Source organism: Desulfovibrio sp. JC022 (genome assembly GCF_010470665.1).
GTDB lineage: Bacteria > Desulfobacterota > Desulfovibrionia > Desulfovibrionales > Desulfovibrionaceae > Maridesulfovibrio.
This window is the reverse complement of the sequence record NZ_VOPZ01000003.1, coordinates 230686-434429: the sequence shown is the minus strand read 5'-3', so window position 1 is coordinate 434429 and position 203744 is coordinate 230686. Positions and strand designations below refer to the sequence as shown.

The 203744-nt window shown below is 48.7% G+C and carries 175 protein-coding genes, 1 tRNA gene, 2 other RNA genes and 1 riboswitch (1 of these 179 running past the window's edge); of the genes, 59 read left to right on the top strand and 119 right to left on the bottom strand.

Features of this window, described 5'->3' with window-relative positions; genetic code table 11:
• Positions 1-296: 296 nt before the first annotated feature.
• Positions 297-1487 (bottom strand): SLC13 family permease, encoded by a 1191-nt coding sequence (locus FMS18_RS07120; protein WP_163293046.1) that lies wholly within the window; start codon positions 1485-1487, stop codon positions 297-299.
• Positions 1488-1689: 202 nt separating this feature from the next.
• Here FMS18_RS07120 and dnaE point away from each other — a divergent pair, with 202 nt between their 5' ends.
• The 9 genes from dnaE to FMS18_RS07075 all read left to right on the top strand — a co-directional run bounded on the left by dnaE (position 1690) and on the right by FMS18_RS07075 (position 11418).
• On the top strand, positions 1690-5217 hold the full coding sequence (gene dnaE, locus FMS18_RS07115; protein WP_163293045.1) for a DNA polymerase III subunit alpha: 3528 nt from the start codon (positions 1690-1692) through the stop codon (positions 5215-5217).
• 118 nt (positions 5218-5335) lie between these two features.
• A complete protein-coding gene (queD, locus tag FMS18_RS07110) occupies positions 5336-5722 on the top strand; it encodes a 6-carboxytetrahydropterin synthase QueD (RefSeq protein WP_163293044.1) in 387 nt (128 codons plus the stop codon).
• 1 nt (position 5723) lies between these two features.
• Positions 5724-6191, top strand: a complete 468-nt coding sequence (gene dtd, locus FMS18_RS07105; protein WP_163293043.1) for a D-aminoacyl-tRNA deacylase — start codon at positions 5724-5726, stop codon at positions 6189-6191.
• A 135-nt stretch (positions 6192-6326) separates the two neighbouring features.
• Positions 6327-6755, top strand: coding sequence for an ATP-binding protein (locus tag FMS18_RS07100; protein ID WP_163293042.1), 429 nt, complete (start codon positions 6327-6329; stop codon positions 6753-6755).
• Positions 6740-7069, top strand: a complete 330-nt coding sequence (locus tag FMS18_RS07095; protein WP_163293041.1) for an STAS domain-containing protein — start codon at positions 6740-6742, stop codon at positions 7067-7069. Before FMS18_RS07100 ends, FMS18_RS07095 begins: the two co-directional genes overlap by 16 nt.
• A gap of 29 nt (positions 7070-7098) precedes the next feature.
• Positions 7099-8211, top strand: coding sequence for a FapA family protein (locus FMS18_RS07090; RefSeq protein WP_163293040.1), 1113 nt, complete (start codon positions 7099-7101; stop codon positions 8209-8211).
• Positions 8212-8218: 7 nt separating this feature from the next.
• Entirely contained in the window at positions 8219-8974 is a 756-nt protein-coding gene (locus FMS18_RS07085; protein WP_163293039.1) for a motility protein A, read from the top strand.
• 15 nt (positions 8975-8989) lie between these two features.
• Positions 8990-9736, top strand: a complete 747-nt coding sequence (locus tag FMS18_RS07080; protein WP_163293038.1) for an OmpA family protein — start codon at positions 8990-8992, stop codon at positions 9734-9736.
• 11 nt (positions 9737-9747) lie between these two features.
• Positions 9748-11418, top strand: coding sequence for a glycosyltransferase (locus FMS18_RS07075; protein WP_163293037.1), 1671 nt, complete (start codon positions 9748-9750; stop codon positions 11416-11418).
• A gap of 75 nt (positions 11419-11493) precedes the next feature.
• Here the strand turns inward: FMS18_RS07075 and FMS18_RS07070 are convergent, their stop codons facing one another.
• The 10 genes from FMS18_RS07070 to rfaE2 all read right to left on the bottom strand — a co-directional run bounded on the left by FMS18_RS07070 (position 11494) and on the right by rfaE2 (position 20542).
• Positions 11494-11703 carry a zinc ribbon domain-containing protein gene (locus FMS18_RS07070; protein ID WP_163293036.1) on the bottom strand — a complete coding sequence of 70 codons (210 nt, stop codon included), beginning with the start codon at positions 11701-11703 and terminating at the stop codon, positions 11494-11496.
• A gap of 263 nt (positions 11704-11966) precedes the next feature.
• A complete protein-coding gene (locus tag FMS18_RS07065) occupies positions 11967-13673 on the bottom strand; it encodes a CHASE4 domain-containing protein (RefSeq protein WP_163293035.1) in 1707 nt (568 codons plus the stop codon).
• 118 nt (positions 13674-13791) lie between these two features.
• On the bottom strand, positions 13792-15249 hold the full coding sequence (gene cysS, locus FMS18_RS07060) for a cysteine--tRNA ligase (protein ID WP_163293034.1): 1458 nt from the start codon (positions 15247-15249) through the stop codon (positions 13792-13794).
• 9 nt (positions 15250-15258) lie between these two features.
• Positions 15259-16146, bottom strand: coding sequence for a hypothetical protein (locus tag FMS18_RS07055; RefSeq protein WP_163293033.1), 888 nt, complete (start codon positions 16144-16146; stop codon positions 15259-15261).
• Between the two features lie 9 nt (positions 16147-16155).
• Entirely contained in the window at positions 16156-17346 is a 1191-nt protein-coding gene (gene ispD / locus FMS18_RS07050) for a 2-C-methyl-D-erythritol 4-phosphate cytidylyltransferase (RefSeq protein ID WP_163293032.1), read from the bottom strand.
• A gap of 186 nt (positions 17347-17532) precedes the next feature.
• An RNA gene (rnpB, locus tag FMS18_RS07045) (RNase P RNA component class A) lies at positions 17533-17899 on the bottom strand.
• A 14-nt stretch (positions 17900-17913) separates the two neighbouring features.
• On the bottom strand, positions 17914-18669 hold the full coding sequence (locus FMS18_RS07040; protein WP_163293031.1) for a zinc ribbon domain-containing protein: 756 nt from the start codon (positions 18667-18669) through the stop codon (positions 17914-17916).
• Positions 18670-18798: 129 nt separating this feature from the next.
• The gene (locus tag FMS18_RS07035) at positions 18799-19608 is read right to left on the bottom strand and encodes a Nif3-like dinuclear metal center hexameric protein (protein WP_163293030.1); all 810 of its coding nucleotides are present in this window, start codon (positions 19606-19608) and stop codon (positions 18799-18801) included.
• 209 nt (positions 19609-19817) lie between these two features.
• Positions 19818-19893, bottom strand: a tRNA-Ile gene (locus tag FMS18_RS07030).
• A gap of 142 nt (positions 19894-20035) precedes the next feature.
• Positions 20036-20542, bottom strand: coding sequence for a D-glycero-beta-D-manno-heptose 1-phosphate adenylyltransferase (gene rfaE2, locus FMS18_RS07025; RefSeq protein ID WP_163293029.1), 507 nt, complete (start codon positions 20540-20542; stop codon positions 20036-20038).
• A gap of 197 nt (positions 20543-20739) precedes the next feature.
• Between rfaE2 and FMS18_RS07020 the strand changes: the two genes are divergently transcribed.
• Positions 20740-21390 carry a CPBP family intramembrane glutamic endopeptidase gene (locus FMS18_RS07020; RefSeq protein ID WP_163293028.1) on the top strand — a complete coding sequence of 217 codons (651 nt, stop codon included), beginning with the start codon at positions 20740-20742 and terminating at the stop codon, positions 21388-21390.
• Positions 21391-21545: 155 nt separating this feature from the next.
• Here the strand turns inward: FMS18_RS07020 and FMS18_RS07015 are convergent, their stop codons facing one another.
• The 4 genes from FMS18_RS07015 to FMS18_RS07000 form a co-directional block, all read right to left on the bottom strand.
• Positions 21546-22316, bottom strand: coding sequence for a YkgJ family cysteine cluster protein (locus FMS18_RS07015; RefSeq protein WP_163293027.1), 771 nt, complete (start codon positions 22314-22316; stop codon positions 21546-21548).
• A 20-nt stretch (positions 22317-22336) separates the two neighbouring features.
• The gene (locus FMS18_RS07010) at positions 22337-23995 is read right to left on the bottom strand and encodes a glycosyltransferase (RefSeq protein ID WP_163293026.1); all 1659 of its coding nucleotides are present in this window, start codon (positions 23993-23995) and stop codon (positions 22337-22339) included.
• Between the two features lie 149 nt (positions 23996-24144).
• Positions 24145-24567 (bottom strand): PACE efflux transporter, encoded by a 423-nt coding sequence (locus tag FMS18_RS07005; RefSeq protein WP_163293025.1) that lies wholly within the window; start codon positions 24565-24567, stop codon positions 24145-24147.
• Positions 24548-24994 (bottom strand): chlorhexidine efflux transporter, encoded by a 447-nt coding sequence (locus tag FMS18_RS07000; protein WP_163293024.1) that lies wholly within the window; start codon positions 24992-24994, stop codon positions 24548-24550. Before FMS18_RS07000 ends, FMS18_RS07005 begins: the two co-directional genes overlap by 20 nt.
• Before the next feature lie 100 nt (positions 24995-25094).
• Between FMS18_RS07000 and FMS18_RS06995 the strand changes: the two genes are divergently transcribed.
• Positions 25095-25991, top strand: a complete 897-nt coding sequence (locus FMS18_RS06995; RefSeq protein ID WP_163293023.1) for a LysR family transcriptional regulator — start codon at positions 25095-25097, stop codon at positions 25989-25991.
• Here FMS18_RS06995 and FMS18_RS06990 read toward each other — a convergent pair.
• The 4 genes from FMS18_RS06990 to FMS18_RS06975 all read right to left on the bottom strand — a co-directional run bounded on the left by FMS18_RS06990 (position 25981) and on the right by FMS18_RS06975 (position 31701).
• Entirely contained in the window at positions 25981-28056 is a 2076-nt protein-coding gene (locus tag FMS18_RS06990) for a glycosyltransferase (protein ID WP_163293022.1), read from the bottom strand. The two genes, FMS18_RS06995 and FMS18_RS06990, sit on opposite strands and share 11 nt — an antisense overlap.
• 75 nt (positions 28057-28131) lie before the next feature.
• Positions 28132-29913: an amino acid ABC transporter permease gene (locus tag FMS18_RS06985; protein ID WP_163293021.1), complete on the bottom strand. Its 1782-nt coding sequence runs from the start codon at positions 29911-29913 to the stop codon at positions 28132-28134.
• A gap of 80 nt (positions 29914-29993) precedes the next feature.
• The gene (locus FMS18_RS06980) at positions 29994-30815 is read right to left on the bottom strand and encodes a transporter substrate-binding domain-containing protein (protein ID WP_163293020.1); all 822 of its coding nucleotides are present in this window, start codon (positions 30813-30815) and stop codon (positions 29994-29996) included.
• Between the two features lie 157 nt (positions 30816-30972).
• Positions 30973-31701 (bottom strand): amino acid ABC transporter ATP-binding protein, encoded by a 729-nt coding sequence (locus tag FMS18_RS06975; RefSeq protein ID WP_163293019.1) that lies wholly within the window; start codon positions 31699-31701, stop codon positions 30973-30975.
• A gap of 463 nt (positions 31702-32164) precedes the next feature.
• Here FMS18_RS06975 and FMS18_RS06970 point away from each other — a divergent pair, with 463 nt between their 5' ends.
• Positions 32165-33595: a sigma-54 dependent transcriptional regulator gene (locus FMS18_RS06970; protein WP_163293018.1), complete on the top strand. Its 1431-nt coding sequence runs from the start codon at positions 32165-32167 to the stop codon at positions 33593-33595.
• A 138-nt stretch (positions 33596-33733) separates the two neighbouring features.
• Here the strand turns inward: FMS18_RS06970 and serS are convergent, their stop codons facing one another.
• Together serS and FMS18_RS06960 are read right to left on the bottom strand one after the other, a co-directional pair.
• Entirely contained in the window at positions 33734-35011 is a 1278-nt protein-coding gene (gene serS / locus FMS18_RS06965; RefSeq protein ID WP_163293017.1) for a serine--tRNA ligase, read from the bottom strand.
• A gap of 143 nt (positions 35012-35154) precedes the next feature.
• A complete protein-coding gene (locus FMS18_RS06960; protein ID WP_239060965.1) occupies positions 35155-35562 on the bottom strand; it encodes a hypothetical protein in 408 nt (135 codons plus the stop codon).
• Positions 35563-35679: 117 nt separating this feature from the next.
• On the opposite strand from FMS18_RS06960, the gene FMS18_RS06955 reads away from it, so the two are divergent.
• From FMS18_RS06955 to thpR, 3 genes are read left to right on the top strand one after another with little or no spacing between them, the layout of a single operon-like run.
• A complete protein-coding gene (locus FMS18_RS06955; protein WP_163293016.1) occupies positions 35680-36159 on the top strand; it encodes a CinA family protein in 480 nt (159 codons plus the stop codon).
• A gap of 6 nt (positions 36160-36165) precedes the next feature.
• Positions 36166-37407 (top strand): carbohydrate porin, encoded by a 1242-nt coding sequence (locus FMS18_RS06950; protein ID WP_163293015.1) that lies wholly within the window; start codon positions 36166-36168, stop codon positions 37405-37407.
• 23 nt (positions 37408-37430) lie between these two features.
• Positions 37431-37985 (top strand): RNA 2',3'-cyclic phosphodiesterase, encoded by a 555-nt coding sequence (gene thpR / locus FMS18_RS06945; protein WP_163293014.1) that lies wholly within the window; start codon positions 37431-37433, stop codon positions 37983-37985.
• Between the two features lie 63 nt (positions 37986-38048).
• Here the strand turns inward: thpR and FMS18_RS06940 are convergent, their stop codons facing one another.
• The 3 genes from FMS18_RS06940 to FMS18_RS06930 form a co-directional block, all read right to left on the bottom strand.
• Positions 38049-39401 (bottom strand): trypsin-like peptidase domain-containing protein, encoded by a 1353-nt coding sequence (locus FMS18_RS06940; protein ID WP_163293013.1) that lies wholly within the window; start codon positions 39399-39401, stop codon positions 38049-38051.
• A 107-nt stretch (positions 39402-39508) separates the two neighbouring features.
• On the bottom strand, positions 39509-40357 hold the full coding sequence (htpX, locus tag FMS18_RS06935) for a zinc metalloprotease HtpX (RefSeq protein WP_163293012.1): 849 nt from the start codon (positions 40355-40357) through the stop codon (positions 39509-39511).
• 111 nt (positions 40358-40468) lie between these two features.
• Positions 40469-42790, bottom strand: a complete 2322-nt coding sequence (locus tag FMS18_RS06930; protein WP_163293011.1) for a cache domain-containing protein — start codon at positions 42788-42790, stop codon at positions 40469-40471.
• A gap of 252 nt (positions 42791-43042) precedes the next feature.
• Between FMS18_RS06930 and FMS18_RS06925 the strand changes: the two genes are divergently transcribed.
• Positions 43043-46735 carry a FecR domain-containing protein gene (locus tag FMS18_RS06925; RefSeq protein WP_163293010.1) on the top strand — a complete coding sequence of 1231 codons (3693 nt, stop codon included), beginning with the start codon at positions 43043-43045 and terminating at the stop codon, positions 46733-46735.
• 73 nt (positions 46736-46808) lie between these two features.
• Here FMS18_RS06925 and FMS18_RS06920 read toward each other — a convergent pair whose 3' ends face one another.
• The 10 genes from FMS18_RS06920 to FMS18_RS06875 all read right to left on the bottom strand — a co-directional run bounded on the left by FMS18_RS06920 (position 46809) and on the right by FMS18_RS06875 (position 57611).
• Positions 46809-47054 (bottom strand): hypothetical protein, encoded by a 246-nt coding sequence (locus tag FMS18_RS06920; RefSeq protein ID WP_163293009.1) that lies wholly within the window; start codon positions 47052-47054, stop codon positions 46809-46811.
• Complete coding sequence (locus FMS18_RS06915; RefSeq protein WP_163293008.1) at positions 47051-47299, bottom strand: hypothetical protein; 249 nt, start codon at positions 47297-47299, stop codon at positions 47051-47053. Before FMS18_RS06915 ends, FMS18_RS06920 begins: the two co-directional genes overlap by 4 nt.
• Positions 47300-47340: 41 nt before the next feature.
• Positions 47341-48669, bottom strand: coding sequence for a tetratricopeptide repeat protein (locus tag FMS18_RS21020; protein WP_163293007.1), 1329 nt, complete (start codon positions 48667-48669; stop codon positions 47341-47343).
• 37 nt (positions 48670-48706) lie between these two features.
• The gene (locus tag FMS18_RS06905) at positions 48707-49459 is read right to left on the bottom strand and encodes an MBL fold metallo-hydrolase (RefSeq protein ID WP_163293006.1); all 753 of its coding nucleotides are present in this window, start codon (positions 49457-49459) and stop codon (positions 48707-48709) included.
• 24 nt (positions 49460-49483) lie between these two features.
• Positions 49484-50365: a signal peptide peptidase SppA gene (sppA, locus tag FMS18_RS06900; protein ID WP_163293005.1), complete on the bottom strand. Its 882-nt coding sequence runs from the start codon at positions 50363-50365 to the stop codon at positions 49484-49486.
• A complete protein-coding gene (locus FMS18_RS06895; RefSeq protein WP_163293004.1) occupies positions 50352-52106 on the bottom strand; it encodes a 30S ribosomal protein S1 in 1755 nt (584 codons plus the stop codon). The genes sppA and FMS18_RS06895 overlap by 14 nt, the downstream gene beginning before the upstream one ends.
• 388 nt (positions 52107-52494) lie before the next feature.
• Positions 52495-53160 (bottom strand): phosphate signaling complex protein PhoU, encoded by a 666-nt coding sequence (gene phoU / locus FMS18_RS06890; RefSeq protein WP_163293003.1) that lies wholly within the window; start codon positions 53158-53160, stop codon positions 52495-52497.
• Positions 53161-53177: 17 nt separating this feature from the next.
• Positions 53178-53939, bottom strand: coding sequence for a phosphate ABC transporter ATP-binding protein PstB (pstB, locus tag FMS18_RS06885; protein WP_163293002.1), 762 nt, complete (start codon positions 53937-53939; stop codon positions 53178-53180).
• Positions 53940-54220: 281 nt separating this feature from the next.
• Positions 54221-54964 carry an AMIN domain-containing protein gene (locus FMS18_RS06880; protein ID WP_163293001.1) on the bottom strand — a complete coding sequence of 248 codons (744 nt, stop codon included), beginning with the start codon at positions 54962-54964 and terminating at the stop codon, positions 54221-54223.
• A gap of 166 nt (positions 54965-55130) precedes the next feature.
• Positions 55131-57611 (bottom strand): glycogen/starch/alpha-glucan phosphorylase, encoded by a 2481-nt coding sequence (locus FMS18_RS06875; protein ID WP_163293000.1) that lies wholly within the window; start codon positions 57609-57611, stop codon positions 55131-55133.
• Positions 57612-58089: 478 nt separating this feature from the next.
• Between FMS18_RS06875 and FMS18_RS06870 the strand changes: the two genes are divergently transcribed.
• The gene (locus FMS18_RS06870; protein WP_163292999.1) at positions 58090-58485 is read left to right on the top strand and encodes a MucR family transcriptional regulator; all 396 of its coding nucleotides are present in this window, start codon (positions 58090-58092) and stop codon (positions 58483-58485) included.
• 84 nt (positions 58486-58569) lie between these two features.
• Here FMS18_RS06870 and FMS18_RS21015 read toward each other — a convergent pair whose 3' ends face one another.
• From FMS18_RS21015 to ald, 5 genes are all read right to left on the bottom strand, one after another.
• Entirely contained in the window at positions 58570-59322 is a 753-nt protein-coding gene (locus FMS18_RS21015; protein WP_163292998.1) for an OmpA family protein, read from the bottom strand.
• 76 nt (positions 59323-59398) lie between these two features.
• Entirely contained in the window at positions 59399-59767 is a 369-nt protein-coding gene (locus FMS18_RS06860) for a response regulator (RefSeq protein WP_163292997.1), read from the bottom strand.
• A gap of 2 nt (positions 59768-59769) precedes the next feature.
• Positions 59770-61578, bottom strand: a complete 1809-nt coding sequence (locus tag FMS18_RS06855) for a nitrogen regulation protein NR(II) (RefSeq protein WP_163292996.1) — start codon at positions 61576-61578, stop codon at positions 59770-59772.
• Positions 61568-62116, bottom strand: a complete 549-nt coding sequence (locus FMS18_RS06850) for an MASE1 domain-containing protein (protein WP_163292995.1) — start codon at positions 62114-62116, stop codon at positions 61568-61570. Before FMS18_RS06850 ends, FMS18_RS06855 begins: the two co-directional genes overlap by 11 nt.
• A gap of 169 nt (positions 62117-62285) precedes the next feature.
• Positions 62286-63392, bottom strand: coding sequence for an alanine dehydrogenase (gene ald / locus FMS18_RS06845; RefSeq protein WP_163292994.1), 1107 nt, complete (start codon positions 63390-63392; stop codon positions 62286-62288).
• A gap of 196 nt (positions 63393-63588) precedes the next feature.
• Between ald and FMS18_RS06840 the strand changes: the two genes are divergently transcribed.
• Positions 63589-64668 (top strand): response regulator, encoded by a 1080-nt coding sequence (locus FMS18_RS06840; protein WP_163292993.1) that lies wholly within the window; start codon positions 63589-63591, stop codon positions 64666-64668.
• Between the two features lie 73 nt (positions 64669-64741).
• Here FMS18_RS06840 and FMS18_RS06835 read toward each other — a convergent pair whose 3' ends face one another.
• Positions 64742-65269 carry a rhodanese-like domain-containing protein gene (locus FMS18_RS06835; protein WP_163292992.1) on the bottom strand — a complete coding sequence of 176 codons (528 nt, stop codon included), beginning with the start codon at positions 65267-65269 and terminating at the stop codon, positions 64742-64744.
• Positions 65270-65299: 30 nt separating this feature from the next.
• The gene (locus FMS18_RS06830; protein WP_163292991.1) at positions 65300-65770 is read right to left on the bottom strand and encodes a MauE/DoxX family redox-associated membrane protein; all 471 of its coding nucleotides are present in this window, start codon (positions 65768-65770) and stop codon (positions 65300-65302) included.
• Positions 65771-65975: 205 nt separating this feature from the next.
• On the opposite strand from FMS18_RS06830, the gene FMS18_RS06825 reads away from it, so the two are divergent.
• Both FMS18_RS06825 and FMS18_RS06820 read left to right on the top strand, forming a co-directional pair.
• Positions 65976-67529 carry a DEAD/DEAH box helicase gene (locus FMS18_RS06825; protein ID WP_163292990.1) on the top strand — a complete coding sequence of 518 codons (1554 nt, stop codon included), beginning with the start codon at positions 65976-65978 and terminating at the stop codon, positions 67527-67529.
• Positions 67530-67545: 16 nt separating this feature from the next.
• On the top strand, positions 67546-68736 hold the full coding sequence (locus FMS18_RS06820; RefSeq protein ID WP_163292989.1) for a pyridoxal phosphate-dependent aminotransferase: 1191 nt from the start codon (positions 67546-67548) through the stop codon (positions 68734-68736).
• A gap of 63 nt (positions 68737-68799) precedes the next feature.
• Here the strand turns inward: FMS18_RS06820 and FMS18_RS06815 are convergent, their stop codons facing one another.
• The gene (locus tag FMS18_RS06815; RefSeq protein WP_163292988.1) at positions 68800-69681 is read right to left on the bottom strand and encodes a DUF6268 family outer membrane beta-barrel protein; all 882 of its coding nucleotides are present in this window, start codon (positions 69679-69681) and stop codon (positions 68800-68802) included.
• Positions 69682-69814: 133 nt separating this feature from the next.
• Complete coding sequence (locus tag FMS18_RS06810; protein WP_163292987.1) at positions 69815-70975, bottom strand: MFS transporter; 1161 nt, start codon at positions 70973-70975, stop codon at positions 69815-69817.
• A 120-nt stretch (positions 70976-71095) separates the two neighbouring features.
• Between FMS18_RS06810 and FMS18_RS06805 the strand changes: the two genes are divergently transcribed.
• A complete protein-coding gene (locus tag FMS18_RS06805) occupies positions 71096-71809 on the top strand; it encodes a M48 family metallopeptidase (RefSeq protein ID WP_163292986.1) in 714 nt (237 codons plus the stop codon).
• A gap of 11 nt (positions 71810-71820) precedes the next feature.
• Here FMS18_RS06805 and FMS18_RS06800 read toward each other — a convergent pair whose 3' ends face one another.
• Positions 71821-74484, bottom strand: a complete 2664-nt coding sequence (locus FMS18_RS06800) for a FecR domain-containing protein (protein WP_163292985.1) — start codon at positions 74482-74484, stop codon at positions 71821-71823.
• A gap of 301 nt (positions 74485-74785) precedes the next feature.
• Here FMS18_RS06800 and FMS18_RS06795 point away from each other — a divergent pair, with 301 nt between their 5' ends.
• The 5 genes from FMS18_RS06795 (at position 74786) to FMS18_RS06775 (ending at position 77768) form a co-directional block, all read left to right on the top strand.
• Positions 74786-75121, top strand: coding sequence for an STAS domain-containing protein (locus FMS18_RS06795; protein ID WP_163292984.1), 336 nt, complete (start codon positions 74786-74788; stop codon positions 75119-75121).
• A 10-nt stretch (positions 75122-75131) separates the two neighbouring features.
• Positions 75132-75908 (top strand): DsbA family protein, encoded by a 777-nt coding sequence (locus FMS18_RS06790; protein ID WP_163292983.1) that lies wholly within the window; start codon positions 75132-75134, stop codon positions 75906-75908.
• A gap of 133 nt (positions 75909-76041) precedes the next feature.
• Positions 76042-76563, top strand: a complete 522-nt coding sequence (locus FMS18_RS06785) for a chemotaxis protein CheD (RefSeq protein WP_239060964.1) — start codon at positions 76042-76044, stop codon at positions 76561-76563.
• Between the two features lie 33 nt (positions 76564-76596).
• Positions 76597-77394: an acetolactate decarboxylase gene (gene budA, locus FMS18_RS06780; RefSeq protein ID WP_163292982.1), complete on the top strand. Its 798-nt coding sequence runs from the start codon at positions 76597-76599 to the stop codon at positions 77392-77394.
• A 59-nt stretch (positions 77395-77453) separates the two neighbouring features.
• Positions 77454-77768 (top strand): Hpt domain-containing protein, encoded by a 315-nt coding sequence (locus FMS18_RS06775; protein ID WP_163292981.1) that lies wholly within the window; start codon positions 77454-77456, stop codon positions 77766-77768.
• A 42-nt stretch (positions 77769-77810) separates the two neighbouring features.
• Here the strand turns inward: FMS18_RS06775 and uvrA are convergent, their stop codons facing one another.
• The 6 genes from uvrA to FMS18_RS06745 all read right to left on the bottom strand — a co-directional run bounded on the left by uvrA (position 77811) and on the right by FMS18_RS06745 (position 85651).
• Complete coding sequence (uvrA, locus tag FMS18_RS06770) at positions 77811-80555, bottom strand: excinuclease ABC subunit UvrA (protein WP_163292980.1); 2745 nt, start codon at positions 80553-80555, stop codon at positions 77811-77813.
• A 191-nt stretch (positions 80556-80746) separates the two neighbouring features.
• A complete protein-coding gene (locus FMS18_RS06765; protein WP_163292979.1) occupies positions 80747-81571 on the bottom strand; it encodes an HD domain-containing phosphohydrolase in 825 nt (274 codons plus the stop codon).
• Positions 81572-81709: 138 nt separating this feature from the next.
• A complete protein-coding gene (locus FMS18_RS06760) occupies positions 81710-82222 on the bottom strand; it encodes a hypothetical protein (protein ID WP_163292978.1) in 513 nt (170 codons plus the stop codon).
• A 103-nt stretch (positions 82223-82325) separates the two neighbouring features.
• A complete protein-coding gene (gene folD / locus FMS18_RS06755; protein ID WP_163292977.1) occupies positions 82326-83186 on the bottom strand; it encodes a bifunctional methylenetetrahydrofolate dehydrogenase/methenyltetrahydrofolate cyclohydrolase FolD in 861 nt (286 codons plus the stop codon).
• 302 nt (positions 83187-83488) lie between these two features.
• Positions 83489-84781: a phosphopyruvate hydratase gene (gene eno / locus FMS18_RS06750; RefSeq protein ID WP_163292976.1), complete on the bottom strand. Its 1293-nt coding sequence runs from the start codon at positions 84779-84781 to the stop codon at positions 83489-83491.
• Between the two features lie 84 nt (positions 84782-84865).
• A complete protein-coding gene (locus FMS18_RS06745) occupies positions 84866-85651 on the bottom strand; it encodes a type III pantothenate kinase (RefSeq protein WP_163292975.1) in 786 nt (261 codons plus the stop codon).
• 369 nt (positions 85652-86020) lie between these two features.
• On the opposite strand from FMS18_RS06745, the gene FMS18_RS06740 reads away from it, so the two are divergent.
• From FMS18_RS06740 to FMS18_RS06725, 4 genes are all read left to right on the top strand, one after another.
• Positions 86021-86626: a MerR family transcriptional regulator gene (locus FMS18_RS06740; RefSeq protein ID WP_163292974.1), complete on the top strand. Its 606-nt coding sequence runs from the start codon at positions 86021-86023 to the stop codon at positions 86624-86626.
• A 105-nt stretch (positions 86627-86731) separates the two neighbouring features.
• Positions 86732-88630, top strand: coding sequence for a molecular chaperone HtpG (htpG, locus tag FMS18_RS06735; protein ID WP_163292973.1), 1899 nt, complete (start codon positions 86732-86734; stop codon positions 88628-88630).
• Positions 88631-88797: 167 nt separating this feature from the next.
• A complete protein-coding gene (locus FMS18_RS06730; protein WP_163292972.1) occupies positions 88798-89163 on the top strand; it encodes an Hpt domain-containing protein in 366 nt (121 codons plus the stop codon).
• A gap of 97 nt (positions 89164-89260) precedes the next feature.
• A complete protein-coding gene (locus FMS18_RS06725; protein WP_163292971.1) occupies positions 89261-89626 on the top strand; it encodes a response regulator transcription factor in 366 nt (121 codons plus the stop codon).
• Positions 89627-89646: 20 nt separating this feature from the next.
• Here the strand turns inward: FMS18_RS06725 and FMS18_RS06720 are convergent, their stop codons facing one another.
• The 6 genes from FMS18_RS06720 to FMS18_RS06695 form a co-directional block, all read right to left on the bottom strand.
• Positions 89647-90273, bottom strand: coding sequence for a LysE family translocator (locus FMS18_RS06720; protein WP_163292970.1), 627 nt, complete (start codon positions 90271-90273; stop codon positions 89647-89649).
• Between the two features lie 81 nt (positions 90274-90354).
• A complete protein-coding gene (gene purE / locus FMS18_RS06715) occupies positions 90355-90846 on the bottom strand; it encodes a 5-(carboxyamino)imidazole ribonucleotide mutase (RefSeq protein WP_163292969.1) in 492 nt (163 codons plus the stop codon).
• Positions 90843-92114 (bottom strand): phosphoribosylamine--glycine ligase, encoded by a 1272-nt coding sequence (purD, locus tag FMS18_RS06710; RefSeq protein WP_163292968.1) that lies wholly within the window; start codon positions 92112-92114, stop codon positions 90843-90845. The genes purE and purD overlap by 4 nt, the downstream gene beginning before the upstream one ends.
• 333 nt (positions 92115-92447) lie before the next feature.
• A complete protein-coding gene (locus FMS18_RS06705; protein ID WP_163292967.1) occupies positions 92448-94985 on the bottom strand; it encodes an ACT domain-containing protein in 2538 nt (845 codons plus the stop codon).
• Entirely contained in the window at positions 94986-95324 is a 339-nt protein-coding gene (locus FMS18_RS06700) for a P-II family nitrogen regulator (RefSeq protein ID WP_163292966.1), read from the bottom strand.
• Positions 95325-95432: 108 nt separating this feature from the next.
• The gene (locus FMS18_RS06695; RefSeq protein ID WP_163292965.1) at positions 95433-96635 is read right to left on the bottom strand and encodes an ammonium transporter; all 1203 of its coding nucleotides are present in this window, start codon (positions 96633-96635) and stop codon (positions 95433-95435) included.
• A 392-nt stretch (positions 96636-97027) separates the two neighbouring features.
• Between FMS18_RS06695 and FMS18_RS06690 the strand changes: the two genes are divergently transcribed.
• Positions 97028-97915 carry a metal ABC transporter solute-binding protein, Zn/Mn family gene (locus tag FMS18_RS06690; protein WP_163292964.1) on the top strand — a complete coding sequence of 296 codons (888 nt, stop codon included), beginning with the start codon at positions 97028-97030 and terminating at the stop codon, positions 97913-97915.
• An 81-nt stretch (positions 97916-97996) separates the two neighbouring features.
• Here the strand turns inward: FMS18_RS06690 and FMS18_RS06685 are convergent, their stop codons facing one another.
• Complete coding sequence (locus FMS18_RS06685) at positions 97997-98230, bottom strand: hypothetical protein (RefSeq protein WP_163292963.1); 234 nt, start codon at positions 98228-98230, stop codon at positions 97997-97999.
• Positions 98231-98552: 322 nt separating this feature from the next.
• Between FMS18_RS06685 and FMS18_RS06680 the strand changes: the two genes are divergently transcribed.
• The 3 genes from FMS18_RS06680 (at position 98553) to FMS18_RS06670 (ending at position 103261) form a co-directional block, all read left to right on the top strand.
• On the top strand, positions 98553-100088 hold the full coding sequence (locus FMS18_RS06680; RefSeq protein ID WP_163292962.1) for a sigma-54-dependent Fis family transcriptional regulator: 1536 nt from the start codon (positions 98553-98555) through the stop codon (positions 100086-100088).
• Positions 100089-100264: 176 nt separating this feature from the next.
• Complete coding sequence (locus tag FMS18_RS06675; RefSeq protein WP_163292961.1) at positions 100265-101929, top strand: hydantoinase/oxoprolinase family protein; 1665 nt, start codon at positions 100265-100267, stop codon at positions 101927-101929.
• Between the two features lie 12 nt (positions 101930-101941).
• Complete coding sequence (locus FMS18_RS06670) at positions 101942-103261, top strand: histone deacetylase (protein ID WP_163292960.1); 1320 nt, start codon at positions 101942-101944, stop codon at positions 103259-103261.
• Positions 103262-103480: 219 nt separating this feature from the next.
• Here the strand turns inward: FMS18_RS06670 and FMS18_RS06665 are convergent, their stop codons facing one another.
• The 23 genes from FMS18_RS06665 to FMS18_RS06560 all read right to left on the bottom strand — a co-directional run bounded on the left by FMS18_RS06665 (position 103481) and on the right by FMS18_RS06560 (position 125320).
• Positions 103481-105064: a methyl-accepting chemotaxis protein gene (locus FMS18_RS06665; RefSeq protein ID WP_163292959.1), complete on the bottom strand. Its 1584-nt coding sequence runs from the start codon at positions 105062-105064 to the stop codon at positions 103481-103483.
• A 351-nt stretch (positions 105065-105415) separates the two neighbouring features.
• Positions 105416-106300 (bottom strand): 4-hydroxybenzoate octaprenyltransferase, encoded by an 885-nt coding sequence (locus FMS18_RS06660; RefSeq protein WP_203544547.1) that lies wholly within the window; start codon positions 106298-106300, stop codon positions 105416-105418.
• 37 nt (positions 106301-106337) lie between these two features.
• On the bottom strand, positions 106338-106781 hold the full coding sequence (locus FMS18_RS06655; RefSeq protein WP_163292958.1) for a DMT family transporter: 444 nt from the start codon (positions 106779-106781) through the stop codon (positions 106338-106340).
• Positions 106782-106893: 112 nt separating this feature from the next.
• Positions 106894-108162: a tyrosine--tRNA ligase gene (gene tyrS / locus FMS18_RS06650; RefSeq protein WP_163292957.1), complete on the bottom strand. Its 1269-nt coding sequence runs from the start codon at positions 108160-108162 to the stop codon at positions 106894-106896.
• Positions 108163-108338: 176 nt separating this feature from the next.
• On the bottom strand, positions 108339-109127 hold the full coding sequence (locus FMS18_RS06645) for a TIGR00282 family metallophosphoesterase (protein ID WP_163292956.1): 789 nt from the start codon (positions 109125-109127) through the stop codon (positions 108339-108341).
• 190 nt (positions 109128-109317) lie between these two features.
• The gene (gene rny / locus FMS18_RS06640; RefSeq protein WP_136675019.1) at positions 109318-110874 is read right to left on the bottom strand and encodes a ribonuclease Y; all 1557 of its coding nucleotides are present in this window, start codon (positions 110872-110874) and stop codon (positions 109318-109320) included.
• Positions 110875-111069: 195 nt separating this feature from the next.
• Positions 111070-111253: non-coding RNA, 6S RNA (ssrS, locus tag FMS18_RS06635), on the bottom strand.
• 37 nt (positions 111254-111290) lie between these two features.
• Positions 111291-111539: a cell division protein ZapA gene (locus FMS18_RS06630; protein ID WP_136675020.1), complete on the bottom strand. Its 249-nt coding sequence runs from the start codon at positions 111537-111539 to the stop codon at positions 111291-111293.
• A 79-nt stretch (positions 111540-111618) separates the two neighbouring features.
• Entirely contained in the window at positions 111619-111795 is a 177-nt protein-coding gene (locus FMS18_RS20455; RefSeq protein ID WP_203544546.1) for a hypothetical protein, read from the bottom strand.
• Positions 111796-111826: 31 nt separating this feature from the next.
• Positions 111827-113209 (bottom strand): bifunctional UDP-N-acetylglucosamine diphosphorylase/glucosamine-1-phosphate N-acetyltransferase GlmU, encoded by a 1383-nt coding sequence (glmU, locus tag FMS18_RS06625; protein WP_163292955.1) that lies wholly within the window; start codon positions 113207-113209, stop codon positions 111827-111829.
• Positions 113210-113409: 200 nt separating this feature from the next.
• Entirely contained in the window at positions 113410-113838 is a 429-nt protein-coding gene (locus FMS18_RS06620) for a F0F1 ATP synthase subunit epsilon (RefSeq protein ID WP_163292954.1), read from the bottom strand.
• A gap of 14 nt (positions 113839-113852) precedes the next feature.
• Complete coding sequence (gene atpD, locus FMS18_RS06615) at positions 113853-115256, bottom strand: F0F1 ATP synthase subunit beta (RefSeq protein WP_163292953.1); 1404 nt, start codon at positions 115254-115256, stop codon at positions 113853-113855.
• Positions 115257-115273: 17 nt separating this feature from the next.
• Positions 115274-116152 (bottom strand): F0F1 ATP synthase subunit gamma, encoded by an 879-nt coding sequence (locus FMS18_RS06610; protein ID WP_163292952.1) that lies wholly within the window; start codon positions 116150-116152, stop codon positions 115274-115276.
• A 15-nt stretch (positions 116153-116167) separates the two neighbouring features.
• The gene (gene atpA, locus FMS18_RS06605) at positions 116168-117676 is read right to left on the bottom strand and encodes a F0F1 ATP synthase subunit alpha (RefSeq protein WP_163292951.1); all 1509 of its coding nucleotides are present in this window, start codon (positions 117674-117676) and stop codon (positions 116168-116170) included.
• Positions 117677-117680: 4 nt separating this feature from the next.
• Complete coding sequence (locus tag FMS18_RS06600) at positions 117681-118232, bottom strand: F0F1 ATP synthase subunit delta (protein ID WP_163292950.1); 552 nt, start codon at positions 118230-118232, stop codon at positions 117681-117683.
• Positions 118232-118786, bottom strand: a complete 555-nt coding sequence (gene atpF / locus FMS18_RS06595) for a F0F1 ATP synthase subunit B (RefSeq protein ID WP_163293064.1) — start codon at positions 118784-118786, stop codon at positions 118232-118234. Before atpF ends, FMS18_RS06600 begins: the two co-directional genes overlap by 1 nt.
• A 45-nt stretch (positions 118787-118831) precedes the next feature.
• Complete coding sequence (locus FMS18_RS06590) at positions 118832-119248, bottom strand: ATP synthase F0 subunit B (RefSeq protein ID WP_163292949.1); 417 nt, start codon at positions 119246-119248, stop codon at positions 118832-118834.
• Positions 119249-119390: 142 nt separating this feature from the next.
• Positions 119391-119759 (bottom strand): polymer-forming cytoskeletal protein, encoded by a 369-nt coding sequence (locus FMS18_RS06585; RefSeq protein WP_163292948.1) that lies wholly within the window; start codon positions 119757-119759, stop codon positions 119391-119393.
• 50 nt (positions 119760-119809) lie between these two features.
• A complete protein-coding gene (gene rodA / locus FMS18_RS06580) occupies positions 119810-120925 on the bottom strand; it encodes a rod shape-determining protein RodA (protein ID WP_163292947.1) in 1116 nt (371 codons plus the stop codon).
• A complete protein-coding gene (mrdA, locus tag FMS18_RS06575; protein ID WP_163292946.1) occupies positions 120925-122721 on the bottom strand; it encodes a penicillin-binding protein 2 in 1797 nt (598 codons plus the stop codon). Before mrdA ends, rodA begins: the two co-directional genes overlap by 1 nt.
• The gene (locus FMS18_RS06570) at positions 122708-123169 is read right to left on the bottom strand and encodes a hypothetical protein (protein WP_163292945.1); all 462 of its coding nucleotides are present in this window, start codon (positions 123167-123169) and stop codon (positions 122708-122710) included. The genes mrdA and FMS18_RS06570 overlap by 14 nt, the downstream gene beginning before the upstream one ends.
• Before the next feature lie 3 nt (positions 123170-123172).
• Positions 123173-124060, bottom strand: a complete 888-nt coding sequence (gene mreC / locus FMS18_RS06565) for a rod shape-determining protein MreC (protein WP_163292944.1) — start codon at positions 124058-124060, stop codon at positions 123173-123175.
• Between the two features lie 219 nt (positions 124061-124279).
• Positions 124280-125320 carry a rod shape-determining protein gene (locus FMS18_RS06560; RefSeq protein ID WP_163292943.1) on the bottom strand — a complete coding sequence of 347 codons (1041 nt, stop codon included), beginning with the start codon at positions 125318-125320 and terminating at the stop codon, positions 124280-124282.
• Positions 125321-125552: 232 nt separating this feature from the next.
• Here FMS18_RS06560 and FMS18_RS06555 point away from each other — a divergent pair, with 232 nt between their 5' ends.
• Positions 125553-126563 (top strand): TIGR01212 family radical SAM protein, encoded by a 1011-nt coding sequence (locus FMS18_RS06555; protein ID WP_163292942.1) that lies wholly within the window; start codon positions 125553-125555, stop codon positions 126561-126563.
• Between the two features lie 41 nt (positions 126564-126604).
• On the opposite strand, the gene FMS18_RS06550 is transcribed toward FMS18_RS06555, so the two are convergent.
• From FMS18_RS06550 to FMS18_RS06525, 6 genes are all read right to left on the bottom strand, one after another.
• Positions 126605-127792, bottom strand: coding sequence for a glycosyltransferase family 4 protein (locus tag FMS18_RS06550; protein ID WP_163292941.1), 1188 nt, complete (start codon positions 127790-127792; stop codon positions 126605-126607).
• Positions 127793-127818: 26 nt separating this feature from the next.
• Entirely contained in the window at positions 127819-129132 is a 1314-nt protein-coding gene (locus tag FMS18_RS06545; protein WP_163292940.1) for a nucleotide sugar dehydrogenase, read from the bottom strand.
• Entirely contained in the window at positions 129122-131134 is a 2013-nt protein-coding gene (locus FMS18_RS06540) for an alginate lyase family protein (RefSeq protein ID WP_203544545.1), read from the bottom strand. Before FMS18_RS06540 ends, FMS18_RS06545 begins: the two co-directional genes overlap by 11 nt.
• A gap of 224 nt (positions 131135-131358) precedes the next feature.
• Positions 131359-132234: a phosphate ABC transporter permease PstA gene (pstA, locus tag FMS18_RS06535; RefSeq protein WP_163293062.1), complete on the bottom strand. Its 876-nt coding sequence runs from the start codon at positions 132232-132234 to the stop codon at positions 131359-131361.
• A 105-nt stretch (positions 132235-132339) separates the two neighbouring features.
• Positions 132340-133236, bottom strand: coding sequence for a phosphate ABC transporter permease subunit PstC (pstC, locus tag FMS18_RS06530; protein WP_163293061.1), 897 nt, complete (start codon positions 133234-133236; stop codon positions 132340-132342).
• A gap of 580 nt (positions 133237-133816) precedes the next feature.
• A complete protein-coding gene (locus FMS18_RS06525) occupies positions 133817-134635 on the bottom strand; it encodes a PstS family phosphate ABC transporter substrate-binding protein (protein ID WP_163292939.1) in 819 nt (272 codons plus the stop codon).
• A 227-nt stretch (positions 134636-134862) separates the two neighbouring features.
• Between FMS18_RS06525 and FMS18_RS06520 the strand changes: the two genes are divergently transcribed.
• From FMS18_RS06520 to FMS18_RS06500, 5 genes are all read left to right on the top strand, one after another.
• Positions 134863-136215 (top strand): NAD(P)/FAD-dependent oxidoreductase, encoded by a 1353-nt coding sequence (locus tag FMS18_RS06520; RefSeq protein ID WP_163292938.1) that lies wholly within the window; start codon positions 134863-134865, stop codon positions 136213-136215.
• 5 nt (positions 136216-136220) lie between these two features.
• Positions 136221-137297: a Xaa-Pro peptidase family protein gene (locus FMS18_RS06515; RefSeq protein ID WP_163292937.1), complete on the top strand. Its 1077-nt coding sequence runs from the start codon at positions 136221-136223 to the stop codon at positions 137295-137297.
• Positions 137298-137441: 144 nt separating this feature from the next.
• Entirely contained in the window at positions 137442-137723 is a 282-nt protein-coding gene (locus FMS18_RS06510; RefSeq protein WP_163292936.1) for a DUF4911 domain-containing protein, read from the top strand.
• Between the two features lie 159 nt (positions 137724-137882).
• Positions 137883-138488, top strand: coding sequence for a TetR/AcrR family transcriptional regulator (locus FMS18_RS06505; protein WP_163292935.1), 606 nt, complete (start codon positions 137883-137885; stop codon positions 138486-138488).
• Positions 138489-138611: 123 nt separating this feature from the next.
• Positions 138612-139094 carry an isoprenylcysteine carboxylmethyltransferase family protein gene (locus tag FMS18_RS06500; RefSeq protein WP_163292934.1) on the top strand — a complete coding sequence of 161 codons (483 nt, stop codon included), beginning with the start codon at positions 138612-138614 and terminating at the stop codon, positions 139092-139094.
• Positions 139095-139191: 97 nt separating this feature from the next.
• Here FMS18_RS06500 and FMS18_RS06495 read toward each other — a convergent pair whose 3' ends face one another.
• Entirely contained in the window at positions 139192-139959 is a 768-nt protein-coding gene (locus FMS18_RS06495; protein WP_163292933.1) for a class I SAM-dependent methyltransferase, read from the bottom strand.
• A gap of 133 nt (positions 139960-140092) precedes the next feature.
• Positions 140093-141619, bottom strand: coding sequence for a YifB family Mg chelatase-like AAA ATPase (locus FMS18_RS06490; protein ID WP_163292932.1), 1527 nt, complete (start codon positions 141617-141619; stop codon positions 140093-140095).
• A 206-nt stretch (positions 141620-141825) separates the two neighbouring features.
• Here FMS18_RS06490 and FMS18_RS06485 point away from each other — a divergent pair, with 206 nt between their 5' ends.
• Positions 141826-143895: a radical SAM protein gene (locus tag FMS18_RS06485; RefSeq protein WP_163292931.1), complete on the top strand. Its 2070-nt coding sequence runs from the start codon at positions 141826-141828 to the stop codon at positions 143893-143895.
• Between the two features lie 2 nt (positions 143896-143897).
• On the opposite strand, the gene FMS18_RS06480 is transcribed toward FMS18_RS06485, so the two are convergent.
• Together FMS18_RS06480 and FMS18_RS06475 are read right to left on the bottom strand one after the other, a co-directional pair.
• On the bottom strand, positions 143898-144329 hold the full coding sequence (locus FMS18_RS06480) for a bacteriohemerythrin (protein ID WP_163292930.1): 432 nt from the start codon (positions 144327-144329) through the stop codon (positions 143898-143900).
• An 86-nt stretch (positions 144330-144415) separates the two neighbouring features.
• Positions 144416-147076 (bottom strand): cobyric acid synthase, encoded by a 2661-nt coding sequence (locus tag FMS18_RS06475; RefSeq protein ID WP_163292929.1) that lies wholly within the window; start codon positions 147074-147076, stop codon positions 144416-144418.
• Between the two features lie 157 nt (positions 147077-147233).
• Between FMS18_RS06475 and FMS18_RS06470 the strand changes: the two genes are divergently transcribed.
• Positions 147234-147602: a cupin domain-containing protein gene (locus FMS18_RS06470; RefSeq protein ID WP_163292928.1), complete on the top strand. Its 369-nt coding sequence runs from the start codon at positions 147234-147236 to the stop codon at positions 147600-147602.
• An 18-nt stretch (positions 147603-147620) separates the two neighbouring features.
• On the opposite strand, the gene FMS18_RS06465 is transcribed toward FMS18_RS06470, so the two are convergent.
• The 6 genes from FMS18_RS06465 to FMS18_RS06440 form a co-directional block, all read right to left on the bottom strand.
• A complete protein-coding gene (locus FMS18_RS06465; RefSeq protein WP_163292927.1) occupies positions 147621-148700 on the bottom strand; it encodes a hypothetical protein in 1080 nt (359 codons plus the stop codon).
• Positions 148701-148715: 15 nt separating this feature from the next.
• Positions 148716-149612: a radical SAM/SPASM domain-containing protein gene (locus tag FMS18_RS06460; RefSeq protein ID WP_163292926.1), complete on the bottom strand. Its 897-nt coding sequence runs from the start codon at positions 149610-149612 to the stop codon at positions 148716-148718.
• Between the two features lie 86 nt (positions 149613-149698).
• Positions 149699-151975 carry an ATP-binding protein gene (locus FMS18_RS06455; RefSeq protein WP_163292925.1) on the bottom strand — a complete coding sequence of 759 codons (2277 nt, stop codon included), beginning with the start codon at positions 151973-151975 and terminating at the stop codon, positions 149699-149701.
• A gap of 162 nt (positions 151976-152137) precedes the next feature.
• Positions 152138-152740 (bottom strand): signal peptidase I, encoded by a 603-nt coding sequence (gene lepB / locus FMS18_RS06450; RefSeq protein WP_136675885.1) that lies wholly within the window; start codon positions 152738-152740, stop codon positions 152138-152140.
• Between the two features lie 83 nt (positions 152741-152823).
• Positions 152824-154629: a translation elongation factor 4 gene (gene lepA / locus FMS18_RS06445; RefSeq protein ID WP_163292924.1), complete on the bottom strand. Its 1806-nt coding sequence runs from the start codon at positions 154627-154629 to the stop codon at positions 152824-152826.
• A gap of 418 nt (positions 154630-155047) precedes the next feature.
• Positions 155048-155467 carry a hypothetical protein gene (locus tag FMS18_RS06440; RefSeq protein ID WP_163292923.1) on the bottom strand — a complete coding sequence of 140 codons (420 nt, stop codon included), beginning with the start codon at positions 155465-155467 and terminating at the stop codon, positions 155048-155050.
• 412 nt (positions 155468-155879) lie between these two features.
• On the opposite strand from FMS18_RS06440, the gene FMS18_RS06435 reads away from it, so the two are divergent.
• The 3 genes from FMS18_RS06435 to cutC all read left to right on the top strand — a co-directional run bounded on the left by FMS18_RS06435 (position 155880) and on the right by cutC (position 160825).
• Positions 155880-156725 (top strand): sulfide/dihydroorotate dehydrogenase-like FAD/NAD-binding protein, encoded by an 846-nt coding sequence (locus tag FMS18_RS06435; RefSeq protein ID WP_163292922.1) that lies wholly within the window; start codon positions 155880-155882, stop codon positions 156723-156725.
• Positions 156715-158130, top strand: coding sequence for an NADPH-dependent glutamate synthase (gltA, locus tag FMS18_RS06430; RefSeq protein WP_163292921.1), 1416 nt, complete (start codon positions 156715-156717; stop codon positions 158128-158130). The genes FMS18_RS06435 and gltA overlap by 11 nt, the downstream gene beginning before the upstream one ends.
• A gap of 289 nt (positions 158131-158419) precedes the next feature.
• Positions 158420-160825, top strand: coding sequence for a choline trimethylamine-lyase (cutC, locus tag FMS18_RS06425; RefSeq protein ID WP_239060963.1), 2406 nt, complete (start codon positions 158420-158422; stop codon positions 160823-160825).
• 123 nt (positions 160826-160948) lie between these two features.
• Here cutC and FMS18_RS06420 read toward each other — a convergent pair whose 3' ends face one another.
• The 4 genes from FMS18_RS06420 to FMS18_RS06405 form a co-directional block, all read right to left on the bottom strand.
• Positions 160949-162244 carry a serine dehydratase subunit alpha family protein gene (locus FMS18_RS06420; protein ID WP_163292919.1) on the bottom strand — a complete coding sequence of 432 codons (1296 nt, stop codon included), beginning with the start codon at positions 162242-162244 and terminating at the stop codon, positions 160949-160951.
• A gap of 280 nt (positions 162245-162524) precedes the next feature.
• The gene (locus tag FMS18_RS06415) at positions 162525-163721 is read right to left on the bottom strand and encodes a dicarboxylate/amino acid:cation symporter (RefSeq protein WP_163292918.1); all 1197 of its coding nucleotides are present in this window, start codon (positions 163719-163721) and stop codon (positions 162525-162527) included.
• Between the two features lie 71 nt (positions 163722-163792).
• The gene (locus FMS18_RS06410; RefSeq protein ID WP_163292917.1) at positions 163793-164167 is read right to left on the bottom strand and encodes a RidA family protein; all 375 of its coding nucleotides are present in this window, start codon (positions 164165-164167) and stop codon (positions 163793-163795) included.
• A gap of 271 nt (positions 164168-164438) precedes the next feature.
• On the bottom strand, positions 164439-165137 hold the full coding sequence (locus tag FMS18_RS06405) for a transcriptional regulator (protein WP_239060962.1): 699 nt from the start codon (positions 165135-165137) through the stop codon (positions 164439-164441).
• A gap of 145 nt (positions 165138-165282) precedes the next feature.
• Here FMS18_RS06405 and FMS18_RS06400 point away from each other — a divergent pair, with 145 nt between their 5' ends.
• On the top strand, positions 165283-166329 hold the full coding sequence (locus FMS18_RS06400) for a sensor domain-containing diguanylate cyclase (RefSeq protein ID WP_239060961.1): 1047 nt from the start codon (positions 165283-165285) through the stop codon (positions 166327-166329).
• 12 nt (positions 166330-166341) lie between these two features.
• On the opposite strand, the gene FMS18_RS06395 is transcribed toward FMS18_RS06400, so the two are convergent.
• The 3 genes from FMS18_RS06395 to FMS18_RS06385 form a co-directional block, all read right to left on the bottom strand.
• Complete coding sequence (locus tag FMS18_RS06395) at positions 166342-166767, bottom strand: N-acetyltransferase (protein ID WP_163292915.1); 426 nt, start codon at positions 166765-166767, stop codon at positions 166342-166344.
• A 1-nt stretch (position 166768) separates the two neighbouring features.
• The gene (locus FMS18_RS06390; RefSeq protein WP_163292914.1) at positions 166769-167590 is read right to left on the bottom strand and encodes a TatD family hydrolase; all 822 of its coding nucleotides are present in this window, start codon (positions 167588-167590) and stop codon (positions 166769-166771) included.
• Between the two features lie 98 nt (positions 167591-167688).
• Entirely contained in the window at positions 167689-168672 is a 984-nt protein-coding gene (locus FMS18_RS06385) for a glycosyltransferase family 1 protein (protein WP_163292913.1), read from the bottom strand.
• A 204-nt stretch (positions 168673-168876) separates the two neighbouring features.
• Between FMS18_RS06385 and FMS18_RS06380 the strand changes: the two genes are divergently transcribed.
• The 7 genes from FMS18_RS06380 to nhaB all read left to right on the top strand — a co-directional run bounded on the left by FMS18_RS06380 (position 168877) and on the right by nhaB (position 176521).
• Positions 168877-170277 (top strand): sigma-54-dependent Fis family transcriptional regulator, encoded by a 1401-nt coding sequence (locus tag FMS18_RS06380; protein ID WP_239060960.1) that lies wholly within the window; start codon positions 168877-168879, stop codon positions 170275-170277.
• A 3-nt stretch (positions 170278-170280) separates the two neighbouring features.
• Positions 170281-170616, top strand: coding sequence for a dinitrogenase iron-molybdenum cofactor biosynthesis protein (locus FMS18_RS06375; RefSeq protein WP_163292912.1), 336 nt, complete (start codon positions 170281-170283; stop codon positions 170614-170616).
• Positions 170617-170883: 267 nt separating this feature from the next.
• Entirely contained in the window at positions 170884-171237 is a 354-nt protein-coding gene (locus FMS18_RS06370; RefSeq protein WP_239060959.1) for a response regulator, read from the top strand.
• 41 nt (positions 171238-171278) lie between these two features.
• Entirely contained in the window at positions 171279-171833 is a 555-nt protein-coding gene (locus FMS18_RS06365; RefSeq protein WP_163292910.1) for a CBS domain-containing protein, read from the top strand.
• An 18-nt stretch (positions 171834-171851) separates the two neighbouring features.
• Complete coding sequence (locus FMS18_RS06360) at positions 171852-173321, top strand: SLC13 family permease (RefSeq protein ID WP_163292909.1); 1470 nt, start codon at positions 171852-171854, stop codon at positions 173319-173321.
• Between the two features lie 143 nt (positions 173322-173464).
• A complete protein-coding gene (locus FMS18_RS06355; RefSeq protein ID WP_163292908.1) occupies positions 173465-174904 on the top strand; it encodes a transferase in 1440 nt (479 codons plus the stop codon).
• A gap of 126 nt (positions 174905-175030) precedes the next feature.
• Positions 175031-176521 (top strand): sodium/proton antiporter NhaB, encoded by a 1491-nt coding sequence (nhaB, locus tag FMS18_RS06350; RefSeq protein ID WP_163292907.1) that lies wholly within the window; start codon positions 175031-175033, stop codon positions 176519-176521.
• A 139-nt stretch (positions 176522-176660) separates the two neighbouring features.
• Here nhaB and FMS18_RS06345 read toward each other — a convergent pair whose 3' ends face one another.
• The 14 genes from FMS18_RS06345 to FMS18_RS06280 form a co-directional block, all read right to left on the bottom strand.
• Positions 176661-177563 (bottom strand): DMT family transporter, encoded by a 903-nt coding sequence (locus FMS18_RS06345; protein WP_163292906.1) that lies wholly within the window; start codon positions 177561-177563, stop codon positions 176661-176663.
• A gap of 140 nt (positions 177564-177703) precedes the next feature.
• Positions 177704-180016: a methyl-accepting chemotaxis protein gene (locus tag FMS18_RS06340; RefSeq protein WP_163292905.1), complete on the bottom strand. Its 2313-nt coding sequence runs from the start codon at positions 180014-180016 to the stop codon at positions 177704-177706.
• 206 nt (positions 180017-180222) lie between these two features.
• Positions 180223-180453, bottom strand: a complete 231-nt coding sequence (locus FMS18_RS06335) for a hypothetical protein (RefSeq protein WP_163293058.1) — start codon at positions 180451-180453, stop codon at positions 180223-180225.
• A gap of 155 nt (positions 180454-180608) precedes the next feature.
• Complete coding sequence (locus tag FMS18_RS06330; RefSeq protein ID WP_163292904.1) at positions 180609-182669, bottom strand: ribonucleoside triphosphate reductase; 2061 nt, start codon at positions 182667-182669, stop codon at positions 180609-180611.
• Positions 182670-182892: 223 nt separating this feature from the next.
• A riboswitch (cobalamin riboswitch) is annotated at positions 182893-183051 on the bottom strand.
• A 265-nt stretch (positions 183052-183316) separates the two neighbouring features.
• Complete coding sequence (locus FMS18_RS06325) at positions 183317-185551, bottom strand: methyl-accepting chemotaxis protein (protein WP_163292903.1); 2235 nt, start codon at positions 185549-185551, stop codon at positions 183317-183319.
• A gap of 246 nt (positions 185552-185797) precedes the next feature.
• Entirely contained in the window at positions 185798-186208 is a 411-nt protein-coding gene (locus FMS18_RS06320) for a MarR family transcriptional regulator (protein ID WP_163292902.1), read from the bottom strand.
• Between the two features lie 13 nt (positions 186209-186221).
• Positions 186222-186950, bottom strand: a complete 729-nt coding sequence (locus tag FMS18_RS06315) for a sulfite exporter TauE/SafE family protein (protein ID WP_163292901.1) — start codon at positions 186948-186950, stop codon at positions 186222-186224.
• A gap of 195 nt (positions 186951-187145) precedes the next feature.
• On the bottom strand, positions 187146-187610 hold the full coding sequence (gene ybaK / locus FMS18_RS06310) for a Cys-tRNA(Pro) deacylase (protein ID WP_163292900.1): 465 nt from the start codon (positions 187608-187610) through the stop codon (positions 187146-187148).
• Positions 187611-187653: 43 nt separating this feature from the next.
• Positions 187654-188451, bottom strand: coding sequence for an energy-coupling factor ABC transporter ATP-binding protein (locus FMS18_RS06305; protein WP_163292899.1), 798 nt, complete (start codon positions 188449-188451; stop codon positions 187654-187656).
• Complete coding sequence (locus tag FMS18_RS06300) at positions 188441-189307, bottom strand: energy-coupling factor ABC transporter ATP-binding protein (RefSeq protein WP_163292898.1); 867 nt, start codon at positions 189305-189307, stop codon at positions 188441-188443. Before FMS18_RS06300 ends, FMS18_RS06305 begins: the two co-directional genes overlap by 11 nt.
• Entirely contained in the window at positions 189294-190091 is a 798-nt protein-coding gene (locus tag FMS18_RS06295; protein ID WP_163292897.1) for an energy-coupling factor transporter transmembrane protein EcfT, read from the bottom strand. The genes FMS18_RS06300 and FMS18_RS06295 overlap by 14 nt, the downstream gene beginning before the upstream one ends.
• 27 nt (positions 190092-190118) lie before the next feature.
• Positions 190119-190709 (bottom strand): ECF transporter S component, encoded by a 591-nt coding sequence (locus FMS18_RS06290; protein WP_163292896.1) that lies wholly within the window; start codon positions 190707-190709, stop codon positions 190119-190121.
• Between the two features lie 5 nt (positions 190710-190714).
• On the bottom strand, positions 190715-191125 hold the full coding sequence (locus FMS18_RS06285; RefSeq protein ID WP_163292895.1) for a PPC domain-containing DNA-binding protein: 411 nt from the start codon (positions 191123-191125) through the stop codon (positions 190715-190717).
• Positions 191126-191347: 222 nt separating this feature from the next.
• Positions 191348-192853: an APC family permease gene (locus tag FMS18_RS06280; protein WP_163292894.1), complete on the bottom strand. Its 1506-nt coding sequence runs from the start codon at positions 192851-192853 to the stop codon at positions 191348-191350.
• A 649-nt stretch (positions 192854-193502) separates the two neighbouring features.
• On the opposite strand from FMS18_RS06280, the gene FMS18_RS06275 reads away from it, so the two are divergent.
• Positions 193503-194063 carry a DUF4125 family protein gene (locus FMS18_RS06275; protein WP_163292893.1) on the top strand — a complete coding sequence of 187 codons (561 nt, stop codon included), beginning with the start codon at positions 193503-193505 and terminating at the stop codon, positions 194061-194063.
• A gap of 6 nt (positions 194064-194069) precedes the next feature.
• Positions 194070-194804, top strand: coding sequence for a sulfite exporter TauE/SafE family protein (locus FMS18_RS06270; RefSeq protein WP_163292892.1), 735 nt, complete (start codon positions 194070-194072; stop codon positions 194802-194804).
• Positions 194805-194892: 88 nt separating this feature from the next.
• Here FMS18_RS06270 and FMS18_RS06265 read toward each other — a convergent pair whose 3' ends face one another.
• Positions 194893-196389, bottom strand: a complete 1497-nt coding sequence (locus FMS18_RS06265) for a sigma-54-dependent Fis family transcriptional regulator (protein WP_163292891.1) — start codon at positions 196387-196389, stop codon at positions 194893-194895.
• Between the two features lie 333 nt (positions 196390-196722).
• Between FMS18_RS06265 and FMS18_RS06260 the strand changes: the two genes are divergently transcribed.
• The 4 genes from FMS18_RS06260 to FMS18_RS20975 are packed head-to-tail and all read left to right on the top strand — an operon-like array spanning position 196723 to position 200997.
• Positions 196723-199176, top strand: coding sequence for a glycyl radical protein (locus FMS18_RS06260; protein WP_163292890.1), 2454 nt, complete (start codon positions 196723-196725; stop codon positions 199174-199176).
• A gap of 55 nt (positions 199177-199231) precedes the next feature.
• Positions 199232-200125 carry a glycyl-radical enzyme activating protein gene (locus FMS18_RS06255; protein WP_163292889.1) on the top strand — a complete coding sequence of 298 codons (894 nt, stop codon included), beginning with the start codon at positions 199232-199234 and terminating at the stop codon, positions 200123-200125.
• Positions 200126-200150: 25 nt separating this feature from the next.
• Positions 200151-200678 (top strand): C-GCAxxG-C-C family protein, encoded by a 528-nt coding sequence (locus FMS18_RS06250; RefSeq protein ID WP_163292888.1) that lies wholly within the window; start codon positions 200151-200153, stop codon positions 200676-200678.
• A gap of 25 nt (positions 200679-200703) precedes the next feature.
• Positions 200704-200997, top strand: a complete 294-nt coding sequence (locus FMS18_RS20975) for an ErpA-related iron-sulfur cluster insertion protein (RefSeq protein ID WP_163292887.1) — start codon at positions 200704-200706, stop codon at positions 200995-200997.
• Between the two features lie 109 nt (positions 200998-201106).
• On the opposite strand, the gene FMS18_RS06240 is transcribed toward FMS18_RS20975, so the two are convergent.
• Positions 201107-203744 carry the 3' portion of a pentapeptide repeat-containing protein gene (locus FMS18_RS06240; RefSeq protein ID WP_163292886.1) on the bottom strand. It continues 464 nt past the right edge of the window, so 2638 of the gene's 3102 nt are visible here — the last part of the coding sequence; its start codon lies off the right edge, out of view; its stop codon occupies positions 201107-201109.

The window sequence follows — 203744 nt, the reverse complement described above, 5'->3', positions numbered from 1 at the left end:
GTCAATCATTAATTTTCATGTTCTCGCAAAATATTTTTTCAATGATCTCAGTGCCTTGCTTTCGCTAAGCGCGGATTGGGAATCTATGCAAACCCGATCCGAATGTCAACCGCTAATGTCCGGTCAGTCAGAAAAAAAATCCCCGACACGCTCGTGGCTTTCAGCCGTTGCTGCGTCGAGAAAGAGGTTCTATGGAAAACAACGGACGGGGTCAAGGGGTTTTTGAATTATTGTTGATATCTACTTAATTTTGTAGATTAAGCCCTCATCTAAGCCGTTTCTTTTGATGCGACCAGCTACACATATACCAACGGAACCACCCACCATATCCAGAATGACAACATCAACGCTCCAAACACATTTAGCACCATACCCAAAGCAAACATGGTCTTTAAGGACATACCGCGCATCTCCCCTACAGCTAAACTGTTACATGGTGTCGCTACCGGGGTCATGAATGCACAAGTAGAAGCAGCTGAAACCAATATCATGAGCGGAAGCGGACTTATCCCGTAAGCCGTGCCTACATGCACCATGACCGCAAAGAAGGCAGTAGAGACCACAGTATTACTCAGGAACTCAGTCAGCAGGATAACCATCAGGGCTGTTGCCAGATATATACCGTACCCTTCCCCGCTCTGCCCCAGTGAATCCAATACGGCCGTAAACATCCCGGCGGCATACTCATCAACCCCGAACATACGCACTAAGACAATCAGGACTCCCAGTAACACCAGAAACAGGACTCCGCGCTTGGGAATTCCCTGCACGAGATCTCGCAACCGCAGCATGCCACTCCCAAAGATATACCCGCAAAAGAGTAGAGAAAAGAAAATAGCTACCTGCGACTCATACTCCCTAGAAGCCGCAAACAACTCCACAGCGATTGATGCCCCAATCCAGAACAGCAAAAAACAGGCAAAAACATACAGCCCTTTACGCTGCTTAGACAGGAGAGTTTTATCCTCGCATGCCTGAAAAGGATTTGTATCCTTAGCAGGAAGAGAAAAGCGCAGCACCAGCCAAGCCAGCAGAAGCAGCAACACCACCAACGGCAATGCCCATTCAAACCAATTAAAAAAAGTTATGCCCTTGCGCCCCGGAACCTCAAAGAGATCCAGTACACCAAGGAGCAGAAGATTTGCCGGACTGCCGATGAGCGAGCCCATGCCGCCGATGTTTGCTCCATATATAATAGATAGGGTCAGTGGTGTGGTCATGGATTCCAGTTCGTCATCCAACTTGCGGATGACCGGGATCATAGCCAGTACAGTTACGGCATTGGGAATAAACATGGAAAGCAGTGCGGAGACTCCCATCAGGGAAAGCAGCAAGTAATCCACCCGGCCCCGGCTGAAACGCACTGCGCGCGCAGCAATATATTCCGGCAATCCAGCTGATGCAATAACCCGGTACAAAATATACCCGGTAGCAAAAAGCAGGATCAGGGGCAGCCTATCATTAATATATGTAACAGAGAATTCCATACTCGATTCCCCTATGCTGATTATTCATAAATTTCTTGCATGGGCGGCCTGTTTCGTCAACGGTGCGGGAATGCGGACTATTTTCCGCGACTAAACCCTGAAATGGGCTTGTGATTCTTTTCCCGGCTATTGACGTTTGGGCCTAAAAATAAATACTAACTTCCTTTATCTCGAATCTATTTCCCCATCAGGAATAATATATATGTCAGAATTTGTTCATCTGCACGTCCATACTGAATACAGTCTGCTGGACGGTGCCATCCGTATCAAAGATCTCTGCCAGCAGGCCAAGGACTTCGGCATGCCCGCCGTTGCCATCACCGACCACGGCTCCATGTTCGGTGCGGTCACCTTTTACATGACCGCTATGGATATGGGCATCAAGCCCATCATCGGCTGTGAAGTTTACGTTGCTCCCGGCGACATAGATGACGAGGAAGCACACAAACGCAAAGACAAAAGAGGTCGTTACCACCTCGTACTGCTGGCAAAAAATCAACAGGGCTATAAGAATATCATTAGACTCTGTTCCTTGGGATTTCTCGAAGGTTTCCACTACAAACCGCGAGTCAGTAAATACCTGCTCAATAAATACAGCGAAGGGGTAATCGCCCTTTCGGCCTGCCTTGCCGGCGAGGTTCCCCGCGTCCTGATGAATGAGGGAATTGAAGCCGGTGTGGAAATGGCTAAACAGTACGAGTCCATTTTTCCCGGTAATTTCTACCTTGAAATGCAGGCCAACGGGCTCAAAGAACAGGAAGACCTCAACGAACGAATCCTGAAATGTGCCGAACAAACCGGGCTGCCGCTTGTTGCCACCAATGACTGCCACTACCTGACCAAGGAAGACTACGAAGCCCACGACCTGCTGCTCTGCATCCAGACCCAGACCACAGTGGATGCTGAAAAACGTTTCCGCATGGGCACAGACCAGCTCTACTTCAAACCGCAGGAAGAGTTCGAAGAATATTTCGCCCATGTACCGGAAGCAATAGCCAACACCCAGAAGATTGCCGAGATGTGCAATCTTGAGATTGAGCTGGGCAACTACTACTTTCCGGAATACGAGCTTTCAGAAGGCATGACCATCGATACCGAGTTTGTAAAACTCTGCAAAGAAGGTCTGCAAAAACGTATTGAAACTGCCCCGTATGACATTGATGAAAAGGTTTACTGGGATCGTCTCGATTACGAGCTGGACATCATCATTGAAATGGGATTCCCGGCCTACTTTCTAATCGTTCAGGACTTTATCAACTGGGCTAAGGACAACCGTATTCCGGTCGGTCCGGGCCGTGGTTCTGCTGCCGGGTCCATTGTTGCGTGGGCACTGCGCATCACAAACATCGACCCGCTCCCTTACGATCTGCTCTTTGAACGATTTCTCAACGTAGAACGTATCTCCATGCCTGATATTGACGTCGACTTCTGTGAACGACGACGCCTTGAAGTAGTTAAATACTGCTCCGATAAATACGGCTGGGACCGTGTGGCCCAGATTACCACCTACGGAACCATGAAGACCAAGGCGGTAATCAAAGACGTAGGCCGCGCCATGGGCATGCATTTTTCCGAGACTGACCCCATTGCCAAGCTTGTTCCTGATGATCCGGCAGTTATTGCGCAGGGCTTAGGGGTCAAAAAGGCCAAGATCACCGTGCCCAACGCGGTGGAGGCCATCCCCGAGCTGGGCAATATGGTCGCCACCGATCCCAAAATCGCCAAACTCATGGACATCGCCACCCGTCTGGAAGGTATGTCCCGCCATGCGTCCACTCACGCGGCCGGGGTTGTTATCTCCGATAAGCCCATGACCGATTACCTGCCCCTATATAAAGGTAAAAAGGGCGAAATCGTAACCCAGTACGACATGAAAAAGGTCGAAAAAGTAGGCCTGATCAAATTCGACTTTCTGGGCCTGCGAACCATGACTGTTATCGAGGATTGCCTCGACATCATCCGCCTTCAGGGCAAGGAAGCCCCGGACCTCGATACCCTCACCCTTGATGACCCGGCCACCTTCGATATTTTCTGTAAAGGGGATACCGACGGTGTCTTTCAGGTTGAATCTTCCGGTATGCGTAAATACCTGCGTATGCTCAGACCAAGCTGCTTTGAAGACATCATCGCGATGCTCGCCCTTTACCGTCCCGGCCCGCTGGGTTCCGGTATGGTCGATGAATTCATTAAGCGTAAGCACGGTGAAATCGAGGTAACCTACCTCTGGCCCACCCTTGAACCAAGCCTCAAGCCGACATACGGTGTAATCGTTTATCAGGAACAGGTTATGGGCGCGGCTATGACCATCGCCAACTACTCCCTTGGTGAAGGTGACCTGCTCCGCCGTGCCATGGGTAAAAAAATCGCCGAAGAAATGGCCCAGCACAGGGTCCGTTTCGTTGACGGGGCTAAAGAAAACGACATCCCCAAAGAGACCGCAAACGAAATTTTTGACCTTATGGAACAGTTTGCGGCCTATGGTTTCAACAAATCGCACTCCGCAGCCTACGCGCTGATCTCTTATTACACAGCTTATCTCAAAGCTCACTTCCCGGTGGAATTCATGGCAGCACTCATGAGTACTGAAATGAACAACACCGAAAAGATCATCATGTACATCAACGCCTGCCGCGATATGGATGTTACCGTACGCCAACCCGACATCAACCTCGGTGTGGCCCGTTTCTCGGTGTACGAAGGCGACATCATTTACGGTATGGCCGGAATCAAGAACGTTGGCGAGGAAGCGATTGATGAAATTGTTGCCGAACGTCAGGCCAACGGACATTTCAAGGATTTCGTGGATTTTGTAACCCGCGTCAACCTGCGCCGCGTTACCAAGCGCGTCATTGAATATCTGGTACGCGCCGGTGCTTTTGATTCCATGGGGCTTACCCGTTCTGGACTGATCGCTTCGCTGGACAAAGCCGTTTCCTACGGTCAGAAAAAAACCAAAGAAAAAGAATCCGGCATGATCAATATGCTGGATATGCTCGGCGGCGGAGGTGAAGCCGAAAAACCCGCCACAGTCAGCTTTGAAGAATTCAACATGGAGGAAATGGATGACAAGGAGATGCAGCGTCTTGAAAAAGAAGCCCTCGGCTTCTACCTGACTTGCCATCCACTGCTTTCCTATCGACACGAGATGAGCCGGCTCGGTTTGCAGACCATTGAAGATTGTCCGAAAATGGTCCATGAAGCTCAAGTCAAGCTGGGGGCAATCATCACCGGACACAAAGAAATCATTACCAAAAAAAGTGGCAAGAAAATGGCCTTTGCCACCATTGAGGACATGACCGGGTCCGGGGAATTAATCATTTTTCCCAAGACCTATGAAGAAGTGCATCAATATCTTGGACAGGACATCCCTTTGCTGATCAAAGGCAAGGTGGACAACCCTCCCCCCGAAGAAGGGCAGGAAGAAGCTCCGGCGGAATCCAAGGTCATGTGCGATGAAATTTCACCGCTGGAAAACGCACAGGCCGGATGCCAGGAAGCAGTACCGCTTTCCGTACACCACACCCTGTGCACTGAAGAAGGTATTGCCGAGCTGAAAGCGATCCTTGCCGGTTATCCCGGTTCAGCTCCGGTAACCATGCAGATGTTTCTTGCCGATTCCATCTGCACCCTGCGCCTCGGGCACGGCTACAACATCCGTCCCAACGGCGATTTCTGGAAAGAATTCAACCAATGGCGCAAGAACGGGAATGGCAAAGCCAAAATGCAATAAAGGCATGCCTCCGGCGGCTTAAACCCTTTTGCAAAAGGGTTTAAGAATCCCAAAACCTTATAGTTGTTTTTAATAAGTACAAGCACGATAAATTTTGCATAAAAACTTGGAGAGAGATATGTCTAAAGGAAAATGGAAACTCAAAGTAAAAAAAGACTTCAGTGCCGCGCATCAGCTCCGTAATTACGGCGGAAAATGCGAGAACATGCACGGTCACAACTTCGGTGTTGAAGTTGAAATTGAAGGCGACCGCCTTGATCCGAAAGTTGAAATCCTTATGGACTTCAAAGAGCTGAAAAAAGAACTAAGTGAAGTACTGGACACCCTTGATCACAAACACCTGAACAGCACAGAATATTTCGAACACCGCAACCCTTCTTCTGAGAACATCGCTCGCTACATTTATCAGGAAATGAAAAAAAGAGTCGAAAACGAACACATAAAAATGGTCTACGCTTCTGTGTCTGAAAAAGAATCCTCCGTAGCTTCCTACTCCGAGGAATAAAATGCGTTTAGTCATTCAGAGAACAAGCGGCGGCAAAGTCGAGGTAGACGCTTCCACTGTAGGTGAGATCGGACCCGGAATTATGGTTCTAGCCGGATTCGGCAAAGATGATACAGAAAAACTGCCTGAATCAAAGATCTGGAAGACTCTTATCGATAAGATGATCGGACTGCGCATCTTTGAGGATGAAGACGGGCGCATGAATCGTTCTCTTGAAGATATCGGCGGAGATGTACTGCTAGTATCTCAGTTCACCCTTTACGCATCCTGTAAAAAGGGCCGTAGACCGTCGTTTACAGGGGCAGCCGCACCGCAACTTGCCAACGATCTATTTGACCGTCTTGTTGCAGATGTAAGCCAAAAAGCCCCCGCAAAAGTTGCTACCGGACAGTTTGGAGCCATGATGAACGTGGATTTTGTAAACTGGGGTCCGGTAACAATCATACTTGATTCAGATGATTTTATCTAAAATTTAAGCTTTTACCTTGACTTCCTTTGCGAAAAAGAGAGGATTAGGTATATTAATCCTCATCAATAATGGCAGCCGGAAGTTGTAACGTTTGAAGCAACAGATTTTGCGTCAGACAGGAAACATGGAGCATTAATGCATCGCTTTGTGCTGGAATCAGTTCCAAACCCTGAAGAAAGCAGGGAAGTAGCCCGCAAGGCAATTATCATTCTTAAAGATTTTGTTGTGGATGAAAACCTCCTCCACGACATGGATCTTGTTCTCACTGAAGGATGTTCCAATGTAGCCCGGCACGCCTATGATAAAATCAAGGATTGCAGCAGACTGGAACTGACAATTGAAATTCACCCCGGCAGCCATATCGTTTTTGAAATTGCGGATTGGGGTAAAGGACTCTGTTCCAAATCAATTGACTTCTCCATGCCCTCCCCGGAAGCAGTCGGAGGAAGAGGTATGTTCATCATGTCCGAACTGATGGATACTTTTGAACTCATTAAAGTAAAAGAGAAGAATATCATAAAGCTCACCCGCAAGTTAAAGGATAATCAATGGCGGAAGAAGTAATAAAAATACACGATGGTATCCTGACCCTTAAATGCGGTAGAGAGATCACCATTGAGACCATTTATGCATTCAAGGAACAGGTTGAACAGGACTGTGAATCTTCAGACGTGGAGCTTGTAGTTGCAGACCTTTCCGAAGCCCGTTTCCTTGACAGCTCGGGGATAGGCTTTCTGGTTTCGCTGAATTCCCGGCTTAAAAGCCAGAATAAAAACATGTACCTGCTACGTCCAAGTGAACAGATCTGTAAGACTCTGGAACTGGTTAGACTCATCTCCTTTTTCAATATCATTGAAGACGAAATGGAAATCCCTTAAATGCCCCCCGCATATACCGGAGCATATACATGCCCTGCCTGAAACACTATTTTGACCCGGATTTCGATTACAAAGACCTGAAGCCGGTAGAAAAAAACGACGGAAGCGTTGACTACTACAATATGGGCTACGTGCAGAGCGTAATTGTCGGTCAGGTACTTGCCCAGTGGGAAGAACCGGGCGAGGATGGCAGTTGCGGTCTTGGGCAGCGCCATTACCCGGATAAAGATTTTCCCCGCGGCCCAAACACAAAGGTCAATCCCGACAATACTGATCAGCTGATTGCCACCCGCAACGGCTATGTTTTCTACAATGAAGACAGCCTGATAACAGTCAAGGAACTGCTTAATGTTCGTGGTGATGTAAACCTTTCCACCGGAAACATCTTTTTTGTCGGGGACATGGTTGTGCACGGTGCAATAAAATCCGGCCTGGATGTTAAAGCCAACAATATCAATGTAAAAGGCATCATTGAGCAAGCCAATGTGCATGCAGCCGGATTCCTCAAGTGTGACGGGGGAATAAAGGGCAACAGCAAAGGTATTGTTGAGTCAAAAGAGACCCTGCGCACAAGTTTTTGCGAAAATGCAACTCTTGTAAGCAGCGGAAATATTATCATTGATAAAAACTGCATGCACACTACTGTATACAGCGAAGGTAAATTTGCAGTGAAAGGACGTTTTGCCGGGGGCAAATGCTACAGCGACCAGATAGTATTCATCGGCGAACAACTGGGCGGAGGTTTAAGTGCCGCATCGCAGGTTGTAGTAGGCTACAATCCAGTACTGCTCCTTCAGATCGATAAAATTTCTACTCAAATTTCTGTCTTGCAAGATGAAGCAAATAAACTACAGAAAATAATGAGTAACGGAGCATCTACCACTGCGGAATTCACCGAAAAAATCGAAAAATGCGAAATGAAAATTCGTTTTTTGAAAAACAAGAAAAAGCAGCTTTGGGGCAAAATCCAGCAGACGGAAAGGCTGGAAAGTTGTAGGATTATGGTTCAGGGCATTGTTAAACCCGGAGTGGAAATAAGCATCGGTCAAGCTTACATGCAAGTGGATGAACCTCTAGAAGATGTATTTTTCTACTATGAAAACAACGAGATCAAAGTGGGCTCTCCCGCGTTAAAGAGATAGAGCAAATATGGATATTGCAACTTTAATAGGAATTGTCGGCGGTTTCGGGCTTATCGTAGCGACCATTTTTATGGGCGGTAACGCTGGCGGGTTTGTTGACCCTCCATCCCTTGTTGTTGTTGTGGGCGGAACATTTGCCTCCGCCTTCATCATGTTCCCCATGGGAGTGGTTCTCAAAGCATTCAAAATTGCTTTAAAGGGCTTCTTCGCAAAATCTGAAGACCCTAAAGCAATAATCGACCAGATTGTTGCACTGGCTGAAACCGCAAGAAAGGAAAGCCTTGTCGCACTGGAAAAAGTTGCCATTGACGACGAATACCTCAAAAAAGGGGTTATCCTTGTTGCAGACGGCACTGATGGAGATCTGGTCCGTTCAATCATGGAAATTGAAATCGATGCCATGAAAAAACGACACTATCAGGGACAGGGAGTAATGAAAGGCATGGGGGCCATGGCTCCTGCGTTCGGAATGATCGGTACACTTATCGGTTTGGTCCAGATGCTTTCAAACCTGAGTGACCCGGACGCCATCGGCCCTGCAATGGCGGTTGCATTGCTGACTACCCTTTATGGATCCATTCTGGCCAACGTCGTTTTCCTGCCCCTGGCGACCAAGCTTTCCGAACGTTCCATTGAGGAAGCCACTTATATGGAAATCATGGTTGAAGGAGTCGTCTCCATCCAGAAAGGAGAGCACCCTTCCATTGTTAAGGAAAAACTTCAGGCATTCCTTTCCCCGGGCCTGCGTGACGCAGCGGCGTAACTTCAAAGGTTCGGCATGGTAAAAGTAGTAGTAATTAAACCGAAGAATAACGATCCGCCGCCGGAAGAAGGACTTCCGCCGTGGATGGCCACATTCGCGGATATGGTAACTCTTCTGCTCTGCTTTTTTGTGCTGCTACTCTCCTTTGCAAACAACGACCTTGAAAAATTCAAGGAACTGCTCGGTTCGCTCAAGAATGCTTTCGGTGTAAAAATCGAACGCAAGGAAGATGACCATCTGTCTCTGACCCCGGCCGACCTCAAACGAAAAGAGGTCAAAATGGACAGCAATGACAAACGGTTGCTCGGACTGGTCCTGCGCATCAAAGCCCTACTGGACGAGGAAGATACTACCCGCAAATCATCCGGGGTAAAAGCGGATCAGGACGGCGTGCTTGTCAACACAGACTCGGCAACTCTGTTCCTGCCCGGATCAGCAAAACTAAAACCGGACGCCCATAAGGTTCTGGACAAAGTGATCAGTATCCTCAAGGACCATAACTACAATCTGGTGGTCCGCGGGCATACGGATAATTCCGAAATACGATCCAAAAAATTTCCAACCAACTGGGAGCTGTCCTCCGCCCGGGCGGCAAGTGCCCTGCGCTATATTGTTGAAAAAGGCGGCATTGCCCCCAAAAGGCTTAAAGCCGTGGGCTATGCAGACACTCAACCACTGGTAAAAAACGACAGCCCGGCAAACAAACGCAAAAATAGAAGACTTGAATTCTTCTACCATAAACCTGCCCGGGATTCGTGGTAGGAACCAACCACATGAGCACAAATTACACAGCCGAAGTAATAAGGGATGAAACAGAACTCCTGGATATCTGCATCATGGCCGACGGCAGAAAAAAGCACATGTGGGGTAAATACGCTCAGCGCAGGGAAACTGACCTCGCAACGCAGTTGGATGAAGACAAAATCCCCTTGCTGATCGGCTCCGGCATTGGTGTTGCAGCGCGGGAGCTGCTTAAACAGAAAGACCGTACCCTGCTCATCCTTGATTGCGAAACTGAAATCCTCGCTGCCAGCGGGCTGAAAGAAGAATTACGTGCACATTCCAATCTGGTCTGGATCAATACCAGCTCACCCCGGAATGCGGCAAAGCACATTATGGAACTGGAATCCAATTCCGGTAAAAAAGTCCAGTTGCTGAAAAATCCCTTTTACCTGCGCCTCTCCCAGTTTTATCTTCAAACAGAAAAACTGCTCATTGAGCGAGAAAGCAAGGAAGTCGAATTTCCGGTCTGGCCCAAATTCCAAAACGAAAAGCCCAGAATCCTCCTTTTAACCAGCCAGTATTTCCTTATGGGCGAGATCGTTGCCGCATGCCAGCGTCAGGGTGTACCGCACATGTTCATAAACATGGACGCCAAAGAAATGGAGCTGGAACAATTCGTAACCCGCATTTCCGCAGCCATCGACACCTTCAGGCCCGATTTCGTACTCACGGTCAACCATCTCGGAGTTGATCAGGAAGGAGTACTGAACACCCTGCTGCATAAATTTCAATTACCGCTGGCCTCGTGGTTTGTGGATAACCCTCTGCTGATCCTGCCCCTTTATCAGGCACAGGCAAATGAGGACACTACAATCTTCACTTGGGATGCGGACCGCATGGATTCCCTGCGAGAGATGGGTTTCAGCAATATATTCCACCTGCCGCTGGGCACAGACCAGACCCGTTTCCTGCCCTCAAAAGGCTGCACCGAGAGCAAATGGGCGCGGGACATTTCATTTGTTGGCAACTCAATGGTCCACAAAACCGCCAAACGTTTTACGGCTTCAAAAATTAGCGGTCTACTGGCTGAAAAATGGAAAGAGCTGGCCCATGCATTCGGGCAGGGTTCGGAACATTCGGTCGTAAATTTTCTGAAAACAGATTTCCCGGAACTGTACCCGGAATATGAAAATCTCGTAATTCCCCACCGCAAGCTGGCCTTTGAAACCCTGATCATCTGGCAGGCCACACTGGAATACCGACTTTCATGCGTGCAAAAAACCCTTGATTTTAATCCACTCATTGTAGGGGATGATGGCTGGAAACAAATACTGAAAAGCAATCGCGCATGGGAGTACCACCATGAACTGTCCTATTATGACGACCTGCCCCGATTCTATCCCTGTTCTAAAATTAACTTCAACTGCACCAGTCAGCAGATGAAAGGAGCGGTCAACCAGAGGGTCTTTGATGTTCCGGCCTGCAACGGCTTCATCCTGACCGATCACCGTTACCAGATGGAAAAGCTTTTCGAACCGGGCAAAGAAATAGCGGTCTATAATTCACTCGCTGAAATACCGCAGTTGGTTGATAAATATCTGAATGATGAATCTGCACGAAAACGGATAATCAAGGCCGCGCGTAAAAGAATCCTGAATGAACACACCTACGATTGCCGCATCAAAACTCTGATTAAATGTATGCGGCAGGTACATCAATAAATAAAAAACGGCCCAGATTCAAATGAATCAGGGCCGTTTTGTCATCAATCTTCCGACCGGAAGAACTGTTTAATCTCACGAAAAACCTGAGCTTCCGCAACCTCCTCCCGGAGGAATGGAAGGAACAGGGTCGGAAAATGAAGCTCCTGAACTAAATGACGAGAGCAGCTTTCCGGTATCCGGGCTTTTGCATTCCGGGCAAACAGGATTTTCGGCACTGGCAGAAAGGACCAGTTCCTCAAATTCATGCCCGCACACGTTACACTTGTATTCATAAATAGGCATCTAGTTACTTGCCTCCGCAGCCGCCGTCTTTACCTTTGGAGCCCCCACGGGGTCCCTTACCGATCTGTCACGGTGCAATTCCCATTTTCGGGATCACCACTTTAACAACGATGAAGACGATTGCGAAAACCGCAATCAGACTAAGAAAATCTGACATCTGAACCTCACAGGTTGTTTATCTACACTTCCTTACCAATTAAATCCTACATTACCCATGTCAATAGCAGATCACAAGTATAATCAGATCAATCGATAGATCGGACTTAAACAATTCCAAGATTCACATAAAAACGAAATGTGGTTCCCTCTCCCACCGTGCTGGATACAAAAATTTTCCCGCCCATCAGTTCCACCAGTTTACGGGATATGGGCAATCCAAGCCCGGTTCCACCGTACTTACGTGATGTGGAGGAATCAGCCTGAGTAAAACTCTTGAAAACATGACTGAGTTTATCTTCGGATATTCCGATCCCTTCATCTTTCACTGCAAAAAATATTTTTCCGCTATCAGAATAAAGTAAAACATCAATTGTCCCTGCACTGGTAAATTTCACAGCATTACTGATCAGGTTATTCAACACCTGCCTGATTCTGGTAGCATCGCCGATGACTCGATCAGGAACATCGCCATCAAATTTGGTAACAATCTGCAATCCTTTTCGAGCAGCGTCCGCAGCAAAAATCCCGGAAACCCGCTCCACCATCTCTCGCAACATGAATTCCTGGTTCTCAATTTCCAAATGTCCGGCTTCAATCTTAGAAATCTCTAGAACATCGTTGATAATCTCAAGAAGATTTTCCCCGGCAGTTCCGGCGACATTCAAAAAGTCCTGCTGTTCATCATCCATTTTTGTTTCTTTAAGCAGCTCCACCATTCCAAGAATTGAATGCATGGGAGTACGAATTTCATGACTCATATTTGCTAGAAATTCAGTCTTAACCTTACTGGCGGCTTCCGCCTTTGCTTTTTGTTCCTGCAACAGGACCAAAATTTCATTTACAGAATCAGAAAGGTCATTGAGTTCGTCATTTCCGCGCAATTGCAACTCTCTTTTCTCCGGCCCGGTGAAATATTCACCGCGCAACTGCCCCTGTAAGATCTTCACCCGCGAAACAAAATATCTGTTGAGTACAAAAGTAACGGCAATGCCTAGCAGCAAAAGGGAACCGCACATGAAATAAATAAAAATCGTAAACTGAGAACTGCCAATCTTGTAAGCATCACGCTCCATAGCCAGACTCAGCAGAACCAGAGGTTTTCCGAAAATATCACGCAGAACCATAAATCCCTTCAATTTCTCTTCTACGCTTTCCGGAGAAACAAAAAATATATCTTTTTCAGGGACATCTTTTAATTCCTGAAAAGACAAATCCATCTGTAAGGCCTTACCCAACTTAACTAACTGTCGGTCACCGAAATAACGTCCCATGACCAGAGTACCCACAGGAGTCTTTTCTATATTGCTGTCTAAGATTTTCTGGACGCTGATCTGCATCAACCTGTGATTAATCCTTACCAGACCGGTCAACCCATCATGCCCTGATTTATGGACAATATTGCTTCCCTGGCATCCATCGGTAACGAAACAAAGCTCTGCGGATTCCATCCCCTCAGCAGAATGTGTGAGAATATGTTTACCTTCTTTGCCAAAAAACATGACTAAATCAAGATCAAGGTTGGTCAGGATTTCTTCAGTTAGATTCGAACGAATATACTGTTCGTTAAGATCTTGAACAAAATAATATGTATCATCCCACCAACTCCAGTCCCGACAAAAACTCTGCAACCCTCGAGAACTCTCCTGCACAGCAAAATCAGCCCGACTGAGATTTTCTTCCATCAGCACTTTCTCAACCTTGGAAATAGACCGACTGCTGAGCTGATAGACCAGCACACTGCCGCTCATAAAGACCACCAGACAAATGAAAGAAACAATTAAATAGCTTTTACCCTTTAAACCAATTCTCATGTACATCCCCAAAATAAAAGATAGATTTTCTTTAATCGTACCTCGTTATAAAAAAAAAAGAAACCGGATAGCAATCCGGTTTCTTAAAAATGATCTTTTTTCTATAAAAACAAAAGCTCTAAATAACAGTCCAGACCGCTCCCTGTGGGGTATCTTTTACTTCAATGCCCAATTCGATCAGTTCATCCCTGATTTCATCGGAACGGGCAAAATCCTTGTTTTTACGGGCTTCCTTGCGGGCAGCAACGAGCTCTTCCACCTTGGCAACCTCAATTCCCTTACGCTCCAGCATACAGAGTTTCAGTTCCTCAAGAAACTCTTTGGGATCTCTGGTGAAAATGCCGAGAACTTCACCCCATTCTTTCATATCTTCAAGGATACGGGTCCATGCGTCACGGCCGCCTTCTGACTTACGCCATGCTTTTTCCTCAGCGATGCGTCCGGCCAGACGGATCAGGGTAAACATATGCCCCATTGCTCCGGCGGTATTCATGTCATCTTCCATAGCTTCGGCCCAGCCCTTTTCAGCACTTTCGATCTCGGCCAGAACTTCTTCCGGCAGTGCAGCCTTGGACCACTTGGCTTTCTGCAAAGCTTCACCAGTCTGCTCCAACGCGGAATAGACGCGGCGGATACCTTTTTCAGCTTCCTCAAGAGCTTCAAAGGAAAAATCAAGAGGACTGCGGTAATGCATGGTCAGCAGAAAATAGCGCAGGGTTTCGGGCATGAATTTATCGAGGATATCCCGGATGGTGAAAAAGTTGCCAAGGGACTTGGACATTTTCTCGGAATTGATCTGCACGAAACCGTTGTGAACCCAAAAACGAGCCATTTCCTTGCCGGTAGCCGCTTCACTCTGGGCAATTTCGTTTTCATGGTGCGGGAAACTAAGATCCTGTCCACCGCCGTGAATATCAAAGGGAAGTTCAAAATATTTTTCACTCATGGCCGAACATTCCAGATGCCAACCGGGACGACCTTCGCCCCAGGGACTTTCCCAGGAAGGTTCGCCGGGCTTGGCTGCTTTCCAAAGAGCAAAATCAAGGGGATCTTTCTTTTCTTCGCCGGGCTGAATACGCGCACCGGATTGCAGGTCTTCGATGTTCCTGCCGGAAAGCTTCCCGTAATCATCAAAAGAACGAACCTTAAAATAAACATCACCGGAAGGAGTGGAGTAGGCATGATCCTTTTCAATCAGATTCTGGGTAAGCTCAATCATTTCCGGAATATGCTCGGTGCATTTGGGCTCGATATCCGCGCGCAGAATGTTCAGCTTATCCATATCCACGTAAAATTCGCCAATGAATTTCTCAGCAAGTTCGGTGGCTGTAACTCCGGTCTCATTGGCCCGGTTGATGATCTTGTCATCAATATCAGTGAAGTTGCGCACAAAGGTAACATCGTAACCCTTGAAGCGCAGGTAACGGACCAGAATATCGAAAACAACGGAAGAACGGGCATGGCCGATATGGCAGAGATCGTAAGCAGTGATTCCGCAGGCGTAAAGATTTACCTTATTGCCGTTCAAAGGCTCGAACTCTTCTTTTTTCCGCTTGAGTGTATTGTATAGGCGCATAGCCACTCCTTATTTTCTTGAATAAAAATTTGCCTCGACCGTAATGCCATAAAGGTCAAGCAGTTCTTCAAAGCTGCGCCCCATGAACATATAAATCAGGGGCACAGGTTCCGCAGGATCAGCCCTTACGACCAGTCTTCCGGGTTTTTCTAAAAATTTCATAAGTTCGGCATAAAAATTTTCAGCATAGCCGTTACCGAGACTTCTGGCCTCCTGCATTTCCAATTGCAGGGACTCAAGCATTTTTTCCCGGTAAACTTCCGCTCCGACTCCTTCACTTGCGGCAGACAACGCCACCACTTTTTCCGTAAAGGACAGATCCTGCCAGACAAGTGAACCGTCAAGCATGCTGGTTCCAATAAAACCGCTTATTCCGGCTCCTTGCAAGTTCACATCGCCGAGACTGAATCCCGCGCTGACCCGGCAGAGGTCCGCTCCGTCAAAATTTATCGACTTTACTGACAGCCGTTTGGTTTCGTCTTCATAGCTGTAGTCGGCAAATAGGTCAAAATCCAATTTTTCATAACCCATTTTCCGGAAATCTCGGGCCAATGTTCCCAGATTAACAAACTCAACCGGGACGGACACTCCCTGAACCCTTCCCCGAAAAAAGCGGGGCAGGCTATGATCGCGGTCAAAAGACTCCACTTCCAACTTCCGGACCGTACATCCGGCTCCGGTAGCAAAACGGCAATCCATATTCCAGACATGCAGGGACTTATCAAAAGGATTGATCAAAGCCCGTTCAAAATCCACCCGAACCAGATCAGCGTGACGGTCTACAGCCTCACGGACCTTGGCAGCGGAAAACTCTTCCAGTTTGAAATACCCCCCGGCAGCAACTGCTGCGAGCAGCGCCAACACCAGAATTGATTTCAAAAAGAATTTCCCGCTCATGTTCTAACCTTAAATCTGTTTCAGTCCGGTTACCGCAGCGACGGCCTTAATGCCTTTTTTCTCGCCGGTGAAGCCGAGCTTCTCTTCGGTGGTGGCCTTCACATTGACCTGCGCTTTATCAAGTCCCATGACCGAAGCAATATTTTTGCGGATAAGTTCCCGGTGCGGGGAAAGCTTGGGAATCTGGCTGATGACGGTCAGGTCCACGTGGACAATCTCCACTCCGGCCTCTTCAGCCTTAACCAGAACCTCTTTCAAAATAATCCCGCTGGACATATTTTCACAGGCTGCGGAAGTATCCGGAAAATGATGACCGATGTCACCGCCTCCAAAAAGTCCCAGAACGGCATCAGCCAAAGCATGAAGCAGTACGTCACCATCGGAATGGGCGATAACTTCCGGTCCGCCGGCAATAGGCACGCCGCCGAGCACCATAGGCCGCCCTTCACCGAATCTATGAACATCGTAGCCCCAACCCACACAGGGAATGGTCCGTTTGTCAGCTTCGATCTTCTTCAAATCTTCAGGGTTGGTCATCTTGATGTTACCCTCTTCTCCATCACAAATATGAACATTTTTTCCAGCCATTTCCACCATGGAAGCGTCATCGGTCACATCCCAGCCTTCATCTTCCGCCTGCTTGTGGGCGGCATAAAGAGTCGGCAATGAAAAGCCCTGCGGGGTCTGCACTGCCTTCAAACGGGAGCGGACCAACGTTTTCTCAACAATTCCGTCTTCCACTTCCTTGATGGTATCAGTCACATCAATTGCAGGAATGACCGCTTCGTTACCGGAACGCAAACGATCAATGATTCCACTGACCATTTTCACCGAAGCAAAAGGACGCGCAGAATCATGAACCAGCACATGGGTACACCCTGAAGGCAGTTCATTCAAGCCGTTGAACACGGAATCCTGCCTGCGCTTTCCACCGGCTGTAACCTTAAAACGCATACCAAGGGAGTCAGCACCGTCCAGCTTGGCCACAACATCCCGCATTTCATCTACCTGATCGGGGGGAAACACAAAGACTATGCCGGAAACAGCAGGAGTACTTGAAAAAGTAATGGCGGAATGCCAGAAGAGCGGAAGCCCCTTCCATTCGAGGAATTGTTTCTTGACCCCGCCTGCGGCCTCTGCCAGACGGGTGCCGCTGCCTGCTGCCAGCAGTACGGCCCATGTTTCACCGGAGCTACTCATACTTTTTAAATCCTTTTTGATGCGCTGCGCGCTTTTGATCGAAAGAGTTTGCCTCCGGCGGCTCTCCGAGGGCCAAAGAAACTTTTATCAAGGCTTCGCCGCCTTGTATTACAAGCCGTCATTGAATGCATTAATTATAAAAAAAGGGGCAGCCCTAAGGCTGCCCCTTTTTAATCTATACAATAAAAGAGGAGTCGGACTATAAGCCGGGTCTTGTATCTACCTTGCGGTAAACGATCATCATTCCTCTAGGATGCATGTTACCATACACCTCAAGCAACCTACCCGAAAGCTTGGCCGGGCCGGCCTCAAACACTTCCCTATTTGGTCTTGCTCCGGACGGGGTTTACCTGGCCGGACATGTCACCATGCCCGCCGGTGGGCTCTTACCCCACCGTTTCACCCTTACTCCGGTGAATAATCACCGGGGCGGTCTGTTTTCTGTGGCACTTTCCCGGAATCACTTCCGCTGGGAGTTACCCAGCGCCCTGCCCTGCGGAGCCCGGACTTTCCTCCCCGGCATAAATGCCGCGGCGATGATCCGTCCAACTCCATTAAAATTAGATACTATTTTTCGTCTTTCCGGAGAGCCTTGGGCTTTGCAGCTTCAGGAATATGCTCAATCCAGTAAATAAGACGCTGGCAGTTGGGGCAGCTGAGAATCTGCTTTCCTTCCTGCAAAACATTGTATTCCTGCGGAGGAATCATGATGTTACAACCAGCGCAGACTGCTTCTTCAACAGGCACGATAACCGGATGGGAAAGACGGGAACGAATAAACTCGTAACGACCGAGAATAGGCTTGGGCACAACTTCGCCAGCCTTGTTACGACGTTTGGTAAGTTTGTTCAGTTGACCATTGGCAGCGGCCAACTTTTCCTTGAGACCGGCACGCTTTTCGTCCAGCTCTTCGTCCAGTTCCTTGATTTTGCCATCAATGTCAGCCTCAAGCTCGGTCTGACGGGCAGTTTCTTCAAGGACGGTTACCTTTTCTTCTTCACGGAGCCTGTTCAACTTTTCAAGGTTGTCCATCTCACGCATCATGGCGTGGTATTCCTTGGTAGTACCGACCAGCATCAGCTTGCTTTTGCTCTTCTTAACCTTAACGGAATCTTCTTCGATTTCGGTTTCGAGCTTTTTCTTCTGCTCGGCAAGCAGATCAAGCTTTTCGGTCAACTGCAACTTGCGTTTTTCAAGGGATTCCTTGCGGGATTCAAGGGCAGCCACATCTTTGGGTGCCTGATCGATTTCCGCTTCAAGAAGGAGAATTTCGTCATCAACCTTCTGCAAAACAACAAGCTGTTCTATCTGTTTTTCATACATTATGGGGTCCCCTTTTGCGGACGGCCTTTATAAAGGCCTCCGCCACATCGATGTTCGGAAACTTAACAATACAGTCCCGTAAGGCCTCTACGGTCCTGTGAATTCTCTTTTGTCATGACAGCCCGTATTTCAGGGCCTGCGCACGCCTTCCCCTTGCACATGGTAGGCAAAAGGATTGCGTCCGCCGAAAAATTTAACTTCCACTTCTTTTCCAAGTTCTTCTCCGAGAAGAACTGAAAAACGGCGCATCATCTCTTCTTCCAGAGAAAAATGCCCCACATCAAGCACCGCGCCCACACTTTCCTGTGCAGGGTGGTATTTAACATCCCCGGTAATGAATACATCCGCTCCAAGGCCGAAAGCCTTATCCATGAACGAAGAGCCTGAACCGGGACACATTGCCACACAGCCCACCTTTTCAGGTTCCGGGCCGCACAGGGCTACAACCCCGCACCCGGCAAGCTGCGAAACACGCTCGACAAAATCCGCGAAAACAACCGGGGAAGAATACTCGCCGATACAACCGTATCCAAGTATATCACCGGCCTCGTTTTCCGCAACATGATCAAGCACCCGCAGATTTTCAAGCTCAAGCTCACGCCCGAGCCACGAAACAGCTCCCTTGAACTGCACATCCAAAGAGGTATGCGCAGCAAAAAGGGTCGCATCCGCGCAAAAGACCTGCTTCATCACATCATGAAACCAGTCCAGCTTTGCGGGCAGCTTTGCTTCAATAGCCAGCGGATGATGGGTCAGAATAAACTGAGCTCCCCATTCAAGGGCTGAAGAAACAACCTGCGGCAACGGATCAAGGGCCACGGCAATCTTTGCCACATCCCTTTCCGGTCCCGCTATCTGAACACCGCAATTATCCCAAGGAGCAGCGAACCCCGAAGGAACAAGTGACTCGATCCTGCTGATAACTTCTGCTGTCTTCATAACGGCCACCATATATCCACTCGCGGCTGCTCATGGCCACACAGGAAAGATGTTCAATTATTTCCACTCTTAACCAACTTCAACACATCAAAATACAATAAAATAATATGCTCCCGCAAGGGTTTTCCCCCGGGAGCACAACAGCTTTCTCAGCTTAGAAAGCACAAAGATTCTGGATTATTTTTTGATATGCATCCATATGATATTAGTGGTGGGCCAACCAGGATTCGAACCTGGGACCATCCGGTTATGAGCCGGGGGCTCTGCCAACTGAGCTATTGGCCCGTTTCGCTAAGCGAGTCGAGCTTAATAGCCCAACAATCATCACCTTGTCAACACTTAATCAAAAATCATTTCTTCAAGCAAGATGATAACATCTAGCATAAAAACAAAATATTTAAAACCGATGCATTGCGAGACAACAAGCTTATTCTATCTCATTCTCACGAATATAGCGTATGACTGAAGTAGTTGAATAGCCCGGCAACAACGGTAAAGAAAGCACCTTACCACCACTTCCCTCAACAATATCTCGGCCCACTATGTTATCCACACTCCAGTCGCCGCCCTTGATCAGCACGTCCGGCTGCACTTTATTGATCAAGTTATACGGAGTGTCTTCGTCAAAGAAAATCACATAATCGATGCAGGCCAGTCCGGCGAGGACAAATGCGCGCTGTTGCTGCCCGGTTACGGGTCGTTTTTCACCTTTAATGGACCGTACGGATTTATCGCTGTTCAAGCCCAGCACAAGCACCCCCCCCTGCTCCCGTGCACGGGAGAGCAGATCCACATGTCCGGCATGCAGGATATCAAAGCAGCCGTTGGTGAAAACAATCTTACGATCAGCAGGAAAATCAGCCCTGACCTTTGCAAATTCATCAGCAGAGAGTATCTTGGGGCTACTTAGTTCAATATTTAATTGTTCAGACAATATTTTATCTCCGGGAAATTATTTGATGCGCTTCGCGCTTTTTTTCGAAAGAGTTCGCCTCCGGCGGGCAAAGAAACTTTTTAAAAAAAGTTTCTCTGGACTCTTCAAAAACTTTTAGTAGGGCTTCGCCGCGTTGCATGGCAAGCTGGCATAGACTTTAATAATCAGCAAATAAGACTTGGCAAGGAGCAATCAGCTTGACCAACAACAAAACGACACTACTTATCCTTGCCGCCCTGCCGTTCTATTTAAACGATTTCAACAATATTTTCATTAAACATGAACTGCTCTGGCTGGCAATTGACTACGGAGCGAAAATTATCCCGCTGGGACTTCTGTTCTATCTGCTAAAAAAAGATACACTGAGCCGTGCGGACCTCGGCCTCGTGCCCCTGCCCTTCAGACAGCTCATCTTCTGGACCATGGGCATAACAATTCTCGGCCTATGCTTTGATGAACCGGGCTTTGCACTCTGGTCCAAGCTGCTGCCGTCCCTGCGGCTGGGGTCCATACCTGTCGGCCCGGACTCACCGCTCTACACGCTGGACATGACTCTCGGCCTCGCGCTGGTCGCCATATCCGAAGAAGTCATCTTTCGCGGCCTTGCTTTCACAACTTTAAAGAACCGCAACTATTCCATTCCACAAATTTTTCTGATCTCAGCCATAATCTTCGGCCTGATCCACTGGTCACAGGGGCCAGTCGCCATCATAGCAACAGCAATTACCGGATCAGGACTCATGATCTGCATGTACTGCACAGGCTCAATCTACCCGACCATCATCGCGCACTACGTAATTAATTATCTGTCCTTTTCTGGGAAGGCAGTGGAGTTTTGGGGGTTGTAAAATAAAAACCGCAACATCTTAAAAGATACTACGGACATTCCCAGCACGCCTTAATGAGCTGAATGCGAAGCATAATAAAAAGTTTTGAGGGGATGGGGTCTGGGGAAGGGGAACTTTTCCCAAAAGTTCCCCTTCCCCAGCCGTCGGAGACAAATTTACTTCTTAGGCTCCAAATTCTCAGAAGAACCGAGCACGATCAGCTCTACCCAGTCGAGGGCAAAACTAAGACATTCTTCCTCGTCATTAAGGATAGCCTGCTGGCGTTCCTCAGAAATATCAAGACGGGAGAATACGTTCATATCCTTGATGAAATTCATGAAATTGTCCACCTGATAAAGGGCGAGAAAAACCATGTTCAACTTACGCTCATCAAGAGCTACACCGGCCCGACGGGCACGGTTCATAATGCGCATGTAGCGGTCATTGACTTCATTGTACGGCTCAAGACCCTGATCTTTAAGCCATTCATCGCTGGTCCAAGCCTTGTCTTCTTCGAATCCGCAACAGTGCCGTTCCTGCACGATGAAAAACTGCTCAATGGTCTCACCTTCCTCGCTCATGCGTGAAGCACGGCCAAGAGGATAGGTACGGCAGGCACCGGGACGGTTTTCGTAAATGGAACAACCTTCTTCGCGCACAAAAGGACAGCTGCGCTTGGCATTATCGAGCATGCGCAACTTGCACATGGGGAAACCGGCACCCGGTGTACGGGTAATCTCCGCGTGGTTGTGGATAAATTTCTTGCTGTCGTGTCCCAGACCTTTGCGCAGACGAAGTACGTCGTAGGGAGTGAGCATCAGATTGAGATCACCGCAACAGGCGTTAAAACAACGCACTCCGGGATGACAGGCAAAACCGAAGGTCTTGCCGGATTCAAGTTCAGGCAGATTATTAAGGAAATCTTGGGTTTGATCGTGGTCGGACATGGCTCTCTCCCTGTATTTATCTATCCGGCCAGAATCCCCTTCCGCACCAGATACTGCATCTTTTTCTCAAGGTCGGACTGAAGAAGCCTCTCTTCATCAGCCATTATCTGCAATATTTCGCTCCGCGGATGCATAGCCTGCATTTTGTATTTATTACCCAATGCATTGCCTTTCTGCGCTTCATTGCTGTGGCTGGCAAAACCGGTCCGCTTGCGGTGCAAGATGCTCAGATGTCCCTGATAAACAGGAAATTCACCCTTCAGGCAACTGCGCAAATCATGCTCCAGATCGTCATACTGCGACGGAGAAAGGAACAGGGAAAAGCCCCCGTTGTCAAGCAGCTTCTGTGTTCTAAACAGGTGGCAACACCCGGTTACCGAGCCACAGGGGCGCGTGAAATCAAAAAAACCGCTGTCTAAAAGATAGAGATGCAGGTCCGAACAACGAAACGGATTAGGTGCGATCTTGCTCAAATCCACCTCCGGCCCTTCGCCCTCGTCACCTACAGGCTGGATAATATGCAGGTCCACAGACTGCATCACTGAAGGAGCTGCGTGATCCAGAACCTTACATCCCCAGACCCCGGCTTCAGGATAAGCTTCAACCGCCGCACCAAAACGGAAAATCCAATCCGGCTGCACTTCCACGTCGTCATCAAGGTAGACCGCAAAATCACATTCCTGCACCTGCGGTTCCTTCATGAGCCAATTGCGGGCAGCGGCGGCTCCTACATTAACAGGCAGATCAATGCGCACCATCTGCTTGCCGAACTCGTACTGCCACTTGCTAATGATCTCGGCGGTTCCGTCGGACGAGCCGTTATCAAGCATGAAAATTTTGGCCCCGTGCAGCTCGGATGCATGCAGGGAAGCAAGGGTCGCGTCCAGTTCTTCAGATTTGTTGAAGCAGTAAAGAAGAATAGCCAGACTGCCGGGCAAGGGAACGGCTTTCTCATCCAGCCCGCAAGCCAGATCATACAAGCGCATGGCTTCGGAAACCCGCCACGGCTGCGCATCAACGGCCCCGGCAAGAATCGACATAGCTGTTTCGCGCTCACCCAACTTAAGAGCCACGGATGCAGCAAGATGGACCATATTATTCAAACCGAATACATCGGACGCGGACATAAGCAATGGAAAAGCTTCAGCAGCGTTACCGCTCAGGTAATGAAAATAGGATTTGGAAGAATTGATTGCCGGGATGATCTCAGCCGGGAATTCCCCGGACAAAAGTTCCAGCCCGAATTTAAAATCCGCAAAGGCCCCGGCATGCACCAAGCCCTGCTGTATCCAGAAAAGATTTCCCGGTTCTTTTTCAAGGGAAGAAAGAATGTATTTCTTTACCTTTGCATCGTCCCTTTTGGAGGCAATACGCATAAAATAAGATAGATTATCCGGCTGTTTCCAGTGAGAAACAACACCTTTGAGACATGAAGAAACAGAGGAAGGAAAGAGCGGAAGCAAACCTTCGATCTGGGCCAGCTGTGCAGCCATATTTCCATCCAGAGAATTAGATACGTAGGCTGCCAACAGCAATTCAACGCCCAGCTGCGGATCGGACTCCAGAGCATGCGCTCCGGTTTCCAAAAGATGCTTCGCCCCCACAGACCCCATCAAGAGTTTGCGGCGCACAGGCTCGTGCATATCAGACCAGTAAGTATCGCTGTAAAGTTTGCCCATGTATATTCCCTTCTCGCTAATGGATGGATAATTTCCAACCCACGTTAACCAAAAGGGATAACGTCTACAACAGTTCTTGTGAAAACAAAAATGGAGAAGAGTTTTTTCAACTCTTCTCCATCAGCAGACAATATCTCGGGGCCTGATATTTATTGCACCGCAACAACCGGGAAAGTCCGGTCATAGATGACATTAAAAAAGAAAGCATAGACTGGGACAAACATGGCAAATCCCAGGTCCAGCATCAAAGCCTGCATGAATGAATAATCCAGCAGGAGCATGACCAATGGAAGCGAAAAGACCAGTAGGCAAAGCTCAAAAAAAACTGAATGCAATACCCTAAGCTTTGGCCCCCTTTCATAAACGGGCCGCCCCAGCCGCAGAAGCGCATAGTCAAAGGCCAGATTATAAAAATAGTTAACCACCATGGCGATGAGACTGAGAGTTATGGTTATGACACCCATTGTATGCAGGGACTTGCCCAGCATGACTGAAAGCAGCGGCCCGATCAGAAGCACCAGCACAATTTCAAACAGGATTGTGTGACGTAATCTATCTTTGGAAGTGCGCATCTATTCCCACCTCCTCCTGAGAATCAAAAGCCTTATTCATAAACAGGTTATACGCCCCCATAAGCACTGCCATAAACAGGCTTAAAAATACGGCCTTGGCAAACCCAGCATCCAACATATGCATAGCTATGGGTACGATAACAGGCAGCATAATCGCTTCAAGCAGCAGGGCATGAATCGCCCGCAGCCTAAAATTACGTTCATACAGAGACCTGCCCTGACGCAGCAGCATACGGTCAAACAAATAAGTGTAGACAAAGTGAATCGGGATGGTCAGAAGCGAAACCACTATCATGAACCTCCCGGTAATATCGGAATTCAGCCAAAGGACTAGCGACAGGATCGGGGTCATTAAAACCATCAGAGAAATATCAATGACTAAAACGAATATAGCCCGAAATATGGGTGAACGTAATGTTGTTTGCATTTTTGCTCTCCTTGCTCGAGGTGTTTTTTTATCTCTTTTAATCTTTAAACCAGTTTGGTAAAGATACAATCAATCTGAAAACAAGATAGATGGAGCAAACATGAGATTTTCACTTGAACACATGGAAGCATTTGTCACCGCAGCTGATGCGGGATCATTTTCCGCCGCCGCCCGCAGGCTGGGCAAGGTGCAGAGCCAGATCAGCACGGCCATTGCCAATCTTGAGGACGACCTCGGAGTCACCCTTTTTGACCGCAGCGGTAAATACCCACAACTTACTGTGGAAGGAGAGGAACTGCTTTTCAAATCCCGCAAACTTTTGCGCCACTCGGAAAGTCTTATCAAATACGCAGATCGCCTCGCTTTCGGAGAACAGACATTGCTACGTCTGGCACTGGACGAGTACGTGCCCCTACATATAACAACTCAGGTCCTTGATGCTTTCGAAAAAGCATTCCCGAGCATCGAACTGGAAGTACTCTGGGGGGCAGTGGGGGACGTGCAGAAAAATGTAAACTCAGGTCAGGCGGACGTGGGGGTGGATATTCCGGTGGCCAATATTGCATCCTCCGGGCTTTCCTATAACAGACTGTCCATTATGGAATTCTGCGCAGTGGCAGCACCAATCCATCCGTTAGCGGGCATGGATAAAATAAGTAAAGAGACACTGCAATTTCACAAGCAGGCCATGGGCATGAGTCAGCACGGAACCCGGCTCCCGGATTCATTCAGAAGAAGTGAACAGGTCTGGAAGTTTGAGGACAGCCGTTTGATCCACCGTCTGGTTCTTGCCGGAACGGTCTGGGCTGGTTTGCCCCGCAACATGGTTGCCGAGGACCTTGTTTCAGGCAATCTGGTGGAACTTCCGGTAAGTCTCGCTGAGAACGAACAGGAAGGAATCTTCTACTACATCTGGAATCCAACCCACGAACTGACCCCGGCTGAACAATGGCTCGGCGATAACTTCGGTGATAAACTTCGCAAAGCTATCTCTTAATCAAGCGGTCAATATCCGGCAGTTCAATCTGCGGTTTATCTCCGGGCAAAGAGGAATAGACCTTCAGCAAAGACTGGGCCTTGGCTGTGCTGGACATGAAAGAACGCACGATCCTGCGGTTCAGACGGCCCATTTCACTGCGCAGTTCTCCGTCTTCAATAAGCTTCTTCATACTCACAGCAAGAGCTTCGGTATCTTCCACTTCACAGAGAAAACCGTTAACCCCGTCGCGGATAAGCTCGCCGGTTCCGCCGGCATTGGTGCAGATGGCGGCCAGCCCGCACTCAAAAGCTTCAAGCAGGGTATTAGGCATTGATTCCTGCCGTGAACTCATGACGTAAATATGTGAGGCAGCCAGCAGCTTGACCACTTCCTCATGGGGTATGTAGCCCGGACACTCAATGCGCTCCAGAGTTGCCGGAGAGGCAACATCGCGGTAGGCAGAAAGGTCTTCCATACCCACTGCAATAAAACGCACGCCTTCGCATTTATCCTGCGCCAGCAGACGGTCTACGGACTTGATGAATACGTCCGGCCCCTTGGCATGCCCCTCGTTGCCCACGTAGATAATGGAAGTCTCGGCAGCGCGTTTGGGCTTGCGTCCCCCGCCCACAAAAGAATTATAGACCACCTGCGCCCGCCCCGGCAGAACCCCGTGCTTAAGCAGCACTTGGCGGCTCTTGGCGGAATTGCAGATATAACCGTTACCGATGAGCGAAAAGAGCGGTGCCAGCGGATTGGGCTTGTAGATAACGCCCCGGTTAAAGAAAAGTTTGAATTTGCGCCCGCCCAGCAATGACAATCCCTTGGAAATACAACCGATCTTGACCGCACGGTTGTGATAAGTATGGACCACATCCACCTGATGCTCTTCAATTACATGGGACAAGAAAGTTGCCGCAGCGAGCATGTTCTTAAAATCATCAAGAATGATCACTTCCACACCCATCTCTTCCAGTTCAGGAATAAGCTTGGAACCGGGAGCCAAGACCGCAACTACGCCAAGCCCCGCCTGAAGCATGGCCCGAGCACTGTTGATAAGCTGCCTGCTGCCGCCGGATAGCTTGTCGGTATCGGTTATGTAGAGCACCTTGCCCACATCATTGCGTTTGGTGAAAAATTTGAAGCAGACCATAGCCGGAGCTTCATGGGAATACATGAGCAGCCGTTTCTTGATCCAATCGGCGTCCTTACTGCTGCCAACACCGATACGGTTGATACGCATGGGATCAGTGCCGAGTATGTTTGCGGAACGCTCAAGGGTGAAGGTCCCGGAAAATCCGGCTGCGGCGGCTTCCTGCATTCCAATGGAATCAAAATCACCCCAAGGCCAGCAGAAGAACTGACGGCGCGCACCATTGATCTTTTTAATTTTATCAAGACTGCGTTTGAAATCTTCGCGGATAAATTTTCGTCTTTCATCATCGGAGCGACGCTTGAAAGAGACTTTGCCCTTGCGAAACTGAGGCCATAAGCCATTATAGGCGAACGCGCTGCCGTAATCAAAAGTAGGCAATTCGGGATTGAATTTACGATAAACGCCCCAAGTGGACCAATGAGAATCTGCTGAAAAATTGCCTTTGAAGCGAAAATCTTTAAAGCAGCCCTGATGGCGGCAGGTGTGGGCGTAGACTTCCATGCCCTTGTCATGAACCAGCGATTTGAGTTCCGCCTCGTTCATGAACTGGGAATTGTCGTTTTCGGAAAGAGCCTTGATAAAAGACTCGCGCATGGGCAGAATTTCTTTCACATCCGCCCCGGACCTGATCTTGCCCTGCCCAATAAAATCGCTGACCGCAAAAAAGATCCCGGTCATACCCCGCTCTTCCAGCAAGGGAACCACGTTGATCCAATTGCTGATGTGGCAATCGTCAAAAGTGAGCACCACATATTTATCGTCAATAGGCTTACGCCCCATGCAGATTTCAAAAAGATGGTCAGCGGTGATGGTCTTGAAACCCATCTCCAGCATCATATCAAGATGGGAGGCAAAGGTGGCAGGGGAATGACCGTCTTCTTCACAGACGGCATGATAGCAAAAAACAGGGACACTCTTACCGAGCATTAGACAACTCCGAAACGCTTCTATTCAACAACCCTCCCCCTGTAGAACAGAATCAAACAGGGGGAGGGAGATCAATTACATTTGCAACCGGAAAGTCTCAGTAGAGAGTTTCCGTTCGAGTCGTCTTGCCACGAGACTCATCAGGTAGCAACAAATAAAGTACAAAAATGCGACGGTGGTATAAATTTCAAAGGGATAGATCATAAGCCTGTTATTCAGTCCCTGAGCCACAAAAGTCAGCTCCAGAACACCGATAACAAAGGCCAGCGAAGTATCTTTGAAGATAGCGATGAACTGCCCCACAATGGCCGGGAGCATCTGCTTCAGGGCCTGCGGCAGAATGATCTTGCGCATGGCCTGCCAGTAGGTCAGACCGGTGGAGACCGCTGCCTCAAACTGTCCGGGAGGCAGGTTCTGAATACCGGAACGAACGATTTCAGCCAGATAGGCCCCGGTAAAAACAGTCAGAGCGATAGTAGCCGACCAGAACACATTCAGGAAATGACCGGTCAGGATGGGGATAAAGAAATAAATCCAGAAAATGACCATGATCAGCGGGTTTCCGCGAATCAGCTCAATGTACAGGGTGGACGGAATCAGGAAAAGTTTATTCTTGGACGTACGCCCGATACCCACAATGAGTCCGATAAAAAAACTTACTGAAATTGCGATCACCGACATGATGATGGAGAAAGACAACCCGCCCAGTCCCCAGAGGATTTCATTGGGATCACCTTGAGGAAATCTCCACCAGAGCAAAGTTCCGATATTATCGCGGATGACCTGAAAATTAAATTTTGAAACACCGTAGACAGCTGAGAAAATAAGAAAGGCCAAACAGACGAGAAAAGTAGCCTTCCAGACAAAACCCAACACTTTGGAAAGTTTAGCCAGAAAAGCCTTGCGCGCGGCCTGTGCACGGGAAAGGTTGAAATCATCCTGACGCTTGCGCTTCATTCTGCGATGCATTTTTGCCAGAAAAGCAAACGGAGCCTCAAAGGGCCAGAAAAGCAAGTGCGCAAACTTATGCCCCATAGTACGGTCCTTAACCGGAACAATCTGCAACTTCCAGTTAACCAAGGTCAGGATACCGGCGATAGTCAGGGACAGGGACAAATAGATGACCGTGGCAGCAGTGGTGGCTTCAAAACCTTTAAAGGTCATGCCCTCAATCTGCTGCGAAGCCCAGCAAAGCTCAGGAACACCCACAACCATAGCCAGCGAGGAGTTCTTCATATTGTTAAGGAACTCACTGCCCAGCGGCGGGATAATAGCCCGGAAGGCCAGCGGCAGAACAATTTTGGTCAAGGTCTGAAACGGGGTCAGCCCGGATGAATAGGACGCTTCCAACAACCCCTTGGGAATGGACTGGATACCGGCGCGGATAACCTCAGCCATAAAGGAACTGGTGTAGATGCCGAGTCCGACCGTAGCGGCCAGCATCTCGAAATTTTGATCAAAAAGAAAATTGCGGATTCCTTCAGGCAAGCCCATGGGCAGTGCAAAATACCAGAAGAAAAGCTGCACCAGCAGCGGTGTGTTTCTGAAAAATTCAACATAACAGGTACTGAAATAATAGACCGGCTTGAACTGCGAGAGCCGTCCCAGCCCGAAAAGAATACCGAGTCCCAGCGCAATAGCCGAACTCATCAAGGAAATGCTGACCGTCAGGTTCAACCCGGTGACGAGCATTCCACCCAGAACCTCGCCATATGAGGGATCTTCCTTGTATAAAACAGACCAGTCAAATTTGTAGCCGAAGTCGAAGACCCAGCCGAAATAATAGACCAGCAGACCCACAACAGTGGTCAGGCACAGGTACTGAACCCAAGTTTTTTCCAGATAGCGGTTGATCATTGCAGAAACTTTCTCTTTGTCTTCAAATTAAAAAGTGGCGGGGCCACGGGACCCCGCCTGTCTAGCATATCAAAAGAAGCCTAGGGCCACATTTCGATTTTTTCAGTAAGGGGGAAGTAGTACTTGGTGTCGGGACCGTACCACTTGTTGTAGATCTTTTCGTAGGTACCGTCTTTCCACATATCCTGAAGGGTGAAGTTAACGGTGTCGCGGAGCTTGGAATCATCTTCAACCAGACCGATGCCGTAAGGCTCGTTGGAGAAGAAGTCACCAACCAGTTCGTATTTACCGGGAACCTGTGCGGAGTAGCCGAGCAGGATGGTGGAGTCAGTGGACCATGCGTCTACGCGACCCATCTGCAAAGCCTGAAAGCACTCGGACTCTTTCTGGTAAGAGATAACTTTAGGAGCAGCATCGCCAAGTTCCTTGAGCAGGTTCTTAACGTTAAGCTCGGAAGTAGTACCCTGCATAACAGCAACTCTTTTGCCTACGAAATCCTTAAGGGTGGAGAACTTGCCTTTAGGAGCAAGCATCTTCTGACCGTCGAAGAAGTAGGTAATGGAAAAGTCGATGGAATTATCACGGGAACGCTTGTGAGTCATGTTGGAAACGGAAATGTCAATGCGGCCCTGCTGGAGGAAACCGATACGGGTCTTGTTGCTGACAGGAACCTGATCAATTTTAACGCCCATGCGTTTTGCAATTTCGTTAGCGATATCAACATCAAAACCAACCCATTCTTTCTTGGCGTTGTAGAACGCACCGGGAATGGAGTCAGTCATGATACCGACACGGATAACCTTGTCTTTCATGATCTTGTCATAAGTGGCACCTGCGAAAGCAGTTGCAGCAAAAGCCATAACCAGAGCGGCTGCGAGAGCCAGAGTCATAAATCTTTTCATTCTTCCTCCTGCGTGGAAATAGACAAAGAGTATACAAAAGAGCGATCCCCGACACCGGAAACCGCGAGCTTCCTGATACTGAGCCTGTAAATACATACCTACAGGCAACGACCTCACCTCACTATATACACCCACCATATTGATGATGGGGAATTCCCTAATGCGAAAGAATCTTGCTCAAGAAGAGCTTGGAACGCTCATGCTGCGGATTGTGGAAGAACTCATCCGGGGTATTTTCCTCAATGAGGGAACCTTCGTCCATGAAGATAACCCGGTCTGCAACCTCACGGGCAAAGCCCATCTCGTGGGTAACACAGACCATGGTCATACCCTCACGGGCCAGAGCCTTCATTACATCCAGAACCTCATTGATCATTTCCGGATCAAGGGCGGATGTCGGCTCGTCAAAAAGCATGATGTTAGGACGCATGGCCAGACCGCGGGCAATGGCCACACGCTGCTGCTGGCCGCCGGAAAGCTGGGAAGGATAGTCCCCGGCTTTGTCCGGGATATTTACCTTGGAAAGAAGTTCCATGGCCAGATCTTCAGCATCCTTGCGTTTCATATTCCGAACCATGGTCGGTGCGAGTAGGATATTTTCCAAAACCGTCATATGCGGATAGAGATTGAAAGACTGAAAGACAAATCCGATCTCTGCACGCAGCAGGGGCAGATTTACTCTCGTTCCGTTCACATCCATATCTTCTACAAGTATTTCACCTTCCTGAATAGGTTCAAGACGGTTAATACAACGAATCATGGTACTCTTACCAGACCCGGAAGGTCCGCAGACAACAACGACTTCGCCTTTTTTAATATGAAGGTTAAGATCCCTCAAGGCGTGATAGTCACCGTAGTATTTATTAACATTGTTAAACTTTATCACTTTTGTACAAATCCCGTAAAAAAATTGTTCTTAGCTCGACAAAAACGGGTACCAAATGGAACAAAATTCGGCAAGTCCACCTCTATCTTGGATGAACCCTTCTTTTTTTAGCGTTTTGCGAATTATCTATCTTGCGAAAAATCATTTTTGTTAAAAACACACCTGTTTTTTCCTGTAAAAACCAACTCCACACAATATTGTTGATTTCGTAAATCGAAATTATTTTTAACTTTCTTGCGTTTTGATCATAATAATTCCTTTCTAATCAATATGAAAGAAAGCTGATAAATCCGCAGCACAAACTTTAAATCGTCATGATTCTAATAGATTCCATCCACCAAAAACATAAGTGACCATGTCAAAACTGCTTTTTTGCCCTATTTGTAGTGCCTTCCCCTAATTTATCAGCTTTAATCATATATATAGAGTTGAAAAGGTTCTCACTTAGATATATGGAATCTAGATGCCTGAGAGTACATTACTATTCATAGCCGAACCCCAGTCAGTGACGTCCGTGTTTTCCCCCCTTAAAGAAGCGGGGTTTCAAGCCGGACTGGCCGACAATCTTGCCGGAGCGGTCAATTTTATCAAAAAGTCAAAACCGTGCCTTATTTTTACAAGGCCGATTATGCAGGGCTATTCTGCTCAGGCACTTCTGGCCGAAGCTGTAAATATTGAAAATTTTCCTCCAGTGGTAATCTTTTCCCGCAACGGTTCAGCTGACGAAGCACAAAAATTCATGGAGCTGGGTGCCCGTGACTATTGGCTTGAACCTCTTTCATGGGAAAAAATCAAGCTAATGCTTCCCGATGAAAAACCCTCATCCATGCCCGCACCGGAACAATTGGGCACAACGGAGAAAGCAAGCGCACCGGAACAAAAAGGCACACAGGGACGCTACCAGATTATAGGCCAGCACCCGGCCATGGCCCGCGTATTAGGCCTTGCCAAACAGGTGGCCAAATCCAAGGCCACAGTACTTATTTCAGGTGAATCAGGAACCGGTAAGGAAATGTTCGCCCGTTTCCTGCATCACCATTCTGACCGCAACGATAAGGCTTTCGTAGCCATCAACTGTGCCGCACTACCCGAACACCTGCTGGAATCAGAACTTTTCGGTCATGAGAAAGGCGCATTCACCGGAGCCATTAACCGCAAGCTCGGTAAATTTGAACTGGCTTCCGGCGGAACCATCCTCCTTGATGAAATCACTGAAATGGAACTGGGACTGCAAGCCAAACTGCTCAGAGTTTTACAGGAAGGTGAAATCGACCGTGTGGGCGGCGTGGAAACCGTAAAGGTGGATGTACGCGTTCTGGCCACCACCAACCGGGCCATTGAAGAAACAGTCAAGGAAGGGAAATTCAGGCAGGACCTTTTTTACCGCTTGAACGTCATTCCGCTCAAACTTCCGGCCCTCGCCCAGCGCGGGGAAGACATTCTCTTACTGGCAAAATTTTTCGTAAACAAATACTGCACAGAGTACGGACTCGCGCCCCTCGCCTTTTCCGAAGAATCAGTGAAATGGCTGCTGGACTATGAATGGCCCGGCAACGTGCGCGAATTGCAGAATCTCATGGAAAGGGCTGTCCTTCTGGCTGGTGCAGGCCCCATTGAATCCAAACATTTCCTCAACGACCCCGACGCATGGATGCCGGACGAACCTCATGTAGGCGACGGAGCAGCTCCGGAAGAGAATCAGCCTGCAACCGCAGACGGCGTGGCTGCCGAATTTGGAGTCATGCCCATTTCCGAAATGGAAAAAAAGCTGATCATCAAGAGCCTCGACCAGACCTCCGGCAACCGCACCAAGGCCGCCGAATTGCTGGGTATCTCAGTACGAACTCTGCGCAACAAGCTTAATGATTATAAAAAGCAGGGGCTGGATCTGTAATTTTACCTGCCCAAATAAAAATTTCAGCAATGGCTGTCGTTTTTACGGCAGCCATTTTCTTTTCATGTCAGAAGCAAACCATACAAGAAAGGGCAGCCCGCACGCGGACTGCCCTTTTCAATTTTATATTTACAGCGTCTAATCAGCAGTAATAACTTCCAATCCGCCCATGTAGGGACGCAGTGCTTCGGGAACCACAATGGAACCGTCTTTCTGCTGGTAGTTTTCAACCACAGCAACAAAAGTACGTCCCACGGCAAGGCCGGAGCCGTTCAGGGTGTGGACGAACTGTTTTTTCTTGCTGTCTTTAGGCTGGAACTTGATGTTAGCGCGGCGGGCCTGAAAATCTCCGCAGTTGGAGCAGGAAGAAATCTCGCGAAACTTGTCCTGACCGGGCAGCCATACTTCGATATCATAGGTCTTCTTGGAGCCGAAGCCCATGTCACCGGTGCACAGGGTGATGACCCGGTAGTGCAATCCGAGACGCTTGAGGATTTCCTCGGCGTGTCCGGTCATCTTCTCAAGATCGTCAAAAGATTTGTCCGGATGGGCAAAACGGACCATTTCCACTTTGTGGAACTGGTGCTGACGAATCAAGCCTTTGGTATCTTTACCGTAGGAACCTGCTTCGGAACGAAAACAGGGAGTCGGCGCGCAGTAAGCAACGGAAAGATCGTCTTCGGTGAGCACTTCATCGCGGTGCAGGTTGGTCAGCGGAACTTCCGCAGTGGGGATCAGGAAATATTCCCAATCTTCCAGCTTGAAGAGGTCCTCGGCAAACTTAGGAAGCTGCCCTGTACCGAACAGGGAATCGCGATTGACGATGTAAGGGGGAATGACTTCGGTGTAACCGTGATCCATGGTCTGAACGTCGACCATGAAAGATGTCAGTGCCCTTTCCAGTCTGGCACCCCATTTCTTGAGTACGGCAAAACGCGCCCCGGTCAGCTTGGCAGCACGTTCGAAATCAACGCCGCCCAGCTCCACAGCCAGATCCCAGTGTTCACGGGGAGTGAAATCAAATTCAGGTTTCTCGCCCCAATGACGGATTACCGGGTTATCGTCCTCGGTTTTACCGAAAGGAACGGAATCGTCCGGCATGTTGGGAACAGAAACAAGCCACTCACGTTCTGCGGTTTCTATATCTTTAAGATCTTCATCAAGGGCTTTGATCCTGCCGGAAACTTCACCCATGCGGGCGATAATCTCGGAAGCATCGCCCCCTTCTCTTTTAATCTTGGCAATTTCGCCGGAAGTAGAGTTACGCTCGGCCTTGAGAGCCTCCACTTCCTGCAAGAGAGACTTACGGCGGGAATCCAGCTCACTGAATTCATTAACATCAAGCTTGGAACCTCTTTTTTCGAGGCTTTCGCGAACTACATCCAGATTGTTCTGTACAAATTTCAAATCGAGCATTTCATTCTCCTGATATCATCTATATAAAAAAGGCTCGTCTCAAGCCATTGCCTGCGAAAAATCAGATCCTGACGGACGCAACACTAGTAGCGAATCTCAGCACACTAATAAAGGGGATTCTGGCATCAAATTACAGAAAATCCCTACAAATCATCAATTCCCATGCGCTTATTTCCATAAACACAAGCGATATTGGCATAAATTCCCACCAGAAGTAGCAGAGCCATCAAGCTCTCCCCCCAGCAGGATAAAAAGACGTATACCACGCTGGCAAACATGCCGAAACCCTGCAAACCCTTTTTCCAGCCCCACGGAGATTCCAACCAATTACGTTCATGTTCAATAGCTTTACCCACAAGCGCAAAAGGTGGGGTCGGCTCCGGCAGTTCCAGCATGGAAACAGCTATCCCGGCAATAAAAGACAAGGTAAGAAGTACAGATTTCACCCATAAAGCTATGACCAATACAAACAGGGAACCGAGCATAATGATCCAGCTCCAGTGGTTCTGATGTCTTTTCCAGACAAAACTTGTAATATTATTCAAGGCCATAGGCTTATTCCGCTTCGGTTAGGCATCAAAAAACAAAGCCTACCATTTCACTTCACACTAAACAATATGCAGCATCTGCCTCTTTAAATATTACCTGAATCGGTATAACGTACCCGCATGATTGAAAGCATCGTACCATCTATCGGAAAAATTCTGGTTGGAAAAGGCTGGACCATGTCCACTGCGGAATCCTGCACCGGAGGCCTTGTGGCCGCTACCCTGACTGACTTCTCCGGCAGCTCCGCATGGTTCTCCGGGGCCATTGTAGCCTACTCTAATGAAGTAAAAATGGCCCAGCTCCATGTGCCGGAAACAGCCATCATGGAGCACGGAGCAGTTAGTGAACCCGTTGTCCGGGCCATGGCTGAAGGAGTCAGCAAGACTCTGAATGTGGATGTGGGCATATCCCTTTCCGGCATTGCCGGACCTACAGGCGGCACCCCGGACAAACCCGTGGGCACTGTCTGGATGGGCTGGCATATAAACGGCAAAACATACGCTGAAAAATTCATATTCAGCGGTGACCGCATGAGTGTCAAACACCAGAGCCTGCAAACCGTACTTGAAACACTGCACCAGCTTCTGAAAGAGAGTTAATCGCAAATGAAAAAGACGCTCCTCATGATCATTCTCCTTGTCCTTTGCTGCGCTTCAAACGGTTTCTGCCGCGATTCCCTACGCAAAAGCCTCAACCTGCACGGTCAGAAAGAAACCCACCAGTCCGTACTGCTAAAAGAGTTCCGCCAAGCCTGGGACGAAGTTCAGAATGCCACCGGACCATTGACTATTGAAGGTGATATTCTCGGTTACATACAAGACTACAGCAGCACCAAAATTGACGGGCAGTCGCAGAGCGGAAGTGAATACGGAGCCTTCAAAGCTAGGGTCAGGCTGCATTGGGAACCGATCGAAGACGGAAAATTCTTCTTCCAAGTTCAGGGCGGCGTATCGGACAAACACAGCAACCCTTCAAGCCGCGGTCTTGTACTCTCACCCTTGAACTCACAGGCCTCACGTACCAGCCCCGGCGGTGAAGCGTCCATTTCAGATGTACTCTACACCCAACATTTTGCAGACAAAAAAGCTTTCATATCCCTCGGCTATACCGACCCGGAATCCTTTATGGATGAGAACCGTTTTGCCGGAAACGGACGTATCCAGTTCGTTAACTCCATGTTCAACAACGAGCCCATATTTGATGCCATTGATGCCAACATGCCCATCATTGCCGGTGGAATAAACCCGGTTGATGAATTCAAATTCACCATACTGACCCAGGCCTCCTCCTATGCCGGACGCCCGGACAATGATCGCAAAGATACCTTTGAAGACATGACCGACAGCCCGCTCCTGGGCGCACAGCTGACATATTCGCCCAGTTTTGGTAAACTGAAAGGTAATTACCGCATCTTCGGCTGGACCAACACTTATGACCAGCCGCGCATTGACGGAAGTGAAGAATCAACAAACTGGGGCATCGCCTTTAACATGGATCAGGATATCACTGAAGACTTCGGAATCTTCGCCAGACTGGGCAAGGGCAACGGAGCAGTGAACAACATCACCTGGACATGGTCAGCAGGTACACATTGGCTTGGCCCCATTCCCGGCAGGGAACAGGATGTCTGGGGCGTTGCTGCGGGTGGAGTTCAAGGCAACAAACATACTGCGAACAAAGATATGGAGTTCCATTATGAAACCTACTATCAGGTCAAGCTCACCGACAACTTTTCAATTGTCCCGGACCTGACCTACGTAAACAACTCCAACGCTAACAGTAATAATGATGATATATTGTTCGGAATGTTGAAATTCTTCTTCACTTTTTCCACACCCGGTTCATAAACACCTTAACAGGCTGGGATAATATGAAAAAGATACGCACATTTATTGCACACCCCGTGCCGGGGGAATGGAAGGAAAGGATAAGCGAAGCATACGGTCCCCTGCGCGAAGGGCTGGAATCCAAAATAGCATGGGTCAAGCCTGAAAACATGCACTTCACCCTCAAATTCCTAGGCTATGTCGAGGAAGACAAACTTGCCGAGGTGCAGGGAGTACTGAAAAAAATCCCGGTTGTAAACTTTAAAATGACAGCCGCAGGGGCAGGATTCTTCCCGGCCTCTGATAAGCCGCATGTAATCTGGATCGGACTGGAGCAGGGAGCAAAAGAAATCTGCTCCACCGCCGCAGCAGTTGAATCAGGTCTGGCGAAACTTGGCTTTGAGCCAAACAAAAAATCCTGCCATGCCCATCTGACTCTTGGCAGGGTCAAAAAAGCAGCCCAGGATGACTGGGCCGCGCTGGCAAAAAAAATCAACGGTATAGAACTGCCCGAAGCACAGATCAACGGCTTCACTCTCTACAAAAGCGTACTCACGCCCGAAGGGCCTGTTTACTCTGTTCTTCAAGAATACCAATAAAAATTAAAAGGCGTGCAATCCGCAATGGACTGCACGCCTCTCTCAATTCATCAAAACTTATTCCTAACTATTCAGCTTCACATAATAAAAGTTACGTCCGCGCTGAATTTTAAGCATAACCTTGTTGTTCATGCGATAGCGCAGAAAAGAGTCGAGAAAATCCTTTTGCGAATCCACGCGATGGTTGCCGATCTGGTGAATTTTATCGCCGGGTTGAAGGCCGAGCCTTGCGGAGGCACTGTTCTTGCGCACCTTGCTGACCAGCATACCGCGTCCACGTGAATCCTTATCCACAACCATACCCCAGCGGGACCATGCCTGTGACCGGACCTGCTGCGATTCAAGTGACTGTGGACGGACTACCACATGGCGGATTTTGCCGTCATGAAGCACTTCAAGGTCCACATCCTCACTGCGGGTCTGCACCCGGAGCAAAGCCAGATAGCCGGACTTATCTTCTACCTCAATTCCGTTGATCTTCAGAACAACGTCACCGGGTCTTAAGCCCGCATAAGCAGCCGGGGTGTCCTTATGCACATCGGTAACCAGCATTCCATAGACACGGGACAAGCCGAAATAACTGGCCGAACTCTGGTCAAGATCCTGACCGCTCAGTCCCAGCCAGACCGGGGAAACCTTACCGGACTCAAGCAACTCCTTAACCACCCGTTTGGCCCGGTTAATGGGAATGGCAAAGCCGATACCCTCGGCACGGGCCTGAATAAAAGAGTTAATACCGATCAGGTCGCCCATGATATTCAGCAGCGGACCGCCGCTGTTACCGGGGTTAATGGCTGCGTCGGTCTGGATAAAATCTGTATACGCACCCTCTTTTGATTTAACCGCGCGCTTGAGCGCGGAAACCACCCCGGTAGTCACCGTGTGGGTGTAGCCAAAGGGGTTGCCGATAGCAATGACCGTTTCACCGATATAAATATCCGAGGAATCACCCATGGCAACCTGCGGCAGATTGCCCGCACCTTTGATTTTAAGCACCGCAAGGTCAAAATCTGCGTCAGAGCCGACAATCTCGGCAGAGTATTCTTCACCGCTGATAGTCCTGACCTTGATATCGCTGCCGCCTGCCAAAACATGAGCATTGGTCAGCACCAGTCCCCGGCGACCATTAATGATCACCCCGGAGCCGGTGGATTGCGAACGGTATTTACGTTTGCGGGTCTCAAAGCCGTCAAAGAACATATCAAAGCCCTGCCCTCCGAACATCTGTCCGAAAGGAGAAACACCGCGTTCCACAATGCGGGTCACGTTGATATTCACAACAGCCGGGGCAGTTTTCTGCACCGCCCGAACCACAGGTGTCACCCGCAGGGAATTATCTTTTGCGGCAAATGCCGGCTGGGCAATTACTGCTGCCAGTAAAGAAAGAAGAAATATTTTAAGAAAAGATTTAAACATATAAAGCCTTCGGCGACCCTGCCGGGGACCTTAAACCCTTTTTGTAAAAAGGGTTTAAGAATCCCAAAAACTTTTATTAGGCTTCGCCGTCTTCTTATTTAAAAGTCCTATTTTCCAGCCATGGACATCAATCTGGAAATACGTTCCTCGGTAGAGGGGTGGGTACTGAACCAGTTAGCCATCTTTCCGCCGCTGAAAGGATTGACAATAAACATATTCTCGGTTGCGGGGTTGGCATCCATGGGGATGTTACGCGCAGTGGCATCCAGCTTGTAGAGCGCGGAGGCCAGAGCCTTGGGATCGCGGGAAATTTCAGCCCCGGTGGAATCCGCAAGATATTCCCTTGAGCGTGAGATAGCCATCTGGATCAGGGAAGCGGCAATGGGAGCGAGAATTGCGATCATAATCGCAGCCAGCGGGTTGGTCCCGCCTTCTTCATCGTCTCCGCCGAAGCCGAAAATTGCGGCCCACTGCATCATGTTGGCAATCATCATGATCGCCCCGGCAAGTACTGCCGCAACAGACTGGATAAGGATATCCCGGTTGGCAATATGACCGATCTCGTGCGCAATAACTCCGCGCAATTCTTCAGGAGTCAGGATACGCATGATTCCGCTGGTGACTGCGACAACGGCGTTCTCCGGGTTACGCCCGGTGGCAAAAGCATTGGGGGAATCCTGATCAACCACGTAAAGACGCGGTGCAGGAATGCCGGCATTGGCAGCCAGTTCCTGCACCATGGCATGCACCTGCGGAGCATCGTTGGCGGAAAGCTGTCGCGCATCATACATTTTGAGTACAATTTTATCTGAATACCAGTAGCTGCCCACGTTCATGAACATGGCCAGTGCAAAGGCGATGATAAGCCCGGTTTTTCCGCCCAGCATTCCCCCGAGAAAGAGAATTATACCTGTAAGCGCGGAAAGCAGGAAAAAAGTCTTGATCTGACTGGTCATATTAAAAGCTCCTGTTTTTGACTTAATAAAAAAACACCGCACCAAAACCGATGCGGTATTCAAAAGATATGATTTAAAACCGCCCAGTCAAGGGCTTGGAAATCAATAATTTCAGTCTTCAACAAGAATATCCTTGGGCAGGAGTATAGTGAAGGCCGTACCCTGCCCCTCCACACTGGAGCAGGTAATTGAGCCACCCAGACGGGTATGGACCAGATTGTAAACAATACTCATACCCAGCCCGGTTCCACCCGCTCCGCGCTTGGTAGTAAAGAAGGGTTCGAAAATTTTGTTTACATTTGCTTCGCTCATACCCTTTCCATCATCAGTATAACGGATGATAATATCTTCATCCCCCACCTCAACCCCGATATCAATATTCCCGGCCTCGACTCCTTCAAACCCATGAATAAGCGAATTTATTATGAGGTTTGAAAAGATCTGCATATACGCACCGGGATAGGTATTCAGAACCAGACTGTCGTCGCAACTGATATTAATTTTGTGCAGGGTTCTTTTGTATTTGGAGCGCAAACTAAGCAGGATTTCATCAATATATTCATGAAAATTGATGGTCCTTTTCTGTCCCGATGCCTGATCAGCAGCCACTTGTTTGAAATTACCGATAAGTTCGGCAGCCCGATGCAGATTGAGCATACTGGACTTGGTGGCTTCCTTGGCAATGGACACAAATTTATCAAAATCAGATTTGCGTAACTGACCGGAATCCATCTTTGATGAGATCTCTTTCAGTTTCTCTTCCATAAAACTGATGCTGGTTACGCTGATTCCAACCGGGGTATTAATTTCATGGGCAACCCCTGCAACGAGATCACCAAGAGCAGCCATTTTTTCTGATTGAATAAGCTGGTTTTGAGCATTTTCCAGCCTCTTCACAGAACTGCGCAGCTCTGCTGTGCGCTCCTCAACTTTCTGCTCAAGATTGCGGTTTAAGGTGCTTAACTGATCCTGCACAGAACGTAATTCAGAAATATCCCTACCCTCGGCCAGCAGGAAAATAATCTTTCCGTCAGCACCGAATGCAGGCTTCAATGAAAAATCAACATACCGTGATCCACCATCAGGAACATTCGTCCTGACTTCCCGGCGAATAATATGACCGTTAGCGGCATTTTTGATGTCTTCTTTTAAATTATCCATAAGGGATGGCGGGTCCTGCCACCATGGACCTTCCCAGAAAGGCCGATCAAGAACATCTTCGGGGACAACATTTCTAATATCAAGGGCGGCTTTGTTTACCTCCCTGAGATTACCATCAAGATCAACCACGCCCATAAATTGTAAAGACTGGCTGAACACCCCCCTGAACATTGCCTCGCTTAAGGCTATCTGCTCCTGAGCCTCTTTTAATTCCGTTACGTTGTGGCCCTCTGCAATGAGGAAAAGAACCTTGCCGTTATCGTCGACCACAGGCTTGGCGGAAAAATCAACATAGATAAAATTGCCATCCGGACCATCATGTCTGAAAATACCTTTCCCCACCCCGCCGAAAGAGGCAATCTGAATCAACTCCTTGAGTTGTCGCTGAGCTTCAAGTGAATCATCCCACCACGGGGTTTCCCAAAGATAATGACCGATTATATCACCCTTATCAGCCTCCACAAAATCCATAGATTCCTTATTGGCAAGCAGCAAAACCCCTTCAGGACTGAGCACTCCCATAAATTGCTGGCTATGGTTGAATATCCCCTTGAACAGGGCTTCGCTTTCCTGAATATCTTTGCCGGCCCTTCTGCTCTGGACAATGGTGTAAAAAGAAAGCAAAGAGATAAGTCCGAGAATGGCCACGGTCATCATGATCAATTCCCGGTTGCGGGCTGCGGCCTCGGACTCAATATCATCAAGGTAAAGCCCGGTTCCCACTATCCACTTCCAAGGGTAAAACCTCTGCACATAGGATATCTTGGGTACGACCTTGTCCGACTTATCCTGCCACTGCCAATGATAATTCACATAGCCGGCACCATCCTTTTCCGTGGCATTGACCATCTCCACAATCAGCAGTTTACCCTTGAAATCAGCAAACTTGGACATATCCCGGCCATCAAGTTCCGGCATATAAGGATGCATGACCATTTTAGCTTTAAAGTCATTTATCCAGAAATAATCCTTACCATCCGGGCCGAAGCGCATCATCCCGATAATCTCGGCCCCCCTTCTACGCGCTTCCTCAGAAGATATAATTCCTTTGATTTCCTGATCGCGCAGATGGTCCAGCACCCCTATGGCGACCTGAGTCATATGTTTCAGGGACTCTTTACGTTGAACAAGCAAGGCATCACGCACCGCAGGCATATGGACGGCAAAAAGGGCAATGATAAAAAGCAACAGCGAAGCAACCGTCGGAACGGCAACTCTCAGCCAGACAGGGGTTCTGCTCCCCGCCCCCTTGCTTTTTTCAAAAACGCCCATATATTTCTCCAGACCTGACAATGAATTAACATTAGTTCTGCAAAGTTAAGCATACACTATATACAGACCACAATACAACTTCTAAATTCAAGAATAGAGTTTTAGTTTTAGTGACTTTTACAGCCAGTATATTTTCCCAATATTACTTGCCCACACGCTATTTTTATTTTAATAATATATCTTATTTTTCCATTAATTCTTAAGATACATACTTTCTCCAAACAATACATAAACATAGGTTAACATACTGTAATGCCTGTTGAACAAAGCAGCCCTCAAGAAATCGGCGTAGTTACCGGGATTTCCGGTGAAGCGTATGCCCAAACCGCATCGGGAACACGTGTTCTGGAATCAGGAAGCCCTATCTATCAGGGCGAAGAACTGATCACCGGAGACAACAGTAATGTTGAGGTGCGCTTTGTTGACGACACCCTTATTTCACAGGGCGGCAACTCACGCATTGCCCTTGATGACTATGTTTACGACCCGGACGGTGGCGACTCCAGTTTTTTGGGCGAAATAGCTGAAGGCACCTTCCGTACTGTCACAGGTAAAATAGCAGAACAGAACCCGGACCGTTTCAAGCTCGGTTCGCCGCTGGCAACCATCGGTATCCGCGGGACCATCATCCTCAGCGAAGTCACCGATGACGGTGAAAAGCACGGTGTTGAAGAGATTCACGCCGGTAAAGCCATGCTCCTGCAAAGTAAAGCAACGGGAGCAATGCGCCAGCTCTTATCCGGACAGATGGTCGACGTCAGCAGGTCCGGCCTGCTCAGTCCGGTCCGTAGCCTCGCCCCGCAGGAACGTGATCAATTCCGTAAAATTGCCCCTGAAAACATCAGGCAGGAACAGGACATTCGTGACCAGCGCGATGATGACGACCAGCAGGATGATGATCAGAACGACGAACAGAATGACGAGCAACAAGGTGAAGAAGGACAGCAGGGAGAGCAGCAAGGCGAACTCCCCGGCGATGTTGATCCGGGCGGGGGAACCCCCGGCGAAGAGCAAGGAGCTGATGGCGGAGCACTGCACCCGGCAAAAGGTGTGATTGATCCGGGAGATGACGCTCTGATTGGACAACAGAGATTTGACCCCGATAAAATCGGCCAACCACCCAAACCCAATGAAAAGCCGGAAGTAGGTGAGAAAGACCAGCAGGAAAAACCAAAAGAAGGTCAAGAGCCGGAAGAGCCAAAGAACTCTGAAGACGAAGAACAAACAGGTGGCGAAGACGGGGAAAAACCAAAACCTGTAGTAGAGCCTGTTGTTGAAGAAGCAGATGATGACACAGGTGAAAAAGAAGACGAGAACGACGATGAATCTGGAGATTCCGGTGGTTCAAGTTCTAACCCGCACGACATCCACGGCAGCGGTTTTGTAGAAGGAACACAGGACGCAGACACCATCACCGGATCCAGTTCCGCCGATACCGTTAAAGGATACGGCGGAAACGACACCCTCTACGGCGAATCCGGGAACGACACCCTTTTCGGTGGAGACGGCAACGACTCCATGTACGGCGGCACGGGCGCAGACACGCTTACAGGCGGCAAAGGGAGTAACTACCTTGACGGCGGCAGCTCTACAGACGACATAGATTTCGCATCCTACGCTGATTCTGACCACGGTGTGACGGTGAACCTTGCGGGAAGCAGCGAAAGTACCGTTACGACCGATGACTTTGAAGATACTCTTGTGAACATCGAAGGAATCATCGGAAGCTCTCATCAAGACAACCTTAAAGGTGACACCAACACAAACTTTTTTAATCCCGGAATGAATGAAGAGTGGGTAAAAGACTCTGTTGGAACATACGATGTTGTTAACGGCGGTGATGGCAGTGAAGCGGACTGGATACAATTCGACACCCTGTCCAGCGAATATCATCTCTATGGAAACATGGGCAGCGTAATTAGCATCAAAAACTCATCCAACCAATATAAAGGACAAGTAGAACTGATTAACATAGAAAATTTAATCGGTTCTTCCGGCAATGACAACATCGTAGGCACTACCGGGACCAATGTACTCAAAGGCGGCGACGGCAATGATTCCTTTGATGGTAACTGCGGCAATGATACTATTTACGGTGACGACGGCAACGACACCATCAAAGGCGGCGAAAACGACGACACCATTTACGGTGGAACCGGTAATGATTCCATTTCCGGTGATCTCGGTAATGACAGCATTGAAGGCGGGGACGGCGTAGATATGATCTCCGGCGGCGAAGGAGTAGACTCCATCGACGGCGGAGATGGAATCGACTCCCTGACTTATGAATACATTACTGTCGGAAGCGATTACGGCATGGATATCAGTCTCTCTGCTTCCGGAACAGGCACAGCCAAGCAGGTCGGTGCATCAGTAACTGAAGACACCTTCACAAACATCGAAAAAATCCTCGGTACCGGAACCCACGACACCTTCAACGGGAGTGAGGCCGCTGACACCTTTGACGGCAATGAAGGCGACGACATAATCAACGGTAACGGTGGAAATGACTGGCTTAACGGCGACTCTGGCAATGACACGATTTACGGTGGAGCAGGAGATGACTTCATCAAGGGTGGTGCCGGTAACAACAAACTTTACGGCGGCACTGTAGGCGGAGCGTCAGGCGACGACACCCTTTCTTATGAAGACCACAGCAGCATCAGTGTAAGTATGTCAGATGGAGAAATATCCCACACCATATCCGGCACATCATACACTGATACAATCCAGCACTTTGCCACCTTTATCGGCTCCAAGGGAGCAGACACATTTATCGGGAACACTGACGGAGACACTTTTATCGGCGGTAAAGGTGACGACTATTTCCTTGGTAAAGACGGAAACAATTTTTTTGACGGCGGGGCCGGAACTGACAAAATATCTTTTGCCGACGCAGCTGGAACGGTCACAGTAAATATCAATAGCTCCGGCGGAACCGCCAGCCACGATGGCTATACCGACACATTCACCAACGTAGAATCTTTTGTAGGTTCAGCACACGATGACACATTCAATGGCAGCTCCGGCAACGAAACATTTACCGGTGGCATGGGTGATGACACAATCTACGCCGGGACAGGAAATGACACCCTGCAAGGGGATGCTGGAACCAATCTTCTTGACGGGCAGGGCGGTACAATGGACTACGTATCCTTTGCCGATGCCTCATCAGGCATAAACGTCACCTTAAACGGAACCAACGAAGTTACTGTCAGCACTGGTATCGGTACTGATGTGATCAAAAATATCGAAGGTATCATCGGCTCTGGACATCAGGACAATCTTGAAGGAGATGACAATGACAACTTCTTCGCTCCGGAACTCAACGCAGAATATATCTCCGGGAATTCAGCCACATACGAATCAGTAACTGGAGGGAATGGTTCGGACTGGATCCAGTTCGACACTTTTGACAGCAGTTACCATGTGGTAGCAGACTTAAGCAGTAATCTGATTTATATCAAATCCGGCTCCACTACGGTGAACAAAGTTGTTCTGGACAGCATTGAGAACATAATCGGCTCAGCTGGTAATGACATCATCACTGCCAGTTCTGTAAGCGCATCGACAATTCACGGTGGCAATGGAACTGATACAATTACTCTTCAAGACGGCAAGGCCAACACGCTTGTCTATACCTCTCTCAATGAGGGGGGCGATACCATCAACAACTTTGAAAACGATGATCCCACTGCAGCCAACAACGATAAATTTTACTTCAGCGGCTCGGATTTTGATTCGGCCGCAAAATCAAGATTTACAGTTATCGACAATTTCGACGGACATACAGGTCTTTCAGACAATCAGTCTTACTTTGTTTATGACAGCGTAAACGACAAACTGTATTATGATGCTGATGGTAATGATTCAAACTCTGCTACCATGATTGCAGACATAGCCAGCGGCAACGATGTCACAGCCGACGACATCAACTTCGCTTAGCACACAAAAAATAAAACCGCCCTTTCCGCATAAAAGCAGAAAGGGCGGTTTTGTTATTTAACTACAACTTTTTTTATTCGCCGTTTTCCATAGCCTTATCATCAACCATACGCTCATAGGTAAGAACCTGATTGCGCAGCCTGCGCAGCTTCACCAAGTCCTTTTTCTGATCCTTGCCGACCTTATCAAGCCGTCCACGCAAGGCTATTTCTTCCCGTTTCATGGCTTTGAGGGACTGGTTATGCCAGCCGGAAATCATCCTGTTGATAAACAAGGCCGCAACAAGAACAACCCCGGAAAAAACGAGCATGGGAATCATTTTTTGCTGCTCCCGGCATCATTTAAGTTTCTCCTCAAAAGATCAAGACGGGCTGAGGCCTCGGCAATCTCACGATTGATCTCAGCTGAACCCTTATTGAGCTTGTTGATCCTGAATTCAACATTATCGCGCAGATTCTCCAGTTGCAATTTGCGCTGGCCGATACTGCCGCTTACATTCAGGTAACGGGCATACAAAATCATGAAAATTAAAAAACTGAAAACAAGTGTTATTAAAAAATACATTTATAAAACCTGAAATTTTGTCAAAAAGGCTATTAATCCTGCTACGCTCCGCTCTTTTTGAGCAGACCCTTGAGCTTGGCGTCATCAGGAAATTCAGTAAGAGCTTCCTCAATAACAACACGGGCTTCATCATTCATGCCTACCTTTATGAAAATCCCGCTGATATTGCGGGCCACGGACACAGCGGACTTATGAATCATCCCGTCCGAACGGACCGCCCGTTTAAAAAAGGTAGCGCACTTGGCGTATTCCTTACCATCACTGTAGGCCAGACCTATATTATAAAAGAGGCCCGGTTCATTGGGCGCAACCCTGAGCGCGGCCTGATAATTCTCCACCGCCTGCATCCACTTGCCCTGTTTGCGTAAAGCTATGCCCAGACGGTTGTAAGTTTCCAGATCATCCGCACTCAAGCTGGAAGATTTAACCGACAGCAGTTTTGAATAATACTTTTCAGCCTTTTCCGGAGCCACATCAAAAAGAGACTCCGCAATACCGCTCATAACCTGAGAAAGATAACTATGCGCTTCCTTTACTGCACAGCGAACAGCCTGATCAAAAAAGACCTCCGCATCATCAAGCTCTTCACGCTCAAGATGAACCCGCCCGATCTCGCATTTGCGCTCGGTATTCAACGGACTGATTGAATCAAGCTTTTTCAAATAGTGCAGGTACTGGTCATTATCATTATCCTTGTAAAAATCGGCCAGTTTCTTGATCGGCTCCATAAACACCTTGGACTGCTCATGAGCTTGCAAATAAGATTTCAAGGCCTCGTCTCGCTGCCCCATGCAGGACTGGGCGTCGCCCTGCAACATAAGTCCAGCCGGACTGTCCGGTTTAATCTCAAGAATTTTTGCACTGACCAGCAGCACCTTATCAAGGTCACCTTTGCGCAAAAACTTCTTACCGGCTTCCACAAGCTGGGCCAGCCTGCCCTGCGGCTTGATGGTAAAAGCCAGTTTCTGAACCAGACTATCCACGGAAACAGGCTTGGTAATGATATTATTCACCCCAAGCTCATGCAGAAAAATAAGTTCCTCCTGACTGATTTCATCAGTGAGGACCACCACCTTAAGCTCTGGAAATAATTTACGGATATTAAGGATAAACTCAGCTGTAGGCTTGCCCCGGACCAGCCTTTCCACAAAAACAAGTACAGGCTGGTTGGCACCGACCTTATCCTTGATCTCGGACAGACAAGGAGCCTGCTCCTGAAAATAGGCCAGACAATCCCGGCGGATGGCCAGAATTTTATGCAGTGTGCCGCGCAGCAACTTGTAAAACGAAGGCTCGTCACTCAAAAGAACAGTATATCCGGCCTGTTCCTCATAAAACTCACGCACTATCTGATCATATTTAGTTGCCACTTAAGCCTCGCTACATGCAATAAGACTGCCGAACTATTTACAATTCGACAAGTTGCCCTTCATGGGGCAGAAAAACTTCACACCCGTCAGCCTGAGCCAACAGTTCAACGACCTGATTAATGCGGCAGGTTCTCACAAAAGGCTCCAAATGCACAAGAGCAACTTTCACCATTCCTGTGGAAACAGCAAAATCAATACATTTCGCTACACTGGAGTGCCTTTTAACAGTATCGTCCAGCCCGTACGATTCAAGTATTCCCAGATCGGCCTTCTTGGCAATGTTTCGGCAACCTTCAGTAAGCTGCCCGTCGCCGCTATAAAAAACAGACTTCCCGGCAGATTCAAGCCGCAAAGCCAAAGCAGACCCGGAATGCTCAATGGTGCAGACATGCAGACAGAATCCCGCCACAGTCCTCACATCATCAGATCCAAATTCATGGAAAACAATATCAAAATCCAACTTTGCCCGCAGAGAAGGATAAGCGAGGTCTACAGCCTGAATGACCTTATCCTCAACTCCCCGTGGTCCGCAGACATGAAACACCTTTGCACGCCCTGCTGTAAAAAATGAACCCAAGAGAAACGGCAGCCCAAAAAAATGATCACCGTGAAAATGAGAAATCCAGACCGCATCAATGAGGGAAGGGTCCGGGATCAACCGCATGCAGCCATGGGCGGCGTTAAAACCGCAATCCAGCAAAATACGATGATCATTGGCTTCCACCAGCATGGAAACATTGGTCTGTGCGGCGTCAAATGCTGAACCGACGCCGATAAAAGTACATTTCATAATAGCTGCTGCCCCGCGCCTGAATCAGTACGAAAAGATCAATCCATCCCCGGTGGCGGAACCGGTGGGGGCAAGCCCCAGATATCCTAGGATTTCCCTGATCAGCGGTTTTTCTTCTTCAGGCCCTTCGATGACCTTCACTTCGCCCTCAATGTTGCAAAGAGCTTTGAGAACAGTGACTGAATCCTCAAATCCGCCGATACGGTCTACCAGTCCAAGTTCTTTGGCTTCACGCCCGGTAATGGCACGCCCGTCGGCTATTTTATCCAACTGTTCGCGGTCCAGCTTACGTGCAGAAGCAACATCAGAAATAAACTGATTGTGCATATCCATAATCAGATTGGTCAGGTATTCGCGCTGTTCCGGAGTGAGTTCGGAATACGGAGAACCGGCGGCCTTCATCTTGCCACTGGTAATAATGATTGGATTGACCCCCACCTTCTCCATGAGCTGGTGGAAATTTGCATACTCCGCCTTAACCCCGATGGAGCCGGTAATGGAACCGGAACTGGCCATGATCTTGGTGGCCGGGGCCGCAGCGTAATACCCGCCGGAAGCCGCAACAGTACCGAACGAAGCCACAATAGGCTTGACCTCGGCGAAACGCTTCACCGCGTGATAAAGCTCCTGTGAAGGGGCAATGGTTCCGCCCGGAGAATTAACCCGCAAAAGAACGCCTTTTACAGAATCATCCCGACGCAGATCACGCAGAAACTTTACCGTAGGCAGTGAGTTGATGATGGTTCCCTGTACATTGACCACCCCGATCTTCCCGGCGCTGAAAAAGTCCACTTTTCCATGAAAAAAGGCTGCGGCTCCCCATAGGAGAGCCACAGCCATAATAAGCAGACTGAAACCGAACAGAATCGGATGTCTTACAGAGAAACCTTTCTTAGGATTCTTCATCCTCAGTCTCTGCAGCTGCTTTAGCTTCACTTGCATCAGCAAGTTTCTGCTTCAGCAGTTCGCCCAGAGTGTTACCGCTGTCGGCAGGACCGGAACGGAATTCTTTAGGCTGACGTTTTTCAGTGTCTTCCTTGAGCTGCTTGATGGAGAGGCCGAGGCGACGCTCATCAGCAGATACGTGGATGACTTTAGCCTGGATGGTAACGCCTTCTTTAAACATCTCAGAAGGATTCTTGATCTTCTTGTGAGAGATTTCAGAAACGTGAACCAGACCTTCAATACCTTCTTCAACTTCTACGAAGAGGCCGAAGTCGGTGATGTTGGTAACGAGACCATCAAGGGTGCAGCCAACGGGGTACTTGTTGGGTACCTGAGACCAGGGGTCTTCGGAAAGCTGTTTAACACCGAGGGTGAATTTCTCGTTTTCTTTATCAACAGTAAGTACTTTAGCCTGAACGGAATCGCCCACGCTGTATACTTCTGAAGGATGACGAACCTTGCGGGTCCAGGAGATATCGGAAACGTGAATCAGGCCGTCAATGCCGTCTTCGATGCCGATGAACACACCGAATTCAGTGATGTTCTTGATCTGGCCTTCAAGGATAGTACCTTCGGGGAATTTCTCAGCAACAACATCCCAGGGGTTAGGCTTAACCTGTTTCATACCGAGGGAGATGCGCTTTTTGTCGGGATCAACACCCAGAACAACTACGTCGACTTCATCGCCAACGCGAACCATCTGGGAGGGGTGACGCAGCTTGCGGGTCCAGGACATTTCAGAAATGTGAACCAGACCTTCAACGCCTGCTTCCAGCTCAACGAATGCACCGTAGTCGGCGAGGTTGGTAACCTTACCGGTGTACTTGGCACCTTCGGGGTATTTGCCGGAGATGTCTTCCCACGGATCGGGAACGAGCTGCTTGAGGCCGAGAGAAACTTTCTGGCCTTCTTTATCGAAGTTCAGAACTTTCAGTTCGAGCTCATCACCGAGTGCGACCATTTCCTTAGGATGCTTGATGCGCTTCCAGGACATGTCTGTGATATGCAGAAGACCGTCGAGACCGCCGAGGTCGATGAATACACCGTATTCGGTGATGTTCTTGACCTTACCTTTAACAGTCTGCTCTTCTTCAAGAGTTTCGAGCAGCTGGGAACGCATTTCGTTGCGCTGTTCTTCAAGAAGAACACGGCGGGAAACGATAACGTTGCTGCGGCGACGGTTAATTTTAAGAATCTTGAATTCGTAAGTCTGATCAACGAGAGCGTCCATATCAGGAACGGGACGAAGATCAACGTGAGAACCGGGCAGGAATGCTTCCACGCCACCGAGATCAACGGTGTAACCACCTTTGATACGGCGGATGATTCTGCCTTCGACAACGCCTTCTTTTTCCTGCACTTCTTCGAGCTTGTCGAAGAGCTGCATGCGCTTGGCTTTGTCGCGAGAAAGGTGAATGGTGCCTTCGTTTTCGTTTTTGTTTGCAACAAATACGTCTACTTTGTCACCGACTGCAACAGTCATTTCACCGTCAGCATCCAAAAATTCAGAAACTGCAATCTGGCCTTCAGATTTGAAGTTAACGTCGATAAGAACGAAGTCCTTGTCTACTTTAACTACTTCACCGGAAACGATGCTTCCTTCGTCCAGATTTCCGAAATCGGCATTAAGATAATCTTCAAGGGCTGCCTCGAAGTCCATATCCATTTCCATTTCGGCGTTCATGTTTTCATTGTTTTCCATGGGTTACCTCCAACAACGTGTCCTCGGACAAAATTTCGGCATATATATCATGGGAAAAGTACATTGGAATCAACCTGCTCACGCGTTCCGAGGCAGCCGATGCCCAGATTGTCCGTTGGCCTGAAAGACCGCACTTCGTCCCTAATGCCCGTTACGGGAAAAACTCAAGAGTAATAAGGTAATCATCTCCCCGCGATTTTCAATACCGCCGGGTACAGACTTTCCACTTGAGATTAAGAGAACTGCTTCTATCCTAAAAAAGAACTCCTGTAAACCATATTAAATATGCTTTCATTCCTCGGAATCGTTTGCGCCCAAAGCTTAAGGCAAAAAAAGAGCCGGAAAATTCCGGCTCTTTTAAAATCATTTCGCAAGGTCTGGCTGCCTGCTATCCCATACATTGATGTTTGATATTCACTCCCTGAGTGATAAAAACAACTGATTCGGCAATATTAGTGGCCTGATCCGCAATACGTTCCAGATGGCTTGCAGCCATGATCAGGTGCACCCCGCGTTCCACGATTCTGGTTTCGGAGACCATATTTTCGATAAGACCTTTGAGAATCCGTACATTAAGACTGTCCGCCTCATGGTCCATACCGCAAATCTCAGCCGCCAGCACGGGATCTTCGTCTGCAAAAGATTTAACCGCCTTGGCAACCATTTTCCCGGCAATGTCCCCCATCTGATCCAGCTGCTGATTAAACGGTAACGGAGGACGGGAACTCAAAAACACGGCCCGTTGAGCAAGGTTGACCGCCTGATCGCCTATTCGCTCAAGGTTGCTGGTGATACGCATGGAACCGACGATAAACCTCAGATCCCTTGCCATGGGCTGATCAAGAGCCAATAGACTCAGGTTATGTTCATCAAGATCGCATTCAAGTTCATTAATCTTGATATCGTTCATAATCACATCTTCAGCAAGTTCTGCATTGCACTGAGCCAGAGCTTTCACAGAATTATGCATGGCGGTTTCAGCCATACTGGACATTCTCAGGACCTGAACCTTCAGATCGTCCATTTTTTTTATGAAATGAGCGCGCTGCTCCATGAAATTCTCCTGTAAGTTTAACCGAAACGACCGGTGATATAATCTTCGGTCTGTTTATTCTTGGGCTTGGTGAACATGGTCTCGGTCTTACCGGTTTCTATAAGGCGACCCATGTAAAAAAAGGCTGTCTGATCGGACACACGTGCTGCCTGCTGCATGGAATGGGTCACGATGATAATGGTGAAATTCTTTTTCAGTTCATGAATCAGGTCTTCGATCTTCTGGGTGGCGATGGGGTCAAGCGCGGATGCCGGTTCATCCATCAGTAAGACTTCAGGTTCAACAGCAAGGGCGCGGGCAATGCAAAGCCTCTGCTGCTGACCGCCGGAAAGTCCGAGCGCGGAAGTATGCAGACGATCCTTTACCTCATCCCAGAGGGCAGCGCCTTTAAGACTCTCTTCAACCTTATGGGCAACAAATTCCTTGTCTGTAATGCCGTTTACGCGCAGACCGTAGGCTACGTTCTCAAAAATGGATTTGGGAAAGGGGTTAGGCTTTTGAAAAACCATACCGACACGCCTTCTCAGAGTAACAACATCAAGTCCCTGCGCGTAAATATTTTCTTCGTCGAGAATGAGATTGCCGTCAACACGGGTTCCTGAAATAAGGTCATTCATCCTGTTCAGGCAGCGCAAAAAAGTACTTTTACCGCAACCGGAAGGTCCGATAAGCGCAGTAACCCTGTTTTCCCGAAAATCCATGGAAATATCTTCAAGAGCCTTGAAGTCGCCATAATAAAAATCCAGATTCCTTGAAGCGATTTTAACAGCTTGCCCCATCACTTTGTCTCCATATTTATTTAAATAGAATCGGATCAGACCCGGCCGATCCCTTATCTTACTTGATATGTCACTTAATAACGCCCAGCCAGCATCAGCTGACCTGAACTAACTATCCGGCACGGGTTACAGAGCAATGACCCGGCTGTTACATTTGCGTTACGTGGAAAACAAAGAAATAAACCACTAAAACAATATAATTTTGCACCATCCACAATTCAAAAAAAATCCCTGCAACACAAAGCATTGCAGGGATTTCAAGGTAAAATTTATATCCGGGATCAAAAACCAAGACCGAGGGAGACTCCTTTGTCGTGTTTACGGACGGTCGGCTTAATCTTTGCGGGTACGCCCTTTTTATCAAGGTAAAAAACTAAACGAATTTTATCAGGATGTTCGCCGAGCACTATTTTTCGCAACGGACAATCTTTCAGGCGATATAAGGACTTAGCCTTGTTCTGCCATTTCCCGTGAAGATCAACCACAAGCCTGCGCGGTTTTGCAAGATTGAACCAGCTGATTTTCCCCGCAGATGCTGAAAGAACAACCTCAATGGAAGCTTTTCCGGGCTTGCAGGCAACGGACACATTACCCAGCACACCTTTGGAAGCAGAAGTCTTGGAGGGTTTTGCGGCTGCTTTCTTGGCTGCGGACTTTGCCTGGGCAGGCTTGGATTTAACTTCAGGCTTTGCTGCGGCAGAAACCTGATCTGCTTCGTGCAGCTCTTCATCCTTCACCACCGGAGTAGCTCCCTGAGTATCGGACTGGTTAGCAGCACTGATATCCGCCTCGTTCAATCCTTCTGCCAATTCAGAAGTCTCTGGTTTTGCAGACTCAAGCGGAAGCACCAGCTTGCTGATCTCACGGCGCACAACCGGACCTTCCCCATTCTGACTTACAGCTTCCTGCTCCTTTCCGGCCAGAAAGGAATCGAAAAAGCCCATATGGAAAAGCACGGCATTAACACCTACCACCAGCAGGATTATAAGCAACAGGAGAGTAAAAGGACGAAATTTAATTTTCATTATCGTTAACCCGTTTTGTAATCATTTCAGGAGCGATAATATAAAAGAATTTCCCGGTTAAGGCAAAGAGGCCCTCACCCCGCAAGATGCATGGATTAACACAAAAACAACCGCCTGTTTCAATCGAAAAACAGACGGTTGTGTTAAATTTACGAAATTACCAAAACTACTTTTCCATCTTCATGGGCCGCACGCCCCAGATATTGCGGGCGTAATCCATTATAGCCCGATCACTGGAAAAGTAGCCTGAACCGGCAGTGTTAAGAATTGAACTGCGCAACCAGCCCCGGCGATCCTGCCATAATTCATCCACCCGGTCTTGCGCATCCACATAATCACGGTAATCAGCAAGAACCATGTACTGATCGCCACCGTCAAACAGGGCATTTAATATCGGCCTGAAAAGATCCCGGTCACCTTCGGAAAAGGTGCCGTCACCGATGTAATGCAACGCCTCAGCCAGCTCCTGATCAGTAGAAGCAATATCCGAAGGGTTATAGCCATGATGTCTGCGCATCTGCACTTCATCAGCGTCCATTCCGAAAATGAACATATGCTCCCGGCCCACCTCTTCCATGATTTCAATGTTAGCACCGTCGAGAGTACCGATGGTCAACGCCCCATTAAGGGCGAACTTCATATTCCCGGTACCGGAAGCTTCGGTTCCGGCAAGGGAGATCTGCTCAGAAAGGTCAGTAGCCGGAATAATCCTTTCCGCCTGCGAGACCCGGTAGTTAGGCATAAAAGCGATACGCAATTTATGATTCACTGCGGAATCTGAGTTGACCACCGCGCCCACGGAATTAATCAACCGGATGAGACGCTTGGCAATAAAATATCCGGGAGCTGCCTTGCCTGCAAAAATCTTCAGCCTCGGCACAGCCACACTGTTGGGGTCCTTTTTGAGACGGCAGTAAAGAGTGACCGCGTGCAGCACATTGAGCAATTGCCTTTTGTACTCGTGAATACGTTTGACATGCACATCGTACATCCAGTCCGCAGGCAGATACAGCCCGTACTCATTACGTGCATATTCCACCAACCGCTGCTTCTCTTTAAGCTTGCATTCGTACCAGCGATCCTGAAATTCAGGGTCCTCAGCCAACGGTTCCAATTTTTGCAATTGCGCAAGATCGGTGACCCATTCCTCACCTATCTTTTCGGTGATAAGTTCAGATAAGGGCTGGTTGCACTGGCGCAGCCACCTGCGCGGGGTGATCCCGTTGGTAACTGAGGTAAAGCGGCCCGGAAACATTTCCACAAAATCCTGAAAAATACTTTTCTTGATCAAGTCCCCATGCAGCGCGGAAACTCCGTTCACAATAAAACTCCCCACCACAGCCAGCCAAGCCATCCGAACCTGCGGGAATTCACCATCCTCAATAATGGACATACGCTTAAACCTGTCCTCGTCTCCGGGAAAACGCTCCTTCACGTCTTCCATGAAGCGACGGTTAATCTCGAAAATGATAGAAACATGACGGGGCAGGACCTTGCGCATCATATCAAGGGGCCATGTTTCAAGGGCTTCGGGCATGACCGTATGGTTGGTGTAGGCAAATGTCCTGCGGCAGATACGCCAGGCCACATCCCAATTAAGCATATGCTCATCAATAAGGATACGCATCAGCTCAGGTATGGCGATAGCCGGGTGGGTTTCATTAAGCTGGACCACTGCGCGGTTGGGCAGTTCAGAGAAATCAAGTTTCAGCTTCATGAAACGGCGCATCATGTCCTGAATGGTAGCCGAAACAAAAAAGTACTGCTGCACAAGACGCAGTTCACGCCCTTCACTAAGTCTGTCGTTGGGATAAAGGACCTTGGAAATTGTCTGGGAACGGACCGCATCTTCCATAGAGCGGATGTAATCACCGCTGTTGAAAAGATCAAAATTGAATCGCCTTGCGGGCTGAGCCTCCCAAAGGCGCATATTGATAACATTTCCGTTCTTGTAACCGGGAATAAGCATATCCACCGGCACAGCCATTACTTTTGCGCTGTCCGCCCAGCGATGGCGAGCTGAACCGTCCTCATGGGTGTACTGCTCTTCACGTCCGTAGAGACGAACCGTAAACATAAAACCCTTGCGGCAGAACTCCCACGGGTTACCGCTGTGCAGCCAGTCATCCGGGGCCTCAACCTGCTCCCCGTTTTCAATGGCCTGTTTAAAAATTCCATACTCATACCTGATTCCGTAACCATAACCGGGAATTCCCAGACTGGCCATGGAATCCAAAAAACATGAAGCCAGCCTGCCCAGACCGCCGTTACCCAATCCGGCATCCGCTTCCGCGCTTTCGGCCTCATCAAGTGTCACCCCGAATTTATCCAGAACTTCAGCAACTTCCTTTTCAGCCCCAAGGCTTAAGGTATTGCTGGCCAGCGATTTCCCGGTAAGAAACTCAAGAGAAAGATAGTAAACACTTTTAGCCCGCTGACTGTAATATGAACGCTGGGTCTTAATCCAGTTGCCCACAAGACGATCCCGCAAGGTATACGCAAGAGCCTGATAGAGTGAAAATATGTCGGTACGTCCGTAATCACGGCCCAGATTGGAGAGGTGGTGGCGGCAGACGCAATTCACAAGAGACTCGACATCCATTCCGCCAATTTCTTCAAGAAATTCAGATATATCTTTCTTAGGCATAAAAAGACCTCTCTATCTATTCGATTTTGTTTATTTAAAACACCTATTCTCCAAAATGAAACCAAAACACCGCCTTAACAATAAAAGGTTCTACATTGCCCTTATACACCAACTATCCCGAAAAAGTAACGTAAACATGCTTCCAGAAGCGCAACAAAATGTTGCAGGCCGATACAAAGCTTCCGGTTAAGATTTTGGCTTCTATATTTACAGCCTAAATCATACTGAATTGGGAAAGTTATACTACAACACTGTTCAGCAGTCTAAAAAAGTAGAAAGTTTTTTAACATTCTACTTCACCTTTATGTGCATATAGTGCTATTCGTAGGTATTCGTGATCGGTTAAAGTCTCCAAATTGAAACTAGTGTCAGCTTAAAGTTTCTATACTAGACATAACATCATTTCACACCAGCCAACTAAAAAAGAATTAATACATAAATTATGCGGCAACCGTAAAAACATGGAAAGGGAGAGAATATGGAAGACCATCTTAAAGAAGCTCTTGAAATAGTTAAAGCACAGGCCAGTGTAAGAACCATGACAGAAGAAGAAATAACTTCCATGGTGCAGAAACTTGCAGCCGGGATTAAAAAAATCAGTGAAGGCATGCTTGACAGTGGATCACCTGAGCCGACTCCCCCGGTGGACCCCAAGAAAGCCATCAGGGAAAAAAGCATCATCTGCCTTGAATCCGGCAAATCATTCAAGGTTCTGACCAAAAGACATCTGGCAAAATACGGACTCACCCCGGACGAATATCGCGAAAAGTGGGGATACGCCAAAAAGACCCCGCTGGTCTGTAAATCCCTGCAACGGGAACGGCGCAAAAAAATGAAAGAAATGCGCCTCTGGGAAAAGCGCAAAAAGCAATAACTGTAGCTCAGCTTATTAAACAGAACCCAAAAGCCCCGCTATTTCCTTATGAAATAGCGGGGCTTTTGATTTAACAAAATATTTTTACCACTTGTCCGAAGGAGGCTGGTAATAGAATTCCACCCTGCGGTTAATGGCCCTGTTCCGGTTTGAGGTATTGGGAACCAGAGGCTTTGTTCCGGCATACCCCACTGCCTTGACCCTTTTGGAAGAAACTCCTGAACGCTTAAGAATGTAACGCAGGCATGATGCCGCCCGGGCAGCAGAAAGCTCCCAGTTGGAACTATAAATATTATTCTTGGTGGCCCGGTCGTCTGTATGCCCGCGCACCACCAGATTAAAATCCTTTTTTTTCATAATGCTGGCAACCTTATCCAGCAATTTTGTAGCCTTGGGATTGATCTGAGCGGTTCCGGGCTTGAAGATGGCCCGAGAGGGAACCCTGACCAGCACCCCCTGCTGATCTGTATTGACCGCCATCAACTTCTGTAATTTACCGGCGGAAATAAAGGCTCTGATGTCGACCTCAAGGGCCTCCATCTTTTTCTTGGCTTTAACTTTATCGGATGAAGCAGAATGGGGACTTTTGGAAAAAGCCATATGCTTTCCGGTCCTGTCCTGAGTTTGCATACCAAAAGCATCGCGCATGGACCCTTTCAAGGTCTCAAAGTTGGCGACATCCTGATTGGCAAAAGAAAGCAGCAGAACAAAAAAGCACAGCAACAGGGTGACCATATCCGCAAAGGTGGCCATCCACGGCGGCAAGCCCTCCTCCGGAGGAGGCTCCGTCGGGGCTTTTGCTTCGATATATATTATCTTTTCTTTTTTCGGGGGCACTAAAATTAACTCCGGGAAAAACCGCTCTAAAAAAGAGATAGCGGCTACCCGCTCTTATTGCAAATACAAGATCATTCTAACCCAGCATCCGCCGGATTTCGCTGACCATCACCTCACAGGAGGGCAACGGTTTGAGAAAAATGGAATTTGAAACACAGGCAACTTCAGCCAGATCAACCGGGATACTGAATTCCGGTAATCCCGTGTAGATGATAAATTTAAGTTCCGTCCATTTCTGCCGGGCCTCATTAATAAAATCAGTACCATTCATACCGGGAAGCCGCAAATCAACAACAACCAGATCCACTTTCTGCTTATCAAGAAAACTCAAAGCCTCTTCCGAGCTGCCAACCTCGTAGACATCAAATTCTTCATCTTCAAGACTGATCGCAAGACTTTCCCTGACATGCACATCATCGTCTAGAACAAGTACTGAATATGACATATCTAAGCCTCCTGCTCTGAAATAGGTATCTTTATACCAAACCGGGTCCAACTGCCCGGAACTGAATTTACTTCCATAAAACCATTGTGCTGATCAGTCACTATAAAATATGAAACAGACAGTCCCAGTCCGGTCCCGTGTCCGACACTTTTGGTGGAATAAAAAGGCTCAAAAACCCTTTTACGAACATCGTCAGTCATACCCGGACCATTGTCTTCAACTTCAATAACGGCCATATTGCCATCTCTTTTCAACCTTAGAACAAAACAAGGCCCATCTTCAACATATTCCTTTTCCATCATGGCCTGAGCACCGTTTTTAAGCAGATTAAGAAAAACCTGTTGAATTTCGTTCTCCTCGCAAACCACCCCGGAAAGGTCGGGACTGTACTCCTTGATAATCTCAATTTTTCTAAAATCATATTCCCTTTTCAGGTCATAATCATTAGCGGCAAGATCTATAGTATTATTCATTAATTCCGCAAGGTTGCAAAGACCGAACCGTCGTTCACTCTTACGACTGAAACGGAGCATGTTACTCACAATCGTTCCGGCCCGGTTGCAGGATTCAGAAATTCCGGTCAGCATCTTTGGAATATCCCTTTTGGAAAGATACTCACGCAGATTTTCCAGATTCACATTACATTCACTGGCTGTTTTGCGGTTTTTTTCCAAATCCTTATAGATACGGTTGAGTATATTCTGAGAATTGCCGGCAATAGCTGCAAGGGGATTGTTGATCTCATGGGCCATGCCGGCGGCCAACCCGCCAACTGACATCATCTTCTCGGTCTGAATCATCATCTGCTCCATATTGCAACGTTCGGTAACATCGTCAATCTGGATAACCGCACCTTCAACTCCGTTGGCAATAAGCGGATAAATAGTCACGTCTTCATAACAGACACCGCTTTCGCCCTGCCGGGTCTTGCGCTCCTCACTGCGGGGTTGGCGCGAACGAATACTCTCTTTGACCTTATCCATTTCCGAAGCCATTCGCGGAAAGACCGAAACGAGTGATTTTCCCTGCGCATCAACAGACGAAATACCGGTCACCTTCTCCGCAGTCATGTTCCACTGGGTAACATGCCCCTCTGCGTCCACACCAACCAGAATGGATGGCATGGAATCAATAATGTTGGACAGATAATTGCGCAGCCGCCGCAACTCCTCACGCTGACGGTAATCTTCGGAAACATCCCGGAAAACAAGCACTGTCCCTGAAATATCACCCTGCTGATTAAACACCGGGGCTGCTGAATCAGCAATCTGAAACTCCTCCCCGGACCGAGAGAGAAGCGAAGTATGATTTGCAAGCCCAACCACACCCTTTGACTTCAAGACCTTTTCCACCGGATTAACGCAAGGATGATTGGTAACGGCATTAATTATTTTAAACACTTCCGAAAGCGGACACCCCACGGCATCATCCACAGACCAGCCAGTGAGTCGCTCGGCAACCGGATTCATACGGGTAACTACGCCCGTAGCATCAGTGGCGATAATAGCATCCCCAATGGAATTAAAAATAGTTTTGAGCTTTTCCTCACTCTCACGTGCCGCTTCTTCTGAACGGTAAGCCCGCCCGAAGAGAAATGAAGCAACAGCCCCGCTCAAAAGAACGGCGCTGACCATTAGACAACGAAGATATATTTCATGGGGGTTGTTATATGGAAATAGAAGATAGCCCAAGTCCTGAGAATCTGCATTGAACCATAAAAAATCAAATATGGAATCTCCGACCCATAAAAAAGCTGAAAACAAGATGTAAACCAGCAGCATGGACCTGCCGGGACTGTTTTTAATTACCATGATTCACCCTGCTTTCCTGCCACGCAAAATAAGGGACCGCAAAAATAACAGTTCCCAGCGCATGGGCCATGGCCCAACGCATAATCGAAATCACTACCTTGCTTTCCGGGAGCATGCCCAGCATGAATTTACTTCCGATGCCTCCCAGAGCTGTCAACAGCGGAACCAAAAGAACTCCAACCACTATTGCAAAGCCCATGTTGCCGACACTCCTGAAATGAAGATCGCCCCCGTTATTCTTTTTGATCAGCAAGGCTCCAAGAACAGGAGCAAGAGTATTCATGACCGCAATACAAAAGGCGAATCCCCAAGGGGCGCCCAAGGAAAAATGGTTAGCCAGAATTGTTCCCAGCGCAAGACCGGGAGCAATACTCCAGCCCCGGTAAAGAGCAGCTGTAATTGCGACAGCAGCTGCAGGCCAAATGGGCATGGGCAGAACTCCGACACTACTGAAAATAAGCCAGTTCAGATGGGAAACCAGCCAGTAAACAGCAGCCACTGCAATATTTTCTAAGAATTTACGTTGCATATCAGACATATTGACTCCTTGAGGCAACTAAAAAATCCAATACACAATAACTCAAATAACACTACTTTTCACCTATAAATTCACGTTCCCCTATAACTTATAAATCACACAACAAAAGGGGTGAAAGCTTTTGCCTCCACCCCTTAAAAACAGACTTTTTCTGTCAACAATAATCAGATTATGCAAGAGCCTCATCGGGAGTTACAGCATCAAGGCCGAACGCTTCACCAACTGCCGCATAGGTCAGTTTGCCATTCATGGTGTTCAAGCCGAGCTTGAGGGAATGATTCTCACGCAGAGCATCAAGACCTTTATCAGCAAGCTGAAGAGCATAAGGCAGGGTCTGGTTCACAAGGGCAAAAGTGGAAGTACGGGGGACCGCTCCGGGCATATTTGCAACACCGTAATGCACAACCCCGTCCACAACATAAGTGGGATCGGTGTGGGTGGTAGGCTTGATAGTCTCAACACAGCCGCCCTGATCAACAGCAACATCGACAATTACGGCACCTTCCTTCATAGTGGAAAGCATGCCGCGAGTGACCAGATTGGGAGCCTTGGCACCGGGAATAAGTACCGCGCCGATGATCAGGTCGGCCTCGGCAACTGCTGCGCGGATATTAGGCTCAGTGGAAGTCATAGTGGTCACACGGCCGTTAAAAATATCATCCAAATACTGGAGACGGGCGTGGTTGACGTCGAAAATAGTAACTTTCGCGCCCATGCCTGCGGCAATCTTGGCAGCGTTGGTACCGACCACACCACCGCCGATAACCATGACCTTTGCAGGTGCAACGCCCGGAACACCGCCCACGAGAATACCGCGTCCGCCCTTGGTTTTCTCAAGATGCAATGCTCCTTCCTGTGCGGCCATACGTCCGGCAACCTCACTCATGGGAGTAAGCAGGGGCAGAGAACCGTCGGGAAGCTGGACAGTTTCATAAGCAACACCGATGGTCCCGGACTCAAGCAGGACTTTGGTCAGCGGCTCATCCGCAGCAAGGTGCAAATAGGTAAACAGCAGGAGATCCTTACGAAGATATTGATATTCGGAAGCAATTGGTTCCTTGACCTTGATAACCATTTCTGCGGCCCAGGCGTCTTCCACAGACCCAATCTTGGCACCGGAGGAAATGTATTCCTCATCGGAAAGACCGGAACCGAGTCCGGCCCCTTTCTCAACCACAACCGCATGGCCGCGACGGACGAGGGTTTCAACCGCGCCGGGGGTCATTGAGACCCTGTTCTCCATGGTTTTAATCTCTTTAGGGATACCAATAAGCATGTCATCAACTCCTGCTGATAAATGTTGTAGATTAAAATGATGTAACAATCTAACGCAACAGCAACTTTCTTAGCAACGATAAATTTCGAATAATGTACATAATATTTTTAAACATGAAGACTTTTTTTCTGTTTTGAACTGTTTTACAAAAACAGAACACCCAGCCAACCTGTAGACACGCAAAGGATTCTGTAAAATGCCTGTCTCTCCAAAGAACATACCGACCATTCTCATAGTGGATGACGAGCCGTTTAACCTTGAATTTCTTGAACTGGTACTAAAGCAACAGGGTTACAACATCCTTACTGCTGCCAACGGACGCAGCGCAAGAGAACTTGCAGAACAGAAACACCCGGACCTTATCCTGCTGGACATAATGATGCCCGAAGAGAACGGATTCGAATGTGCGTCAGTACTGCGCCTCTCCCCGGAAACATCTGAAATACCTATCATTTTTCTCAGCGCCCTTGATGACGACAGCAACACATCCAAAGGCTTTGATGCCGGGGCCGCAGATTTCATAGTCAAACCCTTTGCCTACAAGGACGTAATCCAACGCATCAGGCTGCACCTGAAACTCGCAGCCTGCTACAGACAAATAAGTGGGCAATGCAATGCTCAGGACGATCCGGCAACAACTGAAGTCGACTTTCCCCAGAAGGGATCAAGAGCCATCTTCCCGGACCACCCCCAAAATTCGGGATTTTTCATACATGAAAGCGTGATTCTGGGAGAGAAGAACGAAGGCCATCTGCTACTGAACACTTCTACCCCCTATAACGAGCAACTACCTGCAATAATAAAACAACTTCTGGCGGAAAACAGCGGGCCATTGTTCAGCCCTTCCGAAACCCTTCGAAATGTAGGAACAGGGCTTAACAATCACAGCAGCAATGATTTTTCAGCGAGCTACGCCCATCTGGACCGTGAAGATGAAATGCTGACCGTAGTCAATGCAGGAGCACTTCCGGTAATCATACTGCGCCGGGAACACCCTCCACTTCTCATCGAAAGGCAAAGCGGCAATCTGGGAAGCCTCGGAATGGGAGTCCCCCCCTGCTCCAGTTACACAATTAAGAAAGGTGAGCGCATATTCATGTTCAGCCGGGAAATACTAAGCTCCTACACCCGCGAAGGAGAAGCCATAAACGAGCTAATGGAAGCCTGCCACCTTTCATCAGGGGTAGACCTTGAAACAGCCTGCCAGGCCGCCGGAGAAATGCTCCTGCGCAACGGACGGCAGCCGGACGGGATTCTGGTGGGGATTGAGGGATAAAAAAACCCCGGCGCACAATGCACCGGGGCGGGGAGAGAGGACCAAACGGTCCTGAGAGTGTATATGAATTTTTTTATTTAACGGAACCGACGGGGTACTTGGCACCCTTCCATGCAAAGATGCCGCCGGGGTATCTTTTTACGTTGGTGTAGCCGAGCTTCTTGGCCCATGCTGCGCCGTTGTGACTGCGGGTGCATTTTACGAAACCGCAATAGATAACGATGAGCTTGTCTTTATCGGGTCCGAGCATTTCAATGTACTGCTCTTTGGTTTTACCGTCAGTTTCCTTCACGTCCCACTGGGCCATATCGGGAATGGGGAAGAGGAACTGCTTAGCACCGGGAACGTGCTCTTTTTTGTAGCTGGCTTCGTACGGCATGGTATCGATGATGACCATATCTTCTTTCTTATCCTGCAATGCTTTCAGCTCAGGGGTGGTGATAATATCGTAACCGCCGCGCTGTACTTCCTTAAGCAGCTTGACCGCGCCTTTTTCCTTTTCCACTTCCTGAGCAAATTTGTCAGAACCAAGACATCCGGTCATAGCGAACATCAGCGCGCACAGGGCCGCAATTACAGAAATATTCTTAAACATCTTCATTTCATCATCCTCCAAATTTCAAATTGATTTCTAACGAGTAGCAAGTATTGGAACAGGTCGGGTACGATACCCCTTCACCCGGCGCAGAAAATACAGATACCCACAACCGACAAGTAAAAACGCATCACGCAGCAGGGCTTCACGCAGGGAATGATAGGCTTCCCCTTCCGGATCATCAGGAGCAAAACAACCGCAATCAACATCAAGGCCCATGTTGATGCCATGGGCAAGCACAGCCATGAACACGAGCAACAATACTGAATATGACGAAAGGGAACCTTTCACATCCCAAAGCAATCCTACAGCAATGAGAATCTCAGCCAGAGGCAGCACAACCGCTGCAACATAATTCAATTGTCCGGGCAACAATCCATAACCGCTGATGACCGTAGCAAACCCCTGTACATCCAGAAGTTTCCCTACTCCCGCGTATAGAAACACGGCAGCAAGAAGACATCTGAGAATGAAATATACCTGTCTGGACATCATCTTTTCTATCATTGCAACACCCGGTCAAAAAAGTTTGAGTGATCCAGAATTACATGCAATTTAAGTTTAAGATCAAATAGTTAAACTCAATCATACAAAGAACTTCTCATTTGTTTTATCAATACCTGCCATTACATGCCAAAATACCCTTTGCAAAATCCAATACTTATAGCGTAGTGTTTGGCGGATATTTCAAGTTTTAATAGGAAAAACATTTATGACCAATTCAAAAGATGACCAAGCTGCACAGAAAATGCAGAATGAAAGCGTTCATGATGAACCGGATAAAGTAGTCGAGCCAGAAGAGGCTCTCCCGGAAATCACCAAAGAACAACTCCCCCCATCCATACTGAACGCCCTCGATAAAGCGGGCTGGGACAAACTGACCCCGGTCCAGTCCAAATCTCTCCCTTATCAGCTTTCCAATCAAGACCTCATGGTTCAGGCCAAAACCGGCAGCGGTAAAACCGGTGCTTTTGTCCTGCCCCTGCTGGAAAAACTAGATCCCAATATCAATTACACTCAGGCCCTGATCCTCGTTCCCACCCGCGAACTGGCGCGACAGGTTGAACGGGAAGCCGAAAGAATTTTTGAAGGCTCCGGCCTGCGGGTCCTTTCCGTTTACGGCGGTGTCGGCTACGGACACCAGCGTGAAGAACTGGAAAAAGGCGCACACATGGTTGTAGGTACTCCGGGCAGGATTCTCGACCATCTGCTGCGGCGCACCTTTGACCTTGAAGATCTCGAAACCCTGATTTTCGATGAAGCGGACCGCATGCTTTCCATCGGTTTTTATCCCGACATGCGCGAAGTGAAATCCTATCTGCCCCGCAGACCTATTTCCACCTACATGTTCTCGGCAACTTTTCCCGAGCACGTAATCCGCCTTTCCAAAGAATTCATGTACAAGCCGCAGATGCTCAGCCTGAGCAGCAAGCAGGTACATGTTACCGAGATCGACCACGCCTATTACGAAGTGCCCTCCATGGGTAAAGAACGCCATCTCATGCGCATCCTTGAAATGGAGAACCCCACTTCGGCAATCATTTTCTGTAATACCAAGGCCAACGTGGAATTCGTAGCCGCTGTGCTCAACAACTTCGGTTTCAATGCCGCAGACCTGACCTCGGATCTTTCGCAGTCCAAACGCGAACGGGTGCTGGCCCAGCTCCGCTCCGGGGAAGTGCGTTTCCTTGTGGCCACGGATATTGCCGCACGCGGCATTGATGTGCCGGACCTCTCCCACGTGGTCATGTATGAACCGCCGGAAGATAAGGAATCATATATTCACCGCGCCGGACGCACCGGACGCGCAGGTTCTTCCGGGGTGGCAATATCCCTCGTGGACGTGATCCAGAAAATCGAACTGCAACGCATTGCCACAGCCTACAATATCATATTTGAAGTCCGAGAACTGCCCGACGACAAACAGGTACTGGAAACAATCAATGAAAGATTGACCACCATACTTGAAGGCCAGTTCCGTTCACGGACAATACTTGAAAGAGAACGTATCACCCGCTATAAAGATCTGGTCCGCCAGCTGGCGCAGGATGACGAACAGTGCATCCTCGTAGGTATGCTTCTGGACGAATTGTACCAGAAATCCCTGCACGCCCGTGCAGAGCAGCCCCCGGCACCCAAGCCCAGACCGCAAAGAAACTCCCGCCCCCGTAAGAAAAACTACCGTGGTAAGCCGAAAGGCGGCTCCTCACAGAACAAGGGGCAAAACAAGGGCCGTAGCGGGAATTACAATAAAAACCGCAGATAGATAACGGAGAATTAGAATGAAGCTTCTTTCAACTCAAGTGGAAGGATACATTGAACGTTCATCCTGGATTCGTAAGATGTTCGAAACAGGCATGGAACTGAAGAAAAAATACGGTGAAGACGCAGTCTGCGATTTTTCACTGGGCAACCCGGATGTTCCGGCTCCCGCAGCAGTAGCTCAAGGACTCAAGGAACTTTCCGAAACAGCGGACAAACCGTTCGCCTTCGGATACATGCCCAACTTCGGCTACCCCACTGTACGCGAAAAACTGGCAGAGACTGTTTCCGCAGAGCAGGGTGTAAAAGTGGCAGGCTCCGACCTGATCATCACCTGCGGCGCGGCCGGAGCCATCAACGCTCTTTACCGGGCCATCCTCGAACCGGGCGACCAGATTCTCTGCCCCGCACCTTTTTTCGTGGAATACGGTTTTTATGCCCAGAACTCCGGCGGCGAACTGGTTACCGTACCCTCCAAACCGCTGACCTTCGAGCTGGACCTCGACGTCATTGAAGCAGCCATCAACGAAAAGACCCGCGTGCTGCTCATCAACTCCCCCAACAACCCCACCGGGGCTGTCTACACCAAGGCGGAACTTGAAGGGCTGGCCGCGATCCTCAAAAAAGCCAACGAAGGCCGCGAGCGTCCCATCTTCCTCGTTGCAGATGAGCCGTACAGGTTTCTCGCTTTTGACGATGTGGAAGTGCCTTCCATCCTGCCGCTCTACCCATACAGCGTAGTGGTCAGCTCTTTTTCCAAAAACCTTTCCCTTGCCGGAGAGCGTGTGGGTTACGGTCTGCTCAATCCTGAAATGCCCGGCAAAGAAAAACTCATGGCCGGACTGGTGCTCACCAACCGTATCCTCGGTTTTGTAAATGCTCCCGCAGTGGGCCAGAAACTGCTCGAAAAAGCCCTCGGTTCACAGGTGGACAAGAACATCTACCTCGAACGCCGCAATGCCATGGATTCCGTGCTTAAAGAAGCAGGCTACTCCTACACCATGCCCAAAGGTGCCTTTTACTTCTTCCCCGAAGCACCGGGCGGTGATGATGTAAAATTCTGCGCCGCGCTGCAGGAAGAAAAAATCCTCGCCGTGCCCGGAACAGGTTTCGGTTGCCCCGGCTACTTCCGCCTCGCCTTCTGCGTAGGTACCGAAGTAATCGAAAGATCACGCGAAGGTTTCAAGAAAGCTATCGCGCCTTTTAAATAGAATACAAAAATCCCCCTGAAATGATATTTCAGGGGGATTTTTGTATTTGATGATCTGTAAAAATTAAAACTTATACTTTAAATTAAAAAACGCTCCGAAAGCGGATTCCTGATCTTCTGAACCGTACTTGTCCCCGCTCTTGTCAAAAAACTTGGTTTCGCGAGCAAATACGTATTCCGGGCCGATGGAGATAGAGCAATTCTTGGTCGGCTTGTAATCGTAATAGACTCCCAATTTCATGCTGCTCATCTGCACATATCCGGCATCAGAAACTGCACTGTCGTCTTTGAGGCGGTAGGTCTTGCCGTCAAAGTTGAAGGCTGTGCGTATGGTGGAAACATCATCAAAAGAATATCCTAGCTCAGTGGAAGGCATGCCGAGATTCACGAAATACCCGGAGCCGTCAGCAGCAAAGTCGGTGTAGTTAATGCCGAAATAAGGCATGGCGGATACGCGGATGCTGTTGGCAAAGGCACGCAGACCGACTAAAGCCTTCAAATTTTCATTGAAGAAATAACCGATATGCCCACGCAAGGCTCCACCAAAAGAATCTTGCATCTGTTCTTCAAAAGCGGAAGTCCCGGTAATTCCAACCCCGTAAAACACTTTTTGGGTAATACGTCCATTATGGCTGTAACCGACACTTAAACGATGCAAAGTATTCCAAGGATCATCCTGCCCGTTACCGAAACTGAGCTGATCCACATTATCCCAAGAGTAGTGCTGTCCTTCATAGCTGAGTGAAAATCCCCCGGCATTCAAACGAACCTGCCCCCCGGCAACACTTGAGGAACCGTCACTGTCTTTGTAGTCGGCATCGGAAATAAATTTACCCGTAGTCCGTATGGATACGGGTTCAAAAATGGAACGTTCTCCGGCTGCGGCACTGCTTGCGCAGCAGATTATGAACAGGGCGAGGACTATATTTGTAAATTTAATAGGCAAAACCAAACTCCCTTTAAAATTATCGAAACAGCAGATTATGTATGGTTACACGCAGGCAATCACTTATCAAAAGGAATATACCAATTCTTAAAAACTAAAACTTAAGAATTATTAAGTTGTGCTCTAATTTTATTTACCCGACCTGCCCTTTCAAACGCAATTCGCGATCCACAAATTGGCTCAAAACCAAAGAAACAAGCGACATGGCGGCAGCTCCGAGGAAAACTATGCGGTAATCCTGCATCCATGCAATGCCGCCCAGCGCGGGGATAAAAACCGCTGCAATATGGTTGATGGTAAAGCTTACCGCCATGCTCGGTGCAATGTCCGGCTTATCCGCTATTTTTTGGAAAAAAGTTTTGATGGCTATGGTGAAGTTGAAAAAGATATTGTCCAGAATGTAGAGCAGCGCGCCCACAAGGGGGCTGTCTGTGTAGGCATAAGCGGTGAAAATCACGGCAAGGCTGGCGTATTCAAGAGTAAGTACCTTGCGTTCACCAAACTTGTTGACCGACTTGGCAATGATTGGGTTCACGAAATAGTTGATTATGTTGTTGACCACAAAAAGAATGGCAATGTGTTGCAATGAAAAGCCGAATTTTTTAACCAGCAGGAAGACTGCAAAAGCCACGAAAATCTGCCTGCGCGCCCCGGCAATAAAGGTTAAGGCGTAAAAGAGCCAGTACTTGGAGCGGAAGATCATCTTTTTATGCTGCGGAGGCAGGTCCGTTGATGAAGGATCACGGGTCAGGCAGTAGAGTCCGGCCAGAATCGCGACTATGCCCGCTCCCAGAAATATTTCCTTATAGCCCATGAATCCTGAAATGGAGATGACCACAATGCCCACGCAGATATTGGTAGCCGCGGCAAGACTGCGCAGTCGGCCCATGACCAGCGGGGCTTCGGAGTAACCAAAATATTGTAAGGTCAGGGATTGATTCAAAGTTTCGTAGTAGTGGAAGCCGAAGGACATGACCAAAGTAGTAAAGGCTAATCCGGCAAAAGACGGCATGAATCCGGTCATGCAGATACCAAATCCCATGACAATCACCGAAAGTGCGGCCAGACGGTGCTCCTTGATGAACATGAGCACGTAGATTACAAGCAGAGCCAGAAAGCCCGGGATTTCCCGAATGGAACCGAGCATACCGAACTGCCCGCCGTCCAACCCGGCGACTTCGACAGCAAAGTTGTTGAGCAGGGTCCGCCAGCCCTGAAAACCAACGGTTGTGGCGATGGTCAGCACAAGCAGAAATATATACATCTTACGGGAAGTGAAGTTTTTTGTAGGCACGCCCTAATCCTTAAAATGATAACTTAAAATGGTGAGATTGAAATAAACGAAAGTATAAGCAGGGATGGCAAAAGTAATCCCGCACCTTTTATAAAACAAGTAAAATTTAGCAGGCAATAAATGGCAGATTTTCCTCCCCCGTACACTGTTCGGGTCAGCCCTAGGGCCAAAAACGTAATCATCAAACTCATTCCTGATAAAGGGATTGAAGTGGTGCTGCCCAAAGGCACTAATCGTCGTGATGTGCCTTACTTTCTTGAAAAACGGCGTGAATGGATTGAACACAACATCCGCAAACTGGAACAGAAGGGACTGTCCCTGAGTCAGCCGCAGCTAGTCCTGCCCGATGAAATATGCTTTGTCGCCAGCGGAAATATTTATACCATCAGGCGAGTTGAAAATCGTAAGCCGGTCCTGCGCATGCGCCGCAATGTAGACAAGTTGCTCTTAAGCGGCTCCGGTTGGTCCCCGGAAGAAGAGCTTAAATTGCTGACCCGTTTTGTACGCAGCGAGGCACGGAAATTCCTTGTCCCTGAGCTTAAAAAAATTTCAACAGAACTAAATCTGCCCTTCAGCAAAGCATTCATCCGCGCTCAGCGCAAACGCTGGGGAAGCTGTTCCGCCAAGGGCAACATCAATCTGAACATGAAACTCATGTTCCTTCCTTACCGCCTGATGCGCTACGTTTTGATCCATGAACTCTGCCATACAGTGCACCTCAACCATTCCGCAAAATACTGGCGGCTGGTCAAAATGGTGGAGCCGAATGTGGAGGAATTGGAAAAAGAACTTTCCGAAGCCGGACGTTTGGTTCCGGCATGGATGAATTTTTAGTAATGGCCGACTTACCAGCTGAAAGTGATGTCACTCTGCTGGACAGCATCACCATTAACATCGGCAATGAGAACCGGAGAATCTCCTGAACCGTCACCATCGGCATCGTAGTACAGTTTGTTACTTTCATAGATAAAGTACGCGGATGTCGATCCGGAAACAGTCCCGTCAGCCTTGAATCCGGCGGTATTGTCGAAAGTCATCATGTCTGTAAACAGGAACTTATCTTCGCCGCTGTTAAAATTATTTATGGTATCTGCGTTCGTATATAGCGACCCGTATTCTATGGTCGTTGCGGCATTATTATATAATGTAAATGTATCGGAACCTTCACCCAGATCAACAGTCTCTGAGCCGGATGTATTTCCTATAAAAACATCTCCGCCAGCAGGAATACCGGTGCCGAAAAACGTCTCTATCCCGCTGAAAGCGTATGTATAGGAACCGCTGGTTGCAGTGCCGTTACTGTTATTAATTGAGACACTTGCAGAAAGGCTTGCACAATGCATATGGTCGGTCCCTTCCCCGGCATGCATGGTGGCATTGCTGTCTCCGATCTGGAAACTGTCATCATACTGGGTACCTATGACGATTTCAATTGAAGTAATAGTGTCAAACTGCATCATGCCATAACTAACCTTATTCTGGTCAAAAAGAGCTTGGACGGCGCTTCCTCTACCCGAATAATCCACTGTATCAGTTCCCAGACCGCCATTATAAGCATCATCTGCACTATCAGTATCTACAAAAATATTACCGCCGGAATCGCCGGTAATATTATCGGCATGAGAAGAACCGATAACATTTTCAATAGAGCTGAGGGTGTCATTACCGTCAGCTCCGGTAGCGGTATTAAGCGAAAGATCCACGGTTACACCACCGCTGGCTCCTGCATATGAGACCGTATCTATCCCGCCGTCACCGTAAAGACTGTCATTTCCTGCCCCACCGACGAGAGTATCTGCCCCGCCGCCGCCATGTATTGTATCAACCCCGTCATTACCGTAAATTGTGTTATCCGCGTTATCGCCATCAAGAGTATCGTCGTGAGTGGAGCCAGTTATTCCTTCAATATTCTCAATAGTATCCTGCCCGTGAGCACCGCTGGTGGTCCCGTTCAGTAAATCTACGCTCACACTTGCTCCGGCCCCGGCATAGGAAACAAAATCAATCCCCGCCCCTCCGTCAAGATGATCATCGCCTTCTCCGCCGGTAAGGGTGTCTTTGCCGCTATTGCCGCGCAGGGTGTTGTTTGCACTGTCACCGTCAAGAGTATCATCATGGACGGAACCGATAATTCCTTCAAAATTGCTGAGGGTATCGCTTCCGTCCGCACCGCTGGATGAGCCGGATTGCAGGCTTGCGGTCACACTGCCTGTTGCCTCTGCGTAAGAAACGAAATCTACTTCAGTGGAAAGCCCGGTCCCTCCGTCAAGGTCATCATTGCCAACTCCACCGAGAAGGGTATCTGAACCTTCAGCTCCCTGCAAAGTATCGTTACCATCTTTACCGTAAAGGGTATCGTTGCCGGCAAATCCCCGGATGGTATCACTGGAACTGCTTCCGGTAATGGTATCAGCTTCTAATGTGCCCTCTATAAGCCCGCTTCCTGTTATGTTGTGCGGATCGCTTTCAGGTTCACTGGGGCTGTCAGAATCGGTAGTGCTTTCAGGTTCACCAGTTTCATCAAGCACAGGCTCAACCGTCGGTTTTGCCTCTTTAGGCCCTTCTCCGGTCTCACCTTTTGTGCTGTCAGCCTTTTCTAATAACTCTCCCTCTCTCTCGCCATTTTGTTTTTCGGGCTTCTTATCTTCTCCAGTATCAGGCTTATCATTCGGTTCAGGCTTTTCGCCTATTTTTTCAGGCTCAAATCTTTTTTGGTCTGCCAGACCTTTTTCTTCATGTTCAAAAACACCTTTATTGGCATGCAGCACACCACCATCCACTCCGGGGTCTTCACTGGGAGTACCGCCCCCAGGACTCACATCACCTGAAAGCTCTTCCTGCTGCTCATCAATTTGTTCATTAATCTGATCATCCTGTTGCTTATCATCCTGCGGTTCACGGATATCCTGTTCCTGTCTGATATTTGCGGGGGCAACTTTACGGAAATTCTGAAGTTCCCGTGCAGAGAGAGGGCGAACGGAGCTGAGCAGACCTGAGCCGCTGACATCGACTATCTGCCCGGAAAAAAGCTGGCGCATCGCTCCGGTTACTTTACTTTGCAAAAGCATAGCCTTTCCGGCATGGATTTCTTCAACACCGTGCTTCTCGCCGTCAGGACCTACTTCGCTGAGAATAATAGTACCACGGATACCGATGGTTGCCAGCGGGGTTCCGACCTTGAACCGGTCAGGATTCTGCTCCGCTATTTTACCGGTGACCATGCGGAAAGTTCCCTGAGTAATGTTAGCCAGAAAGTCGCCGACTCCTGAGGAGTCATCATAAATATAATCGTCTAATGCGATGCGCGAATTTGCACCCTGAGAGAGCAAGGTGTCGTCAAGAAGCCTGATCTCAACATTGCCGTCCGCAGCAGTAACCAGCTCCTCACCTTCATAAATAGGAGATCCGGGAGCAAGGGGTCTTGCTCCTGAAGCTGATTCGGCAAATGCTTCACCGGTAAGTCCGGTTACAATGCCGATTTTTTGCGGTCCGGTTGTTTGGTCGGGCATAATTCCTCCGCAATATGAATCTTTAAGATGAAATTTTTAATACTATAAGCATATCACTTTTATTTTGTTCTGTTAATGTCTATTCAGTTCAATCATGCTACGTATTGTTTGTCTGGCAACCAGCTATGAACATTGATGTTTATTTCTTGCATGACGATATCTGGGCAATCTTCCGTTGAACGTTTCATCTACTACGGACTCGATAGGCCCCCCCTTTACAAACGGCTCTAAATGGATGAAGTTTATTCTTTAATAATCATACCGCTAAGCGCACAACATTTATATATCTCAAGGATTCATCATGGAAATAAGCAGCAAGAAAATTGGAAATGTTTTAATACTTGGTATCAAAGGACGCCTTGATGCTCTTACGTCTACAGACCTTGAAAACGAAATGTGCAAACAAATTGAGGCTGGAGAGACGAAAATTGTATTTGATCTCGGAGATCTGGAATACATTTCCAGTGCCGGACTCAGAGCCATACTTTTTTGTGCCAAAAAACTGAAGGCAACAGATGGAACTATTGCTTTCGCTAATATTACCGGAATGATCAGCGAAGTGTTTGAAATCTCCGGATTCGGAACAATGTTTAATATCTACAGCTCCGCCCTTACCGCTGCGGAAAAAATATCCTGAGAGATTATATATGCTGCGCCTTGCTCTGACCTTCTTTCTCACATCCGTAATCATAATCAACGGGCAAACCTGCCAAGCTGAAGAGTCCCGGAATACTTCCAAAGAAGAAATTCGCCGGGTTCTTAAAAACAACCCGGATATGATTTTTGATGCTCTGAAAGGACATGAAGAAGAACTATACGACATGTTACAGATCGGGCTTGAAAAAAAGAACAAGTCCCGAATAAGGGCCGGCAGACTCAAGCAGCTTCAGAACCCGAAAAAAGCGGCATTGCACCCGGACCGCCCGGTATGGGGCTCCTCTAACGGAAAAATCAACATTATTGTTTTCTCCGACTTCCAGAGTGCAAGCAGTGCCAAGGCTGATAAAGTTATTCATCAGCTGCTGAAGAAACATCCGAACATCAACTACCGTTTTCGTCACAATCCGCTCGGTCTGCATAAAATGTCCCTTCCTGCGGCCCGTTATTATGAAGCTCTAGCTATTCAGGATCAGGCCAAGGCCAAGAAACTGAATCAGTTGCTGCTGAAAAACAGGCTGGCGATCAAAAAAAACGGTACAAAAAAACTTAATGAGTTGGCAGAAAAATGTGGAGCGGATATGGCACAATTGCACCGCACCCTGAATTCTCCGCAGGTCAAAGCGCGAATTGAGGGAGACCGCAAGGAAGCCCGCAAACTGGGTTTGACCGCCTCTCCGGTTTTTCTGGTCAACGGGGTCATAGTCACCGGGGCTGCTCCGTTGGAAGAATTTGAAGAAGTACTCCGGATGATCCGCAGTAATTAAAATTTAACACGCCTCCCGGCCTTGTATTATTTTTTTAGGAATATCAAAGCAAACCGCAACAATAAGACTGGGCATGGGCGCGATAGTGATATATTATCACAACATTCTTAGACACATCTAATCTGTAAATTAAATGAACAAAATGCCGCAAAGTGAATCTGATATACGCCGTGTGTTTCTGCATACCGGTGACGCATATATCGGCGTAAAACCGACCATAGTTTCTACTGTGCTTGGCTCTTGCGTGGCCATATCCATGTTCTCCCCCCGTACAAGGCAAGGGGTTATCTGCCATGCTTTCCTGCCTTCCCGTTCAGAAATAAAAGATGTAAACGAGCCGTCACTCCAGATTTGCAGATATGTGGACACAGCAGTAGACCATTTGCTAAAGAGTATGAGGCGTCTGGGGGTCAGAAAGAACGAGCTTGAAGTCAAACTGTTCGGTGGAGCAACCGGCTTGACTTATTCTCAGGTAAGACCGTCATGCGCACTGGGGATCGGCAACAGAAATATTGATGCCGCCATGGAAAACCTGAAAGCAAAAGGGCTCAAGCCTCTTACCATGGACGTGGGCGGAAACGTGGGCAGAAAGCTGCTTTTTTCCACCTACACCGGGGATGTCTGGATCAAAAGGCTTGAAAAAAAGATGTTTTAGCCCCTCTAAACGGCCATAATCTGCAAGAATATAATGAAATTCACTAATAAGCTCTCTTCCGCTCTTATTCTGTTCGCCATTTTTATTTTCTGTTTGCCCGGCCTCTCCGCAGCAGGCAACACTATCTATCAATACTCGATCATTGATTCCCTGCTTGCAGGCAATTATGATGGAGAACTGACCATTGCCGATTTAAAAGAACACGGCGATACCGGGTTGGGGACATTTAACCGGCTGGATGGAGAAATGGTTTTCCTCGACGGAGTTGTTTACAAGGTCGATGCCCGAGGTGAGGCCATAAAAATGGACGATAACGAACGCACTCCATTTGCTGCTGCGGCGTTGTTCAAAACAGATAAAATAATCAAGCTTGATTCCGTAAAATCTCTGGAAGAGTTGAACAGCAAAATTTCAAATGCCCTTGGTTCTGAAAATATTTTTTATGTAATCCGTATTGACGGCAAGTTCCGTAAAATGCGCACCCGCAGTGTTCCGGCCCAGGAAAAACCATACCCGCCGTTGAAAGAAGTGGTCAAAAATCAGAGTATTTTTGGATTTAAAGAAATTGAAGGAACCATGATCGGCATAAAAAGTCCTTCCTACGTCAAAGGAATCGGGGTTCCGGGATTTCACTGGCATTTTATAAACAAAGAGCGCACCAGCGGTGGTCATGTACTCAATTGCATATTCAAAAATATGGCTGCCAAAGTAGGGACATACAGCCAATTTAAACTTCAACTTCCCGAGACCAGAAGCTTTCTCGACTCCAGATTTGAAAAAGACAGACAAAAAGAATTAAAAGAAGTGGAAAAAGATTCTGAGAAGAAGTAATATTACTCAAAATTCAACAATTCCCTTTGTAACTGAATAATTTCGTCCGGGAGAGAAGTATGAGTGAACGAATTCTAGTGCAGGTAGATGAAGACCTTGAAGCCATAATGGGCCGCTATCTGGAAATCAGACAAAAAGAGCTTGTTGAACTTGAAGAGGCTGTTACCCAGGAAAATTTTGAAATCATCAGACTGCTGGGCCATCGCCTGAAAGGGACCGGATCTTCTTACGGTCTTGATGAATTGACCCGTCTCGGAACCCTTATTGAAGACAAGGCTGTGGATGAAGATATGTCCGATGTCCCGGACTATACTGCCGAAATCAGGCATTTCCTGACCCATATCGACATAGAATTCATTGAAATGGATGAATAAAATAACAAGGCCGTACGAGTTTAACTCTGTACGGCCTTGTTGTTAAATGAGAAACTCTCCGGTAACCGAATCCGGATTGGCAATAATTTCTTCAGGTGTTCCCTGTGCCACAATTTGCCCGCCGGACTCCCCGCCACCGGGCCCCAAGTCAAAAACATAATCAGAAGCACGGATCACATCGGTATTATGCTCGATGACGACGACCGTGGCTCCCTTTTCCACCAGCTGTTGCAGAACCTTGATCAGTTTACCCACCTCGTGCATATGCAGACCGGTTGTCGGCTCATCAAGGATGTACAGGGTACCGGGCAGGCTGCGTTTGCCGAGTTCACGGGAAATCTTGATGCGCTGTGCTTCTCCGCCGGAAAGGGTAGTGGCCGGCTGGCCCAGTTGCACATATTCAAGGCCGACCTGTTCCAGTACTTCCAGTCTGCGTTTGAGCGTAGGGTGATTCTCGAAAAAGGCCTTGGACTGGCGCACGGTCATATCCAGCACTTCCGCGATATTCTTACCCTTGTAATCAACTTCCAAAGTCTGACTGTTATACCGTTTGCCCTTGCAGACATCACAGGTAACATAAACATCGGGCAGAAAGTGCATCTCCACCCTGATCTGTCCGTCTCCGCGACAGGCTTCACAGCGACCTCCACGTACGTTAAAACTGAAACGTCCGGGCTTGTAGCCTCGTTTTTTAGCTTCCTTGGTTGCGCAGAAGATTTTTCGGATTTCATCGAAAATTTTGGTATAGGTAGCCGGGTTGGAACGCGGAGTCCTGCCGATGGGCGACTGGTCAATGGAGATGACTTTTTCAATCTTCTCAATGCCGTCAATACCGGAGATGCGTCCGGGCTGGTCCACCTTCACCCCACGAGACAATGCTATGTGCTTGTACATGGAGTCCACCACCAGCGAGCTTTTACCCGAACCGGAAACTCCGGTAAAACAGCAGAGTACGCCCAGCGGAATATCCACATCAAGATTCTTGAGGTTATTAGTCTTAACACCTTTCATCTTGATCCAGTCCGTGGGCACCCGCCGCTCTTCGGGCTTGTCCAAAGAAAGCTCACCACGCAAATATTTGGCGGTCAGGGTCTGGGCCTTGCCAAGCAGCTTTTTCACACTGCCCTGAAAGACAATCTCCCCTCCAAGCATACCCGAACCGGGACCGATTTCGATAACATGGTCTGCGCTACGGATGGTGGATTCATCATGCTCCACCACCAGCACGGTATTGCCACGGGACTGCAAGGAACGTAGGGTTTTAATCAGTCTCTCGTTATCGCGCGGATGCAGTCCGATAGATGGTTCATCCAGCACGTAAGTAACGCCCACCAACCCGGAACCGAGCTGTCCGGCCAATCTGATTCGCTGTGCTTCACCACCGGACAAAGTAGCCATGTTCCGGCCAAGGTTCAGGTAATCAAGCCCTACATTGACCATAAATCCAAGACGGTGGGTTAATTCTTTCAACAACGGTTCGGCAATGAGCAATTCATGTCCGGTAAACTCCAGATCTTCCAGCCAATCCAGTGCCCGTTTGATGGACATGGAGCAGAATTCAAAAACTGAAACAGAGTTCACTTTTACTGCTAATGACTCGGGACGCAACCTTGCTCCCTCACAGGCCGGGCATGGTCTTGACTGGCGAAAGCGGGAAAGCTCATCACGCCAGATGCGCCCGAGATTGTGGCCTACCTCAAGCAGATCGACCACGCCTTCCCAGCCAAGTTCCTTATCGCCATAGAAAAGTGCTTTATGTGCGGCTGCGGAAAAATCAGCCAGCGGGGTATCGACCTTAAAGCCGTATTTTTTGCCCAGCTGCTTGAAATCAAGTTCGTAACGTTCGAACATTTTTGGGGATTTCCACGGAATGACCGCCCCGGTTTTCAGGGAAAGACCTTTGTTGGGGGCCAGCAGTTCCGGTTCGTAATAATCCACACTGCCGAGACCGGAGCAGAGTGTACAGGCACCCTGCGGACTGTTGAATGAAAACAGCTGCGGAGAAAGTTTGGGCATACTGATCTTACATGACGGGCATGTGGACATGGTGGAGAGGTAGACATCATCGCCGCCGATAATGGAAACCACGATGGATTCGTCCCCGTAACGCAGGGCAAGTTCAAGGGAATCGCCCAGACGCTTTTTCATGTCGCCTTTAATGACCAGACGGTCCACGACCAGATCAATATTGTGCTTCTTATTTTTCTCGAGTTCCGGCACATCATCTATAGTATAGACCTGTCCGTCCACACGGGCACGCACGAATCCTTCTTTCTTCAGCTTTTTGAACAGGTCCTTATGGGTCCCTTTCTGATGGTCCACCAACGGGGCCATCAGCATGAATTTAGTACCTTCACCAAGGGCCATAATCCGGTCCAAAATCTCATCGGAAGTCTGGGCCGCAATGGGAATGCCGCATTCAGGACAGTGAAATTTGCCCAGTCTTGCAAAGAACACACGCAAAAAGTCATAAATCTCGGTCACCGTACCCACGGTTGAACGGGGGTTGCGCGAAGTTGATTGCTGTTCCAGCGAAATAGCCGGGGAAAGACCCTCGATCTTGTCCACCTTTGGTTTGTCCAGCTGCGGCAGGAATTGCCTTGCATATGCGGAAAGGGATTCCACGTAGCGGCGCTGCCCTTCAGCGTAGACAATGTCGAAGGACAAGGTAGATTTACCGGACCCTGAAGGACCGCAAACCACAACCAGCTGGTCACGTGGAATATCAAGGGTTAAATTTTTGAGGTTGTGCTGACGCGCACCTTCAATATGGATAGATTTTTTCATGTATTAAGATGCCTCCGGCGGCTCTCCGAGGGCCAAAGAAACTTTTTGAAAAAAGTTTCTCTGGACTCTTCAAAAATTTTTAATATGGCTTCGCCGTGTTATGCGGATAGTTGCAGAAAATTTCAACGAAGGGAGAGAATAAGCATTTTCAGAAAGAAGGCAAGCTTATCAGGAACGATTATTAATTATTTTTAAGTATCAGCATTGGATGATTCACATTTCGGCATGGGGCAGGTGCTAAAATCATCTTCCACATCTTCAAGGCCGTGCTCTTCAATCTCAGCAATGAACAGCTCTACCAGTTCCGGGTCAAGGGAAGGTCCTGCCAGTTTGCGCAGAATGGAAAATGCTTTATCGAGGTCCATGGCCTCTTGGTAGGTACGGGTCGTGGTTATCGCATCAAAGACATCGGCAATAGAAAGAATGCGTGATCCGGTTTTGATTTCATTGCCCTGCAAGCCGTTAGGATATCCGGTTCCGTCCAGCCGTTCATGATGAGAGCGTACGTATTCTAGGGCAAGGCCGAGAAACTCCAGCCCGCGCAGCATTTTGAATCCCCATTCCGGATGCTGCTTGATCTCTGCCAGCATGTCGGCATCCACCTTGGTATCCACATTCTGAATCAAACGATCACTGAACCCGATCTTGCCTATATCATGCAGAGTTCCGGCCACGTGCATAGTCCAAATTTCATCTTCGGGAAGGTCCATGCGCCGGGCCAGACGTTCGCAGTAAAGTCCCACCCGTTCAGCATGACCGCGGGTATACGGATCACGCAGACTCAGTCCACGGGCCACAGCTTTGATGGTTGCTACTATATTACACTTAAGATCCTGATTAGCCTGTTCAAGCGCAAACTCACGGGCCTCAATGCGGACCATCATCAACCCCACGGACTCAGCCAGTTCCCGCACATAAGGATCAAACCCCTCAGTGGTCAGATGCATGATGTCGTTGGAGTAATTTCCGCCGGAAATTTCCTGAATGCAGGTCAGCAATTCGGTAAGTCCTTTCATGAAGCGATCCGTGGTTTAGGGTACAACAAGACTGAGTGTCTTCCTTTTTATACTGAAGTGATGGAAAGTTCCAGAGGGGATAAAAACGGATTAGTTAGGTGGATTTGAGCAAATTATTCTGATGGAATAATTCAAAATCTACTCAGCCGCGCCCCCATCCTTCTCAACCTTCTCCCCCCGATAAGTATCCCACTGGGCAACTCCGCCGCCAATGTAGACCTGCCCCGGAAGGGGAAAATGGGTATGGATGAATATCCATTTACGTTCGGCCTTGGCATGCTCTACCAATGCATCCGCAATGGCGTTCATCATGCCCTTTACTTTATCGTCATCAAAGAAACCCGGCACGTAGAGGTCCACAAAAAGCGGTTTAGTGCTGCTTTTACCTTCATACACAACAGCATCAAAGGTCTGCCAGTAGTAGGTGATGAATGACTCTTTGATGCCTGTATCTTTGCTGACATCCTTACTCACCGCCGCCAAAACCGCCTCTACATCCAGGTCGGTTTTGGGTGAGGTCACCCTGACCATGGGATCGGCAGGATCGATGCCGCCTTCGGCATACAAATTTACAGGAAAAAGAAATGCTGCGCAGAGAGTGCAAAGCAAGAGAAAAGCAGGAATGAAAGCGTTTTTGACGGAGTTCGACATTTGGGGAATCCCTTAGATTTAAAGATGATGCTTACAAAAAACAAACGGGCCGTTGCAATATACAACGGCCCGTTTATTTTGGAAAGCTTATTAGCTGATCTAATTAAGCCCCGACATGCTCCTTGTAAGCCTGTACGGTGTTGATCAGAAGCTGGGCAATGGTCATGGGTCCGACTCCGCCGGGAACCGGGGTCATGGCGGATGCCACGTCTTCGAGGGCGGCGTAATCGCAGTCACCGACCAGACCTTCGTCTGTGCGGTTGATACCTACGTCAATTACTACTGCGCCTTTCTTAACCATGTCCTTCTTGATGAACTTGGCAATGCCGATGGCGGCGAAAACAAAATCTGCTGCTTTGACTTCCTCGGCGAGGTTGTCGGTGCGGGAATGACAAACAGTTACGGTGGCGTTTGCGAAATCACCGTACTGCATGAGCATCATGGCAAGAGGTTTACCTACGATGTTGGAACGTCCTACCACTACGGCTTTCTTGCCGGAAGTGGGCAGGTTGTAGCGTTCCAGCAGGGTCATGATACCTGCGGGGGTGCAGGAACGAAAACCGGGCAACCCGAGCATGAGCTTGCCTACGTTCATGGGATGGAAACCATCCACATCCTTGCCGGGATCAATGAGTTCGAGGCAACGCTGGCTGTCCAATCCCTTGGGAAGGGGCAACTGCAAGAGGATACCGTCGATGGTGTCATCAGCATTAAGCTTCTGGATCAGTCCTTCAAGATCTTCCTGAGAAACAGACGCATCAATACGGTGGGCAGTGGAAACGATTCCAGCTTTTTCGCAGGCGATTTCCTTGTTGCGCACGTAAACCTGAGATGCGGGGTCCTCGCCGACCAGAATAACGGCCAGACCGGGCGCACGACCATGTTTTTCTTTAAGTCCGTCTATCTCTACTTTCAGCTCTTCACGAATAGTAAGGGCTGTTTCTTTACCATTCAAAATCTGCATTGAAATTTCTCCGCTGTTTAAGGCCTGTGGGTGAAAAATGCATATTGTAATTTTCTCCCACTGGCAAGAAGACAATAGCCCATCAACAAACAAGGCGGCAGCTTCAGCTAAATAAAAGCCAAAACTACCGCCTTTAAAAACTAAATCCCTAACGGTTTAGCGGAATCGCAATAATTATATACTATAAACACTTGCCCATAATCCTGAGCGAAAGCCCGCTAAAAGTTTTTGAAGGGATGGGGTCTGGGGAAGGGAAACTTTTGCAAAAGTTTCCCTTCCCCAGCCGCCGGAGGCAATATTTTCTAGTCTTCGCCGAAGAAAGCTTCCTTCAGAGCGGGACCGTAGTAGATGCCATCATCTTCGAGGTCTTCCTCGATGCGCAGCAGCTGGTTGTACTTGGCAAGACGGTCGGAACGGCACAGGGAACCGGTCTTGATCTGGCCTGCGTTGAGACCTACTGCGAGGTCAGCGATGAAGTGATCGCTGGTTTCACCGGAACGGTGGGAGACAACATTGGTGTAGCTTGCTGTTTTAGCGAGTTCCATGGTGTCGAGGGTTTCGGTAAGGGTACCGATCTGGTTCAGCTTGATCAGAATGGAGTTACAAGCACCGCGCTCGATACCTTCAGCAAGGATATCAGGGTTGGTTACGAACAGGTCGTCACCTACGAGCTGGATTTGTTCGCCGAGATCTTCGGTCATTTTTACCCAGCCTTCCCAGTCGCCTTCTGCAAGACCATCTTCAATGGAGATAAGCGGGAAACGCTCTACGAAATCAGCGTAGAAATCAATCATGCCCTGAGCATCGAATTCTTTACCTTCACCGGCCAGAACGTACTTGCCGTCTTTGTAGAATTCGGAAGCAGCAGCGTCGATAGCAAGTGCTACGTCAGCTCCGGGGCGGTAACCTGCTTTTTCAATAGCTTTCATGATGTATTCGAAAGCCTGTGCGTGAGATTCGAGGTTGGGCGCGAAGCCACCTTCGTCACCAACTGCGGTGTTGTGGCCGTCGGCAGCCAGCAGACCTTTCAGGGTGTGGAAAATTTCAGCACCCATGCGCAGAGCTTCAGCGAAGGTCTCAGCACCGATGGGCATGATCATGAATTCCTGAATATCGAGGTTGTTGGGTGCGTGCTCGCCACCGTTGATGATGTTCATCATGGGCACGGGCAGAAGCTTACCGTTTACACCGCCGAGATACTGGTAAAGAGGAATGCCGAGCAGATTTGCGCCAGCGCGGGCAACGGCCATGGATACGCCGAGCATTGCGTTTGCACCGAGACGGTCTTTGTTCTCAGTACCGTCCAGTTCGATAAGCAGGTTATCAATGGTAACCTGACGCAGGGCATCCTGACCGACGAGAGCTTCAGCGATTTCTTCACGAATATTGGCAACAGCAACCTGTACGCCTTTACCCATGTAACGGTCTTTGTCGCCGTCACGCAGTTCAAGGGCTTCACGGGTACCGGTGGATGCTCCGGAAGGAACGGCTGCGCGGCCTGTTGCGCCGGACTCAAGTACTACTTCTACTTCTACGGTGGGGTTACCTCTGGAATCGAGAATTTCTCTCGCCCAGACTGCTACGATAGTGCTCATGACAAATCTCCTTAAAAATAAATCAACACTTTCCGGTTACTTGGAACTGCCGGACACTTTCCCGGCAAAAAAACCTACACTAAACTATTTTTCACTGCCAAACCAAGCCATGCGCAACCCGTCCAGAAGAAGAGTCGGTTCCACATGGTCAATAGCCCGGCAGACTTCAGCTATCTTGGAGGCAAAACCTCCGGTGGCGATGAGCTCAACCTCCCCGCCGAGAGTCTTACCCAACCGCTCGCTCAAACCTTCAACCATGGCGGCAAAACCGAAGATAAGCCCCTGATTGAGGCTGTCTGCGGTACTCTTGCCCGGCCTGATGGTCTCGGACTCAATCTCGAGAGAAATATGCGGCAGCTTGGCAGTCCCGGATGCCAGTGCCTTAGTGGAGGACAATACTCCGGGACAGATCAGCCCGCCCATGTAATCATTGCCCACCACACAGTCGAAGGTGGTGGCAGTGCCGAAATCAACCACAATGAGATTCTCGCTGTCGCTGATCCGGCGACCCGCAAAAGCGGTTACCAGCCTGTCCGCGCCAACTTCCCACGGCCTTTCATATTTATTATTCAAGTCCAGAGGGATGGAATCCGGTGCAAAGCGCAACTCGCAGGGGAAAAACCTTTCCACGGCCCGCTTCAGGATCGGATTCATGGGCGGAACAACCGAGGAAACGGCCCCGCCGATGATGTCCTCATTGGAGAATCCGGCAACCCGGCAGATTTCAACGAGCTTAAGCCCCCATGAATCAGCAGTGCCACCGGGATCGGTAGGCAGGGTGAATGAGGGACCGATTTTATCACGGGTGGAAAAACCAATTTTAGTATTGGTATTTCCCACATCAAAAAGTAAAATAGTTTCCGAACTCAAAAGTGGACTCCGCTGCTTGCTGGATTCTTACTCCGAAATCTAATACCATATTCCGCAAAAACTAAAAACATGATTGCGGTACATTTATGATACAACTTAAACCCTGTTTGCATATACCGTTCGAAAAACAAAAATCATTGTTGATTTCTCTTTCCGGGCAGTCTTTTAAGACCTGCTTGGATGACCGCGTACTCCATTATTAAAAAGGAATCAATATGGTTTTCTGATCGAAAGTGAACACAAAAATGTTCGAAATGCAACATTTTTATAATAATCTGGTAGCTTATTGACTTGAGCGGAATTAAAAATTAAAAAAAATAATCATCAAAAAAGTTTGAATTTCCTTTGAACCCCTATGCGGAGCATGCCGTGCCAGACAAAAAACTTCTCTCCATTGCAGAAATTTCACGCCTGCTGGAAGTCCCGGAATCAACCCTCCATTACTGGAAAAACCGTTTCGCCCAGTACTTACCCAGCACAGGCCGAAACAGGCAGAAAAGGTTCAAATCCGAAGCCGTTGAAATTTTTAAAATTATTTCTTCCATGCTCAAGCAGGGTCACACCGCTGAAGATGTCATGGCCGAACTTTCCCGCAAATATCCGGTCAATGTGACTATTGACCCGCAGAATCCCGAGCCTGCCGCTCCCGCTCAAATACAACAGACCAACCTTGAACCGGCTATTCAACTGGCAGCAGCTATGGGAACTGAAATAGCGAAATCCATTAACGAAGGACTCAAGGGTATGCTCTCCTGCATGCCTGCCGGAGCAGTATCTGAAGATGTTAAAGCTTGCATGGATAAAGCCAGTGCAGACCTAAATGCCCAGAATGAAAGCATAGAAGGAATTAAAAGCGAGAATGAACAACTTAAGGAAAAGCTTTCCATTATGGAAGCGGAACTTGTCCGGCTGCGCAAAGACCGCCGGGAAATGGAAAAGTTCCTCCTTGACAAGCTGAAAAACATAACTAAATAAAATTGGCCTTTTTCGTCTTGAAAAAGGACACCGAAAATTACAATCAAGAACCTTCCGGCTGTCTCGTATGGCCGGAAGGAATTTTATGTTTACGGAGGAATTAAAATGACTGCACAGACAGAAAAATTCGAATTCAAAGCTGAAGTTAACCAGCTGCTGGACATCCTTGTCCACTCTCTCTACACCAACCGCGAAATCTTCCTGCGCGAACTGGTTTCCAACGCATCCGACGCTCTCGATAAAATGCGTTTCGCCATCAACAGCAACCCCGAGCTGGACGATGAAGTGGAACCTGAAATTTTCATCGCCTATGACGAAGAAAAAAAGACCGTAACCGTAACCGATACCGGAATCGGCATGACCCGCGAAGAAGTCATGGCCAATATCGGTACCATCGCCCATTCCGGCTCTGCTGAATTTGTCAAACAGGCTGCACAGTCCAAGGAAAGCCTTGACTCTCTCATCGGGCGTTTCGGCGTAGGTTTCTACTCCATCTTCATGGTCTCAGACCACGTTGTGGTACGCACCAAATCTTTCCAGAAAGATGAACCTGCAATCCAGTGGGTTTCCGACGGCAAAAATGCCTACGAAATGAGTGAAATTGAAGCGGAGATGGATCACGGAACCATCATTGAGATTCATCTTAACGAAGACAATACAGAGCGTTTTGATTCCGACGATAAACTCAAGGAAATCGTCAAACGTCACTCCAACTTCGTATCCTTCCCGATCATGATCGGTGGAGAACGGGTCAACACAGTTTCCGCCCTGTGGCGCGAACCCAAATTCCAGATTAAGCAGGAACAGTATGAAGAATTTTACAAATTCCTGACCTACGATGCGCAGCCGCCCATCAACACCCTGCACTTTTCCGTTGATGCCCCGGTACAGTTCAACTCCCTGCTCTTCATCCCGGAAAAAGATCTCGATATTTTCGGCATGGACCGCGACAACTGGGGACTCGACCTCTACGTTCGCCGCGTACTCATTGAAAAGCAGAATAAAAACCTGCTTCCCGAATACCTGAGCTTCATCAAAGGTGTGGTTGATACTGAAGACCTGCCCCTGAACATTTCCCGCGAAACCTTGCAGGACAACCTGCTCATCGGCAAAATCAGCGCGACCCTGACCAAACAGGTTCTGGGACAGCTGGAAAAACTGGCCAAAGACGATACTGAAAAATACGCCCAGTTCTGGAAGGCCCATTCCAAGATTTTCAAAGCAGGACACATGGACTTCGTCAACCGTGACAAGTTCGCCAAGCTGCTTCGCTTTGATTCTTCCAAAGCCGAAGACAATGCTCTGGTATCCTTTGCGGACTACATCGAACGTGCCAAGGAAGAGCAGAAGGAAATCTACTACTCAGTAGTTGCCAGCCGTGAGGCCGCAAACCTCAACCCGCACCTTGAAATCTTCCGCAACAAGGACATCGAGGTACTCTACCTCTACGAACCCATTGATGAATTCGTCATGGAATCCATTCGTGAACACGAAGAATTCACCTTTGTAGCTGCCGAATACGCCGACCTTGAAAAGCTGGACAAATTCGAATCAGCGAAAAAGGAAGATGAACCGGAACCGCTTTCCGAAGAACAGGAAAAAGACATGGACGCCCTCATCACCAAGATGAAGGAAGTCCTCGGCGAGCAGGTTGCAGAAGTAAAAGTATCTGAGCGTCTTTCCGATTCTCCCTGCCGTCTGGTCAACCCCGGCGGAGCCATGACCTCTTCCATGGAAAAGATCATGAAGGCCATGAACAAAGACAGCTCTATCCCCACTAAAACCATGGAAATCAACGCGGATCATCCGCTGCTGCGCTCCATGCTCGAAATCTTCAAGGTAAACCCGGATGACGATTTCATCGCCCTTTCTTCCAACCAGCTTTTAGAGTCCGCCCTGCTGCTGGAAGGATACCTGAACGACCCCCACGCCCTTGTGGGCCGCATCCAGAGCCTGCTGACCAAAGCCGGTGGCTGGTATGCCGAACTGGAAAAGAAAGACTAGTTGCTGCACATACAACCAAAGAAGCCCCGGGAGCATATGTTTCCGGGGCTTTCTTACTTTTTGCAAAACGTATTGAACCCTTTCCTCGCATAGGATAAAATAGAAAAAGCCGACAGAGAAAAAGAACCGTCCGGCATTTAACCCAGCTCTATAATCTGGAGATATATATGAACTTAAATGATAATTCTAAACGCTTTGACCTGACAAGTGCGCTAAAAAGGTTCTCAGGAGACTTGGAATTGCTGGAAGAAGCAATCGCCATCTTCGCGGAAGAAGCGGTAAAACATCTTGATGAAATCAAGATACACCTTGAGCAGGGAAAATTGAAAGAAGCCTCTGCAATCTCCCATACTTTAAAAGGAGAATGCGGCGCAGTTGGGGCAGTGCAGGCCTATTCGCTGAGCAGGTCCATGGAAAAAGTCGCGGCAGAAGAAAATACCAATGAAACCCTAAAGCTTCTTCCTCAATTGGAAAAGGAAATCTCACTGGCTTTAGAATTACTTCCAAAAGAGAGTAAGCAGCTGAACTTATAACGCAAAACCACTTATTGAACACTTAACACATACACCACTTCCTTTTTAATTCCGCTTAGGATAGGCATAATAAAACACTCTTAAGCACTTAAGTAATATGAAAACAATCCTGATTGTCGATGACGACCCTAAGATGCTTGAATTGCTCAAGCATTACCTCAAAAGTGAAGAGGTCACTACACTTGCCGCACTGGATGGAGAGCAAGGTTTATCTTTATTTGAATCCAGTCCTGTGGATCTGGTCATCATTGATATTTTCATGCCCAATATGGACGGCATCCAGACCATAATGGAACTGAAACAGAAGAAGCCGGAATGCAGCATTCTGGTTATTTCAGGAGGCGGGGAGTTTACCGGTCTTGAATACCTTAAACAAGCCAAAGCCCTCGGTGCGAGAGAAGCACTGGTTAAACCGTTCACCCAGAACGATTTCCTGAGTACAGTGCGGTCCATGCTGAACTAACTTCAGCCTGCCGCAAAAGCCTATCTTTTCGAACAGGCCAGACTTATCCCCAGCCCGACAAAAGCAGTTCCCAAGGCTTTATTAATATATCGGCAAATTGCCGTTCCCTTTAAAATTCCCTTAATCTTTTCGCCGCCACAAGCGTAAATCATCATACACCCGAATGCGATGACTGTAAGCAGAGTCAGCAGCATGGCAAAGTGCTGTATGGATGCCTGCCCGCTACTGATAAACTGGGGAAACAAAGCACTGAAAAACACAATCGCCTTTGGATTCCCGGCTGCGACCCAGAAACCCTGCAAAAACAACTTTCGGGTTGAAATTGTTTCCTTTTCTCCGTGACCGGAATCCTCGAAATTAAAATCACCGGACAAGAGAACCCCAATCCCCAGCCAGACCAGATAAGCCGCCCCGGCATACTTGACCAGCATAAAAGCTGTTTCTGATGCAGCCAGCAAGGCTCCCAGCCCGGCAATAGACACGACAGCCTGTAAAAACGAAGCAACGGAATTTCCTAAAGCAGTGGCAATTGCCCGTCTGGCTCCATATTTAATCCCGTGAGTCAAAGCCAGAATCATGCTCGGTCCCGGAATGATGGAAGCCAGAAAAACCGTCATTACATACACGGACCAAAATTCAATAGACATGGATTATACCTCTCAAAAAAACAAAAAGGCCGTGCCCGACAAACATCGAACACGGCCTTTGATATCAATCTACATTGAGACTTAAGCTTCCAATTCAGCGGCAGCCTTCTCAACAGAATCAATGAAACCCTGACGGGCTTCTCTGATCTGGGCAGCAATTCCTTCGTCATGAAGGGCCAGAATCTGAGCGGCCATCCATGCGGAGTTTTTTGCACCGACCTTATCAAGAGCTACAGTTCCTACGGGGAATCCCGGAGGCATCTGCACAGTTGCCAGCAGAGCATCCATACCGCCGAGAGCGGAACCGCAGATGGGTACGCCGAGAACAGGACGGATGGTTTTTGCAGCAACGGCTCCTGCAAGATGCGCGGCAAGACCAGCGGCGCAGATAAAGATTTCACAACCGTTATCTTCCAGTTCCTTAACCAGTTTCGCAGTCCTTTCCGGAGTACGATGGGCAGAGGAAACAGTGAAAACGTGGGGAATACCAAGTTTGGTCAGCAGATCGGAACAAGGCTGCATTGTATCCTTATCCGAAATGGACCCCATGAAAATAGCTACTTTTGCACTCATTTTTTAAGACCCTTGTCACCTATGTCGCGACGGAAATAAGCTTTGTCAAAGCTGAGTTTTTCAACAGCTTCGTAAGCCTTTTTCTGAGCTGCTCCGAGATCCGCCCCCAGAGCGGTAACACCCAGCACACGTCCGCCGCTGGTTAATGTTTTACCCTCTTCATACTTTGTCCCGGCCTGAAAGACCTTGACGCCTTCAATCTTTTCAGCTTCCTCGAAACCGCTGATCTCCGCCCCTTTTTCGTAAGAAGCAGGATAACCGCCCGCAGCCATGACCACGCAAAGGGTGGTTTCATCCTTGAGCTTCACTTCCACTTCCGGGAGGCGATTCTCAATACAGGCCAGCATGATTTCGACCAGATCACAATCCAGACGCATCAGGAGCGGCTGACATTCGGGGTCGCCGAAACGAACATTGTATTCAAGAACGGAAGGACCGTTTTCAGTGTACATGAGTCCGGCATAAAGAATACCGGTAAAAGGCTCACCTCGATCGGCAAGCAGCTTGAGAATGGGCTTGATGACCAATTCAGCGGTTTCGGCATATTTTTCACGGGGCAGGATAGGGGCCGGGCTGTAGGCACCCATACCTCCGGTATTGGGACCGGTATCGCCTTCACCCACGGCTTTGTGATCCTGCGCGGAAGGCAGCAGTGCGTAATCTTCTCCGGCGCAGAAAGCGAGAAAGGAAGCTTCTTCACCCTTGAGGGCTTCTTCCACAACAACACGCTCACCGGCAGTGCCGAAAACTCTTTTGACCATCATGTCGTCAAGGGCTTCAAGAGCCTCTTCAACGGTTCCGGCCACAACAACACCTTTACCAGCGGCCAGGCCGTCCGCCTTAACCACGATAGGTGCGCCCTGCTCTTCTACAAACTTCTTGGCTTGCTCATACTCGTCGAAAACCTGAAAAGGAGCGGTAGGAACACCGGAATCACGCATGGTAATCTTGGAAAAGGCTTTGCTGCCTTCAAGATTGGCTGCGTATGCGCCGGGTCCGAAACAAGGAATTCCTTCCTTGGTAAGGGCTTCCTTAATGCCCAGTACAAGGGGCAGTTCCGGTCCTGCCACAACAAGATCAATCTTGTTTTCTTTGGCAAATTTGACCAGACCGGGCAGGTCGTCGTCTTTGATGGGCACATTGGTACCGTGCAGACGGGTTCCACCGTTACCGGGTGCGATAAAAATTTCAGAAACCTTGGGACTCTGGCTGATTTTCCATGCCAGAGCGTGTTCTCTTCCGCCTGAACCTACAACAAGTATTTTCATGAAATAATTCCTCTTGGGATTGAGCTGAAGTGACCTGTGGGTATTAATGGCCCCTAACTATTAGTTTGGCAGCAAGCATCACTTAGATAAATATTGCAGATTTGGCAAGAAAATGCGTACGTCTGAAATAATTATCTGCCCTTTTTCACAAAAGCCGAGAGCCCTTCCGGCTCAAACTGCATTGCCCAGTTTAAACTCGCTAAGTGTATCACCAAGAGCAGCCATGCGTCCACCAAAGACGGCCGCAACATCACCAATCATAATGCTGCAAGCTTAAACCACGAAAGTGAACCCTGAATCACTTTTGTTTAAACAACAGCAGAACATATAAAATCAGCAAGTTACAACAAGAGCATATTCAAGAGCACTGACCAGCTCCCGCAGATGGCTCTTGTCTTCAATCCTGCCGCCATCCGGCCCTTCCACATGGAAGACATCAAAAACAGATTCTCCAGTGGTTGAAATACGGGCCATACGCAGGTCAATATTCATGCGCGAAAAGAATGCAGCCATATCATATAGAATCCCGGAACGATCCTGAGTAATAACCTCAATGAGAGTGCATTCCCCGCTTGATTCATTGTCAACACTGATCCGGGTGGGAACCCTGCCCGCAGCGGACTTGGACAGGAGGGAATTACGCTTCTTGTGCAAACGGTAATCAAGAGCCAGCCTTCCGGTCAGCGCGTACATGATGGACCGCTCCACTCTGGACCAAATATCGTCAGGACAATTTTCTGAAGGAGCTTCCACAATGAATACGTTCACTGCGGTTCCATCGGACCATGAAAAAATTTCAGCAGAAAGGATATTTACTGAATGCAGAGCCAACACCCCGCTCTGAGCTGCGAAAAGGAAATCCTGATCCTTGGCAGTAATCACGAGTTTGATACGCTTTTCGTCCTCAGTTTCAAAGGATCGGACCAGACTAAGCCCCAGCCCGCCCTTGCCCGCAGGTTTGCGGACCATATCCCGCTCATAAACCCGGTTGAACTCCAGCACCTGAAGCATGTGCAGCACAATTTCATCCGGGTCCTCAACCAACAGGTAACGTTCGGGCATACAGCCGATCAGGGATTCCAACAGCCCGGGATCAATCTGACCTGCGGCCCGCTCCCGGAGACCACGCAGGGTATCGCCAAGCTGCACACCGGGGTCAATTTCAGCAAAGGAATCATCGGTAAGAATCAATTCCAGACCGGCATAGATCTCCCGCAGCAGAGATTCACTCCACGAATTCCAGACCCGCGGCCCGGTTGCCATGGAGTCAGCCATAGAAAGAATAAAGAGCATACGCAACCTGCGCAGAGACCCCACCCGTTCAGCGATCTTGCCCAACGCCTCAACAGAACTGAGGTCAATGGCCCGGGATGAGCGAATTAAAAGCAGATGCTCACGCACCAGAAAAATAACATCTTCCTTAAAGCGATCGGGAAAATCAGTTCGAGAAAGAATTTCTTCCGCAATTACGGCTCCGCGTTCACTGTGATTACGTTTGCCCTTGCCGATGTCATGAAAAAAAGCTCCGAGGATCAATGCATCAAAATCTGATGCGCCAATGCATTTTCCGCCTTCGGAAAATTCATCACGGAAAATATCGCAGCATTTGTGGACAGTAAGCAGAGAATGCCTGCCCGGAGGATACTGGTGGTAACCATCATAAGGGACAAGATCCGCAACCTGTGAAAATTCGGGAAGGAATGATTTGAAAACCCCGCTGTCGAGCATTTCCACTGAAGCCAGCCAGCCAAATTCCCCCTTAAGAATATCAATGAGCATCTTCAAGGAACGGGTCAGGCTGATTCCCTCGGCTGAACCGATGGCTGAAACAGCCCGGCGGGACTCACGGGTCAAGGGCGCCCCGGTACGGGACTTTATACCGAAAACTTCCAGCCCGGATTTAAGTCCGGTCCCAAGCCCGACACTCGGGCGATGATCAATAAAAAAACGTGACTCAGCGTCAAATGATTCACGAAAAAGGCCATCACCCATGGAACGCACCCGAACCATGGCCTGATGGATGGACGTAAGCAGCTCGTTTCCACGCTTTGCCGGATCATAGCCTTTGAATCCGCAAAGAGAGGCAACATCCGGTAAAATTTCGAGGATAAGTTTGTCCTGCTTACGTTTACGCAACAGGTGCACCCCGCTACGGGCCTGCATGAGCAAGGCTTCGTCCTTACAAAGATCAACAAGATCGGTCTCATTCAGGGGAAAATAATCCCCCTTGATGTCCGCACACCAGCGGATAAACTGGACATCCCGCAAGGTACCCCAACCATTTTTCAAATCCGGCTCAAGCACCACTGAATCCATGCCCTTTCCGGTCTGGGATCGGTTCTCCCAAAGAATGCGGCAGAACTCTTCACCCGCGGCAGGAAGCACATCTTCCCTGAATTCATTAACCAGCCGCCTGAACGATTCATCGCGCCCGGCAATAAAACGCAGATCCAGAAGCGAGGCCAGCACCTTGAAATCGGACTTTGCCAATTCAAGATTCTGCTCCACAGAACGCACCCCGTGCCCCACATCAAACTTCAGGTCCCAGAGAGGATGAAAAAGAAAAGAAGCCAGCTCTTCAAGATCGTCATGAGCCGAGAGTTCAGTAAGGATAAGAACATCGATATCAGAAAAGGGAGCCAGTTGCCCGCGTCCGTAGCCGCCAACAGCCACAATAGAAAGATCTTCATGGGAAGATAGAATTCCTGCGAAAACCGCCTCCCTGATACGTGCCCTGAAATAACCGTCCACCAGCTCGCACATCTGCTGCGGAAAATCCCGCGGCATGCTTTTAGCGCATGCCGCGAGAAGTATTTCGCGTCCCGCCAGCAAGCGGTCTATGGAAGATTCAGGGATATTTCCGGCATTCATTTAAATGGCATCCGGCCCGGTCTCACCGGTGCGGATACGCACAACTTCTTCAACCGGGATAACAAATATCTTGCCGTCACCGACTTTTCCGGTTTTGGCTGCTTCACTGACCGCGTCAATGACTTCGGGAACCCGGTCAGCATCAACCACAATCTCAACCTTGGTCTTGGCAATGAAATCCACCTGATACTCGGCACCACGGTAGACTTCCTTGTGCCCTCCCTGACGTCCGAAACCTTTAACGTCAGTAACGGTCATGCCCTTGAGACCAAGAGCGGCAATGGCATCCTTCACATCATCGACCTTAAAAGGCCTTACAATTATTTCAATCTTTCTCATAAGAATTTATCCTGTCTTAACTATTAAGGAGTGCAGAGGGGGTTACCCCCTCTGCCCGCCGGAACCGAAATCAAATAATCAAAAAACGCGAAGCGCATCATCTTAATTCTAAATCTGGTATCCGGCTTCGCTGTGCTCCGAGACATCCAGCCCGGAGACTTCATCTTCCTCGGAAGGGCGCAAGCCGTAAAATTTATCGATCAGTTTAAACAGAACCCAGCTGACCGCAAAGCAGTATCCCCAAGTGGCGATACAGGATTCGATCTGAATCCAAAGCTGGGAAGCGTTACCATAGAACAGACCTTCCGCGCCTATGCTGGCAAAAAGCCCGGTGGCAATGGCACCGTAAGTTCCACCGAGACCGTGGATACCAACAACATCGAGAGAGTCATCATAGCCGAATTTTGTTTTCATGAGTACACCGCCGTAGCAGACCATACCACCGCCAAAACCAATGACAATTGAAGCCATGGGAGTGACAAATCCCGCAGCCGGAGTAATGGCCACCAGCCCGGCAACAGCACCTGATGCCGCACCGAGAGTTGTAGGTTTGCCGCCATGCATGGCTTCAACCAGCAACCAACCGAGAACCGCGGCAGCCGCAGCAAGATGAGTGGTAACAAAAGCATTGGCAGCCAGACCGTTGGCAGCAAGAGCGGAGCCGGCATTGAAGCCGAACCAGCCGAACCAGAGCATCCCGGCACCGAGCAGGGTCATGGGCAGGTTGTGGGGGATGAAAGGTTCACGTCCGTATCCTTTACGTTTGCCCATGACCAGACAGCCGGCAAGGGCTGCTGCTGCGGAACTCATGTGCACAACCGCACCGCCCGCGAAATCAAGGGCACCGTGATCCCCCATCCAGCCGCCGCCCCAGACCCAGTGGCACATGGGAGCATAAACAAGAACAACCCAGAAAGATGAAAAGACAAGCAAAGCCCCGAACTTCATACGCTCGGCAAAGGCCCCGGTGATCAGCGCGGGAGTGATAACCGCGAACATGCACTGAAATATCATGAATAAAAGATGAGGCAGGTTGTCGGCAGGACTCCCGGCTGTATCCATACCCACGCCGTTAAGGGCAAAGAAATCCATACCGCCGATGAGTCCGCCAATATCTGTACCAAAAGAAAGTGAATAACCGACTACAGTCCAGATGATCGAAACCAGCCCAAGCATGATAAAACTCTGCATAATTGTCGCCAGCACATTTTTGCTGCGCACCATACCGCCATAAAAAAGAGCCAGCCCCGGCGTCATGAACATGACCAGAGCCGCACAAATAAGAATGAAAGAAGTATCCGCCGAATTCATTTTTTGTTAACCCCTGCTGTTTTGAATCTGTTGTTTTTACATTTATGTCTTTCAGACAATGTTTTTTAGCCACTGTTTTTACAATTTTAGAAAATCAACCCTTCAAAAATGCATTTCTCATACTAGCCAAGCACTCTTTGTGCCAAAACAAGCGGATTAAACAAAAAAACAACCCAAAAAAACCACATAAAACATTTTTGCAAAAACAAGAGTAAAACCAATAAAGCTAAATAGAACTAAAAAACAATTTTAAAAAACACACAAAGCAAACCTTCTCAATTAATTCTTTCGCCCTACACACAAAACAAGCAATGACAACAGCGATTGACATCATATATAATATGATACACCTTCAACTAAATGAGATTGAATATCAAACACAGAGAGAACACATGAAAACAACAAAAACAATCGCACTGAGCATACTTGCCCTACTGCTGACCTGCTCAACAGTTTCGGCAGCAAAACTTCAAACAACAGTATCCATCGCACCCTTGAAATATTTTGTGGAGAAAATCGGAGGAGAAAAAGTAAAAGCAAATATCATGGTCAAACCGGGAAGCAGCCCGGCCACCTATGAACCGCAACCTCGCCAGATGGCCCTGCTAAGCAAATCAGAAATATACTTTGCTATCGGAGTACCTTTTGAGCGGGCATGGATCCCGCGCTTCAGATCTGCCAATGACAAACTCGAGATTATAAACCTTGGAAAAACTGTTGTTCATCAGACCATGAAAACACACGTTCATGACGAAGACGAACACAAACACCACAACGAACACGAAACAACCCAAATAACCGATCCGCACGTATGGCTTTCACCGCCACTGGTCAGAATCATCAGCCAGCAGATTAGAGACGTTTTGATTGAGCATGATCCCGCAAACACAGAAGCATACACCAGCAACTACCTGAATTTTGCAGCAGAAATAAACAAGCTGGATTCAGAATTACTGAACATATTCACCCCAAAAGGAGAAAGATTCAGTTTTATGGTCTACCACCCTTCATGGGGATACTTTGCCCGCACCTACGGCCTGAACCAGATCCCCATTGAACTTGAAGGCAAAGAACCAAGCCCCAAGGAACTGACTCAGCTGATAAAGTTTGCAAAGAAGAATTCAGTAAAAGCCATTTTTATCCAGCCCCAATTCTCACAAAAAAGCGCACGCGCCATAGCAAGCTCCATAGGAGCGGAAACATTGACTGCCGATCCGCTGGCCGAAGACTGGGCCGAAAACCTACGTCGCACCGCCGCAACTTTTATAAAAGAACGTTAAAAACAAAAATCCCGTTCGTCAGCTGACGAACGGGATTTTTCAAGGCGATTTTCCGACTGCTACAGCCGGACACAAAACTATTTAAAAACTAAGAACTCCCATCAAAGCAGTCATTACTGCAAATGGAGCGCGAAGTTTTATGGAAAAAGAACTCGTTACCGGCATTTCAGCCGAAAGTTTGCTGCGCAAGTCTTTAAATGCCAGATCCATCTCACGGTTATTATCCAACCTCTCTTTTCTGGCCTGCTTGGCTTCAGTTCTTAAGAGGGCCATATCTTCACGGTGCATGGACATAAGAGTTTCAACACTACTCATCAGGTCATCTCCATATATTCGAGGAATTGCGTCGAATTTGCATTTGAAAAGTTTATGGACCGGAGAGCCCGGAGGGGTCGGGGAGGTGGAGTGGGCTCTCCGGTCCATACTTGACTAACAAGCTACTCTCCATAAAGCACCTTCCGTGCCAAAAAACATTAAGACTTCCAGAGAGCACTGTTTAAAAGGACTTAGCCCATAAACAAGAGATCAGCCTCCATTGCTCAACGTGCAATTACTGTTGACCCAGCACTACTTTAACGATATTTAAAGATTATACCCAAATAATAATATCAACAAACGTGATTCACAACCCTTTATTATGACTATATCCATTAATGATTACAAGGCCCTTTCTCAAGAATTAGACCCGGAAAAGCTGCAAAAGCAAATTCTGGCCCTGCTGCTGAAACTGCAAAACGTTGAGCGAGGATCACTCTGGCTGAAACGCGACGACATGTACGAATGCGTCGAAGCCCTTGGAGAAAAAAGCGAAGACGTGAAGGGTATACAAATATCTCCGCAGGATCAGAGTATTGTGGGCTGGGTTATCCAGAACGACGAAATGACCATTGCCGAAGCCGGGGACTCACGACACTACAGTTCTCTGGAAAAAGATTTCAAAATCAAAAGTAAACTCATCCTCTGCTTTCCTCTTAGCCTCAAAGGACAAGAGGTATTCGGAGCGGTACAGGTCATCGACACCAGCACAGACGGGGAACAGCTCAATCTTGACCCCGGTTACCTGACCATGTTGCAGGATATGGTGGACATCGGCTCGATCTCTCTGAGCAACTCTCTGGAATTTCAAAAACAACGCATTGAATTCGCCCAGCTCAGCAGGACGTTAAGCAGCATCAGGAACAATAAAGCTATTGTAGGAAAGAGCCAATCAGTAAACAAGGCCCTTAAACTTGTTGAAAACTACGGAGCAACCAGTTACCCGGTCCTGCTTTACGGCGAATCCGGAACAGGTAAGGAGCTTTTTGCTGAAGAAATCCATGCCCAGAGTTCGCGGTCTCAAAAGCCGTTCCTGACCCAGAACTGTAGTGCCATCCCTGAAAACCTTCTGGAAAGTGAGCTGTTCGGTTATGTAAAAGGAGCCTTTACCGGGGCCACCAGCAACAAATCCGGACTGTTCGAAGCTGCGGACGGAGGCACTGTATTCCTCGATGAAATCGGGGATATGGATGTAAACCTGCAAGCCAAACTGCTGCGTGTGTTGCAGGAAAACGAGATCAAACCCCTTGGGGGAACCCAGACCAAGAAAATTGATATCCGCATCATCTCCGCCACCAACCGCAATCTTGAAGAAGACGTACGTTCAGGCAGATTCAGGGAAGATCTATATTACCGGCTCAATGTACTGCCTCTCAAACTACCCGCCCTGCGTGAACGCAAAGAAGACATCCATCTGCTGACCGGACACTTTTTAAACCGCGAAGCATCCCATAGCCACATGCTGCCCAAAAACATGTCCGACAAGGCCATGACCGCCATGAAAAATTACAACTGGCCGGGAAATATCCGTGAACTGGAAAACATGGTCAAGCAGTTTCAGGCCATGGTTCCCGGTGACACCATTTCCATAAAAGACCTCCCTTTGCACATAGTACATCCCAATGCCAAACCACCTGTAGAACAACCCGAAATAAAGCACGATGAAACCCCAAACATACCAAAAGAACCGCAAGAAGATCTCAGCGAGTTGACCTGGCAGGAAATGGAATACACTTATGTGATGAAACTGCTGGATAGATTCCGCTGGAACATCAGCCGGGCCGCACGAGCAGCAAATATCAACCGCTCCACCTTTGATTCACGCATGAGAAAGCTGGGGATCAGTAAAAACGGGTAACGCCTCCGTAAATAAGAAAGTAAAAACCGCTCACCAAACACATCAAACCGCTGACGGTAAAAGCTCTGGACTCCGACATTGGCGGGGTGCTAGATAAATGGATGGATCACATCATTATATAATACCGATTACCAGCCTCCCGCATGAAACGGGGGAAGAACTCAAGGATTTACCAGATGCTCCTTCTCGGAATTGATGTCGGCGGAACCCATACAGACGCAGTTGCCATAGGGCCTGACGGACTGGAGGCGCAAGTCAAGGTTGCCACCCGGCATGACAATCTGCTCTCCTCCATCAGGGACAGCCTTGGAGAAATTGTCCGCCACACGGACCCGGCCCGCATAAAACAACTGAACCTGTCCACCACCCTGTCCACCAACTCCATTGTGGAAGGAAACTATGAAGACGTAGGCGTCATTGTCTCAGCAGGACCGGGGCTTGATCCCCATTCGTTCATGACCTGCAAAGACTTCCACGTCATCCCCGGATCACTGGACCATCGCGGATCGGAAACCAAACGTCTGGACAATCTTTCTCTTGAAGAAGCAATCGCATCCTGCCGCAATGCCGGAATCAAGGTTTACGCCGCAGTCACAAAATTTTCCCCCCGCAATCCGGCCCATGAAAAATCCATTGAGCTGGCAATCGGCGATAATTCGGATTTCACAACTTTAGGGCACCAGCTCACCGGAAGGCTCAACTTCCCGCGCCGCATTTCCACCGCCTTCTATAATTGCGCGGTCTGGCGGGTCTTCAACAAATTTGCCGATGCCATCGCCGACACCCTTGATGAAATGGGCCTTGGACATATCAAGGTCAATATTCTTAAAGCGGATGGCGGGACCATGCCGCTGGACCTCTCGCGCAAGGTTCCGGTGCAATCCATTTTTTCCGGTCCGGCAGCAAGTGTCATGGGCATCATCGCCCTGTGTAATATCACCCATGATTCCATCATTTACGACATCGGCGGAACCACCACCGACATCGCCATTTTTGCCGGGGGCAGCCCGCTCATTGAACAGGAAGGTATCCACATCGGTTCCCACCCCACCCTTGTGCGGGCCCTGAAGGTCCACTCCATCGGCATCGGCGGGGATTCAGCCATTTCAATGCTTAATGAAAAAGTCCGGGTCGGCCCCAACCGTCTCGGGCCTTCAATAGCTTTCGGGGGCGAAACTCCCACTTTGACTGACGCCCTGATCTGGAAAGAATCCTGCGATTGCGGTAATATTGAACGTTCCAAAACAGGCTTCACCGCCTTTGCCGCCAAGAACGGTCTTGAACCGGACGAGCTTGCGGATCAGGCCATCGGGTACGCCGTGGATAAAATCCACGATTCCACCCGCTCCCTTGTGGATGAAATCAACCAGCAGCCGGTTTATACCATCCATGAACTGCTGGAGAACCGGAAGATCATTCCCCGCAAAATTTACATTATGGGTGGCCCGGCACAGGCCATGAAGATGGACGTCTTCCGCAAATTCCGCCTTTCCACCGAAGTGCCGGAAAACTACGATGTGGCCAATGCCATCGGCGCGGCCCTGACCCGTACCACCACCGAGCTGGAACTTTTCGCCGACACCGAACGCGGACTCATGTTCATTCCCTCCTTGGGGCATCGCGAGAACATCCCCCGCAATTACAAACTCGAAGACGCGGAAAAGGATGCCATGAACCATCTACTGGCCCATCTCGGCGAGATGCATGTGGCATCGGACGGTTCTAATGCCCAGATCACCAGCTCTTCATCGTTCAATATGGTCAACGGGGCCAGCACTGTAGGCCGCAATATCAGGGTCAAATGCCAGATCAAACCCGGCGTGGACCGGACATATTCATAAACGGAGTCAATAATGCTCAAGGCTGACAACAGTCTGGGAATCATATTTTTCCCCGCCTTTGACTGGGCCATATCCCCCACCCACCCGGAACGGGAGGAAAGGCTGCTCTACACTCAGGACCAGCTGCGCGAGGAAGGTCTCTTCGACATCGAAGGTATCCGCGAATACAAGCCCGAAGTGGCTTGCAGCGAAGATATTGAACGGGTCCACTTCTGCTTTCCCGAAGCCGAGGCCGTTGCCACCCGCTCACACTGCATTTCTGCTGGTGGCGCCATCAAGGCAGCCAAGCTGGTTATGGAAGGAGAACGGGAACGTGCTTTCGCCCTCGTACGTCCTCCGGGACACCACGCCATGAAGACAGTGCAGGGTTCACGCGGATTCTGCGCCATCAACATCGAAGCAATCATGTGCGAATACATCCGTGAAAATTACGGTCCCAAACGCATCGCCATTGTGGATACCGACTGCCACCACGGGGACGGCACACAGGATGTCTACTGGCACGACCCGGACACCCTGTTCATCTCCCTGCATCAGGACGGGCGCACCCTTTATCCGGGCACAGGATTCCCCAAAGAATCAGGCGGCCCCAAAGCTCTTGGGCGCACGGTAAATATCCCCCTGCCCCCCGGAACTTCCGATGACGGGTTCATGATGGTGATGGAAAAAGCAGTCATGCCCATTCTTGAAGATTTCAAGCCGGACCTGATTATCAACTCTGCCGGACAGGACAACCATTTCACCGACCCGATCACCAACATGAATTTCTCGGCGCAGGGATACGCCGCGCTCAATTCCATGCTCAAGCCGGACATTGCCGTACTTGAGGGAGGATACGCCATTCAGGGAGCACTGCCCTACGTAAACCTCGGCATCAGTCTGGCTATGGCCGGGGTAGATTATTCCCACGTACGCGAGCCGGGTTTTAACCCCAAGACACTCAAGGAATCCGAAGAGGTCATGAATTACATCGCGACCATCTGCGAAGGGGTAAAGGAGATCTATTTCAATCCGCCGGCTGAAAGCAGCGAAGGTGTGGTCAGTGGTAACTGGTCCGTGCGGCATCGCAATATTTTCTACGACACCGAAGGATTCACCGAATCCCAGACCGAATCCTTACTGCTCTGCAATAACTGCCGGGGTCTGCTCAAAGTGGAAACTCAGCGCGAGGGCGGTCCCATGGGCTTCGGGCTGGAAATCCCGGCGGCGGCCTGTGACTCCTGCCGCAATCAGGGTTACTCGCTGCTCGAAGAAGCTCAGGTCAAGAGCCGTTACCGCTACATCCAGCTCATCAACCGCAAGGACAAGGATTACCTGCGCTACGGATTTTGAACAAAGAAAAGAAAGCTCCTCAGGTTGTGAGGGGAATGCCTCCCGGCGGGCCCTCCGGGGGCTTAAACCCTTTTTGTAAAAAGGGGTGAGCCTCAGGACGAGGCGAATCAAAACTTTTGTTAGGCTTCGCCGTTTTAATTTCCTTTTTTAGTCAGTTAAATAAGAAGCGGGCAAATCCGAATGGATTTGCCCGCTTCTATTTTTACCTGTTTAGAACTCTTATTTGTTCTGCATCCCATGGATAATATCGGAGAGATTCTCGGCCAACTGGGCCAGCTTTTCAATGGCCTCGGCTGATTCCACCATGGCCTGTTCGGTCTCGCTGGAGATGCGGCTGACCTCTTCAGTGGAGCGGTTGATCTGCTCACTGGCTGCGGCCTGCTGCTCAGCGGCAGTGGCAATGGACCTGATCCGGTCAGAAGTCTCTTCAGACATAGAGACAATCCGGGCCAGTGCATCACCGGACTCACCGGCAAGCTCGGTACTGCGGGTTACCGACTCGACTGCGGTTTCAGTAGCCCGTACATTGGTCTTCGCTCCATTTTGAATATCTCCCACAGCCTTATGAACTTCAGCGGTTGCCTGCACGGTCTTTTCCGCCAGTTTGCGAACCTCATCGGCAACAACAGCAAATCCGCGTCCGGCCTCACCGGCACGGGCAGCCTCGATAGCCGCATTCAGAGCCAGCAGGTTGGTCTGGTCCGCAATATCTTCAATCACGCCCAGCACGTTACCGATGGCCTCGGCCTTGACATCCAGATCTTCCATGGAAGCTTTCAGGGAATTTGCCTGACCGGAAACCTCATCAATGGCACTGACAACCCCGGCCACGGTATCCTCGCCTTTTTCCGCATCAGCTTTTGCTTTGTCCGCATCACTCGCAGCTTCCTGCGCATGACGGGCAACCTCAAAAACAGTAGCGTTCATTTCTTCCATGGCAGTAGCAGCCTGCCCGGCCTCTTCACTCTGGACCATGGCCCCCTTGCGGGCCTCACCGACCAGTCCGCGCAGCTGCTCAGCGGCACTGCTGAGGTCATAAACAACTGAGTTAGCCTGATCAGCAGCCTTTGCAATCAGCTCATTCTGCTCAAGGATATGTGCTTCGCGCTGCTTAAGCTCGGTGGTGTTTATATATAAACAGCAACCGCCGATAACATTGCCCACCACATCGTGCAGAGGGAAAAGGTTGGCCAGCACGTTGATGTCACTACCATCAACATGTTTAAAGATAACCTCCCGGTTCATGGCCCGAGTATCATCATCCATACAATGCCCGATAAGGGACTTACGGTCATCGTGGTAAAAAATCTGGGAAATCATACGCCCGTGATAGGATTCCGGCTGCTCGCTGGAGCCGATCATCTCGAGACATTCTTTATTGAGAAAGTTGATATGCTCCTTGAGATCTACAATACAGCAGCCAAGGGGCAACCCTTCAAGAATACTAGTGCTGAAGCCCAGACGTTCTTTATAGACATCACTCAACTCGCTGATCACAGCGCGCAAGCCATCGAGACCGGGGCTGGTACATTTATCAGCATCCGAGTATTCGCCTTTGATCACAAGGTCAGCAAAATTAGTGATACATTGCACAGGCCGGACGACCTGCGTTTTAAGAATGGTAAAAAATCCGATTCCCAGCAAAGCCAGAATAGCTATTAACCCGGAAGCCAGTCCGGTTAAAGCCCAAGGCTCATTACTGTAAACAGTCAAGATTACGCCGCATAGAATCGCAGCGACAACAAACACCCCAAAATAAATTCCCGCAAGAACACGCAGAAATTTTCCATTTCCATTATCCATGTCAGCTCTCCCTGAACAGCTTGTAGACACCTCTTCCAAAGTATCCAAAAAACTCCAGCGTCATCCTCTCCCACGATCGTACTGCCCTAGGGACAATCTTTAATTCATTCCCCAACGAATTCTAACCGGGACAATTGATAACAGCTGGGCCATATTTCAAGCCTTCAAAGCCGAACCTTCTTAAAACCTCGCAAGGACACTACTAAGATGTTTATAAGAACTTGTCTAGATGCCCAAATAATCAAAAACAAGAACGGGAGTCTGGAATAACTCCAAACTCCCGCAATATATTCTTAAGACCCGAGTATTTATTTTTTACTTACAATCAAACCAACACACCAGTTCATGATTCTAAATCATTATATCCGCAAGGGTACCAAGAAACAGCAACACGGATATAACCCCGTTCATGGCAAAAAAAGCCATATTTACCCGGCTCATATCATCGGCAGAAATAACCTGATGCTCAAAAAGAAGGATTCCGCCCACAACAGCGAGGGTTGAAAAGTAAATCCAGCCCAGTCCGGCAGCAAGCCCCGCCAGTGCGAAAAAGATAACCGTATTCACATGACTGAAAGTGGAAATGGTCAGAGCTTTATGAATGCCAAGATTGGCCGGAACAGAATTAAGTCCCCGGTTGCGGTCAAACTTTCGATCCTGCGTAGCGTAGAGGATATCGAATCCAGCCACCCAGAACATCACACCGAAGAAGAACAGAATCGCGGGCAGGGAAAAATTAGGATCAACACAAAGCCAGCCTGCCACCGGGGCAAGACCAAGAACCGAGCCGAGCACAAAGTGGCAAAGCATGGTGAACCGTTTGGTCAGGGAATAAAAAGCGGACCACCCCAGTGCGAAATATGAAAGCTTGTAGCAAAGTTCATTCATCCCCTTACAGGCGAAAACAAAGACAACCGCACAAACTACTATAAAACAAAAAGTAAAAAATGGAGTCAACTCCCCGGTAACAAGCGGGCGGGTCCGGGTTCGCGGGTTTTCGCTGTCGATATTAATATCAAAGAGTCTGTTCACCGCCATGGCAAAAGAGCGCACTGCCACCATTGCGACAGTCAGCAGGGCAAAGGGTTTGATTCCGGCCCATGCTCCAGTGGCAAGAAAATAGCCCATATATGCAAACGGCAGAGCAAAAATGGAATGCTCAATCTTGATCATCCGGCAGACCAGAATTGTATTTTCCCACAACTTCTTCAAGTATTTGCAAAGAATATCCTTCAAAACCCCACTCCTTTATCTTTTACCCAATGTTAGCACCCTAAAATTTCTCAATCAGCACTGCGCCGACAATAACCAGCAATGCCCCGGCAATTCGGCCCGGCGAAGCCTCCCGCACGGCATACCCTATGATACCATAGTGGTCCAGCAGAAGGGATGCAACCATCTGCCCGGCAACCATCCAGCACATCATGGTCCCGGCCCCAAGCACCGGAGCAACAACAATTGCCGCAGCCACAAAAAAAGCGCCCATAAAACCGCCGGTCCACATCCACCATGGGCCTTTAAACACAGCAGAACCTTCGGGAAGGGGAACTTTGGTAAAGTACGCATAAGCCAGCAGGCTCAGCGTCCCCACAGTAAAAGATACAATGGCCGCCAGAACCGGATCTCCCACAAAACCACGCAACTTCAGATTCACCCCGGCCTGAGTAGGCGCCAAGGCACCGAAGAGAAAAGACATAATGATGAAAAACAGACGCATGAACTACCCTCTATTTAATTGCTCGCACACGATACATTGACATAGCCGCAAACACAATAAAGCCCGCTGAAAGAATCTTCCAGCGGGCTAAATAATCAATATTCAATCTAACTTATTTCAAAGTAACAAGACCGTAGTTCTTTTTACCTTTACGGATCAACATGCATTCGCCGCCGATGAAATCACCATCACCGGGCACGTAATCGAAATCTGCTACACGCTCATTGTTGATGTAAAGTCCGCCGCCCTTGATATCCTTACGGGCCTGACCTTTGGATTTAACCATACCCAGATCCAGCAGAATCTGGGGCAGGTCGGGCAGGTCGCTTTTAGCGTACTCAACTCCGGGAGCGGCTTCCATGGCACCGCGCAGGGTTGCGGCATCAACGGATTTGATGTCGCCCTTACCGAACAGTGCTGCGGTTGCGGCCTGAACTTTTTCCAACTCTTCCTTACCGTGGATCATAATGGTGGTCTCTTCGGCAAGACGCTTGTGAGCTGCACGCATGTGCGGAGCTTCTTCGTGTTCTTTGGCTATTTCCGCAATTTCTTCCTCGGTAAGGAAAGTGAAATACTTAAGGAAATTGATCACATCGCGGTCATCGGTGTTGATCCAGAACTGATAAAATGTGTAAGGGGAAGTCATTTCAGCATTCAAATAAACGGCGTTACCTTCACTCTTACCGAACTTCTGACCGGATGCAGTGGTGATCAGCGGAAAGGTTACCGCGTACCCTTCACCCTGTGCCTTACGACGGATCAGTTCGCAACCTGCGGTGATGTTGCCCCACTGGTCGCCGCCGCCGATCTGGAGCTGGCAGCCCTTCTCCTGAAAAAGATGGTAGAAGTCGTAGCCCTGAAGGATCATGTAACTGAATTCGGTGTAGGAGATACCCACATCATCACGACCGAAACGGCCCTTCACTGACTCTTTAGCCATCATCCAGTTGATGGTGAAATGCTTACCAACGTCGCGGAGCATATCAAGAAAAGAAATCTCTTTCATCCAGTCGTAGTTATTCACAACATCGGCTTTCTCTCCGGTGTTGCGTTCAACAAATGCTTCGATCTGGTTCTTGATGTTTGCGGCCTGAGATTCAATCTTCTCAATGGAAGAAAATTCCCTTTCCTTATCCTTACCGCTGGGATCACCGACACGTCCGGTCGCACCGCCGAGCAGGAACAGGGGATTGTGTCCGGCACGCTTCATACGCACGAGGCAAAGCAGGGGAACAAGGTTACCGATATGCAGGCTGTCGGCAGTGGGGTCGAAGCCGCAATACATGTACTGACCGGAGGAATCCAGATACTCGCGTACCTTCTCTTCGTCAGATACCTGATTGATCAGCCCTCGCCACTTTAGTTCATCATAAATGTTCATTTGGTTAAACCTCTTTAAGAATGTATTTATTTGCCTGCATTAGGCTTTTTATGCCTTCGGCGACCCTGCCGGGGGCCTTAAACCCTTTTTGAAAAAAGGGTTTAAGAATCCCAAAAACTTTTATTAAGCTTCGCTGGTGTGAATCGAAGATAGACAATATTTTTATAGAAATATTATTATACAATCATGCGGCCGGAGTTGTATGTCTCAATTGAGACAGTTCGGCCTGTTTCTTCATCTATTTCCAGCAGCACGCCCTGTAATTCAACGGGGCCGCCCGCCACTTTCCATTTCTGGGGCAATCCGGTCACAAATCTTTTGATTACCGGATTGGGACTTAGGCCCAGACAGGATTCAATGGGGCCGCACATACCTGCGTCGGTGATATAGCCTGTTCCGTTCTCAAAAATACGGGCATCGTTAGTCTGCACATGGGTGTGTGTTCCCAGCATGGCACTAATCCGACCATCAAGGTAACGCCCGAGGCTCTGCTTCTCTGAAGTGGCCTCGGCATGAAAATCGACCAGCCTGATTTTAATTTCAGGGTCAATTTCCTCTAAAATTTTGTCTGCATACTTGAACGGACATTCCACCGGGTCCATAAAAACCCGTCCTTGCAGATTGATCACCGCAACGGGCACTTCATCACGGACCATGAAAGAAGTCCAGCCCCTTCCACGGGTTCCTTCCGGCAGGTTAGCCGGACGCACAATTCGATCACTGGTTTTCAAAAAAGCATAAATATTACTGAATTTCCAGATATGATTGCCCGAGGTAAGAATATCAATCCCATACTCCAGCAACTGCTGGGCATTCTTGATCGAAAGGCCGACACCCTGAGACCCGTTTTCCCCATTAGCAATAATCAGATCAAGATTCAGTTCTTCGCGAAGAATTTTAACTTTAGCTGCAATTGCTTTGCGTCCGGGCCTACCGAATATGTCACCGAGAAAAAGTATACGCATGGGATAATCTTAATTTGAAAACAGCTTCACCAGAGACGGCAAAGGCTAAAGGTAACAGGCAACTTAAAACTAATAGGGTGTGCAGAGGGACTTAGCACCTTTGCCCGCCGGAGGCGAAATCAGTTCAACAAAAGCGCGATAGCGCATCATATCAAAAAGGCCCGGTGAACCGGGCCTTTTCAGAAGTTATTTACTTTGCATAGCCCACCGAGCGCCGTTCGCGGATAACGGTCACGCGAATCTGCCCCGGATAGGTCATGTTGTTTTCAATCTTGGTAGCGATGTCCTTACAGAGCATATGGGTATTATCGTCAGATACTTTTTCAGCATCAACCATAACCCTGATCTCACGGCCTGCCTGAATAGCGTAAGCTTTAGACACACCGTCAAAACAGGTAGCCACATTTTCAAGCTCTTCAAGACGCTTGACGTAATTTTCCAAAAGTTCCTTACGTGCACCGGGACGGGCACCGGACAGGGAGTCCGCAGCCTGTACAAGGGTAGCGAGTACGGATTTGGGAGGAACATCTTCGTGGTGAGCCTGAATAGCGTGGATGATCTCTTTGGACTCACCATGCTTCTTGGCCAGATCGGCACCGATAACAGCATGGGGGCCTTCGATTTCGTGGTCGACAGCCTTACCGATATCATGCAGCAGACCTGCGCGCTTGGCGATTTTCTCGTCCATGCCCAGTTCGGCAGCCATGATTCCACAGAGGAAAGCCACTTCAAGTGAGTGCTGGAGTACGTTCTGGGAGAAACTGGTGCGGTACTGGAGCTGACCGATGAGTTTGACGATTTCGGGATGGATACCGTGTACGCCAACATCGAAAGTAGCCTGTTCACCGATTTCACGGAGTTTGACGTCCATTTCCTGCTCAACTTTGTTGACAATGTCTTCAATGCGGGCGGGGTGGATACGTCCATCGTGTATCAAACGCTCAAGAGCCTGCTTGGCCACTTCGCGGCGCAGCGGGCTGTAAGCTGAAAGAACAACTGTTTCCGGGGTATCGTCGATGATCAGGTCAACACCGGTGGCAGCTTCAAGAGCGCGGATGTTGCGGCCTTCACGTCCGATAATGCGGCCCTTCATGTCTTCGGAAGGAAGGGTCACAGCGGTAACGGTCTGCTCGTTCACGTAATCGCCGGAGTAACGCTGAATAGCGAGGGCGAGAATTTTGCGAGCCTTGCGGGTTCCCTCTTCTTTAGCTTCCATTTCAATGGAACGAACCATTTTGGCAGCTTCGTGACGGGTCCGGCTTTCGATTTCGGTCATGAGCTTTTCACGCGCTTCTTCAACAGTCAGCCCGGAGACTTCCTGCAATTTACGCTCATGCTCATCTTTTCTTTTTTCAAGATCTTCACGAAGACCTTCGAGCTTCTTCTCCTGCTTGATCATGCGCTTTTCAAGGGTCACAACTTCGGACTCTTTGCTGGCTACTTTCTCAAGTTTATTCTCAAGACGCTCTTCTTTTTCCTGGAGACGCTCCTCCTGCCTTTTCAGGCCGCGCTCCATTTCTTTATACTCATTTTCCTGCTCTTTTTTCAGAGCATAAACTTCGTCCTGCCCCTGAAGCTTGATTTCCTTTTTCATGGCTTCAGCTTCTTTACGGGCTTCCTGGACGATACGGTCTGCCAATCCTTGCGAATCAGCCAGACGTTTGGAATTCACGTACCTATGCAGGGCGTAACCGCCTGCGGCACCTAGGGCGATTCCAAATAAAATCAGAAAAAAATCCCCAAACATGCCTTTCTCCTTTTATGTTGACAGGCCGCGGACGGCCTGATTCGTCACCACCGATCAATACAATCGGAAAGATTATAACAATCTGCAATGGAAAAAAGAGAATTAAAGGCTGGGTGAGGTGAGTTTTAAGTGGTCCGGCAGAAAAATTTAATAAATTAAACCTGTAAATTCATACCAAAGCCGAGAATCCCGTTATGGGACCCCGGAGATGCCGTGTTGCCGTATACGTTAGAACCTAGTCTAACAGGTGGGCGCCGCCCCCGAAGTTTCAGGCTTCCCGGTCGAACCGGGCTTGCACACCACTCCGGCGATGCATGGCTCCCTTACTTTTTATATTGGTTCAAAAGCTATAGGGCAATCACGCACTCCCCAGGGAAATTTCTTATATCTTAAAAAGCAGTGCTATGCACAACTTATCACTTCTCTAACAGCGCGTTTATTTTCTCTTCCATTGTTTCGAGCTTGCGGCTGTGTTCAAGGTAGTCATCGGCCAGACTTAAAGCCAGACAGGTGAGCAACTTCTCCCTGCTGACATCTTTTCCGCCCCGGATAAGCTCGCTGAATCTCTCTTCAAGCACATCTTTCGCGGCTATTATTCTTTCTTTGTCCGCATCGGTCTTGAATGAAATCTCAAGTCCGAGAACGGGAATAGTATAACGGGGCATATTAATCCGGCGACTGTAATCCTCTAGAATTTATATAAATCCAATCGTCTGTTTTACAGAGAACCGGACCTGAAAACCCTTATTCGATGGTACCTTCAACTTTGTTCAGGAGAACCTCAATGCGACTGCGGACTTCGTCCTTGCGCTGTTTCTCCTGCTCAAGTTCCTCAAGAAGAAATGCATTCTCTTCTTCGAGTTGCTTAATCTTTTGCAGCATTTTATCGAAACGTTCTTCCAAATGAGCGATTATTTCCATAGTCCTAACCTAATACCTTATCTTTACAAAATCAAGACTTCTTAGAAGTCCGGGAAATGTTGACCTGCTTGCCTCTTGCAACGCCCAGATCTCCATCTTTTACATTCTTGGTGATGGTGGAACCGGCACCTATCAAAGCACCTTTACCTATGGTGACCGGGGCCACCAATGCAGTGTTGCTACCGATGAACGCGCCCTCGCCGATGACAGTCTTATGCTTGTTCACCCCATCGTAATTGCAGGTGATGGTACCTGCGCCGATATTGGTTCCCGCGCCGATTTCACTGTCGCCGAGGTAGGTCAGATGGCTGGCCTTTGCGCCCTTGCCGAGTACAGCCTTTTTCACTTCAACGAAGTTACCGACCTTGGATTCTTCTTCAAGGACCGCACCGGGCCGCAATCTTCCATAAGGACCGACCATACAACCAGAGGCGACCTGCGCTTCTTCAAGATGACTGTAGGCCTTGATCACTGCACCGCCTTCGACAACGCTGTCTACAATGCGGACATGCGACTGAATCACTGCGCCGCGACCGATTCTGGAACGGCCGTAAATCTCGCACGGACCGGTAATTTCAGCACCCGGTTCAATAACAGCTCCGGGTCCGACTGCAACTGATTCCCAATTATGCAGGGTAACTCCGCTCTTAAGCAGCTCTTCAGCTGTTCTAAGACGCAGGGTCGTCTCAGCCTGAGCAAGCTCATACGGGCTGTTGATCCCCATGAGATCTATGGAGTTTCCTCCATTCACTGCGGTGACGTTCATGCCACATTCCACAGCAAGGTCAACAAGATCAGTAATATAATACTCCCCGCTCTTATTATTGTTGGTCAGTTTGCTAAGCAGTCTGTCCACAGCGGAAATTTTAAGACAATAGATTCCGGCATTCACTTCACCACTGGCCGGACCATAGACGGATTCATCATAATCCTTGGCTTCTACAATAGCGGTAACCTGACCATCATTATTACGGATAACCCTGCCGAAAGCAGCAGGTTCATCCGGGGTGATGCTCATGAAGGAAAGATCGGCACCATCCTTTTTAACCGCTGCAAGATAATCAGCAACGACCTGCTCCTGAATAAGCGGCGTATCACCATTGATAACCAGACAATACTCAGCCCCGGCAGCTTTGATTCGCTCCCAGCCCATCTGCAAAGCATGGCCTGTTCCAAGCTGCTCGGCCTGAAGCACGAAACGGTCCTTCATGTCCGGAAAAGCATTCTCAACCTGCTTTGCAGCAAAACCGACGATAGTGAAAACATCATCACCAAGAGATGGTTTCAATGCCTTATATACATAGTAGAGCATGGATTCGCCCAGCAAAGTTTTAAGCACCTTGGGACTGTCCGAATGCATACGAGTACCCTTGCCTCCGGCGAGCACAAGGGCGCAAGCAAATGAATTATTCATATAAACTATTCTCCAATATTTATTACTCGCCACTTGTTAACAGGTTGCCGCACTTGAGTAAATGCGTAAAAAAAAATTGCTGAATTTAATTTCACCGCTTTTTCAACGGGATATATAACAATTTAAACAAAAAAAGGAGCAGACTGTTTAAACAGTCTGCTCCCTGATAGCCATGGGGCTTTAGAGGCTGAAACTAAGCTCTAGTGAGTGGTAGTCCCGGCCTTTTGCGCCGCATCTTTACAGGTCAAGCGTGCAAGTGCTCTCTGAAGAGAGGCCTGTGCGCGAGCTGATTCAATGCGATCCTGTGCTTTAGCCAAACGAGCCTTCGCTTTATCCTGAGCTTTCTGAGCCCGAGCGATGTCGATCTCAACGGCCTTTTCAGCAACTTCGGCGAGAATGGTCACTTTGTTGCTTCCGACTTCAGCAAAGCCGCCGGAAACAAAGATGTAGTGAGTGCGGTTACCTTCTTTAAAGTAGAGGTTACCTACGCCGAGAGCCGAAAGAAAGGGTATGTGATTGGCCATAATACCAAACTCACCCTCAATCCCCGGTGCGCCGACATAGTCGACTTCCTGGGAAAGGACCTTGCGATCAGGAGTAACGATTTCCAAAAGGAGCTTACTAGCCATAATCGCGTCCTATGCTATTTGTTTTTCTCTTTTTCAATGGCTTCTTCGATTGCGCCAACCATGTAGAAAGAGTTTTCAGCCATGTCATCGTATTCGCCGTCGAGGATTCCTCTGAAAGCCTTAACAGTGTCCTCGAGCTTTACGTAAACGCCGGGGGTACCGGTGAAAACTTCAGCAACGTGGAAGGGCTGGGAGAGGAAACGCTGGATGCGACGAGCACGTGCAACAGTCTGTTTATCTTCATCGGACAGTTCATCCATACCGAGAATGGCGATGATGTCCTGAAGGTCTTTATATTTCTGCAGAACCATCTGAACTTCACGAGCAGTCGCGTAGTGCTCAGCACCCAGAACATCTGGAGCGAGGATACGGGAGGTGGAGTCAAGAGGGTCAACCGCGGGGTAAATACCGAGCTCTGCAATCTGACGGGAAAGAACGAGAGTACCGTCAAGGTGAGAGAAGGTGGTTGCCGGTGCGGGGTCAGTAAGGTCATCCGCAGGTACGTAAACAGCCTGAACAGAGGTAATGGAACCTTTGTTGGTGGAGGTAATACGTTCCTGAAGTCCACCAAGGTCAGTACCGAGAGTAGGCTGGTAACCAACAGCAGAAGGCATACGACCGAGAAGTGCGGATACCTCAGAACCTGCCTGGGTGAAGCGGAAGATGTTATCAACAAAGAGAAGAACGTCTTCACCTTCTACATCACGGAAGTACTCAGCGATGGTCAGAGCGGTCAGTGCAACACGAGCACGTGCTCCCGGAGGTTCGTTCATCTGGCCGTATACGAGAGCAGACTTCTCAAGAACGCCTGCGTCTTTCATTTCATGGTAGAGGTCGTTACCTTCACGGGTACGCTCACCAACACCTGCGAAGCAAGATTTACCACCGTGCTGTTTCGCAATGTTGTTAATCATTTCCATCAGAATAACGGTTTTACCAACACCTGCGCCGCCGAAGAGGCCCATCTTACCACCCTTGGGGAAGGGGACGAGAAGGTCAACAACTTTGATACCGGTTTCCAGCAGTTCAACTTTGGTGGACTGCTCGGTGAATTCCGGAGCTGCGCGGTGAATAGGCATGGAATCTTTAGCGTCAATGGGGCCCAGTTCATCAACAGGACGACCAACAACGTTAAGGATACGACCGAGTACGCCATCGCCGACAGGTACGGAGATAGATTCGCCGATTGCTACTACTTCCATGCCGCGAACGAGACCTTCGGTAGCGTCCATAGCGATGGTACGAACAACGTTGTCACCGAGGTGCTGTGCAACCTCACACACCAGGTCAGGTGCGTCGGTGTTGTTCGGGTTATCAATCTCGACCGCAGTCAGAATGTTGGGCAATTGCCCTTCAGGAAATTCGACGTCAACAACCGCGCCGATAACCTGAACAATTTTACCTGTAACTTTACTCATCAGAGTAACCCCCTATATTATCCTTTCAGCGCTTCTGCGCCGCCGACAATGTCCATAAGATCCGCGGTAATAGCGGCCTGCCTGGTTTTGTTATAAAGCAAGGTCAGAGTTTGGGTCATATCGTCACATGCTCTGGATGCGTTATCCATGGCAGCCATGCGAGCAGCGTGCTCACTGGTGGATGTGTCGAGCAGACCGCGATAAACCTGAACCTTAACAAAACGGGGCAGCAGCTCCGCGAGAAGGCCTTCAACGGAAGGTTCATAAATGTACTCGCTGCTAGCGCCGGACTCAGCTTCTTCACCTACTGCGTCAGAAGACATAGGCAGGATCTGGAGGGTGGTCGGGGGCTGGCTGGCGACACTTACGAATTTACCGAAGACAAGGAAAACCTCATCAAGCTCTTCAGCGAGGTAGGCGTCGATAACTTTGTTACCGATGGATGCAGCCAGATTGAAGTCGAAGGAGCCCATGTCATCATTGTAAGCTTCAATGATTTCGTGCTCAGTCTTCTTAACGGCGGCAGCGCCTTTTTTACCTACGCAGTAAAACTTAACAGCCTTACCTTCAGCCTTCTTTTCTGCAGCCAGTTTAAGAGCTGCATTTATCATATTCGTATTAAAACTACCGCAAAGTCCGCGATCAGAAGTAGCAAGGACAATACCTACACTTTTGATCTCTTCGTGGACTTCGAGCAGAGGGTGGACTGAAGAGTCCGCGCCTGCTGCCAGATCACCGAGCATTTCATAGAATTTGTCAGCGTAGGGGCGGAAGCGCTCAATTCTATCCTGAGCACCGCGCAGCTTTGCCGACGCAACCATGTTCATGGCTTTGGTAATCTGCTTAGTCTTTTTAATACTGACGATTTGGTTTTGGACATCCTTAAGAGAAGCCATCAGTACCTCCCAGGATTAAGCTGTGAAACCTTTATTGAACTCTTCCAGAGCGGCCTTCAGCTTGCCTTCGATATCATCGTCAATAGCGCCTTTAGTCTTGATGCCTTCAATGATTTCAGGTTTCGCGTTAGCGATAAATTCCTGAAGTTCATCTTCATATTTACGTACTGCGGTAACAGGAACTTCATCCATGTAGCCGCGAGTACCGGCGTACAGGGAGATAACCTGCTGCATTACGTTCATGGGCTTGTACTGAGGCTGCTTAAGAAGCTCAACCATGCGTGCACCGCGGTTCAGCTTCTGCTGGGTGGCCTTATCAAGGTCGGAACCGAAAGCTGCGAAAGCTGCCAGTTCACGATACTGTGCGAGGTCAAGACGCAGAGTACCGGCAACCTGTTTCATCGCTTTAATCTGAGCAGCACCACCAACTCGGGATACGGACAGACCTACGTTAACAGCAGGACGGATACCGGAGTTGAAGAGGTTGGGCTCAAGGTAAACCTGACCATCGGTAATGGAGATAACGTTGGTCGGAATGTATGCGGATACGTCACCGGCCTGAGTTTCAATGATAGGCAGAGCTGTCAGAGAACCAGCGCCGAGGCTGTCGTTAACTTTGCAGGAACGCTCAAGAAGGCGTGAGTGCAGGTAGAAAACGTCACCGGGGTATGCTTCACGTCCCGGAGGGCGACGAAGCAGGAGAGACATCTGTCTGTATGCAACAGCCTGTTTGGAAAGGTCATCGTATGCGATGAGGGCGTGCTTACCACCGTCACGGTAGTACTCAGCCATGGTTGCACCGGTGTATGCAGAAATAAACTGCAAAGGTGCAGGTTCAGATGCTGTTGCAGAAATGATTGTGGTGTATTCCATTGCACCGTGCTTACGCAGAATGTCAGCAACAAGAGCAACTGCTGCTTTTTTCTGACCGATAGCTACGTAGAAGCAGTGGATACCGGAATCTTTCTGAGCAAGAATAGCGTCAACACAAATCGCAGTTTTACCGACCTGACGGTCACCAATTACGAGTTCACGCTGACCGCGTCCGATGGGAGTCATCGCATCAATCGCTTTCAGACCGGTGTACATGGGCTCATGTACGGACTTACGTGCGATGATACCGGGAGCTTTAAGCTCAACGGGACGAGTTTCTTCTGCTTCAATGGGTCCGAGACCGTCAATGGGCTGACCGAGAGGGTTCACAACGCGACCCATAACTGCCGATCCAACGGGAACGGAGAAGAGCTTGCCGGTACGTTTTACCGGGTCACCTTCTTTAATGCCGGTATCGTCACCCAGAAGAGCAACACCGACGTTATCTTCTTCGAGGTTGAGAACCATGCCCATCAGGCCGCCGGGGAACTCAAGGAGTTCCATAGCCATTGCGTTCTCAACACCATGAACACGAGCAATACCGTCACCAACATAGAGAACGGTACCGGTTTCGCTCATCTCGACCTTAGACTCATAATTCTGAATCTGATCTTCAATGATTTTGCTGATTTCTTCCGCTTTAATTTGCATGGCCCTACACACCCCTTTTAATCTGTTCTTTCATCATTTGCAGCTGTGCGCGAATGCTTGCATCAAGAACTTTATCGCCAACCTGAAGAACAACACCTCCGAGGATGTCTTTATCCATAGCAAAATCGAGCTCGAGCTTGCTTTTCAGTTGTTCTTCAAGACGGGTTTTAATTTCTTTCTGACGCTTAACAGTCAGCTTGATTGCAGTCACCAGTTTGCCACGGACGACACCTTGTACGTTGTCCAGCATTCCTGCGAAGTCACTTGAGATCTCAGGAATAACCGGTAGACGCCCTTTGTCGGCCAGAAGGCTGCAAAAGTTTTTAACCACAGGTCCTGCCGAGGTCTTCTCAAGCAGTTTTTCAAGCACGGCTTTCTTTTCTTCCGCACTGAAAACAGGATTCTGGAAGAGCCTCAGGGCCTCCGGGGAATCTTCCAGTATCTGGGACAACTCGGTCAGTGCCTTACCGTACGCCGCAAGGTCATTCTCTCCCTGCTTCTGGCCAACAGAGAACAGCGCCTTGGCGTATCTGCGTGAGACTATGTTCCCGGTCATTAGAGCACCACCTTTGTTAAGTATTCATCCACCAGAGTCTCGTGCTGAGCTTTGGTAAGTTTGCTCTTGACGATTTTCTCAGCTGCTTCAATGACCTGATCAGCCATTTCAGCACGCATTTCGTCGAGGGCAACATTTACTTCCTGCTCTGCGGAGACTGTGGCCTGAGCTTTGATCTGCTCGGCAGTCTGCTCGGCTTTCTGGATGATCGCCGCCTTCATGGCCTCGCCCTGTGTTCTGGCTTCGGAAAGGATGGAATCCTTTTCCTGTTCCAGATTAGCAATACTTGATTCGACGTCGCGGAGCTTTTTCTCTGCTGCTTCCTTGCGGGATTGCAGATCGCTAAGCTCCTGTTTGATACCTGCCTGGCGTCCTTTGAAGAGAGAGGCGATTTTTTCGCCTGCAAACTTATAAAGGATCCCAATAACGAGGATCAAGTTAAGTACACGCCAACCGAAGTTTGCCCAGGGAATCTCGTGCGCCCCTTCTCCACCGCTTGCATAGGCTGCGCCTGCTGCCAGCAGTACGGAAAGAGCGGCTGTTGCCATGATCATGTTTTTCCGCTTCAAGGCTAAACCCCCCTTCGATATTGATTAGGCCTAGCCAAGAACCTTGGCTGTAACCTTCTGAGCAAAAGCTTCAACTTCGCCACCAAGAACCTTCATTGCTGCACCTTTGTCAGCTGCAACCTCCGCACGAGCTTCCTTCATAGTCACGGCTGCGACTTTTCCGGCCTCGGCGAGCAATGTCTGTTCCTGATCGGCTCCCTGTTCTTTGAAGTCGTTCCGGATTTCCATTCCCTCTTTACGGGCAGAGTCCAGAGCAGCTTCGTAATCCTTAACCTTGTTTTCAGCCTGTCCGTTGAAATTTTCAACTTTGGAGAGCTGGTCGCTCATGAGCTCCGCGCGTCTCCTGATGATTTCACGAATAGGACGAAACATGAGAAGGTTGAGAACAAGAAGGGTGATGATGAAGTTCGCTAACTGGATAAAAAAGCTAATATCTAAATCAATCATGCCTGCTCCCGAAAAGGTTGTGAATTTTTGTCCAAAGTCAGTTGCGGTGTAGCTAAATTCTAAGCTTGTGTCAAAGGGTTTTTGAAAATGAATCGGTTACTTTTCGCCGATTAAGCCCCGTCAACACTGGCTTGTTATTTTTTTAACTAATTTCTTCTGTTTCTGTTTCAGGCACGGAAGCAGAGCTTGAACTCATGGTTACACGCCCTTCAAGAACCGCTCCTTCCTCTACAACCAGAGTCGGGGTAACCAGGTTACCCTGCAAATTAGCAGTCTTGTGCAGAACAGCTTTTTCACTGGCATAAACCTCTCCGGTTACCCGGCCACTCAGAACAAGCTGACCGACCCGCAGAACACCTTCAACCTTCGCTTCCCGGCCAACGACCAGAGTACCCTCTGATTCGACTTCGCCGTTAAAATTACCGTCAATACGTACGGCACCCTGAAAATTCAGCTTTCCCTGATAATCGGTTCCACTGCCTAAGAATGCATTTATTTCGTCTTTTGCCATTTTTATCTCCTTTTCCCCAGAGCCGGTTTTAGAAAATCCAAACATACGGCTTACCCCTGTTTAAAAACGTAACGTCTCATGGAAACGTTTAAAACGAGTCCCACGAGACAAAGATTGACCACAGTGCCGCTGCCACCGTAGCTGATAAATGGTAAAGGGATGCCTACTACCGGCATTAGCCCGAGGACCATACCCATATTGATAAGGATTTGCCAGAAGAAATAAAAGAATACGCCTGCCGCAAGATAGCTTCCGAACAGGTCTTTTGCCTCTCTGGCAGTGACCACCATTTGATACAGAAACACGCAAAATAGACTAAGCAGAGCCATGGCTCCGGCAAAGCCCCATTCTTCACCGAAAACCGCGATGGCAAAGTCGGTATGCTTTTCAGGCAGAAAACGCAGCTGAGACTGTGTTCCGCCCAGAAACCCCTTGCCCCAGACCCTCCCGGATCCGATAGCGATTTCCGATTGGATAATATGATATCCCGCGCCAAGCGGATCGCTGGCCGGATTCATGAATGAAACAATACGCCGCTTCTGGTAATCGTGCAGAAAAAACCAGCCGATAGGAATAAGGCATGGGCCTACAAGAGCCAAGGTTTTAAACAACTTGGGCGTCAGTCCGCGATAAAGGATCATCCCTCCCAGAATGAGCAGGATATTAAGCCCGGAGCCAAGGTCCGGCTGAGTGATAACCATACCTGCCGGAATCAACCCGACCCCTACTACATAGGCTAAATTCTTAATATTAAGCGGATCACTGCTGCGGGAAAGAATCTTGGCCCCGATGACCAGAATGGTAATCTTGGCCATTTCACTGGGCTGAAAATTAAAGAACCCCAGATCAAGCCAACGCCGGGCACCGTAAATGGTTTTACCAATGACCGGAACACAAGCCAGCAAAATAACCGTTACCCAGAAGAGAGGCCATGCAATGGTCCTCAAGTGCCGGTAATCGAAAAGCATGAAGGTAATCATGCCGGCAAAACCCATAAGTCCCCAGATGAGCTGCTTCTGATAGAATGAGCTGACACTCATGCCTTCTTCAAGCCTGAATCCGCTGGCGGAATAAAGATTGAGCACTCCCACAAAGAAAAGCATGGCCGCCAGCCCCAGCAGGAACCAGTTCATATGAATAAGTAGTCTGCGGTCAATGGGAGACATTATTTCTTACCCTTCTTGCCTTTGAAAATATGATCATAAATGGCTTTAACAATCGGACCTGCACCGGAACTGCCGTGCAGCCCGTGTTCAACCATGCAGACCACCACGTAACGCTGGGTATCTTTTTCCGCAAAACTGGCCATCCATGCGTGGTCTCTATACTTGTAGGGGATGTCCTCATCCTTCATTTTCTTCAGCTCATCTGTGAGCTTAACCACCTGAGCTGTACCGGTCTTACCACCGACAACCACCCCTTTCATGCGTAGCCTGCGCGCTGTTCCACGGGGACCGTCCACTGTTTCGATCATGGCCTTGCGAATTATTTCACGTTGTCTGTCTGTAAGGGGAATTACTCCCTGCTCTTCAGCGGGTTCACCGGCCAGAAGCTGCGGACGAAGCAGCCTGCCGCCGTTTATAAGTGATGAAATGGAACGAGCCACCTGCAATGGAGTAACAAGGGTATACCCCTGTCCGATGGAAAAATTCAGGTTTTCACCGGGATGCCAGATTTCACCGAACCTTCTGCGCTTCCATTTACGGGTCGGAATCAATCCACCCTTTTCATGGGGCAGGGAAATACCGGTAGGTTTGCCGAACCCTGCGGCAAAGGCATACTCACTAAGCCTGTCAACACCGAGCTTTTTACCTAATTTGTAATAATAGACGTCGCAGGACTGCACCAGCGACTTTTCAAGGTTGGTTTCCCCGTGACCGCCTTTCTTCCAGCAACGAAAGACATATTTACCCAGCTTCATATGACCGGGACAATAAACCGTATCTTCAGGTGTGATTACTCCGTAGTGCAACCCAGCCCCGGCAACAGTCATCTTGAAAACCGATCCCGGCGGATACACAGACTGGATCACCCTGTTCTGCAAAGGAGTTCTGGGATCATCACGCAATGCAACCCACTGCTTCTGGGAAAGCCCGTCAGTGAAAGCATTGTTATCGTAGGAAGGAGAACTGACGAAAGCCAGAATCTGGCCGTTATCAGGATTCATGACCACCACAGCTCCGGCTTTACCCTCAAGCAACTTGCCACCCAGTTCCTGCAAACCAAGATCAATGGAAAGATCAATATCCTCTCCGGCAATGGGTGGATTCAGGATACGTTGCTTAAGCCTGCGTCCGGTGGCGTCCACTTCACTCTGTCTGCGGCCCTTGATGCCCCGGAATCTTTTTTCCAGAACAGACTCAAGACCCTGCTTACCCACATAATCGCCGACAGCGAGATCAGAATCATTTTCAAGTTCAGCTTCGTCCACTTCGGACACATATCCGAGAACATGTGAAAGAAGCGGCCCCTGCAAGTATTTACGCCGGGGACGGACCACCACCTCCAGACCTGGCCAGTGCAGCGAATTAGCTTCGATGACTGCCACCTGTTCGAAAGTAAGGTTGGGAACGAGAATAAGGGGTTCAAAGGGTTTGACCCTACGCCGGGATTTCTTGAAGACTTTTTTCAGCTTGCCGAGATCTACCCCGGTCCACTCAGAAACGGTTATCAGGGTAGCGTCGAGATCCTTGCAGTCCTCACGGACAATACCGAGAGCATAAGCCGGTTCATTAACCGCCAGCAGCTGACCGTTGCGATCCCTGAGCAACCCGCGCGGGGCATAAAGATTATCCTGACGTAACTGGTTGTTCCGGGCCTGCTCGGAAAAATACTCGCCTTTATGTATCTGCAAATACCAGAAACGCAGGGCAAAAATACAGAACAGGAGCAGAATAAGCCCCTGCAAGAGCAACAGGCCGTTCTTTGGCGGCTGCTGGGTCTTGGATTCATACAGGCTCATGTTTAAACCTTTCCGGATAGATATATTTCAGCAGGAGCCATTCGGCTGGGAAAATTGCGGCTTGCAGGACGCCCTCAAAGATATAGCGGTCCGGCACCCAAACCATATCCGCCAGCATAGACATCATCCCGGTCAGCACAGGATGCAACGCACCAAGCACACAACCGCAAAGCAGAGCGAACATCATGGACTGCACATCGAAAAACATCGCCCCACAGCGATACAAGACAAGGATGGAAGAATACCAGAGGACGGAATAACCGAAGGGAAGACCGCCAATACCGTCCTGAACAAGGGACCAGATAATGATCAGCCAGATAATATGGTATTTCTTTTCCAGCTGAATACAAAGCAGCAATCCCGGAGCAAGAAAGTCCACTCCCGGCACAATTTTCTGTGCCCAGATTGCCGCAAAGCTGAAGCAGGCCCACCAGAAAGCGGAATACATGACCTAACTCCCTTCAGTGGTAGAATTTCCGGTCTGAGCCGTGGAATTGGTGTTCCCTGCTGTGGAATTTGAATCAACCATGCCCCGGTGCAACAGGAGAACATCTTCAATATTCTCCATATCCACTAAAGGCATCGCCTCCACATTCAGGAAAAGTGAAATATCAGAACGTTCAACAGAAACGACTTTAGCCACCGGCAAGCCCGGAGGGAACAGCCCGGCAAGCCCGGAGGTGACCAGAATCTCCCCTTCAGCCACCGGGGCGTTGAGCTTCATATATTTTACGCTGAGCGGCTCAGCCTCACCGTTACCAACCAGCAGCCCGGTGGAACGATGGATCTGCCCACGAACGGAAATCCTACTGTTGAGATCGGTAAGCAGCATGGCCTTGGATGCACTTAGCCCCGGCTCCACAACTCGGCCTACAATACCTAAAGACGTCATGACCGGTGTATCGGTAGCAACGCCGGAAAGCACACCTTTATTGATAATGATTGAATCAAGGGCGGCAGTCGGCCCCATGCGATGGGCAATTATGCGGGTTCCGTCTGTTTTCCAACCCTTAATGGGCTTAATCTCAAGCAGATGCTGGTAGCGCTCAGCCTCAGCGGCTTTTTCGCGTAGCTTCATGATCTCAAGACGCATCAAATCATTCTGGGAACTAAGCTGATCATTGAGCTGTTTCAAGCCCACAAGATAAACATACTTGTCCCAGAATTCCACAGACTGGTCATGCACATATTCACAGGGCCACAAAACCCACTTGACGATTTCAAGACCGGTAAATCCGGCCAGACGGTCCAGTTGTCCTGACCTCAAATTCCACGAATAGAGACTGAGGTAGACAAACAGGCCAATAATGACGGCTATAGCGGCGCGCTTAAGCTTCACACTTAATCCTCTGTAAATGAAAGCAGAGATTAAAAAACAATTAGAAAAAAGCTATAACCAGAAAGACGGAAGTCCGGACAGGGATTGTTGAAATCAATCTCAAATCCGGGTGCGGTCAATTTCTGAGGACATAGCTTTTTGCAGATAAAATCCGCAAAAAACTATGCCCTCAGCCGTAACTGGTGCACTCGATCCCATCCGCGGCAAAAGAAGCGGATATTAATCAATAGTTACGTCTTTATAGATGTGTATCTCATCTAAAGCTCTACCAGAGCCGACAACAACAGCATCAAGGGGCAAATCAACCACGGTGATGGGCAGATGTGTTTCCTGACTTAGAAGCTGGTCAAGTCCCTTGAGCAGTGCTCCGCCACCAGTGAGCACAATGCCCCGGTCAACGATGTCGGCTGCAAGTTCAGGCGGGGTCTGTTCAAGGGCCACACGAACACCCTGAACAATAGAATCCACCTGTTCGGAAATTGCTTTCCTGATCTCTTCGGAAGTGATCAGAATATTCTGGGGAATACCGGTCACGAGATCACGGCCCTTAACTTCCATCTCAATCTCTTCTTCCAGCGGGAAAGCGGAACCGATCTTGATTTTGATGGATTCGGCGGTGGATTCACCGATGAGCATGGAGTACTTGCGTTTTACATGCTGCATAATGGCTTCATCCATTTTGTCGCCGCCCACGCGTACGGAACGGGCGTAAACAATACCGGAAAGGGAAATGACCGCGATTTCGGAAGTGCCGCCGCCGATGTCTACAACCATATTGGAGGTTGGCTCGGTAATGGGCAGGTTGGCACCGATGGCTGCTGCCATGGGCTCCTCAATGAGGTAGACCTCACGGGCACCTGCGGACTGGGCACTTTCTTTGACCGCCCTTTTTTCCACCTGGGTAATCCCGGTGGGCACACAGATCATGATCCGGGGACGGACCAATCTGCGGCTGTTATGGACTTTTGAAATGAAATGGCGCAACATGGCTTCAGTAACCTCAAAGTCAGCGATAACGCCGTCTTTCATGGGTCTGATAGCCACTATGTTACCGGGAGTTCGACCAAGCATCCTCTTGGCTTCCAACCCAACGGCGAGAACCTTGCTGCCGCCGTTAACGTCTCTTTTGACAGCGACCACAGAAGGTTCGCTGAGCATGACGCCTTTACCTTTTACATAAACCAGTGTGTTAGCTGTACCAAGGTCGATTGCAAGGTCACTGGAAAACGAACCGAGTATCTTGTCGAAAATCGATGCCATATTAAACTGGAAACTCCAAAAAAAATGTGATTCTGAAAACACCTCAAAGGAGGCGGACTTCACGTCTATCAAAAGAAAATCCTAGGAGTTAACTAGCAGAAGAAAGTGTGGCAGGCAACACATTACAGCACTTCGTTCAGCTCTTGGGAGCCGTCATTAACAAGCTGTAAAAACAACTTTTTTTCTTAAACCGGCAAAGAACAAGCCTAAGTAGTTTTAAAAAGGAACATTTATGTACCGTTTTTACGGTCTGGCCGCCAGGCTGAGACAAAGTTTCGGAGAAAGGGTCCAGAAAATTCCACTTGATTTCGGATTCACCTGTCCCAACCGGGACGGTTCCATTTCCCGCAAGGGATGCATTTTTTGCAGCCCGCAAGGTTCCGGCTCCGGCATGCACGATCTTTCCATGTCCATCCCCGAACAATGGGCCCACTGGCAGGAAAAACTTTCCAAACTTTACACAGCCAAACGTTATCTCGCCTACCTGCAATCCTATTCCAACACTTATTGCAGTCATGAAGAGTTGAAATGCGCTCTGGACCAGCTTGATGGGCTGCCCGGTCTTGCCGGAATCTGCATCGGCACCCGCCCGGACTGCCTTGATGATGACAAGCTTGCTTTAATAAAAGATCTTGGACTCAAAGAAACATGGCTCGACCTCGGCTTGCAGACTTCCAACAACGTAACCCTTGAGCGCATTAACCGAGGTCATACTGCCGAACAATTTGCTGAGGCCGTTAAAATGGCCCATGCGCACGGTCTGGATGTCTGCGCCCACTTAATCGCCGGGTTGCCCGGAGAATCAACTGAGGACTTTCTTGAATCAGTCCGCTTCCTCAATGGACTGCCCATTGCCGGGATTAAATTTCACAATCTTTTTGTGGGCAAAGGAACTCCGCTTAAAAAGATTTATGATGCCGGGGAGTATACGCCCATTGAGCAGGATGAATATATCGACGCACTGGTCAAAGCTATTTCCATTTTGCGGACCGACATTGTCATCCATCGCCTCAAAGCAGACGCAATTCCCGGAGGATTGGTCGCTCCTGAATGGGTGCGCATGAAACGCAAGGTTCTTAATGAGATTGAAAAAGACATGAAGGCAAAAGGCATCTGGCAGGGATGTGCGCGGCCCGATGCACCGGATGAACCGCCGCTGTGGTATGGACCGGAGGGAATGCCTCCGGCGGCTGGAGAAGGAGAGAAAAGAAGTTTTAGTTATACTTCGCAAGTAGCGCGCTAAGACGTCCTTTGGATTAGAGGCGGCCAAAATTACAAGTTTTTTTAATCTTTAAAAACAGCTTCATAAGCTTTTAGTAACTTTGGCTCCTCGTACTTCCATTCCAGTTCATTTCTGACTCTGCGATAACCCAGTGCTCCCATTTTTTCTCTGAGATCCGGAGATCCCAGAAGCTGTACGATTTTATCGCCCATGTCTTTATAATCATTCGGCGCGGCATAGAGAGACGCCCCCCGTGCTGAGAATCTTCCTTCCGTTAAATCAAATTGAACGAGAGGCTTCCCAAGAGCCATATATTCCATAATTTTATTCATAGTGGACTTATCATTCATTTCATTTGCAACGTCAGGGTTTACGCAGATATCAGCAGTGTTGAGCATCTCGAGCAACTCCTGATCCGGGACCCTTCCGGTAAAAGTTACATAGTCTGAAACATCAAGTTCTTCTGCCAGTATCTTTGCATCCTGCAATGATGTCCCGCCGCCGACCAGACCGAAATGGATATCATGCCGGTTCAAATCATGAACGATATAGCGGACCGCTTGCAGCAAGAGATCAAGTCCTTCCTGTTTGCCCATTACTCCCACATAGCCCACCAGATACGGCCGCCCTTTTTTAAGGGCTTCAACAGGGGGAATAAACCGCAAGCGATCCAACTTGGGACCGCTGCGCACCACATAGACTTTCTCAGGGTCCATTTTGCCCCGTTCAATGGCAATACGTTTATAAGATTCATTGGTGGCAATAGACACATCCGCAGCCATGAACGTCGCCCTTTCAAGCCAGACCATCAACTTCCAGAAAAAATCCCGTTTATTGAATTTCGCTTCATAAAGTTCAGGGTTGATGTCGTGATGGTCAAAAATAAACTTTGTTTTATAGATCAGCTTGAAAACAAGACCGATCAGAAAAAGCAGGTCCGGCGGATTGCAGGCATGGATAACATCAAATCCCTGTTCCCGGCGGACTTTCCACGCCAACCTGAAAGTGTGCCACAATGCCGCGCCATATTCTAAAGCGTATCCCTTTACCCCTTCTCCTTCCACAGGCAGGTCGTAGCGGTAGATATGAATTCCTTCTATCTCTTCATAAAATTCTTCATATCCTTTACCTGTGGGGCAGATAATGGAGACATGATACCCCGCACCATGCAAAGACGTGGCTTCCTGCCAAACCCTCCGGTCAAAAGGGGAAGGTAAATTTTCAACAAGGATCAAGACTTTTCGCGACACAAGAGACTCCGCAAAATTATATTTTCTTACCAGCAAATGCCGTCAATATCCTCATTCTCAGATGAAGATTCAACAACCCTGACCAGATCAACAACAACCTGACCGGGCCGCAACCTAGACTGAATATCTTTAAATTCCGGGGAACTATTACCCACAACAATGGTCTCAGCATATTCAAGCACACTTTCAATATCTGAAACCATGAGCTTTGAGATATGCGGAATACGGTTCATTATATAATCACGGTTGGCACCAAGCAGCTTGGCAGCATTCACATTACGGTCATACAGTTTAAGTTCAAATCCCTTACCGATAAGTTGTTCGATTACTTCCACCAACGGACTTTCGCGCAAATCATCAGTACCGGCTTTAAAACTAAAACCAAGGAACCCAACCTTCCTGTTGCCCTTGCCCATAATCATGGACAAACCTCGCTCAACATGACGCCTGTTACTACGCAATATATTATTCAAAAGAGGCAGATCCAACCCCAGTCGATTCGCTTTATGAGTAAGGGCCCTCACATCCTTGGGTAAACAGGAGCCGCCAAAAGCAAAGCCCGGCTTCATGTAATAAGGAGAAATATTGAGCTTGGTATCTGCACAAAAAATATCCATAACTTTATGGCTGTCTATCCCGACCTCTTTACAAATTGAGCCGATCTCATTTGCAAAAGCGACCTTGACTGCATGCCAGCTGTTATCGGCATATTTCACCATCTCGGACACTTCCATCTCGGTCCTGATCAGCGGGGCATCAATATTGGAATAAAGAGAAGCAAGAATATCCCCACTTTTAGAATCACTTTCCCCGATAACTGTTTTCGGAGGGTGGTAAAAGTCATGAACCGAAGTTCCTTCACGCAGGAACTCCGGGTTGTTGCACACACCAAAATCAACGCCGGCAACCTTCCCTGATCCGGTTTCCAAAGCAGGAATAACCAGCGAATGCATGGACCCCGGCAGGATTGTACTGCGAATGACCACTACATGAAACTCATCCTTATCCTTAAGTACAGCACCTATATCCTCGCAGACTCTACGAACATAGGACAAATCCAAGCTGCCATTAAACTGGCTTGGCGTACCGACGCAAACGAGAGAAATCTCAGAAAAATTAACAGCTTCCTCAGCAGAAACTGTTGCCCTCAAAGAACCTCCTTGAACAACCTGCTGGATAATTTCATCAATATATTCTTCAATTATGGGAGTCTGGCCCGCATTGATCATGTCGACTTTGGTCTGATTCGGATCAACACCGACAATTTCATGCCCCTCCTTGGCCAAACACCCGGCAGAGACTGATCCGACATACCCCAAACCAAATATGCTAACTTTCATTCCCGCCTCTCTGCTCAAAATTATATTTAACCACGGTTAAATACTCATTTTTGCCTTCAAAGGTTCCGCTCCAGACTATTGTCGGGGATGGAATTTTGAAATCAAACTTTCTGGATATCCAGCCAAGTGGAAGCTCCTCGTTGCCTTGAAATAATTCCGGATTCATGTCGCTGCCGGGCATGGACATTTCAAGACATACCTTCGGGGAGTTTATAAACACACTCCCTCCTCGTATTTCTACAGTACAGGACTCCGCAACATGCCAGAATATCTCAATCCCATGTTCTTTCGTACAATCCAGACTATCACAAACCTCAACTACGCCTAAGTCTTTCTTAAATTTAACACTACGGGAGTGGACGACCGGATCAGCAAAACGGGTATAACCATCATGCGCTCCACTAAAAAAATCCTGCTCTGCCGAAGCTTCAAAACCATCACACCAAGCACGGGCATGCCCGGTCCACATAAAATTACCGCCCGACACGGACTGGTCCTGCTTATCAATACGCACCGTGTTGTGGGCCGATGTGCCTTTGAAATAATCCCGCCATTTCCGCTCTGTGTGATATGCGTATGTTCCGGGATCAATAAACAACTCATCCCCGCCGATGGAGAGGGTCATGGAAAGTGCGTCGGCATGACCATGGGCGGCAATTGAAGTAAATCCCAGCGGTCCGGCATCTACAATAATTTTCACTTCCTTATCTGTTTCAAAATCCTTCCCCAAAATATAATAGCCACCATCAGGAAAAGTTCGCCGAAACCCATAAGATTTACTTTGCGCGACACTCAACAACTCATCAAAGCTAGATTCACCGACATGACCTAACAGCCAGCGGCTTTTGTCATCAAAAAAAACAGCTTTACGCGCAAAATCGGGACGCTTGAAAAGAACTGCCCCGGTTGCAAGCAGTGATCGATATACAGAAAAGCCTTCCTCCGGCACAAAACGAACCATCACCGCATCATCGGAATCACCGATCATGGGCAAGCATAGATTCACATTCGCCATTGCCCCGACAAACTCAATCATGGACTCCAGACGGCCCCAATAATTATTTGAAAAAACTATTCCATTTGCACGGGCCACAAGAGCGCAGATAAGCAACATATCCGCAACTTCATGGTGATACCAAATGCCCTGCTCCCGATTACAACCGTCCGCAAAATTCTGTTTAAGTGCTTCTGCTTCAAGCCCGGCCTTTGCTTCCGCCTGCCAACTTTGACTCTCTTTCCAGCAGGGCCAGACCGTTGAAGCAATGAAAAGCCCCATGTACTCACCAAGCAGGTGATTATTGGCGGATGAATATCTCGAATAGTAACCGTTGATAAAATGGCAGTGCTGAAAAATGGATTCCAGCCAACATTCTTTAAATTTTTGCCCCTCACTTCCGGCAAAAAGCAGAGACTCATCTCCTCCTAAAAAATGCCATACAAAGGCCCAGTTGGTGAGCCGCACAGCAATTTCAAGGGAGCTGGTCCAATTGGGTCCATATAAATACGGACATTCTTCAAACCATGATTGCAACATCTCCCTGCAACCATGCGCATATTTTATATCACCGGATAATTTGTAAGCCTGAGCAAGAGTGACTAGTTCCAAATGGCGATTGGGTTCCCAAAGGTACTTAATATTACCGGCAAGGTATTCATCCCGGTAGTTAAGTTTTTTACCGAAATTAAGCGGGGCAACAGTTCCGGTAAGGGGATCTTTATTCCAATCAGGTGGGAAACCAAGCGGGCAATCGCGAAGGGCAAAAACATTGAAATTACCATTGAGAATTTTATCTGCCGCCTCAAGATAAATATCAGCATCAACCTCGGAAAAATCTTTATTGAGAACGGAATGACTATCCCCTCGGGCGGCGTCAGATTCAGCGATAAAAAAGCCCCTTGATTGAAGCTCCGTCACGCACGCCAAACGCACCCGATAAAATATTTCGGGCACACTCATGCGCTTTAAGCGGGCAATCAACCAACTGAGTTTTTTTATCCGCATAGACCATAACCACCTGTTTCCAAGAGATATTTAGACAGCATCAAAATAACACAATTTATTCCCGACTACTATATCTGATTACACAAGCCCCTAAATGCGAAGCGGCGAAACCATAATAAAAATTTCTGAAAGGGATGGGGTCTGGGGAAGGCACGAAACAAAAACGACCCGTACGCAAACACGCACGGGCCGTTTCAAACACGGTCAAGAGGTGAGGATGAAAATTACTTGTTGCCTTTTCTCTGCATCTTTGCCCTGATGAAAATAGCCAGCATATTCATACTCAGAACAAGGGTGATCAGTACGAGGGAGGTGCCGTACTGGATATGCCTTGTTTTTTCGATTTCAGTACCGGCAGTTGCCAGAACATAGATGTGGTAAGGAAGTGCCATAACATCATCAAACAGGGATTCCGGCATTTCCGGGGTGAAGAAGACGGCTGCGGTAAACATGATCGCTGCGGTTTCCCCGGCCGCCCTTGAAAGAGTCAGGATAGCCCCGGTCAGCATTCCGGGCAGAGCAGCGGGAAGCACGACCTTATAGATGGTCTGCCATTTGGTGGCCCCGAGTCCTAGAGAAGCTTCGCGGTAGGTCTGAGGGACGGAACGAAGTGCCTCTTCAGATGCGCCGATAACTAGAGGAAGAGCCAGCGCGCCGAGAGTGCAGACCCCAGCCATGATGCTTACACCCATACCCATAACGGTAACGAATAGGGAAAGTCCGAATAACCCGAAGACAACGGACGGAACGCCTGCAAGATTATTGATACCAAGACGAATAATGCGCACCAGTCTGGGAGATGTAGCATATTCGTTGAGATAAATGGCAGTGGCAATGCCCCACGGCAGGGCGATCATCAAGGCCCCGTAGCTGAGCACTATGGTTCCCACAATGCAGGGGAAGATTCCGCCTGCGGTCATGGAATCGCGAGGATTTTCAGTTAGAAACTCCCAGCTTATGGCTGGAAGTCCGTAATAAAGAACAAATCCAACAATAATCAGCAGCGCAAGACCATTAACAGCCGCAGCACATTTGAAAAGCAGGAAGATCACCTTCTGAATCTTCTCACGCATTGAATAATTATTACTGCCCGTTTCCATTATGGTCTCGGCAACTTCAACATTACTTTCCATCATGGATTCCACTTGTTCTAGTGTTTCAACATTATTCATTTCTTTCACCAATTGTTGTCCCGTGCTTTTCCGTTACAAGGAGGCGGAACCGACCTGTTTGTATTTATGGGCCACGTAATCCGCAATGAGGTTAAACGCCATAGTGAACAGAAAAAGCACCATGCCGATTGCGAAGAGCGCGTAATAGTGATCACTGTGAAACGGAGCTTCTCCCATTTCAGCGGCGATTGAGGCGGGCATGGGCCGGACCGGATCAAAGATTGATGTGGGCAGCAGCCCTGCGCCACCTGCAACCATAAGTACAACCATGGTTTCGCCGATTGAACGGGCCATGCCGAGGATAACCCCGGTAGAAATCCCGGACAGGGAAGCGGGAACGATAACCTTATATATGGACTGCCAGTGGGTGGCACCGAGAGCGAGGGAAGCTTCCTTGAGTTCCGGGGGTACGGAATAAATGGCATCTTCAGAAATACTGGTGATGGTCGGGACCGCCATGAAAGCCAGCATAACCGAAGCATTGAAAAGGTTCAGGCCCACCGCGATATCAAAGGTATTCTGCAGAAAAGGAGCAACCACAACCATACCGAAAAAACCGATAACAACCGAGGGCAGGGCCGCCAGCATCTCAACTGCGGGCTTGATGATATTACGGACTCTTAAAGGGGCGATTTCAGCAAGGTAGATGGCGGTCATCACACCGAGGGGAATGGCGATAATGGACGAAACAAGTGTCACCGCGCCGGAACCGACAATAAGCGGCCAGATTCCGAAAGCAGGATCATCCTCATCGGTGGGATACCATTCATGACCGAAAATAAAGTCACTGACAGAAACATGCTTGAATATAGGTAGACCTTCCACAAAGAGAAACATCATGATCAGGAAGAGCACCAGAATCGAGGTAAACGCGGTAATCAGGAAGGCTGAATGGATGATGCGCTCGGTGGTACGCCTGCTGAGCGAAATTGTAGAGATAGCGAAGATTACCACACCCAGAAAACCGAGAATGCCGCTGAAAACATACCAGCCTGTGGATCTCGATGAAACCAGACTCTCAGCACTGGCTTTGATGGCACCCAAGACCTCAACATCCGCCTTATCCCTACCCATCACTTTTGAATCAGTGCGAACATATGTATAAACCCTGTTCAGTTCGGCATTAAGCTCTCTCACTCTGAGTTCTTTCTCAGCCCTGCTGAAACCTGTCTCTTCCGTGGATTCAACAACTTCATGGGTGGAAAGCATCATGACTTTCTTGAGTGCACCTTCAGCACTCATGGAATAGTCTCCCCTTTGCTCCACCTTCTCGGCTGAGGAAATAAAAATCTGTTCAGCTTCAGTGCGCACACCGAGCTTATAAGCATATACCCCGGCCAGAACAGCGAGAGTGATCAGCAGTAAACAGATATTGCGGGACGTTATCACGACTTTTCCCCTGATATAATTTTAACGTTTGTCTTAGAGACTTCAAATTCCGGGGGGACTTTTGAAGTCCCCCCGGACCTTATTTATTAATGTCGGACCCGGCTTTTACGAAAAGCCTTTACTATTTTACGGGAATGAAACCGGTGTCAGCAGCAAGCTTCTGGCCTGCGGGGCTCATCATGTAATCGAGAAGAGCTTTGGTTTCACCGCTGGGAGTGCCGGGAGTGTAGAGGTTCAGACCACGGGAGATGGGGTAGGAACCGTCTTTGGCAGTGGCGACGGAAGCACCCACGCCGTTTACAACTACGCCCTTGAGTTCCTTGTTCAAGTAGGCAAGGCCAACGTAGCCGATGGCTTTTTTATTCTTGGAAACAGCCTGTGCAACAGCACCGTTGGAAGCCTGCAGCAGAGCGCCGGGGAATACGCGGTGTTTCTTGCCGTCTTTCTTCATTACCTTGCTCTTCCAGCAATCGTAGGTACCGGAGGAAGTGTCGCGGGAGATAACAACGATCTTTGCATCTTCGCCACCCACTTCTTTCCAGTTTTTGATTTTACCGGTGTAGATGCCCCAAAGCTGATCTTTGCTGAGCTTGGAAACGGGGTTGCCGGGATTTACAACCGGAACGATGCAGTCAAGTGCAACGATGAACTGGTAAGGCTTGCGTCCGTTGTCGGTGGCTTTCTGAATTTCGCCGCCCTTCATGTCGCGGGACATCATGGCAACATCGGTAGTGCCGTCGATCAGAGCCTTAGCACCGTTGGAAGAGCCGCCACCGGAAATAGAAATGGAAACATTGGGGTTGGCCTTCATGAAAGCTTCAGCAGCTTTCTGCATAAGCGGCAGAACAGTGGTGGAACCTTTAACCTGAATGGAACCTGCAAATGCGGAACCTGTAAAAGCCATTACCATTACAGCAACGAGAGCAATAATTTTTTTCATCTTTTTCCTCCAAAAATGGAATTTTAATTTCAGACTCAGTTCTTTTTTTACCGCGTCCGTTTTCTATCGTTGTGCAATGGTCTATCTGAACTTAGTTACAAACCTGTTACGCCCACAAGAAAGATAAGTGACAGTGCTGTTTCCTTTCGTTTTCTAAGAAAAGGCAGATGGCATAGGCTTTGCTTCTGTTACGACATATTTAAATTTTATGTTGCGGAGTAAAAGCGATGAAATGCAGATATGTCATAATCGGTGCGGGTCCGACTGGACTTGGAGCGGCCCGTCGGCTTTCCGAACTTGGAGAAAAATCCTTCCTTGTACTGGAAAAAAATTCCTGGCCCGGAGGTTTAGCCTCAAGCTTTACGGACGGAAAAGGATTTACCTGGGATATTGGCGGGCATGTCATGTTTTCCCATTACGAATATTATGACAATCTGATCGAAGGGCTATTGCAGGGCGAATACACTGAGCATCTGCGCGAATCATGGGTGCGCATCCTTAAAAGCTGGGTTCCCTACCCTTTTCAGAACAACATTCGCCACCTCCCCAATCAGGAAAAATGGGAATGCGTGCGTGGACTTCTGCCCGGAGAGCGTTCTGAAGAAACACCTGAGAACTTTCTTGAATGGATTCACTCTGTCTTTGGCAAAGGGATCGCCAAATATTTTATGGAGCCTTATAATTATAAGGTATGGGCCACCCAGCCTGAGAAGATGTCTTTCTCATGGATCAGGGAACGGGTAAGTGTGATCGACCTGCGCTCGGTGATCAAAAATATCATTCTCGAACGTGACAAACTTTCATGGGGACCGAACAACAAATTTAAATTCCCCCTCAAGGGCGGAACCGGAACCATCTTTAAAAAACTGGCTGCCACTGTTTCCGATCATATAAAATATGATACCCATGTGACGTCTATTGATCCCAAATCCAAAACCGTCACTGATACAGAGGGCAATTCATTTGAATATGAACATCTGCTCAACACCGGCCCCATTGATATTCTAGCCTCGCGCTGGCTGACTGATCCGCCCGCGCAACTCGTGAACGCGGCAAAATCTCTCAAACATAATAGCGTAGTTGTGGCTGGAATAGGACTTTCCAGCTCCAAGCCGGATTCGCGCTGCTGGATGTATTTTCCTGAAGACAACAACCCCTTTTACAGGGTTACCAATTTCCACAACTACTCGCCCAACAACACCCCGGAACCGGGCAAAGGGCGGGCGCTGATGTGTGAGGTGTCCTACTCCCATGACAAGATTATTGATAAAAACAAAATTATTCAGCAGGTGGAAGACGGTCTGGTCAACACCAGCATGCTGAATGAAGACGAACTAAGCGATATTATATCCCGCTGGTCAATAAATGTGGATTACGGTTATCCCATCCCTTGCCTGCAACGCGATGAAGCGTTAAAAGTTTTACAGCCTGCGCTTGAATCCATGAACATCTATTCCCGTGGCCGTTTCGGCGGCTGGAAATACGAAGTTTCCAACATGGATCATTCCGTAATGCAGGGAGTAGAATGGGCTGAACGGATGATTAACGGACAGCCGGAAACCACATACAGGATCAGTTAAAGCACATGACAATTTCCACCGCCACTTATGAACAACGGCGGGAGAATGTTCGCAGACGGCTCAAAGACCGCGGACACCCTCCTCTTCTGGTCAGCTTCGCAGCCAACCGCTACTACCTCAGCGGCTTTGAACTTCACGATCCCCAGTGCAATGAAACAGCAGGCTGGCTGATCATTGATCCTGATGGGCGCGACTTCCTGCTCACTGATCCCCGCTACCACGATGCAGCCCGCAAGGTCTGGAAAGAAGATGATATTTTCATTTATTCCGGGCGTAAATTCGATGCCCTGCGGGATTTTTTCAAGTCCAATGACCTCAAAAAAATTTCATATGATCCCAAGTCCATAAATATTTTTGAGCATGAAAAACTTACCGATCTTTGTGAACTGAAACCGGTTTCCGGGCTGGTGGAAGATCTGCGTCTTATAAAAGATGCAGACGAAATCAAGCTTATGGAAGAATCCTGCGCCCTGAACCACAAGGTTTATGAACTGCTGGAGCCGAAGCTCGTTCCCGGTCGCACTGAAGCTGAAATTGCGTGGGATGTGGAACAGCTTTTCCGCAATAACGGCGCATCCGAACTGGCCTTTCCTTCCATTGTCGGCATCGGTCCCAATGCGGCCCTGCCTCACGCCATTCCCGGAAACGACAAGCTCGAAGACGGCTCACTGGTACTTATCGATATGGGAGGACGTCTCGGAGACTACTGCTCCGACCAGACCCGCACTTTCTGGGTCGGCGACAAGCCTTCGGACCGTTTTCTCACTGTGCGCGATCAGGTTCAGGAAGCCCAGATGGAAGCCATCAAAGTGCTGCGTCCCGGCCTGCCCATTCAGCATGCCTATCACACCGCCAAGGCTGTTTTTGAAAAATACGGGGTCGAAAAGTACTTTACCCATTCGCTCGGACACGGTATCGGCCTTGAAACACATGAGCCGCCCAGTGTAAGCCCCATTGCTTCAGGTGAACTGAAGCCGGGCATGATCATCACTATTGAGCCAGGTCTCTACTACTCCGATTGGGGCGGTATCCGCTGGGAATACATGGTACTCATCACTGAAGACGGATATAAGATACTTTAGTTGATGCGCTAAGCTCATTTATATTCATGACGCCTCCGGCACCCCTGCCGGGGGCCTTAAACCCTTTTGCAAAAGGGTTTAAGAATCCCAAAACCTTTTATTAGGGCTTCGCCTCTTTGCATGGGACGAAGTAATATATTCTAAATGGCCCGCAGAAAAAGAAAACCTCGTCCGCGTCCGCTGCCCCCGCCGCCGGAAAATTCCAGCCGCATGTATATCCAGATTGCTCCATCTGACATTGCAATCTTCCGTTTCCTTATGGAGGCCGTAGACAATCTCGCGCTTTTTACCATTGCCGACAGATTCAAAGGAATCCTTATGCTGCGCTACAGTCCGCATCAGGAAAGGGAATTCCGCCAGTTCATGAACGGCTTGAAGCAAGAAATCGACATCAAATTCCTGCCCAATCCATCTGATCCGGCTTAAATTCAAACCGCAATTTATACCATTCAGCCCGGTGCTATTCAGTACCGGGCTTTTCTTTTTTGCTGCTCTTATTCCTAATATGAATTTTGATTCATATTTATTGACAATATGAATATGAATTTATATTCATAAAATATATTTATAAACTTCGGAGTAATAATGAGCAGAGCACCGGTCCAGAAGAGAAGTAAAGAAAAGAAGCGGCGGATCATCGTTGCCGGGATGAAATTATTTTCCGAGAAGGGATTTCACAGAACGGGGGTTACCGAGTTAGCTGGCGAAGCCAAAGTTTCAGTGGGCTCCTTTTACAGCTACTTCAAAGACAAAAAAGATCTTCTGAATCAGGTCAGCGAAGCATATACAGCCAGTATAACCAAAGGGGTGTACGGAAATTTTGCCCAGAACGCTCCATACGCTAAAAGCACCCGCGAAATCACTACATATATTATCGAGACTGCCAAACAAGCCCATACTCTATCTACAGAACTACACCGCGAAATGCTGGCCTTGAAAAACAGGGAGTCCCATATGGCCCGTCTGGACCGCAGCATAGTAACGGCATTGCAGGATGGAGTTGCTGAAATTCTTACAAATTGCGAAAAAACAGTAAGAATAAATGACATCACTTTGGGGGCAAGGCTGGTCAGTGGGGCCATTGAAGAAACAATGCATCGCTGCTTTCTGGAAGCAGGAGAACCGGACATGAATAAAGCATTTATCGAACTTACTGACATGTGCCACATGTATTTATTCAAAAAAGAATAACACTCAACAAACGGTTTTTGTTGCTCTTTTGTTGAAACTGTTAGAATATGATCAGGTCAATAAATTTTAATTCGCTTGCAGTTGCAAAGGTGCTGAACCAACTGGAAAATAGTGGAGCAGATTATGGAAGAACGAAGTATGAGTGTATTCGGAGTCGGCTTGAAAATATTCAAACCCACAATCATTTACGGCCTCGCCGCATTGATCATTACCCTGATTTTTCCCAGATTTTTCTTAATGACCTTTCTGCCCAGTGCGGCGTTTAATATTCTGGGCGGCATGCTGCTGGGAATCGGAATCGCTTTTCTTTTCATATCCGGGGTAACAGTCAAAAAAGCGGTAGCCGAACAAAGACTGGAAACCACCGGGACTTTCGCCATCGTGCGCAACCCGCTCTATTTTGCATGGATAGCTTTCATCTTTACCGGGAGTGCCATAGCAACTCAGGCGTGGCTGCTTTTCGGCATGTGCTTTGTAGCCTACTACAAATTCCTGCACCATATCCCGGAAGAAGAAGCCGTTCTGGAAGAAATTTTCGGCAAGGAATACATGGACTACAAAAAGAAAGTCCCGTCCATTGTCCCGAATCTAAAAGAACTGCTTTAGAGATTGTCTAAATAAAATCTAAAAAAAGTCTGGCCTTTTGGTCAGACTTTTTTTGTGAAATAATCTTGGACGCTTCAACTGAAACGCATGGAACCTATCATGTCCCGCCGGGACAATGATAGTGCGCCCGGTTACGTGAGAAAGGTACTTTTCCGGCACGCTGTTTTCCATAGGAACATGATTCAAAAGTAGGTGCGTAGCGGGTGGAACATTTCTCCATCACAATGCAAAAGAGGTCGCGGGGCAGCGCTCCTTCTTCAACCCGCTCAATGGATTTGATTTTAAAGCCGCTGGCAAGCCCCTTCAATTTATCCTCGCTGAAAAAATGGACCGCGAATTTCCCGACTTCATACAGATTCTCGCCGAGATGTTCCCCGGCCCGGTAATGACGGTCAAAAATGGAACGCACGGAATAAACAGCCAGACCACCAGGCTTAAGCACTCTGTGCAATTCACTTAAAGCGCAGGAAACTTCAGCCATGGTCAATTCCATACACATCAGCATATGTGAATAGCAGGCATCAAAAGAATTGGAGTCAAAAGGGAGCGGTTTGCGGATATCGAAGCAGCGGGAATCAATATAGGATGAGAATGAGGAGGAAGATGCTTTGGCGGTAATTTCATCAACCGCTCGGCTGGAATAATCAAGGGCCGTAACTTTTAACCCGTCTCCGGCAAAAAGAAACGTATCGCGCCCTTGACCGCATCCGGTCTCAAGCACGGAACAGACATCATTTTCGCGGAAAAGCTCAAGCGACTTTTGCGCAAGCGCACTAGGCTGTTCCCCGAAATAGCTCTCGGACTCTGAAAAGACCTGATCCCAAAGTTCCTGCTGAGCAGTACAAGCATTCATTACCGGCTTCATTACCCCTCCCTGAAATAACCCGTACGGTAGGTAATATTACAGCAAGCCGGACTTGGCAACAGCTGAAATGTGCCAATTATGCACCAAAAACAACATTTTTATTTTCATAGGACCTATCTGATTGCCTGCAAAATCAGCCCTGCCTATCCATACTCCGGTAATTGATAGCCTCAGCCAAATGCTGAACCTGAATCATCTCTCCTCCAGCCAGATCGGCAATGGTCCGGGAAATTCGTAAAATACGGGTATATGCCCGCGCGGAAAGGCCTAAACTGCGCACAGCTTGTTCCAGAAAACCATGTTCGGCTTCACTTAACTTACAAAACTTTTCCAGCGAGGAACCGGAGAGTTCACTGTTGGTAAGGATATTCATCCCTTTGTACCGCTCGGTCTGGATTTCACGCACCCTTTCAATATTGGCACGCATGGAAGCAGAATCAAGCCCGGATGAATCCCGCAAATCCTTATATTCCACCGCCGGGACTTCAATCTGAAGGTCAATACGGTCCAAAAGTGGCCCGGAAAGTTTAGAACGGTAACGGTTAACCGCCTGTGCGGTACAGGTACAGGCGTGTCGTTCATCTGTAAGATATCCGCAGGGACAGGGGTTCATAGCCGCAACCAGCATAAAATCAGCCGGATATGAAAGAGACATGGCTGCGCGGGAAATTGTAACTTCCCCGCCTTCTAAAGGTTGACGCAGAACTTCAAGCACATTTTTCTTGAATTCAGGCAACTCATCAAGAAAAAGTACCCCGCGATGGGCAAGGGAGACCTCACCGGGCCTAGGGTAAGCCCCGCCGCCGATAAGTCCGGCATCGGAGATGGTATGATGCGGAGCGCGGAACGGGCGAGTGACCATCAGTGATTTATCCCGCGCAAGTTGCCCGGAAACACTGTAAATTTTGGTCACCTCCAATGCTTCCTCAAAAACCAGCGGAGGTAACACTGTGGGAATACGCCGCGCCAGCATGGTCTTGCCGCTGCCCGGAGGACCTACAAAAAGTAGATTATGGTTACCTGCTGCGCCAATCTCAATGGCCCGCTTGGCATGCTCCTGCCCTTTGACCTCGGAAAAATCAAGGCCGAAAGATTCACGCCCGGACCAAAGCAGCTCCGTATCAACCTCGGCCGGCTCAAGATTATCCTCGCCGATAAGAAAATTTACCAATTGTGAAAGGGTCGGCACCCCGTAAACTGAAAGTCCTTCCACCACTGCGGCTTCATTTACGTTTTCAGGACTGACAATCAATCCCTTCGCGCCCTTGCGCCTAGCCTCGATAGCCAAAGGCAAAACTCCGTGCACAGGTTTAACTCCGCCGGAAAGGGAAAGTTCCCCGGCCAGAAACCATCCTTCCAGCGCGGACTGGTCAATTACCCCGGCAGCCCCGAGCAATGACGTTGCCAAAGGCAGATCGTATGCCGACCCGGCCTTACGGATATCAGCCGGGGCAAGGTTTACGGTGATGCGTGAAGGCGGAATACGATAGCCGCTGTTCTTGAGCGCGGAAAAAACACGCTCCTTACTCTCTTTGACCGCGCCCTCAGCAAGGCCGACCATTGTGAATGCAGGCATGCCCTGCCGGGTCAAATCAACTTCCAGATCAACTTTAAATGCATCAATCCCCATAAGGGCGGCGCAGGAAACTTTTGCTATCATTGAACTTCCAACAGTAAAAATTGGTATTTAAATTAATAATCGACTTTTTGATATCCGGTTTAGACCTTCAAAGCAAGTGGCTGGAAAAACAGCTGACCTTTTTCAGCATGATTAATTCCACCTATGATTATTTTTGCCATTCCCTCAGACTGCGTTTATATTATTAATGGAAACAGACAGCTTAAATCATTCAAAGGATCATTAAAGTGAAAGTTTACCTCATCAAAGCATCGGCCCCCGGCCTGTTCAAGGAATACAAAAAATACATGGGCGCGCCGCCGCAGAATATTTTTTCCCTTGCCGCCTCCACCCCACGCGGGATCAAAGTGGAAATGTGCGATGAAACGCAAGACATGAAACCGAAGATGAACACAGACGCTGACGTCATCGTTATCTGTTTCCATACCCCGGATGCCGTTCATGCTTATAAACTTGCGGATAAATACCGCGCAAAAGGCAAAACAGTGGTCCTCGGTGGGCTACACCCCAGCTTCATGCCTGACGAAGCTGAGCAGCATGCCGACGCGCTGCTCATGGGTGAAGTGGAAGGAATTTGGACTCAATTATTAAAAGATTACAAAACCGAATCACTCCAAAAGAGATATGAACGAAGCAGTCCGGTGGATATGGCCAAGCTGCGCCCCTACCCTACAGACATAATTCCGGCCTCACGTTACAAGGGAATCTGGTCGGTGCTGGTTTCGCGCGGCTGCGTGCATCGCTGTGAATTCTGCGTTGTACCCCCATTTTTCAAAAGCAAATACAGACTGCGCCCCATTGAAAATATTGTGGAAGAGATCAAAGCTGCCCCGACAAAATGGTTTGAACTGCACTCCGACAACCTCACAGCGGACCGCGACTATGCCATTGAATTGTTCAAAGCGTTAAAGCCGTTGAACATCAAATGGGTGGGTGAATCGACCGTCAAAATGGCACAGGATGAGGAATTGCTCCGCCTTGCAGCGGAATCCGGCTGTGAATATCTGCTGATCGGCATTGAAACTCCATCCAAAGACGCACTTAGCAGTTCCGGCAAAAAATTTGTTTCACCGCAGGAAGTGCGCGCTGCCATCGATAAATTCCATGAATTCGGAATCAAGATAACCTCTTCCATGATCTTCGGCTTTGATTCCCATACCCCGGAAATTTTTCAGGAAAGTCTCGATTTCGTAAATGAAATCGACATTGACGAAGTGGAATCGGTCATCCTTTGCCCCTTTGCCGGGACTCCGCTGTACAAACGTTTGGAGGCTGAAGGCAGGCTGCTGGCCAAGGACTGGTCCAAATATGATTGCAGCCAAGCGGTATTCCGCCCCAAAAACATGACGCCGGAACAGCTTGATGAAGGGGCAATATGGTTCTGGAAGCAGGTAAAAAAAAAGTCCCCTCTTTCAGGTGGTGGCATCTCCTCTACTGATGGAACTTCTAGGAAAAAGCAGCCCAAGAGAGGCCAAAAGATGAGCACAGGCAGTGGAAACATCAAGTGGAAATCCATGCTCGCTTTGATACTTATCGGTGCCGCCCTGATCATGGATATGCCATGGCTTTGGGGAATCCTTTTCCTGCTCTGGGTGACCATGGACCTGAAAAACAGACAGACCTATTTACTGGAAGAAATTTCCAGAGACAGCAACCCGTTCTTATACTGGATAATAGTAACCATGTGGTTCTGTTTCACTTTAACGGCACTGAGCTGGCACCCTGCAACATATGGATATATTTACGAATATTTACCGTCACAAAATTATGAGCAAAGCAGTATGCGGGAATCCGTGCAGCCCGCTGCGTTGCAGGAAACACGGCTCCCGGTAGTTAGAGCCGTACAGGCTACGTCCACTTTGAAAACGATCAGCTACGGCATGAATTTAAAAGTCCCGCAGGACTGGAATGTCGCACAGATCAAAACCGATGACGGCCCGGAAATAAATGTGACTGATCCGCAGCAACGCGCGGACATAACCGCGCTGCGTTTCAATCTGGGTCAAAAAATGAATATCCCGGACATAACGATTTTTATGGAAAAGGAACTGGCCAAAGAAATCCCGTTCGTAACAGCCGAGAACGGAATCAAGCTGCCGGAATTCAAGGCCCGGAATTCAAATTTTGAAATAGATTTCAAAAAATATCACGGGACTCTCCATGGCGATAAACTTGATACCATTGTCGGCTACGGCAGACAGGGGAAAGATGCCTACATCATAATCGGAATATACGGATCAGAAGATCGGGCCATGCGCAACAATACAGTCAGGGTGTTGAAATCATTCAGCCCGTAAAATCATTCTTTTATATTTTCGGACCAATCTTTAGCACCGCCCTGTTTCACAAACTCAACTATCTTATAATCTTCCCGCAGAATATGCTCTATCAGCCAATTGGAAAGAAGCCCTTTGATCTCTCCAGAGGAAACCTCCTCACGATGAAACCGGGCAGCCTGAAATGTCTTAACCTTATTTTTAAGCCCCGCATGAAGCTGCCGGTGCTCGCTAAGTTGTGGATATTCGATCTCTTCCATGTATTTTTCTTCGGCATTGAAATGACTAACAGTATACTCCTTCAGCTTACCCAACAGGTCGTCAATGACGGAACCATTTTCTCCCCTTTTAAAAGCCTCCAGAACATTGTTAATTATGTCGATCAACCCCTTATGCTGCTCGTCAATTTCCTTAATCCCGATATTCAAGCCGTCATTCCATTCAACCCTGCCCATATTGCCCCCTCAATAAAAAGACCTTTCCATTTACTAAACTATACACCATTTCAGAAGACAACGACAACAATCTACACCTAAAATCTCTATTTTTTCAGCCCCAAAGCAGCATACACGGCATTCATATCCACATTCTCACGGACCACGGCAGCAAGGCGGTCGAGACTCTCTTCCATATTAAAAACCGACTGCACCCGGCCCAGTTTGGGCAAGCCCTTGCGCTCTCGCAAAGAATCCACAAACCAACGCCGAAATTCGTCAGCATCAAAAATACCATGCAGATAAGTTCCCCAAATCAGCCCGGACTTGGAACCAAAGCCAAGTACCTTGGATATCGGAACGCCTCCGGTAATGCCCTGCGGAACAATGGCCGCCCGCACAGTGGGCAGCAGCGGCTCGGTCTTACCATGATGAATTTCATAGCCCACCACTTCCTGCTTACTCTGGGAATGTATCCCTCTGGTCCGGGTCAGGGTCTTCTCCGGGGCAAGGGTGGTCTGCACTGGAAGAAGTCCCAGCCCTTCGGCAGAACCGCCGGATTCAATCTCATCCGGGTCGCTGATAAACTGCCCAAGCATCTGGAACCCACCACAGATTCCAACGATTACTGTTTTATCGCGAAGCCCCTTCACAGCATCAGCCAGCCCGTTTTCACGCAAGTGGGCGAGGTCAGACAAAGTAGACTTACTACCCGGCAGAATAATGGCATCAGGCGAGCCGAGATCTTCGGGCCTGTCGACCACCCGCAGATTCACATCCGGTTCGCCCTTTAGGGAATCAAGGTCTGTAAAATTTGAAATGCGCGGCAGGTCAATACAGACTACGTCCACAGAATCTTTACGTTTACCCTCTGAGCCGGATTTCCTCAAATCTTCCTTAAAAGAAACAGAATCTTCATCCGGCAAATCAAGATTGCCGATAAAGGGAATGGTGCCCAGCACAGGCTTGCCGGTATGGCTGAGGGTGAAATCAAGGGCCGGGGTCAAAAGCGAGGCGTCCCCGCGAAATTTATTGAGCAGGAATCCGCAAACAAGCTCACGCTCTTTGGGTTCCAGCAAATCCATGGTCCCTGCAAGGGAGGCAAAAACCCCGCCCCGGTCAATATCCCCGGCAATAAGCACCTTGGCTTCGGCATAATCGGCCATGGCCATGTTTACGATGTCATGCTGCTTGAGATTGATCTCCGCAGGACTGCCCGCCCCCTCAATGACCATCACATCCACGTCCGCACTCAAAGAATCGTAGGCATCCTTGACCGCTTCAAAGGCCGTGGGTTTATACTGCACGTACTTTTGGACCTTCATATTGCCCACCGGCTTGCCCATAACAACCACCTGCGATCCAATATCGCTGCCCGGCTTGAGCAGGACCGGATTCATACGCACATCCGGGGAGAGCTTACAGGCCGCAGCCTGAGTAACCTGCGCCCTGCCCATTTCCAGCCCGTCATCAGTCACAAAAGAATTGAGCGACATATTCTGGGCCTTGAACGGAGCAACCTTGAAACCGTCCTGCAATAAAATACGGCAGAATGCCGCAGCAAGGATTGATTTTCCAGCATTGGAGCAGGTGCCCTGAATCATCAGGGCCGGGGTCTTTTTCACTTCAGGAGCGGAAACTTCCATACCGGAAAAGGAACGGAGTCCATCAAGAAGCACCCGGTTCTCTTCTTCAGTGCGCACGGCAATGCGGAAATAGGTGGAATCAAGCCCGTCAAAGTTATCGCAATGGCGCACCGCCACCCTGTTCTTGATAAGATGCTCGATCAGCCCGGAAGCATCCATGCCCACCCGCTGCACCTGACAGAGCATGAAATTGGCCTGCGAAGGCAAGGCCCGGATACCGGGGACTTCCAGAATTCCCCGAACCAGTTCCTCACGCAACCGGACAGTGGTTTCAATGGTTTTACGTTCGTATTCCTCATCACGCAGACAGCGCAGTCCCACCTTCTGGGCCAAAATATTTACCGACCAGCAGGGCAGCACATTCTTGATCTCCATAATGATCTCAGGCGAGCCAAAAGCCAGCCCCAGCCGCAAACCGGGGATAGCGTAAAATTTAGTCATGGAAACAACGGTTATCACGTTGGGAGGACGCTGTCCGGCCAGCCGCTCCAGCCCCGGCACAAAGTCGGCAAAGGACTCATCAATCACAAACCGGGAATCGGGATGCTTGCGGGCCAATGCCTTCAACTCCGCCGGATCAAAAGCAGTCCCGGTGGGGTTATTGGGCTGGGCCAGAAAAACCAGTGCCGGAGCAGCGGCTAGAAAAGATGAAAGAGTATCAAAATCCGGGGCGAATCCACGCTGCGGATCAAGAGGGATATGTTCAGTTTTAAGTCCGGCAAGTTTGCAGGAACGCTCGTAATCAACATAACAGGGAACCGGAATCACCGCCCGCTTGAATCCACCCACACGCGCAATGGCTGATATCAGTTCCGAAGCCCCGTTCCCGGCCACGCATTCTGTAGGCCAGACCGAAAATTTCTCACAAGCCGCCAGAGTAAGCTCCGAACATTCCGGGTCAGGGTAGCGGTCTACTTCCGCAAGGGCTTTAACCACCTCCTGCTGCAACCACGCCGGAGGACCCAACGGGTTTATATTGGCCGAAAAATCCACAATATCAGAGGAAGGGCATCCGGCCCGGTCAGCCAGCTGGCGAAGATTCCCGCCGTGGGCATATTTCCTTTTTTCAGTTTCTATATCAGCAAGCTGTTCTTTTAAGGACTGCTCATTAAAAGACTTCATACACTCTCTCCGTGGGATGAAGGAAATTTGTATCCAATGTATAACTTGAAATCGGACCGGGTTCAAATAGGACTTTTAATTTCACTCTGGCGCAACAAGCCAAAGCCGTATACCATCAGGAAAACACAAAATTTTGACCGAAATCAGGGGGCACACAATGAAGTATCAGGCTATCAATTTCAAGGATAAACTTTCGAAATTCCAAGAACATTGGTCTCCGCGCGTCATTGCGGAAATGAATGACTACCAGTTCAAGCTGGCTAAGCTCAAAGGGGAATTCGTATGGCACGACCACAAAGACACGGACGAGACCTTCATGGTAATTGAAGGGGAGCTGGATATCCTCTTCCGGGATGGAAAAGTTACCCTGAAAGCAGGTGAAATGTACGTAATCCCCAAAGGGGTAGAGCACAAGCCAGTTACGGCAGAAGAATGCAAGGTCATGCTCATTGAGCCGCGCGGTGTGGTCAATACCGGAGAAGCAGATGGCGGGGAATTTACTGCTGAAAATGATGTTTGGATTTAGGGGGCATAAAAATACTGGCTAAAGTTTAAACACCCCGGCCACATGGTTCAATAGCTGATTGCTGTCCGTTTTAAGCAATGATGGAGGAGCACAATCTCTTTGCATTACCTGCATCAATAATTGCGGGATCTCCGTCATACCCTGATACTCATAAACCCCGTCATGCCCTCCATAGCTTCTGGCAGCATGCTGGCTGGAAATGACAGGGATTCCGGCACGCAATAATTCGGGTATTTTGGTTAATGCCCCAGCACCGACATCCTGATGCAATACACAGACACTGCATTCAGTCAAAAGGGCTTCCATCCTGACGTCATCGACTCCCCCAACAACATTAACTGCTTTGGGTGCATTCTCCCGATCAAAAAAACGATCCACACCGTAACCAGCCAGCACAAGAGGTAGATTTCCTCCTGTAATTGTTGACCAGTTATTAACCAATTTTTCCATCCCAAATAATGTAGGAGGATTGTAAGCAGTCCCCATACAAAGGCAAAATTTTTTCTTTGACTTGCGACGGGCGATACGGATTTTTGCCAATTGAGCTTCGTTGTCTTCAGATGGAAAGTAAGGATAATTGTAACATTCCGCACCCATATTCCGGAGCAACCATGCATCTTCGCGGGCAATGGTCACACACAAAGCTGAGTTTGCCACAACATCCACTTCCTCTTGAAGCAAATCCCATTGTGCTTTGACTTGCAGAGAACGAGGCAAAAAGGATTCAATATTGTGTATGACTGAAACTACCGGGATCTTCCTTTCCGCAAGAACCTTTACTGTGAGTGGGAAAAAGACAGGATCATCTACAACTGCCCCCTTGATGTCAGCCAACCCCACAGCTTTAGAAAGAGCCTTATCCAAACCGAGTTGCGAAGCTATGTGCCCGTTAAAATCATAAAGAGAGTCAAAATCCTGATCAGCAGAAAACAATGCAGAAGTTAATTCAGTCGCCGGACTATGCGCATAGGAAGAAAGGTCGGCAAGCTCAACTCCGATATCTGCAAAAAGAGAGGCCATCTGCCTTGTTCGTCTGTTCCCACCGTGGCCACCGGAGATTGCAGCGAATCGCGTAATATATGGAAATTCAGGTAACACTATTTCCCCTCTGATTTAAGGCGCATAAAACCCGGTACACCCGCGACACAACTCAATTTCATCCTTACGCCCTTCCTTAAAAGCCCGGATCATTTCCAGCCGGGTGGGATGGGCGGCAAGTTCTTCGAGACTGTTTTCCAAAACAGAACCGAATACCCCACGTTCGTTGAGATCGTTACAGCAAACCGTAACCTTGCCTTCGGGCAGAATGACCAGATTTTTTTGCAATAAGAAACAAACTTCACCGACGCGCTTTTCGGCAATAACTTTATAGCCGCTGTCGTCAACGCCAAGATCAACACTGCCGTCCCAATTATGCGGGTTACGCACACTGACCTTATCTGCTAGTTGCAAAAGAGCTGTAAATTCCGGGTCCATCTTATCGTCCGGTAATCCTTCTGCCGGAATCATGCAAATTATCTCAGTCTTAACCGGTTCTTTGGCCCGGCTGTTGATCTCCATAAAGGTCTGCACATTGCGCCGGACCACATCCCATTTGGCTCCTTTGCGGATAGACTCAAATGCGGCAGGCGAACCACCGTCAATACTGAAGCGGACCTGGGTAACCGCACGGCTGCGGCAGATTTGTTCGGAAACCTTCGGGGTCAGCAACATACCGTTGGTCAGGAGGCCGATGATTACTGACGAAGGAATGGAAGGACGATGACGGCGGATGACAGAAAGCATTCCCGGCAGATCAGGATGAAGCAGGGTTTCCCCGCCATTATGCAGGTCGATGCGACGCAGATTTTTGAACGCCCCAGCTCCCAGCTCCCGCATTACTTTTTCAAGTACCTCGCGGGACATAATCTTGCGTTCCTTGGAATGATCAAGGGAACACCACTGGCAACGCAGGTTGCAGGAGGAGTTGAATTCCAGATTGAGCAGGGTAATTGAATCCGCATGTGACATAGCGGATAGAGTACGCCAACTTGCGGACCTTTCAAAGTTTTTTATTCGCCCTCTCAAAGACCCCCATTAAAAGATCCCTGCCAAGTTCAGTCTGAATACTTTATTAAAATCTGTTCAACATCCCCTATCTGTGTGGGTTTGGACAAATAGTCATTCATCCCCGCGGAAAGAAACTCATCTTTATCTCCCGACATGGCATATGCAGTGCAAGCGATAATTGGAATATCCTTTACTATCTCGCCGCCCTCTCCCGCGCGAATAAGAGAAGTAGCTTCAAGTCCGCCCATTCTCGGCATTTGAATATCCATAAAAATCAGATCAAACACTGTCTTCTCAGCACGGAGCATATCCATCAGTTCACACCCGTCACCTGCAACTGAGACACTACAACCGTATTGCTCCAGAAAATGCTTAAGCGTGAGCTGGTTAACCTTTTCGTCTTCAGCAACAAGAACCTTAAACTTCCTAATAAAAATGCTGTCCGGCACACAAGTGCTTTTATCAACTCTTAAAGGCTCGTCAACAACCTCAAATACCAAAGAAAAGTGAACAGTTGTGCCAACATTTACTTCGCTGAGGATTGAAAGATTTCCGCCCATTAACTCTGTAAGCTTCTTTACAATGGCAAGTCCTAGACCTGCCCCCTCATAATTACGGGTTCTACTTGCATCTACTTGGGTAAAAGAATTAAAAATTGACTCCAGCTTACTCTCTTCTATGCCAATTCCTGAATCAGAAACTGAAAACAAAATTTGATTCTTACCAGAATCTCTGCTTTTCAAAGGAGACACTTCCACTCTAATAGTCCCGGAATCTGTAAACTTCAGAGCGTTGCCAATCAAATTATTAAAAATTTGATGTAACCTGTTGCTGTCACCAAACAATTTTTCCGGTACATTCCCCGAAACATCAACTCGCAGATCAATATTTTTCTGAACAGCAACAGGCTTAAAAAGAGCATGGACGGAACTCAAAACATTAGACATATCAAACTCAGCATTAACAATTTGTAGATGCCCGGATTCAATCATCGTAATATCAAGCACATCACTTAGCAGCCGGGTAAGCCGCTTGCAGGACTCCATTGCAAAGACATACTGCTCTTCCTGCTTAGGACTCAATCCGCTCATATGCATAAGTTGAAGCATGCCCATTATCCCGTTAAGCGGAGTTCGCACTTCATGGGACATATTAGCAAGAAATTCCGATTTTGCAGTATTAGCAGTTTCAGCTTCAAACTTTGCTGCAATCAGCATCTCTTCTGTTTTTTTGCGCTCCAAAACCAATGCTACGTTTTTACAGAACAAAGACAATATTCCTATATCCTCTTCCGACCATTTTCGATGAGAAAAAACTGAATCAAAACCGATAAAACCCACAAGCTGATCATTCAAATACATCGGCTCTATAAGAACCGACCAGATATCCTGTGCCTGAAGAATTTCTTTATCAGGCAGATTTTCAGGCAAAGCAGATACATCCGGGATATAATACGGTTCATTTTTGCAAAGATTTCCCCAGAGCAGGGGAGCCAACTTCATCAAGTCTAAGTTCTGCAATTCATGAATTTGCGGCCTAATATTATCAGCACACCACTCATGCGTATTATCACAGACAGAAGAATTACCACGCATAAGAAAAATATAAGCCCGGCTCACTCCGGTGAAACAACAAATAACCTTCAGAGCCTCTGTAAGACCTTCATCAATCCGGCCCACAGATATGTTAAGAAAGTCAGATGCTACATTACTGACTAGATTTTCAAATACGATTCGTCTGGAAAGTGAATTTTCAGCATCTTTTCTTTTAGAAATATTCAGTGCAGTAAAAGAAACGCCTTTGGACCAATCTTCACGATCCAAAGGCTTTGAGCTCAGTATGACATGTATAATTTCCCCGTCTTTCCGCTTAAGACGGGTCTCAACGGTTCCTGCACCTTTTTCTTTTATCTGGGAATATTTATATTCACTTACGTAATTATAATCCTCATCGCTGGGATACACAAGCCGGGACGAACCACCGACCAATTCAGTTCTGGAGTACCCTGTCATTTCGCAAAAGAAATCATTCACTTCATGAAATACACGATCAACCACCATCCCGATACCTATAGGAGCGGCAGACAATACTATTTTCAGCTGGGCCTCTTTTGCATGCAGCAGCTCTTCTGTCTTTCTCTGCCTTCGTACAAACAACGTATACAAATAAAAAACAGCACCAGTAATTGAACCAAAAACAAATGGAACTACAAATGACTGCGGAAGCAAAGGCCAGCCCACTAAATATCTCTGAGCAACGGAAAGCAGACACAAGACAACAGCTCCACATATAGCTGAAAAGAAGAAGCGAAAGGCTGAATGCATACATCCTCCTCGTTGAATCATACCACCTATCAACTACATCTTTCAACTCGAACATTATTTCTTTTCTTTCCGGCACATCCTAAGTTAACCCCGCACAAAAAACTAAAGCCCCGGTACAAACGTACCGGGGCTTTCATGTATCCAGATTTCAACTGCTGTCGCTTAGTGCAGGATGTCACCGATGCGATCCCAGCGAACGGTCTTGGGACCGCCCCAAGACCAATAGATAATCCACGCCTTTCCTAAGATGTTCTCTCTGGGAACATTGCCCCAGAATCTGGAATCGTTGGATCCATCGCGGTTGTCGCCCATAACGAAATATTCGTTCTCGGGAATTACCCGGGGCGGCATGTTGTCGCGCAGCGTTGAAACGTGGGTGGTATCGGTGTACTGCACGTAAGGTTCATTAAGCTCCTTACCGTTTACGAAGACCATCTTGTTCTTGATCTCCACAGTATCACCGGGTACTCCGATAACCCTTTTTATGTAGTCCTTACTGGTGTCTCCGGGGTATTTAAAGACGATAATGTCCTGATACTCCGGGTCACCCATGGGCACGATAACCTTCCCGGTAAAGGGAACTTTCACGCCGTAGGAAAATTTACTTACCAGCAGATGATCTCCGATCTGGAGGGTCTGCAACATGGAACCGGACGGAATCTTGAAGGCCTGCACAATAAAGGTTCGAATGAAGAGAGCCAGTATGAGTGCGATAAAAAGAGCTTCAATATATTCCTTCACAGTGCTCTGCCATCTGGGATTCATAATCTAATATCCTTATAGTTTCCTGCGCTTAACGCAGGGCGAGTCGTTGTCTTGAAGCGCAAAAGCACCTTCGAACCGGGCGATTAATCCTCACCCGCTTTCAATACAGCCATGAACGCTTCCTGCGGAATCTCAACATTACCCATCTTCTTCATGCGCTTCTTACCTTCCTTCTGCTTTTCCAGAAGTTTGCGCTTACGGGTAATATCCCCGCCGTAACACTTGGCGGTAACGTTTTTCCTGAACGGAGCCACTCGTTCCTTAGCAATGATCTTGCGACCGATTGCGGCCTGAATAACAATTTCAAACATCTGGCGCGGGATGGCCCTTTTCAGCTTGAGTGCAAGTGAACGCCCGAAAGGATATGCTGAATCCTTATGTACAATGGCTGAAAAAGCATCCACCGGATCAGTATTGATCAGGATATCGAGCTTAACCAGATTCGATTCGCGGTAATCGATAATTTCATAATCAAGAGAAGCATAACCCTTGGTGTGCGATTTCAGCTTGTCAAAGAAGTCGTACATAATTTCCGCAAAGGGAACTTCATAAGTAATGATAACCCTTGAAGATGTCAGGTAACGCATATCCTGCTGGATTCCGCGTTTCTCCTCACAAAGCTTGAGAACCGCGCCAACATACTCGTTAGGCACGTGAATTTCAAGACGGCAAAAAGGTTCAGCCAGTGATTCGAGATCACCGCCGTCGGGCATCTTGCTGGGGTTGTCGATTTCAAGGACATCGCCGTTATTCAGCCTAGCCTGATAAACAACAGAAGGCGCGGTGGCGATGAGCTTGGCCTGAAATTCACGCTCCAGCCTTTCCTGAATAATTTCCATATGCAGCAATCCGAGAAAACCGCAGCGAAAACCGAAACCGAGAGCAGTGGATGTTTCCGGCTCATATGAAAAAGCAGTATCATTGAGCTGCAATTTTTCCAGAGCACCCTTAAGGGGTTCGTACTCCGCAGGTTCCACAGGGTACAACCCGCAGAAAACCATGGGTTTCACTTCCTGAAAACCGGGGAATGGATCTACCACCGGATTTTCAGCCAAAGTAACGGTATCACCCACGGGAGCGTCATTAAGTTCCTTCATGCTGGCACACAGGAAACCAACCTCACCGGCAGCAAGGGATTTCGCCTTCTGCGGTTCAGGGGTGTAAACACCGAGAGTGGTGACATCAAAAGTACGTCCAGTTGAATGGATCTGAATTTTGTCGCCTTTTTTGATGGTACCATCCAGAATCCTGAACAGAACCACAACGCCCTGATAGGAATCGTACCAGGAGTCGAAAATCAGAGCCTTGAGCGGTGCATCAGGATCGCCTTCCGGCGGCGGCAGGTCCTTAACGATGGATTCCAGTACGTCCTCCACGTTCAACCCGGTCTTGGCACTGATCATGAGCGGTTCGGAGCAATCCAGCCCGATAACTTCCTCAATCTCCTGTGCCACCCGTTCACAATCAGTACTGGGCAGATCAACTTTATTAAGCACGGGCACGATTTCAAGATCGTGATCCAATGCCAGAAATACGTTGGCAAGAGTCTGCGCTTCCACACCCTGAGTGGAGTCAACCACCAGCAGTGCACCTTCGGACGCAGCAAGGCTACGGGAAACTTCATAGCTGAAGTCCACGTGTCCGGGCGTATCGATCAGGTTAAGGATATACTCCTCGCCGTCCTTGGCTTTGTATGGAATGCGAACAGTCTGGGCTTTAATAGTAATGCCGCGTTCCTGCTCAAGTTCCATTTTATCAAGGTACTGATCCTTTTTCTCACGTTCGGAAACCATCCCGGTAATCTCAAGGATGCGGTCCGCAAGAGTGGACTTGCCATGGTCGATATGCGCGATGATGCTGAAATTTCTTATTTTATCTAAATTTGCCATATGTGAAAATGTCGGCGGCCTCCAAGGGTCGTCGGCCTATGGTTATATTCTTAGTATTTCCCCGCTTCCATTCGAAGCAAGGGTAAAGGGATTTCTTATTACGGTATTTGTGAGCCGCTGTCTAATATGTAATTGCCGTCCCGGCAAGCATTAACTAGGCAACCCTGAGCCGAAACCAATATTTAAGAAAGGGATATATTACATACAAAAAGAAATGTTGCGATATTTTTACAAAACCAATTGATTGACCCATCAATTTATATTAAAGAAGAAATCAGACATCATTGAAATTCTTACTGCTGCTGCACAGTATTCTGGGACAAGGTGTTAATGATTCCTTTGGGTTGAGAAGGGGAAAAAGAGCACCGACAAGACAGAAAAACTTAAATTTCTGTTATGATCAGAATGCTAACTTGAATCAGACTTTGCCGAGAGCGCTGCCCGGAAGCGTATGACTAAGAGCACCGGACTGTCGGGAATAGGCATTAAGAGCCCTGGTCCTCATGTAACCGGTACTCCCGGGATTAAAACTGGCGGAATCCTCGGAAAGAGCCGTCTGGGTAAGAGCAAGCTGCTGATACACATTCTGCACATGCTGCTCTTCGCTCTGGGTACGGGGATAGGTTTTTGATCGGAACTCGCGCGATGCCTTCCGGGCCTCGTCCGGTTCAAATTCGAGGTCCTTTGCAGTGAAGTTAACACCGAGCTTACCTATACTGAAGCCGAATTTACGCGTGACAACGCGCGCCTTCACCTTTTCCACTTCAGCCGCAGTGTCTCTGGACCACTTTTTCGCATTATCAGCATATTGGCTGATGCCCTGCGCTGCTACTCTCACTACTCACTCCACCAGAAAAAACCGTTTCCGCGTACACAAAAAAAGGCCGACTGCCTGCAAGGGCAATCCGCCGTATCTGCGAGATATTCGCAATCATCCATGAAGGATACGCGGTATTTCCGGCTTCCGTCCGTGGAAGCTGATGAAAATAAACTTCTGCTAAGTTGTATTAAGATATAATACGTCGAGGTAGAATTGGCAAGAGGGCGAGCGATTTATTCAAACTGGCGATAAGGCTTTACCCGGCAGACAAAGGGAAAAATTTAAAGGACTGAAAAAGCAGAGCGAGGGAAGCGTACATTTCAGTTTTTTCACAGAAAGGGAAAAGCCAAGGCCTTATAATCAGTCTGAAACTTGCAATCCGGTGGGGAAAAACATAACTTCCCCTGAAACTTAAGCAGTGTAGGAGATTATGAGCAACAAAATTCTGACTAAAAAAGCACTTATCCCAGGCCAGACATCCATGCTGGTCATTGACTGTCCTCAAATTGCCAAAAAGGCTAAACCGGGAAATTTTGTAATTCTACGCATCCATGAAAAAGGTGAACGCATTCCCCTCACCATTGCTGACACTGACAAAGAAGCAGGCACCATCACCATCGTCTACCTCGTAGTAGGTAAAAGTTCAGCCCTGCTTGAAACATTGAATGAAGGGGACACCATCCTTGATGTCTGCGGTCCTCTGGGTAAAGCCACCCACATTGAAAAATCCGGCACTGTCATCTGTGTGGGCGGCGGTACAGGTATCGCAGCCATGCACCACATTGCCAAAGGCCACCATCTTGCCGGCAACCATGTTGTCGCCATTGTGGGTGCACGCAGTGAAAACATGCTCCTTTTCTGCACCGAACTGGGCTATTTCTGCCCCGAACTGCTCATCGCCACCGATGACGGCAGTACCGGGCACAAAGGATTTGTCACCGATCTCCTGCGTGAACGCCTTGAACAGGACAAGGACGTTTCCGAAGTAGTAGCTATCGGGCCCGTGCCCATGATGGAAGCGGTAGCCAAGGTAACAAAACCTTTCGGCGTTAAAACCACAGTAAGCCTGAACTCCATCATGGTTGACGGCGTGGGCATGTGCGGTGCCTGCCGTTGCAGCGTTGGCGGAGAAACCAAATTCGCCTGCGTGGACGGCCCGGAATTCGACGGTCATGAAGTCGATTTCAATGAACTGAAAATGCGCCTCACCCAATATAAGGAAGAGGAAGACCTTTCAATGCAAATGTTCAGGAGTTGTAGCTGCCATGGTGAATAAACAGAATTTTACCCCCACACGTACCCCCATGCCGGAACAACCGGCTGACGTCCGCAACAAGAACTTCAAAGAAGTAGCCCTCGGCTATTCAAAAGAAGAAGCCATGGCCGAAGCTGCGCGCTGTCTACAGTGCAAAAAGCCGTTCTGTCAGAAAGGCTGTCCTGTTGAAATCGACATCAAGGGCTTCATCAAACATTTAGCTGACGGCGACATTCCTTCCGCTTACCGGGTCATCAAGGAGACCAACGCCCTGCCCGCTGTCTGTGGACGTGTCTGTCCGCAGGAATCCCAGTGCGAAGGGGCCTGCATTCTCGGCAAGAAGTACGAGCCGGTAGCCATCGGCCGTCTGGAAAGATTTGTTGCCGACACCTTTGACAGTGATTCCGCCTGTGAAATGATAACCGGGCACACAGCATGCTCCCTGCCCAACGACCAATTCAAGGTGGCCTGCATCGGGTCCGGGCCTTCCAGCCTGACTGTAGCCGGTTATCTTGCCGCGCGCGGCGTTCCCGTAACAGTCTACGAAGCCCTGCACGAAGTGGGCGGCGTACTCATTTACGGTATCCCTGAATTTCGTCTGCCCAAGGACATCGTTGCCCGTGAAGTGGGCGCGCTCTGGTCCAAAGGCGTTACTTTCATGCCCAACTATGTGGGCGGCAAAACCATCACCGTGCAGGATCTGTTTGATGACGGTTTTGATGCCGTATTCATCGGCGTCGGTGCAGGTCTGCCGTGGTTCCTGAATATTCCCGGCGAAAACCTCGTCGGCGTATATTCTTCCAACGAATACCTGACCCGCATCAACCTCGGCCGGGCCTACGAATTCCCGAAATACGACACTCCCGCACCCAAAGCCAAGAACGTGGCTGTGATCGGCGGCGGTAACGTAGCCATGGATGCTGCCCGCACCGCCCTGCGTCTCGGTGCTGAGAATGTTTACATCACTTATCGCCGTACTCAGGAAGAGATGCCTGCTCGCCTTGAAGAGTTGCATCATGCCATTGAGGAAGGTGTACAGCTTGAGCTGCTCACCTCGCCCATTGCCATCAACGGCGACGAGAATTCCCATGTTAAGTCCATGACCCTGCAAGTAATGGAGCTTGGCGAGCCTGATGATTCCGGTCGCCGCCGTCCCGTTGCAGTGGAAGGCAAGACCAAAGAGCTTGAGGTGGATATGGTTATTCTCGCAGTGGGAACCGGAGCCAACCCGGTACTGCTCGAAGCCACCCCCGGACTTGATCTTAACAAATGGGGCTACATCGTAACTGATGCGGAGAACGGAGAAACTTCCATCCCGAACGTCTACGCAGGCGGTGATATCGCAGGTGGTTCCGCAACTGTAATCTCAGCCATGGGCGCAGGTCGCCGCGCGGCTAAGACTATTGCGGATAAATTGGGAGTTTAATTGCCTCCGGCGGCCCTACCGGGAGTCCCTCCGGGGGCTTAAACCCTTTTAGTAGGTTAGTTTCGTACTAGCGTCATTAAAAGTGCCTAAAAAAGACAATAAGACGAAGTAGTATTCACGCTGCTTCGTCTTTTTTTATACAAAAAATTTAACATTCCCCCTAGCTGGAAGGGGTTTGCCCTGTTTTAATTTTCTTATAAACGAAGAAAATAGGAATGGTTCAGGAGAGATTGCGCTTCGCTTTATGCTTCTGCTGTAAATAATGTTTTCTACGGGAAGGGGTTCTACAATGAAGACAGATTATACGGAAAATTTTCTTACTGACAGAATCAACAAGCTCAAAGATGAGTACCTTAAGGTAAAGCCGAGCATTTCAATTGTCCGCGCGCAGGCTTTTACAGAAATAAGCAAAGCACACCCCGACCTGCCTAATAACATCCGCCGGGCCATGGGTTTCAAGCGCGCCTGCGAAATCGCGCCCATGTACATTCAGGAAGGCGAACTCATTGTCGGTCACCCTTGTGGCAAACCGCGTACCGGTTCTTTCTCCCCTGACACAGATTGGAAGTTGATTCATGATGAACTGGACTCCATCGGCAGCCGTCCGCAGGACCCTTACCTGATCAGCGACGAAGACAAGAAAATCCTGCGCGATGAAATCTTTCCTTTCTGGGAAGGCAAATCCCTTGCCGAAGCCTGTGAAGCAGAGTTTCGTAAGGAGGGGATCTGGGAATTCGGTGCCGAATCCTGCGTCAGCGACCTGACCTACCACATTTCCAGCGGTGGCGGTGACACCAGCCCCGGTTACGACATCATCCTCTTTGAAAAAGGTATCAGCGGAGTTAAGGCCGAAGCGGAAGCACACCTTGCCGGACTTAAAAAAGATGCTGACCCAAGTGCTGAGTCAGATCAGGATAAAATAAATTTCTACAAGGCTGCCATCATTACCTGTGAAGGTATTCTGCTCTACGCGGAGCGTGTTGCCGCTTATGCAAAAGAACTGGCGGCAAAAGAAGATAATCCGGTCCGCAAGGTGGAACTGGAACTCATCGCTGAGATTAACGAACGCGTTCCGGCTAATCCTCCCAAAACTTTTCATGAAGCCTTGCAGGCTGTCTGGACCATCCAATCCCTGTTCCTGCTGGAAGAAAACCAGTGCAGCACTTCCCTTGGACGCTTCGACCAGTATGTGCTGCCCTGCTATGAAGCCAGCATCAAATCCGGCGAAATCGACCAGCAGCAGGCTTTTGAACTGATGAACTGCTTCATCCTCAAATGCTCTGAAATGATCTGGTACACCCCGGAAGCAACCGCCAAATATTTTGCCGGATACATGCCCTTCATTAATATGTGCGTGGGCGGTGTCAAACGCGAAGGCGGAGACGGAACCAACGACCTGACCTTCCTGATCATGGACGCTGTGGCTAAGGTAAGTGTTTACCAGCCTTCACTGGCCTGCCGAATCCACAACCAGTCCCCGCAGAAATATCTGCAAAAAATAGTAGAAGTGGTCAAATCCGGCAACGGCATGCCCGCCTGTCACTTTGACGATGCCCACATCAAAATGATGATCCGCAAGGGTTTTGATTTCGAAGATGCCCGCGACTACAGCCTTATGGGTTGTGTTGAGCCCCAGAAATCAGGCCGCATCCACCAGTGGACCGCCGGGGGATTCACCCAGTGGCCCATCGCCATTGAGTTCGTCTTCAACCGCGGCATACTCAAATCATACGGCGAAAATGCACAGGGACTCGATACCGGAGACCTTGAGCAGTTCACCAGCTATGAAGAATTCGACGCAGCAGTCAAAAAGCAGCTCGACCATATCATGGATATCACTGCGCAAGGCTCGCTCATCAACCAGAAACTGGTCCGCGACATGGTTCCCACCCCTTACATGTCCCTCTTTGTTGACGGTTGCATGCAAAGCGGCAAGGACGTAACCGCCGGAGGAGCCTGCCTTTACGAAGGACCGGGCACTATCTTTGCCGGACTGAACACCTATGCCGACTCCATGGCTGCCATCAAAAAACTGGTATTTGATGAACAGAAATACACCCTCGCCCAGCTCAAACAGGCCCTTGATGCCAACTGGGAAGGATTTGAAGAGCTGCGCAATGATTGTCTCGGCGCGCCCAAATTCGGAAACGATGATGATTACGCCGACCTCATAACCTCCGACATCATCGACTATACCGAAAAGACCATTAACGGACACAAATCACTTTACGCCCGCATGATTCACGGCACTCTCTCCCAGTCATTCAACACCCCGCTGGGTGAGATGATCGGGGCCACCCCTGACGGACGCATGAACGGATCTCCCCTCTCCGACGGCATGAGTCCCACACAGGGAGCCGACACCAAAGGCCCCACCGCTGTGATCAAATCCGTGGGCAAACTCAATGTGGAATCCATGAGCCTTGGAATGGCCCACAACTTCAAGCTCATGCAAGGTTCCCTCGACTCACCGGAAGGTGAAAACGGGCTTATCGCCCTGCTGCGCACTGCCTCCGTGCTCGGCAACGGCCAAATGCAATTCAACTACGTTGACAACCAAACCCTGCTTAAAGCCCAGCAGAACCCTGATGATTACCGCGGCCTCATTGTTCGCGTGGCCGGATACTGCGCTTTCTTTGTAGAACTCTGCAAGGAAGTACAGGATGAAATCATCAGCAGAACCATGCTTGATTAGTATTTAACCTCCTCTGTTCAAGCAAAAAGTAAAGCCCCCGGTTTGTGGTAAAACCGGGGGCTTCTTGTTCTCGTCAATCCAAGGAAGGACGAACTTAAGGGGGGAAGATGTAGTTCTGTAAAATTATGCTGCCGGGGCAGTGGTGTGCTTCCCGGTCATGATCTCAAGGATGACCTTATCGGTCTGAGCCATCCCCACGGACCCAAGCTGTCCCACGTTACGGATACAGGCTTCGATATCATCATCAAGAATTCCATCTTTACCGGGGATGGAGATTCCTTTCATTGCCAGCAGTGCGGAATTGATGGCTGCTTCCACTGCGGATGAAACCTTCAGAGCGCAGGAAGTTTTTGCGCCGTCGCAGATCATTCCGGCAATATCGCCGAGGGTGTTCTTAATGGCGCTTTCAACCTCTTCCAGTCCGCCGCCGAGAATAAGAACAATACCGCAGCCGGAAGCAGTCGCGGCAAGGCTGGCCCCGCAAAGAGCGGAAAGCTTACCAAGATGGCTCTTCATGTGTACTGCGGAAAGGTGGCTCAGTATCAGAGCTCGCACAAGCTGTTCTTCACTGGCATTGCGACGTCTGGCAAAGGCCAGCACAGGCAGAGTCGCGGTCAGCCCCTGGTTGCCGCTGCCGGAGTTGCTCATTACCGGCATCTGGATACCTTCCATACGCGCATCGGAAGCTGCGGCGGTCATCTTGATGGCGTATGAAACTATATCATCGGAACGGATGCCGTCTTCAATATCCTTGGCAATGGATTTACCCACTTTCAGCCCCCAGTCATCAGTAAGGCCTTCAGTTGCAACCTTCTCATTAAGCTCTACAGCTTCAAGAATAAAACGCAGATCTTCCAGCGGAGCCTCGGTGGCGTATTCGAAAATTTCTTTCATGGTCATAGAACAGCCGGACTCTTCCTTGTCCTCGCTCATAAGCGGTGCGGAAAAAACTTCTTCACCGTTCTTTTCCACCAGCACAATAGCTGCATGAGCACGAGCGATTACGCAGCGGGCTGAATCAGCACCTGATTCAACAACAGCTTCCACGTAAAGCAATTCTTCAGTGTCGGCCAACTCTACATGTAAACGACCATCAGCCAGCAACTTCTTACCCGCTGCCAGTTGCTCGGCATCAAGGTCACGCAGAACTTCCAGCGCGAGTTCGGATTTACCACCGGTAACGCCTACAGCTGCAGCGATGTCCAGCCCGGTCATTCCGGTACCGGGAACGCCTACGCCCATACCGTTTTTGAGCAGGTTGCCGCTCACTTTAACAACTACTTTTTCGGCTTCTTTACCAAGAGTCTCAGCCGCCCTGGCAGCAGCAAGGGCAATGGCGATAGGCTCTGTGCAGCCGAGAGCGGGAACAACTTCACGTTTCAAAATTTCTGCGTATTCAGACCATTTTTTATTTGTCATGATGATATGCCTCCGGCGGCCCCTTCGGGGGGGACCAGAGAAACTTTTTGAAAAAAGTTTCTCTGGACTCTTCAAAAACTTTTATTAGGGCTTCGCCAAGTTGGGTGGTCGATTGTGCGAGGAACTAGTTCGACCTTACGTGGGAAAACGGATTTCTTTTTTTTGTTTTCATTTTCGCCTCCAGCGGCAAAAGCCTACTGAAAAGTTTTGGGATTCTTAAACCCTTTTACCAAAAGGGTTTAAGGCTCCCGGCAGGGCCGCCGGAGGCGAAATTATTTCATTAAGAAGTGCGGGCTTTGTCGAGTTCACCGTTGCGATTGAAGATACCTTCCATCATGAGAGCAAGGGCACCGTCACCGGTTACGTTACAGGCAGTACCGAAGCTGTCCTGAAGGGCGAAGACTGCCAGCAGCAGTGCAACACCTGCGGGGTCGAAACCGAGTACGCCGACAACGATACCGAGGGAAGCCATAACGGTTCCGCCGGGAACGCCGGGTGCGCCGATGGCGAAGATGCCGAAGAGCAGGATAAACATGGTCATTGTGCCCACGGAAGGCAGGGTACCGTAGAGCATCATGGAGATGGTCATGGCGAAAAAGGTTTCAGTGAGCACGGAACCGCAAAGGTGGATGGTCGCGCCAAGGGGAACCATGAACTCAACAGTGTCCTTGCCGAGAGCCTTGGACTTACCTGCACATTCAAGAGAAACAGGCAGAGTTGCGGCACTGGACATGGTACCTACCGCTGTGAGGTATGCGGGCGGATAATGCTTGAAAACTTCAAGGGGGTTACGTTTGGAAATGATGCCTGCAAGGGTGTACAGGAAAGTGAGCCAGATGAAATGACCTACGAGGACAATCACAATAACTTCAAGAAATACCGGAAGCTGCTTGGTGAGGCTTCCTTCGTAAGCAAGTCCGGCAAAAGTGGCTGCGATAAAGAAGGGCAGAATAGGAATAATGATCCGGGTAACTACCTGCATCATAATGTTCTCAAATTCGCCGAGCATATTTTCAAAAGTCTTGGCTTTGACCCAGATAGTGGCAAGACCAAGCACGATAGCGGTCACCAGCGCGGTCATAACAGACATAATCGGCGGGATGGACAGCTGAAAAACAACTTCGGGAAGCTCGCGAAGACCTTCAACCTGAGTGGCAATTGAAAGATGAGGGATGAGTACATACCCAGCGACAGCAGCCATAGTAGCAGCACCGGCAGCGGAAAGGTAAGCAAGGGAAACACCCACACCCAGCATTTTAGATGCGTTCTGGCCCAGTCTGGTAATTGCCGGGGCGATAAAAGCAAGAATGACAAGAGGAACAGTATAAAAAATAAACTGACCCATTACATATTTAGCAGTAACCACAACTTCCATTACCGCATGATTTGCAAAAAGACCGATTCCCACACCGGCTGCAATACCGAAAAGCAATTTAATGATCAGCCCAAACTCTTTGAATTTTGATTCCTTAGACATTTTTCCACTCCTTTGTAAGGGCCGTAAACGACCCTTAGAATTAACCCGGCAGCACCACGAGCCGAATTTAATTATTTAGCCGCAACAGCCTCAATCTCCACCAAAGCACCAAGGGGAAGATTTGCCACTTCAAAGCAGCTGCGTGCGGGAAACGGTTCAGAGAAATAAGTCGCGTAAACTTCGTTGATAGCAGCGAAGTCTTCGATGTTCTGGATCAGCACGGTGGTCTTGACCACGTCATCCATGGTGGCTCCGGCTGCTTCAAGAACGTACTTCAGGTTATCGAGGGCCTGCTTGGCCTGAGCAGCAGGACCTTCAGGCATTTTTCCGGTTTCAGCATTGATGGGCAGCTGACCGGAGGTGAAAACCAGATTTCCGGTTTCAATTGCGTGAGAGTAGCAGCCTACTGCTGCGGGGGCTTTCTCACTTACAACAACTTTCTTCATCACTATCTCCTGTATGGATATTTCCTTTGAGTTCAAAAACAACCTTCACGTTGCTATGAATCCACGTATAGCGATAAGAAAATCACACGTCAATAAATTTTTATCCAAACAAGAAAATTTTATTATTAAAAAAAGAGAAATTCGAAACACAAAAAATAAACACATTCAATTTCGCAAAAAAGAAGTACGCACTTACTTTTCCTACAAAACAAAAAAACCGGACCGAATCTAAAAAGACTCGGCCCGGTTTAAAAATTCTTTCCAGTAATAATTATTTATCGTTAATCTTCTGCAAATAACGGTAGACTGTAGCCTCAGAGACCACCAGATGCTTTGCTACGTCCTTAATAGCCCCTTTAAGCATGAACACACCCCGCTCATTGAGGGTTGAGACCACATCCTGTTTTTCATCAGAAGTCATGCGTTCCGGCAGAATATTAGTATCTGAAATAACGCGCACAATAAGGGATTCTGTCAGGTCTTCCATGGACTTAGGGAAGGTTTCACTATGCTCTTCACCAGCAGGGGCGGAGGAATGGTCCTCTTTCTTGACAGAACGCTCGAACCCGGCACTATGAATCACTTTGTTAATCATGTCGCGGGCGGCCAGCATATCGGAGGTATCCATGTTCAGGCAAAGCATCCCCAACAAGTCACCACCGGACCCTTTAATAAAATATGTTGCGGAATGGAGAATATGACCGTTTCGCCCTTCAGTGGTGTAGCCCATCATCCAATCTTGCTGGCGGTAAACTTCATCCACCAGAAACTTCAAGGCCAGATCAGTCAAGGGCGCACCCACACCACGCCCGGAAATATGTCCGTTGGCAATGGCAAGTACCGATTTTTCCTTGCTGGTGGTATCGTGCAGGACAACTTCACAATTATCACCCAGAAATGTTCCCAGAAATTCCACAAAAGGAACATAATGATCAATCTCACAGGATATAGACTTAACAATAGCTGGCAAAATTCTCTCCCTCATAATAATTTTTTATCAGCTCCAGAATTTTTTGTACTCTTGATAAAAAATTTGTCAATCATCCAATTCAATAAATTCATTTGCGTTAAATTTCACATAAATCTAGTGCTGTATTTTTACCCGAACCCATTGTATGATTACTCACTCCACCAACACCAACACCAACACCATACCCAACATGTCCATTGATAAATTCGATTTTGATTCAACGCTGTTGACCATAAATTTTGCGACCCGGCTTCTGGCCATGGAAGTAGACCCCGACATCCTTGTGGACCGGGTTCTGGAAGCTTTTTGCGATCTTGGTAATTGTCAGGACGCGACCCTGATGATGTACGATGAATACGACCAGCTCAAAGGGGTTGCCGCTTCCCATAAGCAGCACAGATTCATAATTGATGAACAGATTCCGCTGACCAAAGCCATGATTGAAGCAGCCCAATCCCTGAAGCCGGTAGTGCGTCCGGTTTGCGACGATTCAATCTACCCCCTGCCTTCAGAATACTGCGACACAGACAAAACCTGCCTGTGCATACCGCTGGTCGGTTCCCGTGACCGTATCCGGGGATTCGTGACTCTTTACCGGGGCAAGGATCAGCAGTGGGATATTTCTGAACTTTTCCAGTTGGGCATAGTTTCAACAGTAGCGGCGATTTCCATTGAAAATTCAAGGCTCTTCCGCCAGACCATTGAAGACAGCCTGACCGGGCTGTACATGCGCCGTTACCTGTTCATCAGGGTGCGTGAAGAAATTCAGCGCTTTAAACGCAGAGGCGGCCCACTTTCGGTCATCATGCTTGATGTGGATGATTTCAAAGCCGTAAACGACAGCTACGGCCACGCCACCGGAGACATGGTCCTGCGCGCTGTAGGTCAGATATTGCACGACAACAGCCGCCAAGGCGTGGATATTCCCTGCCGTTACGGAGGGGAAGAATTCGTAATCCTCATGCCCGGTTCGGAAAAAAAAGAAGCAGTTATTGTAGCCGAAAGAATCAGGTCAGCCTGCGAAAATGCCACCATTTCCGTTCCCGAAGGCAAGGTAAAGATAACCGCCAGTTGCGGTATTGCTTCCATAGAGGAATGTCAGGAACCATCAGCGGATGCATTGCTGAACATTGCCGACAAACGGATGTATTGCGCCAAGGAATCCGGACGCAACCAAGTGGTCAGCAAATAAACGGCTGAAAGTTTAACGCTGCCAGCTCATCACAAATTCAACATGTCCGGTGTGCTCATCTGCGCGTTCTTCAGACACCTTGAATCCCTGTTTTTTGTAAAATGCCACAGAAGATAAATTTTCTTTGTAAACGCAAAGGTTGAGACTTTCATATTCTTCTTTTGCATGGTGCAGCAGACGTGATCCAAGGCCATTTCCCTGCTTATCGGCAGAAACAAACAAAGCCGCAACGGTTTCACCCATAAGACTCATAAAGCCCGCAATATCGCCATCTTGCTCAATCACCCATGTTTCAGAGGCGGGTAGATATTCATTGCGCATGGCATCGAGATTTGCTTCCCAGAATTCACGGGAAATAAAATCGTGAGCATTAATGGACACTTCAAGCCACAGACTACCTAAAAAATCATACTCTTCGGGCAGAACCTTTCTAATCACGTTAATTCCCTAAATTAAAGAACTTATGCGCATTCTCTGAGCAGGCTTTCCACAACTCGTTCACATCCATTTCCTTCAGCTCAGCAACTTTAGCGGCAGTGAAAACCACAAACGCGGGTTCATTACGCTTGCCGCGCCACGGTTCGGGGGTCAGGAACGGGCAGTCAGTTTCCAGCACCAGACGGTCCAGCGGGATAGACTTAACCGCTTCCTGCGCAATTTCATTCTTTTTATAGGTAACCGGACCGGGTACGGAAATATACCAGCCGTGGTCAACGATACGCTTTGCGGTCTCAGCATCTCCGCCGAAACAATGCCAGAGCAGCGGTTTGCCGGACCAGCCGAAATCTTCCAGCACTTCAATGGTCCGCTCATGGGCATCACGGCTGTGGATTACCACCGGGAGATCCAGTTCATCTGCCAGTTTAAGCTGTTTGCGGAACACATCTTCCTGCACATCATACGGCACACGGTCCCAATAAAAATCAAGGCCGATCTCACCAACCGCCTTCAAACGCGGCTCAGTCTTGAAAGCATCGCGCATGGCTTCAATGTCATCTTCCACAAATTTACCGGAATCATTGGGATGCACGCCGAGCAAGAAGAACACTTCCGGGTAATCCGCAAAAAGTTTCTTGTTCTCATGGTAGGCCTGCGGTCCCAGAAAGACGTTTCCGATTTTACCGACTCCGCTCTCTTTGGCCCTTGTCAGCACTTCAGGCAGGTCTTCACGGAACTCTTCCAGATCCAAATGGGCATGGGTCTCCACGCCCGGAATATTTATACCCACGCTCTGGGGCAATGCTCTGTTTTTCTTAGCCATTTTATAGATAGGATGCGCTATCGCGCTTTTGATGAAAAGGCCTTCGGCGACCCTGCCGGGGGCCTTAAACCTTTTATTAGATGGGTCTAAAAATATTTTTAAAACTTTTCCCAAATCTCCAGAACAGTCTTTTCCTGCTCTTCCACTGTATATGAACGGATGGTCTGTTGCCCTGCTTCTAAGGCACTGTCAAGGACGGAACCGCCCTCACGCCAGAGGGTGATGGCTTTTTCAAGATTGAAGGCCGCATCAAGCACGTCCGCATCGGCGGACCAGAAACCGTTGCCGGACCACGAAACATCACGCAGGGGCCACCATGGTTTGAAGGTGGCACCTTCAATCTGACGCATGTAATCCCAGCCGCCGAAACCGGAAAATCCCACTGGGATACAGCCAGACGCAAGAGATTCAAGAGGCGGCAGCGGGCAACCTTCGGGGAAACCGGAAACAAGAAAAATATGGCAGGAACGCAAAGTTTCGGCCACGCCCTTGGCATCCATCCCGGCAATCTCCACCCAGCGGACCTCGGCTCCGGCATTGCGCGACTCAAAAATAGATTTAATCTGACTCACGAGAGCTTTGTTCTTGCGCGGCATATACGCAATTTTGAGTTTTCCTCCGGGCTTCTTCTCAGGAGGATAAAAAAGCTCTGTATCAATGCCCGGCCTCAGGATCGGGGAAACCTTGCCCACGGTCTGCTGCATGAACCATTCAACAGGATGTGAAACCGCAAGAAACGAAACAGGCAAATTAGCCCAGGACACTCCTTCCGGCAGGGAAGAAAACAGATAAGCCCAATTCTGACAGTAAACCAAACACCTAGCCTTAGCATTCAGCCCCGGGGCAAGACTATTCACCCAGCCTTCAGGCACCAGCCAGAGATCATCCGGGGTCAGCTGCACATCATCCCAGTGAATCGGATCAGGATATCCTTCCGCAAGTTGCGGCATCCAGCTGCCCTTTTCACGCATGACAAGCTGCACATCCTTACCGTGACGGGCGAGAATGGAAGCTATCTGACAAAAAACCGTAATCCCCCCGGTGGGCTTACGAACAGGAGGTATAAATATATATGTTTTCATAATTTTGTTTCCTTGGGCGGAACATACAACTGTTCCAAACAAACAACAACTCTCCCAAACAAAGCGGCGAAGCCTTAATAAAAGTTTTTGAAGAGTCCAGAGAAACTTTTTTCAAAAAGTTTCTCTGGTCCCGCTGAAAGCGCCGCCGGAGGCTTCCCAAAAAAGCGCGTAGCGCATCAAAACCATTCATGTTATCAAATTCACATGGCAACCGAAGCTCCGTATATAATCAACGGCCTGATGGGCCAGCAGTTCATGCTCCCGGACCTTTTGAACGAGATCCCCATCGGCATTGCCGTGCTGGACATCGAGGGCAGGGTAAAACTGGTCAACCGTGCATGGCAGACCATCACCGGGGCCGACCCTGAAGCCATGCAGGGCTTAAAATGCTACCTCGGCCTGCGCTGCGATTATTGCTTCAAGGGCTGCCCGGTCATGGCCGATAAAGCGGACTTCCAGACAATATCCATTGATGCGGATATCATTGACCGCACACGGACCAAGGTTCCCATCCGGCTCAATATTTCCCCCATAGTGAACAACTACAATGTGATTTCAGGATACGTGGAAACCATTCAGGATATCCGGCAGGTTGCGGAGCTGAGCAACTCGGCCAGCAAGGCCTATTCACTGGGTGGACTGATCGGCACCAGCCCGGAAATGGTTAAAATTTTCAGCATGGTCCCTTCCATTGCAGGTACTGATTCGTCGGTTCTGATCACCGGGGAAACCGGAACAGGTAAAGACGTACTGGCCGAAGCCATCCACAATGCCTCGGACCGTGCGGGCGCACCTTTTATCAAGGTGAACTGCGGCGCGCTGCCCGAAACTTTACTAGAATCAGAACTCTTCGGACATGTGAAAGGTGCTTTTACCGGAGCAAACGAAGACCGCCCCGGACGCATCAAACTAGCCCATAACGGTTCATTCTTTCTTACTGAAATAGGAGATTTGCCTCTCCCCTTGCAGGTCAAACTGCTTTCATTTCTGGATGATAAAGTAATCCATCCGCTGGGTAGTTCACGAGGCTTTAATGCCGATGTAAGGGTCATCGTTGCCACCCACCGGGACCTTAAAAGGATGGTTCAGGAAAAGACCTTCCGCGCCGATCTGCTATTTAGATTGAATGTGGTTCACCTGCATCTGCCGCCCCTTCGTGAACGCGGAGATGACATCCTGCTGCTCAAAAACCATTTCCTCATGGCTTACTGCGACAAATTCAACAAAAAGATCAAAGGTTTTTCTAAAAAATCAGCTAAAATTTTATCCGCTTACCGCTACCCCGGCAACGTGCGTGAACTGAGCAACATAGTAGAATACGCGGTAAACTTCTGCGACCGCGACCTCATCGGCTCCAGCCACCTGCCCGCATACCTGACCGAACAGGATATCCTGCGCCCGGTAACGGAATCCGCTCACGCCACTCAGGAAAGGGCTGTCCCACTTGAATATTCTTCAGCTCAAAGCTGGGACGACGCGGAAAAACAGATGATCATGGACACCTTGCTTAAATGCGGCGGACGCAAAGGAGAAGCAGCGGTAAGACTTGGCTGGTCCCGCTCCACCCTCTGGCGTAAGATGAAAAAACACTCCATCAGCGGATAAATTATGTCGCACAAGATCATGATCCCCCTTCTCAACGATGAAGTTGCCCCCCGTTTCGACCTTGCCACGGATGTGCTGCTGGCAAAGATAAAATCCAACGGCGAAATAAGCGAACGCATCATTGTTCTGCCACAATCATCTGCTGATGACCTCTGCGCACTGGCAACCTCCGACCATACCGATGCTGTGGTCTGCGGCGGCATTGATGACGAGCACTACCAATACCTCAAATGGAAGGGCATTGAAGTTCTCGACGATGTCATCGGCCCGGTCCAAAAAGCCATACAAGCCTACAAAGACGGAAAACTATCCTGCGGTGATAATCTTTACACGCTTTAACCTCTTTTCTTAACCCCCTGTATACCCTCAATCATTTTAACCCTCACTCTGTTTTTGTTTTATTTTGTTTCATATTGTTTCTTGAGAAACTTTTCACAATGATTCACTTTGTTTCAACAAAAAGAAACAAAATTTCTTCCGCCAAGCTTAAAAGTCTGGTATAAAAGGAATTATTCTATATGGCATACTGGGTGCTTTGTTGAGGCGGGTGCTGCAAAGGCCGAATTCCCGGCCAGTAGCAAGACAACGTTTTAAAGCATGAAAATAATGATTGTTGAAAAGGACTCTGAATTCCGTGAACACCTTGTTCTGCGCCTCAAGAGTGAAGGCTTGCAGGTCGCGGACTCAGGCAATCTGGACGAGGCTGAAAAATTCATCCGCGAGAATGAACTGGACGGCATTGTTCTTGGCCTTTCCGGATTCGGGCGAAATTCCTTGAAATTCATGGAGGATATTTCACCAATCGTTCCTGATTTGAAAGTTGTTTTAATCAATCGGCACAATAAGATTCCGCTTTCAATAGAAGCTATGAATCTGGGGGCATGTGCTGAAATTTCAGTTCCGGTGGATATTGCCGCGCTGGTCAAGACCCTGCGCAGATTCTGCGCACCGGACAGCTAAAAGGCAAACATCCGTTCGGACAACCTACATAGGGGGAATTTGTGAAAAATTTCAAAGCAAAAGATCTGATGATTCCTGTTGAAGAATACAACAGGGTCAAAGAAGACACTACTCTGTTTGAAGCATTGCAATGTCTAGCTCAACAAGGTGATGAACTGAACCTTCCTCATCCCCACCGCGACCTGCTGGTGGAAAATGCTGACGGTAAGGTCGTGGGTAAAATCACCATGCTCGACATCTTCAAACACATGGAACCGTCCTACTTCAAAATGGACGACCAACGTCATCCCGGTGCCTTGAGCATGGATTTCGTTCAAAAGGTCTACCGCGATTTCAATCTCTGGTCCGAACCTCTTTCCAGCCTCTGCCGCAAAAATGCCGGAGCAAAGGCCGAAGAGATCATGCACACACCAAAACAAGCTGAAATCCTGGACGAGGACGACACCCTCGACAAGGCTTTGCATGCTTTTGTGCTCGGAGTGCACCAGCCGTTGCTGGTCCAGAAGGATGGAATTATTACCGGGGTGGTCCGCCTCGGCGATGCATTTGACAAAGTCAGAACCGCAGTCCTCGCCTGCGAGATTGAAACAGCCTAATTGCAAGGAGCTAAAGTAATGAGTGCTGAAGTTGCAAACAAGCCCGGATTTGATTTCAAGAGGCTGTTCTTCATGCTGCTGGGTGTATCCCTGTTCGCTTTTGTTTACTATTGCCCGGCATGGCCGGATGCAATCGACCCCGGCGGGCAGCATTTTGTATTGACCAAAGAAGCCAAGGGAGCCATCGGCGTCTTCCTGCTGGCAGGCACATGGTGGGTATTTGAAGTTGTACCCATCGGCGTAACCTCTCTGGCCATCGGCGTATTGCAGGCCATGTTCTTTATCCGCCCGGCCAAGGTGGCTTTCAAGGATTTCATGGACCCCTCCGTCCTGTTTATCTTTGCATCCATCATGATCGGTCTAGTATTCACCAAGACAGGACTGACTAAACGTCTGGCCTACAAGATGCTCATGGTCGTCGGCGAAAGAACCAGCCGCATCTATCTGGGCGTATTCGTTGTAACTGCCTTGTTGACCCATATTATGGCTCACACCGCTGTTGCGGCGACTGTGTACCCGCTGCTGCTGGCTATCTACTCCCTCTACGGCGAAGGGGACAAACCCACCAAGTTCGGTAAGGGATTGTTCATAGGTATGGCTTATGTAGCCGGTGCCGGTTCTATCGTCACCCTGCTCGGTGCAGCACGAGGCGCGGTTGCCCTTGGTTTTTACAACGAGATTCTGGGCAAGGACGTTACTTTCTTCGAGCTGACCTACTACATGGCACCCATCGGCTGGGCCATGGTCTTCATCCTCTGGGGATTCTTCATGGTTTTCCTGAAGCCTGAAAAGGACGTTATCCCCGGCCTGCGCGAAAAAGCCAGAGAGCTCAATTCCCAGATGGGACCGCTCTCACGCGATGAAAAAATGGCAGCGATTCTCGTCGGCGGCGTTATCCTGATCATGAGCCTGAGATCCTTCATCCCCGAACTGAAGGCCATCGACAAGACCTCCATTATTCTGGTCTCGTCCATCTCATTCTTTGTATTCAAGATTCTGGACATCAATGACCTTGAAGATATCCCCTGGAACATCATCCTCCTCTTTGCGGGTGCCATGTCCATCGGTTTCTGCCTCTGGGATACCGGCGCAGCCAAGTGGATGGCGGTGAACTGGTTGGTTCTCTTCCAGGAGTCAAGCGGATTTATCTTCATCATGTCCATCGCCTTCTTCGTAATGATGATGACCAACTTCATCATGAACGTGGCGGCAATCGCAATATCGCTCCCGGTGGCACTTGTTATCGCGCCTTACCTCGGCGTGGCCCCGGAAGTTATTCTCTTCGCAGCACTGGTTGTTGCGGGTATGCCCTTCCTCCTCCTGGTCGGTGCAGCTCCCAACGCAATCGCTTACGACTCCAAACAGTTCACCACCGGGGAATTCTTCATGTACGGTATCCCCGCAAGTATCATACTGATGATCGTAACCGGTATCTTCGTAAAGTTTGTATGGCCCATCATGGGCATGCCGGTGACCTTGCCGGGCTAGCCGTATAGGGTTATAAGGGACTATTAAACATAGGGCAGGACGGTTCCGGCAAGGCGTGCCGGAACCGTCCGACTCGTACAAACCCTGCTGCCGGTTTCCGCCTACGACTTCCGGTACTCAACCAAAAAGCGAGAAGGATTTTTATGAAACAGCTTAATAAGCTTATTGACCATATCGTCAACCGCGTGAACATCAACCTGCGCGAGCCCCTTGTGGATGTCGGGCCTTATATCAAGGGCCTTATCCCCGAAGACAGCTTCGCGCTCTACTACGCGTTTTACTCCCTGACCAACAACCACCCGCTCATGTTCAACTTTCGTCATTCAAGCATCGGGGGAACCTACTTCCTCGGTAAATGTAAGGTGAACCACTCCATCCTTTACAAGAGTGATATCCGTGGAGATGAGCTTAAGAGAAGCGGCAGCGAGATAGAACTCAACGGGCAGAAAATCAAGCTTCGCGACGACGAGGTCATTAAGATCCGCGACAGCTTCCTGATGAAAACACTCGTGCACAACAACTCCCACGACCCCGAAAACCTTGAGTGTTTCAAAATTTCAAACACCGTGTCTTTGCATTACGCAAACATTCACGGAACTTCCGTGGAAGGCTGTTTCCTTGAGCCTTTCTCCTCAGTTGACCTCTCCATCATGCATGACTGCGCTGTCGGAGCATACTCCTACGTTCAGGCCGGGGAACTTTCCCACAAACGCATCAAAGCGGGCCGGGTCTGGGTTAAAGCGGACGGCGCATTTGAGTTCAACTACCAGTACCCTGAAGAAATCCTTGAAAAATACATCCGCATGGAAGACAGCAGACCGAAAGGAATCCTCATGGACTTCTTTGATGAGCGCAAAGAAGACTTCGTGCCCATCTACTCTTCGGTCAAACCTGAACTTTCCATTGACGTTCCCGAAGGCGCATCAGTAAGCCCCTACGCAGTACTCAAAGGCGAATGTAAAGTGGATAAAAATGTTCTCGTGGCCCAAAGGTCATACATTGAGAACTCCACACTCGGCCCCGGCGCTAACGCACAGGAAAACTGCTACATCATCAATTCCGTCTACGAAGGCGAAGTTGTTACCCCGCACGGCGGTAAAGTGATTTACACCCATATGGGTAAACGTTCCTTCGTGGGCTTCAACTCTTTCCTCAACGGTAAAGAAGATAGTAAAATCGAAGTAGGCGCAGGCACCATATTGATGCCGCATACTATTATCGATGCAGAAGAACCCATTAAAATACCTGACAACTATCTCGTTTGGGGCTATATCAGCAAGCAAGAAGATCTCGAAATGCACTCGATTCCTCTCTCTGACTTTGCTGCACTCAAAGGTCAGTTCCGTCTCGGAAACATGACTTTTGAAGGTATCGGAGCTAAATTTGTTGATGGATTCAGGCACCGTATCGAACATATTCTCGAAGCTAACGGTGCATTCTGGGACGGTTCCGAAGAAACCGCGGGCCATTCCCAGCAAACTCAGGACATCTCCTTCAATATCCTTCAGCCTTATCCTGAAGGAGAGTTGCAGGGACTCTATCCGGAACTGACAATCGACCCGCTGGTCCCCAGCGATCTGTAATGTTGCGTCCTCGAAATATTTTTTATTTCGAACAATTACATCAAATCCATATTTATGGATTTGATGTATGCCACATTAGAAACCACAGATCGCTTGGTTCCACACAAAAGGCAAAAGGAGTAACCCGTGCCCAAAACAATGTCACAGGCACTGCAGAAGAACCTTTTAGGTAATTCTCCTGACTGGTACAAACTGACCATTATCGGTTTTCTCGTACTCAACCCGATTCTCATGGCCGTAGCCGGCCCATTCATTACCGGCTGGGTTTTGATCGGACAGTTTATTTTCACTCTGGCCATGGCACTCAAGTGCTACCCCCTGCCCGCAGGCGGGCTGCTCGCGGTTGAAGCAATCGCAATTGGGCTGGCCTCACCCGAAACTGTCTATAACGAGACGGTACTGAACTTCCCGGTAATTCTACTGTTAATGTTCATGGTTGCAGGTATCCATTTTATGAAAGACATGCTGCAGTATGCCTTCACTAAAATCATTACTCGCATCAAATCAAAGATCATCATCTCGCTGCTTTTCTCATTCTCAGGAGCAATCCTTTCAGCCTTCCTCGACGCACTGACCGTTACCGCAGTAATTATTGCTGTTGCATACGGTTTCTACGGAATATACCACCGCTTTGCCTCTACAGGAAAATGCTCTCTGTCTGATGACACCCTGCTTAAAGGAGAATGCGTCAGCCACCTTAGTGAATTCCGCGGATTCCTGAGAAACCTCATGATGCACGGTGCAGTGGGTACCGCTCTCGGTGGCGTATGTACCATCGTCGGTGAACCCCAGAACCTGCTCATCGGTAAAACCATGGGCTGGGAATTCATTGAATTCTTCATCAGGGTTGCCCCGGTATCCATGCCTGTACTGGTTGTAGGTCTTTTGACCTGCATCATGCTGGAAGTGACCGGTATCTTCGGATACGGCTACGAGCTGCCCCAGAACGTGCGTGAAATCCTCGAAGAAGAAGACCGCAAAAATGATGAAGAAATGAGCCTCAAGAAAAAAGCGGCCCTGTTCACTCAGGCCTGTGCAGCTCTCTTCCTTGTTCTCGCTCTGGCATTCCACATTGCGGAAGTAGGCCTTATCGGTCTGACAGTAATCGTTCTCCTGACCGCTCTTAACGGCATTACCGAAGAACACAGAATCGGCCACGCGTTTGAAGAGGCCCTGCCCTTTACCGCGCTGCTGGTTGTCTTCTTCGCAATTGTAGGTGTTATCCACGAACAGCATCTCTTCGCACCGATCATTCACTACGTGCTCGGACTTGAAGGTAAAGTTCAGCTGGCTGCCTACTACCTTGCCAACGGTATCCTTTCCATGATTTCAGATAACGTGTTTGTTGCGACAGTATACGTTTCAGAAACCCTGAAAGCATTCCAGAACGGCGTTATCGGCCGTGAACAGTTCGACCTGCTCGCAGTTGCAATCAACACCGGAACAAACATTCCCAGTGTTGCAACTCCTAACGGTCAGGCTGCATTCCTGTTCCTGCTGACCTCCGCCATTGCTCCGCTTATCAGGCTCTCATACGGCCAGATGGTTAAGATGGCCTTCCCCTACACTATCACCATGTCCATCACCGGCCTCGCCGCGACCTGGTACTTCCTGTAGGATCAGCTACATAGCTTAAATGCAAAAGCCCCCGCTGTGGTTACACAGCGGGGGCTTTATTTTGATGCGCTATCGCACTTTAAATTAATCGCATTTCGCCTCCGGCGGCCAAAGGAGCTAAGCCCCTTTGAAATCCCTATCAGGCTTCGCCGCTTTGTTTCTCTTGGCTTACTCTGGATTTTCTTTTCAGCAATTGCAGATTAGGCATGATAATGCCCAGCAGGATAAGTGCCATCCCGGCAATCTGGACCGGGGCGATATGTTCCCCCAGTATAAATGCAGCCAGCAGAACTGTCGTAACAGGTTCAATGGTGGAAAAGATTGCGGCATTGGCGCTTCCGATGGCATCTACCGCCCTATAAAGAAGACTTATCGCCAAAGCTGTCGGGAGAATCCCCAGTCCCACGGCAATCAGCCAGCCCTGAGCATCCAATGAAAAAATCTTTAACGGCGAAGACAGCAGGCTGAAAACAATCGCCATACACAAAATAACATAAGGCACGATGACTTTCGCCTCATCATCTTTTGTAAAAATCTGGATCACGGTCAAGTAAATGGAAAAACAGAACATACAGCCGAGGGCATAGAAAATCCCCTGCATATCAAGCTGTCGCGCAAAAGCATTGTAAAAAACCAGTCCGCTTCCGGCAATAATCAATCCCAAAGCCGCAAAAACAGCCCGGCCCGGCCTGAGTTTAAAAAAAACAATCGCAATGAGCGTGGTCATGAGCGGATAGAAATAATAAATAAGAGAAGTCGTTGAAGCCGGAATATGTTTCAAGGCCATGATGAAAAGCCATGACTGGAGCGGATAAATCAATATCCCGAGAACCGCTGCTTTTACGAGCACTCTGGGCCGGACCTTAAGCAGCTTAGGGCTGGTTATTCCCAGCCAGACAAAAAGAGCCACCGCGCCGATAGTAAATCGGTATTGTATCAATTCCAGAGGTTCCAGGCCCGTGGCCAGCCCGAGCTTAAAAAAAATCGCAAGTGTTCCCAGACCGATTGCCGATAATACTGAATAAATCAATCCCTTGCCCATCACTTCTCTCCTGAAAGTTTTATAACGGACAGAGACTATACGTGCGCCCCTGAAAAAACAACGCATTAGCAGAATACGGGATAAAAAAGGCTGTCCGCGAACGGACAGCCCTTAACAATTAATTGTAACTATGAACTATGCTATCCCTGCATACGGGCAATGATCCCATCAAGCTCCTTAGCCAGTTCGGACATACGGCTAACCGCTTCGGCTGATTCATTCATGGCCTGCGCCGTTTCACTGGCAATGGTGTTGATCTGTCCGGTGGAACGGCTGATCTCCTCACTCGCCGCAGACTGCTCTTCCGAAGCAGTGGCAATGGAACGAACCTGATCTGCGGTCTCGGAAACCTTCTCCACGATTTCTTTGAGGATATCGCCGGACTGGTTGACCAACTCGGTCACCTCACCGATAGCCTTGGTAGATTTCTCGGTATTGGTAATGTTGGTCTTGGCGCTATCCTGAATACGGCTGATGTATTCACCGACCTCGCTGGTAGCGTTCATGGTGGATTCAGCCAGCTTGCGAACTTCATCGGCAACCACGGCGAACCCGCGTCCGGCATCCCCGGCTCGGGCGGCCTCAATGGCGGCATTAAGCGCCAGCAGGTTGGTCTGATCCGCAATATCGCTGATCACGCCCATGATGTTGCCGATGCCGTCGGCCTGCTTACCGAGATCAGCCATATCTTTCTGCATCTGATCGGACTGAACACGAATCTGGGTAATGGTCTCAACTGCCTGTTCCACTTTCTGCTCCCCTTCCCCGGCTTTCTGCTGGGACGCATCAGCAAGTTCAGCAGCAGTGGAGGCATTGCGGGCAACTTCGAACACAGTAGAATTCATCTCATCCATGGCAGTGGCAGCTTCGCTGGCCATTACCGATTGTTCTTCAGCACCTCGGCTGGACTGCTCCACCTGTGCGGACAGGGCCTCGGAAAACCCGGAAACCTGATTGGAAACCTCGGTGGCACTGGCAGCAGCCTCGGAGATCATAATATTGTTTTCTTCGATCTTGCGCTGCTGCTCGCGGATTTCGGTCATATCAATCCAGATAGTCACCGAGCCAAGCATATTCTTATCCATATCATAGAAAGGAGTGGTGGAAATCATGATACTTTTCAGGTTTCCCTTCACAGTGGTATATTCGACTTCCTGCTGAATCTGATGCTCTTCTTCAATTGCCTGCTGAGACAAAGTCTTGCGGCCTCTTTCATTGTAGAAAAATTCTCCGGGATCCATTCCAATTGCCTGTTCAGGACCGGTACTGGTTTCAATAAGCTCACAAATCTGGGAGTTTGCCCAAAGGATGTCATCGTTAGGGCCGACAATTGAGCAAGGCAGGACCAGCCCCTTCAGCACGCCTTCGGAAAAGCCGAGCTTGTTTTTCAGCTCCGCGACCATGAAGTCGATATTCTCGGAAAGGTCCTTAAGTTCGCAGACATATTTTCCATTAAGCTCAGCCTTGAAATTACCATGGGCAATCTCGCTGGTAAAGTCGCGGATAGTAGCCATAGGCCCGGTGACCTGTTTGCGGATGGTAAACACAATTACGCCAACAAGCAGGAGAACCATCAGGGTTCCCATGACAATAAGTATATTTCGCTCTTCAATTGCAGCACGGGTCAGGTCCGAAACATAGGCGGACATACAAACCACCCAGCCGGTGGAAGGTACAACCTGAAAGGACTGAATCTTGGCTCTTCCTTCCCACTCATATTCGGTCTTACCCTTGGGGGCAGCAAGACTGTCTTTTACAAACTGATGACTGGAAATATCTTTTAAAATGAGATCCTGATTTACCTTATGAGCAATGATGCGCCCTTTATTATCCAGCATGTAGGCATATCCATCTTCACCGATGGAAATATCGCCGATCATCTCCATAGAATATTTCTGCCAGTCAACAGAATAAAAGAACCCGCCAAGAAGCTGGCCTTGTTCATTACGGACAGGCACAGCCATGACCACGATAAAACGATCATCCAGCACAGACTTTAGAACCTCGGAAACCGCAAAATTACTACCGTTCAAAATTTTCTGCACATATTTGCGGGAACGAAGATCAGCACCGGCAGCTGACTGCCCGTTTGATTTAAGCCCGAACACAATATTTCCATCCAGACCGAAAGCAGCCAATGTAGCAAGTTTGCTATTGTTCCCCATCTTCTGCCGGAGATGCTTTATTATTCTTGCCCTGGCAGCCTCATCAGTGAATGCATTTTGGAGATCCGCACTGCTGGCATAATCAGCAAGATCACTTTTGGACAGTTCCAAAAACTGACCAACCTCATTTACAATTTTATTGTTCAGCACTCCCATATTCTGCTCCTGAATACTCAGAACCGCAGAATTGGTCATTGAACTCACAACAACGACAAAAGCAATAACCGAGATAGAGACTATCGCGGTTATCAAAATTGAAAGACCGGTATTAATGCTTTTGAAATTCATTCCAAACCCCTTATTATTGACAATTAAACATGCGCCATTCATATTTATTAAGGGAGACTACAGAGAGCTTATCTAAATTATATTATTTTTCGCTATATGGCATAAATTTATAATTGCCTGTCATTAAAGCTTATTTTTAAACTTGTCTCAAAAAAAAAGCCCCCGCACTGAATCAACAGTGCGAGGGCCTACTTTTAAAGGTATCTTTATTTTGACTTATTGTAATCTTCCAACAGTCCGGTCATTTTATTAAGCAGTTCGCCTCGCTCTTGAGCTACTTTTTTCCACTTCTTCTTCTCGCTCTTCAAGGCTTCTACTGTGTGCAGCAAATCCTGAATGGTATTTGCAGGATAGCCGTGCTTGGCATAACTTCCCTTGCGAAGCTCCTCATCATTTCTCTGGCGCAGAGCGCGTAACTGGCTGGCTGATAATATCATACTCATATGCTGTTAATGGTTCCGGTCAGTACACAAATTACATCCTGAAAACAGCTAACGCAAGCAATTACAAAATAATATAAATGCTGCCTAACAAAAAGTCCGGAGAAATGAATCCCCGGACTTTATATTTCAGTCTATGTTGCTGAACAAAACTAGCCGCAAGTGCATGAATTGTAGCTGTACTCAGTTCTTTCGCGGTACTCTTCCTGCTTACCCTTGTTCCAGCGGTTTACCGGACGGTAGTAACCCACAATGCGGGTATATACCTCGGCATCCTTACCGCATTCAGGGCATTCAAAATGCTCACCGTAAAGATAGCCGTGATCTTCGCAGACCGAAAAGGTCGGAGTTACCGAGATGTAAGGAATCTTGGTATTAGTCATGGCTTTAATGATGAAGTTCTTGAGCGCGGTGGTATCGGGAATAGCCTCACCGAGGAAGGAATGGAATACTGTTCCGCCATTGTACAGGGTCTGCAAATCGTTCTGGTGTTCAAGGGCGTAGACAACGTCCTCGGTAGAACCAACCGGCAACAAGGTGGAGTTGGTGTAGTACGGGGTACCTTCACCGGAAGTGTAAATATCGGCATAAAGATTCTTATCGATCTTAGCCAGACGGTAGCAGGTACCTTCACCCGGAGTAGCTTCAAGGTTGAAGAGGTTTCCGGTTTCTTCCTGAAATTCCACGGTCAGGTCGCGCAGGTGATGCAGAACCCTCTGCATGAGACGTGAACCGGAAGGGGTATCAATACCTTTGCCCAGCAGGTTATGGCAGGCTTCGTTACCGCCGATGAGTCCGATGGTGGAGAAGTGGCCTTTGAAGCCGTTCTTCAAGTAGCGCTGGGAGAAGGGGAACATGCCGCTCTCAAAGTTGGCGGAAACCAGCTTGCGCTTGTACTCAAGGGAGTCCTTGGCCTGAGTCGCGTACTCGGTGATCAGGTCGAGGAAATCTTCCTCACCCTGTGCGAGGTAAGCCAGTTTGGGCAGGTTCAAGGTAACAACACCGATGGAACCGGTCAGGTCCCCGGCACCGAACAAACCACCGGTTTTCTTGCGGATCTCACGCAGGTCCATCTGCAAACGGCAGCACATGGAACGCACGTCCTCGGGATTGAGGTCGGAGTTGATAAAGTTCTGGAAATAAGGCGCGCCGTATTTGGCGGTCATCTGCAAGAGCAGCTCGCCCACTTCACTTTCCCACGGAAAATCCGGGGTAACGTTATATGTAGGAATGGGGAAAGAAAAGATGCGGCCATCGGAGTCACCTTCAAGCATGACTTCAACAAAGGCGCGGTTGATCATCTCCATTTCTTCTTGGTACTCACCGTAAGTGGTGTCCTGAAATTCTCCGCCGATGATAACGGGTTCGGTAGCAATATGCTTAGGCGGAACCATATCAAAGGTGAAGTTGGTGAACGGACTCTGTCCGCCCCAACGGGAGGTGGTGTTCAGGTTGAAGATCAATTTCTGCACAATCTGCTTCACACGGTCATAATCCAGACCGTCGTGACGGATGAAGGGAGCGAGGTAGGTATCAACGTTGTTGAAAGCCTGCGCACCGGCCCATTCGTTCTGAAGAGTGCCGAGGAAGTTGACCATCTGTCCGGTTACGGAATCAAAATGACGTGCCGGACCGGAAGAACAACGGCCCTTGAGACCGAAACCGTCCAGCAGCAGATCACGCAGGGACCAACCGGCGCAGTATCCGGCAAGGCCGAAGGAAAGGTCATGAATATGGAAATAGCCGTGCTCGTGGGCCAGCCTGATTTCTTCGGGATATTTTTCAAGGCAGTAACGGGCCTGAACAGCTCCGGACATGTGCAGCATCAGTCCCTGAAAGGAATGGCCCATGTTGGAATTTTCATTTACACGCCAGTCGGAACGGTCAAGGTAACTTTCAATGGTTCCGGCGATATCGAGGTAAGTTTCATCCTGGCGGCGCAGTTCGCGACGTTTTTCGCGGTAAATTATATAACGTTCGGCAACAGAGTAAAGACGGTTCTCCATGAGAACCAGCTGAACCATATCCTGAACCATTTCCTGTTCGGGCACATCGACTTCAGCGAGCTTATGCTCAACTTTACGTCCGAGACGCTTACTCAGCAGAGGATCTTTGATTCCGCTGGCTTTGAGAGCTTTAAAAATTGCTTCTGAGATACGCTCAGTGGACCATGATTCGAGACAACCGTCACGTTTGAGAATTTGTTTGGGCATTTAATTACCTGATTAAAAATTTGTCCGCACACATCACCGTCCACGCCGAAAAAAGAACGCAGAAAAGGAAGCAACCTCCCCAGATTGCAAGCCCACGGCTCAGCCGTGTCTTATGGTGGTGTGCATTAGGTGCAGGGGCCCGGAAGGCTCATCCCGCAGGACTTTTGAAACCGGAAGAATGTCAGAAACAAACTTTCGGTCGGTTTGATTCGACCTGCCATAAAGGACAGGCAATGCTTCAGGTCGGAGTGCTGGCTCGGGATACGCACAAAAATGCTTCCCTGACAGCGGCAGAACCGCCCCGGATTCAAACCGGGTTCCCGACTGGTCCGTTTTTGATGCTCAGAAAGCAGAAACGGATTCCTGAAGTGCTGACGACTGAAAGCAGTCTAACAGACTAGAAAATACGGTCAAGACTCTCTAGACTTTTTCTTATACAACACCCTGTCAGCCCTTGGGGTGCTTGGCATAACTCGTGTTGAACAGCAGTTTTCCACAATTGTTCGTTTGGTGTTCAAAACATCTTAAGGCCCTGATTTAGAGACAAAATCCTTTAGCCGTTTTCGAATAATTTCAGCCGGACGAATTAGTCCGGCTGAAATTATTTTTAACCTGAAAACAAAAACACTTTTTATCTGAGATAAAGATCAAGAAGCTCGGGACTCTTCGCGCAATCCGTCAATCAATGAACGCAACTCCATAGCTAGAATAGAAAGATCCTTTGCTGAATCGTTGGATTTTTCCATGGATTTGGTGGTCAATTCTGCCATCTGGTTAATATTCCTGGATGAAGAATTAATCTGGTCCGATGACACGGACTGTTCTTCCGCAGCAGCAGAAATATTCCGGACCTGTCCGGTAACCCCATTCACGAGGCTGACAATCTCCTCAAGAGCATCCCCGGCCTGTTCCGCCAACCGGGTACTGTCCAGCACAGACGTCGCAGCCTCTTCCATGCTCTGCACATTGGCGTGGGAACTTTCCTGAATAGCCTCAACCACGAGGCCCACATCCTTGGTGGCGTCCATGGTCTTTTCTGCCAATTTTCGTACTTCATCGGCTACCACTGCAAAGCCGCGCCCGGCATCCCCGGCACGGGCAGCCTCAATAGCCGCATTAAGGGCCAGCAAATTTGTCTGATCCGCAATATCACTGACCACAGACATGATCCGGCCAATATCTTCAACCCTGACATTCATCTGGTTAAGACTATCCTTCAACCGGTCACTCTGCTCCTTGACACTGAAAATGGAATTAATCGCTTCCCCGGTCATTTCCGCACCCCTATTGGCGGTACTCATGGCTTCCCCCGCGCCCACAACGGCATCAGAGCAACTGCGGGCCACGTCCTGAATGGAACAGGTCATCTGATCAAGAGCGGTAGTGGATTCGGAAAGATTAGACTGCTGCTCCCGTGCCCTTCTGCTGGAATCCGCAACATGATTGCTGATTTCATCTGAAGCAACAGACAGCCCGTTGACAATCTGCTCCAGATTGCGGACCACTTCAAGCACGCCCTGTCTGCGAGCGTTTTCAGCTTCCTTCTGGGCCTCGCTCAACCCGGCAAGAGCCTCACGTGCTGAACTGGCCTCGCGTTCAGCAACAGCAGTAGCCTCTTCAACTTTTCTCTTATCTTTTTCAATCACGTGCATCAGTCCGTTATACGCCCCGGCAAGATCCCCAAGCTCACCATTCCCATTCTGCTCAATACGATGAGTAAGGTCACCTTCTCCGGCAGCAAGATTACGACTTGTCGCAGAAATTTCACCAATAATACGACGTAACGGTTTAATAATCATCATCCGGCTAAGCAGGATAAGCAACAGCCCGATCAAAACCACAACCCCACCCAGAACAGTAACAACGTAGACGGCCCGCTGCTGAAGCAGATTATAGCTTTCAACCTGTTCTGTACGGATGGAATGCTCCAGCCCCACAAGCTTTTCACGAGCCTCTTCCATGGACTGCATGGATTTTTTCATGGCAAGGCTGGTAGTATAGTAAGCCTTGAAAACATCCAGATACTCCCCGGTCAGTGATACTATCTTTTTAAAAAGCTTAGCCTCCCGTCCTTTGGGGAATAAAGGTTTGAACTGCGGGTATGAAGCACCCATGCTGGAATCAGGGTCAATGCCCATCAATTTTTCAATATCAATGATCAATCCTGATCCGCTGGAAGCATCCTTATAAAGAATGAAGTCTTTAGCCATCTCCTGAAAACCGAGTGGTTTGTTGAGTAGAATCGCTGCGGTCTGCCGTTTGGCAGTAAGCTCATTAAGACCTGCCATGGAGACAGCCAGAGCACGGACAAGTTCACCATTATTCTGCCCCGCCTGCGGAGTAAGAGCCTGCTCTTGAAGGACAGCAATCTTCTTAGCCTGTTTTCTCGCAGTACGGGCAATGCTTTTCTGGAGAGACAGGGCCTGACCGAGGATTTCCACCGAGATCTCGCGCAGTCTTTTGACATACCCGACCCCATCATTGAACTGACCCTGAAATGTTTTAAAACCACTATCAAAATTATTAAACGAACTTTTCAACCCGGCAAGAGAAGCAACCATCTGCCCATCCACACCCGAACCTGCCAATGCATCCACTCTTTCATTCATGCCTCTAGTCATCTTTGCGTAAGCTTTTAGAACCTCAGGCTCTTCCCCCTGATTTTCCATGGACAGCTCCTCACGATGGGTCAACCAATCAAGTGCTTCCGACTGAGCTTCCACCCCGATGCTGATAATTTCATCAAGGCTGTTTCGGGACTCCATTTTCTCAGTCAACTCCCGCAAGGTAAAAATTGAAACGCCGCCCAGACACAACGCGCAAAACAGGAAAACCAGCATACCTGCTACAATTTTATGCGATAATTTAAATGTATACTTCATTCCCAACCTCTCCTTTATATAAAAACGACTCTCATTTTCATTTAACAAATATAATTGACATCAACCAAAAGCACTCAGCAGACATAGTGAAAATGAGAATGCTTTTCAACTAAAATCGAATGGAAAATCAAATAATCTAGTTTATTTTAAGAAAAAACCCCACAATTATTAAAATTGCGGGGTAAATATTATAGTGAACAAAAGTTTTCCACAGATGTTCTTAAAATGTTCGTAACTTGATTTGAGCTAAAACGCCCCATTCATCTTCTTAATAAAAGAAAGAAGCATATCCCGCTCATCGTCAGAAAATTCTGCGGTGATCTCTTCAATGAGTCGCAGATGGAGACGGTCATGCTCCTTAAACATCTCATTTCCGGTCTCGGTAAGGCCTACGATTATTGAGCGGCGGTCGGTCTGGTGCGGTTTGCGGCAGACGAAAGCCTTATCCTCAAGGCGATCCACCAATACGGTCAGGGTTCCGGTGGTGATACCCATGCACTGAGCCAACTCTTTCATGCGCATATCTTTATGAATGCCCAACACTTCAAGAGTGTGCATCTGCGGCAGGGTCAAACCTTTTTCACGGACCACGTCATGTTCCCATGAGGAAAGCTTTTCATAGAATTCGATCACCGCATGGTTGAGCTTATCCAGCACAAGGACCTCCACTTTATAAATTTGTATAACTGTAAATTGCAAAACCTATAGTCATCACCCCGGCGGTACGCATGACCAGCGGCTCCACCCAATCCTGCTCAAGGGCTCGCACTAACGATGCTGCCCTGTAAATGGCATAAATCACCGACGCAAGGGCTACTCCGGTCCCGAAGGCATAGCTGGCGAAAACCGCAGTACCCTTAAACACACTTCCAGAATCAAGGGCGTATTTATACATGATCGCCACTGTGGGGCAAGGCACAATCATGTTCACAAACCCGATGGAGAACAGCCCCCAGAAAGTCACGCTGCGTAGAGTGGATTTCCCGTGACTGCATGAACACCCACGACTGTGCTCATGGCTATGCTCATGGCTATGCTCATGGTCGTGATGGTGGTCGTGGTCGTGAGAATGTTCATGATTGTGCAATAACTCAGGCTTCATAATCAGGATGCCACCCAGAAGTACCAGAATACCCATGGTAATGATATCCACCACGTAAGTAAGCGAATCCGGGATGGTCAAGGAAATAGACCCGAGTGTCAGCCCGATTATCAGACAGGCCAGAGTCGTTCCCAGAATAAACGCGCTGGTCAGTGAAAAAACCCGCTTGCCATCCTTCTCTCCATAAACAAACGGGGCCAGCACCAGCCACGAATGGCCGCAGGGATTGATCCCGTGGATAAGCCCCAGAAACAGACTGGACTGTATGGCCACCAGAAAGATTGAATCAAAATTCATTTTGAACTCCATATTATTTGACTTTCAAATTAATTGATTTTCAAAACTTCTAATGTAAATTTAATTTGACTGTCAAACTATATGTGAAACAAAATAAAAACAGTAAAAAAAGCCCGACGAAATCAATCGCCGGGCCTTTGAACAAACTATATTATGGGAAAATGCTGCAACTAAATTCCGCAAATGACAAACATTCTATCTAGCAATTTCCGCGAAAGAGCCACGAAGCAGCGTGGCTAAATCCTGCGGACTCAATTCAATATCCAATCCGCGCTTCCCGCCGCTGACATAAATAGTCTCAAAATTATCTGCGGAAGCATCAATAACTGTAGGCAGCAGTTTTTTCTGACCCAGCGGGCTGACCCCGCCGACCACGTATCCGGTGGTACGTTCTACCAGCTTTACGTCAGCCATGGCTATCTTCTTAACCTTAACCGCCTTGGCAAGCTGTTTGAGGTCCAGCATCTTCATTACCGGAACCACGGCAACGAAGAGATCCCGCCCGCTCCCGGCTACCAGAGTTTTAAAAACACGCTCCGGGTCAACGCCCAGTTTCTCTGCCGCCTCCTTACCGTATGCCTCGGCAGAAGGATCATGTTCATATTCATGGACCTTGAATTTAATCTTCTTTTTCTTGGCTATATTGATTGCAGGTGTCATGGGAGGCTTTTTACACAAGAGTGGGGAGACTTGGCAACTCTGCTCAGTTAAGCATTTTATTAACGAATCCCTGCGGACTTATCTCATCCAATTGTAAGCCGTAATAATAACCAAGCTGCACAATCTGCGGCGCAAGCAAGCCGCATTGCTCAAGAAGGCCACTATTTTCAAAAAGATCCCCGATCAATCCGTCAAACTGCTTAATTCCATTTTGTAAACAGACCGCCCGTGAACAATTTTCAGCCACAAAATCCATATCATGACTAATCAGAACTACGGTTCTACCTGCTGAGCGAAGCTTTTCCAGCTCACTTTCCAGCATATTAATTTCTCGTGGATCAAGCCCGGCGGTAGGCTCATCAAGAACAATAATTCCGGTATCCATTGCCAAAGTTGAAGCAATAGCCAGCCGCTTTCGTTCGCTCAGCCCGAGATCGTAAGGATTGCGTTTCTTAAATTCCAAAAGCCCAAAAACGGACAAATAATATTTAGCCAACTCGCTGATACGACCATGTTCATATCCGAGATTATCAGGACCGAAAGCAACTTCATCCCAAACCGAGGATTTGCATATCTGATCATCAGGATTTTGAAATAACATGGAAACCATGCCGGCCAGCTCTGATATTTTTTTATCGGTACTAAGAACGCCGTTAACTTTCACCCAACCGCGCAAAGGACACAAAAGACCGTTAAAATGCTTAACAAGTGTACTTTTTCCCGACCCGTTATGACCGAGCAAAGCCACTATCTCACCCTCAGCAAACTCAAAAGAAATTCCCTTTAGGACTTCTTCCCCGGCCTCATAACTGAAAAACAAATTATCAACCTTAATTCCCATGAAATCCCCCCGCAGGGAAAATCAGACCTTCCAGCACACCGTCAAAAGTTGTCGCCAATTCCTGCTCCTCGCGCCAGCATCCGGCAACCTTTGCAAGCTCAGCAACCTTGCTGAACCGGGTCACATCAAGCCCGATATCTTTAAGCAGAGGGGAAGCAAGAACTTCGTTTGGCAAACCGTCCAAAACAATTTCACCTTCATGCAAGGCAATTACCCGGTCTGCACAAAGCGCTATATTCTCCAGACGTTGCTCTGCAAGCACAACTGTTTTACCGCTCTGCCGCAAGCGAAACAAAATTTCAAAGACCTGCTTTGCCGCCAGAGGATCAAGAAATGTGGTCGGCTCATCAAGTACAATGATCCGGGTATCACAAGCCAGAGCGGCGGCTAAAGTCACTTTCTGCAACTGCCCGCCTGAAAGATGATGCGGGGAACGATCCGCAAAAGACAACATACCGGTCAATGCAAGGGCCTTATCCACATGTTGCCGGATATTTTCCCGTGGCAAGCCCATATTTTCAAGACTGAAGGCCACTTCCTCAGCCACAGTAAAGCGGATGCCGGACAACTGCTGTTTTGGATTTTGCATGACAAACGCCACTGATCCGGCAAGCTCTGAAGCCGGAATTTCAGCCGTATCTTTACCGCAAATCCGAACACGCCCCTCGTGCAGACCGTGATAGAGTTGAGGGACCGCCCCGGTCAGTACGTTGCAGAGAGTTGATTTGCCGCTATTATTGGCCCCGATCACAGCTACAAATTCCCCTCCGGCAATTCGCAGGTTAAGTTTGTTCAGGACCAGCTGGGAAGACGCGCCATAACGGTATGAAAATTTCTCAATTTCAATAAGAGACATATTGGTAAGGTACTATTTTATAGATAAAAAGCAGGAGGCAGACCAAGAGCATCAGCTTACGGACTGCGCGCTGTGTTGCGCTGTCCGGTACAACCCGCAAGGAAGTTTTGGTACGGGCAGAATTGAATCCACGTAATTCCAGAGCAATAGCCCGCTGCTCAATTTCTGCAAAAGCTCCAAGTATCAAAGGGGAAATGAGTGGAGCCATGGAACGAATCCTTTTTATGACCCCGCCGTCCGAGCCAAGTCCCCTGGCCCGTTGCGCATCCTGAATGGTTTTAGCTCTTTCCCGCATGGCCGGAAGAAGCAGCAGAGGGCTACCCAAAATATAGGCAAAAGAAGCAGAAAGTCCGGCCTGAGTCAAAGACGTAATGAGGTCAGCCGGATGGGTTGTAAAAACAAAAATCAGCGAAATGCACAAAACAGCTGCCAATTGCAGAAGCACCCTTCCCGCAAACACCAGCCCTTCCAAATACAGCCCCACCCCGTGATAACTGGTCAGAAGAGTATGATTGTCCGGGTTCAAAAAGCCATGAATAGGAATCATAAACAGGGCAAGGGGCAACAGGGTTCGCCATGAAAACTTCCAGACCTGCAAAAGAATACCGGAGATTGCTGCCAGAAGAAGATTAACCCCCAACAGGATTGCGGCAGGCAGATATCCTCCGGGCGCACAATAAACCGTCACCCCCGTCAGCAGGACATAAGTAAGCTTACTGAGGGGGTGAACGGAATGGAGACACGATTCTCCCTTGATAAACAAGGAAAGGTCAGCTCTTTGCAATGAAATATCCCGCTATTTTAAGCACGCTTAAGCACGGACCAAACGGGGAAAACGGGCAGAAGCCTTCTCCGGGAGTCCCTTGATAATAGCCCAGACCAGCACCGCAGTGGCAACCTTATCAATAACATTGGCTGTAAACACAGTAACCACCACCGAACCGAACAGATCCTTACCGAGCGCAAGCAGATAAGCCATGGCAAAATCAGCACCGCTTCCGGTGATACCACCGAACATGTACAGCCTGATGGGCACTGCGACCACGGAGTTAAAAACTGTGATTATCAAACCGGCAAGAATGGCGGTCCACCAGTTCTTGAACATCCCGAACTTTGCGCACAATCCGGCAACAATACCGATAACCATGGCTACGGGAGCAAAGGCTGCGGCCACAGGAGAAGAGATTACGCCCCAGATAAGATTTGTGAGCAACCCGGCAATACCACCGGCCCACGGTCCGGCAAGAACACCGACCAACACGGTACCGATGGAATCCAGAAAAATTGGCAGTTTAAGCAGGGAAACAAGTTGCCCCACCGCAATGTTAAGAACAATGGCAACTGAAATCAGCACCCATGTAAATGTATTGAAATCCTTTTTAAACTTTTCTGTTACACCCATCCCACTCACTCCTCGTCGCTGGTTAGATATTTAATTTCAAGCTCCGGATAACCTGTCTGCGGGTCAAACGTTCTGAGAAAAGAATGCCGGGGCAAAACAGCCAACACAATTTCAGCGGTTGTGTAGACTTTGCTTCCGGGGAGCAGATGCGCACCTGTGGTCTTTCCTTCTTGGTCCGAAATGGCGATATGAAAATGGGAACCATGGCAGGAAAGAACTCCGGTCAGGGAAACTATCTCAAAATGACCGTTAAGCTCAGTTGGCTCTTCCTGATTGGCAAAACGGAGCACTGCCAGAGTGAGACTGCCCACGCAGGTCAGCACGCAGGCTGCTTCAATTTCCCGTTCCTGCGCAATTCGCTCCAGTTCAAGCAGGATATCCTGCCCCGGTTTGAACCTGACGGCTAATGGTTCCATGCAATCACCCCATTCCTGTTTAAGATTGACCTTTCCTTTAAAGGAGTTACAAATACATCAATATTTATAATACATCCAATCGGTATTCGAGATAGATCATCCCCACTCGCATTTATGAAAGCTATAAATCCCTCCGCACACAAGAAGTCCCCGACAGCAATGCTGACGGGGACATTTATATCAGTACGACAGAAAGCAGATCCTGTCTGGAATATATATTAACTATTCAGAAACAGTCTGAGGCTGTCCTTTAGGTTCGCGGCTTTTAAAGAAAACCGGAATATCGTCCCTGCCGAGAATGCTTCTACGCAGGGTTGCTTCAGGAAGTTTAGCCCATTCACCTCTGCTGGAGAAGTAAAAGAACACGCCCATGACGACCCAGGTAACCATGCACCAGCGGGATGCTTCACTAATGTAGGCCGGCGAACCGGGAACAAGCAGAAGCACAATGGACATAACAGAAGCAAGAATACCCATGATGCAGCAGAATTGCTTCACCAGACGGTCGGAGACGCCCTCAGAACCGAGCAGAACACGGCGGGCAGCAAGGCAGGAGAAAAGGTAACCGATACCGGTACCCACGGAACTCATGTCCACGATCCAAACCACAACGGAACGTCCGGCAAAGGGAGTAAGCAGGACGATAGCCATGGTGAACAGAAGGGCTTTGTGAGGTGTGCGGTACTTGGGATGAATATCACCGAACCATGCAGGCAGGATGCGACCGCGAGCCATACTCAGCAGCAGACGTGAAGTAGCAATGTAGAAACCGTTAATACCGGTGCAGACCGCGCCCATGACTGCGCAGGCCAGAACAACCGCACCAAGCTTACCGAAAGCCATGGCTGCGACTTCACCGGTTGCCCATGCAGTACCGCCGGTTGCGCGCATGGCGTCCATTTTAGCCAGCATTTCAGGATAAGGAATGGCAATACCGACAGCCAGAGTGACCAGAGAGTAAAGAACCACACCGCAAAGGATGGCGATGATCATAATGTTACGCGCCCGAGCGGGATCAAAGGTAAATTCCTCTGCCGCCTGCGGAACAGTATCAAAACCGACAAAGAGAAAGGGGGAAATGGCAAAAATAATCAGTACGCAGGAAAGTTCAGAACGGTGCTCAGCGAAAAGCGGAAGCAGGTTGCCCAGTTCAGCTGTTTCAAGCGACGCAGATCCCGTAAACAGGGAAACAATACCGACAGTCAGCAGGAAAGCCAGTGCAACCTGCAACTTACCCGCAAAGCTGTTCCCACGATAGTTCATCCAGCCGAAAAGCAGGGTTGCGGTAGTCATCAGGATGACCTCACCAGTGTATACCTGCCAGCCGGCAATGGAATACAAAGGACCGAATTCAAAGACTCCCGGAAATAGGAAACGGAAAATTAGTGCCAGCGCGGCAACGTCGATGCCGATGATGGCTATGTACCCGAGCACGAGTGCCCACCCGCAGACAAAAGCCGCAGTCGGTCCAAAGCCGACATAAGCATATGCAAACGCGCCGCCAGCAACAGGGGCGTACTTGATCATGTAACTGTAGCAGACTGCTACAAAACAAATAAGGAATGCGCCTACACCGAAGCCGATAAGGGTGCCCATGACCCCGGCTTGCGGCAGAAACATATCACCGGGGAGAACAAAACATCCCCAACCTACGATTGAACCGAGCGCCAGAGCCCACACCTGTGCGGGCGACATTGATTTTTCTAATTCCAGTTGTTCTTGTGCCATCAGATTATCTCTTTGTTTTTTATGAGTTCACGACAGACGTCCCCTGAACCTCAAGGTGTCCAACCCCGGCAGCTGTTCCTCCTCGGACATTGTCCGGCAACTGCCTTCTGCCGTGTGCCGATCTGCGAACTAGTGCCCCGCCCATCAAACAAATAAAGATTCATTTTATGGACGACGAACTTGACCGGACACATTTCGCCATGATTCCCGCTTAAGCGGCATGGCCTCCTCTTCTTTGCAAAGAGCGAACGATTATCTATACACTTTCAATCTACCTGATTCAGCAGCCCTACCAAAAGCTGCTTCACCATTTTAGCAAACAGAGTGCCAATTCGTGAAATTCTTCACCATCACCTTAATGCCTAGAAATAACTAACTAAAAATTTTAAACCATCACCAGTGCCAATAAGCGTACTTTAAAATTTTATTATTTTTCGAAAGTTTTCTTTCTTTTGCTAAAATTTACTTTCTTCCATACTCCCTACCCCCCGAGGCTACCGACTACTCACTCACAAGGACTCCAGTATAGACTTACACAATCAATTCAGGAACATAACTAAAAACGTGAACTTTTATCGCTTAAAAAGCAGTATAAGGCACCGGGTTTGCAAACCAGAAGCTCGTTACTTTTTTCATTAAGGAGACTCCCATGGCCGAAGAAAAACGCACACAATTAATTGAACAGATTATCGGATTGGAACTGGATATGTTCCTTGCAGTCAAGAACCGCGGTGGAACCTCTCTTTGTCAGGAACGCCCGGACTCTTTCCGCATCATGCGGTACATGACCCATTCCGTCCTACCGGAAGAATACCTTGAATCCTACCTCGCCGATCTAGAGAAATCTGCCAGCGACAAGCGCAATCTCATGACCGAAAAATACGCACTCATGGAAGGACTCATCCCGGTGCAGAGCAATTCCCCGGCCATCAGCGAAATAGTGCACATGGAAAGCGAATGGCGCAAAGAAGTTGCCGCCCAATTTCCGCGTTCAGTACAGCCTGACGGACACCAGTCTTTCTGTCTCTATCTCGGAAGTGAACTACAAACCTATTCCCCAAAAACCTTGGACATTTACCTTGCCTACGCCCGCAAAACGCAGCAGGAATGCGGCAATCTGGTGCGCGAAAGATACGAAATACTCATGCGCAAGCTGGGCTACAAATCCCTCGCCCATTGCGAAGAATCACTAACCAACTCCACAAAGTAGAATTTCATGTTTGATTCACCCCACACCCTTGTATTCCTGCTCTGGCTGATCGGCGGATTTGTATCCGGGGTCAGCGGTATCGGCGGGGCCATGGTCGCTGTTCCGGCAGCGGCCATGTTTATTCCCATGCAGGAACTGGTTCCCCTTGCCTGCCTGCTGAACGTCATAATGGACGGCAGTATCGCACTCATGCATTTCCGCCATTGCCGTTTTCCAGCACTCAAGCCGCTCTTGGTCGGATCAGTGCCCGGAGCCTTTGCCGGACTTTATATCCTGACCTTTGTCTCCAGCACCATCCTGCAAGGAGCCGTGGGTGCGCTGCTCATCTATTACGTATACTGGCAGCTGACCTTCAAGGTCGAAAAAACGCACCCGGAATCATGGTCGCGGGGCAGTGCCGCCGGATTCGGAGCCAGCCTGCTCGGCACAGCTATATCCTTTGACGGACCGCCCATCGGGGCCTACGGCCTTTACGTGGGCTGGCAGCCACGGGTGTTCCTCGGAACTCTCGGCGTATTTTTCGTTATCCGCGCCACCTTCACCTGCATTCTGCAAGCCGGGGCCGGACTGATCACCCCCACAGTGATCGATTACGCCATCTACGGTGTTCCGGCCACGCTCATCGGAACCCTGCTCTCTTTCCCGGTAATCAAACACATCAATCAGGACCTGTTCCGCAAACTTCTCATGACCGTAATAGCACTGGCCGGAGTAGTCTGTTTAGTACGATCTTTTATGTAAGAATGGCGAAGCCCTAATAAAAGTTTTTGGGATTCTTAAACCCTTTTTTCAAAAAGGGTTTAAGGCCCCCGGCAGGGTCGCCGAAGGCTTAATAATCGTCCTCGATTCCAAGCTGCTGAATCTTATAGCGCAGCCCAGCCCCGGTAATCTGCATAATGCGGGCGGCCTTGGCGACGTTGCCTCCGGTAAGACGCAACACATTGCGGATACATTCGGTTTCATACTTCTGCACGCAACTTTTAAGCGGCACCACACCATTGCGCCGCACCAGACTGTAATCAAAAAAGTTTTTCCCGAGCAAAGAGTCATCCGCTTGCGGCGCGGGTGTAGGAGTAGGCGCGAAAACAGGCGAGATAAAACTGCTCTCGCTGGCTTCCCTGAAATGCCGGGGCAAATTTTCCCTGCTGATTGAAGAACTATCCCCAAGAAGGGCCATGCTGCCCTCAATTACGTGCAGAAGCTCACGCACGTTTCCAGGCCAGTCGTAATCAAAAAACATCTGCACAACATCCGGTTCAACCCCGATCAGACCAAGCCCGCTTTTCTGCTCCGAGCGTTCAATAAAAGTCCGGGCCAGCACCGAGATATCCTTCTTTCGTTCACGCAAAGGTGGAACAGCCAAACCGACCACGGCAAGACGATAAAAAAGGTCGCTACGCAGGATGCCTTGACTCACGGCATTGAGAGGAGCTTCGTTAAGAATGCTGACCACCCGCACATCCACAGGAATTTCTTTTTGCGAACCGAGACGGCGAACCCGCTTTTCCTGCAACACACGCAGTAACTTGGCCTGCAAGCCCAGAGGCATGGAATTAAGTTCATCCAGCAGCAGGGTACCGCCATCAGCCTCTTCGAACAGGCCGGGCTTGTCCGGGGCATCGGTGTAGGCTCCTTTGGAAGTACCGAAAAGTATGGCTTCCAGCAGATTCTCCGGGATGGCCGCACAGTTCTCGGCAATGAAAGGTTTATCCTTGCGCTCGCTTTCCATGTGAATGGCCTGTGCAAAGACCTCCTTACCTGTTCCGCTCTCCCCCCAGATCATGACGTGCGATGAAGATTTAGCGGCAGTGCGGGCTTCACCCAGCACCTCGCGCAGGGATTCATCCTCCCCCACAAGGGATTCAAAGGTGTAGTAGGAAGAATTGTTGCGGGAAGCTGATTTACGGGCCTTTCTCTTGGGATCACCCAAAGGCACCGATCCGGTCCAGAGAGTAAAAGCGATAACCCCGTCCTTGCGCCCTTGATTGTAAAGCGGGAAAAAATCGGAAACAGTCCCGGCAAGATAATTATTAGTCGTCTTGTAAAGATAGCTTTTCTTGAGGATAGGCTCGCTCAAACGCAGACATTCTACAGTGGGAATACAGTCCAGCTCGTGGGGCACATACAGCTTGGTGATATGCTGGCCTTCAACGTGAATACGGGTAAAACCGTCCGCCCTGCGCTGGATGGGATTCATATACTCGCAGTATCCTTCAGCATCCACCACAGCCACGCCCACCCCCAGATCATCCCAGATGGCAATCATTTCGGGAGTCAGCACATTACGACGACTGACATTAAAAAACTTGTCCTTGCTAAAATACATTTTTCACAACCTCTCTCTTTTCCCGGAAAGCCCAAAACCAATTTGAACATCCGGCTGCTGATTGGGTCGATAAATAAAAAAATATTTTTTAGCAAACTAAAATTTTCTTCGAAAAAGAAAAATTTCTTTCTTTTTACTTTTTACACCTCCATCCACAAATACTAAAGATTGTGCACAATTAAACACTTTTATTAAAGAGGTTTACAATGTTTTTTACCCTCGAAAAACGTCTCTGGCACAGCCCGTGCTAGTGACGAAATTAACAAGCGAACGCTTAACACTTTCAATCTACCTAAAATACCAAAAACAATAGCACAATCACAGGAGATGGAAATGAATACAACCCTGTCTGCAAAAGAAGAGACCCAGACTGCCCAAGGTTACGGCATTAACTGGGATACAGCTGAAGACCGCGCCAAGGAACTCAAAGATTTTCTCATGAACGCTCCGCAGGTCATGGACCCTGAGCGTCTCAAGTTCCTGAACGAAGTTTATGAAAAACATCAGGGTGAACCTGTAGTATATATCCGCGCTAAAGTTCTGGAACGCGTCCTGACCCAGAAGAAAATTTTTCTCGACGGCAACCCCATCGTAGGTACCCTTACAGGTGTCCGCGCCGGTGTATACGCCTACCCAGAATGGAACGTATCCTGGATCAAAGAAGAAATGCAGATGGCCAAAATGGCCTCCCTCGGCGAGATGAAAATCCCCGCCGAAACTCAGGAACTTCTGGAAAGGACCTACAAACTCTGGAAAGGCCGCACCTGCATCGACCAGAACAACAAAATGTACAAAGAAAAGTTCGGTGAAAGTGCCAAGAAGTACGCCAAAGCCGGCATGTACTACGAGAACGTTTCCGTTGCTTCCGGTTCCGGTATCGCCGACTACGGCATGGTGCTGAACAAAGGTCTGCGCCACCTCATTGATGACGTAAGAACCCGTCTTACCGAGTGCCCCAACACCCTTGCAAACAGAGACAAAATCGATCTCTACCGCTCCATGCTGATCACCTTTGACGCAGTAATCAAGCACTCCCACCGTTACGCTGACCTTGCAGAGCAGACCGCAGCAGAAGAGTCCGATCCCAAAGTAAAAGCAGAACTGCTGGAAATCGCAGAAGTCTGCCGACGCGTGCCCGAACATCCGGCCCGCAACTTCCGTGAAGCGATCCAGTCCTTCTGGTTCACCCACCTCTGCGTGGCTACCGAACAGATGGCCTGCGCTGTCTCCCCCGGACGTTACGGCCAGTACATGTACCCCTTCTTCAAAAAAGACATTGATGAAGGCAACCTGACCCGCGAGCAGGTCCTGACCATGCTCAAGTTCCAGTGGATTCGCCACCTCGAACTTGGTGAATATCAGGGTAACTCCTACGCGCTGACCCTTTCCGGCCACACCGGACAGTCCATGACCATCGGCGGTGTGGATGCAAACGGCGATGATGCTTCCACCGAACTGGAAGAGCTCATGCTCGAAACTCAGGTTCAGATGAAGAGCATCCAGCCCACCCTGACCCTGCTTTATCATCCGAAGCTCAAAGACTCCTACATGCAGAAAGTTGTTGAATGCGTGCGCGGCGGCTCAGGCCAGCCCCAGATTCTGAACAACAACGCTGTTATCCAGCGGACCCTCGCCCGTTTTGCGCAGTACCCCGACGGCATTACCCTTGAAGATGCCCGTAACTGCGGTAACTACGGCTGCGTATCCACCGGTGTCTGCGGCAAAGGCAGCTTCATCACTCAGGAAGACCAGCCCTGCCTCGCAAAAGTTGTGGAACTGGTCCTCAACAACGGCAAATGCCCGGTAACCAAGAAAAAGGTCGGCGCGGAAACCGGTGACCCCACCACTTTTGAAACTTTTGATGACCTCTACGAAGCAGTAAAGGGCCAGCTGGACAATCTGTTCCGCATCTCCCGCGCCCACTCCGACCTCAGCCAGATGGCACGTCTTCAGGTTGTACCGAGCGTATTCCGCTCCGCCATGTACGACGGCTGCATTGAAAAAGGCATGTGCGAAGAAGCAGGCGGAACCCGCTACCCGCAGGTCAACCCGATCATGACCGCAGGTATCGATGCTGCCAACTCCATTCTGGCTATCAAGCACCTTGTCTTCGATACCAAAGCAGTCACCATGGAAGAGCTGCTTGAAGCACTCAAAGCCAACTTCGAAGGTTACGAAGAACTCCGCCAGATGTGTTACGACGCTCCCAAACACGGTAACGATGTAGAAGAAGTTCAGTCCATCGTTAAACGTTTCTACCGTGATGTGGATGAAATCCACCACTCTCAGGGACCGGACTGCTTCGGACAGCGCACCCCGCTTGATGCTTACTCCCTGTCCTACCACAACTACTTCGGCGGACTCATGGGCGCATTGCCTAACGGCCGCAAAGCTGGCGTGGCCCTCACCGACGGTAGTGTTTCCGCAATGCCCGGTACTGATAAGGAAGGTATCACCGCGCTGATCAAGTCCGGTGCAGAAGCAATCGACACCGTCCGTTACGGCGCGAACCACTTCAACGTGAAGTTCTCACCCTCCGTACTGGAAGGCCCTCAGGGCGCAAAAACCCTGATCTCCCTGATCAAGACCTACTGCGATTTCGGCGGCTCCCACATCCAGTTCAACTGCGTAAGCTCCGACACTCTCAAAGATGCGCAGCAGAACCCGCAGGATTACTCCGATCTCATCGTCCGTGTTGCAGGTTTCAGTGCCTACTTCACCCGCCTCGATTGCGGCGTGCAGAACGAAATCATCAAACGTACCGAATACGACGCAGGTCGTTGTTAATTAAATAGTATTAAAGGAGAGAGTGCTTCGCGCTCTCTCCTCTTTCGGAGCTACTATGTCACAAGGCATGATTTATAATATTCAGCGTATGTCGCTTCATGACGGACCGGGACTGCGTACAACCGTATTTTTGAAAGGCTGCCCGCTGACCTGTCTGTGGTGCAGCAACCCGGAATCGCAGCAGATTAAACCGCAGCTGATGTGCTTTACTGAGCTGTGCACCGCATGCGGAACCTGCTCCGAAGTCTGTTCCAGCGATGCCGTTATCGAGATCGACGGCAAATTCGGGTGCGATACCGAAAAATGTACCAACTGCGGTGCATGTACTGAAAAATGCGCAGGCAAGGCACGTGAAATTTCCGGCAAAACCATGACCGTTGAGGAAGTGATGAAAGAAGTCCGCAAGGACTCGCTTTTCTACGACAACTCCGGCGGCGGTGTCACTTTCGGCGGCGGCGAACCGACATCCGGCGGGCAATTCTTTCTTGATATGGTCGAAGCTGCGGTAAATGAAGGTTACCACGTAACCGTAGATACCTGCGGCTACTGCCCGGAAGAACGTTTCGACAAAACTATCAAGCTTGCTGATCTGTTCCTGTTCGACTGTAAGCACATGGACCCGGAAGAGCATAAAAAGCTGACCGGGGTGGATAACGCAATCATCCTACGCAACCTGAGCGCGGCCCTTTCATCTGATAAAGAAGTGCGGGTACGCATGCCGCTCATGCCCGGCATGAACGATTCCGAAGAAAACATCGCCGCCATGGCTGAATTCCTGAAAGAGCATGGACGCGAGAAAGTAGAAGTAATGCCCTGCCATGCCTTTGGGCGCAACAAGTACGCCGCGCTGGGCTGGGAATATAAAATGGACCGGGAATACACCCCGGAACAGTTGGATGTGGTTTTCAAACACTTTGCCGACCACGGCTTGAAAACCGAGATCATCTAATCATTTTTTAAGGGCGCAATGTAAAATGAAATGTTCACTTACCCAAAAGCTGATCTGCGAATCCACCGGGCGCGAGGCTAAGGAACTGTACGGCAGCGATGCCATGTGCTGTTCGGAGGCCGTGCTCTGGACCATCAATCGCGAATTCAGCGGAGGACTGAATAAAAACTTAACGATTGCGCTTAGCAAAGGTTTCTGCGGCGGCATAGGTGACGCGGGCTGTGTCTGCGGTGCCCTGTCCGGCGCGGTAATGGGTTTGTCCCTGATCCTCGAAAAAGGCCCACTCCCCGCTGACGAGGATCAGGTGCGCAAACTTTCAAAAGAGCTGCATGACCGCTTTCTGGCAAAACACGGAGCAGTCTGCTGCCGGACCTTGAGCCGGGACCGCGACCACGAAGCCGAATCAAAAGGCATCTGCCTTGATTACGTAGAGTCCGCAGCAGCCATCTGTACCCGCTTACTCCTTAACCCGGAAACTGTGGAGCAGCAGAAAAAACAAGGCTCCACCCCATTCATTAAAGAATCAACAGCGGCCCATACCGCTTTGATATAAACAAAAACATAAATGGAGAGAGAATATGTTTAATGTTACCGTTCCCGAAGAGATGCTTGAAAAGCTTCGGAACATGCTTGAAGACGAAGATGAGGAAAGCTGCGTTCGCCTGAGAGAATACAAAGTAGGCGGCGGCTGACACGCTAAAATAGTGCTCGGTCTGGGCATTGACGAAGCGGATGAAGATGATGATGTACAGGTTGAAGTCAGCGATGTTCCCTTCATCGCCGAAGAAGACTTCCTCACCAAATACGGTAAAGATTTTTCCCTCACTTTCAGCGAGAACAAGGAAGTTGTACTCACTGCGCTCAGCGCATAACTCCTTGACAGAACCATATACCCCTTTCGCGAAAATCACTTTCGCGACTTAATCCCCCTGCAACCTCCCTTGCGGGGGGATTTTTCATGCTTTCCGCTCAAATCTTAAATTATTCTAAATTGTCACCCTCTTCATCATCTTCAAAAATCACATCATCTAAATGATCATCATCAAAAATAGCATTTTCATAGCTTGCTCCAGTAAACACAGCATTAGTTAGTGTTGCACCGGAAAAATCGACATAATCCAAATCGGCGTAACGAAATTTGGTCCCAGCTAAATTCGCGCCTCTAAACGAAGCTCCAGCTAATGCAGAACCGCTAAGATTTGCATTCACGCATACAGCAGCATCAAAATTTGCGTCAAACAGATAGCACTCTGTCATGACAGCATCCGTCAGGTCTGCTCCAGCACAGATCAACTGATGACCATTCCCCCCCTCCATAGAAACAGATCTAAGATCTGCCCCTTCCATAGAAGCCCCGCGCAATTGAGCCAGACTTAACTCTGAACGGACAAATGAACAGTTGTTTAAATCCATGAAACAAAAATCTTGGGCAGTAAAATTCTGTTCCATTAAATTCATGTGCGAACAACAACGCCCGAGAATTCTATTAGATTGAACTGATCCTCCGACAGTAACACCCATTTCCCCATCATTTCCAACTGAAACGAGCCCCGCATGCTTTCGCATCCAGTTAGCCGAACTGTCCAATCCACTGCCAAAAGAAACTTCATACCTCTTGCCAGTATAGCGTGCGCAAGCATTTAGCACCCCTAACAAATTAATCTCTGCGCATTCACTTCTATATTCCATCTCTTTAAAAGACAGGTTACTGGGACGGAAACATACCTCTGACTGAACAGGATCTTTAGCCGTTTGCAGGTGAACTGGAAAACCATCATTTAAGGCTAGTTCAAAAACTGTCCTTAATGTCTCCTGAATCTCTGCCACAAAATCCCGATCACCAAGTCTGGAGATTTCCTCAACGAGCAATGTGTGAATTTTAAAGGAAAGCTCGCCGCCTCCACAAAATTCTGTCCATTCCAGTAGAGTCGTTAGCCCAACATCCTTTTCACCGTTTTCCCATCTTTTGTGATACCTGTGATGGATGTCTTTGGCCTCCCGGGCAAAAGCACGAGCAAGAAGGTATTCAGCAAAAGTTCTGTGGGTAAATTCAATACATTCCTCATCTTCATGGTAGGACGAAGAAAAATAAAACAACAAAAGCAGACGGGTAATTCCTGCATCTTCTTCCGCCAGCCTACCCACAAGCTTGGAAAGTTTTGTAGTTAGCAACTTACGCGCAACGCGTTTTTCATTGCCATGGCGCCATCCAGTTGCTGCAATCTGTTCAAGAAGTTTAAAGAAACTGTCCTTATCTAACTGAAGTCGATCAAAGAAAAAATGTGATTTATCGTCTTCCCTTTCAAAAATTTTACCCAGTACTTTTTCGTAGAGAAGGTTTGCGGTAAAATCATCTCCAATCTCAACAGTTCCGTCATCAACTAGTTGCGCAGCAAGAAAGTTCAGCAACGGTTCAGAAGTGATCAAATTTAGTTCTGGATTACCCGTAATCTCACTGGGGGTACCCTCAATTGTCAGATTATGTAGCTGTCCCCACTTCTTCCACCATAAATCACGGTCATCTCGCCTGACCAGCAGGCTTTGCGTAAGAAGTTCTTCATACAGGTCACCAAGTCCGAGTTCCGTAAATTTATCCAGCCAAAAATCATCTTCCTTTTCTGGAGGGTAATATGGCTCAAAGTCATCAGGGGTTTCAATCAGCCTTTTATACCGCAAAAAATCCAACCATCTTTTAAACTCATTTTCCGAAAAACTATCAATAATCTGATGCTGAGTTACATGATAAAAAGAATCGCGATCTTCTTCATCTATCACAAAAGGCTGCATCAACAGAGAAGGCAATTTATATCCTCCGACTGCCTCATAAACAGGAAACAACAACTTCCTACCTGTTAAAATTATTGCTAAATCATTCCCTCCATAGCTATGATCTTGCAGCATATTTAATGCTGCCTTAATAAATGAATGAGACGCATCCTTACCTTGCTCCATCGGACCAGCAAGTTCATCAAGTCCATCAAGAATGAGCGTTAATTGGCACGAAGAGTTATACCCTAAAAAAGGGGACTGCCTGAAGACTTTAAGTCTGTTAACAAAGTAATGTGTCAACACATCTTCTAGACTCTTCGTTTCATCAAAATGTCCTATTCGCCCAAGTCTAACCAATAGGACGCGCCCCCCCCTATCGATCACCTCATTAGCAAAAACTGTGGCAAAAGAAGATTTACCACACCCCGGAGAACCGCACACAATACGCATCCGGTCTTGGTAGTTTCCTAAATTGGGCAAAATATCCAACCACTCGTGCAATGATTTATGCAAATCTAAACATTCACTTCTTTTAAATGATTCCCTCATCACCCTAAACTTCTCAGCTGACAGCAACGAACTTGGCTGTCCGGCAGGATGAAAATTCTTGGTCACCCAGTAAGAACTGGCACGGGGAAAAACATAAATGTTTTTCAAAGGTACTGCGGTATCAAATATAGGTGCACTAACCTCAAGTCTTATTGATGAATGATAGGCATTCCAGTCCAGAGAACGTTTTACAGCTGCATCAAAAATGGTTTCTCTATGTATAATCGTATAATCATCTTTATTTACAAGTAACTCATTGCGCATATGCTTAGGCATGAGATTACATATTGCAGATTTCAGC

Coding starts and splice junctions, on each gene's coding strand:
- FMS18_RS07120 (WP_163293046.1), bottom strand. CDS start 1,487: ATGGAATTCTCTGTTACATATATTAATGATAGGCTGCCCCTGATCCTG.
- dnaE (WP_163293045.1), top strand. CDS start 1,690: ATGTCAGAATTTGTTCATCTGCACGTCCATACTGAATACAGTCTGCTG.
- queD (WP_163293044.1), top strand. CDS start 5,336: ATGTCTAAAGGAAAATGGAAACTCAAAGTAAAAAAAGACTTCAGTGCC.
- dtd (WP_163293043.1), top strand. CDS start 5,724: ATGCGTTTAGTCATTCAGAGAACAAGCGGCGGCAAAGTCGAGGTAGAC.
- FMS18_RS07100 (WP_163293042.1), top strand. CDS start 6,327: ATGCATCGCTTTGTGCTGGAATCAGTTCCAAACCCTGAAGAAAGCAGG.
- FMS18_RS07095 (WP_163293041.1), top strand. CDS start 6,740: ATGGCGGAAGAAGTAATAAAAATACACGATGGTATCCTGACCCTTAAA.
- FMS18_RS07090 (WP_163293040.1), top strand. CDS start 7,099: ATGCCCTGCCTGAAACACTATTTTGACCCGGATTTCGATTACAAAGAC.
- FMS18_RS07085 (WP_163293039.1), top strand. CDS start 8,219: ATGGATATTGCAACTTTAATAGGAATTGTCGGCGGTTTCGGGCTTATC.
- FMS18_RS07080 (WP_163293038.1), top strand. CDS start 8,990: ATGGTAAAAGTAGTAGTAATTAAACCGAAGAATAACGATCCGCCGCCG.
- FMS18_RS07075 (WP_163293037.1), top strand. CDS start 9,748: ATGAGCACAAATTACACAGCCGAAGTAATAAGGGATGAAACAGAACTC.
- FMS18_RS07070 (WP_163293036.1), bottom strand. CDS start 11,703: ATGCCTATTTATGAATACAAGTGTAACGTGTGCGGGCATGAATTTGAG.
- FMS18_RS07065 (WP_163293035.1), bottom strand. CDS start 13,673: ATGAGAATTGGTTTAAAGGGTAAAAGCTATTTAATTGTTTCTTTCATT.
- cysS (WP_163293034.1), bottom strand. CDS start 15,249: ATGCGCCTATACAATACACTCAAGCGGAAAAAAGAAGAGTTCGAGCCT.
- FMS18_RS07055 (WP_163293033.1), bottom strand. CDS start 16,146: ATGAGCGGGAAATTCTTTTTGAAATCAATTCTGGTGTTGGCGCTGCTC.
- ispD (WP_163293032.1), bottom strand. CDS start 17,346: ATGAGTAGCTCCGGTGAAACATGGGCCGTACTGCTGGCAGCAGGCAGC.
- FMS18_RS07040 (WP_163293031.1), bottom strand. CDS start 18,669: ATGTATGAAAAACAGATAGAACAGCTTGTTGTTTTGCAGAAGGTTGAT.
- FMS18_RS07035 (WP_163293030.1), bottom strand. CDS start 19,608: ATGAAGACAGCAGAAGTTATCAGCAGGATCGAGTCACTTGTTCCTTCG.
- FMS18_RS07015 (WP_163293027.1), bottom strand. CDS start 22,316: ATGTCCGACCACGATCAAACCCAAGATTTCCTTAATAATCTGCCTGAA.
- FMS18_RS07010 (WP_163293026.1), bottom strand. CDS start 23,995: ATGGGCAAACTTTACAGCGATACTTACTGGTCTGATATGCACGAGCCT.
- FMS18_RS07005 (WP_163293025.1), bottom strand. CDS start 24,567: ATGCGCACTTCCAAAGATAGATTACGTCACACAATCCTGTTTGAAATT.
- FMS18_RS07000 (WP_163293024.1), bottom strand. CDS start 24,994: ATGCAAACAACATTACGTTCACCCATATTTCGGGCTATATTCGTTTTA.
- FMS18_RS06995 (WP_163293023.1), top strand. CDS start 25,095: ATGAGATTTTCACTTGAACACATGGAAGCATTTGTCACCGCAGCTGAT.
- FMS18_RS06990 (WP_163293022.1), bottom strand. CDS start 28,056: ATGCTCGGTAAGAGTGTCCCTGTTTTTTGCTATCATGCCGTCTGTGAA.
- FMS18_RS06985 (WP_163293021.1), bottom strand. CDS start 29,913: ATGATCAACCGCTATCTGGAAAAAACTTGGGTTCAGTACCTGTGCCTG.
- FMS18_RS06980 (WP_163293020.1), bottom strand. CDS start 30,815: ATGAAAAGATTTATGACTCTGGCTCTCGCAGCCGCTCTGGTTATGGCT.
- FMS18_RS06970 (WP_163293018.1), top strand. CDS start 32,165: ATGCCTGAGAGTACATTACTATTCATAGCCGAACCCCAGTCAGTGACG.
- serS (WP_163293017.1), bottom strand. CDS start 35,011: ATGCTCGATTTGAAATTTGTACAGAACAATCTGGATGTAGTTCGCGAA.
- FMS18_RS06960 (WP_239060965.1), bottom strand. CDS start 35,562: ATGGCCTTGAATAATATTACAAGTTTTGTCTGGAAAAGACATCAGAAC.
- FMS18_RS06955 (WP_163293016.1), top strand. CDS start 35,680: ATGATTGAAAGCATCGTACCATCTATCGGAAAAATTCTGGTTGGAAAA.
- FMS18_RS06950 (WP_163293015.1), top strand. CDS start 36,166: ATGAAAAAGACGCTCCTCATGATCATTCTCCTTGTCCTTTGCTGCGCT.
- thpR (WP_163293014.1), top strand. CDS start 37,431: ATGAAAAAGATACGCACATTTATTGCACACCCCGTGCCGGGGGAATGG.
- FMS18_RS06940 (WP_163293013.1), bottom strand. CDS start 39,401: ATGTTTAAATCTTTTCTTAAAATATTTCTTCTTTCTTTACTGGCAGCA.
- htpX (WP_163293012.1), bottom strand. CDS start 40,357: ATGACCAGTCAGATCAAGACTTTTTTCCTGCTTTCCGCGCTTACAGGT.
- FMS18_RS06930 (WP_163293011.1), bottom strand. CDS start 42,790: ATGGGCGTTTTTGAAAAAAGCAAGGGGGCGGGGAGCAGAACCCCTGTC.
- FMS18_RS06925 (WP_163293010.1), top strand. CDS start 43,043: ATGCCTGTTGAACAAAGCAGCCCTCAAGAAATCGGCGTAGTTACCGGG.
- FMS18_RS06920 (WP_163293009.1), bottom strand. CDS start 47,054: ATGATTCCCATGCTCGTTTTTTCCGGGGTTGTTCTTGTTGCGGCCTTG.
- FMS18_RS06915 (WP_163293008.1), bottom strand. CDS start 47,299: ATGTATTTTTTAATAACACTTGTTTTCAGTTTTTTAATTTTCATGATT.
- FMS18_RS06905 (WP_163293006.1), bottom strand. CDS start 49,459: ATGAAATGTACTTTTATCGGCGTCGGTTCAGCATTTGACGCCGCACAG.
- sppA (WP_163293005.1), bottom strand. CDS start 50,365: ATGAAGAATCCTAAGAAAGGTTTCTCTGTAAGACATCCGATTCTGTTC.
- FMS18_RS06895 (WP_163293004.1), bottom strand. CDS start 52,106: ATGGAAAACAATGAAAACATGAACGCCGAAATGGAAATGGATATGGAC.
- phoU (WP_163293003.1), bottom strand. CDS start 53,160: ATGGAGCAGCGCGCTCATTTCATAAAAAAAATGGACGATCTGAAGGTT.
- pstB (WP_163293002.1), bottom strand. CDS start 53,939: ATGGGGCAAGCTGTTAAAATCGCTTCAAGGAATCTGGATTTTTATTAT.
- FMS18_RS06880 (WP_163293001.1), bottom strand. CDS start 54,964: ATGAAAATTAAATTTCGTCCTTTTACTCTCCTGTTGCTTATAATCCTG.
- FMS18_RS06875 (WP_163293000.1), bottom strand. CDS start 57,611: ATGCCTAAGAAAGATATATCTGAATTTCTTGAAGAAATTGGCGGAATG.
- FMS18_RS06870 (WP_163292999.1), top strand. CDS start 58,090: ATGGAAGACCATCTTAAAGAAGCTCTTGAAATAGTTAAAGCACAGGCC.
- FMS18_RS06860 (WP_163292997.1), bottom strand. CDS start 59,767: ATGTCATATTCAGTACTTGTTCTAGACGATGATGTGCATGTCAGGGAA.
- FMS18_RS06855 (WP_163292996.1), bottom strand. CDS start 61,578: ATGGTAATTAAAAACAGTCCCGGCAGGTCCATGCTGCTGGTTTACATC.
- FMS18_RS06850 (WP_163292995.1), bottom strand. CDS start 62,116: ATGTCTGATATGCAACGTAAATTCTTAGAAAATATTGCAGTGGCTGCT.
- ald (WP_163292994.1), bottom strand. CDS start 63,392: ATGCTTATTGGTATCCCTAAAGAGATTAAAACCATGGAGAACAGGGTC.
- FMS18_RS06840 (WP_163292993.1), top strand. CDS start 63,589: ATGCCTGTCTCTCCAAAGAACATACCGACCATTCTCATAGTGGATGAC.
- FMS18_RS06835 (WP_163292992.1), bottom strand. CDS start 65,269: ATGAAGATGTTTAAGAATATTTCTGTAATTGCGGCCCTGTGCGCGCTG.
- FMS18_RS06830 (WP_163292991.1), bottom strand. CDS start 65,770: ATGATAGAAAAGATGATGTCCAGACAGGTATATTTCATTCTCAGATGT.
- FMS18_RS06825 (WP_163292990.1), top strand. CDS start 65,976: ATGACCAATTCAAAAGATGACCAAGCTGCACAGAAAATGCAGAATGAA.
- FMS18_RS06820 (WP_163292989.1), top strand. CDS start 67,546: ATGAAGCTTCTTTCAACTCAAGTGGAAGGATACATTGAACGTTCATCC.
- FMS18_RS06805 (WP_163292986.1), top strand. CDS start 71,096: ATGGCAGATTTTCCTCCCCCGTACACTGTTCGGGTCAGCCCTAGGGCC.
- FMS18_RS06800 (WP_163292985.1), bottom strand. CDS start 74,484: ATGCCCGACCAAACAACCGGACCGCAAAAAATCGGCATTGTAACCGGA.
- FMS18_RS06795 (WP_163292984.1), top strand. CDS start 74,786: ATGGAAATAAGCAGCAAGAAAATTGGAAATGTTTTAATACTTGGTATC.
- FMS18_RS06790 (WP_163292983.1), top strand. CDS start 75,132: ATGCTGCGCCTTGCTCTGACCTTCTTTCTCACATCCGTAATCATAATC.
- FMS18_RS06785 (WP_239060964.1), top strand. CDS start 76,042: ATGAACAAAATGCCGCAAAGTGAATCTGATATACGCCGTGTGTTTCTG.
- budA (WP_163292982.1), top strand. CDS start 76,597: ATGAAATTCACTAATAAGCTCTCTTCCGCTCTTATTCTGTTCGCCATT.
- FMS18_RS06775 (WP_163292981.1), top strand. CDS start 77,454: ATGAGTGAACGAATTCTAGTGCAGGTAGATGAAGACCTTGAAGCCATA.
- uvrA (WP_163292980.1), bottom strand. CDS start 80,555: ATGAAAAAATCTATCCATATTGAAGGTGCGCGTCAGCACAACCTCAAA.
- FMS18_RS06765 (WP_163292979.1), bottom strand. CDS start 81,571: ATGAAAGGACTTACCGAATTGCTGACCTGCATTCAGGAAATTTCCGGC.
- FMS18_RS06760 (WP_163292978.1), bottom strand. CDS start 82,222: ATGTCGAACTCCGTCAAAAACGCTTTCATTCCTGCTTTTCTCTTGCTT.
- folD (WP_163292977.1), bottom strand. CDS start 83,186: ATGCAGATTTTGAATGGTAAAGAAACAGCCCTTACTATTCGTGAAGAG.
- eno (WP_163292976.1), bottom strand. CDS start 84,781: ATGAGCACTATCGTAGCAGTCTGGGCGAGAGAAATTCTCGATTCCAGA.
- htpG (WP_163292973.1), top strand. CDS start 86,732: ATGACTGCACAGACAGAAAAATTCGAATTCAAAGCTGAAGTTAACCAG.
- FMS18_RS06730 (WP_163292972.1), top strand. CDS start 88,798: ATGAACTTAAATGATAATTCTAAACGCTTTGACCTGACAAGTGCGCTA.
- FMS18_RS06725 (WP_163292971.1), top strand. CDS start 89,261: ATGAAAACAATCCTGATTGTCGATGACGACCCTAAGATGCTTGAATTG.
- FMS18_RS06720 (WP_163292970.1), bottom strand. CDS start 90,273: ATGTCTATTGAATTTTGGTCCGTGTATGTAATGACGGTTTTTCTGGCT.
- purE (WP_163292969.1), bottom strand. CDS start 90,846: ATGAGTGCAAAAGTAGCTATTTTCATGGGGTCCATTTCGGATAAGGAT.
- purD (WP_163292968.1), bottom strand. CDS start 92,114: ATGAAAATACTTGTTGTAGGTTCAGGCGGAAGAGAACACGCTCTGGCA.
- FMS18_RS06705 (WP_163292967.1), bottom strand. CDS start 94,985: ATGAATGCCGGAAATATCCCTGAATCTTCCATAGACCGCTTGCTGGCG.
- FMS18_RS06700 (WP_163292966.1), bottom strand. CDS start 95,324: ATGAGAAAGATTGAAATAATTGTAAGGCCTTTTAAGGTCGATGATGTG.
- FMS18_RS06695 (WP_163292965.1), bottom strand. CDS start 96,635: ATGAATTCGGCGGATACTTCTTTCATTCTTATTTGTGCGGCTCTGGTC.
- FMS18_RS06690 (WP_163292964.1), top strand. CDS start 97,028: ATGAAAACAACAAAAACAATCGCACTGAGCATACTTGCCCTACTGCTG.
- FMS18_RS06685 (WP_163292963.1), bottom strand. CDS start 98,230: ATGAGTAGTGTTGAAACTCTTATGTCCATGCACCGTGAAGATATGGCC.
- FMS18_RS06680 (WP_163292962.1), top strand. CDS start 98,553: ATGACTATATCCATTAATGATTACAAGGCCCTTTCTCAAGAATTAGAC.
- FMS18_RS06675 (WP_163292961.1), top strand. CDS start 100,265: ATGCTCCTTCTCGGAATTGATGTCGGCGGAACCCATACAGACGCAGTT.
- FMS18_RS06670 (WP_163292960.1), top strand. CDS start 101,942: ATGCTCAAGGCTGACAACAGTCTGGGAATCATATTTTTCCCCGCCTTT.
- FMS18_RS06665 (WP_163292959.1), bottom strand. CDS start 105,064: ATGGATAATGGAAATGGAAAATTTCTGCGTGTTCTTGCGGGAATTTAT.
- FMS18_RS06655 (WP_163292958.1), bottom strand. CDS start 106,781: ATGCGTCTGTTTTTCATCATTATGTCTTTTCTCTTCGGTGCCTTGGCG.
- tyrS (WP_163292957.1), bottom strand. CDS start 108,162: ATGAACATTTATGATGAACTAAAGTGGCGAGGGCTGATCAATCAGGTA.
- FMS18_RS06645 (WP_163292956.1), bottom strand. CDS start 109,127: ATGCGTATACTTTTTCTCGGTGACATATTCGGTAGGCCCGGACGCAAA.
- rny (WP_136675019.1), bottom strand. CDS start 110,874: ATGTTTGGGGATTTTTTTCTGATTTTATTTGGAATCGCCCTAGGTGCC.
- FMS18_RS06630 (WP_136675020.1), bottom strand. CDS start 111,539: ATGCCCCGTTATACTATTCCCGTTCTCGGACTTGAGATTTCATTCAAG.
- FMS18_RS20455 (WP_203544546.1), bottom strand. CDS start 111,795: ATGGAAATAATCGCTCATTTGGAAGAACGTTTCGATAAAATGCTGCAA.
- glmU (WP_163292955.1), bottom strand. CDS start 113,209: ATGAATAATTCATTTGCTTGCGCCCTTGTGCTCGCCGGAGGCAAGGGT.
- FMS18_RS06620 (WP_163292954.1), bottom strand. CDS start 113,838: ATGGCTAGTAAGCTCCTTTTGGAAATCGTTACTCCTGATCGCAAGGTC.
- atpD (WP_163292953.1), bottom strand. CDS start 115,256: ATGAGTAAAGTTACAGGTAAAATTGTTCAGGTTATCGGCGCGGTTGTT.
- FMS18_RS06610 (WP_163292952.1), bottom strand. CDS start 116,152: ATGGCTTCTCTTAAGGATGTCCAAAACCAAATCGTCAGTATTAAAAAG.
- atpA (WP_163292951.1), bottom strand. CDS start 117,676: ATGCAAATTAAAGCGGAAGAAATCAGCAAAATCATTGAAGATCAGATT.
- FMS18_RS06600 (WP_163292950.1), bottom strand. CDS start 118,232: ATGACCGGGAACATAGTCTCACGCAGATACGCCAAGGCGCTGTTCTCT.
- atpF (WP_163293064.1), bottom strand. CDS start 118,786: ATGATCATGGCAACAGCCGCTCTTTCCGTACTGCTGGCAGCAGGCGCA.
- FMS18_RS06590 (WP_163292949.1), bottom strand. CDS start 119,248: ATGATTGATTTAGATATTAGCTTTTTTATCCAGTTAGCGAACTTCATC.
- FMS18_RS06585 (WP_163292948.1), bottom strand. CDS start 119,759: ATGGCAAAAGACGAAATAAATGCATTCTTAGGCAGTGGAACCGATTAT.
- rodA (WP_163292947.1), bottom strand. CDS start 120,925: ATGTCTCCCATTGACCGCAGACTACTTATTCATATGAACTGGTTCCTG.
- mrdA (WP_163292946.1), bottom strand. CDS start 122,721: ATGAGCCTGTATGAATCCAAGACCCAGCAGCCGCCAAAGAACGGCCTG.
- FMS18_RS06570 (WP_163292945.1), bottom strand. CDS start 123,169: ATGTATTCCGCTTTCTGGTGGGCCTGCTTCAGCTTTGCGGCAATCTGG.
- FMS18_RS06560 (WP_163292943.1), bottom strand. CDS start 125,320: ATGGCATCGATTTTCGACAAGATACTCGGTTCGTTTTCCAGTGACCTT.
- FMS18_RS06555 (WP_163292942.1), top strand. CDS start 125,553: ATGTACCGTTTTTACGGTCTGGCCGCCAGGCTGAGACAAAGTTTCGGA.
- FMS18_RS06545 (WP_163292940.1), bottom strand. CDS start 129,132: ATGAAAGTTAGCATATTTGGTTTGGGGTATGTCGGATCAGTCTCTGCC.
- FMS18_RS06540 (WP_203544545.1), bottom strand. CDS start 131,134: ATGCGGATAAAAAAACTCAGTTGGTTGATTGCCCGCTTAAAGCGCATG.
- pstA (WP_163293062.1), bottom strand. CDS start 132,234: ATGGAAACGGGCAGTAATAATTATTCAATGCGTGAGAAGATTCAGAAG.
- FMS18_RS06525 (WP_163292939.1), bottom strand. CDS start 134,635: ATGAAAAAAATTATTGCTCTCGTTGCTGTAATGGTAATGGCTTTTACA.
- FMS18_RS06520 (WP_163292938.1), top strand. CDS start 134,863: ATGAAATGCAGATATGTCATAATCGGTGCGGGTCCGACTGGACTTGGA.
- FMS18_RS06515 (WP_163292937.1), top strand. CDS start 136,221: ATGACAATTTCCACCGCCACTTATGAACAACGGCGGGAGAATGTTCGC.
- FMS18_RS06510 (WP_163292936.1), top strand. CDS start 137,442: ATGGCCCGCAGAAAAAGAAAACCTCGTCCGCGTCCGCTGCCCCCGCCG.
- FMS18_RS06505 (WP_163292935.1), top strand. CDS start 137,883: ATGAGCAGAGCACCGGTCCAGAAGAGAAGTAAAGAAAAGAAGCGGCGG.
- FMS18_RS06500 (WP_163292934.1), top strand. CDS start 138,612: ATGGAAGAACGAAGTATGAGTGTATTCGGAGTCGGCTTGAAAATATTC.
- FMS18_RS06495 (WP_163292933.1), bottom strand. CDS start 139,959: ATGAAGCCGGTAATGAATGCTTGTACTGCTCAGCAGGAACTTTGGGAT.
- FMS18_RS06490 (WP_163292932.1), bottom strand. CDS start 141,619: ATGATAGCAAAAGTTTCCTGCGCCGCCCTTATGGGGATTGATGCATTT.
- FMS18_RS06480 (WP_163292930.1), bottom strand. CDS start 144,329: ATGGGCAGGGTTGAATGGAATGACGGCTTGAATATCGGGATTAAGGAA.
- FMS18_RS06475 (WP_163292929.1), bottom strand. CDS start 147,076: ATGAAGTCTTTTAATGAGCAGTCCTTAAAAGAACAGCTTGCTGATATA.
- FMS18_RS06470 (WP_163292928.1), top strand. CDS start 147,234: ATGAAGTATCAGGCTATCAATTTCAAGGATAAACTTTCGAAATTCCAA.
- FMS18_RS06460 (WP_163292926.1), bottom strand. CDS start 149,612: ATGTCACATGCGGATTCAATTACCCTGCTCAATCTGGAATTCAACTCC.
- FMS18_RS06455 (WP_163292925.1), bottom strand. CDS start 151,975: ATGCATTCAGCCTTTCGCTTCTTCTTTTCAGCTATATGTGGAGCTGTT.
- lepB (WP_136675885.1), bottom strand. CDS start 152,740: ATGAATCCCAGATGGCAGAGCACTGTGAAGGAATATATTGAAGCTCTT.
- lepA (WP_163292924.1), bottom strand. CDS start 154,629: ATGGCAAATTTAGATAAAATAAGAAATTTCAGCATCATCGCGCATATC.
- FMS18_RS06435 (WP_163292922.1), top strand. CDS start 155,880: ATGAGCAACAAAATTCTGACTAAAAAAGCACTTATCCCAGGCCAGACA.
- gltA (WP_163292921.1), top strand. CDS start 156,715: ATGGTGAATAAACAGAATTTTACCCCCACACGTACCCCCATGCCGGAA.
- cutC (WP_239060963.1), top strand. CDS start 158,420: ATGAAGACAGATTATACGGAAAATTTTCTTACTGACAGAATCAACAAG.
- FMS18_RS06420 (WP_163292919.1), bottom strand. CDS start 162,244: ATGACAAATAAAAAATGGTCTGAATACGCAGAAATTTTGAAACGTGAA.
- FMS18_RS06415 (WP_163292918.1), bottom strand. CDS start 163,721: ATGTCTAAGGAATCAAAATTCAAAGAGTTTGGGCTGATCATTAAATTG.
- FMS18_RS06410 (WP_163292917.1), bottom strand. CDS start 164,167: ATGAAGAAAGTTGTTGTAAGTGAGAAAGCCCCCGCAGCAGTAGGCTGC.
- FMS18_RS06400 (WP_239060961.1), top strand. CDS start 165,283: ATGATTACTCACTCCACCAACACCAACACCAACACCATACCCAACATG.
- FMS18_RS06390 (WP_163292914.1), bottom strand. CDS start 167,590: ATGGCTAAGAAAAACAGAGCATTGCCCCAGAGCGTGGGTATAAATATT.
- FMS18_RS06385 (WP_163292913.1), bottom strand. CDS start 168,672: ATGAAAACATATATATTTATACCTCCTGTTCGTAAGCCCACCGGGGGG.
- FMS18_RS06380 (WP_239060960.1), top strand. CDS start 168,877: ATGGCAACCGAAGCTCCGTATATAATCAACGGCCTGATGGGCCAGCAG.
- FMS18_RS06375 (WP_163292912.1), top strand. CDS start 170,281: ATGTCGCACAAGATCATGATCCCCCTTCTCAACGATGAAGTTGCCCCC.
- FMS18_RS06370 (WP_239060959.1), top strand. CDS start 170,884: ATGATTGTTGAAAAGGACTCTGAATTCCGTGAACACCTTGTTCTGCGC.
- FMS18_RS06360 (WP_163292909.1), top strand. CDS start 171,852: ATGAGTGCTGAAGTTGCAAACAAGCCCGGATTTGATTTCAAGAGGCTG.
- FMS18_RS06355 (WP_163292908.1), top strand. CDS start 173,465: ATGAAACAGCTTAATAAGCTTATTGACCATATCGTCAACCGCGTGAAC.
- FMS18_RS06345 (WP_163292906.1), bottom strand. CDS start 177,563: ATGGGCAAGGGATTGATTTATTCAGTATTATCGGCAATCGGTCTGGGA.
- FMS18_RS06340 (WP_163292905.1), bottom strand. CDS start 180,016: ATGAATTTCAAAAGCATTAATACCGGTCTTTCAATTTTGATAACCGCG.
- FMS18_RS06335 (WP_163293058.1), bottom strand. CDS start 180,453: ATGATATTATCAGCCAGCCAGTTACGCGCTCTGCGCCAGAGAAATGAT.
- FMS18_RS06330 (WP_163292904.1), bottom strand. CDS start 182,669: ATGCCCAAACAAATTCTCAAACGTGACGGTTGTCTCGAATCATGGTCC.
- FMS18_RS06325 (WP_163292903.1), bottom strand. CDS start 185,551: ATGAAGTATACATTTAAATTATCGCATAAAATTGTAGCAGGTATGCTG.
- FMS18_RS06315 (WP_163292901.1), bottom strand. CDS start 186,950: ATGAATTTTGATTCAATCTTTCTGGTGGCCATACAGTCCAGTCTGTTT.
- ybaK (WP_163292900.1), bottom strand. CDS start 187,610: ATGACACCTGCAATCAATATAGCCAAGAAAAAGAAGATTAAATTCAAG.
- FMS18_RS06305 (WP_163292899.1), bottom strand. CDS start 188,451: ATGGGAATTAAGGTTGATAATTTGTTTTTCAGTTATGAGGCCGGGGAA.
- FMS18_RS06300 (WP_163292898.1), bottom strand. CDS start 189,307: ATGTCTCTTATTGAAATTGAGAAATTTTCATACCGTTATGGCGCGTCT.
- FMS18_RS06290 (WP_163292896.1), bottom strand. CDS start 190,709: ATGGGTGTAACAGAAAAGTTTAAAAAGGATTTCAATACATTTACATGG.
- FMS18_RS06285 (WP_163292895.1), bottom strand. CDS start 191,125: ATGGAACCATTAGCCGTCAGGTTCAAACCGGGGCAGGATATCCTGCTT.
- FMS18_RS06280 (WP_163292894.1), bottom strand. CDS start 192,853: ATGGCACAAGAACAACTGGAATTAGAAAAATCAATGTCGCCCGCACAG.
- FMS18_RS06275 (WP_163292893.1), top strand. CDS start 193,503: ATGGCCGAAGAAAAACGCACACAATTAATTGAACAGATTATCGGATTG.
- FMS18_RS06270 (WP_163292892.1), top strand. CDS start 194,070: ATGTTTGATTCACCCCACACCCTTGTATTCCTGCTCTGGCTGATCGGC.
- FMS18_RS06265 (WP_163292891.1), bottom strand. CDS start 196,389: ATGTATTTTAGCAAGGACAAGTTTTTTAATGTCAGTCGTCGTAATGTG.
- FMS18_RS06260 (WP_163292890.1), top strand. CDS start 196,723: ATGAATACAACCCTGTCTGCAAAAGAAGAGACCCAGACTGCCCAAGGT.
- FMS18_RS06255 (WP_163292889.1), top strand. CDS start 199,232: ATGTCACAAGGCATGATTTATAATATTCAGCGTATGTCGCTTCATGAC.
- FMS18_RS06250 (WP_163292888.1), top strand. CDS start 200,151: ATGAAATGTTCACTTACCCAAAAGCTGATCTGCGAATCCACCGGGCGC.